The organism is Terriglobia bacterium (assembly GCA_020072565.1).
Taxonomy (GTDB): Bacteria; Acidobacteriota; UBA6911; order UBA6911; family UBA6911; genus JAFNAG01.
In genome coordinates this window covers 1-230,686 of the sequence record JAIQGI010000003.1, presented here as the reverse complement: position 1 = coordinate 230,686, position 230,686 = coordinate 1, and the positions used below count along the sequence as shown (strand labels likewise).

Sequence of the window (230,686 nt, the reverse complement as noted above, 5' to 3'; positions counted from 1 at the left end):
CGGCGGGTAATTGGGGAAATCCAGCACCGCCAGGGCCAGGCTCGGCACACCCAGATCCGTTCTGCCGCCGCTTCGGTCTATGATGGCGCCGGCGGCAGTGACCACTCCCCCAGCTTGCCTCGCGACATCCATGGTTTCCCGGGTGGAACCACCGGTCGTGACCACATCCTCGACGACATAGCATGTCTCACCCGGCTCAATTTGGAAGCCGCGGCGCAGCGTGAGCACGCCCTCCTGGCGTTCTGCGAACAGAGCGCGAACTCCGAGCGCGCGCGCCACTTCGTGGGCGACCAGAATGCCGCCGAGGGCTGGAGCGATCACCAGGCGGGGCTGCTCCGCGCGCTCACGCATGCGGGCCGCGAGCGCGGCGCCCAGGGCAGTGGCGTGGCCGGGATGCTGCAAAACCAGGGCGCACTGCAGGTAACGGCTGCTGTGCAGGCCCGAAGAAAGGCGAAAATGCCCCTCAAGAAGGGCACCGGAGGTCTTGAAAAGCGCGAGAATCTCCTCTTGCGTCATGATCGCTCCAAGATTCTGGATGGGCCTGCCTGCGATTCAGACATTGCCGCAAAAAGCAGCCGCGAATGACACGACGAACTTGAATCGCGCCTGCTCTGCATTTTTCCGCCGCATTCGTGCCCGCCGGCAATATTGCCTCGCATTCGTTTTCTTCGTGGCATTCTGTGCCGGCTTTTTCCCCCTGTGTCCGACTCGCCGAGCCTGCAGCCGATGGGTACAAAGTGCCAGCACCTATGCTAATATAAAAATATCCTGTGGGAAAAGGAGCGTCTTTATGTCCGGTCATTCAAAATGGCATTCTATCAAGCATAAAAAAGCTGCAGCTGATTCGAAACGCGGGCGCATATTTACACGCTTGATCAAGGAAATGACGGTCGCGGCGCGCTCGGGCGGAGGCGATATTGATTCGAATCCCCGGCTGCGCCTGGTGGTCAATACTGCGAAGGCGGCGAATATGCCGGCTGAGAATATCAAGCGCGCGATCATGCGCGGGACCGGCGAACTCCCCGGCGTATCCTATGAAGAAGTGAACTACGAAGGCTACGGGCCGGGAGGGGCAGCTGTTTTTATGCGCGTCCTCACCGACAACCGCAACCGCACGGTCGCCGAGCTGCGGCACATTCTCTCCAAGAACGGCGGGAACCTCGGCGAGTCGGGTTGTGTGGCATGGATGTTTGAGCGAAGAGGTTACTTTGTCATCGAGAAGGCGGCGGCCAGCGAAGAGAAGCTTCTCGACATCGTCCTCGGCAATGGCGGCGACGACATGCGCGAAGACGGGGACAACTACGAGATTTTTGCTGCTCCGGAGAGCTTCGAACCCCTGAAAGCGGCACTCGAATCGGCCACCATCCCGATGGCTGCCGCAGAAGTTTCCATGGTGCCTCAGAATTATGTAAAACTCGAGGGCAAGGAAGCTCAAACCATGCTAAAGCTCATGGAAGCCCTCGAAGACCAGGAAGATATCCAGAACGTATGGTCGAATTTCGACATCGATGAGGCAGCCATTCAAGAAGCTTCCTGAGACCGCTTGCTGATGCGAATACTGGGGATTGACCCTGGAAGCGAGACGACGGGTTACGGCCTCATCGAGTCGGACGGCTCCCGGCACTCCTCCATACTTTTCGGCGCGATTCGAACATCGCCGCGCCGCGCTTTTCACGAGCGCCTGCTGCAAATCTACACCCGGCTGACGGAGATCCTGTCTCACGAAGAAATCCATGCAGTCGCGATCGAGGGGGTCTTTTATTCGGCGAATGTTCAGTCGGCGCTCAAATTAGGCCATGCCAGAGGCGTAGCCCTCCTGGTTGCGGCCCAACAAGGACTCCCCGTATTTGAGTATTCGCCCCTCGAGATCAAGAGCGCAATCGTCGGCTACGGGCGCGCTGAGAAAAGCCAGGTTCAGATGATGGTTCGGCATCTGCTGGACCTGCCGGAGACTCCGACCCCTGATGATGCCGCGGATGCACTGGCAGTAGCCATCTGCCACAGCCACAGGGCGGGCCGGGAGACCTCGCGCCGGGCCGGGAGAAGCCGACGCGGGAATTGAGGTTCAGAAGACAGCCATGCCGGCGTATGCTACCACGTGCTCGTAGTCGCCGCTGACGTCGCCCGAGGTCGCGTAGCGGATCAGCTGGCCGCTGGTCGCGCCCAGATCACGGCATGCAGTCAGCACGGCAACCGCCGGCGCGAAACCGCACATGCTGATATCCTTTTCGAAGATGGTCTGATAAAGACCATGCGGATCCACACCCACGACCCTATCAATGGCGAATCGATCCTTCCGGGCGGCGACGTCGGCAGGTTCATAATGGCTCATATCCGAGCTTGCGACCAGGAGTACGGGCTCGGACGTCGACTGGACGACACGGGCAAGGGCGTGACCCAGAGTCTCGAGAGAAGCGTAATCCGACGTCCCGACGCAAATCGCCGAGAAACGGGGCGCATCGGCCAGAGACTGAAGGAAGGGGATCTGAACCTCGATGGAATGCTCACGCACGTGCGCGGCTGTGTCCTCGACCAGGAGGCTGCACTCCCGCACGAGACTGCGGTTCAGTTCCTCGTCGATGCCGACGAGTCCAAGCGGAGTGCGCCACTGGCCCGAAGGGTATAGTGAGAGCGCCACTCCCTTCCCCGTATGGTTGGGCCCGAGAATAATGAAACGCCTGGGCAGCCGGACGGCTGCATAAACGGCGCCGGCCACCCCCCCGGAATATACGTAGCCTGCGTGTGGCGCGACAATCCCCTTAACGTCGAGCAAGGCTTCGCTTCGGCTGAGGAAGGAGCGAATATTCTCCTGCAGCCTCTGCGGATTTGCGGGGTAGAACTGACCCGCAACGGCCGGCTCTCTGATCATAACCAATCCTCCACCAAGAGCAGTTTTGGTTACCATTTCCATCGTTCGCCGATCCACTCCCCGACCTCTTGCGATATTGCTTCAAAGAGGGAATCGCCGGAGAGGGCCAGCTCCTTTGGGTCATCGGATTCCATTTCGGTCAGCACCGCCTTTGTGCACTCCCGGAGCCCCGCCGGGCTGTAACCACCCTCAAGAACGAAGCAGATCCTGCCTCTACAGCACCTGTCTGCCGCCTTGAGCAAGGAAGCGGCCACAGAGGCATAGCCGGCGGCGGATACGGCAAGGCCGCCCAGCGGATCACCCAGCAGGGCGTCGAATCCCGCCGAGACCAGGATGAACTGGGGTTGGTATTGGTCGAGAACGGCAGAGACAATCCGCGCATAAATAGGCACGAATGCGGAGTCTGCTGTTCCGGCGGGCAGAGGGAAATTGAGCGTGTAGCCCCAGCCATCCCCGACTCCGAGTTCGCCGAAACTGCCGGTGCCTGGAAAGTAGGGATACTGGTGAGTGGAGACGTAGAGCACGTTCGGATCATCGTAGAAGCATGCCTGCGTGCCATTGCCGTGATGGACGTCGATATCGACGACGGCGACCCGCTCGAGCTTGTGCTCCGACCGGAGATAGGCGGCGCCCAGAGCGACGTTGTTGAACAGGCAGAATCCCATGGCCCTGTCGGGCTCTGCATGGTGCCCCGGGGGCCGGACGAAAGCGAATGCGCGATCGATATACCCATCACAGATGGCATCGACGCATGCCAGGATGCTTCCGGCAGCCAGAAGCGCGGTGGCGTAACTTTCAATGGAGACCGGGGTATCCGGATCCAGATAGCTCGGAGCCTGCTCCGAGGCGCGCTTGACGCGCTCGATGTGACCCGGGCAGTGAATCAGTTCCAGCTGTTCAGCCGGTGCCGCGCGCGCTTCGATCCGCCGCCAGCGCCCGGCAATGCCAAATGCGTCGAGCGCCTGCTGAATGTGAAGCAGCCGCTTCGAGGACTCCGGATGGCCGCCTCCCGGATCGTGGAGTCGAAATCGATCGTCGATCAAGAATCCCGGTCTGCCCATGGTGCATTGCCCGCGTGACTCCTAATCTAGCAACATCGATCGGGTTAACCAAATGAAATGAGGCTTTGGAATGAAACGCGAAGACGGCCGTCAGGACACCAAAACCCCAGGACGCCAGAAAATGAGGTTCCTGGGATCCTGGCGTCTTGGCAGTGCTCTGTAACCTTTCGGCTCAGGCTACGATGCAGCGCTGCCCCTGGATATGAGCAGCGAACTCGTCGCGGAACTTCTGGATGTAGCTTTCCACGGGCATGGCTGCCGCATCGGAAAGAGGGCAGATCGTGCGCCCTTTCATGTTGGTGCAGATGTCGAGCATGATCTCGAGTTCGCCGGGTCTGCCGTCGCCCTTCTCGATGCGTGTCAGGATCTGGTAGAGCCACTCCGTTCCCTCACGGCATTGAGTGCACTGTCCGCAGGATTCCTCGGCATAAAACTTCGTGATCCGGCGCACCGCTTTCACCATGCAGGTCGTTTCATCCATCACGATCACGCCGGCAGAGCCAAGCATGCTGCCTGCCTTGGCGACGGAATCGAAGTCCAGGCGCACATCGACCTGGTCCGCGGACAAGACCGGAACGGAGGAGCCGCCCGGGACTACCGCCTTGAGCTTGTGCCCGTTTCTGATGCCGCCGCAGTGCTCATAGATCAGCTCGCGCAGAGTAATTCCCATAGGGAACTCATAGACGCCCGGCCTCTCCACATGACCGCTGACACCGAACAGCCGGGTGCCCGTATTGCGGTCGCTGCCGATGCCCGCAAACCATTCGGCGCCGTTGCTGATAATGTGCGGAATGTTCGCCAGAGTCTCCACGTTGTTGATGACCGTTGGGCATTGGTACAACCCGACGACGGCGGGAAAGGGCGGCTTGAGTCTTGGGTGTCCGCGCCTGCCCTCGATCGATTCAAGCAGGGCTGTTTCCTCACCGCAGATGTAGGCTCCGGCTCCCCGGTGCAGGATGACCTCCAGGTGGTAATCTGTCCCCAGGATGTTCCTGCCCAGATATCCTTTCTCCTGAGCCTCGGCCAGCGCCTTCTGAACTACCCTGGCTCCGTAGAAAAACTCTCCGCGAAGGAAAATGAACGCCTGGTGGCAACCAAGGGCATAAGCGGAGATGATGGCGCCTTCGATCATCTGGTGCGGATCCTTTTCGATGATAACGTGGTCTTTGAAGGTGCCGGGTTCGCTCTCATCGCCGTTCACGCACAGATACACCGGCTTGCCCGAGTTCTTGGGCACGAATCCCCACTTCATCCCCGTCGGGAAGCCGGCACCGCCCCGGCCGCGCAGGCCTGACTTTTTCACGATGTCGGTTACCTCGGCAGGCGTGTATTCGCGCAGCGCCTTGCGCAGCCCCTGATAGCCGCCGAGCGACTCGTAGACATCGATGCTCGTAAGATTGGGAACGTGCATGTTCCTGGTCAGAATCTTGATAGACATCGGGAATGGAATTCCTTTCACAAAAGCCGGGAGTGACATACTACCATATGGTTCCAACCCTTAAAATTCAGATCTGCAACGGAAAAGCCTGGCATGGATAATTCCACGGACTTCACAGATCCCGTTTCTGCACTCGTGGTCAAGGGCGACTCATGCTTTCATGCAGTCCGTGAAATCTGCGGCTAAGCTTTTGGATTCCACTCGTGTAAAATGCCGGCAGGACGGCTCTCATGCTGCCATCGGAGACAGTCAAGGAAATAAGCCAGGTTTTTGAGCGTTGCCGGCGACGCTATCCAACGATCAATCTCCCGTTCGAATCGTTCTGCGCCCGTGCGGAGGAAATCATGGCCGCCGGCCATGAAGAACACGCAGCGACAGCCGCACAGGAAACTCAGGACGGCGGCGCTGCCATTTGCTCCGGCTGCATGTCCCTGGTTCGACAGCTGCACCACGAGGACCTGTTTCTGGCATTGGCCTGTGCCGGGGGCGACCGCGTGGCATGGGAGCATTTCGCGGACGAATACCTGGCGTTGCTCAGACGTTTCGCCGCTGGCGCTTGCCGGGATTTCGAGGCGAGTGAGGACCTTGCGCAGGAGATTGTCGCTGTCCTGCTTGGAGAGGCCGGTACGGCTGCCGGCAGTCTGCACCAGTGTGCACAGTCAGAGCCAGGCGCGAATCCCGTGACCAAAGGAAAACTCCTGAGCTACAACGGTCGTGGATCGCTCGCGGGCTGGCTGCGTGCTGCCGTGTCGCATGCGGCGATCGATCGGTTTCGGCGGGCGCGGAAGCAAGTCTCTTTGGACGAGTTGGTGGAACGGGGGAGATTACCGCGCTTCCAGAATCCTGGACCCATGGGTGCCGGGGAAGAGCGACTCGATGCCCGCTGGGGTCCCGTGCTGGCAGAAGCCTTGAATGAGGAAATCTTGCGCCTCGGCGCGCGCGATCGTTTGCTGCTCAGCCTCTATCACCTGCAAGGAGTACCGCTCAAGGTGATTGGCCGCCACTTCGGGGTGCATGAAGCGACGGCGTCGCGCTGGCTGGAGCGTGTGCGCAAGGGCATACGGAAACGAGTCGAAAGCAAACTGCGCAAAGCACACCGACTCAGCGCGCGAGATCTGGGTTCCCTCTGGCGTTGGATCTCGGAAACCGAAGACCCGGCGCTCGAGTCCTTGCTGCAGCCTGCGCCGGCAGATGCCCTGAGCCAAAAGAAGGTGCAAGGCGGGATTGGATGATCGTCAATAATAGGGGTGAGCTATGAGTGATCCATTCGTAGAGGCGGCCATCCGGCGCATTCTTGCACGGCGGCAGGGCCATGAGTCAGAAGCTTGCCCCGACGCCAACGTGCTGGCAGCTTATCTCGAATCCCGCTTGACCGCCGGCGAGACGTCGCGCTTTGAGGAGCATGCTTCACATTGTGCCGCGTGCCAGGAAACGCTGGCACTGTCCCTGCAGCTGGAGGATCGGGAAACGGTCAGCGCCGGCCGCTCGGCTTACGAGCCACGTAGATTCTCTTACAGTTCTTCTCCGGTGCGCTTCGCACTGGCAGCAGTAGTCGTGGCGGTCGTCGGTCTGCTCCTGTTTCAAGCCACGAGAGAGTCCCGGCTTGCTCAGCCGGCACCGCAGGTGGCGAACAAGGAATCGCGACCCAGCATCTCGGGGGGATCCAATGCGGCTCTGATCTCCCCGCAGGCGAGGACAACCTCGCCTGCAACTCACATTTCTTCTGAGAGGGCCCTGCCTCCCGCAGCCGCGAACGTGCCGCCTCAGGCCCGACCCGTGAACCAGCCTGCGCCGGCAGCGATCAGCCCGGCAATCGTCGCGGCTCCACCAGCGCCGGTGACTCTGGATGCCTCAAATATTGTCCGGCCCCAAGCTCCTGCCCGGGCGGAGGCGGTCAAACCTGAGGTGGTCGAAATGGAGCTGCGAAAGCAGGCCCAACTTGACGCCGAAGCGCTAAAGATGAAGGTGGCAGGCGCCCGTCCGGAAGATGCAAAGATGCAAGCCGGATTGGCAGGTCAGCAGACTGGACAAATGATTCAGCAAGCGGTTCAACCAGGCCGGCAGGCTGCTGTTGCGCCGGCTCGCGCGGCACAAGCTCAAGCAACAGCACAAGGCGGAGGCGGGGGGCGAGGCGGGGGAGGCGGCCAGCTAGGTGCCGTCGCCCCGATCCGAATGGCGCAGGCAGAGACTGTGAAAGTGCAAGCTCTTGCGTTTCAGGGTGGCTATGCTAACAAGGGTTCCTTCCTTAGCAGCACTCCACCTCGTTTCGATCTTCCAGGCCCTGGTTCCAGGCAGTGGGGTTCGGTGATCGCGAAGGAGTCCACAGCTGGATTTGTGAAAAAGCTCGGCACGCGCGCGTTCTACCTCACGACCGGCAATTGGATTGATGCTGAGTGTGCCTTGCATCCTGAAGCCCCATTCCGGGAGATCAACCGGAATTCGAAGGAATACCAAGATATCCTCGCAAAGGAGCCTGCACTGGCAGAATTACACTTCTCAGGAATACCTTTCCTGCTCTATTGGAACGGCACGAACTATCGGATTCGATGAAAATAAATGCGAAACGCCTGGCGCGGCATAGCTTCACCCAAAAAACCTCAACGCAGAGTTCGCTGAGACTGCAGACGCCGCAGAGAGTTAATATGGCCGGCGCAGGGATCGTCTATGCTGAGGTTTTCTGGTCCTGCTGATATTGGCCGACGCGCACCTGCGCGGGCCGGACCAGGATCTTCTCCATGCGATAGCCGCGAAGAACTTCCTCGACCACCAGACCGTCCTTATCCTGCTCGTAAACGGGAACTACTCCTACCGCCTGGCTCAAGTTGGGATCGAAAGGCTGGTTCAGGACCTCGATCGGCTCGATCCCATGTTCCCGCAGCCTTGAGCAGAAGAGCTCGGCTGTCATCTTCACACCCTCGAGCAGCTCGTCCTTGATTCCAGCAATAGACGCGGCCCGAAGCGCCCGCTCGAGGTTGTCAAGCACATCGAGAAACGGCAACAACAGGCTCTGCTTGCTGAGCGCCAGCTTGCGTTCGTACTCCGCCTCGAGGCGGGCCTTCGATCGGGCGATCTCCTGGTCGACCAGTTTCACCCGTTCACTGAAACGGCGTTCGGTCTCAGCTACCCTTGCCATCAATTCTTCCACGTAAGTGGGATAGCGCGGTTTGTCCTCCACGGGTCCGGAAACCGGCGTCTCGAGATCCGCCTGCGTGAAATGCCGCTTGTCGACAACTCGCAACTGCGAGGGTTCTTCGTGCAGGTCGGTCGGGAGCGGTGAATGTTCGTTTGCGCTGATAGGAATCTTCCTGCTATCCAAGATTACTCTACCCCCCGGTATGGCTCGCGATGAGGCGCTATAGGAGTCCCCGCCTTCAATCCCCACGCTGCAGAGACCCGGGTGCGCACTCCGTTATTGCGTGTTTCTTCCCAGAAGACGTTCGACTCGCTTTTGAATCGGCGGGTGGGTGCTGAAGAGATTCATCATGCCACCGCCCGAGAACGGATGCACTATAAACATATGCGCCGTGCTTGGGGAGGCCTCCATCGGAATACGCTTGGAGTAGTTTTCGAGCTTCTGCAGTGCGGAAGCCAGGCCGTAAGGATTCCCCGCCATGCCGGCGCCGCTGTGGTCTGCTTCGTACTCGCGCGTCCGGGAGATCCACAGCTGGATCAGCATCGCGGCAATCGGGGCCACGATAATGGTAACCAGGCCACCCAAGCCACCCCCACCTTCCTCGCGATCCCGGGATCCGCCAAAGATCATGGCGAATCGGGCCATGTTCGCAACCCACATGATGATGCCGGCTATGGTCGCAGCGATGCTGCTGATCAGGATGTCACGATTCTTTACGTGTGAGAGTTCGTGGGCCAGTACTCCTTGCAGCTCATTCTCATCCAGAAGCCGCAAGGCCCCTTCAGTGACCGCCACCGACGCGTGCTGCGGGTTGCGTCCCGTGGCAAAAGCGTTCGGAGAATCTGTCGGGATCAGGTAGACCTTGGGCATCGGCAAGGCGCTTCGCGCGCACAGTAAATCGAGAATTGAGTACAGACGGGGTGCTTCCTCGCGACTTACGGGTTTGGCACCATACATGCTCAGCGCGATCTTATCGGAGAAGAAATAACTCCCGAAATTTATGAGCACGGAAAAAACTAAGGCTATAGTTATTCCCCGCTCGCCCCAGAGGCTGCCAAGAAACAGGATGATCCCTGTGAGGAGACCGAGTAACAGTACCGTCTTGAGATTATTCATCATAACACCTCTCATTTTACCATATAACCGGCCACCTGACTATGCTTGGGGGCAGCAGTTTGTCACTACCTGATGGCACCGTCGCGACTTGCCGGAAGCCTGGAAGCACGAGCGCGAGCTTGCTCGTATGCTCCGAGGCTCTCATGCTCGCTCCGTCGGGGCAGGGGAGAAGGTGAGCTCGCCGGATTTCGCATCGCAGTCGATGCGGATGGTTTCGCCGGACCGGATTTCTCCGTTTAGTAGCATCATGGCCATCTTATCCTGTATCTTCTTCTGGATCAGGCGCTTGAGTGGCCTCGCCCCGTACACCGGATCATACCCCTCCTTGGCCAGCATCTTTACGGCACCCGGACGGACGTCAAGTTTAAGATCTTTCTGAGCCAACATTTTTTCGAGGATCGAGATCTGCAGGTGCACAATCCCCTCGATCAACTCCGGCGTCAATCGGCGGAAGACAATGACGTCGTCGACGCGATTGAGGAATTCGGGACGAAAGGTGTGCCTGAGACTCTCCATCACCTGCGTCATTACGGAATCGAGATCTCCCGATGCTTCGCTAATCCATTGACTCCCGATGTTGGAGGTCATGATGATGACAGTGTTTCGGAAATCGACGGTTCTCCCTTTCCCGTCAGTCAGACGTCCGTCATCAAGGATCTGCAGCAGGATGTTGAAGACATCCGGGTGAGCCTTCTCGATCTCATCGAACAATATGACCGCGTAGGGGCGGCGCCGGATGGCCTCCGTCAGGAATCCGCCCTCTTCGTAACCCACATATCCCGGCGGCGCTCCGATCATGCGGGCGACGGAGTGCTTCTCCATGTATTCGGACATGTCGATGCGCACCATGGAGTGCTCGTCATCGAACAGGAACTCCGCCAGCGCCCGCGCCAGTTCAGTCTTGCCGACGCCGGTCGGACCAAGGAAGATGAACGAGCCCATCGGCTTCCTGGCATCCTGCAGACCCGCGCGCGCCCGACGAATGGCGCCCGCTACCGCCGACAGCGCCTCATCCTGCCCCAGCACTCGCGTCCGCAGGCGGTCTTCCATATGCACCAGTTTCTGGAGCTCTCCCTCGAGCATCTTGCTGACCGGTATGCCGGTCCATTTGGCCACGACTTCGGCGATGTCCTCCTCGTCGACCTCCTCCTTCAGGAACTTCTGGCCGGTTTGCAGCTTGGCCAGGCGTACATTCTGTCCGGCGAGTTCCTTCTCCAGCTGGACCAGCGTCCCGTAACGAAGCTCGGCTGCCTTGCCGAGATCTCCGATGCGCTCCGCCTTCTGCCCCTCCGCTTTCACCTGTTCGATGCGCTCCTTGAGAGACCGGATGGAGCCGATGACTTCCCGTTCCTGCTGCCAGTGGAGCTTCATTCGGGCACTCTTTTCGCGCAGCTCGGTCAGCTCGGCATTGAGGTTTGTGAGCCGTTCCCGTGCGGCCTTGTCCTTTTCCTTGGATAACGCCTGGCGCTCGATTTCCAGCTGGGTGATCCGCCGTTCCACCTCGTCGATCTCCACAGGCATGCTGTCGATTTCAATCCGCAGGCGGGAAGCCGCCTCATCGACGAGATCGACTGCCTTGTCCGGGAGGAAACGGTCCGCGATATAGCGGTGCGACAGGGTGGCGGCAGCCACCAGCGCGGAGTCGGTGATGCGCACGCCATGATGGACCTCGTATTTTTCCTTGAGGCCGCGCAGGATCGCGATCGTGTCTTCGACGGAGGGCTCGCCGACGTATATGGGCTGGAAACGCCGTTCGAGCGCCGCATCCTTCTCGATATGTTTCTTGTACTCATTCAATGTGGTCGCGCCGATGCAGCGGAGTTCGCCCCGCGCCAGCGGAGGCTTCAGCATGTTGGACGCGTCGATCGCACCCTCGGCAGCCCCGGCTCCGACCAGCGTGTGCAGCTCATCGATGAAAAGGATGATGGACCCGGCCGAGTCCTCGATCTCGCGCAGCACGGCTTTGAGGCGGTCCTCGAATTCACCGCGATATTTTGCGCCTGCCAGCATGCCTCCGAGGTCCAGAGCCACCATCTGCTTTTTCTTGAGCGTCTCGGGGACATCTCCGGCCACGATGCGCTGGGCAAGTCCTTCCACGATCGCGGTCTTGCCGACGCCCGGCTCTCCGATCAGCACCGGGTTATTCTTCGTCCGGCGCGACAGGACCTGCATCACTCTGCGGATTTCGTCATCGCGGCCGATGACCGGATCCAGCTTTCCCCGCCGGGCCAGATCCGTCAAGTCGCGCGCATAGCGCTTGAGCGCCTGATATCTTTCCTCCGCGTTAGGGTCCGTCACCCGCTGGCTGCCGCGGATCGAGACCAGCACCTTCAAAATCTCCGCACGGCTGACCCCGCGCCCGCGCAGGAGCCGGCCCGCAAAGCCGTCGTCTCCGGCCAGTCCCAATAGCAGATGCTCGGTGGAAATGTACTCGTCCTTGAATTGATCGGCCTCGGCCTGCGCCTGGCGAAACACGGTGTCAAGCCTCGGCGACAGGGAAATCTGACCGCCCTGGACCTTGGGGAGTGACGAAAAGTGCGTCACCAGTTCCTGGTGCAGGCTCTCGGGTCCCACGCCGAGTTTGCGCAGCAGCGGCGTAACAATACCTTCCTCCTGTTGGATCAGGGCGTCCAGCAGATGGATGTTCCGGTTCCAGCTGAGGCTGTTGCTGCGCCCCGGCCAGATTCTGTGCGGCCTGCAATGCTTCCTGTCCTTTGATGGTGAGCTTGTCAAATTGGATCATAACTATATCCCTATCGACCGGCGCGGGTTGACGGGTGACGGTTCTCAGTTGAAAGGCGATCCGTAACGTCGTTGCTCATTCATTATTCGCTACTCATCACTCGTCATCAAATGGAAGTGGCTCCCCGGACTTCAGGGAGCCACGCTCTGAGACCGATACGGGATTTCCTTAGGCCCCTCGCCGGTTGCCCTCCGCGCACCTGGCCGGCATTTACTTGGTACTGACCGGAATCTCGCGGGGCCGGACCTCAGGCTTCTGCGGTATCGTGATCACCAGAATGCCGTTCTTATAATCAGCCTTGATGTGATCACGGTCCACCGAATCGGGGAGCGTGAAGGAACGGGTAAACGAACCGTAGAAGCTCTCCATGCGATGATAATTGTTGCGCTCTTCCTCGTTTTCCAGCTTCTTCTCCCCCTTGAGGATCAAGACGTTGCCTTCGAGCTTCAGGTCGATGTCCTTTTCGTTGACGCCGGGAACTTCCGCGCGCAGAATCAAGTTTCCTTCTTTCTCGAGAATGTCCACGGCCGGCAGCCATCTCTCGCTCGGCCTGGTGACCGATGAGAGGAACGGATCATTGAAAAAATCCTCAAAAAACGAGGTAGTCTCAGGCCAAATCCTTGAAGGCGTCTCACTTCTCCTAACATAAGGAATCAATCTCATTTTGCTTTCCTCCTTTTCCTTTCTCATCTCTCCCGGGTTCCCATCCCGGTAAAACCAATGTAAGATCTGAGTGTCTTATTGTCAAATGTGTGCTTCAAGCGTTAACTTTGATAGTGCGGGGTTTGTTTTCGGGTTTCTGTGGGACCGTGATTACTAATACCCCGTTGTTATAGGCTGCGGAAATCTTCTCGGCATCCACCGAATCCGGCAGGTCGAAAGAACGGCTGAAGGTGCCGTAGCAGCCTTCGACTTGATGGTAACTGAAGCCGGAACCTTCAGGTTCGGGTTTTCTTTCACCCTTGATGGTCAGAGTCCTGCCGTCGAGTCTGAGGTCAATATCTTCGTCGCTGACGCCTGGTATCTCAGTGCGTATAATTATCTTATTGTCTTTTTCCCAAATATCGACCGGGGGTTTCGAGTTTTCGCGTCTGCGGGCGAAGGCACTCTGCATTGCCCAGTTGTTGAACATATCCTCAAACAGGCGAAATGGGGTGGGGGCCTGGTTCTGCTCATGCTCGGTCTGGGGGCTGTGGCTGGCTCCCGCAATTCTGATCACCATGATTTTTTCCTCCTCCTCGTCATTTGGTCCAATCCTCATTGACTACGCGCATCTAATAAAATCTGAGCGATAGATTGTCAAATATGAGTGGGAGTATGAGCAGTCCGGGGAAGCCGGCGCTACACGGGGGCGGCAGACACCGAGAAATCCGGGTGGCCCGTGGTCTCTGTGATCTCAAGATGTCTGCGTTGAGATTTTTTTGGATGCGGTTGTGCCTTGCCGTGTCATTCGGCGCCGGCTTTTTCCCCACGGTCTGAATCCCGGTTTTGCGCAGAATCCCGGGCGTGAATGGGCTATTCTTTTGATATAGTATAAGATTTATGTTTTGGAGATCTTGCACGTGCAACCGCCACCGGAAATCAAGAACACGCTGAACCTGCCGAAGACCTCCTTCAGCATGAAGGCAAACCTGCCGCAGCGGGAGCCGACGATGCTGAAGCACTGGGATGACATCGACATCTACGGGAAAATCCGTGCCGCGCGGGAAGGTTGTCCTTCCTATATCCTGCATGATGGACCGCCCTACGCGAACGGGGCCATCCACATGGGCACGGCGATCAACAAGATACTCAAGGACATCATTGTCAAATCGCGCACCATGATGGGCTTTGACGCTCCCTACCTGCCCGGTTGGGATTGTCATGGGCTGCCGATCGAAATCAAGGTCGATCAGACTCTCGGATCGAAGAAAGCGGCGATGACCAAGGTCGAGGTGCGCAAGGAATGCCGCAGGTATGCGGAAAAGTACATTGAGGTTCAGCGCGATGGATTCAAGCGGCTGGAGGTGTTTGGAGAGTGGGAGCATCCCTACCTGACCATGAGCCACTCCTATGAAGCTGAAATTGCGCGCGCTTTCGGAGGGTTTGTCGAAAAGGGGATGGTCTACAAGGGCCAAAAGCCGGTGCACTGGTGCATGAGCTGCAAGACCGCACTTGCAGAGGCGGAAGTGGAGTATGAGGACGACATCAGCCCCTCCATCTATGTGGCATTTCCGATGGAGTCGGATCTCTCTGACATCGATCCCAGGCTGGCAGGGGGTGATTGGGCCATCGTGATCTGGACCACGACGCCCTGGACACTGCCGGCGAACCTGGCGATAGCGGTTCATCCTGATTTTGAATACTCCGCGGTGCGCGTCGATGGAAAGGGATACATCATTGCGACGGAGTTATTGAAGCCCGTCGCGCAAGCCTGCGGCTGGCAGCAGGTGCAGGAAGTCTCCCGTTTCCGCGGCAAGGTGCTCGAGCGGCGTAAGGCGCGGCATCCGTTCCTGAACCGCGAATCACTTCTCGTGCTTGCCGACTATGTAACGTTGGATGCGGGGACCGGTTGTGTGCATACGGCGCCCGGCCACGGCTACGAGGACTATCTCACCGGTGTCGCGTACGGGATGGATATCTACTGTCCGGTCGACGACGATGGCCGTTTCGTGCCTGAGGTGGAGAAATTCGGCGGCATGCCTGTCTTCGAGGCCAATCCCAGGATCGTCGAGCATCTGCGCAATCTGGGCCTGCTGCTCCATTCCGAGCCATTCAGCCACACCTACCCGCACTGCTGGCGCTGCCACAATCCGGTACTGTTCCGAGCCACTCCGCAGTGGTTCATCGCGCTGGACCACAAGGGTTTCCGCGCGCGCGTGCTCGAAGTGATCCGGACGGTGCGCTGGATTCCGGCCTGGGGCGAGGAACGCATCGGCAACATGGTGAAGGATCGTCCCGATTGGTGCATCTCGCGCCAACGCGACTGGGGCGTGCCGATCATTGCGTTTTACTGCGAGGGCTGCGGCGAGATCCTACTCGAAAAAAGGACTATCGATCATGTCGCCGGCATATTCAGCCGCGAGGGCGCCGACAGCTGGTACATCCGCAAGGCGGAGGAGTTGCTGCCCGAGGGAACCGTTTGCGGAAAGTGCGGCGGCCGGGGTTTCCGCAAGGATATGAACATCATCGACGTCTGGTTCGAATCCGGGGGCAGCCATTTGGCGGCCCTGGGGCACCGGGAAGATCTCCCCTGGCCATCCGATCTTTACATTGAAGGGGGCGACCAGTACCGTGGCTGGTTTCAGAGCTCACTCCTGGTCGGCGTGGCATTGAAGGACGCGTCTCCCTATCGCGCATCCATTACCCACGGCTGGGCGCTCGATGCCGAGGGGCGGGCCATGTCCAAGTCCAAAGGCATCGGCATGGATCCCAGCGAACTGGTCAAGGAGCAAGGTGCCGAAGTGACGCGGCTCATGGTGAGTTCGGTGAACCATGTCGAGGATCTCCGTATCTTCGACGAGTTGTTCGAGCGGCTCAGGGAAGCCTATCGGAAGATCAGGAACACCGCCCGCTTCATGCTCGGGAATCTGAGCAACCAACACGATCCCCGGCACGCCCGTTTTGATCCGGATCGCGACGCGGTTGCCTATGAGCAGATGCTCGAGATTGATCGCTGGGTGTTGGCGCGTACGGCGCGGCTGATCAAGAGATGCGTCAAGGGTTATGAGGACTACCAGTTCCACCTCGTCTACAGCGCCCTGTACAATTTCTGTACCGTGGACCTGTCGGCCTTTTACCTCGATATCCTGAAGGACCGGCTTTATACGCACGCGACCCGATCGGTTTCGAGGCGCTCGGCCCAGACGGCGTTGTGGCATGTTCTGGATGCTTTCACGCGCCTGATCGCGCCGATACTGCCCTTCACCGCAGAGGAGATCTTCAGCGCGATGTATGAGGGGCGCAGCTGGCAGGACCGGCCCGCCTCGGTTCACCTGCTGCTGTTTCCGGAATATGAAGCCAATCATGACCGGGAGGATCTGGTGGCTGCGTGGGACCGGCTGCTCGAAGTGCGGCAGGCGGTGTCGAAAGCGCTGGAGGAATTCCGAAAGACCGGGGCGATCGGGAACTCGCTCGAAGCGCGCGTGACCATCCATGCCGGCGGGGACACTGCCGCATTGCTGCGCCGGCAAGCCGAGGATCTGCGCTACATCTTCATTGTTTCCCAGACGGAAGTGGTCGACGAGCCCGGGACTGAGTTGCGAGTCGATGTGGGACGCGCGCAAGGTGAGAAGTGCGAACGCTGCTGGAACTATTCCGTCGAGGTGGGCAAGGATGCCGACCTTCCCACGATCTGCGAGCGCTGCGTGGTGCATGTCAGAGAGATGTATGGCTGAGGGGGCCGGCTATCCTTCCCGGGTGATGACGCGATGAGGAGCAAGTTTATCCTGGTGACGCTGGTGGTTCTGGTGCTTGACCATCTGACGAAGTACCTCGTCAGTACGACGATTGACCCGCACGGGAGCATCGAGATCATCCCCGGTTTTCTTCGCTTTTCCTTTGTACTCAATTCCGGCGTGGCATTCGGCCTTTTCCAGGATCCCCAGTCGACCTGGAAGCCGTACCTGTTAGCGAGTCTGGCGGTGGCTGCCGTAGTGGTGATCATGATCTACAGCATGCGCATGCCGTTGGAGCGTGTGCTTCTGCAGGCGGCGTTGGCCGTGACCATGGGGGGAATTTTGGGCAATTTTACCGATCGGCTCATGCGCGGCTCCGTAGTGGACTTTATCGAGGTTCACATCAGGAATCGCTTTTATTGGCCGACCTTTAACCTTGCCGACAGCGCGATCACGATCGGCATCGCCTTGCTGCTGATCGATACCCTGAGGCACCCGGACCAGGATGTAAGCCGCGAGGGAGCCGATCCCCTCCAGCAATGACTATGGTGTGCGGCGGCATGACGCCGCCTTTGCGATTGAATGAAGCAGCGGCGGCATGACGCCGCTTTCCAGGGCATTTCGGCGCAGATTTCAAAATGGAATCCCGATTGAAGTTTCACCCGTTTCGATACCTGGCTGTGGGCTGCATCATTTGCGGGCTCGCGGTCTCCTTCGCGAGTCCGGGATTGTATGCACAGGGCGATCTTGCGGCGGCGATCGCGGGACTGCAGCGGCGCTACGCGACGGTCGACTCCATCAGTGCCGAATTCAGGCAGACTTACCGCGCCCCGGCGGTGAACCAGACGGAATCTGGAACCGTATTCATGAAGAAGCCGGGCCTGATGCGCTGGGAATATCGGAACCCCGAGGTGAAGCTGTTTGTCGCCGACGGGCGCGACACCTACCTTTACATGCCGGAAGACCGGCAGGTCCTGGTGCAGCACTTCACGGCAGACGACCTGCGCAGCACACCGCTTCAATTCCTGCTTGGCCAAGGGGATATTCGTCGCAATTACGACGTTTCCTGGGAATCCGTTGCCGGATACAACGCCGGCGCGACCAGCCGGCTTCGCCTCACACCCCGCGCCGCGGCCTCCGATTATGCCTATGTAGTCATCGCGTATGACAGCGCCAGTTACGACCTGCGCGGCATCGTGATCCGCGAGCGCACCGGAAACACGTCTGAATTCGAGTTTGACAACCTGAAGACCAATGTGAGGGTCGACAGCAGGCAGTTTCAGTTCAAGATACCGAAGGGAGTCGAAGTTGTGCGCCTGGATGAGAAGTAAAGGTGGAGAACCGGTGGACCGGGAACTGATATCGGACAGTGAAGAGATCGCCGCGTATGCCCGCGTGGGCGAGGAGGTAGCGCGCACAGCAGGCCGATTCCTCATGGATCATCTGCACGGCAGATTTGCGGTCGCCCGCAAGGGGGAGATCGACCTGGTGACGGAGATCGACCTGGCGGCTGAGAAGCTGATTGTTTCCCGGCTGGCTGCTGCCTATCCCGGCCACGCCGTGCTTGCCGAGGAAATGCACGCTGAGACGGCCCGGAGGGCCTGTACCTGGATAGTCGATCCGCTCGACGGTACGACCAACTATGCTCACGGATATCCGGTTTTCTGCGTCTCCATCGGCCTGGAGATCGCCGGCGTGGTCGAATGGGGGATTGTGTACAATCCCAACCTGGAAGAAGTATTCACGGCGCGCCGCGGCGGCGGCGCCGTTCTCAACGGAATTCCCATCCGGGTCTCGCAGACGGCGTCGCTCGGGTCAAGTCTGCTGGCCACCGGATTTCCGTACGATATCCGGACCAGCCCGAAGAACAACCTCGACTACTTTCACGAATTCGCACTGCGCGCCCAGGGGATCAGGAGGGCGGGCTCGGCCGCCCTGGACTTGTGCTATGTGGCGGCGGGCCGCTTCGACGGCTTCTGGGAGTTCAAGCTCAATCCCTGGGATTGCGCGGCCGGCTACCTGATGGTGCGCGAGGCGGGCGGCAAGGTCACGAACCTCCGTGGAGACCCCGGCTCGATATACGATCGGGAATGCCTCGCTACGAATGTGCGCATCCACGAGGAGATGATGGAAGTCTTGCGCGCAACATCCCCCCGGGAGCCCGGGGCGAGATAAGAATCGCTTTCTGGCGCGCCCTCGCGGCGCAACAAGGAGCTGATCGTGAAACTGCGGGATAAGATCAACGAGGATCTGACGGCGGCAATGAAAGCCAAGGATGTCCTGCGCCTGAGCGTCCTGCGCATGATGAAGACGGCCGTCAAGAACAAGGAAATTGAGCTGAGGGCGGAGCTCGAGGATGCGCAGGTGATTCAGGTGCTATCCACGCTCATCAAGCAGCGCAAGGACTCCATCGAGCAATTCACGCGCGGCGGAAGGCTCGAACTGGCAGACAAGGAAGCTTCCGAAATCAAGATTATTGAGGGGTACCTTCCTGCAGCCGTCTCCGAGGATGAGATCGAAAAAACCGTCGACGAGGTGGTTCGGGAGATCGGCGCATCCTCCGTCAAGGACACCGGGGCGGTCATGAAGCAGTGCATGGCGCGTTTCGCAGGCAAGCTTGTCGACGGGAAAGCCGTCAACGCCGCCGTCCGGCGCAGGCTGGAGCCCAAAGCCTAGCCGCTGCAGAATAAGGTGTCGCGACGGACACCTACCTCAGAGTTCGCGCTGCAACGCCCGGGACCGAAATCAATGCTCTTGGGCCTTCCGGAACTAAGCGCGCCCTGCGCCGGGGTTTTTTGGACGCGGCCACACCGCGCCCTGTTCTTCGCGGCTGCTTCCGGTTTCCGGTATAATTGGCGGTAATGACCGAGATCCATGCCAGCCCGTTACGTCAGAAACTCGACAGCCTGCCGGCTTCGCCCGGCGTTTACATCTTCAAGAACGCCGAGGGGAAGAAGATCTATGTGGGCAAGGCCCTGTCTCTGAGGAACAGGGTCCGCTCCTATTTCCAGGAAAGTCGATCGCTCGATCCTAAAACCGAGCACCTGGTGGCGGAGGTCGCCGACCTCGAAACCATCATGGTCGACAACGAAGTCGAGGCGCTGATCCTCGAGTCGACGCTCGTCAAGCAAAACCAGCCCCGTTACAATGTCAATCTCAAGGACGACAAGAGTTTTCCCTATCTCAAACTCACGGTCAATGAACCATACCCGCGCATATTCATCACCCGCCGGATCCGGAATGACGGGGCGCTTTATTTCGGTCCGTTCCTGCCGGCCAGCTATGCGCGCCAGACGATCCGGCTGGTCAACCGGTATTTCAAACTTCGCACGTGCAACCTCCCCATTGACGGTACCCTGCCGCGCCCTTGCCTGGACTACCAGATGAAGCGTTGTCTGGGCCCCTGCGTGGCAGGCTTGTGCTCGAAGGATCAGTACGACCAGGCCGTCGAAGACGTCAAGCTCCTCCTGTCGGGGAAGACGGAAAGGCTGATCCGGGAGCTGGAGCGGCGCATGGAAAAGGCTTCCGAGGATCTTCGCTACGAGGCGGCCGCCATGTATCGCGACTGGATCGCGATGGTGCGGGACATGTCGGAACGGCAGAAGATGATTCTCGAAGGTCAGGACGATACCGATCTGTTCGGCTATTGCCAGGAGGGGAAGCAACTGGCCATGGCGGTCTTCGCCATGCGCGCGGGACGCATGGTCGGCCGGCGCGAGTTTTATTGGGAGGACCTCCTGTCGTTCGATCCGAGCGAGTTCTTTTCCGCGGCTCTCAAGCAGTACTACCTGCAGGACACCTTCACTCCCAAGGAGATCCTCATCCCTGCCGACATCGAGGACGCCGAAGCGCTGGAGTCCTGGCTCACAGAGCGCAAAGGGAGCCGGGTCCATATACGCTCGCCCCGGCGCGGCCTGAAAGCCGGCCTGCTGGACCTCGTGATGCGCAACGCGCACATGTCGTTCGAAACCAGGTTCCGCATCATGAAGCCCCGGGGCGAAGAAATCCTGCGGCCGCTCCAGGAAGTGCTCGGCATCGATTCACTGCCCCATCGCATTGAAGCTTTCGACATATCACATACGCAAGGAATCGACACCGTGGCCAGCATGGTTGTGTGCGAAAACGGGGAGATGAAAAGGAGCGAATACCGGAAGTTCAAGATCGAGAGCGTCAAAGGTCCTGACGATTTCGCATCGATGCGCGAGGTGGTGCACCGCCACTACGAGAATGTGCTGGAGAAGGACGATGGGCGGTTGCCCGACCTGATTCTGGTCGACGGCGGTAAAGGCCAGCTCTCCGCGGCAGTGGCGGCGCTCTCGGATCTGGGGCTGGAGGATCAGGCAGTCGCCGCGATTGCCAAGAAAGAGGAGATCCTCTTTGTGAACGGAAGGGAAGAGCCGTTGGCGCTGCCCCGGGAATCGCCGGTCTTGCATCTCATACAGACGCTGCGCGACGAAGCCCATCGCTTTGCCGTGAGCTATCACAGAAAGCGCCTCGAGATGCGCGATCAGACCTCCGAACTGGACGGAGTGCCGGGCATCGGTGAGGTGCGCAAGAAGGTGTTGCTCCGGGCCTTCGGGAGCCTCGAACGAATCAGAAAGGCAAAGTATGAGGAATTAGCGCCTTACGTGGGTCCCAAGGCCGCCGCCCAACTCATGGAATACTTCTCAAATCTCTACGCGGAGAACCTGGAGAAACACCAACATGAATAGAGAAAAACGGGCGTCATTCTGCGTCCCCTGCGTTGAGATCTTCAGAGTACGCTGTAATCGGTCACAATGGTCTTATCGCCGAGGACGGTACCGGGGCGCAACCTTACACCTTCACCGATGTGACACTGCCGTCCGATGATGGCCCTCTCGATTCTGGCATTCGGCCGGATCCGAGTCTGGCTCCAGATCACGGAATCCTTAATCAGAGCTCCCTCCTCGACCCTGCAGTCTTCTCCCAGCACCGAGTTCTCGATCACGACGCCGGATTTGATCATGCATCCTCCGTCGAGGATCGAGTAGGAATCGATCTGCACCTGGCGCTTCTCCCAGTTGTTCGGGGGACAGGATTTTTGGGGATAGCTGGGAAGCTTCACGCGGCCGGAGATGATGCCGTAGTGCGCTTCGAGATATTTCTGGGGACTGCCGATATCCTGCCAGTATGCACGCGTTGCATAGGTGTAAATGCGTGCGCCGTCGGCCAGCATGGAGGGGAAAATCTCGCGCTCGAAGCTTTGGGAGCCTTCCTTGAGAATGCGATTGAGCACTGAAACTTCCAGGACGTATATGCCGGCGTTGATGGTATCGCCGGTGATCTCGTCCTCCGGAGGTTTTTCCAGAAACCGGACAACCCTGCCATCACCATCTGCCTCCACCAGACCGTACCCGCTCGGATTCATCACGCGGGCGGTGACGATAGTGGCATCCGCCTTGCGCTCCTGGTGAAGCTGGATCACTTCCCGAAGATCGGTGTCGGTGAGGATGTCGCCGTTCAGCACAACCGTAGTGTCGTCGATCATGTTTTCGGCGGCTTTCAAGGCACCGGCCGTTCCCCGGGGAAAATCCTCGTAGGCGTACCTCATGGTGACCCCGTACTTCATCCCATCGCCGAAGATGTCGGTGATCTTCCGCGGCTGGTAGGAGAGGCCGAGGATAATCTCCGTGATCCCGGCACGCTTGATATTGTCAATCTGGAAAAACAGGAATGGGATATTTGCCAGGGGAACGATAGGCTTCGGGATGTGCAACGCTAGTGGGCGGAGGTGCGCCCCTTTTCCGCCTGCCAGAATGAATGCCTTGATCAACTTTCAACCTCCTCAACAAAAGGAATATTGTATCACACTCGAAGCGCAGTCCCAGCCGACGTCAGGAGAGAAAACCGGCATGCCGGTGACCCTGCAATTCACATCGGCAGGATCCTGTTCTGATTGAATGGTTTGTTGCTCCGACGCGGGTTTCCGACCTCCAATCTAAACCAAGGGGAAATCGCCGGTACCGATACCGGCCCCAAAACCCGCGCAGTTCCCGGCTTCGGTCACCAAATCTGGGGCCGGAGGTCGGCGGTATGAGGTCGGAGATGCGGAGTTAAAATCGCTGTGTCTTCATGGTATATCTTTTCCATGCAATTAAAGGGTATTCATCTGTTCCGGTTGGGTGGCATCCAGATAATTATCGACTATTCGTGGTTCGTAGTTTTCATTCTGGTGGCCTCGACCATGGCGGAAAGTTATTTCCCGGCGGTCCAGAAGCAATTCAGCCCTGCTCAGTACTGGATCATGGGGCTGACTGCAGCATTTTTGTTCTTCGCCTCGGTTCTGCTGCACGAACTGGCTCATTCCTTCGTGGCCACGAAACACGGGATTCGGGTCACGGGCATACGCCTGTTCGTTTTCGGGGGGCTAGCGCAGGTCTCTTCGGAGCCCGAGTCGGGCCGGCACGAGTTTCTGATTGCTCTCGCCGGGCCCGCGGTGAGCATGCTCATCGGCTTCGGTTTCGGCTTCTTCTATGCGCTGATGTGGCTGGCTGGAAGGCTCGGGCCTGCCGCGGCAGTGGCTTGGTACCTGGCGGCCGCCAACATCCTGCTCGGAGTTTTCAACATGATTCCGGGGTTCCCGCTGGACGGCGGACGGATTCTGCGCGCGATTCTCTGGGATCGCTGGGGCAATTTATCCCGGGCAACAAAAGTGGTCAGCCAGATCGGTAACTCGTTTGCCCTTTTTCTCATTTTTCTGGGAGTCCTGGTGTTCCTGGTGGCTCAGGCTTTCATCACGGGAGCCTGGTTCGTCCTTATCGGCCTGTTCATGAAGCAATCGGCCGTGGGAAGCTATCAGGCGGTCGTCATCCGCGAATCCCTGATCGGGGTCCAGATCCGGCAAATAATGAAGGAGAGCGTCGTTTCAGTAGACTGGTTGATCTCGCTCGACGAGCTTGTGCGCGAATACATTTACAAACAGCAGTTCACGAGCTTTCCTGTCTTCAACCGGAGTGAACTGGTCGGGATGGTCTCTCTGGAACAGGTCAAAGCCGTGCCCAAGGAACTGTGGATGTTTAAGCAAGTCCGCGATATCATGACGCCGATCGAACAGGTGCCGCATCTCAAGCCTACCGATGACGCCACCGAAGCCTTCAAGCGCATGGTAGCGGAGGATTTGGGCGGTATGCCTGTGATCGAGGACGGCGGGCTGGTAGGAATCGTCTCGCGTCGGGATCTGCTCGACCTGTTCAAGATCAAATCAGATCTAGGCCTTTCGTGATCATTCCCCTTTTATCATGGGAGGGGTTATGCTCGCTTCAATCCTGCTGCCTTTGGCCGAATGGCCCCAAGCGGCTAGTGCGCGTGACTATGCTTTCTGGCTGGCCAGGAGAGGCGGCGGCCACATCCAGGGCCTGGCTGTGATTGACGTCAAATCTTTTGAAATCCCGGTGCTGGGCAGTGCCGACGGTTTCATGCCCTCCGTGGTATCCCCGCCGATTGCAGAAAGTCAGGCCCTCTTAGACGAACTGACGAGGCTTGCCAAGGAACGGCTTGACCTGTTCGCCCGTGTCTGCGAAGAGAAGGGGATATCATGCTCGACCGATGTCAGGGCCGGAATCCCCGGTGAAGTGATAGCACGGGAAGCCGTGGCACATGACCTCGTTGTCATGTCACACGCCGGATATACCAGGGCATCCAAGGGCGATGAAAGCGCGGTCGATCCATTGGTGTCCAGTGTGATTCGAGGTTCGATCCGGCCGGTGCTGGTAGCCGGCAAAGAGTCTCCCGCCGGCGGCGCTGTCAAAAGCATGATGGTGGCCTATGATGGAAGCGTCCACGCAGCGCGCGCCTTGAGTGTGGTGGTGGAATTGGGATCCGGCCCCGGCATCGAATGCCTCCTGACCACGGTCGCGCCCACGGAGGAGGCAGGCCAGGAAACCCTCGGTCCCGCGGAGGCTTTTCTCTACCATCATGGTGTGACGCCGCAGAAGAAGGTGGTCATTGGCACCAGAGCTTCCGAACTACTCTGTGACATCGTCCGCGCGGCACGCTCGGATATCCTTATCATGGGGGCTTATGGCCACAGCCCGATCCGGGAAATGTTTTTCGGATGCACTACCGAGCGCATTCTCTCTCATTGCGAGGCGACCGTCATCCTGCAGTCTTAGTCACATTCAGCCGGGAGCCGGAACGGTTTGGGATTTTGGGTTGCGAATTTTGGATGGCAATCGCACAAACCCGCAGCACGGCGCGGCATAGCAGCATCCAGAAAATCTCGACGCAGAGTTCAATGAGATCGCAGAAACCGCTGCTGAGCGGATTGTGATCGATCCTCCGGCGTCTGCTCTGATCTTTGGTGCGCGGCATCGGCGATCTCAGCGCTCTCTCCGGAAACTTCCCCCCGGAGGGCCGGGAATTCAATATATATCCAGCATATATTCACCATAGGTTCACCTGGCGGCGCGCATAACTAAAAGTTTCTTTTCTCAATGAACGGCGACGATAGTCGTCGCAGGAGCGCTGCGTTGAGATTTTTCACATTTAGGCTTGATTTTGCAGGATTTGTGGTAGTCTCATAACAGTGGGAAACCAGTCATGAACCTCCCGAACAGTCTGACATTGGTGCGCATTTTTTTGGTGCCATTCATCGTGGTAGTTCTGCTTACTCCACCCGCACAGCTGCAGACCTGGGCTATCTGGGGGGCGTCCCAGCTCCAGACCTGGGCCATCTGGGGAGTGTCCCTGTTTCTGGGGGCTGCACTCACGGATCTCCTCGACGGCTACCTGGCGCGGCGCCGCAAGCAGGTAACGACGCTCGGCCGGCTTCTCGATCCCATTGCCGACAAGCTCCTGATCTCTTCGGCTCTCATCTCATTGGTGCAGCTCGGGCTTGCTCCTGCCTGGATGGTTGCGATCATTCTCGGACGCGAGTTCGCAGTCACCGGGCTGCGGAGCATCGCGGCCTCCGAGGGATTCAACGTCGGCGTCTCCACTCTTGGCAAAGGGAAGATGGTACTCCAGGTGGCGGCCGTGGTGGGGCTGATCCTCGGGCGTGCACACCCTGGCTGGGTTATGCAGACAGCGAAGGTCCTGCTCTGGGCCGTGGTCCTTTTCGCTCTGGTTTCGATGATTCAATACTTCGTCGAATTCTGGTCCATGCTGGACAGCAGCATCAAGAATCGCGAGCATCGGCGCTTGCGCATCCTCGAGCGGAAGCGCCAGATCATGGCCGAGAGGCGGGAACTCCGGCGTCTGCGCAAGCTGGAGGGCCAAAGAACGGCTCAGGTAAATGCAGAGGCTCCGACCGCAAGCAGCCTTCGGGATTCGCGATAACGGAGGGTCGCGCGCGCCACAGGGCTTTTCCGATTATGGATAATTCACTGCCGGTGCTGGACGAATCCGCACAGAAAGAACTGCTCGTGCTGACGCGCGCGACCCTCGAGAGCTACTTCTCGACCGGCCAGATTCCCGAATATTGTGCTCAGCACCCTGCTTTGCTGGAGCGCAGGGGCGCGTTTGTGTCCTTGCATAGAGGAGCGGAACTGCGAGGATGTATCGGCCTGCTGTCGAGCGAAGGGGAGTTGTACCGGACGGTCCAGCGCTGCGCGCTGAGCGCCGCTTTGGAAGATAGCCGCTTCAAGCCGGTAACTCGACATGAGGTCGCCGATTTGAAGATCGAGATCTCCGTACTCTCGCCGTTCGAGCGCATCACCGATGTTCATGTCATCGAAGTCGGCAGACACGGGCTGATTGTTTCCCTGGGCGGCCTGCGCGGACTGCTTCTGCCCCAAGTGGCAACCAAATACGACTGGGACCGGGAGACCTTCCTGGCCCAGACATGCCGCAAGGCCGGCCTGCCCAGCAACGCGTGGCGCCAGCCAAATGCAGCCATTCAGATTTTCGAAGCCCAGGTCTTCTCCGAATAAAAGCAAGAACCGCGAAATGCACCGAAAAGGGGAGAGCCTTTTTCGTGCATTTCGTGATTCTCATAAGTTCTGCATGCGGAAGTGCGCCGATCGGGGGTCGGCGAGCCATTGTGCGAGGGTCGGCATCTTGCGGTCTTTTTCGGACAAAGTAGGCTCGATGGCCGGCCAGTTAATGCCAAGCGCGGGATCGCACCACAAGATCCCCCCCTCGGCCGCGGGGGCCCACTCTGCAGTGCACTCATAATAGACGATCGAATCTTCGGCAAGGGCCATAAAGCCGTGCGCGAAACCCGGCGGCACCCAGAGTACGGAACCATTTTCTTCACTCAGCTCCATGGCAGCGTGATCACCGAGCGTGGGAGATCCGGGCCTGACATCGACCACAACGTCGAGAATGGCGCCCGTCACGCAGCGCACCAGCTTTCCCTGCAGAGGATTCCACTGGAAGTGCAGGCCTCGAACTACGCCGCGCTTTGACCGGCTCTGAATTGCCTGTTTGAAAAGAGCGCGGATGCCCATGGCTTCCAGGCCCGAATGAGTGTAGGACTGCAAAAGCGTCCCACGCTCATCCGCGAAGCGCCTGGCAGCAAAAACCCGGGTGCCGTTCAGTTCACCTGTTGAGCGTTGCATGGCCGCAGATCATAGCAGATCCCCGATCCCGAAGGAAACCATCGTGGACGGCCAGTGGGTGGGAAGAGGAATCGTCTCCTTAACAGGCAGCCAAGTGCATGCAGACTTCCATCTGCGTCACAGACCTACTTCGGACCACGCTTCGCGGACCGCCTTATGTTCCAGGCTGTTTACGCCGTAAATCTCCGCCGCCGTGCGCACGGTCAGATTCATCGCGTCAGAGAAGGTTGAATGCGCGCGCAGCCTTTCGCACAGGGCGCGATACCAGATCTGCCCTGCCTTCTCCCACGCGCATCCGCCCAGCCTGACCGCGAGCTGATAGAAGGCCCGGTTGGGAATTCCCGAATTGATGTGAACGCCGCCGTTATCCTCGGTGGTACGCACATAATCACGCATGTGGCCGGGCTGCGGATCTCTCCCCAGCAAGGGATCGTCATAGGCCGTTCCCGGCTCCTTCAAGGACCGGACACCCCTGGCCTTGATTCCAGGCATGAAAAGATCGGTTCCAATCAGCCAGTCGGCTTCTTCGACTGATTGTTTGCGCTTGTACTGTTTGACCAGCGAACCAAACACGTCCGAGAAGGATTCGTTCAGCGCTCCCGGCTGATCGCGATAGTCCAGGTTGGCCTCGTATTGGGTCAGGCCGTGAGTCAATTCGTGGCCGATGACATCGAGAGCCGCGGTGAAGCGACGGAAGATCTCACCGTCCCCGTCGCCGTAGACCATCTGCTGGCCGTTCCAGAATGCGTTGTCGTAGTTCGTGCCGTAGTGCACGGTGGAGTCAAGCCTGAATCCCCGATCGTCGATCGAGCTGCGACCATAAACGCGATAAAAAAAGTCGTAGGTGGCGCCGGATCCGTCGTAAGCCTCGTTGACCGCGATATCCTTGCTTCTCGGGCTCCTCTCTCCCCGTACCAGACGACCAGGCAGGCTATATCCGTGTCGGGCGTCATAGATGGTTCTCCTCTTCGTGCCGGTAGCAGTGCTCGCGATCTGAGCCAGGGAGGTCAGAACTCGGCGTTGCCCGCGAAACTGCTCGGAATTGGTGAGGGTGGACCAGGCCGCCGCTTGTTGGCGCTTGTCGCCGTTCATGATAATAGCGCGCAGGATATGGGGTGGAATGATACAGTGTGCCGGCATAGGCAGAAGGCTCCTTCCCCAGGATTTTGCACTCAGCCTATCACAGGATGAGCACCGGGGACTCCAGGAAAAAGATCATGGCCGGAACTCCGGTCCGTTTCAGCGGGTCCCGAGCTTCCTCGCGGTGATATTTTACGGTTTTTGCTGGCGCGCGGCGGCTGTAAGCCATTCGAGCAGGGGGCGCATCTCGGGGGGAACTGCATCCTCACTGGCCTGCACCGTGTGGATGCAGTTGGCGTTCTCAACGGTCAGCCGGTAATGGAAGCGGTCCGGCCGGGGAACGGCCGTTTCAAGCCTGAGTGGCAGGTCGAAGAAATGGCTTGCTTCCAGCAGCTTTTGTAGCTGCCTGGCCTGCCGCGGCGGCAGCGATTCGGCATCGAGCGCTGCCTTGATTTTCAAGCCGGCAAAGCCGCCGGTGCGTTCAAAGAGGATACGCATTTCACGTCACCCATTCACCCAGATTATAAGGCTGAAACCGCCAAATAGGTGAGGTACAGGAAACAAAAACTTCATTTCTTTGTGGTTTGGGTCCTGAGGGAGCCCGGCGGCGATGAGTCGGGATGGAAGGGGTGGCTGTTGTTGGGTCCCGCCGCCGGGAGTGTTGTCGCCCGTATAGTTTCGCGGGAGATCCTTCTATTTCAAAAAATCGTCGTGAACATCACTGCGATTCCGAAATGCCGGGCCAAAAACTGCCACACATGGCACGGCGCCCCCTAAGCGCATAAAATAAATCTCAACACAGTCTCCCATGCGTGCAGGGCGCAGCCACGAGCATCAACCCGGCCTCGGGCCTCGACAGCTAAACCCGGATTATTCATGAATATGCGATCAAAAGAAATTTTTGGACGCGGGAAACCGCTGACAGACGCTGACCGGTCGGTCTTGGTCTGCGTGCAGGAGCTTTTGCCGCGGCAAAAGCTCCTGCCTGCGTTTAGCCGCGTCCAATTTTGTTGCCTTTTACCGGCGTTTGGTTCTGCTTCACGAATAATTCGGATTGATGCAGCATCCGCAAAAGCTTAGCCGAGCCGGCCGCAGATCTGGGTGCGATTAGTGCTGCTTCTTAGAGGCATGCCTTGCGTAACCGAATCTGGCCAGCTCTTTGGCGAGCTTCTTGCGCCCGCGGTGGACCCGGTTGACGATGTTCTGGTAGCGCTCCGGGCGCAAGAGCGAGACGATCTCGCCGGTCTGTCTGCCTGCGAGAAAGAGATCGATTGCCTCGCGTTCCTGCGGGGGAAGCCTGCTAAGAATCGCGTCGATCATGGCGCACAGCTCAGCGTGATGCAAGATCGCCTCCGGCGAAGGCACGACGGATGAGCATCGGACCGAGTGCCGGACCTGTTCGTCGAGCGAGGTGAAGCGCTGTGCCCTGCGATAATAATTGCCCACTTTCCTGCGCAGGATTCCCATGGCCCAGATCAGCATTCCTTTTTCGAGATCGATCTCCGGGGCTTTACGCACCATGGTCAGGAGCGTGTCCTGGACCAGGTCCTCGGCGTCCTCGGGATTGCCCACTCGCAGCGCCGTCAGTTTTCTCAGGACCAGTCGGATACGCCCCAACTCCTCCTCCGTCCAGCAGACGGAATGAACTCGCGATGGATCGTAACCGACCCGCACGGATTCGCAGATTCGGGGCGGATCAGTTTCATAGATGAGAGAATAGGCAAGATCGCGCACTTCTCAGCCCTCCATGCCGATAGTTTTGGCAAGGAGCCAGCGGGCGTTCCTGGACAGCGGAGTTTGCCGCATGGCTCCGAGATTTCAGGCTGAGTTCGAGGAAAGGTGCTGAGGGTCAAATTCACGGTAATGTGGCATTCATTCGGTGTCAAGGAGTTTCTCAGGACTTTTTAATCTGCGTAGAAAAGAGAGCTGCCGCCGCCGAAATATCTCAACGCGAGATCGCCGGGGCCGTAGAGAACAGAGTGGCGCGGCATGTCCAGCGGCTTGTGACTGGCGGGTGTGTTACTTGCGTTTGGGGGCGTAATAGCCTGGCCGGGCCGAAGTAGTGGCGCCGGCAGCGTCGACGGTCACTTCGATGCGGCGGTAGCTGCCGTCTTTCGCGGTGTTGGCCGATATGTATCCCAGGGTGTACTGGTTGCGCAATTCTTCGTCCACCTGGGCGTAGATATTGTCGAGTTGACCGAAAGTGTTGGGATAGAGAACCCTGCCGCCGGTTTCATACGCCAGCTTGCGCAGGGCCAGGTCCGCCTGGAGAAACTCCTCTTCGGGAACGCCCGCGTACCAGCCACCCTGCGCTTTGTCGGCGAGATATGCCTCGCGCACCGCCTGGGTTTTGCTCACCACGTAGACGGCCGCCTCAGAATGGACTGCAGCATCGAGCGCATCTTTATAGGATATGGTGCTGTTGTTGTCCAGGCCGTCGGTCATGATGATCATGGCCTTTTTATCGCGGATGTCCTTGAATACATCGTTCGACACGGTGTAGATGGTGTCCCAGAGGTTGGTGTTGTCTTTGCAGTAGACTGATGTGAGCACGTCCTCGAGGCGGTCGGCTTTGGTTCCCCAATCCATCTTCAGGCGGGTTTCGGTATTGAACGTGATGAGCGCAAATTGATCTTCAGACTTGAGATTCTCCACGAATTTCCTGGTGGCGTATTTGATCGTTCCCCATTCGGGGCGCACACTGCCGCTCACGTCCAATACGATCGCCAGGCGTGTAGGCACACCCTCCTGCTCGAAGGTCAGGATCTCCTGCTCCTCACCATCCTCGGTAACGTGGAAGGCACTTTTCGGCAGCCCTTTGACAAATCCCCCCGCCGGCTTGCGCACGGTGACCGGCACGGTCACCATGTTCACTTCGACGCCAATCTTGAACGGCCGTTGCTGCTGCGTTTGAGGGGGATTTTGCGATTGCTGAGCTTGTGACCAGGTAAGCCGGGGCGCGAGGAAACCGGCGGCCGCCAGGACCGGCAATCCCAGCAAGGGAAGCATGATGTGTTTCGCCCGGCAGAGTGCCATTTTATTGGTTTGCAGGCCCATACGTTCCTTATCTCCTGCCGAGGGCAGCCGGCAATTTTTCGAAGATGTCTCCAAATCCGCCGTTCGACAGGATCACGATTACGTCACCCCTGCGCGCTTCCGCGCAGACCTGTCGAATTATACCTTCCACGCCGTCGAGATTCCAGGCGGCACGGCCCATCGATTGCAGCTCCTGGATCAGCTGAGCCATGTCGAGCCTTTCCCCGTCGGGCACTCTCTCGGGCTTGAACAGAGGCGGCATTGCGATGCAATCGGCCTCGGCCAGGGCACCGGCGATCTCCCGCTGGAAAACGTTCCGCCGGCTCGTGGCTGAACGCGGCTCGTAGATCGCCCAGAGACGCACAGGCCGGAGGGCAGCGCGCACGGCCTGCAGGGTTTCGCGCACTGCCGTCGGGTGGTGCGCGAAATCCTCGTAGATGCGGATCCCCCCCACGTCGGAGAGCAATTGCAGGCGGCGGCGGACCCCGCGGAACTGCTCCAGGCCGTCGCGAATATCGTCCTCCGGCACTCCCAGGCGATGCAGAATCGCAGTAGCGGCCAGGACGTTGCGGACGTTGAAGGCGCCGCATAACCCGAGACGCACTTTGCGGAAGAGTTTCTTATGGTAAAGGATGTCGAAGCAGAGACGGTCATCTTCGTACCTGATGTCGCGCGCGGTCCAGTCGCAGTCTTGATTCAGACCAAAGGTCTCCTTCATGCACAGGGAGCCGGAGCTCACCTGCCGGGCGTCCGGGCTGTCGGCGCCGACGGCCAGGTACCCGCGCCCCGGGATAAGGTTCACCAGGCGCCGGAACTGCAGGCACACCGCCTCCAGATCCGGGTAGATGTCCGCATGGTCGAACTCGACGTTGCCGATCACCACCACGTCCGGCAGATAGTGCAGAAACTTGGGGCCCTTGTCGAAAAAGGCCGAGTCATACTCGTCTCCTTCGATCACAAAATGCCGTCCACCACCCAGCCCGTAACTGGACTGGAAGTTCTCGGCGATTCCTCCGATCAAAAAATCAGGCTGGAAACCGGCCGAGTGAAGAACCCAGGCGATCATGGATGTGGTCGTCGTTTTGCCATGAGTGCCGGCCACGACGACCGAGGTCTTCGTCCGGAGGAAGAACTCCTTCACTGCTTCGGGAAACGAAGTGTGGGGGATCTTGAAGTTCAGGAGGTACTCGACCTCCGGATTGCCGCGCGATACGGCATTCCCCACCACGGCCAGATCGGGAGCCGGCTCCATATTGGCAAGGTTGAAACCCTGCGTCACGCGGATCTTCTTTCCCGCGAGAAACTCGCTCATCGGCGGGTAGACGCCCTCATCGGACCCCGTGACCTCAAAGCCGCGCTCCTGGAGCATGGCCGCGAGCGTGGCCATGCCGGTGCCGCAGATACCGATGAAATGAATGCGACGGATTTTATCGACGGTGATCATAACGCCCGCAATTGTACCTGAACCACAAAATACACGAAATACATGAAAACGGCTTCCGCGTGCTTCCCGGTTCCGTGAGATTATGATAAATAAGGAGCCATGGAATTTCTCCTTGTGACCGGGGACGAACGTCTGCCGCGCGACGAGCGCAAGATCGAGCGGCTCTGCCAGAGCTTCGACATGGACTGCACGGATCTGAACCATGAAGCCTGCTGGCGCGGCGCGCGCGGCGTCATGCCGTGCTGCGGCCTCGAAGTCGAGTTTGAGCGCGAACGCGGGATCTGCCCCTTTCTATGGCTCGAAGAGAACGCTAGGGGGATCACCGTACGGGGATGGCTTCCTGAATGAACCAATCGTGAAAATCCGCCGTCTATGGATTCGGCGTCGATCCGTCGGCGGCCGATCTTGCTTGAGTTTCCAGCCGTCGTCGGTTCCAAATATCGTCCGGGTCACTTTGGCTTGGAGAGACCGGCATTTACGGCACGAGATACAGTCCATGCACCTTCGGCTGGTCGCACGTACAGTTTCCCGGCTGGGCCTGGTCGCCCTGCTGGCACTCCCGTTGATCGCCTCTCTGGGGAAAGCCTGACCGAACTTTGATCCGATGCGCCGCCGATTCCGACACCGAAGGCCTGTATGATTGCAGCTGGGTGGGAGGTTTTCATGCGTGGGCGATTTCAGGTCGTTACGATGCGGTTCGTTCTCATCGTCCTGGCGGCGCTTCCACTCCTTTATTCCCAGACTATCCAGCCACAGCGGGGCCAAGCGGTGTATGTCCTGGCGGCGCGGGACTCGCACCTGTTTACCATGTGTCCCACCACGGAGGCGGTAAGCTTCCTGGACGGCAAAACCTGGAAATCAAACGGCAACGCCCGGGTTGTGTATCCATCCGAGAATGAGGCGGTTTTCACGTTTTTTGACGAAAACGGTTCGCTCACGAACATTCTGCCGCTGCCGGCCGCGGGCGCAGGCGTTGCGGCAACGAGGCCGGTGCCGGGCCGTGCCGAACTGGACCGGGTGGCGCCGGACCCGGACATCAAGCAAAGGATCGAGAAGGAATTCCTCAAGCGGAAGGAGTACGTGATCGTCGACTCGCCCGGCAAGGCGGATCTGGTGTTTCTTGCGGAAGGGACCTATCTCCCCATGATGATCGGGACGCTTTCAGCTCCGAACTCGCTGGTTTTCGCGCCCCGGGGAGACAACAAGGCGGAGTTTCTGCAGACCGTTTTCGCTATCGTCGTTCCGGCAGCGGCCTTCAATCCAGAAGCCGTCCGGAGCGCCTCCCTGATGAACGCAAGGCTGTGGGAGGGATCGGTCACCTGGAAACGCACCCGCATGCCCAGGGGCGTGGAAATAGCTCCCGCGTCACCGGAGGCTGTGGCGGCGCAATTTCACAACAAGGAAAAGAGGCCCCCCAGCCATTTCCCGCTCTGTGCCGCTTCCGCCCAGACTTTGCGCATCGCAGGGACTCCATCGGTGGGCCGCGCGGCGGCTCCCGAATTGAAAACGGATCCCGTCCTGCCGCCGGCCTCCCCGACTCTAGCGGAGAAACCGGCGGGCGAAAGCCAGGCGTTTCGGGTCGATGTCACCCTGGTCACGGTGCCGGTGATGGTGATGGACCAGGACGGGAAGTATGTCTCGGATCTGAATTATTCCGACTTTCACGTGTTCGAAGACGGCGTCGAACAAAAGATCGACCGCATCATCCCCGAGGCGGAACCCTTTGATGTCGCCCTGATGCTCGATACCTCCACGAGCATGCGCCTCAAGGCCACCGAGATTCAAAAGGCGGCCCTGGCCTTCGCCGGCGCCATACGCCCGGATGACAGGCTCATGGTTGTCTCGTTCGACAACCGGATCTATGTGCACTCCGAACCGACTGCCGACCGGCTCCAGCTGCGCGCCGCCATTTCACTGTTGCGGCCTGACGAAGGGACGCGGCTCTTCGATGCCGTCGACCTGGTTCTCGCGGATCGACTGGACGCGATCCGGGGGCGGAAGGCGATCCTGCTGTTTACCGACGGTGTGGACACGCGCAGCCGGATCGCCGGCTCGGTCGGCACGCTGGCGGCCGCAGAAGAGTCCAACGTGCTCGTATACGGAATCCAGTATGACACCAGCAAGGAAAGCGGTCTGAAACCCTTCCCGGGAGTCTCCTCCTGGGTCGTGCTTCCCGAAGACATTCGCAACAACAGCGAGCGCTACCGGCGCGCCGACAAATACCTCCTCAGCCTGTGCGACGGCAGCGGCGGCGAACTCTATGTCGCGCAACCCGGGGCCGACCCGGGTGAGGTCTTCGCCCGCATCGCCGAACAGCTGCGCCACCAGTTCACGCTCTGCTACTACCCCTCCGATTCAAAAAAGGACGGGGCTTTCCACCGCCTCCGCGTTGAGGTCGACTGCCCCGGAGTCAAGGTCCGGGCGCGAACCGGCTATCGCGCGCCCGCGAATAACAAGCGCTGACCTGCTGATGGTTGGAAGGAATCAGCGATTCTCTTGAGCGGGCTTTTTCGCAGGCCTCCTCAAGCTCATCGCCTTGGGCCGCGCGTGCCTGGGCTCATAGATGCCGAGCTTTCCGCCGCCCGGAAGCGTCACCATGGTGAGCGATCCCCAGCCCCGGTCCTGCACCGGGCTGCAGGCGATGCCACACTTTTTCATCTCTGCGACGAGCACGCCGACGTCGTCGCACATCAGATAGAACTCGTGCACGTCGTTTTTGCTGGACGGATGCACGGCGACTTCTGCGGGCGGCAATCCGAAGATCAGCCAGCCGCCGCCCGCATCAATGTTCACCAGCCGGAGCGTGTCGCGCAGGAAAGCACGGTCGGCATCGGGATTCGTGCTGTAAATGATCGAGTGTACTCCGATGATCATGGTATAGCCCCCTGCGCCCGCTAAATGGCGCTCGCTGCGATTCCGGTCCGAAAAAGGTGCGTCAGCATGCAATTGGCAGCTACTTCTTTTCCCCATGCTCGCGAGGTGGGTATTCTCCCGATTTTGTAATCAACTCCTTGTACGGGCTGTTCCAGCTCTTGAGGAAAATGTTTGAGAGCGCACCCGCGAGATTCGGGCTCGTGCACACAATCCCCAGGTTCCGGGAGCCGTAAAAATAGCTCTTTTCGCAATTGCTCGTCCCGAGCCAGAATTTCGCGCCGTCGGCGACAATGTATTTGCAGTGCTCCACTCGGGCGAACGGGATGTAACCGCCGGACCATTCCGGGATGGCGGTGAAGGCGACTTCGATGTTAGGCACTTCGGCCAGGTCCTTGAGCGCGGCCACGGCGGAGGACCCTTTCTCCCAATCCGAGACGATCATCCGAACCTTCACCCCGCGTTTCGCGGCCCGCCGCAGTGCATCATCGATCTCGGCATACCTGTCGCCCTGTCGATCGGCAGGGGAATAGGACAGAAACTGCAGCGAAAGCGATCGTTGGGAACCATCGACCAGTTCGACTATGGCACGCTCATCCCACAGTGCGGGGTCGGGAATGAAACCGAGCGGGCTGAAGGTGGGGCACAGGAATGCGACCTGCCCCTCGGCGCCGGCGACGCGGATGGGTATCCGGTAGGTTTTCCGGGGGACCGAGAAAGTCTTGATCGCTTCGGGTGCCAACGACGCGAGCCGCCAGTCGAGGTCAAAAACATCGCCGTAGGCGGCCGCGATCTGGCTGTCGCTGATGCGGAGGCCGAGTTCGTGGATGTGCTCCAAAGCCCGCCAGTCGAAATTCTGGCTGCCGACGAAGACCTCCCGGCCGTCGACGATGAAGTATTTGGCGTGTTGTATGCCCCCGGCAATGGGGCCGAAATCGATGCGGCGCACTTCAATGTTCGGGCGCTGCGCGAGTTTGTCGACGCTCGCCGGGTAGGTTCTGTACATGCGCGCGTCGACCAGGACCCGCACTTTCACGCCGCGGCCCGCGGCGGCATCGATGGCGGCGAGCACCGCCTCGAGCCGTTTCCCTGACTCGTCGGAGATGTAGTACTGTTCCAGGTCGAGCGTCTTGCGCGCGCGCCCGATCATCTCGAGCCACACCTCCTGGGTGTTGCGGATTTCGGGATTGTCCAGCGTGGTGCCCACGGGGATGCTCTCGACGATTTCGATGTCCGGCGCGGGAGCGGCCGGGACGCGGATCTGCGGCACAAGCAGCAGGAGGGCAATCAGGAGTTTCTTCATGGCAAGGCCTCTGTGAAGGGGAACGGACGCTGCGAACGGCGCCGCGAAACCCGCGCCGTCGACGGCGCGGGTTCCCATGGATGCGCTGTTCAGCCGGCGCCGTCACTTTTTCGGATACGGCGGCTTCGGCGTGAAGGTGAAGGGCTTCTCCTTGATCTGCTGCATCAGGACCTCGATGGCTTTGTCGAGCTGCAAGTCCTTGCCGGCCGTGGCCGACGCGGGATCGTTGTCGAGCAGGATGTCGGGATCGAAGCCGTGGTTTTCGATCCACCACTTGCCTTCGCGCCCGTAAAAGGCGTTGTTCGACTGCTCCACCGCGCCGTTGTCGATCGTCCTCTGCCGGTTCACGATGCCGACCAGACCGCCCCACGTCGGCACGCCGATCACCGTCCCCAGCTTGCGCGCCCGGAAGTGCTCCAGGAACGCCTCGCCGTCAGACCCGTCGTATTCGTTGGTGACGACCGCAATCGGCCCGGTGGTAACGGAACCGGGGTAGCGGAACGGCTCCATGCCGCGCAGGTTGTTGTACGCCACCATCTGGCGCTCGAGCTTGTCGATGAGGAAATACTCGGTCCAGCCTCCGCCGTTGCCGCGCACGTCGATGATCAGCCCCTTCTGGTAGCGAAAGGCGCGCCAGAACTTGTCGAACTGGCCGATGTTGTCGGTGCTCATCGCCTGGATGTGCATGTAGCCGAGTTCGCCGTTCGACGCCGCCAGCACCTTGTCGATGTTGTCGGCAAGCCAGCGGTTGTAGCGCAACGCCGACTCCGAGCGGATCGGCTCGACCTCGAAGACCCTCGTGGGGGTGCCTGCCGGGCTGCTGCCGACTGTGATCGACACCTTCTGGCCGCGCGTCACCTGCAGGTGCCGGTGGGGGTTGTCGGGCGCCTTCACGGCCTGCCCGTCGATGGCGAGCAGGTACTCGCCTTCCTTGAGATCGATGTCGGGCCTGACGAGCGGCGCCGTGAGATCCCGGTTGTAGTTCGTCGGTCCGAGGATTTTCGCGAACCTGTAATAACCGCTGGCATCTGGCGCGAAGTCCGCGCCCAGCAGGCCGGTGTAGACCGGGTTGGCCGGCGCCTGCGCCTGCGGGCTGAAGTCGCCGCCCGAGATGTAGGTGTGGGACACGCACAATTCGCCCACCATCTGCGACAGGAGCCAGTTCAAATCGGTGCGGCTCGAGAGGTCGGCCACCCAACCCCGGTAGGTTTCGCCCATCTTTTTCCAGTCGCGGCCGTGCATGCCGGCGTCGTAGAAAAAGTCGCGGTACCAGCGCCAGGTGTCGTCGAAAATCTGCAGCCACTCATCCATCGGCTTGTAGCGGTAGCTGAGGCGGTCAAGCGCGACCTGGGTTCCGAGCGATTTCGTGTTTGCCGCAAGCCTGTCCACCGGGCTCAGGGTGAACTGGCCACCCTTCTGGATGATGGCGTGGAGGCGGTTGGCCGAGAGCCGCCAGTCGCTGACGGTCGCATCCATCGCCACGTCCCGCTGCGAAGACATGTTGAAGACGTGCAGCGACCACTGGTCCGCGCCCGATGGCTTGAAGATCTCCTCCATTTCCGTCTCGCCCCAGTTGCCCGGCAGCGCGGCGAACGTCACCATCCCCTTGCCGGCTTTCAGGTAGAAGTAGTTTCCGGACGGGATCGGCAGCGGGAACACGCGCTTTTCGATGCCGGTAAGGTCGATGCGGAACAGCTCATCCTTCCCGGGCGCCGCGCTTTTGTCGAACGGCGGCTTCTGACCCGCCTTGAGCTGCACGGCCATCACCTGGACGGGGCTCGGAATGACGTGGTTGTCCTCTAAAATGTCGAGCTGGGTTGTGAAGTTACGGTACGAGAGGAAGTAGAGATAGTCCCCGTTGGCGTCAAACGACGGGTTGAGCGAATCGTAGAAGCCGTCCGTGACGGCGAAGCTCTTGCCCTGTTCGAGGCTGTACAGGAAAACCTTGTTGTTGCGGTTGAACTGCACGAACGAGTACGTGATCCAACGGCTGTCGGGGGACCAGGAGTAGTCGCTCACCTCCCAGAAGAACTCGTCGTTCTTGAGCTGGTTGGAGGAGGCGACCTTCACGATCTTCTTGGTCGCGACATCGAGGTAGAAGATCGAGAAGTCCTTGTCGCCGTATAGGATTTTGCTGCCGTCGGGGGACCATTCGAGGTGGTACACGGCGCGGTCGAGCGTCGTGGTCAGCGGCTCCCACGGCCGGTCTCCGGAGATGTCCGTCAGGTACATCTGGTAGTCGCCGGTCTTGTCCGAATAGAACGCGACGCGCTTGCCGTCGGGGGAGATCTGCGGGAACCGCTCGCGCGTCGCCGGCGTGCCGGTCAGGTTCCTGGGCGGCTGCGAATCGTCTGTGGGCACGACGTAGATGTCGCCGCGGGCTTCGAACACGGCGGTCTTACCGTCGTTCGACACGGCCATGGTCTGGATGAAGTCGCGCGGGTTCACGGTGCGCTCGCGCAGCTGCCAGCGGTCGCTCGGGATATCCACTGCGATCTTCCGGTCGGCGTTGGTGGCCGCATCGAGCACGTGCAGGTAGCCCGCCTGCATGTACACGATGCGCTTGCCGTCGGTCGACGGCATCTGCACGTCGAAATCGGCGTACTTGGTGACCTGGTCGACTTTCCTGCCGGCGAAGTCGTAGGTGTACAGGTTGGCGATGCCGTTCGGCCCGCGGTCGGACGCGAAGTACATGCGGTTGCCGACCCACATCGGGTAGGCGTTCTTGCCGACGTAGTCGGTGAGCGGGGTGAACTTTTTACTGCTGAAGTCGTACATCCAGACGTCGGTATACTGCCCGCCCTTGTAGCGCTTCCAGTAGTACTCCTCGTTGCCGCGCCGGTTGTACACCATTTTGCTGCCGTCGGGCGAGAACGAACAGAGGATGCCCCGTTCGACCGGGAGCGGCTCAGGCAGCTCACCTTCGGGAGAGACGGCATAGAGCCTGACGATGGTGCGATAGTTCGCTTCCTGGCCGGCACGGTAAATGATCTTTTTCCCGTCCGGCGACCACCCGACCGCCTGGACGCCTACCCCGTTCCAGGTCACGCGGCTCGGCGCGCCGCCGTCGACCGGAATCACATAGATAGCCGACGCACCGTCGTAGCTGCCTGTGAACGCGATCCACTTGCCGTCGCGCGAGAGCTTGGCCGCATCCTCCGTCCCCGGATAATTCGTCAGCCGGCGCGCGGGTCCTCCGGCCGTGCTCACCGAAAACAGGTCGCCTTCGTAGCTGAAGACGACGGTGTCGCCGTTGATGTCGGGGTAATGCATGAAACGGCCCGGCACGCCGGCGAACGCGACCGTGGTAACGAACAGAACGCTTGCGACGATCATGAGAGCGGTGCGTCTCATAACGACTCCTTTGTCTGACTGGTGAACGCGATTCGTGATTCAGATGCGGTCAGAGATCGGCATCGACTTCGCACGCAGATTATCGTCAAGTCAGGACACCTGGTCAAATGCGATCTCCATCCTCACCGTGAAACCCCGGACGCTCACCTGTTCCGGCCGCGGAGTCGGCCGCTGGAATGCCGGTCGCTGATTTGACTACCCCCTCTGTTCGCGCTACGTTTATTCGGGATAGGTGGGATGATGAAAGAAGACTTTCCGCAAGACCTTGCGGGGCTGAAGAGCAGTCCCTTCCACGAAATCCATGCGCACGGGCGCAGCGTCAAGGCGGAAATGCGCGCCAACCTGCTGGCGCTGCTCCGGAAAAAAGAGAGGCTGTTCCCGGGGATCATCGGCTACGACGACACGGTGACACCGCAGATCGTCAACGCCATTCTCAGCAGGCACAACATGATCCTCCTCGGGCTGCGCGGGCAGGCTAAGAGCAGGATCCTGCGATCCTTGACGGCGCTGCTGGATGATTGGATTCCAGAAATTGCGGGCTGTGAGATCCACGACTCGCCCTATGCGCCCATCTGCCGCTCGTGCCGCGAGCGCCTCGAGACAGTGGGCGACCGGCTGCCGATTCGATTCCTTCACCGCAACCAGCGCTATGTCGAAAAGCTGGCGACGCCCGATGTCACGATCGCCGACATGATCGGAGACATTGATCCCATCCGCGCGGCCAAGGGTGGGTTGGACCTGTCGGACGAAATGACCATCCACTATGGGCTCGTGCCGCGCGCCAATCGCGGCATTTTTGCACTCAACGAGCTGCCGGACCTTGCAGGCAAGATCCAGGTGGGGCTGCTCAACATCCTTCAGGAAGGTGATGTTCAGATCAAAGGCTACCCGCTGCGCCTGCCTCTGGATCTGGTCATGGTCTTTTCCGCCAATCCCGAGGATTACACGGCGCGCGGCAAGATCATCACCCCGCTGAAGGACCGCATCGGGTCCGAGATCCGCACGCACTACCCGGTTTCGCTGGCAGAAGGGATGGCGATCACCCATCAGGAGGCCTGGCTGGCGCGCGATCCGCGCATCCCGTGCACGATTCCGGTGTTTGTAGCGGAAGTGGTCGAAGAGATCGCCTTCGGGGCGCGCAAGAGCCCGCACATCGACAAACGCAGCGGCGTGAGCCAGCGTCTTCCGATCACCTGCCTTGAAAATACCGTGTCGAATGCAGAGCGGCGCGCCTTTCTCCACCACGAGAAGTGCGTGGTTCCGCGCATCGGTGACATTTACGCGGCCATTCCGGCCTTGACCGGAAAGCTCGAGCTCGAATACGAGGGTGAACTGCGCGGCGCCGACACGATTGCGCGCGAGCTGATACGGGCTGCGATCGGCGAAGTGTTCGCCCGATACGCCGACGGGGACGATTTCCAGCACATCGTCGACTGGTTCGAGTTGGGGGGTTCGCTCGAGCTGCCGGACGACATGCCGAGCGCGGAATGCTTTGAGCAGTTTCGCGGCATACAGGGCCTGCTGGAGAAAGCGGACCAGCTTCTGGGCGCCGGACGCCACTCCTCAGACCAACGGAGTGCCGCGGCCGAGTTCATTCTGGAGGGATTGCACGCCCGCAAGAAGATCAGCCGCAGCGAGAACCGGATCTTCAAAGCGCTCGAAGGGCAGCGCGAGGGGTTTCTTGAGAACGCCGGCGACAATCGCAAGAAATGGAACTAGCGTGAAAGCCGTCACTTATGCGAAATACGCCGGCGAGAACTGGGACTCGCTCAGCCTGGAGGAATTGCTGAACAAGCTCTCGGACTATCTGCTGCAGTCCGGGTTCAACAGCCGCATCCTCGATGAATTCCGGGACTTCGACCGCGATCTGCAGTCACTGCACAATGCCATCCTCCAGGCGTTGCTGCAGCATTCGCTGATCCCGGAAGAGATGCGGCAGAAGGCTGAGGCTCAGGCCGAGGGCGGGAAACCCGGTGACTCCGAGGTTGCGCGTCTCGTCGAGTACCTGATCCAACGACTCTCAGACGAAGGTTACATCAAAGTGCGGCGCAGCAACAAACCCGTGACCGGAAAAGGAGCGCGCGCCCAGGAGTCGGTACGCGCGCGTTTCGAACTGACCGATAAGGCCCTCGACTTCCTGGGCTACAAAGCGCTCAGGAACCTTCTCGGATCCTTGGGTCGCTCCAGTTTCGGCCGCCATGACACGCGCGATCTGGACACCGGCATCGAGTCGACCGGAGTCAGCAGGCGCTACGAATTCGGCGACACCATGAACCTGGATGCGAGCGCGACCATTCTGAATTCGATCCGGCGCCGGGGATTGGCGCTGCCTCTGGACCTGGACTATCCCGACCTCGAGGTCCATCAGTGTGAATATCAATCGTCCTGTGCCACGGTCCTGATGCTCGACTGCAGCCACAGCATGATTCTGTACGGCGAGGATCGCTTCACGCCGGCCAAGAAGGTTTCCCTGGCGCTGGCGCATCTGATCCGCACGCAATACCCGGGTGATTCCCTGCACGTGGTGCTGTTTCACGATTCCGCGGAGGAAATTCCGCTTGCGCGGCTGGCGCGCGTCTAGGTCGGACCGTTCTACACCAACACTCGCGAGGGCCTGCGCCTCGCCCGGCGCATTCTGGCGTGCGAGCGCAAGGACATGCGCCAGATTATCATGATCACCGACGGCAAGCCTTCGGCGGTCACCGAGACGGACGGATCGATCTATCGCAATTCCTTCGGGCTTGATCCTTACGTTCTGGACCTGACCTTCCAGGAGGTGGGCCAATGCCGCAAGTCCAACATCCTCATCAACACTTTCATGCTGGCGCGAGACCATGATCTGGTGTCATTCGTCCAGCGCATCACGGAGATGTGCCACGGCAAGGCCTATTTCACGACGCCCAGCTCGCTCGGCCAGTACATCCTCATGGACTACATGCGAAAAAGAATGCAGCGGGTGCACTAAAACCTCGACGCAGAGGGATTTGAAGGTCAGCAACACGGGACACACGAGACAGGTTTCGTGGCTCCCGTTTTGGCTGCGGCCGCCGGGTGCGCTGCGGCGAATCTTCTCAGTACCTGCGGTAGTCGAGCATGGTGATCTCTTCCCGGATGCGGACCTTGAGGATAAGATCGCCGGCGACCATGTGCTCCGCAGCCGGCATGCCGCTGATGACGCGGCCGAAACAGGTGTAGCCGCCGTCGAGGTGGGGCTGCGGCGACAGTGTGATGAAGAACTGGCTCCCCCCCGTATCCTTCCCGGCCAGCGCCATCCCGACAGAGCCGCGCTCGAACGGGTGCATGTTGATCTCGCACCGGATCGCGTAGCCCGGGCCGCCTTCCTGGTCGTTGCGCGGGTCACCGCTCTGAATCACGAAATTAGGAACCACGCGCATGAAAGTGAGCCCGTCGAAGAATCCTTTCTTCGCGAGTGAGACGAAATTGGCCACGGTCAGGGGGGCATCCTCACGAAACAGCTCGATCTCGATCCGGCCGCGCGTCGTCTCGAGGACGGCCATAGTGCGATCCTGGCGTTCCGCCGCGGCCTGGATATAGGTTTGATCTGTTGCGGTGACGGCTGACGGTCCAGGATCTTCCGGGACGTCCGTGACACCTGCCTGCTTCAACAAACGGGCCGCCGCGATGCGGACATTGCGGGCACGATCCTGGAGCGCCGTCCGGAGGAAGGATCGAACATCCGCAGCACCGATCCAAGGTTCCAGCCGGGCGAAGATCGCGGCCCTGGTTTCCGGGTCCATACCGCCGCCGTTTGTGGAATACGCCAGCAGAATTGGCCTCCAGGGTGCGGGGGCTCCGGGAGGAGGCGAGTAGGCAGCAAGCGCGGCGCGCAGGACCACGCTGTCCTGCGAGGCGAGATAGGTTGGGAGAATCTCCTGCAGGTCCGGGGCTTGCGCGCGCGCCAGCGCCTGCAAAACCGCGGGGATCGCCAGGATGTCCGCGGTTGCTGCCTGACTTCCAGCTGCTTGCGCCAGCATCCGCTTCAGCTCGCTTTGCGCGCGCGGGCCGCCCAATTCACCCAGCGCTCCCGCCCACGCCCGCGCCCCTGCCGGGGTGTCGAACCGGGTTCCGGAAACCAGGCTGAAGAACCATTCCGGGTCCTTGCGCAACAGTCTGGCCAGCGCGATCACGGAGTTGTTCGCGACCGGGCCGGGCCGGCGCGCCAATTGTTGAAGCACACCGACGCTGTTTTCGGAACCGATGTTTCCCAACGCGGCCGCGGCCTGCACGGCGAAATTCAGCTGGTCGATCTGATCGGGATCGGATTCTCCCATGGGCGCGGCCCGAAGAGCCTCCTCAATGGCAGCTGCGGACCTGGGAGCTTTCAAGCTCACCAGGGCCTGCAGCGCGCTCACGCGCACCGGCAACGGCGTGGTGATTCCTTCAAGCCTCGGTTGCAGCAGCGGTTCCAGCACGGCTGCCAGCGCTGGATCTCCGCAAGTTCCCAAAGCACGAGCAGCATGGGCCCGCACTTCGGGGTCGGAGCTCCGAAGCAGGCGCCGCAGAACGGCGCGCGCCTCCGGGTCGCGCATGCGGTAGAGCGCATTGGCTACGCGCCATTGGATTTCGGGGTCGCCCAGGCCTGCGAGTCGTTCGAGCACGGGCCGGGCGGCGGTATTCGCTAACCGCATCAGGGCCGTGATTGCCAGGCTCAGGTACGTACGTTGCGGCGGTGATCCGTCATACGAGAGGCCCTCCAGGCGTTTGACGATTTCGAGCGCGTCCCCGGCCCGCCCGGCTTTGCCGAGGGCCTCGACGATGCGCATGCGGACGGCCATCGCCGGGTCATCCAGCAGCGCCCTGAGTTCACCGGCGGCGCGCTCATCGGCCGGTCGTCCCTCGTTCCGAAGCAGGTCGCGATCCTCGGCCTCGCCCACGGCGAAGGCAGCCGCCGCGCGGACCGCGGCATATCGGGAATGCAGCGCTTCATAGAGCCAGGGCAACGCCCTGCGATCTCCGATGCGACCCAATGCCAGAGCGCACCATTGCTGCTCCTGAGGTTCGGACGTATCCCGCAGGTGGACGGGGAAGAACGCATCGTTGCCAAGATTGCGATGGTCTTCGCGCTTGACGATTTCCGCGAACACCAGATTCCGCTCCGCCTGATCCGGCCGCAGCGGACGGCGTCCGCAAGCGACGGCCGTGCCGCACAGGACTGTCATCAATAACAGGGTAATCGGCTTCTTCATGATCGATTCATTCCCGGTGTGCGATTGACGTATGTTGAGACGCCCGAACTCAGAGAAGATTTTCGGGAGTCTTCGCGTCCTGGAGTTTTGGAGGTTCGAGACCACGCCTACTTGTACTTGAGACCGGTGATCTGGATTTCAACGCGCTTCGGGTTCCATAACTGTTCGACCGACTCGACCCCGAAATGGAAAGTACGTTTTTCCAGGGGTTCCATGGGGCGGTTGTCGAGGCCGACGCCCGGACGCAGCGGTGTGCGGATCACTTCTTTCGATAGCTTGTCGTAGACATCATAAAGAGTGACGCGCATTTCCAGCGCTTCGAGCTTGCGACTGCCCTCGTTGGCGATGATTCCGTCGATCAGGGCAAACCGCGGCCCCGCCATGGGGATGCCGATGCTGGCTTTGACATTCTCGATATGGACCCTGTCCTTGTAGGCTTCGAAATCCGGATCGCCCGGATGTGCCATGCCGGGAACGGCGACGGGGACACCGGCCTCTTTGGGCGGGGGATTGTTTTTCTGATAACGCACGATGAAAAAAACCGCGGCCAGAGCCACGGCGGCCACTGCTATCGTGATCAGGAGCGTCACCGGACGCCGGTCGCGTTTGAATTCGGATGTAAACTCTGCCATTTTCCGCCTCCCTGTTTGCGGGTACGGAGCCGGGACAGGCTCGATCCAAGGGATCCAAACCGCAAAGTCAACTTCCGCTAACCACCATCTTGCCGATCAGCAGGGTCGGGGCGAAGATCTCACCCAGGGCCAGAAGATCATTGCCGACGGCTTCGACGCTTGTCAACATGTCTTTCAAGTTGCCGGCGACGGTTATCTCCTCGACCGGAAAAGCCAGTCGGCCCCCGTCGATCCAGATGCCGGCGGCTCCCTGGCTGAAGTTTCCGGACACGAGATTCACTCCGAATCCGATCAGGTCCGTCACATAGAGTCCGTTCTTTACCGTGGCGATGATCTCGTCGGGAGTCGCCGTACCGGCTTCCAGGAAAAAATTGGACGGACCGGCCGCAGGCGCGCCGTGCAGGGGACGATTCGAATTGGCCGTCGAGCGCAGGCCCAGCTTGCGCGCCGTGTAGGAATCCAGCAGGAAACTTTCGAGCACACCGGCGCGGACCACCGACGTAGTCTGTGAGGGGACACCTTCAGCGTCAAAGGGACGCGATCCGAGTCCGCCCGGCAGGAGCGCGTCGTCGCAGATGGTCACCAGCGGAGAGGCAACTCGTGCTCCGAGCTTGCCCGCAAGAAAGGACGTCTTGCGCACCAGCGCGGTTCCTGAGACTGCGTCCGCGAGGTGCCTGAGAAGCGCGGCGGCCGTGAGCGGATCGAAGACGACGGGGACACTGCACGTGGACACCCGGCGCGCGCCCAGGCGGCGCAACACGCGCCGGGCAGCCTCGGCTCCTACCTCCTGCGGCGGTTGCAGCCGCTTCAGGTCGGGATGAGTGGTGAGCCAGTAATCCCGCTGTTTTTGCCCATCCGATTCAGCAAGGGGCGCAGCGTAGAGGGTACATACACTCCTGTCATAGCTTGCGCACACTCCGGCCGAATTGGCGTACGTCACAGTTGCGACCGAATCGGAGAACCCTGCTCCTTCCGAGTTGTTGATGCGCGGATCGCACTGGAGCGCTGCTTGTTCGCACGTCCGAGCCCATGCGATCTTCTGGTCGGCGGGAAGCCCGTCGGCGGCCGGGAAGAAGAGGTGCAGTTGCGGGACATCCCGCGCATAGAGATCCTGCTCTGGGATCCCTGCAGCCGGGTCCTCGCCTGCGGCCCGAGCCATGTCGCAGGTGTCGCAAACCATCTGGTGAAGACTGGCTGCCGAGAAGTCGGACGTGGAGGAAATCGCGCAGCGTGTTCCCTGGAAGATCCGCATGCCGAGCCTTCGGGAACCGGCTTGAACCAGCTTCTCGACGGCTCCCAGACGCACCACGGTGGAAAATTCCCGGCCCTCATGAATGAGAACTTCCGCAGTGACGGCGCCGGCCTGCATCGCCTCCTCGACTACTTGTCGAGCCAGTTCCCGACGGTCCTGAACCCCTGGGATCACGGCCACATCCTCTTCCAATTGGAGTTTTGACGAGGCAGTCGGAGTGTGCAAGCTTGCTTGCACCTTCGTTTCCTGCGTCCTGTATGACTCCGCGGGAAGGCGGAAGCATGCTGCGCACTCCAAGGGCTGCGTCGCCGGCTCGCCCGTTATCGGGCAACTTTCACCTCCGGGTTCCTCCCACGGTGATCTCGCTGATCTTAAGCGTCGGGGTTCCCACTCCCACTGCGACGCTCTGGCCGTCTTTGTTGCAGGTGCCGAGGCCTTCATCCAAGGCGAGGTCGTTCCCGACCATAGTCACGCGAGTCAGGACTTCCGGGCCATTTCCGATCAGGGTCGCTCCTTTGACAGGTGCGGCGATGCGGCCCTCCTCGATGATATAGGCCTCGGAGGCCGAAAAGACGAACTTGCCGTTGGTGATATCCACCTGCCCCCCGCCGAAGTCTACCGCGTACAGTCCCCTGTCGACGGATCGGATGATCTCTTCGGGATCGCTCGAGCCCGAAAGCATGAATGTATTGGTCATGCGTGGCATCGGTGCGAAAGCATAGCTTTCGCGCCTGCCGTTGCCGGTGGCCGGAGTTCCAGCCAATCTTGAACTCAGGGCATCCTGCAAGTACTGCCGGAGAATCCCGTCCTCTATCAGGACAGTCCGGTTCGTAGGATTGCCCTCATCGTCCACATTGAGTGACCCCCTTCGACCCGGCAGGGTTCCATCATCCACCACCGAACACAGCTCGGAAGCGACCCGCTGGCCGATGCGCCCCGAAAAGGCGGAGAGGTTCTTGCGGCTGAAGTCGGCCTCGAGCCCATGCCCCACAGCCTCATGAAGCAGAATTCCCGGCCAGCCCGGCCCGAGCACCACCGGCATGGGGCCGGCAGGGGCCTCGCCGGCATCGAGCAAAAGCACGGCCTGTCGCGCCGCATTGCGCGCGAAATAGGCCGGCGGCTTCGACTCAAAGAACTCAAGCCCAATGCGCCCGCCGCCCCCTTTGATGCCGATCTGACGTTCGCCGTTCTTACCCGCGACACATGAGACCTGGAGCACCGAGAGCGGCTGCACGTCGGTGACCGCGGCTCCCTCGGAACTGTATACCAGGATGTGCTTTATCTCATTTGCGAGTACGACGCGCACCTCGACGACGTGCGGGTCATATGCGCGCGCCGCCCGGTTGGCCTCCTCGAGCAGAAGGAGCTTGGGCGGCAGTTCAAGATTCACGAGGGGATGAGCAACCGGATACAGATTGTGCGGAGGTCTGCGGTAGGCAACATGCGGATGGCTGGAGGAACCGGCGTCGTGCGCGATGGCAGCCGCTACGGCGGCGGCCGGAAGCATTTCGTTCATCTCGAGGCTGTCGGCGGAGGCGGAGCCGGTCTTATCTCCGACGACCACGCGCACCCCTATTCCCTGAAATATGTTTTTCGTGGCGCTCTTGAGCATCCCCTCTTCCAGCGCCAGCATATCTCTCGTTCGGTATTCCAGGTACAAGTCGGCATAATCCCCCCCTTTGTCGAGCGCGGCGCACAGAAGTCGGTCCAGGTCCCGCTGGGTGATGCCGAAGCGGCCGGCGAAAATGCTCCCGGGATCGAGCCTGCTGTCAGTCATGCATAACACTCTGGGGAGGGCACAACGCAAATTGTTCGAAGTAAGATTATAGCAGATGCGCGAGGCGCCCAGGCATTGCCTTGTCGCTATAGCGACTATTATGATAGGCTTCGAATCTTCAGGATAATAAATATGAAGACGAAATCCGGTACGAGTTTCCTATTTGTCCTGCTGGCTGTTTTTGCCACAAATGCCTACGCGGCACCCGCGCAGAAATCCCTGGTGTTTCCGGAATTGACCCGCAAGATGCTCTTGAACGAGTTGCAGATCTATGTGGCGTCGACCCCAAACCTCGGCAACACGATGACGATCGGGCTGGTGCTCCGATATGGCTCGACCTTTGATCGTGCCAACAAGGGAGGTGAAGCCTACCTCACTTCCCAGATGATCGGGAAAGCGACGCTGGACAGAACCGCCAAAGACATCCAGGATGAGCTGGATTACCTCGGGGCCAGCCTGGAAGTTCGCTGTGATTGGGACGGGATTCGCCTGCTGCTGAGGGGGCAAAGCGAGACATACGAGCGCTGCCTGCTGCTTCTCTATCAGATTGTGGGCGAGGCGAAGTTCAACGAGGATGATTTCATCAAGGTCCAGGGCTCCATAATCCGGCAACTCCAAGCGCCGGAGGATCCGCGGCAGCGGGTGCGCAGCCAACTTGAGGCCGAACTCTTCCGGGGGACGACTTACGGCAGGCCTCTGGGGGGAACGCTGGCCACGGTGCAAAACATCGCGGTCGGCGACGTGCGCTACTTCTATCGCCGGTTTTTTTCCCCCGATCAGGCTGCTCTCGTTGTGGTGGGCTCGGCGCCTCCAGTGGAAATCGTGCAGAAGGCCAGCCGCATTTGGGGCATCTGGGTCCGTAACGATGAGATTCCCTTTACCTTCCTGCCGGCCAGTGAGCCCGCGGGGCGCAATATTTTCTTGGAAGACGAGCCGGGTTCTCCAGCCGCCCAGTACATTCTGGGCAATTTCTGGCCGAGGCGCGAGGATCCTGTGTACTATTCCGGGATTTTGGCCACGCGCCTGCTCCAGGAACGTCTCACCAAAGCTCTTCCCACCTCGCAGCTGACGGTAGGTGCGCAGGGGCGCAGGCTGGAGGGACCCTTCTACATTCAAGGTCAGGCTGCAGCGGATCAGGCGGTCGGCGAGATCGACAAAATAATCGATGCCGTGGAAGCCTTCAAGGATACTGAAGTCAGCGCCGCAGAGGTAACCAGAGCGCAGGATCAATGGATTGAGGAGTTTGGCAAGACGATCAGCTCTGCTGACGGCATCTGCAACGTTCTGCTCGACTCAGAACTCTACCGGCTCGGCATCAACTATCTCGTGACTTTCTCCGATTTCGTCCGGCGGAGCAGTCCCGCCACGGTGAAGGAAGCTGCAAAGCGCTGGCTTTTGCCCGGTGGCCTGATCCTGATCGTGCGTGGGCCTGCAGCCACACTCCGCCCGCAACTGGAATCCATGGGAACGGTTCAGCCCCTGAAGCGCTGACTCGTACCCCAGGAACCTCCCGGACCGTCAGAGCTTGCAGCCGTTTTTTCGAGAATTCAGCAGCCCTGGCGGATTTCCCTGGCTTGAACAAGAACGCGACCACATTCGTATCGTATATATATTGTGTCCGATTTCCAACAGCTGCCTGGGGTCTGGCATTCGGTCATTGCTCAGGTATAATTTGGCAGTATTGTTGCCGCTCGGGGCCTATCAGCTTTGACTGGCGTGAAAGGACTTTTCAGCTCAAGTGGCGACATTCCGGCGTTCCCCAGGTTTCGAATGTCGGCAATGGGCTCGACAATCAAACTATGCCTGCACTCGATCACAACGGCTTCACCGCTCATGAGACAGCTTTCCGGTGAGTTTGAGCAGGTCGCCCGCCAGGCCCACAACCAGGATGGAATGATGCGGCGGAAAGTTCCATGACAGCTATCTTTGAGTTTTTATTCAAATACCGTCCTTTCCTGTTCGAAAAAGGCACGATCGCGCTCCGGCCGCCGTGGCCGATGCTGCTGACCTGGGTGCTGGCAGCAGCCGCGCTCGCAGTTTCGTGGTTTCTATACCGCCGCTCGGTGCGCACACTCCCGCCGTCATGGAAGTATATTCTGGCCGGTCTGCGCGCTGTGCCGCTCCTGGTTTTGATCGCGATTTTCCTGCAGCCGGTTCTCATTCTCCACTCTGTGATTCCGCAGAAAGGCTTTGTTGCCGTCGTCTACGATTTAAGCAAGAGCATGGAGATTCGGGACGGCTCCGGAGGGCAAGCGCGCCTGGAGGTCGAACGGCAACTGCTTCGTCCCGATGGCAATCCCATGCTGGATGAGCTGGCGCGCAAGTTTAAGGTCCGCTTTTTCCGCTTCTCGGGATCGGCGGAACGAGTCGAGAGTTTCCAGGATCAACCGAAGCACGGAAATGTCACCGATCTGGCACGCGCCTTGGATCAGGTGACCGGCGAACTCGGGAGCGCCCCGATTTCGGGTATCGTACTGATCACTGATGGTGCAGACAACCACTCGAAGGACCTCAATGCGACTGCGGCACAACTGCGCGCGCGCAACATTCCCGTGTATCCCATCGGGATTGGATCCCCGAGCTTCTCACGCGACACCGAAGTCCTGCGAGTGATCACGCCCAGGAAAGTGCTCAAAGATTCCTTGATTGAGGCGGATGTTGCGGTGCGTTCCAAAGGGTATGCCGGGCGCACGACGCGCCTCGTGGTCAAGGAAGGGGATCGCCTGGTTCACAGCCAGGAAATCATGCTTGGCAGTGACGATGAGGTAAAGACATTCAAGGTCAATTTCAGCAGCGAATCCGCGGGACCGAAGCTGTTCTCGTTCCGAGTCGAGCCCTTTCCGGATGAAGTGGTTTCGGAAAACAACGATCAGAGTGCCCTGGTGCGAGTGGAAAACGAGCAACCCTACCTGCTTTATACCGACGGCGAGCCGCGCTGGGCTTATGCCTTTCTCAGGCGATCCGTTCAGGACGACAAAAGTCTTCGTCTGGTGACGTTTTTGCGGCAGGCAAACGGCAAATTCACGCATCAGGGTGTTGATACTCAAGCTGGTCTGGAGAAGTCCTTTCCGGTCGACAAGCCTGAGCTGTTCAAATACAAAGGTCTCATTCTCGGGAGCGCCGAGGCGAGTTTCTTCACCTTCGATCAACTCCGCATGATTTCGGACTTCGTGAGCCAGCGGGGAGGGGGCCTGCTCATGATCGGAGGCAAGAATTCCTTCGGGCAGGGAGGCTATGTCAACACGCCGCTGGAGGATGCCCTTCCGATAGCCCTGCGTCCCGGCCAGGGAAATGCCCCTGTGCCCGGCTATCAGGACAGCGAGTTTAAGGCCGAGCTGACCAGCTACGGGCTGGAGCATCCGGCGACCCGGCTCTCAATGGACGAGCAGGCGAACAGGAAGAGATGGGCGGCCGCACCTCCGCTGGTCGGTATCAATCCGACGGGCGCGCCCAAGCCGGGCGCGACGGTCCTGGCTCAATCATCCGTGCGCGATGTGACCGGCCAGTATCCTGTGCTTCTTGCCTTTCAGCGCTTCGGCCGGGGTAAATCCATGGCACTGACGACCGACTCCACCTGGCGCTGGCGCATGGAGCAGGAGTATAAAAACAACTTCCACGACCTGTTCTGGAAGCAGCTGCTGCGCTGGCTGGTAAACGAGGTGCCCGATCAGGTCAACCTGGATACCGACAGGCATTCCTACTCTCCGGATGAGAGTGTGGTTGTGCGCGCGGAGGTGAACGACGAATCGTTCATGCGCCTCAACAACGCGCAGGTCACTGCGCGGGTGAGGGCTCCATCCGGCGCGTCAAGCACCGTGCCTCTCATCTGGGATCTGAGCAAAGAGGGGCAGTACTCGGCCACCTACAACGCGCAGGAGGAGGGGATCTACGAGGTGACGGCAGAGGCTTTCCGCGGCAGCCGAAGCTTGGGGATCGCCCGCGCCAACTTCCGCATCGCCGACTCCCTCGAGGAATACCACAATGCCAACCTGAATTCCGACCTGCTCAAGAAGCTCGCGGCCGATTCCGGCGGGCATTACTACACAGCGAGCGGCACGCGCACTCTGCCTGAGGACATCTCTTACTCTGACACGGGTGCGTCGCGCCTCGAGGAAAAAGAGCTCTGGGACATGCCGATTTTCTTCCTGCTGTTGGCGGGGGCCGCGTCGGCCGAGTGGATCCTGAGAAAGCGCAAGGGGCTTGCATGAGGACGCCGCCACAAGACTTGAACCGTGAAACACAGGGAAAGCTCCCCGGCTCTCTCGTGCCTTCCGTGTGCGTTGCGGTGTGTTGTTTGATACTTTTCAGCGGCATGCCGGCGCGGACGCAGAACAATCCGACGAGCGATGGGCGCTGGGCAGTCCTCGTGACCGGCATCAGCGGCGAGCCCGGCCTGCAGAAGGAGTACTTGCAGGAGCTGGTGAATCTGCGCGGCCTGCTGGAAGGCCCGCTGGGATTTCCCCCCAGCCATGTTATTGCCCTCTTCGACGACCCGAAGCTGGATCCCGCCCGCATCCAGTACCAGTCGAACCGGGAAAACCTGGAGAAGGTGTGCCGGGACATCGCGGGCCGTGGGGGTGAAGTCGACACGCTCTTTGTGTTCCTTGAAGGACATGGCGATGCTGACGGGAAGATGTACAGGCTCAATCTGGTCGGTCCCGATCCCACTTCTGTGGAGCTGGCGGCGATGTTCTATGCCATTCCGGCACAGCGCTACGTCATCGTCAATGCCACCAATTGCAGCGGTGCAAGCCTGGAAGCACTGGCAGGGAAGGGCAAGATCATTATTTCTGCGACCAGGAGTGGGAATGAAAAAAACCTGACTCATCTGGGGAGGTATTTCATCGAGGCGCTTGTCGACAACAATGCCGACGTCGACAAGAACGGGCGGGTTTCGATGTTCGAAGCGTACTCGTATGCGGCACGCAAGGTCGAAGAGCGCTACACGAAAGAGGGGAGCATGCAGTCGGAGCATCCGATGCTCAGCGACAACGGCGACGCGCAGGCGCTCTCTCTCGCAGACGCGGGGACGCGCAGCACCCTGCTGTCTCGCTCGGCTTACCTGGACCGCGGATCTCCACTCCTGCTTCAGGCGGATATGAGCCCCGAAGCCCAGGCGCTGGCCAAGGAAGCTCAGTCACTGGAAAAACAGGTCGAACAGCTGAAATCGATCAAGGATGAAATTCCCGAGGCGGAGTACGAAAAGAGGTTGGAGGCGCTCTTGCTGAAGCTGGCCGAGGTTCAGGCCAAACTCCGGAAAAAATAACATGGGACGGATGCAGATCTTCAAACCACGAAATATGCAAAGATGGATTTTGTGTCTATGGGGATGGTTGCTTGTCTGCTCTGGAGGGGGCGTGGCCCGCGCCCAAGGCGCGGCAGAGGCGAAGGCGGCCTTGCGCGCCGGCGACTACGCCCAGGCGCGAAGTGGCTTCGAGGCGGCCTTGCGCGCGCGCCCGGGCCAGGAGGGAAGCCAGGTCGGGCTGCTGCAGACATTGCGTGAAACCGGTGCTTACGCGGAGGCGTGCAAACGGGGCGATGAATTCCTGAAGCCTGGTGTCACGTCAGCCGCCCTGCAGCTCGAGCGCGGGCGCTCGGCGCGCGCGGTCGGCGATTATGCCGGAGCAGAAGAGCATTTGCGCCGCGCACTCGTGCCGGGAGCATTGCGGCGCACGGTGGCGGCTGAACTGGCGGATCTGCTGGAGACAGTGGGCCGGGCATCGGACGCCAATGCACTCTGGGACGGACTCCTCGACGAGTACCGCCACGGGAGCGTGACCGGCAGCCAGGACCTCGGCATCATCGCACTCGCCGCCTGGCGCCGGGGCTATATTCAGGATGCCAAGGATATTTTCATCGATGCCACCGGAACCAATCCGGGGCCCGAAACGCCGCTGGAGGCCCTCAGCAATTTCGGCTATCTGTTTCTGGACAAGTACGACGGCACCGACGCAATCAGCGTGTTCCGGGATTGCCTGAAGATCAACAAGTCCTATCCCGCTGCGCTTGTCGGCATGGCGCTGGCGAAGCAGTACGAAAACAGCAACCAGGTTGAGGTTTTCACGCACACCGCTCTGGAGATCAATCCCAATTTTGTGCCGGCGCTGAACCTCCTTGCCGAACTGCGGATCCAGGAGGAACTTTACGACGAGGCCCTGCGTCAGATCCAGCTTGCCCTTGCCGTCAATCCTCGCGACCTCGAGTCGCTCAGTCTTCAGGCGATCTATCACCAGATCCGCGAAGACGCACGCGGTTTCGCCCAGGTGGAGAAAAAGATTCTGGAAATCAACCCTTCCTACGGGGGCCTGTACCACACGATCGCGGAAAGCCTGGTGATGCGCAGGAAGTATCAACAAGCCGTGGAGTTTGATCGCAAAGCGGTGGCACTGAGCCCAAAGCTTTTCCCCGCATACGCGAGCCTGGGAATGAACCTTATGCGCGTCGGCGACCTCAAGGAAGGCCGCGCCATGGTGCAGCAGGCCTTTGATGGCGATCCCTTCAACGTCTGGGCCTTCAACACACTGGACCTGCTGGACCAGATGGACAAGTTTGGAACCGTGCGCAGTGAGCATTTTGTCTTCAAGATGGCGAAAGAAGACATGCCGATCCTGCCGCCGTATGCGACGAAGCTCGCCGAAGAGGCCTACGCACGGCTGACGGAGCGCTACGGCTTCGACCCGGCAGGGCCCTTGCAGATCGAAATGTTCCCCGACCAGGGCGGATTTGCCGTGCGCGCGCTCGGTTTGCCGGAACTCGGCGCCCTGGGTGTCTGCTTCGGTAAAGTGGTCGCTCTCGATTCGCCGCGCGCGCGCGAAGCCGGCGACTTCAACTGGGGCACGACGTTGTGGCACGAGTTCACCCACGTTATCACGCTGCAGATGACAAAACACAACATCCCGCGCTGGTTTTCAGAAGGGCTCTCAGTTTATGAAGAGCAGAAAGCTCGCCCCGGGTGGGGCGACGATCTCACAGCTGCGTTCGTGATGGCATATAAGGATGGAAAGCTGTTGAAGGTGAGCGAGCTGAACGCCGGCATGATGCGCCCGCAGTATCCCCAGCAGGTCGAGCTTTCGTATTACCAGGCGGCGCTTTTCTGCAGCATGGTGGAAGAGAAATTCGGGTTTGAGAAGATCAAGCAGTCGCTGGCCCTGTTTGCGGAGAACAGGCCGGCGGAGGAAGTGTTCCGCCAGACGCTCGGTTGGGATGCGAAGACCGTGGATGCGCAGTACGCCGGTTTTCTGGATGCGCGGCTGAAAGCACTTGCAGCGCGGCTCGATTTCCAGAGGGTTGCGGCCCAAGCGGCTGCCGGGGGTCCGCCCGGCAAATCGGAGTTGGAGGCCCTGCTCAGGAAAAACCCGGAGGATTTCTTTGCCAACCTGCAACTGGGTGCTCAGTTGCGCCAGGCGAAATCCTTCACGGCGGCCGAGACTTATCTAAAAAGGGCAGAGAGCCTGTTCCCCCCTTTTGTCGAGCCGGGGAATCCCTATCAGATCCTGGGCGAGATGTATCTGGAACTTGGGCGCGAAGAGGATGCCCTTGCGCAGTATGTCGGCTGGGCGCGCTATGACGAGAATTCCACCCTGGCCCTCAGCCGCGCGGCCGAGATTTACCGCAAGCGGAAGGATTGGACAAATGCGGCGAAGGTCCTCGAGTTGTCCGTCTACGTCGATCCCTATGATCCCAAGGTGCATGCGGCGCTTGGGGAGGCTGCACTGGAGGCTGAGAACTGGCCCGCAGCGATTGCGGCATCTCAGGTTCTTATCGGGCTGAATCCGCCCGATCCCGCCGCGGCCCACTACAATCTTGCGCGGGCATTTTTCGGCGCGGGGAAGAAGGCGGAGGCGAAGCGCGAGACGCTGCGCGCGCTCGAAATTGCGCCGACGTTCGAGAAGGCACAACAGCTGCTTTTGAAGCTGAATGAAAAAGAGTCATAGTGGAGGTTTCCGGTGAAGATTTCCGGGCAAAGGGACGCGTGGCGCCGGCTTGAAGATGGCGCAGCCGGCCGATTCCTCAGGCGCAAGGCTGTCTGGCCGATCCTGGCAATGGCTCTGATTTCGGCCGGTGGCTGGTGGGCGTACGCCCAGCGGGAGTTGCCGCGCAAAGAAAGCAAGTTCACCTTTGCGCGCGTCCAGTTCTCCTACCCACCGTCATTCCACTGGCGGGGAGGGATCGGCGATCCGAATGGCCCGCCCTGGAGCCATGATTTTCCCCGCTCCGAGGAAAATCTCATGAAGATCATGTCCGAGGTGACCAAGGTCGACGTCAACCCGGGCGGCCACATTTTCACCTTTCAAACCGACGATTGTTTCAAATATCCGATCGCGTATCTGTGCGAAGTGGGTTACATCACCCTTTCGGACCAAGAAGCCCACAACATGCGCGAGTATCTCCTCCGGGGCGGCTTTCTGATCGTGGACGATTTCCGGGGCTCGCGGGAAATGTACAATTTCATAGATGAGATGAGGATCGTCTTCCCGGATCGCGCTCTGGAGGAACTTCCCCACGACCACCCGATCTTCACCTGCTTTTACGACCTCAGGAACATCTATATCGAGCCGCCGTACCAGCGGAACCAGAGGCCGGCGTACTACGGAATGTATGACGATAACAAGCGCCTCATGATGGTGGTCGACTACAACAATGACGTCAGCGAGTACTGGGAATGGTCCGCCGATCCATTCTACAAAATCGAAGATACGAACGAAGCGTTCAAATACGGCGTCAACTACATCATGTACGCCTTGACGCATTAGCAGCGCGCCGGGGTCGGAATCCGGCCTACAGACAGAAAGGGATGCAATAGATGGAGACAATCCAGCGGGTAGTAACGGCAGAAGCGGCGTCAGTGGAGAAGCTGGGCCGCAGCTATCGCCAGATCCTGACAGAATTGAGAAAAGTCATCGTCGCCCAGGATGCAGTCGTCGAGCAGGTGATGATCTGCCTGCTCGTAGGCGCTCATTCCATGATAACGGGCGTCCCCGGGCTGGCCAAAACCCTCTTGATCAAAACCATGGCCGGCATTCTGGATCTGCGTTTCAAGCGCATCCAGTTCACCCCCGACCTGATGCCTGCCGACATCACGGGAACGGACATCATCCAGGAAGATGTCACCACCGGGAAGCGCCAGCTGGCCTTCGTTAAAGGCCCGATCTTCACCAACATCTTGCTCGCCGACGAGATCAATCGCACGCCGCCCAAGACCCAGGCCGCCTTGCTGGAGGCGATGGAGGAACTGCAGGTGACCGTCCAGGGGACTACCTACATCATGGACCGGCCCTTCTTCGTTCTGGCGACTCAGAACCCGATTGAGCTCGAGGGTACCTATCCTCTGCCGGAAGCACAGCTCGACCGGTTCATGTTTAACATCATCATAGAGTATCTCAACGAGGACGACGAACTGCAGGTAGTCAACGAAACCACAATCCTGAAGCAGCCCGACATCATCCGGACCCTGACGGGTGAGGACATTCTGGAGTTTCAAAGACTGGTCCGCCGGGTGCCCGTACCCGATTCGGTTGCTCGTTATGCTGTGACGCTGGTGCGGGCCAGCCGCCCGGACAATGGGGGGCTTGATTTCGTCAAGGAGTGGGTGAACTGGGGTGCCAGCCTGCGTGCGTCTCAGTACCTCGTGCTCGGCGGTAAAGCCCGGGCGCTGTTGAACGGCCGTTTCAACGTGTCAATCGAGGATATCCAGGCGCTCGCCTCTCCAGTAATGCGCCACAGGATACTGACCAACTTCCACGCCGAGTCGCAGAAGATCACGACCGACGAGATCATTCGCCGGCTCCTTCAAACGGTGCCGACGCCGAAGTCCGGCTTGTAGATGCCGGTTTTGGGTGATGGAGATCATTTGAGAAGTTCGAGGCAGAGATGATACACGTTCAATCGACAGCCCCGCAACCGACGCGATTCATTGATCCGGCCACCTTGACTCGCATTTCCAGCCTCGAGCTGGTGGCGCGCACGGTTGTGGAGGGATTCATCTCCGGACTGCATCGATCACCCCACCTGGGCTTCAGTGTGAACTTTGCCGAGTACCGGCACTACCGGCCCGGCGATGACATCCGCAAGATCGATTGGAAGGTTTTTGGGCGCACCGACCGGTTCTACGTCAAGGAGTACGAGGGAGAGACGAACACGGGCGTGAATCTGGTTCTGGACTGCAGCCGTTCCATGGCTTACGGCAGCCAGGGCATCACGAAGCTCGAGTACGGCCAGTTCCTGACAGCCTGTCTCGCCTACTTTGCTTTCAAACAGCGTGACAGCGTAGGATTTTCCGCTTACGACGACCGCGTTCGGGAGCTCGTGCCCGCCCGCGGCAGCATAGGCCACCTGAACACGGTCCTCCATGCGATCGAGCGTCTTCATCCCGAGGCACGGAGCAGCTTTGCCCGGCCCCTGGTCGAAGTTGCCGACCGGCTGCGCCGGCGCGGAATGGTGATCGTGGTTTCGGACCTCTATGACGATGCCGAACAAGTGATGATCGGGCTGCGGAACCTCGCTTTCCGCGGTAACGATGTCATCGTGTTCCACGTTCTGGATCCGGCCGAGCTGCGTTTTGAATTCGACAAGAGCGCCCAGTTCGTCGATATGGAAACTTACGAGGAGATGCACGTGATTCCGGACTTCCTGCGCCATGAATATCTGAAACTCATCCGGGGCCAGATCGCAGTCTACGAGAAGGAGTGCCAGAAAGACCGGATGGATTATATGCTCATCGATACTTCTCAACCGCTGGACCAGGCCCTGTTTACATACCTGGCACGGCGTTCGCAACTGTACTGAACCGGCCTCCGGCGTTTCGGAGGCCGGAGGTTGGAGGTTTGAGGTCGGATCATGAGTTTCGTAACTCCACTGTTTGCGCTGGGGGCGTTGGCAACGGCGGTGCCCATCCTGCTTCATCTGATCAAGCGGGAGAGTGCCCAGAAAATCGAGTTCCCGACGCTGATGTTCCTGCGCAAGATAAACAAGAGGATCATCCGCTATCAGAAGCTGCGGCACCTGCTGCTGCTGCTCGTCCGTATCCTTGCACTTCTGTTGCTGGTGGTGGCCTTCATGCGTCCGTTCCGGGATCAGCCTCAAGCCGCGGCGGCGACCGGCCGGGTGACCAGCGCCCACGTCATTCTGCTCGACAATTCTATGAGCATGGCCTACGGCGACCGTTGGGATCGAGCCCGCAGATCGGCGGCTGACATCGTGCGCCGTGCTGCTCCGGGTGACAAGGTCTCCGTCATCGAGTTTTCGGATCAAACAAAGGTGTTGACCCTTCCGGCCACTGATTTCGGCGTCGTCCTGGATGCCATCGACAAACTCACCGAGCTGACCGACCGTCCGACCCGCTACGGCCAGGCGCTCAAAATTGCCGAGAAAGCAGTCCTCGACTCGGGTGCAGGAAAACACGTCATTCATTTGATCTCCGATTTCCAAAAGAGCGGCTGGGCCACGGACGAACATGATTTTCGCCTCGGCTCCGGCGTCGAGCTGCAGTGCACGGATGTCGGTTCGGATCAGTTCAGCAATCTTGCGCTCGGAGAAGTGCAGGTACTTGAAGGCGAAGAGGACAAAGGAGGAGGGCTCAAGATCCGATTCTCCATAGTCAATTTCGGCACCGAGGATCGCAATGGGTCGCGGGTGACGTTGGCGGTGGATGATCGCGTTGTGACGGAGAAGCTGGTGGATGTCGCCAAAGGCGCAGTCCAGGGGGTGGAGTTTCAACTGCCGGGCCTTACAGCCGGGGTTCACAACGTTGCGCTCGAAGTCGCAGACCCGCGCCTGACGCGGGACAACCGCTTCGCCATGACTCTGGAGGCGCGTGCCAAGGTCCCGGTTTTGTCGGTGGAGAGTCCCAATGCCGGCAGGGGTGGCCGCCCAGGCAGCTTTTTTCTAGCCAATGCCCTTAACATTTCTGCACTCTCTCCCTATCACCTCTCGGCAATCACGCCCCGGCAATTCGATACGTTGGGGGCGATCACGGGAGGATTGCTTATCTGGAACAATACCTCCGGCGGCGGCGCGGCGGTTCAGAAGAGACTGCAGGATTTTGTCAAAGGCGGCGGCGGTCTCATTGTTGTGCTGGCAGACAACTCCCTCGCCGCGGACTTCAGCCGCACCTTCGGGAACTGGCTTCCGATCAAGGTTGAGGAGACTGCCGGGAACACCGGGCGACATCCGGGCGCAGGGGGTTCGGATGACTATGCTTTGCTGACCGATCTCCTCATGGATCATCCGATCTTCCGTCCTTTTAATGAGCCCCACTCGGGATCCTTTTCCAGCGCCAGATTTTACAAGCACGCCCGACTCGCGGTTTCGGTCGGAGGGCAGATACTCGCCCGTTTCGACGACGGCGATCCCGCCCTGGTGGCGGTGGAAGTGGACAAGGGGCGCGTGCTCGTTCTGGCGTCCTCCGCCGATGACAACACCAACGATTTGCCGGTCAAGGCCGTGTTTGCTCCCTTCTGGCACCAGATTCTGCGCTACCTCGAGAACTTTCGACAGGAGCGCCAGTGGCTGGACGTGGGGGACACGATCGCTCCCAAGAAACTTCTTGTGGAGGCGGCCGTCCGCCAGGGGAAAGGCAACGTGAATCTGAATCAGGCGATTGTGGTCATGGACCCCGCCAAGCACCGCATCCAGATGGCCCCCGGATCAGATGCGGTGGCGGTGGATATGGCAGGGTTCTATGACATCCGCACTCCGAACCTGAACACCAGCGTCGCGGTCAATCCGGCTCTGCGGGAATCGGATCTCGCCCACGGCAACGCGGAAGAAATGGCGGCCGGCTGGGTGTCGACGGAAACGAGGGCGGCGCCGGTGACTTCACCCGACGAGCTGCCGACCGCGGAAGAACAGGACAAAAGAGTTCGTTTTTGGCGCTACCTACTTTTGGGCGCCCTGGCGCTGCTGCTCATTGAGGGCCTTTTGGCCAATCGCTTCATATTGAAGCCGGAATAATGAAAATCGAACGCAAGGAGCCGATGAGAAACAGGGAAGGACGAATGGCATAGGACAATGTGTCACTGGTGAGCAGGCTATTCCGCATTTCCTTGGGGGCCTCCGCGGTTCGCTGTAGAATATTGACGATAGAGGCGCCGCCTGACGGCCGGAGGGGATCATGAACTCATATCAGAGCTTGCTGTCGCACATTCGGATCGTCCGCCGCCGGTGGCGCATCGATAGGATGGCAAAGGGTCTGGCCTTCTTCCTGGTTTCGACCATTACCCTTCTGCTCCTGGGCATCTGGGGCGCCGACCTGTTCGGCTTCAAGCCCGCCGCCGTCTGGGTCATGCGTCTGCTTACCGGTGGCGTCGTCGTTTATGTGGCCTTCCGCTTCTTCGTCATGCCCCTCAAGCGCCGGATCTCCGACATTCAGATTGCTCAGTATGTCGAAGAACGATACCCGCATCTCGAGGATCGCTTGATCACTGCGGTCGAGTTCGGCGAGGGTCGTGACATCACCCCCGGCATGCTGGACCTCCTGATCAGGGATGCGATGGAGAAGACCAGCCGAATCGATTTCTCCGTTTTTCTCAACCGCAAGCGCATGACCGTCTACGGCACTGTTGCAGTGGGGACCTTGCTGGCACTGATCGCGCTCATCAACTGGGGCCCCCCGTTTTTCCATTACGGATTTGACCGCCTCTATGTTCAGTGGGTGAATGCCGCGCCCCGCTCGCCCTTCTTGATCGAGGTCGTGCCCGGGGATATCGAGATTGCCAAAGGAGTCGACCAGCAGGTCAAAGCCCAGCTGATCGGTTTTGATGCGGCAGACGTGAAACTCTACACCCAGTCCTTAACAGCGACAAACTGGACGCCGGTTGCGATGGAGCCCGAGCCTTTCGGCAGCGGCTTCCTTTACCTCCTCGTGGAGGTGGAGTCGTCGATGCGCTATTACGTCGAGGCGCGGGACGTACGCTCGAAGACATATACGATCAAAGTCCTGAATGCTCCGAGAGTGGACAAAATCGATTTGACATACAACTTCCCCGCCTATACCGGCATGCCCGAGCAGACGGTAGAAGGCGAGGGCGATATCTCCGCGATCAAGGGCACCCGGGTCCAACTCCGCATCCATACCAGTCAACCGGCGCAGTCGGCCCGTCTGCTGTTCGACGATCAGTCGACCCTGGAGCTGGCGCAGGCCGGCGATGTGGGCTTCAGCGGCGCTCTCACGCTCAAGCGCTCCGGAGCTTACGTCGTTCAGCTCACCGACGCACGAGGCAAGCCTTACGCCGCATCGCCGGAATACGAGATGGAAGCGCTTGCGGACGCACCGCCCAAGGTCACGATTACGAAGCCGATGCGCGACGTGCGCGCAACGAGCGTCGAGGAGGTTTTCTCGGAAGTGAAGGCCGAAGATGACATCGGGCTGAAGAAGGTGGAACTCCATTACTCCGTCAACGGCGGTCCCGAGAAAATCGTCGATCTTTACGACGGGAATCCGAGTCAAAAGACGGTCCTGGCTCCGCATACGTTCTTCCTGGAGGATTTCGGCTTGCAGCCGGGGGATCTGATTTCCTATTACGGCAGAGCCACCGACAACAACAACGTTACCGGGCCCGGTACGGGCGCCTCCGACATTTATTTCATTCATGTGCGCCCTTTCGATCAGAAGTACATACAGAGCCAGCAGGGCCAGGGCAGCGGCAGCGGCAGCGGCGGGGCGCAGGGGCAGCAGGAACTGAGCCAGCAACAAAAGGATATCATCAGCGCGACCTACAAGCTCATCCGCGACAAAGACACCATGGATCCCAAGGAATACCGGGACGACCTGAAATCGCTCTCGTTGATCCAGAGCAAGCTCCAGATTCAAACTCAGGAATTGCTGGCCCGCCTGGAGCGCCGGGGAACGCTCGACGTGAGCAAAGACTGGACGCAGCTTGGCCAATACATGAAAAAAGCCGCCGATGAAATGGGCAAAGCCTCCATCCATCTCGGCGCCGAAAAGCCCACGGAAGCCCTGCCAGAAGAACAGCAGGCCTTGCAGCAGTTGATGCGTGCCGAAAGCATGTTCAACGAGATCCAGGTTTCGTTTCAGAATCAGAGCCGTGCCGGAGGCGGGTCGGGATCGCAGCGGAGTGCCGAGGACCTGGCCGATCTGTTCGACCTGGAGATGAACAAACTCAAGAACCAGTATGAGACCGTGCAGCGCGGTGAGCAGCAGGCGCGCGACCAGAAGGTCGATGAGGCGCTGGAACGCTTGAAGGAATTGGCGCAGCGCCAGCAACAGCTCAACGAGCGCAATCGCATGATGGGCCGCCCGCCGGGCAGCAGCACGGCGCCCTCGGGTGGCTCGGCGCAAAACCAGCAGCAGAACCTGCGCAATCAGATGGCCGGTCAGCAGAGCGGCTCGGCAACCTCGGGCGGCAGCTCGGCACAAAGCCAGCAGCAGCTGCTGAACGAAGCGGAACAACTGCAACGCCAGCTGCAGCGCCTCTCGCGAGAGCGAAGCTCGCCCGAGCTCAACCAGGCCAGCAATCAGTTGCAGCAGGCGATCCAGCAAATGAAACAGGCTCTGCAAAATCAACTGCGCAACGGTCAACAGGCCGGCGCCGAGGGTATTCGGGCTTTGCAGCAGCTGCAGCAGGCTCAACGCGCCCTGGCTCGCGGGAAGGAGACGGACCTTGGGCAGGGGCTGGAGCAGGCAATCCAGGAATCGCGCGAGGTTCTCAACGAAGAAAACCGCATCCGCGCGGGCATCGAGAAACTGAGCCAGGACAAGCAGGGCGGCAATGCCCAAGAGGCTCAACAACAGCGTGAGAACCTCGCCGGGCGCAAGGCGGCGCTCGGAGATCGCGTCCAAAATCTGCAGGGGACGATCGAGGATCTGGCCCAGCAGGCGCGTAAGACGCAGCCAGAGGCCAACAGCAAGCTGAACCAGGCCGCGGGCACCATTCGCGACAAGCGGTTGCCCGAGCGCATCCGCGACGGGCAGCTGCTGGCGGGGGGATACTACGAATACGCCATGCCGCGGGAGGATTTCATCCGCCAAGGCCTGGAGGAGGTCAATAAGCAGCTCGAAGCAGCGAAGAGCGGTATGGCCCAAACCCAGGAGGGCAAGCTCGAGGATGCTCTCAACAGGACCCGTCAGCTGGCCGAGGGGCTACAGTCAATGCAGCAACGCCTCCAGAATCCGCGCCAAGGCCAACAGGGCCAGCAGGGCCAGCAAGGCCAACAGGGCCAGCAAGGCCAACAGGGCCAGCAAGGCCAACAGGGCCAGCAAGGCCAACAGGGCCAGCAAGGCCAACAGGGCCAGCAGGGCCAACAGGGTCAGCAGGGCCAGCAGGGCCAACAGGGTCAGCAGGGCCAGCAAGGACAACGAGGCCAGCAGGGCCAGCAAGGACAACGAGGCCAGGGCCAACTACAAGGCCAGCAAGGGCTGCGGGGGCAGCAGGCTCAAGGAGACAGCCGCAACCAGCGCAATGTCAACGGGCCTCCCTCCGGTGACGCAACCAATGCAACCGGCGACGCGCGACCGCCGGGCGGGAGCCGTTATAGCCAGGAGGAACTGCGGCAACAGCAGCAGGAGCTGGGACAGCGCGCGTTGGATGCACAGGAACTCAGGCGTCTGCTGGACCGCAATTCTGCCGCGGCACAGAACCTCGATCGAGTCCTTCAAGAGCTTCAGGGCATGCGCTCAGATCGCAGGTATGACGATGCTGCGGGCATCGCGCGACTGAAGCAGGCCATCGACCTGCTCCACGATGTCGAACTCGATCTGAGCCGGGAACTCGCACGCGTGCTTCAGAGCGACAAGTACTTTTACGCGGAGGACAGCGAAGCGCCCGCAAGCTACAAGAAGCTGGTGGAGGAGTATTACAAATCCCTGGCCAAGATCAAACGCTAGCGTTGCAGGAAGCACGAAATACGCGGCGCGGAATATCCGCAACCCAAAGCCTCAGCGCAGAGGCCGCAGAGGATTCCTGCTCCTGCATGACCTCTCTCCGCGCCCTCTGCGTTGATCTTTTGTTTTTTTGCCTAAATGGCAAGGATCTGTACGTAAGTAGCACGAAAGACACGAAATCGGTTTCGTGCATTTCGTGTGTTACGTAAATCCGTTCGATTGCCGCTTTGCCATCTGCGGTTTCTAGCTTTCATTCTTCTCACATCGGGTATAATCTGCCCTCATTTTGTCGGGACGTTCTTTGCTTCGCACCGAACTTTCGGGGAGGGTGCATGAGGATCGTGATTACAGGCGGGGCCGGATTTCTAGGGAGTCATCTCTGCGATCATCTGCTGCAGCTGGGCCATGAGGTCGTGTGCCTGGACAACCTGCTCACCGGCAGCATTGACAACATCGCGCACCTGCTGGGAAACGAGCATTTCCGTTTCCTGAAGCACGATGTGACCGAGTACATGTTCCTGGGAGGACCGGTCGACGCCGTGATGCACTTCGCATCCCCGGCAAGCCCGAGGGACTATCTCGAGCTTCCCATCCAGACCTTGAAGGTGGGGGCGCTCGGCACCCACAAGACTCTCGGCCTGGCCAAGAACAAAGGTGCCCGGTTCCTGATGGCCAGCACGTCGGAGACCTATGGCGACCCGCTGGTCAACCCGCAGCCTGAGAGCTATTGGGGCAACGTCAATCCGATCGGCCTGCGCGGCGTCTACGACGAGGCGAAGCGGTTTGCCGAAGCCATGGTGATGGCGTATCACCGGACGCATGGGATCGACGTCAGGATTGCGCGTATCTTCAACACCTATGGCCCGCGCATGCGTCCGCATGACGGGCGCGTGGTTTCGAACTTCATCGTACAGGCCCTCGACGGGAAACCGCTGACCGTCTACGGGAAAGGGGAGCAGACTCGGAGTTTCTGTTATGTCGAGGATGAGGTCCTGGGTCTGGTAAAGCTGCTCATGGCGCCCGATTCCGAGGAAATCCATCTGCCGGTGAATATCGGGAATCCGCAGGAGTTGACGGTCATGGAGATCGCACAGAAGATTCTGGCCCTGACCTCATCTTCGAGCTCCATTGTTTTCGAACCGCTGCCCGAGGATGATCCCAAGGTTCGGCGACCCGACACGACCCGCGCCCAGAAACTGCTGGGCTGGCGTCCGGCTGTGCCGCTGGAAGAAGGTTTGAGGCGCACTATTACCTACTTTAAGACTCGTTTCGCGGGAGCCCAGTCCACGCGCATTTGACAGGTGTTTTCATGGAAGTTCCAATACTCGATCTGAAAGCACAGTACGCAACGATTCGCGAACAGGTCCGTGCTGCTGTAGACGAGGTGTTCGAGAGTCAACGGTTTATTCTCGGCCGGCATGTGGCGGCGCTGGAGGAAGAAACAGCCCGGTTCTGCGGCGTTCCTCACGCCATCGGCGTGGCCTCGGGAACAGACGCTCTTCTCCTTTCCCTCAAAGCGCTCGGCGTCGGGCCCGGGGATGCGGTGGTTACGGTCCCGTACACCTTTTTTGCCACGGCGGGGGCAATCGTGAACCTGGGAGCCCGGCCTGTTTTCGTCGACATTGAACCTGCCGGTTTCAACATGGATCCCGAGCGGCTGCCGGCGCTCCTGGAACGGGACTGTTCCTTCAACCTGACGACGGGCAAGCTCGTCCACAAACCTTCCGGCGCTGTGATCAAAGCGATCGTTCCCGTTCACCTTTTTGGCCAGTGCGCCGCGATGGACGAAATCCTGTCCGTAGCGCGGCGTTACCGGCTCCCGGTCGTGGAGGATGCCTGTCAGGCTTTCGGTTCCAGGCATCGCGACGATTATGCAGGGGCAATGGGCGATCTTGGGTGCTTCAGCTTCTTCCCTTCCAAAAACCTGGGGGGCGCGGGAGACGGCGGCATGGTTTTGAGCCGCAATGAGCAACTCGCAAAACAGGTCAGGCTCCTGCGCAATCACGGGGCCCATCCGAAATACTTCCATGCCGTCGTCGGCTTCAACAGCCGCCTGGATGAAATCCAGGCAGCGGTCCTGCGCGTAAAGCTCACCCATCTCGAAGGCTGGACCGCCGCACGCCGGCGCAATGCCGCGGACTACGATGACCTTTTTCTGAAAGCCGGATTGCGCGGGCGCGTGCAGACTCCTCCCGTGCTTCCCCACAAGCGGCACATATTCCACCAGTACGTGATCCGCTGCCAGAAGCGGGATGAACTGCGGGCCGCCCTGCAGAGCCGCGGAATCGGGACCGAGATTTATTACCCGGTTTCACTGCATGAACAGGAGTGTTTCCGCGGCCTTGGGTACGGAACGGCGGACTTTCCGCGCTCGAGCGAAGCGGCTGCGCAGACCCTGGCACTCCCGATTTATGCCGAACTCACTCATGAACAGCGGAATTATGTCGTCAACTGCATCGCGGATTTCTACGCATGATTCCAGCAGGAGTCAGAATGACAAAGAAGGCGCTGCATTCTGCATACGAAGCGACGTAGGTCTACGGTGCCTAAGAACGAATCCCCTCGTATCTGGTCTGTCTCCCCGCGGCCTTTTAATCGGACTCCTGACTCCTGACGCCTGGCTCCTCCTGGAGGTCGGAAGCCGGAGGTCGGTTCTCATCGGCGTGCTGCCGCATGATGGTGTTCAGGATGTCGATCGACTGCGGTTTAAGGGGGATCATCGGGCCACGGCTCAGCAACGCCCCAATCTGCCTGGAGTGATAGTCATCGGTGTGCAGGGTTTTGAGCTCCTTGATGATCAACATCCTGTGCTTCCGGAGCAGCGAACGGAAGTGATCGATCCCTTCACGGATCGCTTCGTTCATCTGATCGACGGACATCGCCAGGAGCCGACTCCCCACAGGGTTGAAACTACAATAGCACCGTGGCTGGCGGGCAAGAATCTCGCGGACAGGAAGGTCGCATTGATTGGCCTGCACAAACTTGCCGATGGCACGCACGCGGTTCAAATAGCTCTTGTCGGCATCGTGCAAGTCCGATAACAGCTCGAGGTTGCGCAGGGCTACAGAGTCCACCTTGGCCTTCATCCTCTCCTGGTCGCCAACGATGTGAACCGTATCCTCGTGCGTCGATGCATAGTATTCGACATACTCTCTCTTGAACTCGTCAAAGCGGCGGTCGAAGAGCTCGCGCTCGGCCGGATCCAGGAATCGCTGGGGCTCCGCGCACGTTGCCAGCAGCATTTTCTTGGCATTTTCCAGTTCAAGCACCGGTGTAGGAAAGGTGCCGCTCAGATAGGCGTAGGTGCCCTCGAATGCGGACAGCCAACGAAGGAACTTGGGTAAGTCCTCAGCCAGTCCTTTCCAGCGAAGCAGACGGGCTTCGTCGCCGTTAAAGGTCTGCGAGACCTGGGTCATTGCCGGGATGAAAGCCATGTCGCCCTCGCGGAGGCATTGAAAGACATGGTTGATCCGCTCCATAGCGGCATCGAATGCCTTGGTTTCGTCCCGGAATCGGGTCGTCAGGAAAGGCTCCGGCAGCGGCTGCAATCCCCCCGAAAGCATGCCGGGTTCTATGTCGAGATGAGTCGCGGCCCAGGCCAGCGTCTGGCTCTCACCCGCATACAGGCTGAGTCCGGAGAGGCTTTCCTGCCCGCACAGCAGCGCAGCCCAGCGCAAGGCCAGCCTTTCGGCTTCCTTAGGGGGTGCCTGGCTTCGCGCCGGAATGGCCGATGCCAGGCAGGTCAAGCAGGCGGAAATATACTGCTGCAGGCTGAGATCTCCGAGTTCCTGATGCAGGGAATGGTGGACGCCCTGGACGATCAAGGATCCCCGGAGCACATAGAGGGAACTGAGGATTTGGCGGGCCCCCTTGCCGGCAAAGCCCGAGCCGCCGTCCCTGATCCCGCTCTCGCTTGCCACGGCGGGAGTGACCAGGGAGGTTACACGCAGGCGCGCGCTCTCCTCCGCAGTCGGCCTGTCGGGGTGCCAGATTACGAGCCGGGTTGACCCCACAGATAGATCATCAAGGAGCGGATCAACCTCGTAGAACCTCTCGAACGGGCTCAGGACGAGGAGGATCCACGGGAACTCATCCCTGAGGGAGGCCAGATCCCCCGCAGTCCAGAGCGGATCGAGAATACTCTTGAAGTGAATCATACCGGCCGGGCCGCGTGCCGATTCCGGTATTGGGGCGGACATGAGCGACTGAGAACTGCGCAGGAGCTTCGGATTCAGATCGAGCTCCCAGGCTGGGAACTGGTTGTGGAACCAGTCATATATCAGGGATGAGGCTGCGCAGGAAAGATCCGCGGATGGGGGGAGGTCAGTCAAGGTGTAGTTCTGGCCGCTGTTCATTGCTTTGCTTCAACCTCTCCCATCAAATGGGGATATTGTCGTTATCGGCCCACGGTCCCAGTTCTTTAGCAGGCAACATCCGAGCCGATCGGGATGGTTGAACCGCGCGGATCCCAGGACGCGGAGTAACCGTGCCGCAATTGGCTGCCGCGAAAAGAAATCAGGAGTCAGGATGGTTTCGCATGGCGCTTCTCGCGTATTGCGGCCTGCGAGATTGATCAGCGGGGGGACTTTTTTATCGGTGGGGATGGAGGGATGTTTTTGTCGGCCCCTGACGGCGCTCCTTTTGTGGGCGATGAGTAGATGCTTCTGGGGATACCGTTCATCATCTGCTCGTAACTGTTTCCGTAACAGGGTATTACCGGTTCAGATCCCTTGATGAAGTACTCCATCTGGCGCGTCAGACAACGGTCCGTAGCCAGCAGCCCGGTTGTCGGGTCGATTTCAACCTGAGTGATGCCCTCCGGCACTGGGAACTCCTCGCCGGTCAATGGCTTAAGCGCCACCGCCCGCTTCATGAATGAGGCCCAGATGGGCAGGGCGGACTGCGATCCGGGCAGGTTGAGTTCACGGTTGTCGTCGAATCCGACCCAGACAATGCACAGCAGATCAGGCGTGTAGCCTGCGAACCACCCGTCGCGCGAGGTGCCGGTCTTGCCGGCGGCAGGGAGGGTGAAGCCGGCGGTCCGCGCACCTGCTCCAGTCCCCTCGTTGATGACGGATTGCAGCAATGAAGTGAGCATGAAAGCGACCTGCGGCGTGAGAGCACGGCGGGTCTTGTTCTCCGGCTGGAAAACCGGACTGCCCTTTTCGTCGAGAACCCGGCTCAGGGGCATCAATTCTGAGAGCATGCCGTCGTTGGCGAATGCCGTGTAGGCCCGTACCATTTCAAGCGGCGTGACCTCGAACGCTCCGATCGCCATTGCCGGATAGGGCTTGATTGCCTCGTTAAGTCCGAGGCGATGAGCCAAATCCGCAATTTTTGTATAGCCCACCTTCTCCGCGAACTTGATCGTGGCTACATTTAGCGACTTGGTGATGGCCTGGCGCATGGTCACCTGGCCGAGATATTCGTCCTTGAAATTCTTGGGCTCGTAAACCAGGTTTTCAAACTCGAACTGCGTCGGCTCGTCCAGCACCGTAGCTGCCGGCGTCAGCGGCGTCGAACTGTAATTGGCGGTCTCCAGCGCCGCGGTATAGACAAACGGCTTGAAGATGCTTCCAGGTTGGCGCTTTGACTGGGTGATACGGTTGAACTGGCTGACACCGTAGTCCCTGCCGCCGACCATGGCGAGCACGTGGCCGGTTCTGGGGTCCACGGCGATCAGGCTCGCCTGAACCGTGCCCGGGGGAATCCCACGCTTGCCTTTGGCAAAATACTCGTCCAGCGTCACCATTTCGTCACGGACCGACTCGAAGGCCACCTGCTGGAGATCCATGTCAAGCGTCGTGTGGATCTTGTACTGTGTGCGGCCCAGCGCCACATCTCCCAGCTGCTCGCCAAGGATGTCCTGGAGGTAATCCACGAAGTAGGGAGCGTCGGAGTAGTTCATGATGTTGGACGGCTTAACCCCCAGCGGCTGGGCCTTGGCCTCGTCGCGCTGACGCGGCGTGATCATTTCATATTCGGCCATGCGATCGAGGACGAGATCGCGGCGCTGCTTTGCACGCTCCGGATATCGCAAGGGCGTGTAACGATTCGGGGCAGGGATCACACCCACGAGCGTCGCTGCTTCGCTCAGAGTGAGGTTGGCGACGGCCTTATCGAAAAAGGCGCCGGCGGCCTCGCCGAAGCCCACGATGCTGAAGGAGCCGCGCTGCCCCAGATAGATTTCGTTGGCGTAGAGCTCGAAAATCTCTTCCTTGGAGAGCCTCTGTTCCAGGAGGATCGCCATGTAAGCATCGGTCAGCTTGCGCCTCCAGGTGCGCTCCGGAGTCAGAAAGTACTGTTTGACAAACTGCTGGGTGAGCGTGCTCGCCCCCTGCACGTTTTCGCCGGCCCGGATGTCGATGATTGCCGCCTTGAGGATGCGGATGGGATCGACTCCCTTGTGACTGAAGAATCTGCGGTCCTCGGACGCCAGCACGGCGTCAACCAGTACCTTCGGGAAATCGCGATACGCCGCGTAGCGCCGCTTTTCCCGACTCTTATCAATGATGTTGCTGATCAACTCCGGCTTGAGCGCGAAATGCTCCAGATTCTGGCCGGATGACATTTCGACGATATTCCGGACCCGGTTGCCTGCCCAGTCGATGTCGACTGCCCGGTCGGCATCCTCCGGCAGTGAGGAGTCGTTTCTGACCAGGAGGTGGTTTGTCTTGCCCAGCTGAAAAGTGGAGAGCTTGGAATCACCGGAAGTGCTCCTGTCGACGTAGCCCAGGCGCCGCAGCCTGGTCAGGAAATCGGGGAGGGATATCGGCTTTCCCGGGTAAATGGTGCGCGGGGCGGAGTAGATCTCAGTTTCCGCGACTTCGTATCCCTTGCCGAGCTTCTGGTCGATCCAGCGGTCAAAAACGTAGTAGTAGTGGATCAAAAAGGCCGCCACGACGATGGCAGGGATGCTCACCAGAACTGCCGTGAGTTTCAGGAAAAACAACCACCTGGATCGTTTGACAGTGCCGCCCGTCCCTTTGCGCATAGAAACCGGATCTTCCCCTACGATGAATCGGTGCATTATAGCAGAGAGCCCTCAAGTCGGGGAAACCCAGGCGCCAAAAGCGAATCGCAAAGACCTACGCAGACAAATGCTCAAAAACTCAAAGCAGCCACGAAATACAAAGAGAGGAACACAGCGCTGCCGTGTTCCTCTCCTGATGAAATACGGGAAGTTAGAAGTTGATCCGCGCGACCAGCTGAACCAGTCGTCCGCCCGGATCGTTCTGCTGGTTCGGATCTCTATATGCGGATGCAAACTGACCGCAATTTGCGCCGCTGCCGGTGCAAATGCCGCCGGAGGCGTTGAAGTTGATGTTGTTGAAGGCGTTCAGGAATTCGCCGCGCAGTTCGAAATTCTTCGATTCGGTGAACCTGATCCTTTTCACAAGGCTGATATCGAAGCGCTGGAAGCGCAGGCCCCGGACGTAATTGGTCAGCGGGGCGCACTGGCCGCTAAAGATCTGAATGCAGTTGGCGGTGTTGGCGGGCGCGACATAGCGTCCGGTCGGCGTGCCGTAAGTCTTACTGTAGCCGGTGGGCTGGGTTGCATCGGTGTTGTAAGCCGCAATCGTGTTGGCAATGATATCGGCCGGCTCGTAGTAGATGAGCTCTTTGGCGTCATCGAAGCGCAGCCCGACCGCATCCTGGAGATCCTTCAAAGTCATGCCGACGAGCCTGACATTGCCGAAGTTCAGCAGGTCGCCGCTCTGCCATCGGCCCGTGCCCTGCACTTCCCAGTTGCCGATCAAGTGGGCTGTCCAGCCATGGGCGCTGCCGAACAGTGCCCGCCCTGGGCCTATCGGCATTTCGTAAACCCAGTTGACCTTGAAAGCGCTGGGCAGCGTTCCACCCTGCACTTTAGCCCAAGGGGTCCGGAAACCGAGGTTTGACGAACCCAGGGATTTGGCGAACACATAATTGGCCTGGACCATCAATCCCTTAGCCATGCGGCGCCGAAGTTCGATCACCATCGAATCATACATGTTGAAACCGCCGTTGCCGGTGATGGAGGCGTTATTGACGGTCGGATTCACTATGAAAAAGTTCGCGGGCAATCCTGCGGCAATAGCATTGGCCCTCTGAGTAGCAGTGCTGCTCAGACTGCTGGCATAACTGGATGGATTCGGGTTGGTCTGGGCCAGAGTATTCACGTACGAGCTGCTGGTGAAATTGCTGGAAGTATACTTGGTTGTATCGCCGGCCTGAGTATTGGGGATTCCACTGAAGTAGGCCAGAGTGATGGGCAATGGAGAGGTGTTGGTGCCCGGCCCGTAATATTTGAAGTTGCTTCCCCGGTTGGCGGCTATGTTTGCCTGCAGATTGGCCATCGCCAGCTTGAACTCATCCAGTAATCCATTCTCGACGATGTTGGTCGTATTAACGCTGTACGAATACCACGGCCGCAGGTTGCGGTTGGCGACATAACGTACTTCGATCGCCATGTCTTTGGTAAGCTCGCGCTGCAGGCCGAACGACCAGGACAAGGTGTAGGGAACCTTGATGTCCGGGTCGAAGGCTGTGACATTATTGCTGATGGACGCCTGCATCGGATAGACCGGTGCGGCCAGGAACGGAGGCGCGCCCAGGCGGCTCTTGTCACGGAACAGGAGCGGCCAGGTATCTGACCCGGTCCCGCTGACGAGGTTGCCGAGATTTTGGTTGCGCGAGGCGTCGATGCTCAGCCCAGGGTTGCCGGTGAACACTCCGGAGTAAGTGGCCATGCCGTAGCGGCTGTAGGCTACCGAAAAGCCGCCGCGGAACACGCTTTGTCCGTTATTGCCTAGAATCCGCGACAGAAGGTCGTTCTGGAAGTTCGGGCTCCAGGCGAAGCCGAAGCTCGGGGCGATGTTCCGGTAGTCAAGGTTGTACGCAGGATCGCCTGCCTTGAACTGTTGGTACTCCGTATTCCTGCCGCCGGTCGCCCCCTGCTTGAACAGGCTGTTAAAACCTGAAGGCCCCCAGACATCGGCGGGGGTAGCCCAGCTGTAGACGCTGTTGAGCGGAACCCAGGGAAGCTGCAACTCCCAGCGCACGCCGTAGTTGAGCGTGAGGCCCGGCCGCATGCGCCAGGAATCCGACAAGAACAACCCGATTTCGCGCTGGTGCATGCGCTGAACGTTCGGGCCGAGATATGCGTATTGGAGGGTGTTTTCATTGAGGATTGCGCTGCCGCCGATCGATGTTACCCGCCCGGTCAAGGAAGCATAGATGCTTTGCGCCGTACTCCTCTGCCCGGAGGTCGAGTTGGGGAAGTTTTTCGGGCCGTTCGTGGCGTCGAACATGAACCGAGCCGGGTCGTTCGTGGAGTCCACCCCGAAGCCAATCGAGGGCAACATCGACTGAGACCAGGTCCAGTTGCCGGCGTTGGTGAAGCTGCCGCCGAAGCTGAGGCTATGGGAACCCTTGTTCCAGCTCAGCGTTTCATCGAGCTGTTCGAGCGGAGGCGTGCGCCTGCTGGGACTGCTGGAGCGAATCGGGCTGGAAATCCCGGACGGGGTCCAGTTGAATCCGCCCATATCGGCGATCGACCCGCTGAACATGCTGGCGTCAATGCCGGGGCCGAAAAGCCCAGGGCCTGCCTGCAATCCGAAACGAAACTCGTTGACCAATCTCGGAGTCAAGGTCGAACGGAGCGCAGTGGAGGCACTCGACCGGTCGCCAAGATATCCGGAGATGCTCGGAAAGCCGGCATAGCTTGGATCGCCGCTGTTGAGCATGTCGATGGGGAGCCGGTAGGTCGAGTAGTTCCAACTCATTTCCAGCCTGTGTTTGCTCGTCAGGTTGAAGTCGCCGCGGGTGGTGTAGAACTTGCGGACATCCTGGGCCTTGTTGGTGATGTAATAGTACTGGTAGAGGGGGTCGGTCTGGTCCTGGAGCGTGACCTGAACCGTCGTGCCGTCCTGAACCCCCACCGAGTTGCGGATATCGGTCAACATCTTCTTGACGGTCGGATCAAAAGTGGACGTGTTTCCGTTTGCCGCTGCCAGTGCCAACAGGTCTACCTCATTGACGGTCTGATTGGGAGCGGTGCCCACAAGGTATCTGAACTTGCCGTTCTCGACCGCCGGATTGTAGATCGTCCTGGTCCGGGTTTGTTGCGAGGGGAACCGGTACTCTTCGTAATTGACGAAGAAGAATGCTTTATCCTTGCCATTAAAACCCAATGGCCCGAAGAGCTTTTTGGGCAGCGTGATCGGACCTCCGACGCGGAAGCCGGGCTGATTCAACAGCACACGGTCACGCAACGCTTTGCACTTTTCAAACTCGGTCTGCATCTGCTGCGTGGTGCAGGGAGTCGTTGTGCCGTTGTATGTCGGCGCCTTGTCGCGATTGTTGAACCAGTAGTTCGAGTTGAACACCGGGTTCCGATGGTACTCGTATACGCTGCCATGATATTCATTGTTGCCCGAGCGGGTGATAAATCGGATCTGGATCGCGCCCTGGCCGGCGCTCTCGGCGCCCGGGGTGGCCGTGGAGACCGTGACTTCTTCCATGGCGTCCAGCCGTGGGGTGATCATGCTGAAAAAGCCATCACCCGTCTTGTTGGAGTTATCCTGCGTATTGACGCCGTCGATCGTGATGTTGATCGCGGCCTGCGGCAGGCCCGCGATGGTGGAACTGCGGGCGCCTGAAGAAGTCGTGTTCACTCCGGGCAGCAAAACGAGGAAGTCCATCGCGTTACGAGTTGCCAGGGGGAGCTGACTCAACTGGCTGGTGCCCAGCGTCGTCGTGATCGTTGCCGATGACGCCTGCACGACCTCGGCGTTCGCCTGCACGGTGACCGTCTCGCTGGTGCCGCCTACCTGCAGCTGGACGCGGATCGAGGAGGGATTGCCCGCGACTACTTTGATGTCCTTGACGACCGCTTGCTTGAAATTCGGAACCGAGACCGTAGCGGTGTAAGTGCCGGCTGCCAGCGCCGGGATGGAGAAGGTCCCGTTTTCAGTGGTGACGGTTTTGAACTCTGCGCCGGTGGCATCGTTATGGACCGTTACTTCCGCGCCCGGAATGACTCCTCCGGACTGGTCAACGACCACGCCGATAAGGGAAGAACTCGCTCCGCCCTGTGCATAGCCGATCAAGCTGATCGCCGCCATCAGGAAGAGTGATGAAGCTAGCCTAATTTTCCAATGTTTCATAAGGGTTCCTTTGCTCAAAATCGTTAAATCACGAAACCGGGCTGCTAATACCCGATCTCGTCTGGGTGATCAGGTAATCAAGCGCACCAGCAGCGGCTGCGACCAGCCAATGCTTTTGCAGCGATGCCCATAACAGAAACCGAAGAGTTCGCGGGATTTGCCAGGGGGCCCGCCGGCGTCAGGGGCGTCTGCTGGCTTCAGGAACCTCGGCCGGATGCTTGTCATCATCGGCCGGCTTCGGTCCGGCAGCACATCCTTCTTCCACCCCTGCGCTCGTTAAAATAACGGAGAGCCGATGGTTCAGATCATCAGTCCTCACGCGCACTGATTCGTGTTGTGGGTGCGATCGTAGCCATCTCGGAACTGCCCTGCAAGGCTATTAAGAGAGCTTAATTAAATATTGACAGGCAATGATTAAGATCCGGTCAGTGCATCATCAGACCAGGGAGTCACAACTGGGAACGAATGCGCATGCGAGCCCGGGTCATCCGCATAAAATCTGGTGATGAATTGAGGAATCGGAGATGGCATTTGCCCGGGCCACGCCCCTCAGCTCCCGGGGGCCACGTTGCATAAAGAAGATTTAATATGGAAAACCGTCGATTAGAAAGGCAATCAATCGAAAACGCGAACAAGAATTTCTAATCAAATCGAAACTATTCCGGCCATTCCAGCATCAATTTTTGCCTGTGACAAGTCGTCAAATCCATTGTCTGGTTTCGTTCTCTGGATTTTGAGGTTTGATGTCTGTAGTCTTAACTCTGTGGGGGAGTTCAAATTCCATGTCTGAAGCACGCTACTCCAGACAGATCCTGTTCTCGGGTATCGGCGCCGAGGGGCAGAAGATGCTCGCACGCAGCCGCGTTCTTCTGGTCGGCTGCGGCGCGCTGGGTTCGGTGATGGCCGAGATCCTGGTGCGGGCCGGGGTTGGCCGCCTCACCATTGCCGATCGGGACTACATCGACGAATCGAACCTTCAGCGCCAATCGCTTTACACAGAGGCGGACTGCCGCGCCGGATTGCCGAAAGCGGCGGCTGCGGCCACGCATCTGGCCGAAATCAACAGCCAGGTCGAGCTGGCCGCGGAAATCCTGGACGTGAACGCGGCGACGATCGCGGCCCTGGTGCCGGGACAGAACCTGATCCTGGATGGAACGGACAACTTTGAGACACGCTTCCTGATCAACGATGCCAGCCTGAACTGGAATGTTCCGTGGGTGTATGGGGCGTGCGTCGGCGCTTACGGAATGTGTGTTGCCTTCGTTCCCGGCTCCACGCCGTGCCTGCGCTGCGTGCTGGAGCAACTGCCGCCCCCCGGCAGCTCTCCCACGTGCGACACGGTCGGCGTGATCGGGCCCATCGTCCACCTCGTAGCGGCGCTCGAGGCCGCGGAGGGGCTCAAGATTCTTACGGGCCGGCTCGAACGGCTGAACGGCAAGCTCATGACCATCGACCTTTGGGAGAACCAGATCTCAGGTTTGGACCTGGTTCCGCTGCAGCGTAGTGCCGATTGCCCGGCCTGCGGCCAAAGGCAATTCGATTTTCTGGAGGGTAAACACGAGGGGCGCACTCTGTCGCTGTGCGGGCGCGATGCGGTCCAGGTGTACCGCAACTCCCCCAGCCCCGTGGATTTCAAGATCATTGCCGAGCGCCTGGCTCCTCTGGGATCCGTGACCTATAACGAGTTCCTGCTCAGGGCCTGCCTGGACAAGTTTGAGATTGCCCTGTTCCGGGACGGCCGCGGTATCGTCCGCGGAACCCAGGATGTCGACGAGGCGCGGCGAGTCTATGCAAAGTTCATCGGCAGCTGATCCGTGCTGCCGCGTGACACGCCAGGAGGAGAGCATATGAAAAAGATGGCGCTGATGTTGGCCTTGGTTGTGTTCCTGATAAGCCGGCCGTCTGTGCGCGGCCAGGATGAGGAGAAAATCCAGAAGCTGTTTCAGGATGCCATTCAGACCCTCGGGGGTGCCACCTATCTGAAGGTGACCGACATGGTGTCGGAGGGCAACCTCTTCGGGTTCGATCGCGAGGGAAATTCGTCAGGGCTGAACAAGTTCAGTGACTGGACCAAACTCCCGGACAAGAGCCGCTTCGAGCTCGGAAACAGGAAGAAGGAACTCGACGTCACCGTCTTCAATCTGGAGAAAAAGCAGGGCTGGATCCTCGAAGGTCAGAAAGACACGCGTGAGGCGACCCCCGAAGAAATGAAGGACTTCAGGGACTTGGTGAAGCACAGCATCGACACTTTGTTCCGATTTCGCTATAAGGATCCTGAGAACAAGCTCTTTTATCTGGGTGCGGCGGAAAACGACGTCCAGCTCGAAATGGTCGAGCTCATCGATCCTGAAAATGATGAAGTCACCATCTATTTCGATCGCTTGAGCAAGCTGCCGGCCAAGGTCGAATACCAATACATCGACAATCGGGGGATTCACTATCGCCAGACCGAGGAGTACAGCCAGTGGCACACGATCCAGGGTGTCAACACGCCCATGCGCATCGACACCTATCGCAACGGCCACCAGTTGTCCCAGCAGTTCATTCTTAAGATTGCGTACAACACCGGCCTCCCGGACAGCTTCTTCGTCAAGCCGACCCCCCCCAAATGATGACGGGGCGGAATATTCAGAAGCATTGTGGATTCTGGATTGCGGATTTTGGAATTGTGGAAGCGCACGGGCTGGGGACTACGTCCCATCCTCCAAATCCAAAATTGAAATGACTCGGAATCGGGATATTCATGCTTATATACGACATTTCCCAGACGGTCAGCGAAAGGATCGCGGCCTGGCCGGGCGATCAGCGATTCCGCTATCGCTGGTCGCATCGGATACAAAGCGGTGCTTCGTGCAACGTCTCCGCCGTCACCATGAGCGTGCACACCGGAACGCATTTGGATGCGCCCTATCATTTCGACGACTTCGGGCCTGATATCGGCAGCGTACCGCTGCGCCACTTTATCGGTCCGGCGCGGGTGTTCGCCGTGCCTGCGGAATTGGAGTCCATCTCCGCTGCGTTCCTCGAGGGCCTGGATTGGGATGGGGTCGAGCGGGTCTTATTCAGGACGCGCGCCAGCGACCTTGGAGAAGATCGGTTCCACCGGGATTTTATCTTCCTGACCGGGGACGGCGCCGAGTTCCTGGCAGGCCGCAAGCTTCAGCTGGTCGGCACCGATGCGCCGTCCGTCGAAGAGTTTGCCAGCACGAGCCTGAGATGCCACAAGATTCTGTACGCGCAGAGTATCGCGATCCTTGAAGGCGCGCGCCTGGCGCAGGTGCCGCCGGGCGATTACGAACTGATCTGCCTTCCCCTGAAATTCGCCGGCCTCGACGGCTCCCCTGTGCGGGCAGTTCTGCGGCGCCCCGACTGATAACGGCAGAATTGCAGCCCCGCGGGCTCGACGCCGAGTTCGCTGAGATCGCAGCAGCCCTGAACCCGGATGATTCGTGAATATGCGATCAAAAGAAATTTTCGGACGCGGGAAAACGCCGACAGACGCCGGCCGTTCGGTCTTGTTCGGCGTGCAGAAGCTCCTGTCAGCGTTTATCCGCGTCCAATTTTGTTGCCTTTCACCGGCGTTTGGTTCTGCTTCACGAATAATTCGGGATAACCGCAGGAGTACGCTCGCCACGCCCCGGCCTTGTTGCCGTTGTCAGGCGTAGAAGCCGCGCGTGCGGGTGGTTTTGGCGACGCGGTCGATCGCCAGCATGTAGGCGGCGATGCGCATGTTCACGCCGTGGGTTTCGGAAAATCCGGCCACCTCGTGGAAACCGGCCACCATGTGGTCGTGCAGCCGCTCGTTCACCAGTGCCTCGTTCCAGAAATAACCCTGCCGATCCTGAACCCACTCAAAATAGGAAACCGTCACGCCACCGGCATTGGCAAGGATGTCCGGAATGATGAATATGCCCTTGTCGGCGAGGATCAGATCCGCTTTGGCCGTCGTTGGGCCGTTGGCCCCCTCCGCGATGATCCGGGCCTTGATACGGTCGGCGTTGGCGGAAGTGATCTGATTCTCGGTGGCGGCGGGAACCAGGATCTGGCAGTGCAATTCGAGAAGCTCCTGGTTTGTGACACGGTCGCAGCCCGGGAAGCCGGCAAGAGTCTTATTGCGCCGGTAATAATCGACGGCCCGCGGCATGTCGATCCCGGCCGCGTTGTGGATACCTCCCCGTACGTCCGAGATGCCGACGACCCTGAAGCCCTGCGCATGAAGCAGCAGGGCCGCAGTCGAACCGACGTTGCCGAAACCCTGGATTACCACCGCAGCATCCTGAGGCGCGAGGCTCAGCCGCGTGCATGCCTCGCGAATCACGATCATCAGCCCTCTGCCGGTGGCTTCCTTGCGCCCCGCCGAGCCTCCCAACTCGACCGGTTTGCCGGTGATCACCCCCGTCACGGTCTGATGGGCATGCATGCTGTAGGTGTCCATGATCCACGCCATAATCTGGTCGTTGGTATTGACGTCGGGTGCGGGAACATCCTTTTCCGGGCCGAGAAACTCGAACAATTCCGCCGTGTAGCGGCGCGTCAGCCGCTCCAGTTCCCCCGACGACATCTGGGTCGGATCGCAGATGACGCCGCCCTTCGCTCCGCCGAACGGGATGTTGACAACGGCACATTTCCAGGTCATCCAGGCGGCCAGAGCCTTGACTTCGTCCAGCGTCACATCGGGTGCGAAGCGGATGCCTCCTTTGCTGGGCCCGCGCGAGATGTTGTGCTGCACCCTGTAGCCGGTAAAAACCTGAAGACGGCCCGAATCCATGAACACCGGCACATAGACGGTGATCTCGCGGCGTGGATAGCGCAGGAATTGATACAGCCCTTCATCCAGGTTGAGCTTCCGGGCGGCCGCGTCAAAACGCGACATCATCGCCTCGTAGGGATTTATTTCGCTTTCCTGAATTGCCGGGGTTTGCACCATGAGGAATCCTCTCCAGCCGCGGTCCGGAATCACGTGCGGCAGAGCCGTAAAGGCACGAGCCGCGCTTTCCGTGGCTTGATACCATTTTGAATCGGGATCTGCCAATTATCAACCGGCCTTCTGGACTTCGGCGACCGCGTCCAGGTCGGGGAGGGTGCACACGCGATACTTTTTCCGGAAACGCGCGATGCGGTCGGCAAGCGCCGCGTGGATGGCGTGCCCGGCCTTCTCCGCGTAGAGATGGCCTATAATGGGGCGGCCGATCAGTGAGATATCGCCAAGCAGGTCCAGCATCTTGTGGCGGACAAATTCATCAGGGAAGCGCAGTTCGTCATTCACGATGCCGGAGTCGTCGAGCAGCACCGCGTTTTCCAGCGAGCCACCGCGAATCAGCCCGCACCGGCGCAGATATTCGACGTCGGAGGCAAAGCCGAACGTGCGCGCCGGCGCGATTTCGGAGCGGTAGCACTCCGGGGTGAGTTCGAGAACGATCTGCTGGCGTCCAATGGCGTTGTGCTCGAAGTTAATGATGTAAGTCGCCTTCGGGATCGAATCAGGATAGACGCCCGCTACTTTGTCCTGGTGGCACACCTCGATCGGCTCCTGAATGACGATGTATTGGCGGAGCTCTCCCTGCTCCTGGACGCCGGCCTTCTCGATCCCCTCCATGAAAACCCTGCCGCTCCCGTCCATGATCGGGACTTCCATGGAATTGAGGTCGATGTAGAGATTGTCGATGCCGAGGCCATAGAGAGTCGACAGGAGGTGTTCGACGGTAGAGATCATGACGCCTTTTTTCATCAGAGTCGTGGCATAACTGACTCTTGCCACATGGGCGCGCGTCGCCTCGATCTCAAAGTTCTTCAGGTCGGTGCGCCGGAAGACAATGCCGGTGTTCTCGGGCGCAGGCACCAGATCGAGACGAACCTGGTAGCCGGTGTGCAAACCGATGCCTTCAAAGTGCAACTGCTCGCGCAGGGTCCGCTGATATTTGAACATGAGCAAACTGTCCCGGATTGTTATTGCTCCTGATACGCTAATGCAACTTCAGCTCCCCGTTTGGGGTTGAAAAATGCTTTAAGCAACTTCCATGCCTTCCTACGGAGCAGACCAACGTTGGCTGTAAGCGATATAATATCAAATCTTTGCGGTCAAGCATCCTGCCGCTGACCTGCGGCTGCTCCATCATCGTGTTGCACTCTGGACACATCCTGGAAAATCTCAAGGAAGGGTGTGCGAAGACGGTCAGAAAACGCTGCGCGCCCCGTGCGCTGAGATTTTTCATTGTCGAGAGCGGGCTGCTTGTGATAGAAATAAGATTTCAATAAGGCACACGACGATGATCAGGACGTTTCAGGGATACGATTACTGGTACTGGCGCGGGGTGGCCGCATGCCCCCTGGTCTGTTCGCTGACAGTCTCCTGATACGCCCGCTGCATTAGGAAGAGTGAGGGGAAGCCGTGAACAGCCGAAAGGTTCACGGCTTTTTTGTTGTATGGGCAGGAGTCGGGACCTCCCGACTCCTCCGGCGTCGCAGACAGCGGAAAGGGAACGATGATTCATCCGTCGCTTGCGGAGATCGAAGGACTCGCCCGGCAGGGGAGCGTGATTCCGGTGCACAAGGACATCCTGGGCGACCTGCTGACACCGGCCGCGGCCTTCTTGCGGGTCGCGCAGGGGAGGAGCCGGGTATTCCTTCTGGAAAGCGTCGAAGGGGGCGAGCGCCTGGCGAGGTATTCCTTCATCGGCTGGGACCCGTTTCTGATCATCCGCGGCAAGGGCAGGGTCCTCATAACGGAAGAACTCGGCGAGGTCAGCACCGAAGAAGGAAGGCCGTACGACAAAATGCGCGAGATCTCACGCAAGTACCAGTCGGTGCCGATGGCGGACCTGCCCCCGTTCATGGCGGGCGGGGTCGGCTATTTCGGCTATGATCTCGTGCGGCAATTTGAAAGGCTCCCCACCCTGGCAGTGGATGATCTCGGCCTGGATGATTTTTATGTGATGTATTTCTCGACCATTCTGGCGTTTGACCACCTCCGGCATCGGATTCACATTATCGCCAACATCCTGAATCCGCGCGGAACCCGGAATCTGGAAGCCAGGTATCATGATGCGCTTTTGCGCATCGATCAGATCGAGAAGCGCCTCACGGCACCCATCTCACTCCCGGCTCCTGCGCCGAGCGCTTCGATCCCGGAGCCGGTCTCCAATCTCACGGAAGCCCAGTACCACGCCAATGTCGAAAAAGCAAAGTCCTATATCACGGCCGGCGACATATTCCAGGTAGTGCTGTCGCAGCGCCTGGCGATGAAGATCGCGTGTGATCCTTTCGACATTTACAGGGCACTGCGCTTTATCAATCCGTCTCCATACATGATCTTTCTGCGCATGGACAAGCTCAGCTTGGTAGGGGCCTCGCCCGAGATGCTCGTCAAAGTGCGGGGCCGGCGCGTGGAGTACGGGCCGATTGCAGGCACACGGCCCCGGGGTGCGACGCCGGAGGAGGACGAGCAGCTGGCCCGCGAACTCCTCGCCGATGCCAAAGAGCGCGCCGAACATGTGATGCTGGTGGATCTGGGGCGCAACGACCTGGGACGGGTCTGCAATTACGGCAGCGTGAAAGTCACCGACCTGATGCGCATTGAGAGGTACAGCCACGTCATGCACCTCGTCAGCAGCGTCGAGGGCACCCTCCGGGACGAGATGGACTGCTTCCATGCGCTGGAGGCCTGCCTCCCCGCGGGCACCGTTTCAGGCGCTCCCAAAGTGCGCGCCATGGAAATCATCGAGGAAATGGAACCGTGCCGCAGAGGCGTCTACGGCGGTGCGGTGGGCTATGCCGACTTTTCCGGCAACCTCGACACGTGCATTGCCCTGCGGACTCTGGTAATCAAGGATGGCATGGCCTACATCCAGGCGGGCGGCGGTATTGTCGCCGATTCCCAGCCGGAACGCGAGCGGGAAGAATCCATGAACAAGGCCCGCGCGCTCTTGCGCGCTGTCGATTTCGCGCACCAGGGATTACGCTGATGTGCGGTACGGGGGGCAGGACACATCCGATCCCCGCCGGATGGATGCAGGTGGGTGCGGGCTTCAGCCCGTACGGATACTTATGATTCTCGTCATCGACAATTACGACTCTTTCACATTCAACCTGGTCCAGTATCTGGGCGAACTGGGGCAGGAGTTGAAGGTCGCGCGCAACGATGCCGTTACCCCGGCTCAGATTGAGCTCCTTGCCCCGGCTGCCATCGTCATTTCCCCAGGGCCGGGCCGTCCTGAAAACTCCGGCATCATCGTGGAGGTAATCCGCAGGTTCTGCGGACGGATCCCGATCCTGGGCGTTTGTCTCGGCCTCCAGGCATTGGGAGTTGCCTTTGGAGGGAAGGTGGTGCCGGCGCCCACCCTCATGCACGGCAAGACCAGCGAGATTTTTCATGATGGGCGGACGATCTTCACCGGTCTGGCAAACCCGTTTCACGCCACGCGCTATCATTCCCTCATCGTTGCCAACGAATGCCTGCCCGGCTGCCTCGAAATTTCGGCGCGGACGGCGGATGACGTTATCATGGGATTGCGGCATCGAGTGTCGGCAGTCGAGGGGGTTCAGTTTCATCCGGAATCGATCCTCACGGAAGAGGGCATGAAACTGCTGGGAAACTTCCTGTCTCTGGCGCAATTGCGCGGTGCAGCGGATCCCGGCCGGCTGAAAACTCATGAATCGGGTGACCAACCATGACGACCATCGCCGCGAAATACAGCCTGCCGGCAGAACTCAAAGAGACGATTCTGGAACAGATCATGGCCGCCCGGCTGCCTGAGGTCGAGAGCGCAAAAATCAAGCTTCCCGCGGAATCGCTCCGGATGGCCCTCGAGCGCGGGCCCCAGATCCGTTCGCTCAAGCGGGCTCTGATGAGGCGGCCGGGCATTATCGCTGAAATCAAGAAAGCCTCTCCTTCGTGCGGACTGTTGCGGCCTGATTTCGATCCCGCCGCAATCGCGGATCAATACCGCAAGGCGGGCGCCTCGGCAATCTCGGTCGTGACCGAAAACAGATTTTTTCAGGGCGGGCTTGAAATCCTTGCCGGACTGCGCTGGCGCATGGATTTGCCCCTGCTTCGCAAAGATTTTGTCGTCGATCCCTATCAGGTCCTCGAAGCACGCCACGCCGGCGCCGACGCCGTGCTTCTGATTGCTGCCCTCCTGGCAGGGCCCTCTCTCAGGGCGATGCGCGGCTGCGTCGAGGAACTGGGCATGGACGCTCTTGTCGAGGTACACACCGAGCAGGAGTTGGATCGTGCCCTTGAGGCGGGAGCCACCCTGATCGGTGTGAACAGCCGCAATCTGAAGAACTTTGAGGTCTCGCTCGACGTGTGCCGGCGACTGGCTGTCCGCCTGCCTCGCGAAGCAGTCGCGGTGGCCGAGAGCGGCATACGCACGGCCGAAGACATACGTCTCCTGGCCGGGTCTGGTTATCGCGGCTTCCTCATTGGCGCAGCCCTGATGCGCGCCCCGTCACCCGGCGCGGCGCTCGAGGAGTTGATATTGTCAATGGAAATGGCGTAGCAGATGAAAAACGGCGAATCACAGCGCAGCCTGACAGTCGCACCAATGAGAGTGAGGGTGAAGGTTTGCGGAATCACGAGTTACCAGGACGCGGCTCTGGCGCTCGATCTGGGGGCTGACGCCCTCGGATTCAACTTTTATCCGCCCAGCCCGCGCTTCATCGACTTTTTCGCGGCGCGCGACATCATTTGCCGCCTGCCGCCGCTTGCCACAACGGTAGGCGTGTTCGTCAACGTCGCCGACCCGGCCGATGTGGACGAGAGTGCCCGGGTAGCCGGCGTGCAGGCTTTGCAGCTGCACGGCGACGAATCGGCCGACTACTGCCGCCGGCTCGGTGCCTGGCCCCTGATCAAGGCCGTGCGCGTCGGCAAGGCCACGGTCCTGGAGAACCTGCGCGAATTCCCCGCGCAGGCATTCCTCCTGGACTCGAGGGATGAACGCCGCTTCGGTGGGACGGGCAAATCCTTCGATTGGACGCTGGCACGCGGTCCGGTTGAGGGGCTGCGCATTATTTTGGCAGGCGGGCTGAGCGCGGCCAACGTGGCCGAAGCCATCCGCATCGTGCAGCCTTACGGATTGGACGTCTGCAGCAGCGTCGAAAGCCGCCCGGGGAAAAAGGACGCTGCGCGTCTGACTGCATTCATGAACGAGGTCTTTGATGCAACCAGGTAACTCCGAATCATTGCCGCTGCCCGATCAACGCGGGCACTTCGGCCCGTACGGCGGCAGATTTGTTCCCGAGACCCTGATGGAACCCCTCCTGGAACTGGAGGCGGCCTTCCGGCAGGCACGTCTGGATCCCACTTTTCAAGCCGAGCTGGACGGCCTGCTGCGTGACTATTCGGGCCGGCCGACGTCGTTGACCCGCGCCTGCCGGCTGGCAAGCCACCTGGGTCGCTGCCTGGTCTATCTCAAGCGTGAGGATCTGAACCACACCGGCGCACACAAGATCAACAATGCCCTTGGGCAGATCCTGCTGGCGCGGCGCATGGGCAAGAAGCGCATCATCGCCGAAACCGGCGCGGGCCAGCATGGAGTCGCCACTGCGACTGCGGCCGCGCTTTTCGGAATGGAGTGCGAAATCTACATGGGAACCGACGACATGCGCCGCCAAGCGCTGAACGTCTTCCGCATGCAGCTGCTGGGTGCCAAGGTCACGCCCGTGGATGCCGGCAGCCGGACCCTGAAGGATGCCATCAACGAAGCGATGCGCGACTGGGTGACCAACGTCGCCCACACTCACTACCTTCTCGGCTCCGTTCTGGGAGCCCATCCCTATCCATGGATGGTGCGCGAGTTTCAATCGGTGATCGGCCGGGAGGCGCGCGCCCAGATCCTCGAGCGCGAGAAACGGCTGCCGGATCTCCTGATCGCCTGCGTCGGCGGCGGGAGCAACGCCATCGGCTTCTTCCACGAGTTTCTTGGCGACTCGGCTGTCCGCATGATCGGCGTGGAAGCAGGCGGGCGCGGAGGCGCCCTGGGGGAACACGCCGCCCGTTTTTCGGGTGGCAAAAAGGGAGTACTTCAGGGGACATTGAGCTTCGTGCTGCAGGACGACAACGGCCAGATTGCAGGCACCCATTCGGTTTCCGCAGGCCTGGATTATCCGGCGGTGGGACCCGAGCACTCGTTCCTGCACGATCAGGGGCGCGTCGAGTACACGTCGGTCTCCGACCGGGAAGCGCTGGAGGCCTTCCAGCTGCTGAGCCGGCTCGAGGGCATCATCCCGGCGTTGGAGAGCGCACATGCAGTGGCCGAGCTGGTCCGCACCGCACCCCGGCTGGATCGGGACGCTCTGGTCATGATCAACATCTCGGGGCGTGGAGATAAAGATGTCAACGAAGTGTCCGAGATATTAGGCAGACCACAAGGGGACAGGCCGGTGTTCCCATCGGTGTGACGAAGGCCCGGGAGTGCGACAGCTTGCTGCCGCCTTCCACGTGCAGGCAAGCTTGCGCATTCCAGGGATTTCGTCGCCAGTTCGGAGAAATGAATGGGTCGCGCGATAGCAAGAACCTTTGAGCAACTGAAGCAGGGGGGACGGAAGGCGTTCATTCCGTTCATTACGGCAGGCGATCCGGACCTCGAGACCACGATCGGGCTGGTTCCCGAACTCGAGCGCGCCGGCGCGCACATCGTGGAACTGGGGATTCCGTTCTCCGATCCGGTCGCCGATGGCCCTACCATTCAGCGCTCGTCCGAGCGGGCCCTGCGCCACGGCTACCGGCTTGCTGATTATCTTGAAGCTGTCGGGACGATCCGGCGGCAGACCGGCCTGCCGCTGGTATTGTTCAGCTACTTCAATCCGATCCTCCAGTATGGCCTGGAAAACCTGGCGCGCGACGCCCGCGCCGCAGGGGTGGACGGGGTCCTGGTGACCGACATCACGCCCGAGGAAGGGGATGACTACTGTGCCTGCCTCGGCCGCCATGAGCTCGATCCAATCTTCCTGGTCGCTCCCACCAGCGGTCCGAGGAGGATCGGCCGGATTGTCGACAGCTGCCGCGGGTTTGTCTATGTGGTATCACGTGCGGGCGTGACTGGTGCCCGGGATGCGCTTTCAGATTCCATCCTCCCTACGCTGGCCCGTGTGCGCGAGCGGACTCAGCTTCCTGTCGCCGTCGGTTTCGGCATCTCGCGGCCAGAGCAAGTCCAGGCGGTGTGGGAGGTAGCCGATGGCGCCGTGGTCGGCAGCGCAATCGTGGCCCAGGTGGAGAAAAACGCGGGCGCACCCGATCTTCCGGCGCAGGTGGGTGCCTTCTGCCGCTGGTTGATCGCCCCTGCCGTCGGCCGTACCATCCAACGAGACCCATGAAGAACAGGTAGACCTCAATGAAGCCTATTCTGGCTTTCCTTATGGCGCTGGAGTTTTTCGCGTTTCGTTTTTGAACGAGGCCACCATGTCCGATGTTTTCGAAAGAGTCGCTATCGTAGGGGTTGGTTTGATCGGCGGATCTCTGGGGATAGCTCTGAAGCAAGCCGCTCCGCATGTCGACATCCGCGGGGTGGGGCGCGATTCGCTGCGTCTCGAGAGGGCACGGCACCTCGGTGCCGTCGATAGCTTCACCACCGACCTTACCGGTTCGCTGGAAGATCGGGATCTGGTAATTCTGGCGTCGCCCGTGGAGCACATCCTGCAGGCGCTTGACGTGTTGGGCGACCATCTGGGCCCGGGCACGGTCGTGACCGACGTCGGCAGCACCAAACTCCGGATCTGCCGCAAAGCATGGAGCCGTCTCCCGCAGTCGGTGCAGTTCATCGGCGGCCACCCGATCGCGGGGAGGGAAATCGCTGGCGTGGAAAACAGCCTTCCGACGCTCTTCCACAACGCTCCCTACGTCCTGTGCCCGCCGGCGGACGTGCGTGCCGAAAATCTGGCAAGGCTCCGACGGTTGGTCGAACAACTGGGCGCCCGCCCGCTGATTATGGCACCGGACAAGCATGACCGCACGCTCGCCTGGCTGAGCCACTTGCCTCAGCTTCTTTCCACTGCTCTCGCGAACGTCTGTCAACAACAGCCGATCGAGACAGCCGGAAGCGGACTGCGGGACATGACCCGCCTTGCCATCAGTCCTTATTCCGTGTGGAGGGCGGTCCTCGATACCAACCAGGACAATATCGACCTCGCCCTGCAATCCATCATCAACCACCTGCAGCAGCTTCGCCGGAAGCTGCAAGTGGGTGACCTCGCGGACGAGTTTGCTAGCGCCGCTACCTTCGCCCAAAAGCTCCGGGGAAGCTCTTAACTGCCAATCCACCCTGATAGATCGGGCCAGGTTTTGGCCTTGACACCCCTCCTATTACAGGGATAAGAAGCCATAAAGATTTCGGACACTTGGTCATGTGACTACGTCTTAAGATTTAGAAGCCGAGGTCGCTTCGAAAGTTGCCGCGATGGAGAAGGTGATTTTGGCAGAAACGCCGCTGACACGCGCTGGGGCCGTCGACTTCGAGGCGCTGGTTCATGCGCATGCGCGTTTCGTCTTCAAGGTCGCCTACGCGGTATTGCGGAACGCTGAAGATGCGGAGGATGTTGTCCAGGAAACCTTCTTCCGGGCCTACCGGTCCGGGGAAGCGGGCAAGGTCGAACGGATGCACCCCTGGCTGGCGCGCATCGCCTGGCGCCTGGCGGTCGACCGGGTCCGCAGGAAATCAGGAAACCGGCGCAAGGAGCAATCCACGGACTTGCTTCAAGCGCTACCGACGCGCGGACCGGGGGCCGAGGAAAGGCTGCTCCACGGGGAAAGGCTCGCGTTACTCGTGCGCCTCCTGCCCGCACTGTCTCGGAATCTCCGGGAAACACTTCAGCTGTCTACGGTGGAAGGGATGACCTCCGCCGAAGTTGCCGAGGTGCTGGGCATCCCGGAATCCTCGGTCCGGAACCGACTATCCCGGGCGCGGAAACTCCTGAAGGAAAAACTCGTGGCCCTGACGGAGGGCAGCTATGGATCGTAAACCATTGAATGAGAATCTTGACGAATGGCTCGACAGAGCGCTCGCCGACTACGGAAGAGCCGAACCCAGGGCAGGCATCGAGACGCGGGCTGTGGAGAATCTGCGCGGCCGGCTGCAGCGCCGCCCGTGGCGGGCCCGCTGGCAGCTCCCGGTCTGGCTATCCGCAGCAGCGGTCACAATTGTGGTCTTCATTGTCATGCTTTTCGTCAAGCCGGAGAAACCACCTGCGCCGGATCCTGCAAAGGGTAATGACCAGGAATTGCTGCTGGGAGTTGACCGTTTGCTGAACAAAGAAGTCCCATCGGCATTGGAACCGGCTCTCGTGCTAACCAAAGAAATGGTCAAAAAGTGACTGCAGAAAAGGGGGACAGTTCGATTTTCCATGCCCATGATCGCAATGAAGGGACAAGTGCGGGCAAATCGATATCTTCTCTTGTTTACAAGGAGTCAGCCATGAAACACATTTCGAATCCAGCCATCCCATTTCTGCTTCTTGCCGTAGCAGCGATGACGCAGTTTTCGCTGTCAGCCCCGGCTCCTCTGCCGGCGGAACTGGGGACGTGGTGGAGGGACTCGGAGGTCGTGCGCGGGTTGCAGCTGCGCGAGAGCCAGATCAAGCAGATCGACCAGGCATTTTTGAGTCATCGGTCGGATCTCAACAATCTGGCCGCCGAATTGCAGAGACAGGAAGCCATCCTGCAGTCGCTCATCGATACCAGCCGCCTCGATGCCAAGAAGGCTGCGGCCCAGATCGATCAGGTCGTGACCGCGCGCGCCCGGCTGGAAAAAGAGAAGACGATGATGGCCCTCGACATCCGGCTGGCCGTCTCGTTCGACCAGTGGAGAAAGCTGCAGGAGATGCAGCGTAGCCAGGCCAATGCTGCCCCCGCGCCTGCTGCCGCGAAACCGGCTCCCAAGGCGGACGGCAGTGTTTCGATCTCGGAAGAACCCATCTATCAGATCGGCGGACCCGTCACCGATCCCGTGCCGGTCCAGCGGCCGACGCCCGCGTTTACCGCGCAAGCCCGGGAGAGGAAGGTCGAGGGGAGCGTTCTGCTGGCAGTAGTGATCGGCAAGGATGGCGCGGTTCGCAACGTCAAGGTCCTGCGCGGTCTCGGTTATGGCCTGGATGAATCGGCGGCCGATACCGTCACCAAACGGTGGCTATTCAAGCCCTCGACCCTCAACGGCCAACCCGTGTCGGTCCAGGCGATGATCGAGGTCACGTTTCACCTGTACCAGCAGTGAAAAACACACAGTTTTATCGAGTGCACATCCTTCAAGCGGGAGTTCTCATGCGCGCGCGCAGTAAATTCTTACGGTGCCTGCCACAAGCGCTTCTCTTCCTGTTGCCGTGTCTTACTACCGCCGTCTTTCCTCAGGCCAAAAAGACTGAAGCGGGACAGAAGCCTTCTGATCACACCATTCGTGTGGACGTGGGGCTGGTTCAGACAGACGTGATGGTTTTTGACCGCCAGGGTCGCTTCGTGCCCGATCTTAAGCTCGATCAGTTTGAATTGCGGGTCGACGGCAAAGTGCAGCCGATCTCATTTATCGAACAGGTGTCTGCGGGGAGCACTCACGATGAGGAGGTCTGGGCGAAGGCGGAGGGGAAGCCGGTTCCTGCCCCGCCGCAGCCGGGTGAAGGCAGTCGCAATCCCGGGCGCATCCTGTTGTTTTATCTGGACGACTGGCACCTGTCGGCGGACAGCGTCATCCGGTCGAGGGTGGCGCTGGCCAATCTCCTCAACACTTCCACAGGGCCCAGGGACCGGGTCGGCATATTCACGGCCACCGGACAGCTCGGTCCCGTGCAGCAGCTCACGGGAGACAAGACTGCCGTGCTGGCTGCGCTGGAAAAGTTCAACTTTCAGAGTGCCGGTGTCGCGGACCTCGAATATCCGCCGATGACCGAGGCGCAGGCTGTTTTGATCGAGCAAAACGATGCGGACGTCATCAACTACTTCGCGAAAGCCATCGCGCCGCTGATCGGCGACCGCTATATGTCGGGATCCATGGGTGGCATCAATGACGATCGCGATCTGGCCAAGGCCAAGGAGATCGCGCGCAAGCGAGCCGCCGGCCTGGCCCAGCAGTCCGCCGCCTATGCGGAACGGTCGCTGGCAGCCCTGAGGAACCTGTTCCGCTCGACCGAGGACCTGCCCGGGCGTAAGCTGGTGTTCCTGCTGTCCGATGGATTTGTTCTGCAACCGCAGCGCGGCGACATTGTCGCCCGGATCCGGGAAGTCACGGATGCCGCGGCGCGCACGGGATTCGTGGTCTATACCCTGGACGCGCGCGGCCTGGTAGTGGGCCTTCCCGATGCGACGCGGAAGCGGGCGCCGGACTCCAAGGGGGAACTGGCGCACAGCGGTGTCAACGAAGTGAGCTCGGCGCAGGACGCGCTCAACGCGCTGGCGGCCGACACCGGGGGCCGCTTTCTGAAGAACACCAATGCGCTGGACGCGGCCCTGATCACCACGCTGGAGGAAATCTCCCGTTACTATTTGCTGGCCTGGTCCATCGATCAGGAAAAGCTGAAGCCGGGCAAATACAGCACCATCCGCGCAAGCGTGAAGGGGCGCCCCGACCTTTCGGTGCGCATGCGCCAGGGCTGGCTCGACCTATCCCGCCTCGTGTCCAAAAAGCAGGAAAACCGGTGAAAGGGTTGAATTCCCCCACGGACGAGTGAAGTGGGCGCGGGCGGCCCGACCGTGCCCGGCAGCACACGCGCATGAGCTTCGCCTGACGAACTAACGCTCAAAGGTCTTCCCCCGTGCTCCCGCACGCTGGAGCTCTCCGCCACCGACTGTGCCACGAATATCGGAGCCACAAATCCACCACTTTTGAATTTCGATAAGGCCTCGAGGATCGGTTCTAGGGAAGGGTGTTCAATCGAAAATATTTCCCGACATCGGTCCGGCATTCTCCGTCCTTGTGTTTGGAGCTGCAGTAAAGGAGCAGGGGATATGACGACCAACCTTCGAGTCATGCCGAGGCGGGTGCGGGAATGGGCCGCGGGCCCGGCGATGCAGGCCTCGCTGTTCTATGGCAACACGGATGACGTTGCGCCCGGCGTGTTGCCGGACCTCTGGGACCTGTTGCGCCACCCGTGGCGGTCTTTCCGCGAAGAACGGCGGGCTCCGCGCACGCGCGCCTCGCTGTTCCATTACCTCGCGCCGTCCGAAAAAGCTGCGCCTCTCGATTGGAAAGGGCTGCTCGAGGATCTCGCCACCGGATACCGGTTCGCGCTGTTCATCCCCTCGCTCTGGTCGGATCACGCGGAACTGGCGGAGGAACGGGCACAGTTGCGCACACGGAGAATGGAGGCCGGCGTCGCCTCGCTGGCCGTTCATGCCCTGATTGCAGGCCTTGCCGTCTTTTTTGCCATGTACCGCCCGCTCGAACCACCGGCGCAGCAGAAGGACCAGGTCGTGTTCATCAACACGCCGATGCATCTGCCCTTTGCCGGAGATGGTCGTGACGGTGGTGGCGGCGGAGGCGGCGGCAAGCGCGAAAAGCTTCCCCCTTCGGGAGGCCGCCTGCCAGAAGCCGCACCCGTGCAGTTCATGCCTGCGGATCCCGGGATGCCGAAGCCGCTCGTGCCGTCGGACGATCCCCTGGATGCGAAGGCCAGCGTTCAGATTCCCATCGATCTTCCTGCTGATTTATCCCTTCCCATCGGCGACATCACGGCACCCATGGCCGGCCCGACTTCCTCCGGCCCCGGCCCCGGCGGCGGCAGCGGGACCGGAGAGGGAACCGGGTACGGCCCCGGGAAAGGACCGGGCGCAGGCCCCGGTGAGGATGGTGGCTATGGCAGGGGACGTCATGGGGGAATAGGCCCCGGCGACGGACCCAATATTTCGGGTGACGGCTTGACCCTGCCCGAGGCCATCCTGAAGCCGACCCCTCTATATTCAGAGGAGGCACGCAAAGCCCGGACCGAGGGATTGGTCGTGCTTCAGGTCACGATCCTCGCCGACGGAACCGTCGCCGGGATCGAGGTCATTAAGAGCCTGGGCCACGGCCTGGATGAATCCACCATCAGCACCATCGCGAACAAGTGGAAATTCAAACCCGCCCGCTATCGCGGTGTCCCGATCGACTTCCGAGCCCTCATCGAAGTGACCTTCCGCCTGTACTGACACTCTGAGGAAAAAAACCGCCAGCGTTCTCAATTCAGCGATGGGCTTGCAGATCGCGCAATATGGTTGATTGGGAACACTGGTGACACTTCCCGCGATCCCATCCATCAAATCTCCTGACCTGGCAGCCAACATGCCCACGGGATGATCCGGAAAGCGAATATAGGTACCAAATCCATTTGATTCCGGAGATAATGCGGACCGTGATTTCGGGTGGAAATTCAGAACTCGTCACATGCCCCGATCGCTTTTCCGCGCCGAAGGCGCCTTGGAGTGCGGCGGCATGCGGTCGCTTTCTGATTTCAGACGCGAAAAGCGGCGTCAGGCCGCCGCACTCCAAAGCGGCCGGCTCAGGATGTCTCGAGATCCCGGGTCTGTTCTTGCCGCCGGCCGCACGGAACGGGCCGTGGAGTAGGACAAGAGATCGGACGACTGCGCGTCAGGTCGCATCGGCGCGCATGAAACAAGTCTCGCGACACCGGCCGGGAACCGTTGGGACCAGGATTGTGAGGGGCTCATGAATCCAAGCAACCGGCACCGCAAGTGGTTCATCCCGGCCCTGCTTCTCTCGTCCACACTGTACCTGATTCCCCGGCTCATCAATTCCCAGGCTCAACAGGCCCCGGCGGGACAGAAACCGGCCCAGGCCGGCCGCGCGATCCGTGTCGGCGTGGGGCTGGTTCAGACCGACGTGATGGTTTTCGACCGCCAGGGGCGGTTTGTCAGCGACCTCAAGCCCGAGCAGTTCGAGCTGCGCGTCGATGACAAGCCGCAGCCGATATCGTTCCTGGAACTGGTCTACACCGGGAGCCCGCACGACCAGGAGATATGGGCAAAAGCCGAGGGCAAACCGGTTCCCGTAACGCCCCAGCCCGTCGTGAGCAGCTCCGATGCCGGGCGCACGATCCTGTTTTTCGTCGATGACTGGCATTTGTCTGCTGATAGCGTCATCCGGTCGCGAGCGGCGATGGCGAAGCTGATCGATACCTCGATGGGGGTCCGCGACCGGGCCGCCATTTTTGCCGCATCAGGGCAGCTCGGCTTTCTGCAGCAACTGACCGACAACAAGGCAGTTCTGCACGCTGCTCTTGAACGGTTCAACTTCCAATCTGCAGGCGTGCAGGATCTAGAATACCCGCCCATGACCGAAGGGCAGGCGGTCTTGATAGAACAAAACGAACCCGACGTGATTGAATACTTCGTGCTGGAGGTATTGAAGGTTACTCGAAATCGCGCAGAGGCAATTGAGAGAATCCGCGCCCGGGCAGCCAGCCTTGCTCACACATCCGCAGCGGTTGCGGAGCGGACGCTCTCGGCCCTGCGCGATGCCGTGCGCGCGTGCGCGGCCCTGCCGGGCCGCAAGCTGATATTCTTCTTGTCCGACGGCTTCGTTCTTCAGCCCCAACGGAGCGATATCGGTCATCGACTGCAGGAGATGACCGATGCCGCGGCGCGCGTCGGGATCGTCATTTACAGCCTGGATACACGGGGCCTCGTGGTCGGCCTTCCCGATGCGACCCGAAAGAGAGCCCCGGACACCCGGGGATACCTGGCGCACAGCGGTTACAACGAGGTCTTACCGCAGCAAGACGCGCTGAACGCACTGGCTTCGGACACCGGCGGGCGTTTTCTGAAAAACACCAATGCGCTGGACGCGGCATTGACTACGGCGCTTGCTGAAGTCTCGCGCTACTATCTTCTGGGTTGGTACGTCGACCCGGACACTTTGCAGCCGGGCAAATACAAGCGCATCCAGGTCGCGGTCAAAGACCGACCGGACCTCAAAGTGCGCCTGCGCCAGGGAAGGGCCGATCTTTCCCAGATCGTTTCCAGGGCGCCGAACAAGGCTGTCGAGCCGGTGCCGGCCGGGACGGACCGTATCAAGGCTCTGACCCAGGCGCTCGAAGGGCCTTTTCCCCTCGACGGCCTGCCGGTTTCCCTCCAGGCGGGTTACATCTACCAGCCCGGCAAGGGATACGTCCTCTCCATGGCCTATCAGATCGATGCCAATGGCGGCGACTTGTACGGGGATAATCAAGGAGTCCGGATCGATGTCATGGGTGTGGTAGGAAACCAGAAGGGAGTTGGCATAAGCAGCTTCAGCGAGAGCCTGTCGCTCCCCGGCGCCCCGGCAGGACAGTCCGGGCCAGGGGACAAGGTCCTGGCCCACCGCAGGCTGATTCTCCTCGAACCAGGAATTTACCAGGTGCGCGTCGCCGCGCGCGATCCGAGAAGCGGTCGTCTCGGCAGCGTCTGGGAGTGGATTGACCTGCCATGGATCACGGCCGGGAAGCTCGCGCTGAGCAGCATATTTCTGCAGGATCAGTCGGTGCCGGGAAGGGAACCGGCGCTTACGATGGAAACTCTTGCCCGGGCTCCATTCAGCATCGGGCGCAGTTTCTCCGTCAATGCTCGCGTCGCGTTCTTCCTGAACATCTACAACGGCGCCGGCGTTCAGATCCAGGCAAGGATCTACCGGGGAAATCAGGTCGCGGCGCAATCGCCGCCCCGGCCTGTGCCGGCTGCGCAAGGCGAGATCACTCGGGAACCGGTTACATTCAGCGACGAACTGGCACTCGATGGTCTCCCGCCCGGCGCCTATACGCTCGAGGTCACCGCTACCGATCGACCGGGGAAAGCGACTGCATCACAGCGAGTCGCATTCTGGATCCAGTAAATTGAGGACCGTACCTTGTCGATTTTGTGGTTCAGGAGACCGTCGCGAAAAATAACGACTGGTCCTGACGTCAGACTGCTACAACTCGATCCGGTTCGATCGATTCCCCTTAAAGGAATGATCATCGCCGCCGGTCAGCCTGCCAGCGGCTTGGCCTTGTCACCGGTGCCGTTGGAACTCATGTCAATCCCGCCCTTGAAGTTGCAGCCATCCTCCAGGATGACGCGCGGCGCGACCAGATTGCCGCGCACTGTGCTTGCCTGGCGCAAAGAGATCTGCTCCTGACCGTAAAGATTCCCCTCGATTTCGCCCATGACCGTGATGGTGCGGCCATGAACATCTGCTTTGACGTGCCCGCTCTTGCCGACGATGACACTGTTATTGCGCAATTCGATTTTGCCTTCGATCCGTCCCTCGATGACCAGGTCTTCGCCGCCTGAGAGCGTGCCCTTGAGTTCGATCGAAGGACCGATTAGCGCCTGCTCTCGTTTTGGTGCGGGCTGGACCTGCGGTTTAGGCGGGGGAAGGGGCGGGGGGAGCGGTTGAGCCAACGGTTGGACCGGCACCTCATCAGCTTCAGGTTTTTTCCAGATCATTGAATGCTCCTTTGTTCGCGGGGCCGCGGCTGGCAGACGTGACCCCCTGGGTTCCTGGGTCAACATTTTTTAAAAGACCGAATCATCAGCGGTTGGGAACGCCGCCGCGGCGGCGCCCACTGATGCTCTCTTTACAATTATATTGGTGAGCCTTCAACGGCCATTGTGTGCGGGAACACAGAAGCGCGTTTTGGGGATCGGACCTGGACAAAGCCAAACGCTCCCACCAGATGCCTTGAAACAAGCTTGCCAATACGTCCCCAGCTTCGATTTTGACCCTGTGTTTTTCGGGAATAAGCACTACGGGCATTTATGCCCTGCCATCCAACATCCTGCTCAAACTACCAGGTTCACTCAGACCTGATAATTGTGGCCAAATATCGAGTCTAAGAACCTCTCTTGCCCTGGGTTACACGACAAGAGTATGAACAGATCCAGCTTGTCCGGATCCGTCCGCGATTGGGCCCCGATGGGCGCGAGTTGCCTGGAAGCGCCATCGAGCGTACACTCGTGACGCCAGGATGATCCTGAGAAAGGAGAATCGTCGTGGACTGGACACAGCTCTTGAAAGGTGAGATCGAAAACACTTACACAACCACCCTGAGACTCTTGGACAGAGTTAATCCGGACAGTCTCGATTGGAAACCTGAGAGCGGCGCTAACTGGATGACCGTCAGGCAACTCCTGAAGCACATCAGCAACGCCTGTGGGGGCGGATGCAAAGGATTCATCTCCGGTGACTGGGGCCTGCCGGCGGGCGTGAAGATGGAAGATCTTTCCCCGGAAGAAATGCTGCCGCCGGCCGAAAAACTGCCTGGAATAGAGAGTGTCGAGAAGGCCAGGAAGATACTCCTGGAGGACAAAGCCATCGCGCTCCAGATGATCCATCGTGCCGGCGAGGATGATCTGGCCAATAAAGAGGTCGCAGCTCCCTGGGCTCCCGGCGAAAAATTCGCCCTTGGATGGCATCTCCTTCAGATGGTACGGCATCTCGATCGACACAAAGGGCAACTTTTCTACTATTTGAAGCTGCAGGGACAACCCGTCAATACCGTTGACCTCTGGGGTTAATCTAAGGCGCGCCGTATTTGGGTACGCTCCGTTGACTCCCCGAGGATAATGGCAGTTTGGGAGAGGGTCTCGTGAGCATGCACACTCGTTCCCTTGGCTGCTTCCATCAGATCGCGGCTTCCGTCCTGTTGTCCATCCTGATTGTACCTCCATTACGGGCTCAGGTTCAAAAGCTACCCCCCGGGCAGAAGGCGGAACCCTCCGGCGCTGCCATCCGTGTCAATGTCGCGCTGGTGCAGACCGATGTGATGGTGTTCGACCGCCAGGGGCATTTCGTAAGTGATCTGAAGCCGGAGCAGTTCGAGTTGCGGGTCGACGGCAAGGTGCAGCCGATCTCGTTTTTCGAACTGGTATCCGCAGGTAGTTCCCATGATGAGGAGATCTGGGCGAAAGCGGAAGCCAAGCCTACGCCGGCACCGCCGCAGCCGGCAGCGACCGGAACAAATCCCGGGCGGACGCTGCTGCTTTTTCTCGACGATTGGCACTTGGCCGAAGACAGCGTCATGCGGTCACGAGCCGCTCTGACCAATCTTATCAATGCTTCGATGGGACCCAGGGACCGATTCGGCATTTTTGCGGCCTCGGGACAACTTGGATTCGCGCAGCAACTCACGAACGATAAGGGTGCTTTGCTGGCTACCCTGGAGAAGCTCAACTTTCAAAGCGCGGGGGTGAAGGACCTGCAGTGGCCGCCCATGACCGAAGCGCAGGCGGTTGCGATCGAACAGAACGACTGGGATGCCATTACCTACTTCGTGCAGGCGATAACAGGAAAACCTGTGGTGAGGGACAACCGGGGATGGACACTGCCGTTTGATCGGTTTTCAAACCTCGGCAGGGAGTGCGATGACGCAGAGAAGACGACCCGCAGGAGGGCTGCCGACCTTGCTCAAACATCTGCGGGCATCGGCGAGAGGTTTCTTTCGGCCCTGCGCAATCTTCTGCGCGCCGCCGAAGCTCTGCCGGGACGCAAACTGGTTTTTCTCTTGTCCGATGGTTTCGTCCTTCAACCGCAACGAGGCGATATCGTCGCGAGAATAGGCGAAGTGACCACTGCCGCTGCGCGTGCGGGGATTCTGATCTACACCCTGGATGCCCGGGGCCTCGTGGTTGGCCTGCCGGATGCGAGAACGAAGCGGGCCGGGGATATGACCGGGGCTCTGGCGCACAGCGGCGTCAACGAAGTGACTTCGTCGCAAGACGCACTCAATGCGCTTGCCGCCGATACCGGCGGGCGGTTCCTCAAAAATACCAATGCGCTGGACACGGCCCTGATCACGACCCTGACGGAAATATCGCGATACTACCTGTTGGGCTGGCACCTCAATCCGGACGCGCTGCTGCCGGGCAAATACAGCACCATCCGCGCCTCCATCAAAGGTCGCTCGGGCCTGAGCGTGCGCGTGCGCCAGGGATCCCTCGACCTGTCACAGCTCGTTTCCAAGAAGCAGGGGAGCCGTTGACGTCGCATTCGGTCTTGCCCACCATTTCTCTCCTCATTGGTGTCTACAATCCCGCGAAATGCCGAAAACTGACTGGAAATAATTCCAACGATTTCAGGCTCGTGATCGTCTAAGCTCTCGAAACAGGGTTTGGGGACAGAGCGAAAGGAAGCAGGGCAGCCCGGCTCTTTCCCCGGAAGTGCGGTTCGGGTTGTCCGCGCAAGCCCCGCCGAAACAGTGGCTTGCGCCGTCGCGACGAGGAGAGACAATTGCCGCGCCTCCAAGAGGGATTGGTCTTGGATGCCGATGGGCTGGTCGACGACTGCAAGAGCGGCAGGCTCTCGGCCTACGACCGGCTCTATGAAGCCCATGGTGTGCGCATGAAAAGCATCGCCTTCAATTTGCTGGGCAACGTGCCGGATGCGGAGGATGCCGTGCAGGAAGCGTTCCTGAAGATCTACCGCAGCGTCTGCGGTTTCAAGGGCGAGGCCTCATTCATGACCTGGATCTACCGTGTGCTGGTAAACACCTGTTACGACCTGCTGCGCTCCCGGCGCCGGCGCGAGCCGGAAGCCGGGGGAACGATGACGGAGGCGCTCGGCGGCTGCGCTGCCCCAAACGCGTGCGCCGATCACCCACTGCGCCTCACCTTGGAACAGTCGCTGAAGCGCCTCCCCGAGCGCGGCCGGGCCGTGTTCCTGCTGTTCGAAGTCGAGGGTTTCCGGCATCGTGAAATCGCCGGGATCCTGAACATCGCCGAGGGAACGTCCAAGAGCATTCTGTTCGAGGCCAAGCGGGAACTGCAGCGGCTGATGCGCACCGGCAATGAAGCGAGGGCTTGACATGAAAATCGAGTGCAGGGACATGGATGGGCTGCTCGAGCGAGACGATCCCCAGGCCCGGGAAGCGCTGGCCGCGCACGCATCGGTTTGCTCCTCCTGCCGGGAGCGGTTGGCCGCCTGGGATGAAATCTCCGCGGCGGCGGCGCATCTGCATAAGGAATGGGCCAGCCCGGATCTGTGGCCCAGGATTCGGCGCGAACTCGCAACCCAGGCCGCCGGCGAGGAGGCGCGCCGACGGCAGTCGCGCGGATTCCTCACGCTGCCTCCTGGACGATGGAGGATCGCGGCCGCCACCGCCTTTCTGATCCTGCTTGCGGCCATTGCCGTGACCGTCCTGGTGCGGAATTTCAGGGCGCCGACTGCGGAAAGGCTGGCGGTTGTCGAAAATCGCCTGCTGACCGAGCAGGCGCTTCGCGAAGTCGAGGATTCCGAAGCTGCCTATGTTCAATCGATCGAAAAGCTTGCGGGGCTGGCCGGGCCCAGGCTCTCGGCGGCTGCCACGCCGCTCATGGTCAGTTACCGGGAAAAGCTCATGCTCCTCGACGAGGCCATCGCCGAATGCCGGGCGACCGTGGATCAGAACCGCTACAACGCCCACGCGCGCACGGAATTGCTCGCCATGTATCAGCAGAAGAAACACACTCTGCAGGAGCTGATGAAGGAGAACGCCGATGAACTGCGCTAGGTTTCGATCCGCCCCGAGTACCGTTGCAGGGAAACAAGAAAGCCAGGCTGTCATCCCGGCCTCTTTGAGAATGTTCGGCTGCACCGTCCGGGTCACATTTGCGGTTGTTTTTCTGCTCTTCCCGATGTCTTTGGCCGGTGGCCAGCGGCAGGAATTTGCCCGCAGCTTCCAGAAATCGGTCGACGTGCCGGCAGGCCAGGCGGTCAGGATTGAGCACACGCAGGGGGACATCGTGGTCCATACCCACCCCCAAGCGGAACTCCGCATCTCGGCCAGCATCCGGGTATCGGCGCCGTCGCAGGCGGAAGCCGCCGATTTCGGCAACAAGATCGCGATCCAGGTCAGCCAGAACTCCGGCATCACCCTGATCCGAACGGATTTTCCTGTAATGATACGGTTTTCCGGCCGGCAGCAGAACATCTCCTACTCCGTTGACTACGATATCGTCATGCCCGAGAGCTCTCCACTGCAGATCAAGAGCAGCTTCAGCGACGTGGATGTGTCCGGCCTGAAGGCGGACGCCGACATCAACAACAGCCACGGCATGCTGATCTTCAGCGACGGGAGCGGCCGGCAGCGTCTGGCAAACACCTTCGGCGGCGTCCGGGTGTCCGGCAATGCCGGCGACGTCACGATCACGAACAGCAACGGCTTTGTGACCGCCGTCAAGATCGAGGGGATCCTGACAGTGGGCAATCGTTTCGGGGATGTGACCGCCGAGAACATCCAGAAGCACGCCTTGATCAACAACAGCAACGGGAACGTGCAGCTCACCAGCGCCGCGGGACCCTCGGTGATCACGGCCTCTTTTGGATCCGTAAAAGCGAATGACATCAAGGGCGATCTGACGGTCCGCAACAGCAATGGCGCTGTGGATGCCCGCAACGTCCTGGGTGCCGCCCAACTGGACACATCGTTCGGGCCTGTAACCTTCTTCAACATCGGCAAGAAACTGAGCAGCACGGCGAGCAACTCCAACATCACGGGGTCGAAGATCTCCGGATCAGCAGAGGTGGTTAGTACCTTCGGCACGGTCGACCTCAGGGATGTGGCCGGCGATACCGGCATTCAGAACTCCAACGGCAGGATCGTGGTCATGGACCTGAGGGGGAATGCGCTATTGAAGACGAGCTTCGGCAGTATTGAAGCGGGCGGGATTTCGGGCAATGCCACCATCACCAACGCCAATGCGCCGGTCAAGCTCGACAATGTCGGGGGGGAGGCGGAGGTGCACAACACCTTCGGCCGGGTGGATGCCTCCGGCCTGCGCAAGGGCGTTCGGATTGTCTCAGGAAATGCCAGTGTCACCCTTTCGGGCGTCACGGGCGACACTTACATCAAAACCAGCTTCGGGTTGGTGAAGGCCGAGAAGATCGGCGGAACCCTGACGGTGGAGAACTCCAACGGCGGCGTGACGGCGCTATCCGTTGCCCGGAACGTCGATGTGCGCACCTCGTTCGGCCCGGTGAGCCTGAACGGCGTTGGGGGATCCATCGGAGTTTCCAGTCAGAATGGTACCGTGGAGGTTACCGGCGTGACTGTCGGCCAGGCGGGCTCTGGCTGCAATCGCATCGTGGCGCGGACTTCGTTTTCGCCGCTGAGGATCTATTTGCCCGAGAAGGCGGATTACGCGGTGAGCGCCAAAACGTCTTTCGGCAAAATCGTGAGCGACCTGCCCGTTACTGCTGCGGGGCTGCTGTCGTCTCAGTCGCTGACCGGGCAAATCGGCCGCGGCGGCTGTGAGCTGAACCTCACCAACAGCAACGGTAACATCGAAATTCTCTCCGCCGCCAAGAAGCGTTGAGATACCCGGTGCTTTTCAGTCGGACCTGGAATCCAGACCGGGTCGCAGTTCAGCCAGCTCTTGACTTGCCGCCATGCGTTTGTGATTGACAGCGGGCGCTCGAAGATACGCGGGTTGGTGGTAAGGCGCAGGAAGCCGAGCAAGCTTGGCCAGGGCAAACCCACCGGAGCGGCCCCGTTCAGCCGCGCATCCAACCACTCCCGCGCCCGGTCGTGTTGCGGCAAGGCTGCGACGTGGGCATACACCAACAGGTTGGCATCAACCGGTCCAAACCTCACTACCCCCGAAGAGATCGTCCTTTCCCCTCGGAGGCCTGGCGGGCTTTGAGGCTCAGGCTCTAGCCGCCGGAGAGGGCGCCGAGGAAGTCGGCGTTGGTCTTGGTCTTGGAGAGTTTCTCGAGCAGCAGCTCCATACTCTCCGTGACCGAGAGCGGATTCAGGACCTTGCGCAGGATCCAGATCCGGTTCAGGTCGGTCTGCGGCAGCAGGAGTTCTTCCTTGCGCGTGCCGGACTTGTTGATATCAATGGCAGGGAAGACGCGCCGGTCGACAAGCTTGCGGTCGAGGTGCAGCTCCATGTTGCCCGTGCCCTTGAATTCCTCGAAGATGACGTCGTCCATGCGGCTGCCGGTATCGATCAGCGAGGTCGCGATGATGGTCAGGCTCCCTCCTTCTTCGATGTTTCGGGCCGCCCCGAAGAACCGCTTGGGCCGCTGCAGGGCGTTGCTGTCGACGCCGCCGGAAAGCACCTTGCCGCTGGGCGGGACGATGGTGTTATAGGCCCGGGCGAGGCGCGTGATGCTGTCGAGCAGGATCACGACGTCGCGCTTGTGCTCTACGAAGCGCTTCGCTTTCTCCAGGACCATCTCGGCCACTTGCACGTGCCGTGACGCGGGCTCGTCAAACGTGGAACTGATCACCTCTCCCTTGACGGAGCGCTGCATGTCGGTCACCTCTTCGGGGCGTTCATCGATCAGCAACACGATGAGGACCACGTCCGGGTGGTTCTTGGAGATCGAATTGGCGATCGACTGCAGCAGCATGGTCTTGCCGGTGCGGGGCGGCGACACGATCAGGCCGCGCTGCCCCTTGCCGATCGGCGCCAGCATGTCCATGACGCGTCCCGACAGGTTGTCCGACACGGTTTCGAGCTTGAAGGCTTCGTGCGGGTACAGCGGCGTCAGGTTGTCGAAGAAGATCTTATCCTTGGCCGCATCCGGGTGCTCGAAATTGACGGCTTCGACCTTGATCAGGGCGAAGTAGCGCTCGCCGTCCTTGGGCGGCCGGATCTGGCCGGATATGGTGTCTCCCGTCCTCAAATCAAACTTGCGGATCTGGGAAGGGGAAACATAGATGTCATCCGGTCCCGGCAGATAGTTGTAATCGGGGGCGCGGAGGAACCCGAATCCTTCGGGGAGACATTCCAGGACGCCTTCGGAAAAGATCAATCCGCTCTGCTCGGTTTGCGCTTTCAGGATCTGAAAAATCAGTTCCTGCTTGCGCATCCCGGTGTAGCCGGGGACGTTGAGGTCTTTGGCTACCTGAGTCAGGGCGGCGATGTTCATCTCCTTCAGGTCGCGGATATTCAGATGGCCGTTTTCCTTCTCTTTCTCACGGCCGTTGGTGGCATTGGCGTTGCTTCGACGTTGCGTCGTCTCAGGCATAACTACCCTCCAGGAGGGAGAGGTTCCGGTAGGTTGAGTTCAAGATTAAACTCTCGGGGATTTCTCTCGTAGGTTAATGATTTTGGGTGGCTTCGACCACCCGGTTCCATATTTCTTTGCAGCCGACACCGGTGACCGCAGATGAGAATATCACCGGCACTTCAGGAAACACTCCGCAAATTGCGCGTAACTCAACAGCCCGTTGATTGCCGGACAGCTTGTCCACTTTGGTGGCCACCACCAGACTGGGGATCCCCAGATGATGCAGCCACTCTGCGAACTGGATATCCAGATTTGTGGGCGGCATGCGCGCGTCCACAAGGTGGATTACCAGCGCCACTGCCGGCCCGCGTTCAAAATACCGTTCAACCAGCTGCTTCCACTCACGGCTCCCGGCCTTTCCTTTGGCAAATCCGAATCCCGGCAGGTCGACGAGAAAAAAGGAGCCGTCACAGCGATAAAAGTTAATGCTCCTGGTTTTCCCCGGCGTCGAGCTGGTCCGGGCCAGGCCCTCTTCCCCCGTGAGCCTGTTGATCAGGCTCGATTTGCCGACATTTGACCGGCCTGCCACCACAACTTCCGGGATCACCGCACGCGGGAAATCACGCTGCGCGAAGGCGCTCACGATGAACTCGACTCGAGTTTGCTTCACGGCCTTTTCGCACACGCCCCGCATCAAGTCTTGATCTCAGTGCACAGGCACGCCGCCGGTGCCGCAAAGTGAGCCACATTCACGAGAGATGCATCTGGGGGCTTTCTAACTGCTAATGCGCGATGTTCTCGTTTGGACGGACGGATAATTCGGACACCTGCCCCTGGGGAACAGGGAGCCTCTCGAGGGCTACCTGCAATACTTCGTCCATGGTTTCCACGAGGTTGACTTTTATCGATTCCAGGATGTCAGGCGGAATATCCTGGAGATCCTTTTCATTCTCCTTCGGAAGGATGACTTCCTTCATGCCGGCGCGATGAGCAGCCAGGAGCTTCTCCTTTACGCCGCCAATCGGCAGGACTTTGCCACGCAGCGTGATTTCCCCCGTCATGGCGACGTCGCTGCGGACCGGAATCCGGGTCAGGACCGACACGATGGTGGTCGCCATCGTGATTCCTGCCGACGGCCCGTCCTTGGGGATGGCCCCTTCGGGGATGTGGATGTGCACATCCATCTTGCGATAGAAATCGCGGTTGATGCCGTAAATCGCTGCGCGGGTGCGCACGTAGGACATGGCAGCCCGGGCTGATTCCTGCATGACCTCACCCAGCTTCCCCGTCATGGTAAGCTGGCCCTTGCCGTCCATGAGGGAGGCCTCGGTGAAGAGGACTTCTCCGCCGACTTCGGTCCAGGCGAGGCCACAGGCGACACCGACCTGGTTGCTCTCGATAACCACCTGCTCGCGGAACTTGGGCTTGCCGAGCAGCTGCTCCACCACCTCCGGCGTGATCTTGTTGTGGTTGGCTTCCGAAATCACGATCTTCTTGGCGGTCTTGCGGCAGACATTCGCGATCTCGCGCTCGAGGTTCCTGACTCCCGACTCGCGCGTGTACTTGCGGATGAGCTCGAGCAATCCCTCGTCGGTGAACTCGAGCTGCTCCGGTTTGAGCCCGTTGGCTTCCAGTTGTTTCTTGACCAGGAAGCGCTTCGCGATCTGCAACTTCTCGAGCTCCGTATATCCGGACAGCTGGATGACCTCCATGCGGTCCTGTAAGGCACGGGGGACGGTGTGCAGGACATTCGCCGTAGCGATGAACATGACCATCGAGAGGTCGAACTCGGTGTCGAGGTAGTGGTCGACGAACATATGGTTCTGCTCCGGATCGAGCACTTCGAGCAAGGCTGCCGAGGGATCGCCGCGAAAATCCATGCTCATCTTGTCGACCTCGTCGAGCATGAAGACCGGATTGCGGGTCCCGGCTTTCTTCATATACTGGATGATCTGTCCCGGCAGGGCCCCGATGTAAGTGCGGCGATGGCCGCGGATCTCGGCCTCGTCCCTCACGCCCCCCAGCGAGAGGCGCACGAATTTGCGCCCGGTGGCGCGGGCAATGGATTTTCCCAGTGAGGTCTTGCCGACGCCGGGTGGGCCCACGAAGCAGAGAATGGTTCCCTGGGGTTTTTTCAGCAGGCTGCGCACGGCCAGGAACTCGATGATACGATCCTTGATTTTTTCCAGCCCGTGGTGGTCCTCTTCAAGAACTTTCATGGACCAGCGCATGTCGCGGATTTCCTTCGATTTCTTGTTCCACGGCATCACCAGGAGCCAGTCAAGGTAGGTCCGGGAAACGGTGGACTCGGCCGACATGGGCGGCATCATTTCCAGGCGCTGGATTTCCTTCATCGCCTTGTCGTTCGCGTCCTTCGGCATTTTTGCCGACTCGACCTGCTTTTTGAGGTCCTCCAGCTCCGTCTTTTCGTCCTTGCGGCCCAGCTCCTTCTGGATCGCTTTCATCTTCTCGTTGAGGTAGTACTCTTTCTGAGCGCGCTCCATCTGGCGCTTCACGCGCCCCTGGATGTTGCGGTCCACCTTGATCTTCTCGATTTCGACCTCGATGATCTCGTTGATCTTTTCGATCCGTTCGGCCAGATCGGTGGTCTCGAGCAGCTGCTGCTTCTCTTCGATGCTGATCGGCAGGTTGGCGCAGATGTTGTCGGCCAGCTTTGAAGGCTCCAGATTCTTCATTGCGTTCAGGATCGCATCGTAGTTTACATGGTGGCTGAGCTTGGAAAACTGCTCAAACACCGACTGGAGCCGCTTGACCAGTATGTTGGTGCGCGCGCTGGCCACCGAGGACTCTTCCAGCAGTTCCACGTCCGCCACGAAAAAGCCAGGCTCGGTAATGAGGCGCAGCGCCCTGACGCGCTGGATGCCCTCGACCAGCACCTTGATGTTGCCGTCGGAAAGCTTCACGCTCTGAACGATGTTGGCCACGGTGCCGACGCTGTAAATGTCATTTGCCTTCGGTTCGTCGACCGAGGCGTCGATCTGCGTGGCCAGGAACACCCGCTTGGAGCCTTCATGGGCGAACTCGAGCGCCCGTATGGAAGACGGGCGACCGATGACGAACGGGATCATCATGTGTGGGAACACAACTACGTCCCGGATCGGTATCATCGGCAGGCGTTCGGTCTTCTTGGAGGGGTCTTCGATCATGCTTTCAATTAACCAGCTTTCTCCAGCAGCGTGAAGACGATGTCTTTATTTTCCACCATCTCGCGCGTGACGATGAACTCCTTCACTTTCTTCTGAGAAGGAAGTTGATACATCACATCCAACATAAGATCCTCGAGGATGATTTTCAATCCTCGGGCCCCCATCTTACGTTCCAGGGCCTGAGCGGCAACTGCGACGATGGCGTCGTCGGTGAACTTGAGCTTGACGTTTTCGAACTCGAAGAGTTTCTGATACTGGCGCACCAGCGCGTTTTTCGGTTTGGTCAGAATCTCGACCAGGGCCATGCGATCCAGTTCCGACAGCGAACCGATTACTGGCAGACGCCCCACGAACTCAGGGATCAAGCCGAACTTGATCAGGTCCCGCGGCTGGGTTACGTCGAGGATGTTGGCCGGCATTGCGGTCTTGCCTTTGGAGGCTTTCTCGGAGAGGAATCCCAGGCTCTTTTTGCCCACGCGCCTCTCAATGATCTTCTCCAGGCCCACAAAGGCGCCGCCGCAAATAAAAAGTATGTTGGTGGTGTCGATCTGGATGAATTCCTGATGGGGATGCTTGCGCCCTCCCTGCGGGGGCACATTGGCGACGGTCCCCTCGAGGATCTTGAGGAGAGCCTGCTGCACACCTTCTCCCGAGACATCGCGCGTGATGGAAGGGTTCTCGTCCTTGCGGGCGATCTTGTCGATCTCATCGATATAGACGATGCCTTGCTGGCACTTTTCCTTGTCTCCGCCGGCATTCTGAAGCAGCTTGAGGATGATGTTCTCGACGTCCTCACCGACGTAACCCGCTTCCGTAAGCGTGGTGGCATCGACGATGGCGAACGGCACCGACAGCATCTTGGCGAGGGTCTGCGCCAGAAGGGTCTTGCCGGTTCCGGTCGGACCGATCAGCAGCACGTTGCTCTTCTGGAGTTCGAGGTCGCTTCGCTTCTTGCTGATTTCCAGCCGCTTGTAGTGGTTGTAGACCGCAACGGCGAGCTTTTTCTTGGTCACCTCCTGACCGATTACGTAGAGGTCAAGGAACTCCTTGATTTCCAGCGGCTTCGGCAGTTTATCACCGATCGGGGAGGTTACGACATCGTCGGCGATGATCTCATTGCAGACGTCGACGCACTCGTCGCAGATGTACACCGTGGGTCCTGCGATGAGCTTCTTCACATCATTCTGGCTCTTGGAGCAGAATGAACATCGCAAGATGTCGTCGCGCTCGTCGTCTTTTCTCAACGGGAACCTCCGGCTTGAGCCAGCGCTCAGCTACTCTTTCTTGGAGATGACCTGGTCCACAACGCCATATTCCTTGGCCTGCTCCGCCGTCATGATGTAATCGCGCTCCACATCACCCTGAATCTTCTCCACCTGCTGGCCTGTGTGCCGGGCCAGAATCACGTTCATCGACTGACGCAGCCTGAGAATCTCCCGGGCATGGATATCGATGTCGGTTGCCTGTCCCGAAAGCCCGCTCAGTGACGGCTGGTGGATCAGGATCCTGGAGTTGGGCAGCGCAAAGCGCTTCCCCTTAGCCCCCGCAGCCAGAAGCAACGCAGCCATGCTGGCCGCCTGGCCGACGCAGATGGTGGTTACATCCGGCCGGATAAACTGCATTGTGTCATAGATTGCCATTCCTGCCGAAATCGAACCGCCCGGAGAGTTGATGTAGAGCGATATGTCCTTGGTTGGGTCTTCGGCTTCGAGGAACAGCAACTGTGCCGTGACAACGTTGGCGACGTTGTCGTCGATTGGCGTGCCCAGGAATACTATATTGTCTTTGAGCAGGCGGGAGTAGATATCGTAGGCACGCTCGCCCCGATTGGTTTGCTCCACGACCATGGGTATAAGTGCCAAGCCTCACCCCTCGCTAATATTAGCATTGCGATAGATGAAATCAAGCGCCTTGTTTTGCAGCAAATACATCCTAAATGCCTGCAGGCGTTGATCCTTTTCGAACTGGGCCCGCATCGCTGCAGCCGATTTGCCGCCCCTTTCCGCCATCTTCTGGAACTCGGCGTCGACCTCCTGCTCAGTTACCTCGATTTGCTCCTGGCGAGCAATGGCATCCAGCACCATCCGGTGACGAACCGATTTCTCGGCGAAAGGCCTTTCTTCGTCGAAAACCTTCTTCCAATCGATGGAAGTCTTGCTTACATCGATGCCCTGACGTGCCAGATTGGCCGCAATCCTCCGGGCATTGTCCTCCAGCTCCTCCCGCACAAGACTTTCCGGGATGTCAAAGGAGAGGCGTTGGACAATCTGATCCAAGACCGTTTCTCTTGCCTTCTCTTCGGCAGCTTGTTTGGCCTTCGTTACCAATTCATCCCGGGTCCGGCTGCGCAGCTCCTCCAGGCTCGCAGACCCGACATCGCGCGCGAAGTCGTCGTTGAGTTCCGCGACCTGTTTCTCCTTTATATCCTTGATTTTAACCTGATAATGCACCCGTTTGCCGGCCAGTCGTTTCTGGCGATAGTCCTCTGGATAGGCCACGTCGAAAGACCGCACTTCGTCAACCCGGGCGCCCTGCAGGCTCGCTGAGAACTCGCGATTGGTCTGGGGAGCGCCGACAATCAAGTTTACGTCCTCTTCATGAATGGGCTTTCCCCCTCCCTCGAACTCACCATCGAGGGTGACGGTAAGGTAGTGACCGTCATGAACTTCGGCGTTCTCCACCGGAACAAACTGAGCATGCTCATTCCTGAGGCTTTCCAGGGCTGCGGCGACATCGGCATCATGAACCGCCGCCGGGGCTGTTGTTATGCTAACACCTTTGTAATCAGTAACTTTTACCTCAGGCATGACCTCGAAGGACACCACGAACTTCAGCGGCTGGCCGGCCTCGGCGTCCACCTTTTCGACCACGGGTTCCGCCAGAGGCTGGAGACTGCGCTCCGCGACGGCCTGCTTCCATGTCCGGCTGATGATCTCCTGGGTCACGTCGCTGCGCAGGTCCGCGTTAAACCGCTGCCTGATGATGTTCAACGGCACTTTGCCGGGACGAAATCCGGGTACTTTGGCCTGCTGGGCGTACTTTCGGGCCAGCTTGCCGATTTCTTCCTCAACCTGTTCCGCCGGCACTTCGGCCACCAGACTCTTTTTGCAGCTGCTTACGTCGACAATTTCTAAACTCAAAGGTGTATGGTTCCTCTTCTAATGCCCCGGATGCTGCTCCGGCAGTTCGAAACAGTTCTCACGGGCACACATGGTGCGAAAGGGGGGAGTTGAACCCCCACCCCTTGCGGGACTGGATCCTAAATCCAGCGCGTCTGCCAATTCCGCCACTTTCGCAGCAGTCCGGCCTCGGATCTCTGTTCCGGGATTTCCCGTGGAAAAGCTGGGACCGGGCGAGGCGGGAAGTAATGCGAGCTATACAAAAACGGTCCACCGACCAATTGCGAAATCTAGCAAACACAAGCGATAATGTCAACGTGAGATCGAAATTACAGGGCGTGCTTGATACTCTCGAAAATAGGAGTGAAAAGCACAAGATCAACGCAGGGGGCGCGGAGGGGAGCTGAGAGCGCCGAGATTTCCGGCTGGAGGGGGAAGTACCTGGCATCCTTTGCTGCCCTCCGCGTCCACTGCGATGAGCTTTCGGAGGTGGTCATTGCGAGCTATTGTCCTGCTATCGGGGGGGGTGGATTCGGCCGTAGCTTTGTACTGGGCTCGATCTCAGAACTGGGACATTTTCGCGCTCGAGTTCGAATATTACGAGCGCCCTGAACGAGAGCGCAGATCGTGCCGGGATCTGTGCACGCATGCGGGCATATCCAATCGGATTGTGGCGCCCATCCAGTTCATCCGCGAGATCAGCGATATTCCCGCTCCAGAACTGGCGAATCCCGCATTGGCGCGCGCTCCCCAGGGATATATCCCACTCCGCAACCTGATCTTTTATTCCCTGTCCGGCTACCATGCCGAAATTCTCGGCGCGCGTCACATCGTCGGCGGCCATAACCGAACCGACTGCGAGAGCTTTCCCGATGCAGGAAAACCCTTTTGGGAACAGCTCAATCAGATCTTCAAGATCGCGATCTGGAGCCACTCTGAGGTGCAGACGGAGATCATCCTTCCGCTTATCGATATGGGAAAGGCCGAAGTCGTGCGGTTGGGCTCCGAACTCCGTGTCCCTTTCGAGTTGACCTGGAGCTGTTACTTCAATGCCGACTGTCCTTGCGGCGCCTGCGCATCCTGCCTGGAGCGCGCAGAAGCATTCGCCGCCGCCGGACTCGATTGAATATTGAATTTTGGAGTTGATCCTTGCCGGCATTCATATCGATCCGCGATCCAAAATCCAAAATGATAAGATTGATGGCATGAGGAGGGGTCATGAAACTGGGTGTCATTGAGTACATTGATTGCGCACACTATCTGCCCGGGCATAAAAAATGCGGCACCTTGCACGGCCACACTTACAGGATTGAAGTGACCATCGAGGGGGAGAACAAGACGGGGATGATCATCGACTTCGGTGACCTCAAGGGGCTGCTGCGCGAAGCCATCAGCCTTTATGACCACAGATCATTCAACGATTTCCTCGAATATCCCTCGGTCGAAAATATTTGTGAGATGATTCATCGCAAGCTCGGCGAGCACCTGCACCTGCCTTTTGCTGTCAGGGTCTGGGAAGGCAAGGGAAAGTGGGCGGAGATGGGATGACGCTCTCCCTGTGGCTCGACACCCGGCACGTGCCGCGCCCGCGCCTTGAAGGGAATCAAACTGCAGATGCAGTGATCCTGGGGGCGGGTATGACCGGCATCGGGCTGGCGTACTTCCTTGCGGAGCAGCGGCTCGAGACCGTGGTGGTAGAAGGCGAGACCGTGGCCGGCGGGGCAACGGGGCGCAACCTGGGTCTTCTGGTGAGCGGCCTCGGCGAGCACTACGCGCGCAGCGTGGCATTCTGGGGACGGAACCAGGCGGCCGCGATCATGCGCCTGCATCTCGAGAATCACGGCATTCTCGCCTCACTGGCAGACCGCCACGGCATCGAGTGCGGCTACCGTCGCAGTGGCAGTTACGCCGTCGGGATCGATAGCGAGGAAGAAGAGGAGTTGCGCCGCAGCAGCCTGCTTCTGCGGGAAGACGGCTTCGAGTGCGCCTTCCTGGAGGCGGCGGACATGAATCGCGCCCTGGGCGGTCGCGGTTTCTGCGGCGGAATTCATAACCCGCTGGACGGCGTTGTCGATCCGGTACGCCTCATTCGCGGCCTTGCGCGCCAGGCCGAGAAGGCCGGAGGGCGCATCCTGGAGAGGAGCCCCATCCGGAGCGTCGACAGGGCGGGCACCGGCTGGATTGTGCGCTCGCCCCACGGCTCCCTTTCCGCACCGCTCCTGTTTCTTGCCTGCAATGCCTGGCTGCCGCAGATTTACGGTAGAGTTACTGTCAAACCGGTGCGCGGACAATGCTGCGCGCTTGCCGCTCCAAGCGCGGTTCTCCCCGACATCGCCTGCATCGCCAACTATGGAGCGGAGTACTGGCGGCGGGCAGGCGAACACGGTATCTTCGGCGGATTCCGGCGCCTCGGAAGCTCCGCTGAGGAGGGTTATCAGGATAGTGTCAGCGACGTCATTCAGTCCGCGTTGCAGAGGTTCGTGCGCGCGCATTTCCCGGGCCTGGATCATGCTCCAGTGACGCACCGGTGGTCAGGAGTCATGGCCTTCACGCCCGACGGCCTCCCCATCGTGGGTGGGATTCCGGGCGAGGATGGGCTCTATGTGGCAGGCGGATATACCGGCCATGGGTTTGGCTACGCTTTCCTGGCGGCGCGCTGGCTCACGGCCCTGACCGTTGAGCGGCGGGACGAGATTTCGCCATTGTGCCGCATCGACCGCCCGATGCGCTCCAGTCCGGCGCTCACCGAAATCTGAGAATATCCGAAAATCACCCTGCGGCTTACTTTCCCAGGACGGGGTACAGGGTCGGGCTGAACAGGAGGCGCGCCAAACCGGGATTCGAGCGCGCCAGGTCCTCGACGATCCTGCCGGCCGCGCCGGGCTTTGCCGTCACGAACCAGCCATATTCGACATCGATCGCATCGGCGAGCTCTTTCAGTTTTTTCGCATCAAACGGCTTGATCTTGTCTTCGTCGAGGGGCCTCACAATCAAATAGCGGAGAAACTGGTCATAGGCCTCATGGAAGCGGGACGTCAGCTCGTCGATGGAGCTCTGCTTCTCAAAGCGGAAGGGAACCAGCGACGGCTTCGCCGGGATGAAATCCAGTCGTAATGTGAGCACGTTGCTGGAGGCCAGAAGGTCACCTTGAGCTGTCCAGCGAGCCGACAGCCGTGCGGCGGTCAGTTCCGCGATGTCGGTGGTGACGGTGCGCGAATCCCCCAGACTTTGGCATGCCGACGGCATTGATTCCCAGATGGGCAAAGGTTCCAGGTCGGGAGCGGCCATGGCAACTTCTTCCAGCAGCACGATCGTGGCGATTGCGACCCAGCGCAGGTCGGTATTCCCTTGGGGGACATTCATCGGAAGCATGGCGATGCGCACAGGAGCAGGGAGGTTGGGCGCCGCGGGAGGTTTATGCTTTCGGAACAGACATCCAGGCTGGAAGAGCAATCCGAGGAAGGCGAGCGAAATCAGGAGGCGACTGGGGATGTGCATCCGCATGCCCTTCTGAAACATGCGGTTTTTAATCCGTGAGGGTATGTGCATTTTCGCTTTTTCTCCAGGCATCGGATCTCGAGATGCATTCATGCTAGCCGCCAGATTCACCCAAAACAAGGGCGCGCGCCAAGGCCTCTGCAAGATGCAGCGCTTTGCGCCCGGTCGCATGCAGAATCTGCTGACGGCAGGAAGTGCCGGATGCCACAATCAGAGCATCAGCAGGCGAGCGCCGGATTGCGGGAAAAAGCCGCATCTCGCCGATCTGCAGCGATATTTGGTAATGCTCTTTTTCGTAACCAAAGGCTCCGGCCATGCCGCAGCAGCCGGAATCGACTTCCTCGGCAGCAAATCCCGGCGGCGCCTTCAGCAGGCGCAGAGAAGGGCCCGATCCCACGAGGCTCTTCTGATGACAATGGCCATGCAGCAGCACCGTACGCGGCGCAGCCGAAAATTGCGGCCGCCACTCCCCGGCATCCATACGGCCGCACAAATATTCCTCGAGCGACAAGGTTCTCCCGGCCAGCTTCTGCGCCTCGGGCGTTCCCAGGAGATCCGGGTATTCGTCGCGCAAGGTTAGAATGCAGCTCGGTTCACATCCTACAACGAATGCGCCCGACTCGATGAAAGGCGCCAGCACGGCGACATTCGCGCGCGCGTTATCCTTCGCCTCGTTCAGCAATCCCTTGGAAATCATGGGCCTGCCGCAACATGAGACCTCGGGAACCAACACCTGAGCACCGGCGCTCTCCAGTACCTGCAGCGCGGCAATGCCGATCCAGGGCTCATTGTAGTTGGTGAAGGTGTCGTTGAAAAGGACAACCTTGGGAGCTCCCTGCGCCGGTACTCGGGGCGGATGCCTGCGCAGCCAGCGACGGAATGTCCGCCGCACGAACGGCGGCACCCGGCGCTCGGGATGGATGCCCATGAGACGCTGCGCGGTCCGGCGCACGATGGGCGCACGCATCAGCCAGTTCGACAGGGGGGCCGTCGCCGATCCCAGGCGGCTCAGCACGGCAATATTCCCGAACAGCAACGAACGCAGCGCGATCCCATGACTTCTGTTGTAGCCGGCCAGAAACTCGTATTTGAGCTTCGCCATGTCGACGTTTGCGGGGCACTCGGTCTTGCACGCTTTGCATGCCAGGCAAAGATCCAGAGCCTCAGCAATCCTGTCGCCGGCATATTCCTCGAAGGGGAGGATGCCCGAAAGCGCTGCGCGCAAGGCATTGGCGCGACCGCGCGTGGAGTGTTCCTCCTCGAGCGTCGCCATGTACGATGGGCACATGGTCCCGGTGTCCAGTTTCCGGCAAACGCCCATGCCATTGCACTGTTCGACGGCGCGGACCAGGCCGCCGTCGCGGGAGAAATCGAGGTGCGTGCCGACTTTGACTGCGGCGTACGGAGGCCCATAGCGCAGATGACTGGTCATGGGGGGAGCATCGACGATCTTGCCGGGGTTCATGATGCCGGCAGGATCGAACGCTTCCTTCAATTGGCGGAATGCGGCGTAGAGGCGCTCGCCGAACAACTCCCGGTTCCACTGGCTGCGGGCAATGCCGTCGCCATGCTCGGCGCTCATCGCCCCCTTGAACTCGACCACGAGGTCCTTCACCGCCGCTGAAATGTCCAGCATTTTCCTGACGCCGGCTGTTTCCTTCAAATTGATGATCGGCTTAATATGCAGGCAGCCCACCGAGGCGTGACCATAGTAGCCGGCACGCGCATCGAAACGTTGCAGGATCTGCCGGAAGCGACGCACATACTCGCTCAGGAGCTCCGGCGCCACCGCCGTGTCTTCGACGAAGGATATCGGTTTGGCGTCTCCGCGCATGCTGGAAAGCAGGCCGAGCCCGGCTTTGCGGATCGCCCAGACGTTGGCCTGATCGTCGGGGTGGAGCGAGCGGATAAACATCGTGCCCCTGCCCGAGGTTCGAAGCCGTTGCTCGAGTCGGGCGAACTTCGACTCTACTTCCTCGTCGGTTTCCCCGAAGAACTCCACGATCAGGATCGCGTCCGGATTTCCTTGGACAAAAGTCATTTTTCGGGCGAAGGCCGGCTGCAGGCGCGTCAAGTCGAGCAGCATCTTGTCAATCAGCTCCACCGCGGAGGGTTGCAGCGCCAGAATCTCGTCGAGCGCCTCCAGGGCGGCAATGAGATCGGAAAAATGAACGATGTCCAGTCCCTTGGCGCGCGGCTCACGCGTCAGGTTCAGAACGGTCTCGGTGCAGGTGGCCAGCGTACCTTCGCTGCCGACGATCAGCCGGCTGAGGTTGCCGCCGCGGGCGTCCAGAACGCTGTCCAGGTTATAGCCTCCGACCCGCCGCATGATCTTTGGATACCGGGCGAGGATCTCATCGCGGTTTTCTGCCACAAGGCGGCTGACCGAACGGTAGATCCGGCCCTCATAGGTGTCGAGCGCGGCCCTCCGCTCCCACTCCTGCAGGCTCAACTCCCCGAAGCCGGCTTCCTCGCCCGTAGCAAGCAGCACCCGCGTCCGGCGCACGTGATCCTGCGTGATGCCGTAGAGGATCGAGTGCGAGCCGGAGGAATTGTTGCCGATCATGCCGCCGATCGTGGCGCGGTTGCTGGTGGCCACATCCGGGGGATAGCGCCATCCGGACTTCTGCAGGAAGGCGTTGAGCTGATCGAGGATCACGCCGGGCTCCACGCGCACGGAACGTTCCTCAAAGTTCGCATCCAGGATGCGGTTCATGTACTTGGAGAAGTCGATCACCACGGCAGATCCGACGGTCTGGCCTGCCAGGCTCGTGCCGCTACCCCTCGGCAGGAGGGGCAAACGGTGGCGCGCCGCCAGCGACACGGCGGCCGCGACATCGTCGTGCCCGCGCGGCACGAGAACAGCAAGCGGCTCGATCTGATAGATGCTGGCATCCGTGCTGTAAAGAAGACGGCTGAACCGGTCTGTGCGGATCTCTCCGGAAAAATCAGGGCGGAGCTCGGCTGCAAATTCCTGGATCTTCTCGTCGACGCCTGTCACGCCGTATCCTTTACCATAAAGATACAATGACACCAATCGATTTCCGGCTGTAACCGGCAACACGAACCGCGAAGACCAAGATGACTTTCTGGGAATTATCCGGAATTCGTTCCCGTCCCGAAGGTCTTTGCAGGTTGAGTTTCATGCCCGTCGGAGAATCGGAGCCCTCGATGAAATAATTGCCGCTCCAGCGAAACAATAAGGGTGACTCCCCGCGACGGTCGCGAAGGGCGGGAATGATAGACATGCGAAGAGATGTTGCCCACACTGATGGCTCGTGTCAGGGCGGTTTTGCCTTGTTGATCGCACTGATCGCACTCTCCCTCTTTTCCGTTATCGGCCTCTATCTCACCCTGACAGCAACATCGGAAGTGCGCATCAGCGACAACTACGAGAGCTACGTCCGGGCGCGTACGGCCGCGCTGGCAGGCCTGAATCATGGGCGCGCGCTGTTGAAAGGCCTCCGCTTCGACGATCTGCTGCAGGGCCCGGACGGAACGAATAGTGCCGACCCGGCCTACCTTGCGTTTGCGGGGACGCATGCATTCCGAATGCCCGTCGGCTGGTCCGCAGCCCGGATGTTGGACATCCTGAATCCTGCCGGCGCCTTGTCGGGCGTTCCCGACGACGGGATCGTGAGTACGGGTTGGCACCCGGCCGGCAGCGGCGTGGTCCTGATTCCAATTATGGGAATTGCACAGATTGTGCCGAATCCTCATGGCCCCGGGACTGTGGCGACCAGCCGCTATTTCGTAAAAGTGTCCGATAACAACGGCGAGGCCAGCGAGCTCGCCGGGGATCCGGCAGATAACCCGTTCCAAGACGGGGACGATCAGATCATCCTGAGGTCGCTGGGGATCGCGCAGACGCTTATGGAAGCCACGCTGGCTGGGACTCGCCGGAATTCGGTTGTGGTTTTTGAGGCGAGATTCAAGCGGCTTGCCACCTTCGATTTTAACGCGCCCGTAACCGTGCAGAGCAGCGCCGTAGATCCCGTTGCTGCCGGGATGTTTCTCGGTGACAGGTTTTTCATCCAGGGCGGAGCCGCCAATCCCGGCATTGCCACCATCGACGACGCGGCCGGCGACGGTATCGCGCCCGCCCAACAGATCATGGCCGGGCTTGCGCCGGCGCAGACAATGAACATCCAGGGAGCAGGGCTGGTGCCTTCTGTACAGGACATTACTCCTGCGATCGGGATGCGTCCCGACAAGCGGTTGCTGCTGGACGGGGCCTGGATGTGGGGCTTTGTCAGGCAGTCGGTGCTGCAGTTCGCCGACAACACATTTTCCGGATCTCAGAGCTGGATCGGCGCCGCACCGAGGTCACTGGGCAGCTATGATCCGACCTTGCCGCCGACCTCGCCGACGCAGGATCCGAAGGTGACCTACGTCGATGGGGACCTCCTCGTCGATGGCGATCTCGAAGGAGGAGGCCTTCTGGTGGTCACGGGCAAGGTCACCATTACGGGCCGCTTCAAATTCAACGGCCTCATTCTCATCGTCGGGGCCGGTGAACTCGACAGCGGGGGCTGGAGCAGTGTCACGGGCGCAATCTATGTTGCAGGGTTGTCGAACGCGGGTGGAATCATGAGTTGGGGGACCGCGAAGCTCACTGTCAGGGAGAGCAGTCACATCTTGTTCAGTCGCGAGGCTGTCCGGATGGCGGTCGGTTTGATTCCGCCCTTGCAGCTGAGCTTTCGCGAAATCACAAGTGCGATCGATCCCTGAAGGATTCAAGGGTAGCGGCGGACGCCCTTAAGCGCTAACTTAACCCACTTTCCCGACCTGGACTTGGACTTGGACTTGGACGTGGACCTTGACGCTCTGCTGCACCGCAAGCGATAAGAAGCGACCCGTAGCCTGATAAAGGCTGGGCGTGCAAGAGTTTGTCTCCGCTCAAAAGGTCCACGTCTACGTCCAGGTTTAGGTCCATGTCCACGTTTATTGGCAAGATCATTCCTATCTTAGCGCTTAAGCGGCGGACGCCCTGCCCTCAAGCGCTGATTGGCGGCGCCAGTCAGCTGATGCCGGTATTCCGGGTGCGATCGATGACTTCATCTGGGAGTTCGTTGGTGTCGTCGGGGCGGCGCGGGAAGTGCTCGGCAAGAGCTTTGCCGCAGCTCTCCACGGCGGCGCAGATGCCTTCTCTGGCCCTTCCCTGCTCGATGCCGTGAATGATCTTATCACGGACGTCATTCCAGTGCTGATCGCCCATCTTCTCGTGAATCCCTTTGTCGCCCAGCACCACGACGCGGCGCTCGAGGCAGGATAGATAGATCAGGATCCCGTTCGCTTCGCGAGTCTTGTATAGGCCGCCCGTGTAGAACTCCCGGAAAGCCGCTTCATGAACACAGTCGTCCATTTCCCGCCGCGGGACAAACCAGCGCCTCATGGGCAGGTGCGGAATCACGGCGTAAAAGAATGCGAAGGCGATGATCTCAGTCCAGAGAACCAAGCCAATGGTATGGAAAGCAGGGAGAGCGAGGTAGACGACGGTGGCAATGATGGTTCCGACAAGGGCCCCCTGCAGGGTGGCGTGGTGATAGTGCCCGGATGCATCCGCAACGGCAAAGACGATTTCCCCGGAAGTGGTCAACTCCGCCCTCTGGATTGCGCCGGCAATAGCCTGTTTGTCTTCGCCCGTCAATAGCATAGCTTCTGGACTCGCTCTGAACCCGTGACTCGCCACTCATCCCTCATGGCTTTGTTGACACTACCAGCTCCCGGAAGCACCGCCTCCACCGAAACTCCCTCCGCCCCCGGAGAAACCGCCTCCACCGAAGCCGCCGCCCCCGCCGAAACCGCCGCCGCCAAATCTTCCTCCACCAGGGAAAAAGGGGCCGCCGAATCCTCCCCAACGTCTGTTGGATGGCGTCTGAGCCCCGGCCTTGACGGCTGCTCCGAGGAAAACGCCGGCAAGCGAGCCGACCACGCCCCCGATCAGCATCGGGATCAGGGTTGCGCCGAAGAGCGCGTAAATGAGGTACAGGCCCGCGCCTCCTCCCAGGATGCCGCCGCCCCATTTGCCGGTGGATCCGAGCAGCCAGAGCAGGGGAACCAGAAGAAAAACCAGGAACTCAAACCCGCTTCCGAAACTGCGCCCGCGCCGGCTTTCGCTCGAAGATCGTGTCGTAGCCCGGTACTCACCCCGGACCGATTGCATGATTGCGCCCAGACCTGCGTCTACGCCCTGATAGAAGTTACCCTCTCTGAAGCTCGGGCGGATCTCATTCTCGATGATCCGCCTGCTGAGTGCATCAGTAAGGCTCGGCTCCAGGCCGTAGCCCACTTCTATGCGGATCCTGCGTTCCTTCATGGCGATGAATAGCAGGGCGCCATTGTCCCTGCCCTTCTGGCCGAGTCTCCAGGCAGTCGCAACTCGCGCCGAAAAGTCTTCAAGGGCCTCTCCTTCCAGACTGGGGATGATCAGGACCGCGATCTGCGTGGAGTCGGACGCTTCAAACTGCCTGAGCTTCTCTTCGAGACTTGCCACCTGATCTGGTGTGAGCACACCGGCCAAGTCTGTGACCCGCGCCTGGAGTTTGGGGATGTCGAGCGCAACCGCCCCCGAGGCCTGAAAAAAGAGGGAAATCAGGCCCATCCCAAGCAAAAACCACCGGATGTTTTTTTGTATCAATTACTTGCCAAAGTTCACGACCGGAGCCTTCTCGCTTCCGGGCGTGCTCTGAAAGTACTGCTTTTCCTTGAATCCGAAGAAGCCGGCCACCAGATTGGCAGGAAACTGCTTGATCCTGATGTTGTAATCCTGCGCGCCCCTGTTGAAATTCCTCCGCTCCTGGGCGATGCGGTTTTCGCTGCCTTCGAGCTGGCTTTGCAGCTCGAGGAAATTCTGATTGGCTTTCAAGTCCGGGTATTTTTCGACCACGACCATCAAGCGTGTGAGCGCGCTGCCGAGACTGTCCTGTGCCTGCTGGAACTTCTGGAACTCCGCCGGATTCTTGAGAATGTCCTGGGAAATCCGGACCGAACCCACCTGCGCGCGCGAAGCGGTCACCGTTTCCAGGACTTCACTCTCGTGGGCGGCGTAGCCCTTTACGGTGGCTACCAGGTTGGGAATCAGATCGGCGCGTCTCTGGTACACGTTTTCCACCTGAGCCCACTGCTGGTTGACTTCCTGCTCTTTGGCAACGATGTCGTTATAAGTACCCTGCACGGCAAAGCCGGGAATCACTACCAGGATCACCAGGATCCCCACCAATATAAGCCAGCCCTTTTTCATTCCAGCCTCCTGGATTTATTGAATTTGAACGGATATCATAGCATCTAACCCATCCGTTTCCTAAGATCCCCTGAGTAGGAACACTGCTAAGACACCAAGACGCCAGGAACATTGGGCGTCTTTGGCGTCCTTGCGTTCTGGCGTCTTGGCGGCTACTCCATTTTGTGGAGGGCGTGTACGAATGTACCGACCCGTCCGGAATGGGTCGTGAGCAGGCCGAATTCGGGTGGCCTCAGCTCGCCCCCCATAAAGCACCTGGTATTGCGATATTTCATTGGGCCCTCAACGGCCGCCAGGGCGGCGATGTGCAGTTCCTTGGCGCCGCTCTGCTCGACGATCTTTCTGAAGTTCCGTTCGGTAATTCCTCCACCGGGCATGATGATGATGCGGTCGCCGGCCTTGCGCACGAGATCGGAGATCAGATCGAGTCCTTCCAGCACGCTGCTTTCCTGTCCCGACGTGAGGATGCGGTCGACACCGATTGCGATCAGAGTCTCCATGGCCTCATAAGGGTCGCGTGCCATGTCGAAGGCGCGGTGGAAGGTAACGCTCATGGGCCTTGCCGATGCAGTCAGCTCGCGGGTGCGGGCCTCGTCCACGCAACCATCCGCCTTGAGAATGCCGATCACGACGCCGTCGGCGCCCGCCCCCTTGGCCGCTTCGATGTCGAACTTCATCACTGCGAACTCCGTCGCCGAATAACAGAAGTCGCCGCCGCGCGGCCGGATCATGACCTGCACGCGGATCTGCAGACTCCGCCGCGCCTGGTGGATCGACCCTGCACTGGGAGTGGTGCCTCCCTCAAGGAGATTTGCGCACAACTCCACGCGATCCGCGCCGCCTTCCTGTGCCGCCATGGCGCCCTCGACCGATTCGACACAGACTTCCAGAACCCTCTTCACAATCACCTCCCGCTGAGGATTTCTATTTCTTGCGTTCCAGAGTCACGGAGCCGGTGTCTCCGCTCTCCGTCTCCCAGGAGCCCGTCATTTTATCCCCACTGACCTTGAAGGTGGCGCTGACTCTGAGGTTTTGCTGCCCGTCGAAAATTGCAAATTGAAAGCTCAAGGTGCCGTTTTCGAACTTGATCTTTTCCAGGGCAGCCCCATTCGCCATGCCCATCGAATCGGTGATTGTGCCGGAATAGGAGACCCCGTCTTTTTTCAAGACCACGGTCAAGAAGTCCTTGTCGGTCGAGTTGGGGATTAAGGTATCCCCGACCCAGGTTCCGCTGAGGTCCGCATTCTGCGCAAGAAGCATCCCCGTCATGAGGAACAAAAACAGAGCAGCAAGCACCGAAATTCCCACTTTTTTCATAAGTCACACCTCCGTCCTGAATGGACGTTCTTAGAAACGTAAGGCCGGGAAGAATTGTTCATAAAAAGTTGGTTTACTTGTCGAAGCCGACGAAGACGGGTTCAGGGACGAGCTCGACACCGAAGAAGTGGCGCACGGCCGATTGGACGTCACGCATCAGGTCAAGGAGCTCCTGAGCGGTGGCGCCGCCCCGGTTGATCAAGGCGAGTGTGTGCCTGCTCGACAAACCGACGCGCCCGCGACTGTACCCTTTGGTGAAACCTGCATTTTCGATGAGCCAGGCCGCGGAAAGTTTCACCATGCCTTCGGGCATCGGGTACTGGGGCATGATCTCGCCTCTTTTCAGGGAACCGCGGCACCTGGCGGCTTCTTCCGCTTGTGCCGCCTTGTCCGCCGGCACGAGCGGATTTTTAAAGAATGATCCGGCGCTCCTCGCGTTAGGGTCACCAGGCCGGATGACCATGGATTTGCGGTCTCGGATGTGCAGAACTCCCTCCCGCACCTCGGCCAGGCTGGGAGAATCCGTCCGGTCGGAGAAATATCGAATCAGGTCGGGGTAAGCGACCCGGGGTTTATCGCCTGCGCGCAACGCGTACGTAACCGAAAGAACGACATAACGCTCGCGGCATGCGGTGTTGAAGATGCTCGTCCTGTACGCAAAGCCGCATGCTTTGTTGTTCAGCTCCACCACGTGCCGGGCATTGCGGTCCAGGGCGCGTACTGCGACGATCACTTCTCCCACTTCCTGGCCATAAGCGCCTACGTTCTGCACCGGCGTGCCGCCTACGGTGCCCGGAATCCCGCTTAGACACTCGATTCCCACCAGGCCATGTTCCACGCAACGGCGCACGAAGGGATCCCATTCCTCCCCGGCCGCCGCCACAAAGACGCCGCCACTTTTGTGCCTGATGCCGCGCAGGGCGATCCGGACGACAAGACCGTCGAAACCGGCATCGGAGGCGACGATGTTGCTTCCCCCTCCAAGAATGAAAACCGGCAGCTTGCGGGCCTCACCGAATTCCAGGGATTCAATCACCTGGGCCTCCGTCTCGACCTCTGCCAGGTAACGCGCCGGACCCCCGATGCCTAACGAGGTGTAAGGCGCCAGCGGCACTCGTTCTCGAAAGACGACCGGAAAAGGGGATTGCCTCATCACAGGCGCTTCTCCAGGAGTTTCGCGCAAGCGTAGACGGTCTTTGTATGAGGGACCGGAATGCCCAGCCTATCCGCCAATTCGGCCACGGCGCCGACGATGGCATCCAGTTCGAGCGGCCTTCCCATTTCGAGGTCCTGGAGCGTGCTGGTCTTGTGCGGACCCACGCGGGCGGCGCCTTCCAGGCGCTGATCCGCCGTGATATCAAGCTCCATGCCGAGGGATTGTGCCACGGCCTCTCCTTCCTTCATGATGGCACGTGCCAGGGCGAAGGTGCGCGGATCCTGGAGGATCTCCTCCATGTCGGCGCGCGCCAGGGCGCTGATGGGATTGAAGGCCAGGCTGCCGATCAGCTTCACCCAGACATCGTGACGTATGCGGCTGCGCACCGCGCATTTGAGCCCGCCGTTGTGAAATGCCTGGGCGATCTGCCTGCAGCGCTCGCTCCGGGTGCCGTCGAGCTCGCCGATCGCAAAGCGATTCCCCTGGATGTGTCTGATGACGCCGGGTTCGGCGATCGCCGTCGAGCAATAAATCACGCAACCGATCACACGACGTGCCGGGATGGCGGAGGACAAGCCCCCCCCAGGATCCACTGTTTCCAGATGTGTCCCTTCCAAGGGGCCGCCGTAATTCTCGAAATACCACCAGGGTATGCCGTTTTGTCCGGCCACGACCGGCGTTTCGGCCCTCAAAATGGGTGCCAGGTGTGGGGCTATCGCGATGAGGCCGGGGGCTTTCAACGCCAGGAAGACCACGTCCACCGGCCCGATTTCCGCAGGCTCGTCGGTGGCAAATGGATGGGCTGTCAACGACTCCCCAGATTGGAACCGAACCCGCACTCCGTGCTGGCGCATGGCCTCAAGATGGGGGCCGCGTGCCAGGAGAGCGACCTCTGCTCCGCCGGATGAAAGGCAGGCGCCGACGTAAGCTCCGATCGCTCCTGCACCTACAATCGCAAACTTCATGGCTCCAGCTTCTGCGCAACGGTCTTCCGTTGTATTTTGCCGGTGGCCGTACGCGGGATGCGCTCCACGATGTGGATCCTTTTGGGGCATTTGAAATCCGCCAGGTGATCGCGACAGAAGGCGAGCAGTTCCTCCTCTGTGGCGGGAGCGCGCAATTCCACCGCAGCCGCGACTTCCTCGCCGTAGATCCGATGCGGCACTCCAAAGGTCGCGGCTTCGGCGACAGCCGGATGCAGCTGGAGCACCTGATCGACCTCCAGCGGCGCGATTTTCTCGCCGCCGCGCACGATGAGTTCCTTGATGCGGCCGACCAACTTCAGATAACCTTGCTTGTCCAGAATCCCTTCGTCACCGGTGCGGAACCAGCCGCTGGTAAAGGAAGTCGCATTCGCCTCCGGGTTGTCCTCATATCCGGTGATGACGTTTGCGCCGCGAATCACCACTTCACCCTGCGCTCCAGAGGGGAGTAAACGCCCCGCATTATCCATGATCCCGATGTCGACATTGCTGCCGAGCCCGACTGTTCCGGGTTTGCGTTCTGCCGGCGGCAACGGGTTGGTGGCGATCTGATGCGATGCCTCGGTCATGCCGTACGCCTCGAGCACCGGCACCTTGAAACGGTGCTCGAGCTCGGCCATGGTTGCCGGGGCCAGGGCGGAGCTGCAGGACCGGATGAAACGAAGCCCTTCGGCACCCGCCGGGCGCATTCCCTCGCGTGTGCGTGCCAGCAGCATCTGCTGGATTGCCGGAACTGCGGAATACCAGGTTGCGTGGTGCGCCTGAACCGTGGACCAGAAGGAGAGCGCATTGAATCCGGGAGGCACCACCACAGTGGCTCCGGCCAGCAAGGATGACAGGACAGAGCCGACCAGCCCATGCACGTGGAAGAGAGGCATCACGCACATCGAAACGTCCGCGGGAGTGAGCGCATAAAATCGAGCGATGTTGCGCGCCGATGCCAGGAGGTTGGAGTGCTTGAGCGGCACACGCTTGGGACGGCTTGTCGTGCCGCTCGTGTGCAGAACCAGTGCTGCATCCTCAGCCGGGGAGGGATCGAGCTCTCCCTGTGATCTCATGTGTGCTGAAGAAACGAATTGAATCGAGCCCCCGGCCTCGATTCGGGATTCTAGGAGCAGGGTCGCCGGACCTGCAGCCTGCCGGGCCTGATCGGCTCCGCCTGGCGGCACAATCAGAGCTTTGGCGCCGGTATCGGACAGGTAGAACCGGAACTCCTCCAACTTGTAGCCGGGGTTCAGCGGTGCCGCTGTGCCTGCCGTCGCCGCCGCCAGGAACGCAACCACGGCCTCGACACCGTTCGGCAGTACCAGTGCGACACGGTCGCCGCGGGAAATTCCGGCACGCTGAAGGTAGCTCGCAAGCCGTTCGACTTGCTCGCGTAAAGATCGATAGCTCACGACCGGCCCGCCGGGTACAACTAACGCGGCACGGTCCGGGTTTTCCTTGGAGATAGCCTCCCACAGGGTAGTACCGTTGCTCATAAAACCCATCTCACTTTGGATTTTGGAATGCGGATTCCGGACTTGCATCAACAATCTACAATCTTTACCTGCCTGATTTGAATTCCAAAATCTAAAATCCAAAATCGGTCAATCCAGGTACCGGCGAGTCAAGTCCTGATAGGCATCCAGCCTGCGGTCGCGCAGAAACGGCCATTGAGTGCGCATGGTATCGACATTTTGCAGGTCGCAGGAGATGACCGCCGTCTCTTCGCGGTCATGCGGGCATCTTGCCAGGACCGTCCCTGCGGGGTCACAAGCGAAACTGGCGCCCCAGAATTCGATGCCGCCCGGACTGTCGCCTTCATGTCCTACCCGGTTGACCGCCGCAACATACACGCCGTTGGCGATGGCGTGGCTGCGCTGGATTGTCTCCCATGCCGAATGCTGGCTTACGCCGTATTCAGTTTTTTCGCCAGGATGCCAGCCGATGGCGGTGGGGTAGAAGAGGATGCGGGCGCCGTGGAGCGCCGTCAGACGGGCAGCTTCCGGGTACCATTGATCCCAGCAGATCAGCACGCCGATCCGGCCATAGCGCGTCTCCCATGCCTGGAAGCCCAGATCCCCAGGCGTGAAATAGAATTTCTCGTGGTAGAGTGGATCGTCGGGCACGTGCATCTTGCGGTACTTGCCCAGGTAAGTGCCGTCGGCATCGATGATGGCCGTCGTGTTGTGGTACACTCCGGGCGCGCGGCGTTCGAACAGCGGCACAATCAGCACGACCTCGAACTCGCGTGCCAAAGCGCCGAGACGCTCGGTGGTAGGACCGGGGACCTTCTCGGCCAGGCTGAAATTGGCGTGCTCTTCAGCCTGGCAAAAGTACAAGGTCTTGAACAGCTCGGGCAGGCAGATGATTTGCGCGCCCCGTCCGGCGGCCTGGCGAATGCGCTCCATGGCATTTCCCAGATTAGCCGCCGGATCATTGCCGCATGACATCTGAATCAGAGCAATTGTCGCCTTCATTGTGGTTTCCATTCTCTTGAGCCAAGGGCATCAATGATAGCATGGTCTCGCGGTGAAAGCTCAACGCGGAGGTCGCTGAGAATCATCTTGTGGTTTCCCGGCGTGCGTTGCGTCCGCCGCATCAAGATTTTGCCATGACCAGCGAGTTTCCCATGCAAACAAAGATGGCATCTGCCGGCGGGCAACGTTACGCCTTTGTCGACCTGCTGCGGGGCCTGGCGCTCGTGGTCATGGTCGAGACGCACGTGGCCAATGCCTACCTGCCACCGGCCGCACGCAAGAGCGACTTTTTTTTCTGGCTTTCCTTTGGGAATGGACTCGTGGCTCCCTCGTTTTTGTTTGCCTCCGGTTTTTCACTCGTGCTGCAGGCTCGCCGGCGGTGGCAGGGCTGGCTTGGCTTCGATCGTGTCTTCTGGAAGCACATGCGCCGCCTGGGCTTCATCATGCTTGTGGCGTATTACATGCATCTTCCCCACTTCGCTCTCAGCAAGTTCCTGGTACCCAGAGATCAGCCATTCTGGAAAGTGGCCCTGCAGGTGGATGTTCTGCAGTGCATCGTCATATCCCTGTTGACGATCGATGTTCTTATTCTATTGACGCGCAAGCAGGCGCTGTTTGTCTGGGCGGCCGCATCTGTCGGAATCGGCGCAGCGCTGGTCACTCCCTGGATCTGGGCGCAGGACTTCACGAGCCGCGTGCCCCTTTTTTTGGCGATGTTTTTGAACCCGCATGGAGCGTCTCTGTTCCCACTTTTCCCATGGATCAGCTTTGTGATGGCCGGGAGTTGCGCGGCCCATTTGTTCCTCGACGCCGTGGCACAACGGTCGGAGCCGCGCTTCATGCTGCGCGCTTCTGTTATTTCCTTGGCTGCGATCGCCGGCGCGCTGGTGGCCCGAGAATTGCCGCTCTTCAGCGCCTGGAATGTCGGCTTTTATAAAACCAGCCCGCTTTATGTCGTGGTCCGTCTTGGCTGCGTCCTGATTCTCTGCGCCGGGTTTTACTTCATGGAGAAGCGCCTGGGCTGGATTCCCGGCGCCATTCGCCTCGCGGGGCAGGAGTCGCTGCTGGTGTATTGCGCTCACCTGTTGCTGATCTTCAGCGTTCTGAGGCAGCCGCCCGTAGCCTCCGTTTTCGGTCGTGAGGCTGGGTATGGCGCCTGCTTTCTCCTGAGCCTGGCGCTTATCCTGCTCATGATCCTGTCCGCCGGGCTCTGGCACGGCTGGAAACGGGACTATCCGCGATTCGCAAAAGCAGTGTTGATCGGGCTGGTGGTCATCAATGTCGTCACCTTCATTCTCCGCTAGCCTCCTGCAGCGGGGCGGCGAGGGGCGCGTTCAGGAAGCGCACGAACTCGTCGGCTTTGCGGGTCATACCGGGAAAGACAGAGATCTTGTTCCCCTGCCCGTCGAGGATAACGTAGAGCGGCAGGGCGACTGTCCCGAACTTCTCCTTCTGATACGCCTGATTCTGCTCATACTGTTTCCCTTCGCCATCGGTAAAGAGCTGGAGCCGGACATATTTCTGCAGGCCGGCGTAGACGGCGGGAAGAGTGAAGATGTTCGCCTCCATCCAGCGGCAGTTGGTGCACGTGTAGCCGGTAAAATCGATGAAGACCAGCTTCTTTTCCTGGCGGGCTTGTGCCAGGGCGCTGTCGAGATTTGTATCCCATGTGAGTTCCTGACCGTGGCCGGCGCCGGTAAGGGTGAAGGCTCCCGCTGTGCGCGGCGGCAGAAACGCGTCAATCTCACCCAGGCTGGCTCCCATCAGGCCAGTGAAGAGGTAGAAACCGATGGCGAGGAAAACCAGCGCCGCGGACATGCGCATCACGCCCAGATGTTCCAGCGCGCTGTCGTGAGGCAGGCGGAATTTCCCCAGCAGATATACGGCTGCCAGGACGCAAGTAGCGAGCCAGATCGAGAGCACGACTTCACGCGTGAAAATATGCCAGCGCCAGACCAGGTCGACATTGGAGATGAACTTCATGGCGGCCGCCACTTCCAGGAATCCCATGGTCACTTTCACCGAGTTCATCCAGCCGCCGCTTTTGGGCAGGGCGACGAGCATGCGCGGCACCAGCGCGAGCACCAGGAATGGAGCGGCAAAAACAATGGAGAATCCCAGCATGCCCAGCGCCGGCCAGAGCCAGTCGCCTTGGGCCGTCGCCACAAGCACGGTGCCGACAAACGGGACCGTACAGGTGAAGCTGGTAAGGGTGAAAGTCAAGCCCATCAGGAGTGCTGAGGCGTAGCCGCTCCCGGAACCTGCCCTGGACAATTTCGTGAGCACGCTCGAAGGGATGCTGATCTGGTAGAGGCCGAACAGATTGAGCGCGAAACCTATGAAGATCGCCGTGATCAGGAGGTTGATCCAGGGGTTGGCGGCAAACTGATTGATCCCGGTCGCGCCGAGCAGCGCCGCCAATCCCAGGCCGAGCCCGGTAAACGTGAAGATGATGCCGAAACAGTAGACCAGCGCCAGACGGAGGCCGGAGGCGCGGCTGGCCTCGGCGCTCTTGGTGAAATAGGAGACCGTGATCGGTATCATGGGAAACACGCACGGTGTCGCCAGCGAGAGAGCGCCCATGGTCATGGCCAGCCACAGAAACGGGAGAAAGCCGCTCGCCCGCGCCCGCTGGACTTCCGCCGCAGTCCCCGCAGGAGAAGTGGTAGCAGCGGCGTTGGCGGTGGCTGCCGCGTTCGTCGTGGCGACATCCGCTCCGGGCTGGTTCGTCTGCGGAGGAGCTGCGGGTCCGGAGCCGCCGCCCGGCACCTCGGATAAGGCGCCTGTTCCGGCAATCACCCTGATCTTGAATGGAACCGGCACGCCCTTGGGCGGCAGGCAGCTCTTATCATCGCAAACCTGATAATAGGCCTGAATGCTTACTTCATAGTCCCCCGGCTTGGCTGCAGCCGACGACTTGAGGGGAATCCAGAACTCGGCACCCCCTTCGTAGGACTCCGTCTGGATGCCGAAATTCGGATCAAATGCAGTCTTTGGCGTGGATTGCCTCACAGTGCCTGCGATTTGGAAAGGTCCCTCGGAAAGCAACTTGAAGCGGGTGGCAATAGGCGGGGGCACCTGTTTCGCGGAGTACATATGCCAGTTGGCCTCGATTGCTGCCTCGAGGTTGACTTCAAATCGGGCCCCGGCTTTAACCGGCTCGGCCGGAGGTTTGGCCGTCCACTTCACCGGCGAATCCTGGGTTAACGCGATCCCCGGCGAAACCGCCAGACAAAAGATAGCTGCGGCAATTAGTTGCTTCATGTTCTCGGAGTATACCATCGGTCTCAGTCTTTTTCCCGGCCCGCTTGAGTGCCGATTTACCTTCGGCATCTGCCACATGGCCGGAGACGGATGGGCGGGTCCTGCATTTTGGAATCTTGATGCGACGCCTGGGTCTTATCTTCTCTGCTGCCTAATACCCGTCGGCACGCCCAATTTTGCGGTGGAATCTGCGGCTGCGGTATTGATGAGCGTCCTGTGAATGCGTCCAGAAAAACCGAGGGCGGACTCGGCTGCGTGAGGACGAGCCGTCGTCCTCCTCCGATCCTCCAGGCAACTCCGGGCGATCAAAACCGCGCGATTTTTAGTTCCGGCCGATGCAAAACAGGTGTTTCTCCCCTCGGAGGAAAAGCCTGCCGCCGGCGACCGCGATCGAAGTCCGCGAAGGTTCCCCGATGGAGTTTGTGCCGATCACCTCATGTTTCGGACCGGCGCGGATGACGAAGGTGTCGCCGTCATCGCAGGTCAGCAGGATCTTGTCGTCAAACGCAACGGGCGACGCTCCGTAGAAACTGGCGGGCACCGGCACACGCCCGCCTTCGTAGACCAGCTTTCCCGTTTCTGCCTCCAGGCAGGTCAGGATGCCCGCGTCGCTCATCAGGTAGAGGTAGTCGCCGTAGAGAATCGGCGAAGTCACGTATGCGGTCCCCTTGTTGTAAGTCCAGACGATCCTTTCCGTCCCGTCCACCTTGCCCGAACCGCCGAGGCGAATGGCCTTGACTACCTTGGAAGGGAAGCCCGAAGAGAGGATCACAAGATCGCCTTTGACCGCCGGCGTCGCGATGGCATGGCTCCTGAGCCCCGTGGCCCGCCACCATTCCTTCCCCGTTTTCGGATCGTAGGAGATGATGAACTCATTGCCTGCAGTGACCAACTCGGCACGCTCCTTTGTCTGCACCACTACCGGAGTGGCCCAGCTCACGCCGACCTGGCGCTTTACACGCCAGACCTCCGCACCGGTGTTCTTGTCGAGGGCCGTTATAAACGAGTCCTTGCCATCGAATTCCTGATCGCAAAGCAGGATCACGAGATCCTCATAAAGTACGGGCGAGGTGCCCACCCCCATACCCATGGTGCCGATGCCGCCGAGAGATTTTTTCCAGACGAGCACGCCGGCGAAATCGTAACAGTACACCCCTTCCGAGCCGAAATAGACGTACACATGCTTCCCATCAGCTACCGGAGTGGGTGCGGCATAGCTGCCGCGCCTGCTGCGGTGATCATAGACAGTGCCCGAATATGCTGTCCGGTCCCACACGATTTTCCCGCTGTCGCGATCCAGGCAGAGAAGCCTGAAATCGTGCAGTTTGTCCGACCCGTACCAATCAGGGTGCGTAAACTCCTTGTCCCCCGTCATGTGGATGACCGCTTTGTGATCCGGCGGAGCGGCACCGGTCTCGACATCCGTGGTCAGGAAGACTTTCTGTTCCCAAATGACCGGCTGGGAAAATCCCTGTCCGGGAATTGAGGCCTTCCAGATCACGTTCTTCGTCTCCCCCCACTCGAAGGGGAGATTCTTCTCCTGCGAAACACCCTGGCTCCCAGGGCCGCGCCACTGCGGCCACACCGAGGCCGGAGAAGTGCCGGTGCCGGCTTGCGGCGTCAGCAGACCGGGTGTCATGGCAATCAGGACAAGCAATGTCGCGGGCATCACGCATCTCATAATGAAGACTCCTCAGGGCGCAGGGTAGCAGAGGACGCAGATCTTGGATAGTTCAATTCCGAACTCTCTGCTACCTTCCGCGCCCTCAGCGTTAATCTCCTGCTCTTCTAGAGTGACGGAAGCGCTGTTCTGCCCCGTCCCAGCCATGGCCTTTCAGATTCTGAAGTGGTGATTGGACCGATCATTCCTGGCGCAGGGCTGTGACAGGCTCAATGCGCGTAGCCCGATGTGCGGGCAGCACGCACGCGACGAGCGATACCAGCGCGAGAATGGCAATAGCCGAAGTGAGCACGCCCAGGTCGAATGGCCCGACGCCATAAAGCGCGCTTCTCACAAATCTCCCGATTGCCAGCGCTCCGGCAAGTCCGATCGCGAAGCCGATGGCAAGAATGAGAACTCCCTCCTTGAGAATCAGCTTGAAGATACCTTCCGCACTGCTTCCTAAGGCCATGCGGATGCCGATCTCCTTGGTGCGCTGGGCCACAGTGTATGCCAGCAGTCCGTAAATCCCCACCGCTGCGAGGAAAAGGGCGACCATGCCGAATGCCGTTGCGAGCAGCATGGGCGATCTATGGATGGTTAGAGACTCATCGATGCGCTCCTGCATGGTGCGAACGTCGAACAGTGGTAGTTCCGGATCGAGCCCGGCAATTCTGTCTCTCAGAGCGCGGACCAGACCAGCTGGGTCGGAAGCTGCCCTGACGGCAAGAGTCAACGCCGGCATCGGGTTTTGCGCGTAGGGAAAATAGTAAGCGCCCACACGTTCGTCCGGATTCACGAGTCCGTGCAGTTTGATGCTTCCTACGACCCCGACGACCGTCAGCCAATCGGCGTCCTTCTCTGGAGGATGAGCCAGGGCTTTCGCACCCTGGGGCTGCCACATCCGCTTGCCGATGGCGCTGCTGCTCGGCCAGAACCTGCGGGCAAGCCTCTGGTCAATCACCAGGACGCGCTGCGAGTTCTCAAGGTCGCGCGCGTCGATGAAGCGTCCCTCCAGGAGAGGGATTCTCATCGCCTCAAAATAGCCGGGGGTGACGACGATCCGGTTGGGGGAGACGAGTGATTCGCCTGGCTTCATTTGATAACCCTCGGCCAGGATGACGCTGTCGCTGTTGCGGTCTCCAAAAGGAATCGTGTCGGTCGCTCCGGCACTCAGAACGCCGGGGATTGCGCGAATATTATCGAGAGCCTGGATCTCGAAGCTGCGCATTGCGGCCTCGCCCCCGTAACGTGTCGCGGGCAGGGCGACCGTTCCGGTAACCACCTGTTCTGGTACAAACCCGGGATTTATGGCGAGCATCCGGCGGAAACTGGCGAAGAGCAGGCCGCTGCCAATGAGCAGCACAAGAGCGAAAGCGATCTGGGCTACGACGAGAGCATTGCGCGCGACCCGAGCTCCACGCGTACTCGTGCCGGCTCGCTCCCTCTCGCGGAAGGCCGAGCTCATGTTGACCCTGAGCGCATGAGCCACTGGAATCAAACCAATGCCGACGCCGACAATAAACGACAGCGCCAGGATGAAAGCCACTACCATTGGGTCGATGACGATTTCACTGCTTCTGGGAAGTCGATCAACGCCAAAGGTGCTCAGGCTGTGCAGTCCCCCGTAGCCGAGCAGCAAGCCGATGCCTGCACTCAAGGTCGTCAACAGCACGCTTTCAGTTACGAGCTGCCTCGTGACACGCCAGCGCCCTGCTCCCAGCGCAAAGCGAATGGCCAGTTCCTGCATGCGGACACTGGATCGCGCCATCACCACGTTCGCAATATTCACGGCCCCGATAAGCAACACGAAGAGAACGCCGCCCCACAGCAGATAGAGGCTGACCTTGACTTCTCGAACAACATCATCCTGCAGCGGCACAACGACCGTGTGCGCGCCTGCATTGATAAGGATGCTCTTGAACTCCGGGAAGCGATTGAGATTCGAGGCGTTGAGCGCGTCGATCTGGGACTGGGCCCGCGCAAGGGTGGCGCCGGGCTTCAGTCGTCCGATCATGTTCCAGCTGTTGTTGAGGCGCGTGGTTTTTTGCTCTTGGGTGAACGCAAGAGGCCTCCAGAGCTGTACTTCCGGATTGAGGCAGTCGAAATCCCTCGGCAGAACGCCCACGATGGTATATGGCGCCTCATTGATGCGAAGTTCCCTGCCGATGACCGACTCGACTCCGCCGAAGCGCTCCTGCCAGAGCGCAAAGCTGAGGATAACCTTTCGCTCATTGCCCAGTTCGCCTTCCTCCGGAGCGAAGATTCGGCCAAGCTTCGGCCTGGCTCGCAGGAGACGGAAAAATGAGGGCGTTACTCCCATGCCTCTGATGCGCTCGACTGAACCCTGATCCCCGATAGTGAGACCGGGAGTGTTGTAGAGAGCGATCTCCTCAAAGACGTCCACGTCGCGCAGGCGATCGTAGTAATCCGGAACGCCCGAAGATGCCCTCACGACCCCGGCCTTGGGATAGCTGTTGTACATGAAGAGGATCCGGTCGGATTCCGGGAATGGCAAGGGTTTCAGGACAACGGAATTGACGACGCTGAAAATGGCGGTGTTGGCGCCGATGCAGATGGCCAGCGTGGCCACGGCGGTGGCCGCATATGCCTTGTCCTTCCACAGGAGTTTCAGTCCATATTTCAGATCCTGAATCAGCGATTCCATAGGCGCCAGCCCTTTCCGAGTGGAGTTTTCCCCTGATCCTTTTGCTCTCTCAGTGTAACGCAGAAGAACTGGTTCAGGTTCACCAAACCCATGGTTGGGTGTAGTTGCGGATTTCGGGGGCCAATATGGAAGCCGAACCCGAAGACGACGTAGTCGCTTCCATAGATCTGCCCCGGATTCTCACAACTCCCTCAACGCATCCATCGGATCCACACGGGCGGCGCGGCGGGCAGGGATATAGCAGGCGAGCAGGACAATCATGCCGATGAGCAGCGGGATGCCGATGAAGGTCAGCGGATCCAGAGTTGTCAGGTCAAACGTCAGCCTTGCAATGAGGGGTCTCGCAGCGAAGATCAGCAGCAGACCCAGGGCCGAGCCAATCAATAAGACCCGCAATGCCTCTGCTATCACCATCCTGATCAGGTCATTCTTCCGCGCGCCGAGCGCGGCGCGGATGCCGATCTCCCGTGTGCGGTTTGCCACTGAGAAGGAAACCACGCCGTAGAGTCCCACCAGTGCAAGAAACAGCCCGAGGAGTCCGCAGACTATGAGTATCGCTGCCGACATGCGCAGCGGGAAGAACATGAGAGCGACGCTGTCAGCCATGGTCTTGGCTACCTGGACCTCCACGTTTCCATCGACTTCATGGACGAGACTCGTAAGCGGTCCCAGCAGGGTGGAGGGATCTGCGGAACAGCGCGCCACGAGCTGCATCCCCGAATGGTAATTCTGGTCAAATGGCAGATAGATGATAGACATGTTCCTTTGATCGGAAATCGAATCCCGGACATCCCCGGCTACTCCGACTACATCGAAAACTTGGGTTTGGGGGTGTTTGATTACCAGGCGCTTTCCGACGGCCTCTTCGCCGGGCCAGCACGATTGCGCGACTTTTTCGCTCACGATGACAACCAGTGGATTTCCCTGCACGTCCCGAGATGTGAAATCCCGGCCGCGCAGGACGGGTATTGCCATGGTCTGGAAGTAGCCCGGAGATATGTGGGTTGTCTTCACCACCCGGCCTGGTTGGCCTTCAGCCAATTCGCGCTCCGTGAGAACAGACGGGATGAGGGAAGAACTCATGGACAAGGGCAAACTGCTCACCAGGCTGGCCTGGGTGACGCCCGGCAAGGCGCGAGCGCCCTCGAGCAGCCTGTTGTAAAACGCGCGCCCCTGCTGTTGCGTGTGTTTGTTGGTCGTCAGGTATTCCGGAACAACAATCGCCTGATGCTGCGTGTCGAATCCCGGATCGATCATATCGGCTTTCACCAGGGTCCCGACGAAGAGACTCGCCGCAAGCAAAAGTGCCACCGACAGGGCAATCTGGGGGATGATGATCCAATGTCGCAGACGCCGGCGCTCCCTTTGCGGCACCACGATGCTTTCGGCTGCGAGCGCGCTCACCAGACTCGTCCTCGAAGCCCGCAGCGACGGAACGAGCCCCACCATCAAGCCAGTCCCTATGCAGACCACAAAGGTGAATAACAACACACGGAAGTCGATCGGAACATCCAGGGAGAGTTCGACTCCCTCTATGCGAATCGGCACGTAGGACATGAACAGTTCCACAAGCAACTGGGCCAGCATCAGCCCGGCAACGGCTCCGAGCGTCGAGAGCAGAAGGCTCTCCGTCAGCAGTTGCCGCACGATGCGGAATTTCCCGGCGCCGACTGCCAGGCGGACCGCGATTTCCTTCCGGCGGGTAATTCCGCGGGCCATGAGCAGGCCGGTCAGGTTTGTGCCCGCGATCATCAGAACGATGGCCACTACGAACATCAGTGCAATCGAAATCCATTTGGGCAGGAAGTCCGCGTCGGGAGCCGCGATGACGCGGATTCCGCTGGTCGGGAGCAGCTGCACGAAGCGGTTTCCATAGGTGGAGGGAAATTCAAGCGCAATTTGCCGCGCCTTGGTCTCGATGACTGCCGCGGCCTGATTGAGCGACACTCCGGGTTGAAGACGGCCGATGAGTTGCACCGTGTATGCATGCTGGTCCTGCAGGTTCCCCGTTCTGTCGACCAGGCCGATCATGCTTGACGGGATCCAGAGCTGCATCGACATGCCGGGCATCCACAGGCCCTTGAATTCCGGCGGAGCCACTCCCACAATCGTGAAACTGTGTTCATTCAGTCTTATGCTCTTTCCAATGATATCGGGCGCGCTATAGAACCGGCGTTTCCACAGACTGTGGCTTATGACCGTCACCGGCGCGGCGCTCGGTGTGAAGTCGTCCTCAGGAAGAAATCCGCGGCCCAGGGACGGCTTCACGCCCAGGACGTCAAAGAAATTGCCCGAGACCATCTGGCCCTCGACGACCTCCCTTTGCCCGTCTGCGGAAAGCGGCACTCGAGTCAAGCCAAAGGACGCCAAACCGGCGAAGACCTGCGCCTGGTCCCGAAACGCCATGTAGTCGGAGTAGGCGACCGGTCCGAGCCACGGCTTGGGATTCCGCGCATCCTTCCGGTATGAGTAGATACTGACAAGTTCGCCCGGCGCGCGAACGGGCAGAGGACGGAATAGATATGCATTGATGATGCTGAAAATCGCCGTATTGGCCCCGATGCCGAGACCGAGAACCAACAGGGCTACGAGGGTAAATCCCGGCTTCTTGGCAAGCATCCAGATGCCGTAGCGCAAGTCCCGGCCGATGTCTTCGATCCCGCGCCCGAGCCTGCTGGCACGGACTCCTTCTTTGACCTGTTCCACGCCGCCCAGTTCGATGTACGCCCGCCTGCGGGCCTCAGGCGGCGAAAAGCCCTCCCGCATTTTCTCCTCCGCGAGGAGTTCCAGAGAGGACTGCAGTTCCTCGTCCAATCCGCGCTCGACCGCCTCCTTGCGGAAGAGATTTCGAAACAAGTGCCGTATGCGCTTCGACATGCATCCTCCGGATTGCCTTTCAAGCCGATTCGATGGCCGTCGTCATGGCCTTTACCACGCGCTGCCAGTCCCTCTGTTCGATCTTGAGTCGTTCGCGGCCTGATTTTGTGAGCATATAGTACCTGGCGCGCCGGTTGTTTTCCGAAGCCCGCCACTCCGCCTCCACCCAGCCCTTTTCTTCCATGCGATGGAGCGAGGGAAACAGCGAGCCGAAACTCACCCGGAAGGCTCCCTTCGTTATCTGTGTGATCCGTTGCGAAATGCCGACTCCATGCAGCGGCTCCAGGGAAATCGCTTTCAGGATGAGAAGGTCGAGAGTTCCACGCAAGAGGTCGGTTTTTTGCTCCGCCACAGGCATCTCCTATCGGATAGCGATATTACAACGCAGGCAGAGCCAATCTGTCAAGGAGAATTGACAAGGCGTGATCTTCATCGGGGAGAGAACGCTGCCAGCCACTGCAGCCGATTTCCAGGCCAATATCATGCAGAGCGCTGCGACCGACGGTTCGGCAACCGGTCGATCGAGCCGGGAGGTGGGCCGTGAGCGGCGAAGTTGCGTGGCGCATGGACATCAGCGGCGCCGCCCGGCAGGTCATGTTGGTTTTTATCGCACCCGCCTCGGAATTTCACCATGTTGCGCCGGAACGCGTTGCGGGATCCCGCGCTCCGGCTCCGTGGTCAGAAAGAATACTTGAGCGCGATCTCAATTATCCGCGGAAACTTGGCGCCAAAGATCATTCCGAACACGGAGGTTCCAAAGGTAGATTCGGGCTCCTCGAAATTCGTGTTGTTGAAAGCATTGAATAATTCCACGCGGAATTCGAGCATGTTTCCGCCCTCGCCGATCCGCGTCCTCTTGATCAGGCTGATGTCCCAGTTGCGGTACCCCGGAGTCGGCAGAATGTTCCGGCCGGAATTGCCAAATCCAAATTGTCGGGTGGGTGCCGCGAAGGCGCCGGTGTCAAACCAGCGGTCGATCGAACGTTGTGATGAATCCAGAACCCCGGAACCGATCCGGTCCGGCCGATCGCCCCAAACGCCGTCATTGTTGGGATCTCCGGGAAGAGTGGGATTGAAGCGATACCCGGTTGCGAAGGTTGTGATACCCGAAAGCCGCCACCCTTCAAACAGCGGCCGCAACTTGCCCATCCAAACCAATGGAAATGCCTGCTCCCGGCCAAAGGGCAGATCCAGGATATAGTTTAAAGAGAGGTTCTGCTCCGGTTCCTCGCCGCTCGCTGCTCGCTCTGCGCGCAGATTGCGCGGATTGGAGGGATCGTGCCAGTTTTCATCGCTGAAAATCCGGCTCCAGGCGTAGTTCGCCTGCAGGGAAAAACCTCTGGAAACACGCTTCTCGAGATTCAAGAGCAGTGAATTGAGCGACGATGAACCGCTCCCGGTGAGGATGGTGAAGCGACCGTAGTTCGGATTCGGCCGGCGATCCTGCAGCGGACCCGGCCCGGGCAGCGGCACGTTGCCGAGAAGGTTTCGTTCGGCGCGCGTGGATTTGACTCCGCGATAGGAAATCTCGACATTCCAGTTGCGCAGGAACTCGTTCTGGATCGACAGCCCCCACTCCTGGTTGTAGCTGGTGCGAAGCCGCGGCTCAATCCCGAGGATATTGAGCTCGGTTGGAACCGTTGCCTGAAAGGGATTGCTGAGGTTCAACCCCGGGCTATTTTCGGGCGACTCGGCGCGCTCGGTGTAAAAGAACGGGTAATTGCGCCCGATGAATTCGAGCGCCTCGTCGTCCCCGAGCGGATCATAGTCAATCTGGTAGAAGCTTCGGATCACCAGGCGGTTGTTGCCCAATGGATTGAATGCAACAGCGAAGCTCGGCTCCCAGTCTTTCCGATCCGGATAGACCGCCTGGCCGCTCGGGAGCCCCGCGAGACCGAGCTCGGCCGCTTTCTGACTGCCAGTCACGACAATCGCGCCGTGGAGAGGAGGCTCGAAAAGCAGCGGCGCAAAGGTGGCGACATTGTCGTGCAGAGATCGAAAGAAGGGGAAATAGTTGTATGCGATGGATCCGGAGAGGCTCAACTTGGAATTGATCTTCCAATCATCGCGGGCGAAAAACCTCCAGTTCTTGCGCCTCAAGTCGGCCCGGTCGGTGCCGACACCACGCTCGGCTACATTGGGCAAACCCAGCAAAAAATCCGCAAAGGCATCGCCGGAATAATCACCCGTGAACTCAAAGGCGCCCCGCCGCAGGCCGCCGGTGTGGGCGTTGTTGATCTGGTCGCCGCCAATCTCGGCGCCAAACTCCATGTTGTGGCGCCCACGAACGTAAGCAAAGCCAAGGCTCAGTTCGTAGCTGTTTCGAAACGTTGTGTTGGGCCAGTCACTGTCTCCGCCCAAATCGACATAGCCCGAAATATTGATGCTCGGATATCCCTCATCAAGCGGATCCAGAGTTTGCAATCCTGCGATGCCCAGAGAGGCCAGGAGGCCCCTCTGTCCGGCCTGGGCGGATAGCTGCTGCTCCGCATCACGGGAGAAGTTGAGCCCCAGAGTGGCCACCATGTTCTCATTCAAACTGTGGGTATACTCGATCGAGACGCTCTGGCTCCGTTCTTTTGAAGTGGCGCCGAAAATCGGAAGCGAGTTGACTTCGACCTGGTTGCTGTTGCCCAGGCTGTAGTTGCCGAACAGCTTTGAATTCTTGCTGAACTCGTAGTCGACTCTCGCAGTATAAGTGTCGGTGTTTTGAACTTCCGGCAGGTTGTTCACGAAGTTTCTGAATGGATCGCTCCGATTGGGATCCGGAATTACCGACAGCATCTTGGCCGCCACCGGGTGAATCGACGGCAGTTGATTATTGGTATAAGACAATCCGGTAAAAGGATCAACCAGCTGTTTAGAGAGGGCGCTGAAGTCGCCCTTTTTCATTTCCCGAGTTGGAACGTGCGCAAGGATCGTGGAACCGCGGTTGATGCGCAACCCATCGAACGTGCCGAAAAGGGTCAATCGATCCGACAACAAGGTGCCAAAGCTGCCGCCGAATTGGTTTCTCTTGAATTCGGGCAGTTTCTGCCCGACCGGATCGAAGAAATTGCGGGCATCAAAATTGTCGTTGCGGTGAAACTCGTAAACAGACCCGTACACTCGCCCGCGCTTGCGCACTTTGAAGGGATTCACAACCTCAGTAATCGAGATTGACCCCGTGCGCCGTAAACCGGCGGTTTCTTCACTGATCTGAATCCGAAATTCGTCGATTTTGATCAGGGATGGATCCGGCAGATTCGAGGTGTTCTGCTTGGGCGTCTCCGGCGCCTGCGCCGGCTTTCTTAAATTCTCCTGACCCGCCAAGGTTGCCCCCCCTGCAACCGCCAGGCACAAAACCGCGACCCATAGCTCTCTGGAAAATGTCCGCATGGTCATAGTCTCTCTGGAACCGGCCCGCGCTAGAAGAGCAACTCGCCGTTAACGATCATTTCTTTTGTCGAAAACGAAGCCCGCAGGCTCGGATTCGCACCAGGAACCTCCAGCAGTTCGAATACGACCTTCTGCCCTTTGGATACAATCGGCACACCATTGATCGCCCGCGGAAAGATGAATTTGGCGCCGACCCCCTCCTCGCGCGGCGGGAAATACGCTGCCAGCGCCACCTGAGGAAACTGGTCCGAGGAAAGGAAAGCCTTGTTTTTCAGCGTCTCGGCCGTTTCCTTCTGAAAAAACCTCCGGACGGTGCTCTCCTCGTTCGGGTCGTTGGAGCGGAAGCCGACCGCGACGACGATCCAGCGCTCCACGTCGAGCCTCAGCCCGGGTTGGATCGCAGCGTCGAAACGCTGCTTTTCTTCTGATCCGAGCCGGTCGTAGCCGTACTGGATTTGCTGAATGCGCGCAAAGGCCTCGCGGATCGGCCTGGCTGAAAGAAACCGGACATAAAAGGTATTGAAGATCTCCTTCTCGCCGGAGACGCCGCTGCCCACGCCGCCGATAACCTTGGTAAAGGTCTCGTGACGGGCCCAGGCCGATGAATTGAGGATTTCAACGGCCTTGGATAACGACCACTTCGGTACCGCCTGTTCTCCGGACGGGTAGGCGGCAGCCGTCATCAGGACGCAGGCAACAAAGAAAGATGCAGATGGTGAGCGCATCAGATTGCCCCTCGATCTCAGAATATCCTCGGATCGGAATTTTTCCGGCAACGGCAATATACTTGGAATGCCAATGATTATACACGCCTATCCTAACATGGCAGGCAATCCGCAAGCCAGGAATAGGCCTCTGCAAATCCAGTGGTTTCAATGGCGGGATTCGCCCGTTCGTGCCGTTTCTGCACATGGTTTGTGCAGGTTTTGCTCACCTGCGCGCACGAACATTTGAACTGATAAGAATGAGCAACTTCGTGCTGAGCCGTGTGTTTAAGTTTGTCGTTTACTAAAGAAACAGTTTCCCCCAGGATCCGTAGTTGAGTACACACCGGCTCCGACAGGACCTGGCCCGCAAGTCTGAGCAATTACGCACGATAATTGATTTGAACCTTTCGGTCCTGACGGCGTCCAATAAGCAAGATCACATAAATGAGGGCCCTCATGAATACTTGCCGTCGAATCTTTCTTTGGTTGACGTGCCTGGGTGCGCTGCTGGCCTCCTGCTACGGTCAGGAAACCAATGTCCAGCCGCCCACTATCAAGGTGGACTATGCCAGGCAGAAGGATCTCAAGCGCACCGCACGGAGGCTGGGCGTCAACATTGAGCGGCTGACGAACCTGCGCACCGCGCTGAAGGAAGCGACGGAGCTGGCACTGCGCCAGGATCCGCCGATGGCGAACGATTACGTCCCGATTGCCCGGCAGTGGATTCAGGCGAACCGGAAGGAAGCGCTGCCGGTCATTGCCTCCATGATCGAACAGGTAAGCAAACGTGCCCAGATGGCCGAGGATCTGGCGTTCTACCGCCAATGCACGACTCAGGGACAGCAGCTGTTGTATATGCTCTTTGACCTCGATATGGAGCGAGCCCGTCAGATCGCCGACCTCTGGCCCGCGCCTTCGGCAAAGCTGGGACAGGCCGGTGAACAGGCTCTGATTCAGTTTCAGAGTGAACTCAACGCCCGGCTTTTGAGCCAGGGGTCCGGCTCCCTGGCGGATGGGGCCTACACGCCGTATGTGCAGCCCCAGGTATCCGCCACGCTCCCCTTCGCACCCCGGCTCAGCGTGGCAGCGGCACTGGCAGCTGCGAATCAAAAGGAGAAGGCCCGTGCAGTGCTGGATCAGGCGATAGCGGACCTCGGCAACCGCCCTCCCGACCCGAGCAAGAACAACGAGTACGAGGCCTTTTTGCGGGGCATGGTCAGCTTCTACCCCGAGAGGTGCCCGGATGCTCTTGAAGCCTATAAAAGTCTGCTTTCTCGCCAGGACAACAGCGTAAATCCCGGCGTGATCTATGTGCTGGGAGAGGACAGGGTCTCGCTGAATCCTGCCGAGGCAGCCACACTGAACATGGTCCGCGCCCTTTACGGGAGACCGGAACTGGCGGCGAAGATATTAAGCTCTGATCCCGGATTGAGAGCCAAGCTGGATCAGCTTGGAGGGATCGACAATATCCTTAGCCCTTCCCCTCTCTCCAGCGCGCCCGCACCGAAGTCCTATCCAGCAAACAACCCTCCTCCGGTGATGGCGGCTACTCTGCCCGGGGCTGCCCCCAACAACCTCCAAAACAGCGCCGCGCCCGAGAAACCGCTCAATCCCTCCGAGCTGCTGCGATCCCTGCGCGGCAAGGCGGAGCTCAATCCGGTGGCAGTCCGGCGCAAGCTGGCGGATACCTGCCAAAAGAAAGAGCATTTTCCTGTCCTTATCTCGCTGGCACAGGTTGCGAATTACACGGACCCCGACCTCAGTTCAATCGCCCTCGATGTCGCGCATGGCCTGCTTCCTGCATTCGAATCTCTCCAGCAGCGATCCTCTTCCCTGAGGAGCCTGATATCGGCTCTGCGTCAGATCGAGGGTGAAGTTGACCCCACCCTGCTCAGGGAGGGGTTCATACTGGTGACCGAGTTGCGCGAGGAAGAGAAGAACAAGGAACAGGCAGCAGCTCCAACCTCATCCGGCGCCGGTGGGCTGCACCCGTCCGATGATTTCGAACTATTTCTGATCGCTCAGAATGCCCTGGATGATTTCGGCGCCGCACTCAGTCGCGTCCATGCGATTGAAGATGAGTACGTCAGGATCAAGGCCCTGCTTCAGATCGCCCAAGCGCTTACGGCCTACAACTGAAGGAAGCATGCGGACTGTGTCCCCTCGGGGGCCATCCCTGCTCTCCCTTCATGCGACGCTCCGAATTGAACCACAGATAGAGGCACAGTATGAAGATTGAGGGCTTTGCAGGAGCTCGTTATTTTCGTATCTGTTGCCCGTGCAGACTCTGCCTCGGTCCGACCCCGCTCAGAAGAGGGGACGCTGGGAGCCGGCGTCGCGGGTGAAGTGGTGGGTGGCGAGTGCGAGGCCGGCCTGGCTTAGACCAAATTTCCGGCAGGACATTTCGAAGAGCGCGCGAAGGCTCTCGGCGAATTTGCCTTCTCCCTGCTTGCGGGTGTCGAAGTCGCTGGTGCTGAGCTTGCCGCCACGAATCTCCTTGAGCCGGTTGAGGATCTTGGCAGAACGGGCAGGCATGTGCCGCGCAAGCCATTCGACAAACAGTTCTTCAACTGCCAGCGGCAGCCGGACCACAATGTATACCGCGGACTTGGCTCCGTTGGCGGCGGCATCCCTCAGGATCGCTGGAATCTCCTCATCCGTAAGTCCCGGTATCACGGGCGACACGCTGACCCCGGTTGCCACGCCGGCCTCGGCGAGCAGTCGCAGCGCTTCCATCCGCCGGCTTGGAGTGGCCGCCCGCGGTTCCATGATGCGTGCCAGGCGCGGATCGAGCGTGGTAATTGAGAAATGGCAGGATACCAGGTTGAGCCGTGCCAGTTCCTTCAGGATATCGAGGTCTCGCGTGATCAAATGGCTCTTGGTGATCATCGTGACCGGATTGCGGTATTTGAGGAAAACTCGCAGGCACCTGCGGGTGAGCTCGAGACGGCGTTCCACAGGCTGGTAACAGTCGGTGTTGCCCGATAGGCAGACCGGTTGCGGCCGCCACGACTTTCGGCGGAAGGCTTGTTCCAGCAGCTCCGGGGCATTGGGCTTGACCAAAATCTTCGATTCAAAATCCACGCCGGCGGAAAAGCCGAGGTACTCGTGGGTCTGTCGCGCGTAGCAATAAATGCAGCCGTGCTCGCAGCCGCGGTATGGGTTGATGCTGTAGGTGAAGGGAACATCCGGGCTGTCGTTTTCAGCGAGGATCGACCGCGCCGAATCCACATAAAACTCGGTCGGCACCGGTGGTTGCTCATCCTCCCCTTCGAGCGGTTCGATGTGGAACTTGTGGAAGCGGTTAGGAGGGTTATACGCCGCGCCGCGGCCGTGATCAAATTTCGGCATAGCGGGGAAATTGTATCAGAGCAGCGATCGGAACGGCCCCTCTTCTGTGCTCCACTTGACGGACAGACGGGGGCTGACGGCGATGCGGCCTGATAGGCCAGGCCGAATCACAGGTCGTTCTGCCGAGGCCAACTCCCGCCCTCCGGTGTCGGGCCTCGAAGATTTGCTTTTTTGACATTTCTACCGTGAAAAGTAAGCCTTGACGCCAAAGGGTAAATCTTCAAGTTGTGCTTTCCGGCCCCGAGACCAGTTTCGGCAGCGCGTTTATTGGATGACGATGGGGACGCGGCGGTATATGTGCATATCGGCGATTGTGTCCCACACGTGGATCTGCAAGGTGTATGTACCTTTCTTGAGACTCTTCAGAGGCAGGGCGATTGCTACGGTTGCCTCTCCTTTCCGGTCTTCAGTCTGCGTTCCGCCGAAGCCTCCTGGCCCCCCAGGCCCTCTCATGCCACCCGGCCCCGTGGCCCCGCATACCTCCAAATCCTCCGGGGCCGCCCCTGCCTCCAAATCCGGGACCTCCGCTCTGTTTGGTCCAGTCCCGGACAATTTCGGGCGTGGACTCGAGGATCTTGGTGTTGGCTCTCATGAGCATCAGGTATGTCGCGATCGAGGGCTTTTGGCTCTCCTGGGCGGCCGCCGCGCCATAGACCTGAAAATAGACATATACGGTCTGACCGTTGAGAAAAACGTTGCCGATACTGGGCACGATCCTTTTATCGCCCACTACCAGCGGATTGTAGCCGAATCCCAGATCCTGAAATCTGCGCATCGCACCCTGGTGCGTGATCCCGTCCGCCGCCGAGCCGCCCCCCGTGGCATCCGCCAATCGATTGCCCAGAATGATGGAGCTGGTGTCGAGCGTTTTCAGATCGACTGACGGAACGCTGATCGGTTCCTCGAAACTTCCCAACTTCCCGTTGCCGTTGTCGCGCACCAGAAACTTGAGCTTGTAGTCACCTGGTATGTGGACATGGATGCTCTGGCACCGTGCATTTGATTGTGTCTTGATGCCTCGTCATGTCGACATACATATGAATTCATTAATAAATTCTGCCGCATGCTGGGCATTCGTATGTTGTCTGAATTCCGTGAGGCACCCATAAGAACAGGGAAGCGACTCTTTTTGCCCACCGGTGCGAAATTGTTGTCGCTCAGGTCCGGCACTGAATGGACCCGGCCGTGAGGCCGGGATAGAGAATGCAGGGAGAAGAAGCGCCGAAGGCGCGGCGGCAATGACTTTCAGGACGCGGATGAACGCTGGCGGAGCTTTGGCCGTCCCGACGGCCAAAGCTCTGCACGCGTATCTGATCCGCGTTAATCCACGTCCGGCTCGCGCTTCCGATATAATCCTTCCTTTGCAGCACTATTTTTGACGCTCTGTATACTCCTTCTTTCCGTAGTATCCCTTCTTAGTGCGGGCTAACAAACCAGGCCTGTTTACCTTGACCTCGACCTTGCGAAACTTGCCATCGTGCTTCTGATTCGATGAGTAATATCCGATACTGTATTGGCTGGCCAGCTCATCGGCAATTTCCCGAAAGGCGGACGACAGATCCTCCATCTTCAGCGCATCAAATACGGTACCCCCGCTGTACTCCGACAGCTCGCTCAGGTAGGCGCGGCCGCGGGTGTACTCCATGTCCGAGCCGCCCGGCCCATAGATGGGCGGTCTCGGCAGCCCCATTCTGCCCCGGCCCATGGGCCTCGGAGCTCCCCTCGCCACATCCGCCTCGGTGTTAAAGTAGACACTGTAGACGGTCGCCTTCGTCTCTTTGGCCAGCTCCAGCGTCTCCTGCATTGAGGCTTTGCGACTCGCCGTGTCGACACCATCGGTGAAAAGAACCAGAGCGCATCGCTCCGTCACCGGCTTCAACACCTCTTCGAGTCCCAGCCAGACAGCTTCATAAACTACGGTGGATCCGCCGGGGCGCGTCTCCTTGATGGCGCGAGCATTCCGATCACGGTCAATACTGAAATCCTGCAAAAGCGTTACGTCCCCCGCAAAGGACATCACTGCCACTTCATCGTCCGGATGAAGCTGATTGACGAAATCTATCGCCTCATTCTGGATCCGGCCAAGCTTCCGCTCGACGCTCCCGCTCGTGTCCAGCGCAAGCAACACGTCTATCGGCTCGTCCGTGGTCTCGAAACCGCTGATCTCTTGCTTAACCCCGTCCTCTATGACCGTGAAGTCATCCTTGGTCAGATCCGTGACACGCCTGCCTTCCCTGGTCGTGACCACCACCGGCAGCGACACCATCTCGACCTCAACGTGGATGGATTGGGGGGAGTCGGATTTCTGAGAGGCGGAGGATTGACCCGCGCCGAATGCGGCCAGCGCACCCACAATAATGAAGCCGCCCGTGACAAACCATTGGAGTCTATGTCGCATATGTTTCCGGTCCTGCACCCCTGCGGCCCGCGGGGGAGACGATTGCAGAAGATTAGATGTATTGAAGGACCGGAAGTTTCACCATGGGATCGACAGCTTTTCGCCGCTGTCAGGCAAATCCAACACGATAAATCGGAGCTGATGCGCACGCTGGATCTGCAATACAACCGGACTTCCAGGCGGCAGTTGCCAAGATCCGCCTGCAGCGCCGCGACGTTGGAAATCGCCTTGCCGTTGACAGAACTGCTAGTCCCTTGTCCACTAACGCTGTTGGGATTGAAGAGAGTGTGCGGGCACGATAATCTATTTAGGGGGCGGAACAAGATGCCTTTAGAATGATGGGTGCCCCTATAGTCGCTGCCTGCACACGCGCAGCCATCGACACGACGGCCAAAGTGGACGACACGGCCACCTCGGATCTGTTTAACGGGATGTCGCGTGACATCGACAAGTGGCTGTGGTTTCTGGAAGCGCTCATCCAACTGTGAACGAGCGACGAGTGGCGAGTGCTGAATGATTTCATTCGGCACTCGCTGTCTGGAAAGGAGTGCGAGGATGGCAGAATCAGGGAAGAGGATAGTGAAGATTCTTGGCATTGCGGGAAGCCTGCGCCGTGGCTCATTCAACAGAGCAGCTTTGCGTGCCGCCCAGGCACTCGCCCCCGCGGGGGCCGAGCTCGAGGTTTTCGAGCTCGACGGCATTCCAGGTTTCAATCAGGATGAGGAGCAGCACCCGCCTGCAAAGGTAGCCGAACTAAAGAGCCGCGTGCGCGCCGCCGGTGCGATTCTGCTGGTGACCCCTGAATACAACTACTCGATCCCCGGAGTACTGAAGAACGCCATCGACTGGGCTTCGAGACCCTATGGAGACAATGCCTGGAACGGCAAGCCGGTCGCGGTGATGGGAGCGTCGATCGGTACCATGGGAACCGCGCGGGCCCAGTACCATTTGCGCCAGTGTTTCGTCTTCCTGAACATGCACGCTCTGAACCAGCCTGAAGTCATGATCACGAACGCGGCAGAGCGATTCGATGCCTCGGGGAATCTCATTGACGAGAAGATCAAGGAGCGGATTCGCGAGCTTCTCAACAGCCTGGTTACATGGACGCACCGGCTGCACCAAAACCTGGGGTGAGCGAAGCCATCCCTGTGTGGGATAAAAGGAGAAAGCGCTCTGAAGGGGCGAAAGAACCTGCAATCTCGAAATCCGTGCAAGGTCATGCCGCTCCAAGGCGGCCAAAGTGAAACTCTGGAAGTGTTCATGCAGGATTCTCGATGAAAACACTCATCGGCGTTTTCGGCATCCTCCTGATTCTCATCATCCTGCAGGACGGTTTTGAGGCGATTATCCTCCCCCGGCGGGTAACCAGGCGGTTTCGATTTACGAGATTTTTCTACCGCATGATTTGGATTCCGTGGCGGGCCCTCGCGCGGCGAATGAGGTCCGGCAAGCGGCGGGAGGACTACCTCAGCTGGTTCGGGCCCCTCTCTTTGATTCTTCTGCTATCCGTCTGGGCGTCAGGACTTCTTATGGGCTTTGCCATGCTTCAGTGGGCCCTGGTTTCGCCGCTCCACGCGCCTGACGGACCCGTACGTTTCGGCACTTATGTCTACATGAGCGGCACCACGTTTTTTACCCTGGGCTATGGAGATGTGACTCCTGCCGCTCCGCTCGGACGCGTGCTGGCAGTAGTCGAAACCGGGATGGGCTTCGGGTTCTTTGCGCTCGTAATTGGTTATCTGCCCGTGATCTATCAGGCGTTCTCCCGGCGCGAGACCAACATCTCGCTGCTCGACGCACGCGCCGGATCGCCGCCGAGCGCCGCGGAACTGCTGCGCCGCCACGGGAACCGCGTGGAAGCGATCGATGACCTCCTCCGGGACTGGGAGCACTGGTCGGCAGACCTGATGGAGAGCCACATTTCTTATCCGGTTCTTTGCTACTACCGCTCTCAACACAATAACCAGTCCTGGTTGGCAGCCTTGACGGCGATTCTCGACACGAGCGCACTGGTAATAGTCGGGGTGGATGGGGCTGCAGAGCGGCAGGCAGAGCTGACCTTCGCAATGGCACGCCACGCCGTCGTGGACCTGGCGCAGACATTCAACATGCCGCCTCGAGCCCCCGTCCCGGATCGGCTCCCGCCCGATGAATTGACACGGTTGCGTTCCACCCTCGCCGACTCCGGCGTCAGGCTGCGCCAGGATGCGGCCGCCGACGCGAAACTGCCCAAGTTAAGGCGGATGTACGAGCCCTATGTCAACGCGTTGGCAGAGTTTTTGTTCATGCCTCTACCCCGCTGGACTCCGGCCTCTGCCGTCGTCGACAACTGGCAGACGAGCGCATGGGGAAGAATCTCTGCAAGAACCGCCGCATCGACCTCCATTGGGACGGATGACGAGGAGCACCTCTAACCATAGCCCAGGCACGTCAAGGGAAGAAACCGGCACGCAAGGATTACTCGTATTTCAGCGCCACGGCGGGATCCACCCTGGCCGCGCGCCGGGCCGGAGTCAGGCTTGCCAGGACGGCAACGGCGAACAGAATCGCGGAGACGAGGACGAGCGTGAGCAGATCCTTGGGCGCCACGGCGAACAAAAAAGTCTTCATATATCCCGTCAGCCAGAATGCGCCCGCGACCCCGAGGCCCACTCCGAGGAGAGCGAGCAGCGCGGCCTTCCCGAGAACCATGCCGACAACATCCGCGGCCTGCGCACCCAGCGTCATGCGGATGCCGATCTCATGGGTCCTCTGCGCGACCGCATAGTTGATGAGACCGTACAATCCAATCGCCGCCATCGACACCGCGACAAAGGCGAAGAAACCAAACAGGCCGAGGTAAAACCTCGTCGTCGCCAGATGGGGCTCGTACAGATCCTTCATGGTGAGGATCTCGACCGGCGAGCGCGGATCCAGGGCCCACACCTCCCGCTTCAGGGCCGGCACCAGATTGCGCGGGTCGCGCTCGCTCCTGACGACAAACGAGACATAGCCCATGATCCAGTTGGCGGCAGCCGGCACATAAACCTTGGGGCCATATTCACTCTGCAGCGTCCGGTACCTGGCGTCCCCGACTACCCCGACCACTTCACGGGGGACGGTTTCACTTCGCAGGCGCAGCTTCCTGCCGATCGGATCTGCGCCTGGAAAGAATTTCTGCGCCGCTTGCCGGCTCAGGATCACCACGGGAGCGTTATCGGCATCGTCCCGCTCCGTAAAGGCGCGGCCCCGCAGCAGCGGAATGCCCATGGCAGCGAGATAGCCGGCTGTCGAGCCGACCGGCTCGACAGCACGCCAATCCGGTTTTGCCGCGCCTTCCTCGACCGAAGCCGATGTGTAGGCGCCGGAACCGTCCAGCGGGAACATGCTGGACGCGGCGGCCGCCCGGACCTGCGGCAGCGCGCGCAGGCGTTGGAGCAGGTCGTTCATGAATCGGCCGCGGTTTCCCTCGGAAAGTTGGTACAGACTCGTTCCCGGAGGCGCCACGCGAAAGGTGAGGACATTCCTGGGGTCGAACCCGAGTTCGACGTTCTGAAGCCTCAGGAAGCTGTTGATCATCAATCCCGCCCCGGCAAGCAGGACCAGCGCCAATGCTACCTCGGCGACCACCAGTACAGCCCTCTTCCTGTTAGTGGAGCGGGACGCCGCGGTCGTGATTCCCTCTTTGAGGGTGGCCACGAGATTCGGCTTCGAAGCCGTGAGCGCCGGCAGCAGGCCGAAGAGGAAGGCGGTGAGGGTGGAGGCGCCGACGGCAAACAACAGGACTGCAGGATTCAGGCGCGCCTCACCTGGCCCCGGGATGCCGGGCGCTTTCCAGGCAACGAACAGGCTCACCCCCAGGTAGGCGAGCAGAATGCCGGCCGCGCCCCCGAGGGAGGACAGCAACACGCTTTCGGTAAGCAGATACCGGACGATGCGCACCCGTGACGCCCCGAGGGCCGCGCGCAGGGCCATTTCCCGCGCGCGCACGGAAGCGCGGGCCAGGAGGAGGTTCGCCACGTTCACGCAGGCGACGAGCAGGACAAACAGGACCGCGCCGAACAGGGTCCACACAACCGTTCGATTCAGCGGACTGGTGTAGTCGGTCCACGCTCTCAGATCTACGCCGAACATCCTGCGGGTTTTGTCCGAACCTTGCGCCAGGCGGGCTTCCAGCAGGTTCATGGCAGTCTGCGCCTGAGACAGGGAGACGTTGCCTTTGAGCCGTCCGACGACGGTAAACCCGCCGCCGGGCATCGTGCTCGATCGCGAGGGGTCCTCATCGAGCACCCAGGGAATCCAATAGTTGGTTCCGGCGACCGGGAATCCCGCGCGCGCGGGCATGACGCCGATGACGGTATAGGGCTTGTTCTCGATGGAAACGATTTTGCCGATGACATTCCGCTCGCCGCCGTACCGTTTTTGCCAGAAACCGTATCCCAGGATGACCACGTTCCCCTTCCCCGGCTGGTCTGCGTCGGGATCGAAGTCGCGGCCGAGCGCGGGTTGAATCCCGGCCATCCGGAAAATGTCGGCGCTTGCGATCAGTCCCGTCACGCGCGCCGGCTCGCCCTGGTCGACCCAGGCCAGGGAGCGCGTTCGATAGACGACGAGTTGGGCGAACACCTCGTTGTCCCGCCGCCAGTCCCGTAAGCTTGCCATCGACGGCGCGCGCCTGCCCTCCTGCACATCCTTCAAATACACTGAATACACGAGGGCTACCCGGTCCGGATTACGGAAGGAGTACTCGGGGAACAGCGACGCGTGCACGACCGTGAATATGGCGGTGGTCGATCCGATGCCGATCGCCAGCGTCAATACGGCGGCAAGTGTGAACACGCGGCTCTTCACAAGCGCCCGCGCGGCAAAGCGCACGTCCTGGCCGAGGCGGTCAAGCCAGCCGAAGCGCCACACCTCGGCGGTCATTTCGCTGAACATCGTGACATTGCCGAACTTCCGCCGCGCCGCATAGCGCGCTTCCTCGGGCGACATCCCGGCCTCGATATTTTCACTGATTTCAATATCGAGGTGTTCCCGGATCTCCTCCTCGACTTCGCTGCCCGCGGGCCGCCTATTCAGGCGTCCCCATAGATCCGCAAATCCACGCATCAGATTCATGATCGCCTCTCTTCCGGAGAAGCCTGCACGATTCGTGTGATGGCGCGCACCAGCCGTTCCCATTTTGTGGTCTCGACCGCGAGCTGCTTTCGCCCGGAACGGGTGAGGCGATAGTATTTGGCGCGGCGGTTGTTCTTCGAGACTCCCCATTCGGACGCGATCCACCCCCGGCGCAGCAGGCGGTGAAGCGCCGGATACAGCGAACCGTGGTCCACCTGCAGGATATCCTCGGACGTGTGCTCGATCGCGGTCGCGATCGCGTGGCCATGCATGGGTTCGAACAGCAGGGTGCGCAAAATGATCATGTCCAGGGTGCCCTGGAGCAGATCCTCCCGTTCATTCGTTTTTGATTTGGGCGTTTCCGATCGGGGCATGTTGGCTTCACTCCGCAAAAGCAAATGACCTGACGGCCACCCGTCTTTCCCGGCGGCGTGGATACATTGGTAGAATGCCTACTCTACGACTTCTCGGGTAGATTGTCAACCAGATGCTCCTGCGATAGAGTAATCACAGAATTGCGGAGCAAGCTGTTTCAGGACTGCATCAAACCCGTAGGAGAAAAAAGTCATGGTCAGGATCGCTCATGTCCTGTCTGTGGGGATTCCTTTTGTGATTGGGTACTCTGCCTACCCAATGCAGGCGCAGTCATCTCTGCTTGGGCGCTGGGGGAATCTCCTTGAGCCCAAATAGGGCCTGGAGCCCGCGCATTCGGGACTCGGGAGATCGCGCAGGCGCCGCTGCCGCCAATTCCCGCCCTGTTGTATACTGGCGGCTGCAAAATCTCGGAGATCTCATTCATGCCGAACACTGCCTGGTATCGGAACCTCGTCGTCATCTGGACTTTGGTCCTCCTGCTCCCACCGCTGGGGCTGATCCTGTTATGGATGAGGCGCGACAGCCGCTTGGCGGCGAAATTGCTGGGATCACTGGCTGCATTTGCGTTTGCAGTGGTCCACCTCTTTCTTTTCTGGGGCCTTAGAATGGAGATGGACGGGAGCTTGACTCATCCGATCTTTACCCTCAGGAATCGCGAAAGCCACAGCGCGGAGATTGAAAAGCGCCGCAAGGAGGAGCTCTCCATCGATGCGAGCCAATTGCAGGCTCCGTTGCCGGAAACGACTCCCTGGGTCTCTGCAACCGCTGCAACGGGCGCGGAGCTGCGATCACCGCCTGCGGTTGATCGCTTCTACTGGCCGGAGTTTCGTGGCCCGGGACGCAACGGGATCTATGCCGGAGGCGGAATGCTCACCGACTGGCCCTCAGGCAAGCTTCCGCTCCTCTGGAAGCGTCCTGTCGGCGGTGGGTACGCCTCAGTGGTAGTGGCGGATGGATTGATTTTCACCATCGAGCAGCGCCGGCAAAAGGAAGTTGTCGCCGCGTATGCCATCGATTCCGGGCGGGAGCAGTGGATCCACGGCTGGGACGCCGAATTCCGGGAGACCATGGGCGGTGACGGACCGCGCGCAACACCCACCTGGCATGAAGGGCGCCTCTACGCCCTCGGCGCCACCGGCGAGTTTCGCTGCCTTGACGCCCGATCCGGCAGTCGCATATGGTCACGCAACATACTCACAGACAACCAGGCTGAGAACATCCCTTGGGGGATGGCCGCCTCGCCCCTCATCGTAGACGATAAGGTGATCGTCCTGGCCGGCGGCCCGCATGGCAAATCGGTTGTCGCCTATAACAGGCTGACGGGGGATCCGATCTGGAAAGCGCTCGACGACCGTCAAGCCTACACCTCCCCGCAACTGATCACCCTCGCCGGCCGTCGGCAGATCCTGGTCGTAAGCGCGAATCGGGCCATGGGCTTGACTGTCGAGAACGGCTCGCTTCTCTGGGAATATCCCTGGGTCACCCACGAGGGCATCAACGTGGCGCAGCCGATCGCACTAACGGACGATTGTTTTTTCATCTCCGCCGGATATGACCACGGCGCCGCTCTGGTCGAGGTCTTCCGCAGGGATGACGGTTACGGGGCGCGCACAGTCTGGCAGAACAACCGCATGAAAAACAAGTTCGGCAGCTCAGTTCTGTACGAAGGATATATCTACGGCCTCGACGAGGCGATCCTCGCGTGCCTCGATCCGGCGAGCGGCGAGCTCAAATGGAAGGGCGGGCGCTACGGCTACGGACAGCTGCTGCTCGTTTCCGGCCATTTGATCATCAGCAGTGAGAACGGCGTCGTCGCGCTCGTGAAGGCCAGCCCGGAACGATATCAGGAAATTGCGCGCTTTCCGGCGGTCGAGGGGAAAACGTGGAATGTCCCGGCGATTGCGGACGGGCGGCTGATCGTACGCAACAGCACCGAGATGGCCTGCTTCCGGATCGCCAAATCAGAACCCAGAGCGCTTCAGCCATCCGTCAAATGACCGGGAATCCCGTCTTCGGGTCAGTCACCTGGCAGCATCAGGATATTTATTTCACAAAAATATCCGCGAGCAGTCTCATCAGAAGGGAAGGGCGGCGGTCGCCCCTGCGCGCAAATCCGTTGCCGTGCTTCCCGGCGTGCACAGTTTTGACGGCGGCGTCCACCTGTTTGGGGTGGTCTGCGTCCCGCTGAGCCTGCTCAAAATCCCGCCTGTCACACATCTCTTTCTGAGAGGTGTGATCGAGTACACCATGTAATATCAGTATATGAGCGCTGATTTTCTCGCTGCCTTCGCCGGTGTGCCGGGAAACTGTAATATACTTCGGCTATGGTTCGGAGTTCGAGAAGACACGCTGGAACCAGGAAGATCATGTCCGGCCTGATCGCTTTCTCCAGACGCGCAGAAAATTTTCCAAAACATCCTGTTTCTGCAGGTTTTGAGGCAAGAGATGATGCTTGAATCAAAGCGCGGTCGCAGGGTCATGAAGTGGCTTGGCATATTTCTGGCGGGCACCTTCCTCGCCCTGTACAGCTTCAGCGCTTATACTACGACGGAGCTGGCTGATCGGGTCAAGCCGAACTATGCGCGCATCTTTGCCCAGGAGATGACCGGGTTTTATACGGTCCTGATCCTTTTGCCCGCCCTCCTCTGGTTCATGCATCGATATCCGATCGAGCGCTTCAATTGGCGCCGGCGGCTGCCCCTGCATGTTGCGGTGACCGTCGTCTTCGGCGCCAGTCACACACTGCTGATGTGGGGGAGCCGGTCGCTGCTTTTTCCAATCCTGGGTTGGGGGGCTTATGACTACGGGAGGATCAGCATCAGGTTCCTGATGGAATATCAGAAACAGTTCATCATGTACTGGTTTCTGTACGCCGTCGTCACCCTGTTGGGATCTTTGAGAAAAAACCGGGAACGGGAGGTGCAGGCATCGCAACTGGAGAAACAGCTTGCAGAAGCACGGCTGAATGCCCTCAAAATGCAGCTTAATCCGCATTTTCTCTTTAATACTCTCAACATGATCTCGTCCTATATCTACCAGGATGCGCGCACTGCCGACCGGATGATCGCTTCCCTGAGCGACCTCCTGCGTCTGACGTTGAGCCATGCCGACCGGCAGGAGGTCACGCTGGACACAGAGCTGGAATTTCTGGATTCCTATCTGGCGATCATGAAGGCCCGATTCCAGGAACGGCTGCTCGTCAGACTCGAAGTGGAGCAGGGCACACGAAGTTACCTGGTTCCGTCTCTTCTCCTGCAGCCGCTCGCGGAAAACTTCATCAAGCACTGCATGGCCGACTTCGCCAAACCGGGCAGCATCAGCATCACATCCGCACGGCAGGGAGATTTTCTGAAACTCGAGGTACAGGACAACGGCCCCGGAATTGCCGCGGATGCCGAGAGTGCCATGAATGGCGGCGTGGGCCTTTCGAACACGCGTCAACGCCTGGAGCAGCTCTATGGAAGGGATCACCGGTTCGAGATCGCCAATGTCCCGGCCGGAGGCCTCCGGATAACGATCGAAGTACCCGCCCGCATATCCGCCAGGGAGACGGCTGCAGCCATATGAAGATCCGGATTCTCATAGTGGATGACGAAAGACCGGCGCGCAACAAGGTACGCGCGCACCTGCAGGGGGAAGAAGGCCTCGAGATTGTCGCCGAGGCGCAGAATGGTCTCGAAGCAGTGGACGCCATCCGGACCCTCTGCCCGGACCTCGTGTTCCTGGACATCCAGATGCCCGGCATGAGCGGCTTCGAAGTGATTGATGCGGTCGGGGCTGAAGCCATGCCGGCGGTCATCTTCGTCACGGCCTACGACGAGTTCGCCTTGCGCGCTTTCGAAGTGGAAGCGGTGGACTACCTGCTGAAACCATTCGATGAAGACCGAATCAAGAGGGCGTTCGACCGCGCCGCGAAGCGCATTGACGACCGGGCAACGAACAAGAGCGGCATCGAGCGCTTGATGGCGAGCGTCAGGCCTGCCGACCCCTTTCTGCAGCGCATCGTCGTGAAAGACAAAGAACGGCTGTTCTTTGTGAGCGTGAAGGACATCAGCCACCTGTCGGGGCAGGAAAACTATGTCAAGATCCACACTACAAACGGCGACCACCTTATCCGTGATACGCTGAACCATCTGGAAGGTCGCCTGGACCCGCAGAAGTTTGCCCGCATTCACCGCTCTGAGATGGTGAATATCGACAGCATCAAGGAAATGCACTCCTGGTCCCACGGCGACTACATCGTGATTCTCAAGGACGGCATCCGTCTGCGGCTCAGCCGCCGCTACCAGCACAACCTCCTGCAACGGGCGAGATATTGACAGCCCGGCCCACGCGGTCAGGCAACGATGCCGTGTGAGCTGCAGGCGTGGCGGGGCTGCGCTGTCCCGCTTCTCCCGCAAAATCTCCCGCTTGTCACATAACCGTCCGCCGATCGGGATCGAGCGGGTAGGATCGGATCCATCAGATGTCATAAAGGAGTCGACTATGAACATCGCCCCGACCGTTAATGCAGATACTCCATCCGTATCCGCAAAAGTTCGCGCGATCTTTCTCAGTGGCAGTGCTGTCGTCGGCCTCCTGGCCGCCGCCAAGTTCGTCGTGCACATGGCGAGCGCAAAGGTCTACGGCCCTTTTATCGACGAGCTCTACTTTCTGGCTTGTGGCCAGCACCTCGCGTGGGGTTATGTAGATTTGCCGCCGCTGACAGCTCTGCAGGCGTGGCTTACCCGGGCCCTCTTCGGCGACTCCATGTACTCGATCCGCCTGTTCCCGTCGCTCGCGGGGGCGGGTCTCGTGATCCTTACAGGTGCCCTCGTGAGGGCATTCGGCGGCAAGCGTTTTGCGCAGGGTCTGGCCGCCCTCGCCGTTCTGGTGGCACCCGTCTACCTCGGCTTCGACAGCTACCTGTCGATGAACTCAATCGAGCCGCTGATCTGGATGGGATGCGCCCTCGTGATTGTTCGGATCATCCAAAGCGGGAACACCAAGCTCTGGCTCTGGTTCGGGTTGCTCGCGGGCGTGGGCATGCTGAACAAAAATACCATGCTGATGTTTGGGTTCGCGGTGGGCCTCGGGCTGCTGCTGACGCCGGAACGCAGGCTGATGTGGAACCGCTGGTTTTTTATTGCGGGCGGGATCGCCCTGGTGATTTTTCTGCCCAATCTGGTCTGGATGATCCGCCACCACTTCCCGCACCTGGAACTGCTTGCCAATATTAAGCGCAACGGCCGTGATGTCGTGTTCACGCCCCTGCAGTTCCTCTTGATGCAGGCCGAGATGATGCATCCGGCGAGTTGCCCTATCTGGCTGGTGGGGCTTTACAGCTTTCTGGCACGTCGCCCCGCCAGACCGTATCGGGCGCTGGGCTGGGCTTACCCGATCGCCCTGGCCACCCTGCTGATACTCCAGGCGAAGGTCTATTACCTCATGCCGGTTTATCCGATGCTCCTCGCGGGAGGTGCCGTGGTGATAGAGGAATGGCTGGCGCGCCCGCACCTCACCTGGGTACGGCCCGCGTATGTGGCGCTGCTGGCGTTCTCGGGAGCCCTCATCGCACCGGCGTATTTACCTATCCTGCCGCCGGAAACCTACCTCCGCTACACAAACGCACTCGGCATCACGCAGGCCAAGATTGAAAATCGGGGCACCAATGCCATGCCTCAGTTTTTCGCGGATCGCTTTGGCTGGCATGAGATGATCCAAGCCGTCGCAAAGGTGTATTACGCTTTGCCTCCCGAGGAAAGATCCAAGACGGCGATCATCGGCAACGACTTCGGGCAGTGTGGAGCCGTCGATTTCTATGGACCGGAGTATGGCCTGCCCAGGTCAATCGGGACTCATCTGACTTACTGGCTGTGGGGGCCGCGTGATTATACGGGCGAGATCATGATCGTGCTCGGCGACACCAGGAAAGGAGCGAGTCAGTGGTTCGACAGCGTCGAGGAGGTTGCCAAGGTGGGGCGCCCGTATGCCATGCGACAGGAGCAATTCCAGATTCTTCTCTGCCGAAAGCCCAAAGGAGGAACCACGCTCCAGGAGATCTGGCCGCGCATCAAAAACTACAACTGACTCTCCGGCCGCAATCACCATCTCATCCCGTTCATGTTCGGAACCGTCCCCCATGTGCATGAAAAACTCGTTCATCTCTGTTTGGCGAAGGTCGGTATCGGGATCGCAATCGCTATCGCCATCGGCTTTTGCCGGCTAATAGTTCCGATTGCGATTGCGACTGCGATAACGATGCCGATTCCGATCCCGATCGCGGTACCGGCACCGACGCTGCCGGTGCCCTGTAGTGACTATCAGGCTGTGGTATAAATATGTTTTTGCCGGAAGGGAGATATCGGCCTTGCCATACCTGATGCCAGCGCGTGTGAGGCGGGTGACTGCATTTCAAACCGACATCATGTGGAATGACGGGCACTTCAGCTCATACCCCTCATGGTATCTGCGCGAGAACTGCCCCTGCGCGTCGTGTGTTGAGGAGTTTACCGGTCGGCGCATGATCCTCCAGGGGAGCATTCCATCAAACCTCGAGCGGGTCGAAGTTGGTCCCGTGGGGAACTACGCTCTCAGCTTCACATGGAGCGACGGTCATAGCACCGGAATCTACACCTTTGATTTCTTGCGCAGGATCTGTCCCTGTTCTCAATGCCTGCCGGAGGGACTCAAGGAACCGCCGCCGGAGGTCGGGAAACCGGGGTCCTTCAACGCGTGATCTTTTCGGAGGCGCCCTGCCGATATTTCTCCGCGATCTCAGCGCACTCTGGGTTGAGATTTCTTGGATGCGGCTATGCCGCACCGTGTTCCTGGTAGCTGCGCGCATTGTCTGGTTGCAGCAATGCCGCGCCAAGTGACCCACGGCTGTCAGACCCAGCCAGGTGAGCAGCGATATGGGCAAGGCGACATCGATGGAGCAGTTGCTGCGGGAGCGCATCCTGGTTCTGGACGGCGCCATGGGCACGATGATCCAGCGACTGCACCTGGATGAGGCTGCGTATCGCGGTGTGCGCTTTGCCGGCCATGCCAGCGATCTGCGCGGTAATCACGACCTGCTGAACCTGACGCAACCCCAGGTAGTGAGAGCCATACACGCCGAGTACCTGTCGGCCGGCGCCGATATCATCGAAACCAACAGCTTCAATGCCAACCCCATATCACTGGCCGACTACCACCTCGAAAAACTCGCGTACGACATCAACCTTGCTGCTGCCCGGATTGCCCGTTCTGCCGTGAACGAGGCCCGGGCCGCCGAGCCCTCTCGCTCCCTCTTTGTGGCAGGTGCGATCGGCCCGACGAACAAGACTGCCTCCATTTCTCCGGATGTCAACAATCCCGGCTTTCGCGCCGTCACCTTCGATCAGCTCGTCGCTGCTTACGAGATCCAGGTGCGCGGCCTGGTGGAGGGTGGTGTGGATGTTCTCCTCGTAGAGACCGCCTTCGACACCCTGAATGCCAAAGCTGCGCTTTTTGCCATTGATCGGTATTGCGAGGAACTGCAGCGGCGCATTCCTGTGATGGTCTCGATGACGATCACGGATGCGAGCGGACGCACGCTATCGGGACAAACGCCCGAGGCTTTCTGGAGCTCGGTCTCCCACGCCGGGCTTCTGAGTGTCGGGATCAATTGCGCTCTGGGGGCGGCGGAACTGCGCACCCACCTCGAAGATCTCTCGGGTCTGGTCCCGGTCTATCTGAGCTGCCATCCCAACGCCGGCCTGCCCAACGCATTCGGCGGGTACGACCAGACACCCGAGGAAATGGCACGCATTCTGGGCCGGTATGCAGATAACGGATGGCTCAACATTGTCGGCGGCTGCTGCGGGACGACGCCGGACCACATCCGTGCCATCGCCGAGACTGTGCGCTCATGCAAACCCCGCATCCCCGGGGTCCCTGAGCCGTACACACGCTTGAGCGGCTTGGAGGCCCTGACGTTCCGGCCGGACACCAATTTCGTCAACGTAGGGGAACGGACCAACGTCGCCGGGTCGCCGAAATTTGCGCAGCTGATTCTCAACGACGCGTACGAGGAAGCGCTGGCGGTGGCGCGGCAGCAGGTTGAGGGTGGAGCCCAAATCATCGATGTCAACATGGATGAAGCCATGCTCGACTCGGAAATGGCGATGGCGCGATTCCTCAGTCTGGTTGCCTCGGAGCCGGACATTGCCCGTGTTCCCGTCATGATCGACAGTTCGAAGTGGTCGGTGATTGAGGCGGGCCTGAAATGCCTTCAGGGCAAGGGGGTCGTCAATTCCATCAGCCTCAAGGAAGGGGAGGAGGAGTTCAGGCAGCGTGCCCGCCTGCTCAAGCGTTACGGCGCGGCCCTGATCGTAATGGCATTTGACGAACAGGGCCAGGCCGTTACCACCGGGCGCAGGGTGGCCATCTGCGCGCGCGCCTATCGCATCCTGAGAGATGAAGTAGGAATCCCGCCCCAGGACATCATTTTCGATCCCAATATCCTGACGGTGGGTACCGGGATCGAGGAACACAATGACTACGCGCTGAGCTTCCTGGAGGCCACGTCTCGATTGAAGCATCTTTTCCCGCTCTGCAAAGTCAGCGGCGGAGTGAGCAACGTTTCCTTCGCCTTTCGCGGTAACAATACTGTTCGCGAAGCCATGCATGCCGCATTTCTCTACCATGCAATCGGGGCTGGGCTGGACATGGGAATCGTCAATGCCGGCCAACTGGCGGTATACGAGGAGATCCCGAAGGATCTGCTCGACTTGATCGAGGACGTGCTTCTGAACCGGCGCCCGGATGCCACGGAGCGCCTCACGCGCCATGCGGAATCCTTCAGCCAGGAGCAGAAGACGAAGGAGGGAGAAAAGGCCTGGCGCCTGGGGAGTGTGGAAGAGCGCCTGGCTCACTCCCTGGTGCAGGGCATCACGGATTATATTGAGGCCGACGTGGAAGAGGCGCGCGTCAGGTATGGCAGCCCGCTGGGAGTAATCGAGGGCCCGCTGATGTCCGGCATGAACGTAGTCGGCGACTTGTTCGGGTCGGGGAAAATGTTCCTTCCCCAGGTCGTCAAGAGTGCGCGTGTCATGAAAAAAGCGGTGGCAGAACTGCTTCCTTTCCTCGAGGCAGAGAAGTTGGCGACCGGCGGTGTCGAAGCGCAGGGGAAAATCGTCATGGCAACCGTCAAGGGAGATGTCCACGACATCGGCAAGAATATCGTGGGGGTGGTCCTGGGATGCAACAACTATGAAGTTGTTGACCTCGGTGTCATGGTCTCCCGCGAGAAGATCCTCGACGCGGCACGCACGCTGAGAGCCGACATGATCGGCCTGAGCGGCCTCATCACACCCTCGCTCGAAGAGATGGTGGCTGTGGCCCGCGAGTTGGAACGGGAAGGAATGAAGCTCCCTCTGCTCATCGGCGGCGCCACCACCAGCCGCGTCCACACGGCGGTCAAAATCGCGCCTGCTTACTCCGGGCCCGTCATACATGTGCCCGATGCCTCACGCGCCGCCGGTGTGGCAGGCAGCCTGATGCGCACCGCGACAAGGAGCGCGTTTATCGCGCAGCTCCGGACGGAGCAGGATGCGACCCGTGCCGCACACAGTGTGCGGAAGCCGCAGAGGGCACTGCTGGCCATCGATCAGGCACGGGAGCGCAAGCCGCGCATTGATTGGGGAAGCTGCCCGATTGCCGTCCCGTCTTTCACGGGCGTCCGCACTCTGGACGACTTCCCGCTGGACCAGATCATGAAATTCGTCGACTGGTCTCCTTTCTTTCATGCCTGGGAGTTGCGGGGGCGCTACCCGGAAATCCTGGATGATCCCGGGCTCGGTGAGAAGGCAAGCGAACTGTGGCGCGATGCGCGCAAACTGCTCGACGAGATCATCGAGCAGCGCCTGCTTGCCGCACGTGCGGTTTATGGTTTTTTCCCGGCAAACAGCGTCGGAGATGACATCGAGGTTTACGGCGACGAATCGCGGGAGCGGGCGCTGGCAGTTTTCCACACGCTGCGCCAGCAAACGGATAAGCCGGAAGGCCTGCCCAGCTATGCGTTGGCCGATTTTATCGCTCCGAAAAACCTGGGTGTACGCGATTACCTCGGCGCCTTTGCGCTCACGGCCGGCTTTGGCGTGGACGAACTATGCCGCCGGTTTGACCATGAGCACGATGACTACCGCTCGATCATGACCAAAGCACTCGCGGACCGGTTGGCCGAAGCCTTTGCCGAACTCCTGCACAAGAGGGCGCGCGATCAGTGGGAATATGGGCTCGAGGAAAATCTCGCTCTCGAGGACCTGATCCGCGAACGATATCGGGGCATTCGTCCGGCTCCGGGCTATCCTGCCTGCCCCGATCACACAGAGAAGCGCGCGCTGTTCAACTTGCTGAAAGCTGAGGAAAGCATCGGCGTCCTGCTCACGGAGAGCTTCGCCATGATTCCCGCCAGCTCCGTCAGCGGGTTCTACTTCGCCCACCCGGAGGCAAAGTACTTCGCGGTGGGCAAGATCGGCCCTGACCAGGTTGCCGACTACGCGGTTCGGAAAGGGATGGATCGTCAGACGATCGAGCGCTGGCTGGCACCGAATCTCGCCTATTGAGCTGGAGTGTGCGAAGTAGTAGGGTAGGCGCTAATGACAGGAGAGCCCCCATGCTCCAGAAATGCCTCTTACCCTTGTTGGTGCTTCTCGCATTTGCCGTCATAGGTTCCCGGGCCGTCGTTCCCCCGGGTGCTGCGGATAGCTCCGGGCAAATCAAATCCCTTTTTGCCGATCCTCCGCGCGAATATAGTTCCGCTCCGCTCTGGGTCTGGAACGACCTTCTCAGCGAGGATCAAGTCATCGGCACCTTGCGGGACCTGGCCGCACAGAAGGTCAAACAGGCGATCGTGCATCCGCGTCCCGGTTTGATGACGCCTTACCTGTCGCCCGATTGGTTCCGGCTGTGGAAGGCAGCTCTGAAGGAAGCCGAACGGCTGGACATGAATCTTTGGATTTATGACGAAAACTCCTACCCATCCGGCTTTGCCGGCGGCTTTGTTCCCGAGACTATGCCGGAATCGCGCGGTCGCGGCATCAGAATGCGCGAGAGCAAAAACGCTCCACAATGGCAGGCGAACACTCTAGCGGTGTTCAGCTTGACCGACAGGAATTATGACGACGTTTCAGCGAAGATACGGGCCGGGCAGCAGCTCCCGGAGGCTCGTTATCTGGAGATCTTCGTGGTGCGTTCCGAGCCGGGACCGTGGTACGGAGGGAAGTGGTATGTCGATCTTCTCTACCCGGGCGTTACACAGAAGTTTCTCTCCATCACCATGGATGCGTACAGGCGCGAAGTCGGCGAACAGTTCGGCAAACGCGTGCCGGGCGTCTTTACCGATGAGCCTCAGTTACGGCCCGCAGGAGGGATTGCGTGGACGGAGGAACTGCCGCAGCTATTCGAGAAGCGCTGGGGATACCGCTTGACCGATCACCTGCCGGCGCTGAGGGATCCCGTGGGAGACTGGCAGCGTGTCCGCCACAACTATTTTCAGCTGCTGTCGGAATTGTTTGTCGAGCGTTGGGGCAAACCCTACTACGAGTATTGCGCCAAGAACGGGATCGAGTTTACCGGCCATTACTGGGAACACGAATGGCCCAACTGCTCGGGCGTGCCGGACAACATGGCAATGAGCGCCTGGCAGCAGCGGCCCGGCATCGACATTCTGATGAACCAGTATCAGGAGGACACACACGCCCAGTTCGGGAACATCCGCTCCGTAAAGGAAATCGCCAGCATAGCCAACCAGCTCGGCCGCTCCAGGACTCTCTGCGAGGCCTACGGCGCCGGCGGCTGGGACCTGCGTTTTGAGGACATGAAACGGATCGGCGACTGGCTCTATGTGCTGGGCATAAACACACTGGATCAGCACCTGTCCTACGTCTCGCTCCGCGGCGCGCGCAAGCGCGACCATCCGCAGTCGTTTTCCTATCACGAGCCCTGGTGGGATGCATACCACGTATCTGCCGAATACTTCGCGCGGCTCACGCTCGCCCTTACCAAGGGGCGGCAGATCAATCCCGTCCTGGTCATCGAGCCGACCACCACCGCATGGATGTACAACACGGCGGGCAAAAATCCTCCGGAGTTGGAAAAACTCGGCGAGACCTTCCAGAATGTGGTCGTCGCACTAGCCAAGGAGCAGGTCGAATACGACATCGGGGACGAGGCGATTCTGGCTGGAAACGGTTCCGTAACCGGCAACTTGTTGCAGGTCGGGCAACGCGGCTATGCGACTGTTGTCCTGCCGCCGCTCACCGTCAACCTCAACGCCAGAACCCTGGACCTGCTCGAAGGATTCCTCAAAGGCGGAGGCACCCTACTGAGTTGTTCTCCCGCGCCGCTGAGGGTGGATGGACAGGAGTCCGATCGGGGAAAGGTCCTTGCGGGAATGAGCGGCTGGAAGCGGGTGGCGGCCGACGCGCTGCCGGCACTGCTCCTGGCTCAAGTGCAGGATGGCTTCGTCATACGGCGGAGCCCGGATGATCAGGGGATCTTGCTGCATCACCGGCGCAAAATCACCGACGGTGAGGTGCTCTTTCTCGTGAACACGAGTATCGATCATCCGGCAGAGGGAACGGTCGAGTCCGCGGCCCGAGGAGTCGAGCGCTGGGTTCCCGAGACAGGCAAAATTGAAAGCTATCCGTTCGAGGGCGGGCAGAACGCAATCAAGGCCGGATTCCAGCTTCCGCCTTCAGGATCACTGCTTCTCTTTCTGTCCAACGAAAAGCGCACTCCCGCTCCTGCCCAGGCTGAGAAGCGGGCAGTGGTTCCAGCCACAAGCGCTATGGAGGCCCGCCGGATTGCCCCGAACGTTCTTGTCCTCGACTATCTGGACGTCAGGGCCGGAGCGGAGAGCCTCGAGGATGCCTACTTCTACCAGGCTTCCCAGTTCGCCTTCAAGCAGAACGGCATGGCCCGCAATCCGTGGGATAGTGCGGTTCAGTTCCGCGACGAGTTGATCACGAAGAAGTTCCCGCCGGCGAGCGGTTTCCAGGCGACGTATCGCTTCATCATCCGCGAACAGGTGCCCGCCACCCTGTTTGCTGTGGTGGAGCGCCCCGATTTATACACGATCGAGTGCAATGAGAGGCCGGTGCATGCGATCACGGGCGCCTGGTGGCTCGACAAGTCCTTCGGGAAAATCGACATCTCCAAGGCGGCACACGTCGGCGAAAACACGCTGGTGTTGAAGGCTTCTCCCTTCACCGTTTTCCACGAGGTGGAGGCGGCATATATTCTAGGTGATTTTGGCCTGGATCCGGCGGAGCGCGGATTTACGATCCTGCCGGCATCCGATCTCCGTCTCGGTGCGTGGGATGCGCAGGGATACCCCTTCTACTCGGCCGGCGTGGCGTATGCACAGAAGTTCCGGCTGGATAACCCGTCCGGGCAATACCGCGTCTCGCTGCCGAAATGGTATGGCAGCGTCGCCCGGGTGACCGTCAACGGGAAAATGGCAGGATTCATGGTCTCGCCGCCCTGGGAGTGCGAGATCACGAAACTGCTGCGAGCCGGGGTGAACACCATCGAGATTGTCGTCGTGGGAACGCTGAAGAACACACTGGGTCCACACCACGGCAATCCGGCGTTGGGAGCAGCGTGGCCGGCCAACTTCCAGAAAGCTCCCAATACAGGCCCGCCGCCGGGCCGGCAGTACGCCTCCGTCGGTTACGGGCTGTTCGAGCCATTTCAATTGCTGCGGCTGAGCCGCTAGAGGGCTGAAGGCCTTTCAATTTCCAATTCGGGATCCAGCGCGGCTCGTCCATCGATCAGGATCGTGTAGGCGTAGAGTCCATAACCCGCACTTTTCTTTACGACGGCCTTGATCACACCAGGTGCTCCTGCACGAACATGGGCTGACCTGCCTGGAGGGTCAGGGTGGAAGTCCAGGGGATCGATCACCCGTATCCTCTGGCCGAGTTTTACAAACTTGCTCAAGCTCACATTAACTGTACTGTCGGTGGTGTTGAGGATTGCCCAGAATATTTTGTCTTTTGGGTGCGCCGTGATCTTTCTTGGCCACTCGGTTACACCCAGAACCTCATGGCCGGCAGGTCCTTTCATTCCGATGACAAAGCAAACACCGATGCTCGATGAAGGCATAAGTTCTCCTTTTGTGAGGCGGGCTAGTTCTTCTTGGATACAAGCTGCTGAAATCGGGGTGAACTCTTTATCGCCGCCAGGTCGTCATCCGCTCGTGCGAGCCTGGCACTGTATCCGTGATCCAATGCCAGCCTGAGCGCGGCCAGTGCCTCGCTCTCCTGCCCGGCCAGCGAGTGTACCACCGCCTCTTTGTAGAGCACCTCGCTGTCGGTGGGGCTCAGAGCGACGGCCTCGCGCGCATGGCGCCCTGATTGCTCTCGCAAACCGAGCTTGGCTTCACAAAGGGCGAGCAGCGCGAGAGTGCGAGAGTCCTTCGGATTAACTTTGAGCATTCCTTGGGCAATCGAGACCGCCTTCGAGTAGGAGTCGCGCGCCTTATCCGTCGCACCCATCTTCTGATAAACGTCTGCCAGATTGCGCCGGCTAACCGGATTGGCGGGACTGATCTGAACCGCCTGCTCGTAAGCGCGGGCGGCTTCGGTGTAGTTTTTCTGATCGTAGTAGATCATGCCGATGTTGGAATAGGCCCTGGCGCTGGGACCGAGACGGATTGCCTGCCGATAATTGATGAGGGCGCGCTGCGTGTCACCCGATCTGTGGTATGCCGTGCCCAGCATTTGAAATCCCCACGCATTGTCGGGCTGAAGCTCCGTGACCCGCCGAAACGACGCAATCGCCTCCTCGAGGCGTCCAAGATCATAGTAGGCCAAACCCAGGTTGGCGTGGTTGCTCCAGTATTCAGGCCTGATGTCGATGGCCATCTGATACTCCCGAATGGCTTGGTTTCCCTTCCCTTGGCTGAGGAAAACCTTTCCCAGCAGGCTGTGCGCTTCATCGCTATCGGGTTGAGACGCTATGGCCTTGTTCAACTCATCAACGGCTTCAGCCGTGCGCCCGGTCTGCTGGAGGATATGAGCGAGCGTGCACCGTATTTCCGCCCGGTCCGGATCGAGACGCAGCGCCTCGTTTGAGGATTCTTGCGCCCAAGCTGTAAAGGCCGCATCGTGGGTTGAATCGTACTTCGCCAGGTAAGCCTCTCCCAGACCGGCATGGGCCAGGGCAAATCTGGGATCCTTGGCGACGGCGCTCTTGAACAATTGGACGGCACGATCGAGGTTGCCCGAGACGTCCATACGTTCCAGATAATTTCTTGCCTGCGAGTAGTCTGCGAAGGCGTCACGATTTGTGGTTGGCAAGCTGAGAACCCGGTCCCGTTCCGCCGCCGTGGGTTTCAGCTGCAGGGCGGTGATCAGTCCTTCTGCCAGCCTCTGGTGCATAGCGAGGATTTCGTCGGAAGTGCCGCTGTAACTCCTGCCCCAGATTACGGTGTTGGAAGCGGCCTGCACCAGGCTGACCGGCACGACGACTTCACCTTTGGCGCGCTGCATACCCCCGTCAACGAGCAAGGTGGCGCCAAGTTCACGGGCGATCTTTTTGAGGTCGCGTTGGCGCTCGCGATAGGGGAGTGCACTCGCGTACGACACCATCGTCACACCGCTCACAGACGCCAGATTGCTGTTCAAGACATAGGCAACGCTCGCGCACAAGGGTTCGTCCGCGGGATCGCCGCTCAGGTTAAGAAACGGCAGGACTGCTATGATGGGATGAGCCGATCCCCCCGGTGGGACAGGAGCTCTCCGGCCCCACGGCAGCCGGTTCCCGTAAAAGAGGGCGACAACGATCACCGCGAGGACAGCCAGGCTCAGGCCCCAGCGCCATCCGGGTATCCGAAATACCCATCGACGGATTGAGGGTCGCGCCTCTTCTGCCGTTACGAGTTCCGTGCCGAACGGCAAAAGACGGCTCAAGTCGGCGCGCAGTTGAGCGGCCGATTGATAACGGTCCTCGGGCTTCGGCGCCAGAGCGCGCGCGACGATCGCACTCAGATTGGCCGGCACATTCGGGTTGATTCCAGCGACCGCCGGTGCGCGTTCGGTGAGAATTGCCATGGCCAGGCCCATCGAGCCCGATGCCTGAAAGGGTTTCCTTCCCGCCAGGAGTTCGAAGAGAACCACACCCAGGCCGTAAATGTCGCTGCGGGCGTCAGCCTGCTTCCCAAGCACCTGTTCCGGCGACATGTAGGCAGGCGTGCCCACGATCATGCCGGGGGCTGTCAGCGATGTTTCCGCAGTCGATTCACCCGCGGGCTTCCCTTCCTCCGTAAATGCGCTTGTTTTCGCGAGACCGAAGTCGAGCACCTTGACCTTGGTCTCCGGAGTTATGATGAGATTGGCAGGTTTCAGGTCGCGGTGAATCACTCCGTGGGCGTGGGCATCCTCCAGGGCATCGGCAACCTGAATCCCGATCCTGACGGCCTCCTCGACAGGGACTGGCCCGTGCACCAGGCGGGCAGCGAGACTTTCGCCCTGGACATACTCCATCACGATGTGTGTCTGTTCCTCCGTCTCGATGACGTCGTAGATGGCTGCAATGTTGGGATGATTCAGCTGGGCCGCGGCGCGGGCCTCATGCAGGAAGCGCCGGCGTGCATCAGGAGATTTCGTCAATGATTCCGACATGCGCTTCAGTGCCACCCGCCTGCGAAGGCGCGTGTCTTCGGCGAGGTAGACTTCACCCATCCCGCCTGCCCCCAGTTTCTCAAGAATGCGGAAGTGAGAAATGGCTTGGCCTGCCATCGCGAAGGCCCCCGGCTCGCCTGTCAGTGCCTAAGACCGAAAAACGCGTGAAAAGGTGCTGTTATTATAATGGCTGGGGATCGGGTTTGATATAAGGATTTTGCAGCCGCCGCTCACCTGTTTAAGATACCGGGAAAAGCGCGGACATGGCAAGCGTGCACCGCTATTGGGGAGACCGGGTAAAGGTGCGGGCCGTCCCTGGACTGCCTGCGGAACTCCTGCAAATTCCTGCGGCGGATTTGCCGCCGGCGTCAGGGGGCCGGGGCGTTCAGGACTTCGCGCACCTTATCGGTCAGCGAAGAGGCAGCGAAAGGTTTATGCAGGAACGCGGTGTGCGGTTTCAGAGAACCCGTGTGAAGAATTGCCTCGTCGGAATAGCCGGACATAAAGAGCACTTTGATATCGGGACGCATGTCCACGATCTGCTGGGCGAGTTTCAAGCCCCCCAGTACCGGCATGACGACATCGGTGATCAGCAGATGAATGGGGGCGCCGTGCTCCCTGCAGATCCGCAGCGCTGAAGTTCCATCGCTCGCCGAAAGCACACAGTATCCGTGCATGCGCAGGAGGCGCCCGGTGAGCTCGAGCACGGATTCTTCGTCTTCCACGAGCAGGATGGTCTCAGATCCGTGCTGGTGGGCCGCAGTCGCGGCTTTTCTCTTCGAGTGGCATGCTTCCCCCTCGGCACGAGGCAGGTAGACGGCAAAGGTGCTCCCGCGCCCTACCTGGCTTTCGACGCTGATGTAACCCTCGCTCTGTTTCACGATTCCATAAACCGTGGAGAGTCCGAGCCCCGTCCCCTTGCCTATCTCCTTCGTGGTGAAAAAAGGTTCGAATATGTGGGATCGTGCCTCCGCGTTGATCCCGCACCCGTCGTCGCTCACGGCGAGCATGACGTGACGGCCCGGTCTGGCGCCGTTATGCTCCAGGACGAAATCCTCATCCAGGTCCACATTCGCCGTCTCGATGGAAAGGCTGCCGCCGTTCGGCATTGCGTCGCGCCCGTTCACCACCAGATTCATGATGACCTGTTCGATCTGCCCCGGATCCGCCTTCACGTGCCCGAGCGCAGGGGCCATAACGATGTTGAGATGGATATCCTCCCTTATCAGACGGTGCAACATCTGTTCCATCTCCCGGACGATCTTGTTGAGGTCGAGAACCTCCAGTTGAAGCACCTGGTGACGGCTGAACGCCAGCAGTTGCCGGGTCAGCTTTGTGGCTTTCTGCGCCGCGGATCGGATCTCATCGACCGACTTGCGCTTCGGGTCGGGCTCCTTGAGGTCATACAGCAGCAGCTCCGTATAGCCGTTGATGCAGGTGAGCAGATTGTTGAAATCATGAGCGATGCCGCCCGCGAGCCTGCCCACGGCTTCTATTTTTTGAGACTGGCGGAACTCCTCCTCCAGCTTTTTGCGGCTCGTGTCGTCGAAAATGTAGCCTTTGACCTGCAAAAGCTTTCCCTGAGCGTCGAAAACGCCGAACATGTTTTCTACCACATAAACCGGCTTGCCGTCCTTCCGCTGCAACTCGGACTCGCGATGCTCGAGCTTTTTGCGCTCCTGCAGGAGTTGGATGACGGCTTCCCATTCACCGGGACTCGGATAGAGAGTCGCGATGTCCGTGCTGATGGCCTGCTCCAGCGACTCAAAGCCGAATATCTGCAAAAAAGTCGGGTTGCAGGCGAGCAGCCTACCCTCGGGACTCGATATATAAACGCCGCTCAGATCCTCTTCAAAAAATTTCCGGTATCTCTCCTCGGATGTCCGAAGCGCCTGCTCTGCCTGCTTCTGTTCTGTAATATCTTCGTAGGTTCCCAGCACACCGATGACTTTCCCTTCCCGGTCGTGAAGCGGGACCTTGCTGGTTCGGAGCCACAGGACGGTTCCGTCGGGCTTGTGCTGAGGCTCCTCGAACCGGAGCTTGGGCGTATCTGTTTCCATTACCCGCCTGTCATCCTCCCGGTACAACTGGGCGGTTTCCCTCCATGACATATCAAAGTCGTTTCTGCCGATGAGCTCGCGGGGATGCGACAGGCCTGTGTCGTAAGCAAAAGCCTTGTTGCATCCAAGATACCGGTAGTCCCGGTCCTTCCAGAACACGCGTTGCGGTATGTTGTCGAGGATCAGCCGGAGCATCTGCTGAGAACGGTGGATTTCGTCCTGCACGCGCCTGTCCTCGGCGACGTCGCGCGCAATGCCCACAAGATAGATCGGCTTGCGGTTCTCATCACGCACAATGGAGGTGGAGAGATAGATGGGGAACTCGCTCCCGTCTTTGCGACGGTTCAAAATCTCGCCGCGCCAGCCTCCGCGGAGTGTGGCCGGGAGAATTTCTCGTGTGAGCTCGGGCGGGTTGCCGGGGGAACGGACGAGAGTGATGCTCTTTCCCATCAACTCGTGCTCCTCAAACCCGTAAGTCTTGAGGAACGCTTCATTGACGAAGCAAATGATGTCGGACATGTCGGTGATGCTCACGCACTCGCTGATGCTCCGCAGAGTGTGTGCCAGGAGGCTGAGCTCGTGCTCGGCCCGCTTGCGCTCCGTGATGTCCAGGAAGGATACAATGACATTGGAGAATGTCTTCTCGGATCCGGGTTGGACAGACCAGTGCAGGGCGGCGTGGATCTTGCGGCCCGCAAGCGTTCGATTGGTGACTTCAGATTCCAGCAGCAGCTCATCCTTGCTGATCGCGATCAACTGCATTCTGAACTGGGCGAGGCTCTCCTCCTCAAGCACGGACGCCAGTCCTCCCAGGAGTTCCTCTTTGCTGCCGGCCTCGAACAGCCGGAGCGCCGACAGGTTGACATTGAGGATCTTTACCAGCCGGGCGCATTCCCTCACGGCTTCCGGGTGTTCTTTGAAATAGGATTCAAAATCCCCGACGCCTTTGGCGCGCAGCGCGTCAATGTGGATTTTGACGGCCGAAAAATCCTCCTCCCAGATGGCGACGGGGGAATTTTCGAAGAGGCCGCGGTAGCGTCTTTCGCTGTGCCGCAAAGCCTCTACCGCAGCAGCTCCGCACGTCTCAAAATCCAAGAATGAATGCCGCTTCATCTCAGTCGCACTACCCCGTCGCCTCTCTCTTCGACAAGGCAGATTCGCGGCGTTATTCGTTCTTTCTCATTCTTCCGTCACATCGAAGAAATGATTGTAGTAGATTCTATGCGAGGGGTCCGGAATGAGGCCGTTCGCGAGGCTGGAATAAATTTTCCTGGATGCGGCTGCGACGGTGTCCGCTGCGTGGAAGGCCAGCACGTCATGCACCTTCTTGAAACTTACACGGTAGTCTCTTACATCCAGGCTCTTGTCGTCATGCTGAACGTCGACGGTGCCGAGGGTTCCGGCGATGACCCGGGCGATATTTTCGATCTGATAGTTCTGCTCATCAGAGCCGATGTTGAACACCTGATTTCCCACACTCGCAATATCCGCCTCGATACAATGCACATAGGCCTCGGCGGCGTCCTGAACGCTCAGGAGGGGTCGCCATTGCTTCCCGCCGAACACCCGAATCCTGCCTTCGGAAAAAGCGTTCATGGTCATGGTATTCACCACCAGATCGAAACGCATTCTCGGTGAATAGCCGTACAGTGTGCCCATCCTCAAGATGGTCGGCGCGAAGTACCCATCCCCCATGGAGAGTATCGTCTGTTCGGAAGCAATCTTCGTGCGGGCATAGAGGGACACCGGCCGCAGTTCGGCGTTCTCGTCGAGAAGGCTGTTACCCGACCCATAGACACTGCAAGTCGAGGCATAGAGAAAGCGGTTAATGCATTGTAGCTTGCAGGCTGCCGCCAGCGCCTGGGCCGCAATTACATTGGTTTCGATTGTTTCTCTCGGCCGTATTTTCGATGCGGGATCGCCGACAATGGCTGCCAGCAACACAACGGCATGGACTCTGTCCAGAGCGCTCACGCAGGTGTGTATATTCCTGAGGTCTCCCTCGATAATCTCCAGGGCCGCGGACTGCGGGATCTGCTCGAGCGACCGCTTGCCGTATAAAAAGTTGTCGAGAATCCTCACAGTGTATCCGCGTCCCAGAAGCTTTGTGGCAAGCACGCTGCCAAGATACCCGGCCCCTCCTACGATCAGGATTCTCCTCAACCGGCCATTGGCGGAACCCGGCACCTGGGATGTGGTGGATACCTGACGCAGGTCTTCCAGCGAGAGCACATCGACGATCTCTTCGTCTGCGCCCAGGACAGGGATGTGTTCTATACCCTGGAGAGTCAGGTCTGACAGCGTGTTCCGGACCACCTCCTCGCTCTTGAGATCCGTATCCCTCACGGCATAGTTATACGAGCACGGCTGACCGTTGATGACATCAGCCTCATTGACTCCGCTGATAAGAAGCCGCCGCAGATCGCCGATAGAAATAGTCCCTCGATATCTTCCCCGCCCGTCGAGCGCGAAACCCGTATCGAACCGGCTCTTTTCGATCGACTGGATTGCCTCCTTGATGCTCATATCCCCAGTTATGATCGCAACATCGCGTTTCATGACGGCGGCCTCACCGCAGTCAAATATTGCTCGACGTATCGGGCCAGCGCTTCCTCATATCCGTGCCGGGGTGTCCATGCCAACATGCGCTTTGCCTTTTCCGATGAAATGAACCGACCCTTAAAATTTCCTTTCCGATCCTCCACGAACTCCACGCTCGCTTTTTTGCCCAGGATCCTTTCCAGAGCATTGACGACCTGAAGCACCGTCACCTTCTCTTGCCCGTTCAAGTTAAAGATCTCGTTTCTCGCGCTCTCCCTCAGGCAAGCGGCATTCCCTTCTGCGAGATCCCTGACATAGATAAACTGGCGGTACTGGCTGCCGTCACCATGGATACGTATGGTTTCGTCCCGGAGGATTCTTCGAATGAACGTCGGCGTGACCGTTTCAGGTCGGGCGCGCTCCCCAAAGGGTATTCCGTATCTCATGATGGTGTAGTCGACGCCATAAAGATTCCGGTAGCCAACACAAAACAGTTCGGCCGCTATTTTGGAGCAGGTGTACAGGTGATCCGGTGCCCGCGCATACGAGCAATCTTCAGTGATCACACTGTTGCCTTCAGCACTCGCCGATCCGTAAACCCATTCCGTAGACGCCAGCAGTACCCGGGCGGCCCCGACGCGTCGTGCCGCTTCCAGTACACACAGGGCCGAATGAGAGGTGTTTTCATTAGAAAACAGCGGGCTTTCGAAAAATCGATTCACATTTGCCTCGGCAGCCAGGTGATAAATGATATCACCGGACCGAGCGGTCTTGACCAACCGGTCCAAATCCCTTGTGTCGCCGCGCACGTATTCGCAGGCTGCGCCATGCTGCGGTGTGTCCAAATCATAGATGCAGACCTCATGGCCCTGCGCTGCCAAGACATCTACCACATGGGAACCAATGAAACCCGATCCTCCCGTAACTATGATTCTCATGCAAATCCTCGCTCGTCAATGCGCTTGGACCGCAAGACGCCCCGGCAACCGTGCTGGAAGCCCCCCTGCATCCCAACGGCTCAGCAGATTGCAGTGCGGTTTTATCTCCCTTGCACGGGCCGCCGGCAGGCGACCTGTGTTTTTATCTCAACATGCCCGAAGGAACAAGGGAAAATCGGAATCAGCCGATGGCCTCCGTGATCGCGTGAATTACCTGTCGCGCGTCTTCTTCCGTCATGCCGGAGAAGATCGGCAGGCAGATGTGCCTTGCGCACAGGTCCTCTGCAACCGGCAATGTGCCGGAGGCATATTTTTCAAACACAGGCTGCTTGTGCAGGGGAACCTCGTAAACTTCCCCCGCCAGCGAAACGCCGAAGCGCTCGCGCAGGTGAGCTTTCAGTTCCTTGCGATCGCATGGGTGCCGAAGCACCGCGATATATTTGTAGTAGTTGCAGACGCCTTTTGCTGGCACAACCGGCGTGCTCAGGTTGCGCATGCGAGCCAGCGCCTGATCGTAGACGCCGGCAATCTTCTGCCGGTCGGCGATCATGGCGGGGAGGCGTTCCAGATGCCTGAGCCCGATGATGGCGTGAGGCTCCGACATGCGCCAGTTGTAACCCATGCGCACATGGGCGTTCTGGGCAAAACTGGCCTTTCCCTGGTCACGATAGATACGGGCTTCCTCGGCGATCTTGTGGTGATTGGTTACTATCATGCCTCCTTCGGCACAGGTCATTACTTTGGTCGGGTAGAAGCTGAATGAACCGGCGATGCTGAACGCTCCCGCACTCGTACCGGAGAGGGATGACCCGTGCGCGTGAGCGGCGTCCTCAACGAGCCAAATTCCCTTCCGGGAGGCGAGGTCGACCAATTCCGGCATGCGCCGGGACACCAGGCCGCCGATATGCACCACGATTACGGCGGCGGTCTTGGGGGTCAGCTTCCTCTCCACATCCTCGGGGCGCACGGCGAACGATTCGGGATCCATGTCCACCAGGACAGGGTTGGCGCCGGCGTGCACTACCGCCGCTGCCGTTGCGAAGAACGTGTTGGTGGGCACCAGAACATCCTTTCCCTCGACACCGAGAGATCTGAGAATGATCTCAAGTGAGCTGGTACCGCTGTTGACGGCCACGCCGTATTGCACGCCGCAGAAGGCGGCAAACATCTGCTCGAACTCGGTCCCGTACCGGCCGAGCGTGAGCTGCCCGCTGGCGAGCACTTCCTGAATCCGCTCCGCGATCCAGGCTCGATCTTCGGGCATAAACTGGATTCTGGCGGCGGGAATTTTATTCTGTGGGTCGGGCATTTATGAGTCCTTTCTATGCCGGTGTTTCCCCGAGTCTTGGAGTCTCAAGGGTGAAGTCTTTCAAAGCCGACTCCAAGGCTCAAGCGCTCGAAAACTCAAAGAGTAAAAAAGCAAAGGGCTCGCGCTAGGCTTCCCCTCCGCTGCGAGCGATGAAAATCACACCGATGATGACCAGTGCGATCCCGGCCCATCGGACCGGCGAGATCTGCTCCTTCAGGAAGATTGCCGCCAGGAATGCCGCAAAACCGTATTCGATCGCGGTCATCGGCAGGACTACCGTCACGTCAGTCCAGGAGAGCGCGGCGAGAAAAAGAAGATAAAACACCGTGTTCAGCGCAGTCCCCAGGATGATGTACCAGTTGCTCGCCGTGTGGCCAAAGTACACGAGCAGAGCCATCGGCGCATAGTTCTCGAGGGATCCAACCTGCTGCATCCCGCGCCTGACCAGGATCTGCCCCACGGCCGCCGACATGGCCGCGACAGTCATTGCAATGAGAACTCGAATCATTGGTTTTTCTCCCCCCATAGGGTAAGGGTCACGGATCGCCGGTTCAGTACGCACCGTTCGCCCATAAGATGAGCCGCTTCAAGATCGCAATTCTCTTGCCCGAGACTGAGATCCGGCATCCCATCTCACTGTCCTCGACCAGGTCAAGAACTGCAAAGATGGAGCCGCCGACAGGGGGCGCCGGGAATGTCCACTCGGGAACGTGCCGCACGGAGCTCAGCATCTGAATCACCCTCCTGTTTTCTCTACTGGAAGCCAGCAGCGACTTCGAATCCCAGAGCCGTGAAGGTCTGGGCCAGGCCCTTCCCTTCGACCAGTTCGACGGTGAAGTGCGAAAACTCGCGACGCAACGGATTGTCGGTGCGGAGACGATCAAAACGTTCTGCCGCTGCGTCTCCCGGCACGCCTTTCAAAGCCCTTAGACTCATGTCGTCCCGGAGGATGTCATAGGCCTGGAGCACCACCGAACGAACGGCATCCGGGCTGCCCATTCCGGCCTGAGGACGCAGCCGTTGAGGTTGAGGGAATATATTTCGGGTATCCCAACTTTCCTGAATTCCGAAGAAGCGGCACAGCTCCTCGCGGACCATTGCGGTCGCGCGCACCTTGCCGTCCAGGCTGTAGCCTGCGATATGAGGGGAGCCGAGGTCCACCAGATCCAGAAGATCGTGATCGATTCGGGGCTCACCCTCCCATACATCCAGCACTGCGCCCTCGATGCGCCGATCACGAAGTGTTTGCCGAAGATCCGACTCGGAGACGACTGCGCCGCGCGATGTATTGATCACCGTCTGGCGGGGAGAGAGGCGCTGCAATACCTTTCGATCGAGCATATGCCAGGTCGGATAGGGCCCCGTGGTCGTAAGGGGCACGTGCAGGCTCAAAATGTCGGCACGGATCACGTCATCGAAGAAGCCGTAGCGTGTGTCTCCGGTGCTCTCGCGGAGTGGCGGATCACACAACATTGTCTTCAAGCCGAGCGCGGATGCCTTCTTTTCGACCAGAGTGCCGATGTGGCCGACGCCGATAATGCCGATCGATTTCCCGGGCAGGCGCCAACCCTTACGCTCAGCCAGAACCAGCAGGGCGGCGACGACATATTCCGCCACCGCATTGGCGTTACTCCCGGGAGCATTGGCGATATGAATGCGGCGAGCCTTCAGATAATCCAGGTCGAGGTGATCCACGCCGATCGTCGCGGTCCCCACGAACCGAATCGAGCTTCCTTCGAGTAGGTGCGAACCGACCCGCGTTACCGAACGCACGATGAGGGCGTCGGCGTCGCGGCAGTCGGCGGGGCGCACGGATCTGGCGGAGACCGCTCTGATCTCTCCGGTCCGGGCAAAAGCCGCCTGCCAATACGGTATGGCTTCGTCGACAACGATGATCATAACTCTCCGTTCAAACGCTCAATGATGCAGGCTTTCCCGGCCAAAATCAAAAACAATCCTCTTCTTGAAAGGTCGTCGCAAGCCAGGCGAATCATGAGTATCTCCGGCTTCCGCCCTTACACCTCCGAGTTTCTGGAGCTGGTCGGAGGTCTGAGGTCGAATGCCGGAGATCGCCTCCCTCTGGCATGTTTGGCATATTTCGCAGGTGCCAGGTAAGAACTACCCGTCCAGAAGGCGGCGGGCCCGCCGAAAGATGTCGTGAAACATCGAGCGGGTCAGCCTGCCGGTTTGCGTGTTCTGCTGGCTGGGATGATACGAGGAAATGAGCGTCACGCCCCCGGGAAGATCCCATTCGCCCGCGTGTCGGAATCCGGGAATCCGATCACCGGGGATCTTACCGCCGTTTTCGCGCCATACCTTCAGAAAGGCGCGCAGGGCGATCTGGCCGAGCACTATGATGACGCGCTTGCGTGTGAGCAACAGGAGCTCGCGACGGAGATAGGGCCGGCAATTGTCAAGTTCACAGGGCAAGGGCTGGTTGGCGGGGGGCGCGCAACGCAAAGCTGCCGTGACCGCGCAGTCATGCAGGCGGAGGCCGTCATCGAGCCGGGTCGAGTCTGGCTGGCTCGCGAAGCCGAATCGATGGAGCGCTTCATAGAACCACTCGCCGCTGCGATCGCCCGTAAACATGCGTCCTGTCCTGTTAGCTCCGTGCGCTCCCGGCGCCAGCCCCACGACAAGAAGCGCGGCCGTGGCCTCGCCGAATGCCGGGACGGGACGACCCCAGTATTCTTCCGACCGGTACCGGCGCACTTTCTCCAGCGCTACCCGCTCCCTCCATTCGACCAACCGCGGACACTTGCGACACTCTATGATGGTTTCCTGTAACCGTTGAAAACTGCGGGCCATATTCATGCCGACACCATATCATGACGATTCAGCATTCTGGATTGCGGATTTTCGCGCTTCTCTTCCCGGGACCTGAGGCCGGCATCCCGGAACCTGCATTCCAAAGCTCGAAATCGAGAGAGTTCTTGAGGGGAAGGACTACCCTGCCTGATAATAAACGATTGATATTTCCAGAGGAGGGAGTGATGGACTTCGGCAATAATTGCGACCTTACAATCCGCCGCCTGGCGCCCCTGATTCGACGGCGCAAGCTCTCGCCCGTCGAACTGACGCGCGCCCTGCTCGCCCGGATCGATCGGCTGGACCCGCGCCTGAACTCCTTTATCACGGTCACATCGGATCTGGCTCTGGCCCAGGCGCGACGAGCCGAGAAGGAAATAGTCCGCGGCGCTTATCGCGGCGCTCTTCACGGCATCCCGATTTGCCTGAAGGATCTCTTTTACACACGCGGCATCCGCACCTCCGCCGGATCGCGGATTCTGCGCAATTTCGTTCCCACGGAAAACGCGCATGTAGTCGATCGCCTGTTCGAGGCAGGCGCCATCCTGCTGGGCAAGACGAACCTGCATGAGTTTGCCTACGGCGCCACCAATGTCAATCCACACTTCGGCGCCGTACACAACCCTTGGGCCACGGATCGGATGTCGGGCGGCTCCAGTGGCGGAAGTGCTGCTGCCGTGACGGCGGGCCTTGCCTTGGCTTCGTTGGGAACCGACACCGGTGGGTCGATCCGGATTCCGTCGGCGGCTTGCGGCTGCGTCGGACTCAAGCCGACGCACGGCCGGGTTCCGCTAGGCGGGGTGATTCCTCTGGCTCCCAGCCTGGATCATGTCGGACCCATCTCGCGCTGCGCAGAAGATGCGGCACTCGTGCTCGACGCCATAGCAGGTGCGGATCCGTGCGCACCGGCCGGTCTGGGGAAGAACGAACCGTCCGCGCGGAATCTCAGGAAGGGGCTCGCGGGCCTGCGCATTGGGGTGCCCAAGCAGTACTTCTTCGACCGCCTCCAGAGGGAAGTGAGGCGCAACGTGCTCGCTGCCATCGCCACTCTGGAGCAGAACGGCGCTGAAGTCCGTGAAGTCGATCTGAAATGGATGGGCGAGACCGCCAAACTTGCCGGCGTGATTACCCTCGCGGAGGCCCTGGTCTATCACTGGAAGTGGGTACAAAAACGATCAGCCGACTATGGACCCGACCTGCGGATTCGTCTCAAGGAGGGCATGGAAATATCAGCAGTTTCATACTTGCAGGCCCAGGAGTTGCGCTGTACCTATACGAAGGAGTTTGAAAGAGTTCTGCAGTCGGTCGACATGCTGGCTGTTCCCACCTTGCCTGTGGCCGCTCCACGCATAGAGCAAAGCGAGGTTGCTGTCGGCCGCACCAAGGAAAACGTGCGCATCGCACTGCTGCGCCTGACACGTCCCGGCAACTTGACGGGACTCCCGGCCATGTCGGTGCCTTGCGGGCTCACCTCCGACCATTTGCCGATCGGGCTGCAGCTGATCGGCCGCCATCTGGAGGAAGGGACGATATTACGCGCGGCTCATGCCTACGAGCAGCTGACATCGTGGCATGAGATGTTCCCGCCCGATCCCTTATGAAAGACCACGAATCATATGGGGCGCCCCTGCCAAGACCAACCAGGATAACCAGCATGGAACAATCCCCAAGAATGCCCGGATTTTTGGCGGCTTGGCCTCTGGCGCCAGGGCGGTCTCCAGGGACGCGAATTCTATGCATTTCAAGGTTGCTGTTTGGCTGCGGCCGGAGGCTGAGTTATTCTTTCTGCGGGTGATGGCATGAAGATTGCGCTGGTGCAGATGAATACCACCGTCGGCGATATCCACGGCAATCGGGACGGCGTGCTTCAGGCGATGACCAAGGCAGAGCGCATGGGCGCCGATATCGGGGTGTTTCCGGAGCTCTGCCTGACCGGCTATCCGCCGCGTGACCTTCTCAGCCTGCACGGTTTCGTGGAATCCAACCTTCAGGCTCTGCAGGAGCTTGCCGTTCACTCCGGCCGCATGGGCGCCATTGTCGGTTTTGTCGATCGCAATCGGGAGCCGGAGGGCAAAGAGCTGTACAACGCCGCCGCCTTTTTATGTGAGGGCGCAATTCGAGCGGTGATACACAAGACGCTTCTGCCCAGCTATGACGTCTTTGATGAAGACAGGTACTTTGAAAGATCCCGTGAAGCGCGGCTGATGCCGTTTCAGGGCCGCGCAATCGGAATCTCCATTTGTGAAGACGCATGGAACGACCAGGATTTCTGGTCTCAGCGCCTCTATCATACCAACCCGATCTCCAATCAGGTAGATCTGGGCGCCAACCTGCTCATCAACATCTCCTCTTCGCCTTTTGAGATGTACAAACCGCTCGTCCGCTATCGCATGCTTCTCGGCCATGTCCAGAAGTATCGCGTCCCCCTGGTGTACGTAAATCTCGTAGGCGGCAACGACGATCTGCTCTTCGACGGCAACAGTCTCGTGTTCGGGCGCGCGGGAAACCTGATCGCCCAAGGGAAGAGCTTCCAGGAGGATCTGCTGCTGGTCGATCCGGAATTGGGGCTGGATCAGAGCTATCGGGAGGGGGAGCCGATGCAGAACCTGTTTGAGGTCCTGGCCATGGGGACGCGCGACTACGCACGCAAATGCGGTTTCAAGTCGGCTGTCCTCGGGCTGAGCGGCGGCATCGATTCCGCGGTCACGGCCTGCATCGCCGCCGAGGCGCTTGGCCATCAGAATGTGCTGGGCGTGTCCCTGCCGTCGGTGTACTCCGCCCAGGCAAGCCACGATGATGCGCAGGCGCTGGCTCAGAACCTGGGCATAGGCTTTAAGGTCATTCCCATTCAGTCGGTTTTTCAGGAGTATCGCTCAGTGCTCTCTCACGCCTTTGCCGGGCTTCCGGAAGATGCCACGGAGGAGAACATCCAGGCGCGGATCCGCGGCAACATCTTGATGGCGTTGTCGAACAAATTCGGACACCTGGTCCTGAGCACCGGCAACAAATCGGAGCTGGGTGTGGGCTATTGCACCCTGTATGGCGATATGGCGGGCGGACTGGCGGTGATTTCCGATGTTCCCAAGACGGAAGTCTATCGGCTTGCCGATTACATTAACCGCTCCCGGGAGATTATCCCGGCCGACACCCTGCGCCGTGCGCCGACTGCAGAGCTGCGCCCCAATCAGACGGATCAGGACACGCTGCCTGCCTACGAGATTCTAGATGCGATACTGCGGCTTTTCGTCGAGGAGCAGCTGAGCATCGACGAGGTGGTGAAACGCGGCTATGCGCGCTCCACGGCGGCAGAGGTGGCGCGCATGGTTTATCATAGTGAATACAAGCGTCGGCAAGCTGCACCCGGCCTGAAGGTCTCTTCCCGCGCCTTCGGCAGCGGCCGGCGCATGCCCATCGCGATGAAACTCGGTTATTAAGGATTGAGGAGGTGTTTACTTGGTCACGGACGCCCTGCTTACAGATCTATACGAACTCACCATGGGCGCGGGCTATTTTGATCATGGCAAAGCCGACGACACCGCCACCTTTGACCTTTACTTTCGACATAATCCTTTTCGCGGCGGCTATGCCGTCGCCGCCGGCCTGGAGGATGCGGTCCGGGCCGTCCTGGCCGTGCGATTCAGCGAAGCAGATCTCGGTTATCTTCGCTCGCTCCGGTCATCGACCCGTACTCCGCTTTTCTCCGAAGGTTTCCTCAAGTACCTCTCGGGCTACCGTTTCCGGGGCAATCTCTGGGCTATTCCCGAAGGCAGCGTGGTTTTTCCCAACGAGCCCCTGCTGCAGGTCCGGGGCAACTTGATCGAATGTCAGCTGGTGGAGACGATCCTCCTCTGCCACATCAATTTCCAGACCCTCGTGGCTACCAAGGCCTCACGCATGTGGGAGGCCTCCCATCACGGCACGGTGGTCGAGTTCGGGCTGCGCCGGGCACACGGGCCGAACGGCGCGCTGAGCGCGTGCCGGGCTGCTTTCATCGGCGGTGCCGACGCGACTTCCAACGTCAAAGGAGCAGCCCTGCTTGGAATCCACGCCACCGGGACGCACGCCCACAGCTGGGTTCAGTCGTTTCCTGGAGAACTGGAAGCGTTCCGTGCATATGCGCATTCGTTCCCGGATGACTGCGTGCTGCTTGTGGACACCTATGATGTCCTGGAGAGCGGCGTTCCCAACGCGATTCGGGTCGCCAAAGAACTGGAAGAGAAGGGACATCGACTGATGGGCATCCGCTTGGACAGCGGTGATCTTGCCTTCCTGAGCAAGCGGGCCCGTGAGATGCTGGATAAGGCCGGGCTCAGTTATGTCAAAATTGTAGCATCGAACGAGCTGGACGAATTTGTGATCACTGAGATTCTGGCGCAAGGCGGCTGCATAGATATCTGGGGCGTCGGGACCAAGCTCGTGACTGCCAGTGGAGAGGACGGCTGCGCCCTGGGCGGGGTTTACAAAATGGTGGAACACAACGGCCATCCCAAGATCAAACTCAGCAGCAACCCGGAAAAGATGACCAACCCGGGCTTCAAGAAAGTGATTCGCTTCCATGGCGCCGACGGGCTTATGGAAGCTGACGCACTGGCGCACAGATCGGAAGATCTCGGCGACGGTGAAATCCTCATCATCGATCCGAGCAATCCACTGCGGCGCAAAAAACTGGACTCCTGCACCCGGGTGGAACTGCTTTGTCCAGTCGTGGATGGCGGAGAATTGGTATACGACTTTCCCGCCCTGAGAGAAATTCGCGCCCGGCGCATCGATCAGCTGGCGCACCTGCATGACAGCTATCGGCGCCTGCACATGCCCCATGAATACAAGGTTGGCCTCACCTATACGTTATGGCACCAGAAGGAGCAGATGTTCGACGAGGAAATGGTGTAGCGGGTGAGACCGGCGAGATGCATGCATCCGCACGCACGCTCCTGGCCGGGCTCATCGACTATGCCGGCCTTTTCCCGCCTGCGTTTCTTCCCATGGCTGCCGCAGTGCACAACTATGCGCACTACCAGGGCATTCCTTTTTCCTGGGTCCTCGGCCGTTTCGTCGTTCCTGTTCTCAGGCTGGAGGAGTTCGAGCGGGAGTCGGCGCCTCTGCTGCCGCCGCCCGGCTCGTCAGCGGTCTGGCGCCTGAGCCTGCTTGCCACGGATCCCGAAAACGACGTCAGACAGCTCGATGATTTCAATCGGAATCATTCAGGAGCGCTCTTTGACAGCATCGAGATAACGGCCGGAAGCCCGGCGGAGATTGTTACGGCAAGGGCAGTAACGCCGCGCGCTCTCCATCTTTACTGCGAAATCCCGCTCGCCGGAGAGCTAAGGTCTCTTGTCGCCGCCATGGGCAAGTCGGGCGCATATGCCAAAGTGCGGTGCGGCGGCGTGAGCGCGGAAATGTTTCCGTCCGCCAGCCAAGTGGCTCAGTTCGTTCAGGAGTGCAACGCCGCCGGGGTGGGCTTCAAGGCCACGGCTGGTTTGCACCATCCTATGCGCGGAGTTTACCCGCTTACCTATGATGCGGACAGTCAGAAGGGACTGATGCACGGATTTTTGAATTTGTTTCTGGCAGCCGCGTGGGTCAGGGCCGGGATGAGCGGCGGGGAGGCGGTTGCGCTCCTCGAGGAGAGGTCTCCCACGGCATTTCGCTTCTCCGAGGACGGCGTCAACTGGCGTGGGCATCTCCTCGGCATCGAGGATATCGTGGAGGCGCGGCGCAGGTTCGCCCTGGCATTCGGTTCCTGCTCGTTCTCTGAGCCGGTCGCCGACCTCCGGAAAATGAATCTGATTCCATAAGATTCGGGGGCGTTTCTGCAGAAGTCAGAATTGAGGCAGATTTTTTGACTCTTGCAAATACGCCCCCCCTGGATCTTTCCATATGAATGAAACACACGGGATTGAGCTGGGCTGCTGGGTCACGTCGGCACAGGACCCGGCGACCGACTTTCCCATTCAAAACCTCCCCTTTGGTGTCTTCAAACGACGGGACAGGGAAGAAGCTGCACGCGTCGGAGTCGCGATCGGTGACCGAGTTCTCGACCTATCCGCGTGTCTCCGGGAGGGCCTGTTGGAGGGCGCCGCCGCAGATGCCGCCGAAACGTGCGCCCGGCCTGCACTCAATGGTCTTATGGCGCTTGGCCCGAGTTATTGGAGGGCCCTCCGGCTGCATCTGAGCCGGTTGCTGCGGGCGGAAGCGCACGAGCTTCAAGACCACCCGCGCCGGGAGGAGATGCTTCTGCCGATGAGGCAGGTCGATATGCTCCTGCCCTGCGAAATCGGCGACTACACCGACTTCTACGCGTCGGCGTACCATGCACGGAATGTCGGCAGCATGTTCCGGCCGGATAATCCGCTGCTTCCCAACTACAAGTATGTTCCCATCGCCTACCATGGCCGTTCCTCCAGCATCATCGTCAGCGGTACACCCGTGCGCAGGCCGATTGGGCAAGTTGCAGAGGAGGCAGCCGGGCCACCCAGCGTAATGCCGACCCAACTCCTGGACTATGAGCTGGAGGTCGGTTTTTTCATAGGTCCTGGGAATCCCATGGGCAGGCCGATTGGGATCGAGCAGGCTGAGGCGCACATTTTTGGGTTGTGCCTCGTGAACGACTGGTCGGCACGGGACATCCAGAGATGGGAGTATCAGCCGCTTGGGCCGTTTTTGTCCAAGAACTTTGCGACCACCGTATCGCCGTGGGTCGTGACCCTGGAAGCCCTGGAGCCCTATCGCATCTCCGCCTGCCAGCGCCCTCCTGGCGATCCGCTTCCGCTTCCGCACCTGTCCTCGCCTCGGACCGCGCAGCGTGGCGGCATCGACCTCACACTCGAAGCTTGGCTGCGGTCGAGCCGCATGGAGGAGAAGGGAATTTCACCGGTGCGCATCAGCTGCGGGAATCTCAGAGATTTGTACTGGACTCCGGCGCAATTGATCGCGCACCACACCAGCAACGGCTGCAATCTTCGCCCCGGCGATCTGGTTGCGAGTGGCACCGTTTCAGGAGAGCAGGAAGACGAACGCGGCTGCCTCCTCGAGAGGACCTGGCGTGGTCAGAAGCCGATCCCTCTGCCCGGTGGTGAAGCCCGGGCTTTTCTGCAGGACGGCGACGAGGTGATCCTGCGCGGTTATTGCGAACGGCCTGGACTGGCGCGCATCGGATTCGGCGCCTGCAGCGGCAGAATCGAACCTGCGGAATTCTTGGACCGCAAAAAACCTCAACGCAGAGGGCGCTGAGATCGCAGAGCTTGAACCATTGCTATCTCTGCGGTGAAGTGTTTCGCCGCGATCAACGGCCGGTTTCAGTCTTTGCGCTTGCGCTGGGCCTGGCCGGTCATCGGCACAAAGCGCACCGGAATGGTGGAGCGGCGGCTGATGCCCTGATCGTTCTTCTCGAGCAGCACCAGATCTTGATCCAGACTGCCTACCGGAATGATCATCTTGCCTCCCGGCTTGAGTTGGTCGATGAGCGGCTGAGGGATGTGGTCCGGCGCAGCAGTTACGATGATGCGGTCGAACGGGGCGGCGTCGGGCCAGCCCATGTAGCCATCCCCGCAACGGATCCGGATGTTTTTATATCCCAGGGCGTTCAGTGTCGATTGGGCTTGTGCAGTAAGCTCAGGCAGGATCTCGATGGTATACACTTCGGAGACAAGCTCCGCCAGCACCGCCGCCTGATAACCGGAACCTGTCCCGATCTCGAGGACGCGCTCACCGCCCCGGAGTTCGAGAGCCTGAGTCATGTAGCCTACGATGTAGGGCTGGGAAATCGTCTGGCCGAGCACGAGGGGGAGGGGATTATCGTCGTAAGCGGCATCGACCAGATCGTCCGGCACGAACCTGTGGCGCGGCACCTTGCGCATGGCAGCCAGGACCCGAGCATCCTTCACGTCCCGGTCCTGAAGTTGTTCGCGGACCATCCGCTCCCGCAACTGGAGGAGCAGCTGCTCGCGGTCGGAAGGCGCTGCCTTCTGCGGTTCTTCGCTACGGCTTGGAAGCATGTGGGAGGAGCATCCTTGCATGCTCGCGGCCAGGGTCATCACAAGCAAGATGAGTCTTGCGCCTTGCATGTTCCCTTGCTGAGTTGCGGTCCGGCCGGGGAGACGTTCGTGTTCGTTCCGAACACCTGCCTTCCCGGCCGGCTGGGTTCATTGCCGTTTGGCCTCCTCAGAAAACCGGATCGGCCAGCTTCGCCAGGACGGCAGCGGAGGCCTTTTCTACATCCGCGTGGAGGGAGTTGCCGTGCGCATCCATGGTAACGATCGCGGGAAAATCCACGACATCCAGATGCCACATTGCCTCCGGCACCCCGTACTCCAACAGGTGGACATTTTTCACGCTCTTGATGCAGCGGCCGTAATATTGCGCTGCACCCCCGATCGCGTTGAGATAAACCGCACCGAAGTCCTTCAGGGCGGCAAGAGTTTTGGCGCCCATGCCGCCCTTGCCGATGACGGCCCGGACGCCGTAGCGCTTGATGACCTCCGCCTCGTACGGTTCCTCGCGGATGGAGGTCGTTGGCCCGGCGGCGGTCATCTTCCAGCCGCCGTTCTGCTTCAGCACCACGGGCCCGCAGTGATAGAGGAGTGCGCCCGAAAGGTCAACAGGGGCCGGGTTTTTCATGAGATGAGCGTGGACGGCGTCGCGTCCCGTGTACATGTCGCCGCGCAGCAGCACAATGTCGCCTACCTTCAGGCTGCGAACTGCCGTCTCTGAAAGGGGCGATTGCAGCACAATCTCCTTGCCCGTCCGCTGAAAGCCTCCGCCGGTGGCCATCTGCTTTTCGGGAACGCCGGCATCGCGGTAGAGCCAACGCTTGATGGCTCCGGTCTGCTCGTCCAGGATCACGCCCAGGCGCCGGAAAGCCCAGCAATCATAGGCAACAGAAACAAAGTAGCAGGCGGGCAGACGGTTCAGGGCGCCGATCTTGCAGCCGATCAGAGAAACCGCCCCCCCGAATCCCATGGCCCCAATACCAAGCGTGTTGGCAACGGACACGGTGTAATTCTCGAGAGCGGCCAATTTGGGGTCCGGATTCACGTCATCGAGCGTGCGGAAGAGCTGTGCTTTGGCGTGCTGATATCCGGAGGTGCGATCCCCTCCGATGGCCACGCCGAGGGCACCAGGAGAGCAGCCGTGCCCCTGTGCCTGCCAAACCGCGTGCAGGATGCATTTGCGCACGCCGTCCAGCGTCCGGTCGGCCCGGCCCAGATGGGGCAGATCACATGGAACCGAGTATTGGATGTTTTTGTTTTCGCAGCCGCCCCCCTTCAGCAGCAGCTTGACCTCAATCTCATCATTGTTCTCCCACTGGCTCCAGTGCAGAGTCGGTGACCCCGGCCCCAGATTGTTGCCGCTGTTCTTTCCTGTGATCGAATCGACCGAATTGGGCCTCAGTTTGCCCTGTCGGGTGGCCTCCGCCAGCGCCGAGAAAATCTTGTCTTTCATCTTCAACTGGTTCGTCCCGATCGGCGTGCGTATCTCGAATGTGGGCAGGCCGGTGTCCTGGCAGATCGGCCCGGAATCGGCCAGTGCCATGTCCACATTGACGACCATGACGTCGAGCGCGGATGCCGCCTGGCTTCCTGGTGTCTCCATGGCCAAAGCGGCAGCCATCCTGCTGCGGACGTCGGGCGGCAAGTTCGTGGAAGTCTGGGTTATCAACTCAAGCATGCTCTTTTCAAATTGTTCCATACGTGTTGAACCTCATGGCACATAATGCCTGAAAGAAATTCCCCTCAAAGGATTGCGACACAGCTCAGGGCTTCCATTATATCACCGGATGCGTCGACAACCAGTTCGTGAAATCCAGAGAATCCGATACCCGGATCTTTGCCGCCGCTCACACGGGACGGCACAACTTCAGGCAAGAAACCTCACTGGCGTCGCTTCCGCGCAGCCTGGCGGCTGCAACCAGGTCAGCAACCACGAAACCCACAAAACCTAGGAACCGGTTTCGTACAAATCATGGATCCGTGAGGCGACCCGGCAAATCGCAGAGGAAGAACCCGGGTTTGCAGTCTTGCCTTGCAGAGCGCAGGGAGAGTGAAGTGCTGAAAAATCTTTTCAAAAAATGAAGATTTCCCACTTTGTATGGATCTCATGAGATCAAAGAGGGTCTAAGAGGGTTGTTTTGTTACGGGATGCAGCCTCGCGGGTTCCGGCAGCGGATGTGACATGATATCCTTATATTCTAAGGCACGGAAGGTGCCGGGGGAGAAAGGCAGTAGGAATCCGGGGAAGGAAGAGCGCCGATGATTTTCTCGTTAGATACCTGGCTTCTGCCGGCAATTGCCGCGGCGTCATCTTCCTATCTGGTATCCCTCGGCTGGGAACATTTCCGGCGATCCACAGCCCCCAGCAGGCTAACAGAGGCATTCCTGGCAGCGCTGAGTTTTATCATGGGCGCCATCGCCGCATACAGCCGGCACGTCTCCATCCAAACGAGTTTGAATAACAATATCATCGTGATGTTTTTGGTCGGCGCCAGCACCACCTATCTGTGGCTGCGCCTCCGGAAATACTTCTTCAGTTACAGAATCAGCCGTGAGCCGTAGCGTCACGCACATGTCTGTTCCCTGCAACGGTCTATATTGCCAATGCAGGGATTGAAACAGAGAACACTCCGATCTTCCACAAACAATTCAGTTATGCCCCAGTGCGGAGTGGAAAGCGGGAATGCCCGTTTGTCTGCTTTTTCATTATGCCCGGCGATCGAGGGTGTAGTGAAGGTAAGAGGAGGAATGGTGTGCGGGCCGCGGCGCGGCATGCGGTCCCCTCACCCGTGTATAACCAACCGAGCGCTTCTCCGCCTGATACGCAACGTCCCGCACATAAGCAGGTCGAAAGGTCAGTAACCTCCCATTGCCTGCGATTGAATTTTCCTGGTGCTGTTCCTCATATCGACTCCTGTTTACGGATGATTAGCACCTTTTTTGTTTTTTAGGCGCCGACGATGCAACATTCTTTGGCGGGAATTGGATGCCCGTACAAACGATCCTTGTTGACATATATCGAGGGGTGTAGTACTTAGAATACACCTGTGTGGGTGGACAACCTTCTGCGAAAGGATATACTTCATGCCGAGTGAACGACTGAGAATACTGGAACTGGCACTCGAGTCTCTTGAGAATAAGAAGAAGCAGATTGATGAAGAGATCGCAGCCCTGACCGGCGAGTTGAGACGCGGCAGAGCGGCGAAGGCAGTGTTGTCCGCAGGGGCAGCCGCTCCCGTCGTCAAGAAGGCGATCAAGGCGCGGAGGCGATCGCGCTTTTCCAGGGAGGAACGGGAACGGCGATCGGCGCGGATGAAGGCTTACTGGGACAAGTGGCGCAAAGACAAGGGTCGTCAGAAATAGCTACCGCCGGAACCACAATTCCAAGGACGGAGGTCCCGGAGCGCGGGGCCTTCGTTTGTTTTCAGGGCGGTTCCTGCCGACGCGCATGAAAAAGGCTTATTTGGGAGTCGTGCGGATTCCACAAACAGTGCCTGCAACCAACGGGGCCGCTGAGTAAGCCAATACTATTCCCAGAATCATCGCGTATGTGCTTTGGTCTTGGGGCCAAAAGTTTTGACTCCCCGGAATAAATGACATAGCATTTTGTTTCCAGTCTACGACGTCCCTTGAGAGTGCTGCGCTTCTATGTCAGGAAAGAGTTATTCCCCCCGTCCTGAATCCGCCAGCCGGAATAAACTCGCAATTCTCGACTCGGCCTCGCAGCTGCTGAACGAAATCAGCGTCGAGCTGACGTCCATCCTTGATCTCGACAAGCTGCTGCAGAAGGTGGCGCAGATGACCCTCCGGTTCATCGACTATGATTTTTTCGCGATTCTGCTCATCGATGAAGACTCCGAGCATTTCATTTGGAAGACCTCCGTCGGGTTCAGTGAAGAGTCCTACCGGACTTTCCAGCGTCTGAGCATCCACAAGGGTCTGGTCGGCAGGGCGGTGCGCACGGGCCGGCCGGTCGTGGTAAACAATGTCGAGCAGGATCGCGATTATATACCTGTCCAGACCGTGAGCGGCAGGAGGCCGAAGGCTGAGCTGGTGTTGCCCCTCATTATCAAGGATCGGACCATCGGTGTGCTGGTTCTGGGAAGCGCGCTCAGGGGTTTCTTCCGGCAGCACCATCTGGGGGCGCTGACACCGCTGGCGGCACAAATAGCCGTGGCCATCGAAAATGCCAGCCTCTATGAAGAAAAATCACGCGATGCCCTGGCCAAGCGGGTGATCAGTGAGATCGCCAAGGAGATGACATCCATACTCGAATTGGATGAACTCCTGAACCGGATTGCCACGCTCATGCGGCGCGTGATCGAGTATGAAATCCTCGGCATCTTTCTATACGATGCCGAGCGTCAATGCCTGGAGTTGAAAGTCGCCATCGGTTACGCCGAAGAAACGGTGTCACGATTTCAGAGCCTCCCGATCGGTGTGGGACTGCTCGGGCACGCGGTGCGCGAGCGCCAGACCCTGGTGTCGACCGATTTGCCGAACGACGGGCGCGCGATCAGCGTCAGGGCCTCCGCAGGCTGCTGGACGCAATCGGAGGTAGCCATCCCCCTGATCTCGCGGCACCGGCTCCTGGGGGGCCTGGTGGTCGAGAGCTGCAACCCGAAATACTTCAAGCCGGAACGGCTGGAGATTCTGGAGATGCTGGCCCGGCAGATGGCGGTCAGCATCGACAATGCTCAGCTGTTTCAGCAGGTCCTGGCCAAGGAACAGAAGCTCGAGACGGATTTCGCCCTCGCCCGGGACCTGCAACGCAGTATGATTCCCAGCACAGCGCCGCAGCTGAAAGGATATGAGATCGCGACGGTCTACAAGCCCGCGGAGAGCCTGGGAGGTGACTACTACGACTTCCTCTGGATGGACGGTGATCACATCGTATTGACAATCGGCGATGTCTCGGGCAAGGGTGTCGCGGCGGCCATAACCATGGCAGCCACACGCAGCGCCTTACGCTTCGCCGCCCGGCTGAACTCTTCTCCCTCCCGGACGCTGTACCATGTCAACAGGCGCCTGTTTCGCGATGTCAAGAAACGGACCTACGTCACCTTGTTTTACGCCGTTCTGGAAGTGAAAGCCGGGCTGTGTCGATGGTCCAACGCGGGCCATTTCCCGCCCCTCCTCCTGCGTGCCGACGGATCCAGCCAGGAGTTGTCCGCAGGAGGCACGCCGCTAGGGATGTTTGACCGGTCGCGTTACGCCGCGGGACGAACCCAGTTGCGCCCCGGCGATCTGATCCTTTTTTATACCGACGGCGTGACGGAAGCCCTCAATGAATCGGGGGAAGAGTTCGGCCGCGACCGTTTGGCAGCCGCTCTGCGCAGAAAATCGCACCAGACGGCGAGAGAAATCCTCAGAACGCTGTCCGGCGAACTCAACAAGTTCACTCGTGGCATGGAGCAGCATGACGATATGACAGCATTCATTCTCAAGGTCGGAGAGGATCTTTGACGCGTCGCCGGGTCTGGATCGGAATCGGGCTGGTGGTCCTGCTCGCGGCCGCAGCGGGATCCTGGCTGAACTATCGAACCACCCGGTTCGACGAAATCATCGGCCAGGCAGCTGCACAGAACGACGTTGATTTCTATCTGGTCAAGGCGATCGTTTATGAAGAGAGCTGGTTCCGCCCCGAAATTCAAGGCGCTTCAGGTGAATTGGGTCTGATGCAGGTGACCATGAGGGCGGCAACAGACTTTACCGCGCACAACGGATTCCCTCCGATAAATGACGAGATGAGGCTCCTGGAGCCGAGGCTGAATGTCGAGATCGGCTGTTGGTATCTGAGGCAGTCGCTGGATCTGTACAAACTCTCACCCGACCCCGTCCTGTTTGCGCTGCTTCGCTATAACGCCGGAGAGGCACGGGCGGACAACTGGTTGCGGCTTGCGGTCTCCAAACCGGTGCCTGCTGGCGCTTCCCCGGAAAATTACTACCTTTCGCTGGTAGATTTTCCCATAACCCGCAACTATGTACGCCGCATCCTGCAGCGTTCGCGGAGCCGCAATTACTGGTTCTAAGCAGAAACTGGCCGCAACGGATCGTTCGAAATCACAACCCGTTGCGGCCAATAGTTCTTTGGCAAGCAGGTCGGCCCACCAAACCGTCCGCAGGCTTGCTTACTTCTTGTCGTAAATCTGCTTTCGTACCCTCTCAGTGCCGCCCATCGAACTTGTCGTGGCTACGGTCAAGGTCTTTCCATCAGCCGACACGGAGTATTCGTACTTGATCGGAGACGGGGTACCATCGCGTCCAGTCTGCGAGCCGGAAATGACTAGAACATCGCCGTTCCATGTCGCCGTGTACTTCATGTCGCCGCGGCCGGTGTTGACGGTGTTCTCTTTGCCGTCCAGGACGTACTTTGTTTCCACAGGGTTCTGTCCCATCATTCGGCTGGTGGTCATTTCAGTAGCAGTCATTTTGATGGTCAATTCGGCGCCGCCCCCGCCGCCGCCCCCGCGGCCGCCGCCGCCACCCCCGCCGCCGCCGCCCGCAGGAGCCGGATTAGCCGCTGCAGTCTTCTCAGCATTCGGCACCCAGGTGCCGCTGAAATCAGGCGCGGCCAACACGACCGCAACCAGGCAAAGCCCAATAGCAAGTAGCAATAACGCTTTCTTCATGGTTTCTCCTTTTGTGATCATTGATGGACCTAAGAGCCTGATCGAGCACGTTTTTCGGGTCCGATTGGACTCCTGCCGGCACGCATGCGCCGGACACTGTCAGGTCCGATGGGACTTAACATTCCGGCATAGCCGTGCCGCACGGCTCTCACGGATACAAATTTACCCCAACCGCCGGATTAATAACGCACCTTAAAATACGCAGGCGGCCAAGCGATATTTCATGGTTTCTCACTTGCAGGCAGTGCCCGGAAGATTTCCTCTGCGATCCGATCCGCCGCCTGGGCCGGATCCGGAGCCTGCAGTATCGGCCTCCCCACAACGAGATAATCGGCTCCAGCCCGTATGGCGTCGGCAGGAGTAGCCGTGCGTGCCTGATCCTGCGACTGCGCGCCCCCGGGCCTGATGCCGGGAATTACGAGTTTTATTGTACCACCGAATCTGCGACGGAGAATTGGAAGTTCAAGCGGCGAAGCTACCAGCCCGGGAATACCTGCCTGTGCGGCCAGGTCTGCGAGCCGTTCCACCCAAGTCGGGAGCGCCTCGTGAATCCCGATGCTGCGCGCGTCCTCGGGCGCGAGGCTGGTGAGAGCGGTAACAGCCAACAGGAGCGGAGGTTCGGATGAACTCTGGGCGGCTTCGCGCGCAGCCTCGAGCATCTTTTTACCCCCGACCGCATGCAGGGTGAGCATCTGAACTCCAAGGCGACAGGCGGAGCGCACAGCGGCGGCGACCGTGTTTGGAATGTCATGAAGCTTCAGGTCCAGAAAAACCCTGTTCCCGCGCTCAACGATCTCTTTGACAAAAGCCGGGCCCTCGCTAACAAAAATCTCCAACCCCAGCTTGAAATATCCTACGTGACCCGATAAGCGGTCGACGACGGCAAGCGCCGTGGCGCGATCCGGGACGTCGAGGGCCACGATCAGGTGCGACCGGGCTTCCTTCATACCTGCATGCTCCCAATGATCTCGTTGATATCCTTGATGTTATGCGACCGGCAGTATGCCTCGATCCCTGACGCGATCTGCTGGGATGCAGCGGGATTGTAGAAGTTCGCCGTCCCCACCTGAATGGCCCGTGCGCCGGCGATGAGGAACTCGAGCGCATCTTCGGCACTGGCGATACCTCCGATGCCGATCACGGGGATTTTCACCTCGCGGGCCGCCTGCCAGACCATGCGTAAGGCTATGGGCTTGATCGCAGGGCCGGAAAGCCCGCCGGTGACAAAGCGCAATCGCGGCCGCCGTTCTTCAACGTCCACTGCCATCCCCACGAGCGTGTTGATGGCGGAAATGGCATCCGCCCCGGCGTCTTCACAGGCCCGGGCAAAAACCTGGATGTCAGTGACGTTGGGCGAGAGTTTAACCCATAGCGGGATTCTGGGTGAAGCCTTCTTCGCCTTCGCTGTTACCTTGTAAGTGTCGCGCGGGTCCTTGTTGAAGTGAAAGCCCCCGTGCTTCACGTTCGGGCAGGAAATGTTGAGTTCAAGCGCCGCAATGCCGGGGACGTCGTTGAGGAACCGGGTGACCTCGAGATAGTCCTCCAGGCTGAATCCCACGACGTTCACGACGACGTTGGTGTGGAACTTCCGAAGGGCAGGGAGTTTTTTTTCGACGAATTCGGCCGCGCCGATATTCTGCCAGCCGATGGCGTTGAGCATGCCTGATGCGGTTTCGTAGATGCGAGGCGGCGGGTTGCCTTCGATTGGCTTCATCGAAATGCCCTTGACTACGATCCCTCCGATTGAGTTGAGGTCCATGAGGTGGGCAAACTCGATGCCGTAAGCGAAGGTCCCGCTGGCGGTCATCACGGGATTCTTGAACCGGACCCCGCCGATGGTTACCTCCATCCTCGATTGCTTGCCTGATTTCTGCTTGATGGGCGAGGCGTTTTCTTTCTTCATGCATCCTCTGTGTCGTCAGGTGGCCAAATCCGAAGTCCGCAGTCCAAAATCCGAAATCGTCAGAGTGGCGGGGACTCCCAATCGATCATGCGGCTGTCGATCACCGGGCCTTCCATGCACACGCGGATATAATGAGCTTCACCGCGGTCGCTGCTGGCTCGAACCACACAGCCCATGCATGCGCCCAGAGAGCAGCCCATGCGCGCTTCCAGGCTGACCTCGCAGGGCACCAAATGGCGCTGTGCCAGCGCGTGCACCGCCCGCATCATGGCCCATGGGCCGCAGGCGTACAGCCTCGGGCCCTTCTTGGAATGCTCCTTGAGAAACCGGGTAAGCGGCGCGGTTACCAGTCCCCGCTCGCCCAGCGAGCCATCCTCGGTAGCGTACTGGATTTCGATCCCCAGGCGCTCGAAGTACTCACTCAAGACCAGCTCCTCTGCCGTGCGGGCGCCATAAAAGAGGACCGGAGAGACTTCGAGCGCAATCAGCTCACGCGCGAGAAGGTACAGCGCGGCAATTCCCACACCACCGGCAACCAGGCAGGCGAAGCGGACCTCCTTGCTCATTTCCTTCGAGAGCTGGAACGGGCGTCCCTGCGGTCCCAGAGTATGCAGTTCCTGCCCCGGCCGCACCTGGACCAGCCTATGCGTGCCGGCCCCGACATCCTTGACGAGGATTTCCAGACCTGCGGGATTTCCGGTGCGGGCGTGCGGGTGAATGGCAAAGATGCTGAAGGGACGGCGGAGGAGGGGATTATCATCTACCTCCTCGCTGCATTTCACCATCAGAAATTGCCCCGGGTGCACCAGGCGGGCTTGTTCGGGGGAACTCAGCGTCAGCAGATAGTTCGCCGCTCCCAGGTTCCTCACTTCTTTTACTCTGACTCTTCTATCCAGCATCCTGATTCAACCTCAGCGGTGCCCAGAATATTACCGCAGAGATTGCAGAGACCGCAGAGAAAACAAGAGTATTGTTCCTAGCCCGAATTATTCGCGAAGCGCTGGCGCCTGCGGCGCGGCAAAAGCTCCCGCACGCCGACCAAGACCGAACGGTCAGCGTTTGTCAGCGTTTTTCCGCGTCCAAAAATTTCTTTTGATCGTATATTCATGAATAATCCGGGCCAGCGAGTTGTTTTGCTGCCGCTTTCCCGCTGTGCTACTATCTCGCCGCTATAGGGGTGTGCCATTGAATTCGAGATCAACAATCTGATGGCGGTCCTCTGTCTTCTCTTTGGAGATGCCGGGCTGAAACCCGGCAGGCCCGCCGGTTAGCCTATGCACCTAATCCTTCGCCATGGCAGGGTCGTCGACCCATCGCAGAACCTGGACAAGGTCGCGGATCTCGGCGTTGAAGACGGCCGCATAGTTGAGATCACCACGCGCATTTCAAAGAAGGGGCGCAGGGAAATCGATGCCCGCGGCCTAATTGTGGCACCGGGTTTCATCGACATGCACGTACACTTGCGCGAACCAGGAAGGGAAGACGCCGAGACGATCGAATCCGGCACCCAAGCCGCGGCGCGGGGAGGCTTCACCGCCGTTGCCTGCATGCCCAACACCGAGCCGGTGAACGACTCAGAGGCCGTGACCACCCGCATTCTCGAGCGGGCGCGGGAAGTCTCCAAGGTCGCGGTCTATCCTGTCGGCGCGATCACCAGAGGGAGCCGGGGTGAAGTCCTGGCCGAGATCGACCGGATGGTCCAGGCGGGCATCGTCGCCATCAGCGATGATGGCCACCCGGTCCAGAACAGCCAGGTTATGCGGCAAGCCATGGAGTCGGCACGCCTGTTCGATATCCCCGTCATCGATCACTGCGAAGATAAGGACCTTGCCGCCGGCGGTTGTATGAATGAAGGTCATTATTCGACGCTGCTGGGCCTGCGGGGGATCAACCCGGCAGCCGAGGAGGTCCAGGTGGCGCGGGACGCCATCCTGGCTCGCGTGACGGGAGCGAGGCTGCACATTGCCCACATCTCCACCAGGCACGCACTCGAGATCGTAAAGTGCGCCAAAGAGGAAGGCATTTCAATCACCTGCGAAGTCACTCCCCACCATCTCCTGCTCACCGAAGAGCTCATTACCTCCTGCGGTACCAACGCCAAGATGAATCCACCTTTGCGCACGCCGCTCGACGTCACAGCGCTGGTCGAGGGCCTGTCCTCGGGTGCCATCGACGCGATCGCAACCGACCACGCACCGCACCCTGTCAAGGACAAGGCGCTCGAGTTCGACCGCGCCCCGTTCGGCGTGGTTGGACTCGAAACTGCGGTAAGCCTGATCATGGATCGACTGGTTCGTCCCGGGTTGATGAGCCTTGGCCAGATGGTGAAGGCGTTCTCGCTCCATCCCGCGCGCATCCTGAAGCTCGAGCGGGGGACGCTGGCCAAAGGCGTGCAAGCCGACATCACCGTTATCGATCCCGACTTGCCGCGCGAGGTGCGCAGCGCGGAATTTTCATCACGCAGCCGCAACACCCCTTTCGAGGGCTGGAGGCTGCGCGGCGGCCCGGTCATGACGATCGTCAACGGGAAAGTCGTCTGGAGACGCTAACGGATTTCGGACTGTCAGCCGCGAATCGGAGATGAGGAGGCCGAGAGGCACATCCCCCACCAGGGCTCATTTTTTCTGAGCCCCCGCTCCCGTTTTTGGCCTTGAGTCGGAGGTCGGAGGCGGTTCCTGCTGGGGGACTTCCTGGATGATTTCGTCTTTCTTGCCGTAGCCCTTCTTGCGGGCATAGCGCTCGATCGCCTCGTCGTCAATGCGCAGCGACTCGATCGTGCGCATGCGTTCCTCGTTGGACTTCCGGAGCAGCTCGACGCGTGCGCGGTGGGTTTCCAGCTCGGCCTGCGTCCTCTTCATCTCGAGATAGCCACCCGGACCGAGGTAACTGAACAGCCCGACGAGCAGGACGACCAGAATGCAGATGATGTAAAAGGCTTCCTTGGCGTGCGAAACTCTCTTCCTGGAACGGCCCATGGGTTATCAGGTCGAAGGCGTTGGTTGACTTCCAGCTGACGTGAGCATGATACTGAGCAAGAGCTGCCGCTTGCAACGGTTTTGTTCTGGAAATTAAGTTTATGAATGCCATTCTCGTGCTGACCACCGTGGACAATCCCGAACTTGCACACCGCATCGCCACGGCGCTGGTTGAGGCCGGCGAAGCCGCATGCGTGAGCATTGTTCCGGGAATCCGTTCGATCTATCGATGGGAGGGGAAGATCCGCAACGAAGGCGAGCTGCTGCTGATCATCAAGTCCGTGGCCGGGCGATACGAAGACGTGCGCTCCCGCATCCGCCAGCTCCATTCTTATCGGGTTCCCGAAGTGATCGCGCTGACGCTTACCTCAGGTGATCACGAATACCTGCACTGGCTGGGGGCACAGGTAGGAATGACAGACGATTGACGCTCGCGCGATTTGGGATTTTCATTCCTCGATCGTTACTTCTACCGATGCTTCCACTGCGGGGAGCGTTTCTCGAGGAAAGCTTTGATCCCCTCGATCGGGTCATCCAGATCCATCAGCTCGTTGAGGTAGAGCGACTCCGCGTCGCGCAAGTTGCTTTCCAACTCACGCACGCGCACGCCTCGCGCTGCTCGCAACGCCATCTCCATCACCGCAATCGACGAGCTTCGGAAGCTGCTCAGCAGCTCTTCGAGCGCGGTATCGAGGGCATCCTCGGGCACCGCCCGATGGATCAGCCCAATGCGTTCGGCTTCCTGGGCATCCACCGGATTCCCGGTGAGTATCATCTGCAGAGTACGCTGCATCCCGATGCGGTGCGGCAGGAGCAATGGGGCGAGCGAGGGCATGATTCCTACCTTGATCTCCGGTTGGCCGAAAGTTGCCTGGAGAGAGGCGAGCACAAAGTCGCAACAGGCCGCCAACTCGTTTCCGGCGCCCAGAGCCACACCCCTTACGATGGCGATCGTTGGTCTTGGATAGGTACTAAGAGTGCGCACGATGCCATGATACTGGTCAAGCAATAGAAACACTGCTTCCCTGGTCTGGTCCCCCATATCGAGCCCGGCGCTGAAAGCGGCGCAATCGGAATCGATGATCAGAACACGACCGGGAGGCGAGTCGCCTACCGATTCCAGCAGCTCCTGGATTCGCTGCAGCAGTTCCAGGCTCAGGAAATTCAGCGGCGCGCGGCGCAGGGTCAGTCGGGTCAGATCGCCGACAGTATTCAGGGATGCAAGTTCGGATCCGCTCATGAGCCAAATACTCTAACACATTTCCTGAAATATCCAGCGCTCCCGATAAACTACCCCGATGAGAGTGCGAAGCCTGACAAGAGACGGGCAATTGGCTTCAGGGAATCAGGAGCCGGAAATTGGGGGTCAGGAGAAAAAATTGCCTTCAGGCAGAGCATCTAAAGGACTTTTCAGGCCCTCTCGGATGCCCCCGTTTTGATTCCTGGCTCCTGCCTCCTGCAGGTTGCCGGAGGTCTGATGTCGGAAACCGCGGCCCATCTGCGCAAAAGCCTGGCATTGCTGGAATGGATAGATGCCTCCCGCGCGGAGGCGGATGTGACGCTGGGCGCTGCCGATCTGGGTTCCTGGAGGGAGCTTGCGCCCAGTTGGCAAAGGAATGGCGGCAGGATCCGGCTTCAAATGCGACGGCCGGAGCGGAGCCTGATGTTCTGGGTCTCGTCAGTTCATTTGGCCCCCTGGGGCGCGAAAATAAAAATCTGGAATCACCGCAGGCCGTCAGCAGAGATTCGTGTCATCTGGGGGGACCGCTCAGCCCTGACGAAGCCGGACGACTGCGATCTGCTCAAGGCCGCACGCAATTGGATCCGGTTGAGACTGCCGGGGTGCAGGATTGTAACGGAGGGCCAGAGGCCGGATCGGGCGCACACTCTTTCCGGCAGCTACCTGCGACTGAGGCTGCGGCACGGAGAAGTGGATCATCTTCTTCTTGCCTGCGCCGAAGGTTGTGACCCGGAGCGGGCGCATGCCATCCTGACCCAGGCCTTGCTTTGGCTGGCATATTTGCACGCAAGAGCCAAGCTGAGTGGGACGCCTGCGGTCCATTTGCTGGTCCCCGACGGGCACGCCTCAGTTTTATGTCACCGGTCCCGGTTCATTAACCCGGAGCGGGCACGAATTGAGGTTTGGGAATATCAACAAGGAGGGTCACTTCAATGGGAGGCGCGGCAACCCACTCCACCGGCGGCGCTGGTCGAGGACCGCGATTTCCGCTGGCCCGTCCTCGGTCCTTTCCGATGGAGTCCTGTGCTTGCTCGTGTCATTGATCTTGCTCCGGAGGCGATCCAGCGCTACCCGAGATTCCAGGATTATGACTCGTTGCGCCTCCTAGGGCTGGAATTCGCGCGGGTACTGGGCCCCGAGCGGGACCGCATCTGTTACGGGGTCGGCTCGCAGCAGACGGAGCTGACCGAGGAAAACTTCGAAGATCTCCGGGGCCTCGTCGACGAGATCCTTTATTATCGCCGGGCGGACAGCCCGGCGACGGATCACCCGTATTACCGGATGCAGGCGGAACGCTGGCTGGAATGCCTGTTGCTCAACAATGTCTCCCATCTCTTTCCAGAGTTGATGCCCAACTCCGTCTACCCACAGATTCCCGTATACCTGGGCAAGATACCGGGTCGAGTCGACATCCTCGGAGCGGATCAACAAGGAAACCTCGTGGTCATGGAACTCAAGGTGAGCGAGGATCCCGACATGCCGCTTCAGTCTCTAGACTACTGGGGGCGGGTGATCGTACACAATCTGGCAGGTGATTTTGAGAAGCGAGGCTACTTTGCGGGACTGCGCTTGAGCCGCGCGCGCCCCAAGATCTATCTTGTCTCGCCAATATTCACCTTCCACGATTCACTCGAGCGGGTGCTGCGCTGCCTGGACGCAAACGTCGAGGTATCCAAGATCGCTATCAATGAGGACTGGCGTTGCGGCGTGAAGATCCTGCGGCGCTTCAGCTGCAGGTGCGGGGAGATTGCCTGAGATCGGCAAAACAAGGGTTTCTGTGGCTACTGCTTTCCGTTCTTATCAGCCTCGTCTTGGCCGCTTTTCATCGCAGACTTGAAGTTCTTGATTCCCTCACCGAGTCCTTTGCCAAGCTGCGGTATCTTGTTCACACCGAAGATCAGAATCACGATAACGAGAATTACCAGCAATTCCGGCATTCCCAAAGAGCCAAACATACGCACCTCCAAATTCTGTGATGCCAAAGATACTTTAACAGGGATGGGAAGCCAGTCAACTCTATTCTCGATCTGCAATTCAGACAGTGCGGGCAAACAGCCGCCACGAATGATGCGAAGAACACGAATGGGGCCTGAGCAAGCGCATTCGTCCCCTGCGCCACGGCGGGTGCGATGCGCATGCTCTGTATTTCTCCGGCTTGTTCGTCCCTGGTGGGCAAGAATCGCAAATGATTTGCGATCTCTGCTAGAGAAGGATGCGCTCGCTTCCTTGCCGCCTCGTGAAGTGCTCGCGATCCAGGTATTCAAGCAAAGGAATGGCGTGTTTGCGCGTGAGGTCGAACAATTCCTTAAACTCCGCGACACCGAACCTGGCGCCGGCGGGATAACGGCCACGAATCCTGTCCTTCATTTCCTGGATGGTCGCCTGGCGGTAGGCAAGATCCTCGGAAATGCGTACCAGGATTTTTTCCTTCAGCATCCAGAAGCAAATCTTGCGGACCTCGGACGGATCGGCGGGTACCAGGCCGGTAATTTCTTGCAACGAGGGAGGCTGCCAGCCCGCCTGCTGCAGGACACGCTCAATCATCTCCTTGATCTTAAGACCGGACGGAGTGAGCTGTACTTCCCGGCCGTGCAGGGCGACCATGTCCTCCTGGATGGACACCTGGTGCTCCTCCGACAGCTTCTCAAGGCAAAACCTGAACAGCTCCTGTGGCAAACCATCGTAAGCCCTTTTGCGCAGCTCTTCCCGAGAGATCCCCCGCAGCAGCGGATTTTCATCGTGAAAGCGCGCGACCAGAGCCACGGTGGTTTTTTCCAGGACTTCAATTGCAGCAGGAAGAACCAGTATCGGAAGGGGGCCCGGCACAACCACCACTTTCCCCGCGGCAGCCGCCGCCGCACACAGGCTCCTCAACTCATCTTCTTGAAAACCGAGGGCTGCATTTACTTCCCGGAAATTCATCACCTGCCGGGGGTGCATTGCAACCAGCCCGGGTAGCTTCTGAACCATGTCGGTACCTTCGAGGTCCTTCAGGAGAAAGAGCGCCTTCCGGTCCGTTACCTTGTGCTTGACGGCATGAGGGTGCAATACACGGCCGCCGCCGATCGTTGTGGCGGGAGAAAACTGGCGGATGATAAAAGCGTCCCCGTGCAGGCAAAATGCTGTTGTGTCGAGCCGTAGCTGTGCCAAAGCCGACCTCGCAGGTTCCAGGGTGGCTTGCCCAATCAGTGCCACGCGGGCAAGGACTTCGGAGGTGGCGTGATGAAAGCGGACCTTGGCGAAATTCTTCAGCGGACGGGACGTGGGCAGCAAATCGAGCCTGACGTCGAGAAGCTGCGTGGCGTGAAAGTGATGGGGCACTGTCAGTGACATGCCGCGCTTGACCTGCGACAGGTCGATCCCCTGCAGATTCACTGCCGTGCGCTGGCCCGCCACTGCCAGGTCCGTCGCCTGGCCATGAACCTGGATGCCGCGAACCTTCGCGATGAGCCCACCAGGGACCAACTCGACTTCCGCGTCTCTGCGAAGACGCCCGGACGCCATGGTTCCAGTGACCACCGTGCCAAAGCCGCGCATGACGAAGGCCCGATCGACCGGCAGTCGCAACAGGCGATCGTAGGATCGCTCCGGCGTTGAGAACGCGATGGTGTGCAATGCCTTCTTCAGCAGGTCCAATCCTTCACCGGTCTTTGAGCTGACCGGGATGACATCCGCGCGCTCGAGGAATGAGCCCCGCACCGTCTCGGAGATTTCCTCATGTACCAGTTCGACAAGTTCCGGTTCGACGAGGTCGATCTTCGTGATGACAACAATTCCCGTGTGGATCCCGAGCAAACGGCAAATGTCAAAATGTTCCCTGGTCTGAGGCATGATCGACTCGTCCGCGGCTACCACCAGCAGGACGCAGTCAATCCCACCGACGCCCGCCAGCATGTTTTTGACGAATCTCTCATGCCCGGGAACATCGACAAATCCAACCTGGAGGCCTTCGAGCTCGAGGTGGCCGAAGCCCAGGTCGATAGTAATGCCGCGGAGCTGTTCCTCTTTCAGCCTGTCGGGGTCCACGCCGGTGAGAGCTTTCACCAATGCACTCTTGCCGTGGTCGATGTGCCCGGCAGTTCCGACGATCATGTGGCGCATATGCATCACCGGGATGTGCGAAACGCCGGGGCCTCAGGACGCTGGGGCACCGGGGCTTTGAAACTCGTCTTGCTGGTGTCCCGGCATCCTGGCGCTTTGGCGGTTCGAAATGCCTTGACTGAAAAATCTGTCATAAGTACGCTTAATAGATTTGCCGGTTCAGGGTGTCTGCGGGTGCTCTTGCCTGCAAGAAAGAGATAATATTAATGTAATGGAGCCCGGTTCACCAGTCGAAACCCGCTGTCTGCCCAGGTTGTGTGATGTTAGAGAATCTGTCGAACAAGCTCCAAAAAATCCTTAAAGACCTTCGTGGCCAGGGCCGCGTTTCGGAACGTCACATCGACGAAACGGGCCGGGAGATCAGGAATGCTCTCCTCGATGCCGATGTCCACTTCAAGATCGCCAAGGATTTTGTTCAACGAGTGAAAGAACGCGCCCTGGGCCAGGAGGTGCTGGAGTCCCTGACCCCTGGGCAGCAGGTTGTGAAAGTCGTACGGGATGAGCTCATCGAGCTTCTCGGGGGTACTCAGGCTGAACTCCAGTTCTCCAAACAGCCCCCGACCGTCTACCTCTTGGTAGGGCTGCAGGGCTCGGGCAAAACCACCACGGCTGCCAAACTGGGGCTGTGGTTGTCCCGGAACAACCACACGCCGTTGCTGTTCTCCGTGGATGTGTACCGGCCTGCGGCAGTTGAGCAGCTTCGTGTCCTGTGCGCGGACAACCAGCTGGGCTATTTTGACGCGACGGGCAATGATGATCCTATTGCACGCACCGAGCAGGGAATGCGCCACGCGCGCAACGCGGGCTACGATGTAGTCCTGATCGACACGGCCGGGCGGCTCCATATCGATGACGAGATGATGGCCGAACTGGACCGGATCAAGAAAGTCACCCAGCCGGCCGAGATCCTGCTGGTGGCCGATGCTATGACCGGCCAGGACGCCGTCCGGAGTGCGAAGGAGTTTCACGACCGCATGGGCCTCACCGGGGTATTGCTCACCAAACTGGACGGTGATGCGCGGGGGGGCGCGGCACTCTCGATCAAGACTGTCACGGGGCAGCCGATCAAGTTTGTCGGGACGGGGGAAAAAGTGGATGCCCTGGAGCCATTCTACCCGGACCGCCTTGCCGGTCGCATCCTGGGCATGGGAGACGTGCTTTCGCTCATCGAAAAAGCGGAAAAGGTCGTAGACGAGCAGGAAGCCGTCGAAATGGCCGAGAAGCTGCGCAAGGAGGAGTTCACCCTCGACGACTTTCGCGATCAGCTCCGCCAGATCCGCAAACTCGGCTCGCTGGAGCAGATCATGGGGATGCTCCCCAACATCGGACCCATGCGCGGGATCAATCAGATGAAGGTCGATGAAAAGGAGCTGGTACATATCGAGGCCATCATCAGCTCGATGACGCCCAGGGAGCGTGAGGCTCACCATATCCTCAATGGCAGCCGCAAGAAGCGGATTTCGCGCGGGAGCGGCCGCCCGGTGCAGGAAATCAATCAGTTGTTGAAGCAATACCTGGAAGCCCGGAAGATGATGAAAAGCCTGAGCCGCGGCATCATCCCTCGTATGTTCAAGGGGATGCGTTTCCCAGGTTAATGGAGGCAATACCGATTGCATCCAAACGGGTTATATGCCAGAATTGAAATCGTTTAATGGTGTTCCGATACACTATGGGAGGAGTTTTGTTAAGGATACGATTGACTCGAATGGGTGCGAAGAAGAAGCCGTTTTACCGTGTTGTGGTTACTGAGCGACGACAGGCTCGCGACGGAAGTTTCGTGGAGATCGTGGGACATTACAATCCCGTGGCAAACCCGCCATCTGTTGAATTGAACATGGATAGGGTTCGTCACTGGATCGAACGTGGCGCGCAACCTTCCGAGACGGTGCGCTCTCTGATCAAAAAGGCTCCGGCACAGGTGCCTGCCAGTGGAGGCTAGCCGTTGTCATCGCCAGTATCCCGGATAGCTCACGAACACAATATGTGCGAAATGCGGTTTCGTAGTGGAGGCGGCCATGAAAGTTCTAGTAGAAATGATAGCGAAAGCGCTCGTGGACAATCCAGAACAGGTGGTGGTGACGGAGGTTGAGGGGGAACAAACCACGGTATTGGAGCTTCGCGTGGCCCCATCCGATCTTGGCAAAGTCATCGGGAAGCAGGGGCGCACCGCGCGATGCATCCGAACCCTTTTGGGCGCGGCCGGGATGAAGCTCCGCAAACGGTTCGTCCTGGAAATACTGGAGTAGTGGATCCCGCCGCCCGACCTTCCCATATCGCAATTGCCCGAATCGTAAGGCCCCGGAGTAACCGGGGCGAAGTTCTAGTTGAACTGCACACGGATTTCCCTGCACGCTTCAGCCTTCTGAACCGAGTCTGGGTGGAATTCCCGGACGGCCGAAGGGAGTGTCTCGAACTCGAACGTTGCTGGGAGCATCAGGGCAGGCAGGTGCTGAAGTTCGGCTCGATCGATTCGATCGCCGATGCTGAGCAATTGACAGGCGCATGGATTGAAATCGAAGCGGATCAAGTTGTTCCGCTTCCCGAAGGTACTTTTTGGGATCATGAACTGATCGGATGCTCGGTGCGCAATCGGGGCGGGGAGCTTTTAGGCGTGGTCACCGACGTGATGCGCATTGCGGGAAATCATCAGCTTGTCGTTCGAGGCGAGCACGGGGAGTTCCTGGTTCCCGTGGTTGCCGCAATCTGTAAGGAGATTTCCATTGCACGCAAGGAGATCCTGGTAGAACTACCGGAAGGTTTGATGGATCTGAACCCATGAAAATGGCCGCATTCCCGTTTTCCATCTTTCCATTCCGGGCAAGGCTGCCGGTTGTGCCGGAAGATCGGAATGTCCCCGTTTTCACCACTTTTCGGCGGGAATCAGGCGATGAGATTTGATATCATCACAATTTTTCCGGAGCTGTTCCACGGTGTTCTGGCGTGCGGGATCCTGCGGCGCGCTCGGCATTCCGGGGTCCTCGATGCCCGGATCGTGGATCTGCGCGAGTTCACCTCCGACAAGCATCGGACTGTGGATGATCGTCCTTATGGGGGCGGCGAAGGCATGGTTCTCATGCCCGGACCCCTGTTCGATGCTGTCGAGTTTTGCCGCGGGCAGAAAGGCAAGACAGAGTCCCAGGTAGTCCTCCTTTCACCCCAAGGCAGACCCTGGTCGCAGGAAATGGCCCTCCAATTCGCGACAATTCCGCATGCAATCCTCATTTGCGGCCGATATGAGGGGGTAGACCAGAGGGTTGTGGACAGCCTTGTGGACAGGGAAGTCTCGGTTGGAGATTATATCCTGACGGGCGGCGAGATCCCCGCAATGGTAATTCTCGATTCGGTGGTCCGACTCCTGCCCGGGGCGCTGGGAAACAAGGAATCCGCTTTGAATGAGAGTTTTTGCACCGGATTCCTGGATTACCCACAATATACGCGCCCAGCCGTATTCCGCGGGATGTCCGTGCCCGAGGTCCTGCTCTCTGGCGATCATGCCAGAATCGACCGATGGCGCAAAGAACGGGCATTGGAAAAAACTCGGGAGTGCCGACCAGAGATGGTCAAGAATCAAATCCCTAGGAGTGTGTTATGAATTTGCTGCAAGCGGTCGATAATTCTCAGTTGAGGACCGATATTCCCAGGCTCCGTTCTGGTGACACAGTGCGCGTTCACGTCAAGATCAAGGAAGGGGACAAATACCGGATCCAGCTCTTTGAAGGCGTGGTGCTGTGCATCAAACGGCATGGAATATCTTCCACTTTTACGGTTCGGAAGGTCTCTTCCGGCTATGGAGTCGAGCGCATTTTCCCGCTCCACTCTCCCGTCATCGAAAAGGTGGAGGTGGTAAAGCAGGGGAAAGTGCGTCGCGCGCGGTTGTACTATCTCCGTGGGCGCCGTGGCAAAGCTGCCCGGCTGAAGGATGTCGGAAAAACAGAACGCCAGACACCAGGCGTTCCGAGTGAGGAGTAAGGCCCAGCCTCCATGTGGAGCTACGATTACTTCGAGAAGACTCTGCGGCAGACCGGCTTTCGAATCATTGCGGGAGTCGATGAGGTAGGCCGTGGGGCGCTGGCCGGCCCGGTTTGGGCCGCGGCGGTCGTGTTTGACGGGGCGGGGGATTATGGCTCAATACGCGATTCCAAAGTCTTGAGCGCGCGAAAGCGGCGGCTGCTGGCGGAACGGATTCATACGGAGGCGCTGGGCGTGGGCTTCGGTTGGGTTTCCGAATCCGAGATCGATCGGATCAACATTCTGCAGGCCACCTATAAGGCCATGCATCAAGCCGTCGCCCAACTGCCTGTGGTGCCCGACGTGGTGCTCGTGGACGGTTTCGTACTCCCAGGACTCGAGTTGCCCTGCATCGGTATTGTCGGGGGCGACTCCCGTTCTTACTCCATAGCCGCCGCATCCATCGTGGCCAAGGTGAGGCGCGATGCTGTTATGACCTCTCTGGCGTCGGAGTACCCGCATTACGGCTTCGACCGTAACATGGGTTATGGCACCGAGTTTCATCGGCGCGCGATTGCCAGCCACGGACCTTCTCCCTATCATCGACAAACTTTTCGAAGCGTCCGACCCGTGGGAGCGAATGATGGCCAGTGACAGTAAAGCCAAAGTCCTGCGTGACGGGGAACGGTATGTCCAGCAGGGCAAGATTTCTCTCGCGATCAGCGAGTACCTCAAGATCGCCAAGGAAGAACCTGAAGACGTCCTGACCCTCAACACCCTCGGCGACCTGTACCTCCGACAGGGGAAGGTGAGTGATGCAAATCGCCTGTTCCTCCGCGTGGCGGACAATTACGCCCGCAACAATTTCCTGCTGAAAGCGATCGCGGTCTACAAGAAGATCCTCAACATCGACCCGAAAAACATGGAAGTGAACTTGCTGCTCGCTTCCCTGTGTGCACGCCAGGGGATGAACGTCGAAGCCCGGAGCCAGTACATGTACATCGGCGATATGTGCGCCCGGGAAGGAAAGACGAGTGAGTCCCTGGAAGCCTACGAGAAGGTGGTCGAAATCGACCCCATGAACGCTCCGATGCAGCTGAAGCTGGCGGAGAGTTACCTGGCGAAGGACGGCAAGGAAAAGGCACAGCTGCTATTCGTGGGCGCTGCGCGTGCCCTGATGAAAACCGGCGACATTGTGGGCGCAATGGCGTCGTTCCGGCGTGCTCTTGCGATCAACTTGACCAGTTCCGAGGCGTTGAAGGGCTTTCTCGAGTCTGCATTGCAGGCGAACGACCTCCAAGGAGCGCTGGATCAGGTCAAGGAATCAATCAGCAGTGTTCCCGACGATCCCGCAATACAGGAACTGCTGGGTCGAGCCTATCTGGCTTCAGGTGACCTCGAGCATGCCGAGCCGTGTTTCCGGGCGGCGATCCGTACCGACGACTCCCGCTACGGCAACTTCCTGGTTTTAAGCAAGCTGTTTCTGGAAGCAGGTGATCCGGATCGAGCTTTAGGCTGCCTGGATCAGATCGCCCCTGTCCTCATCTGCCGCCGAGAGACAGCAAGACTCGCGGAGGCCTATGACCTGATCCTGGCGGACCATCCCGCCCACCTGGCAACCCTGAAGAAGCTGGCCGACATACTCACCGGCACCAACGAGGATGTGCGTCAAGTCGCCGTGCTGGAGAAGATGACGCAGCTCTATCAAAATTCGGGCAGCCCGGCTGAAGCCCTGGAAACGGTTGCAAAAATCCTGGAGATTCATCCGGAAAGCGAGACGCACCTAGCCCAGCATCGCCAGCTCTTCGAGCAGGCTTTCCCCGGGGCTTCTTATAAAAAGCCACGAGGCGTGATGGAAGCCCAGCGCAAATTTGCCTCCAGCCTGGACGCTTCCGCGGGTATTGCCGCCGTCGGTCTGGCCGGCGACGACAACACCGGTTCCGCTGTCATCGAAGTCGACCTTCTTCTCAACTATGGGATGAAGGACAAAGCCCTCCAGCTTCTGCGCACCCTGGAAGCCAAAAGACCCACGGATAAGGAAGTGAAGCTCCGGCTATTGTCACTCTATGGCGAATCCGGCGAGCATCGTCGGGCGGCCGAACAGTGCGTCTTGTTATCCGTTCTACACCGCAAGTCGGGCGATTTAGTAGCAGCTCAGAAGTCATGGGACGAAGCCGGCAAGCTCGCTCCGGATTGGGCAAATGCCGACCTGGATGTGACCGCTTTTGCTCGAGAGCGTGGCATCAACCTGGAAGCCGCAAAGGGGGCAGCCCCGGTTAAGGAGACCGGCGGGAGCCAGGAAGTCGACCTGTCGGGCGACTTGTCCGAGATTTTCTTTAAAGATGCGCAAGGTGATGGGCAAGGGGTGCCGGGTCGGGTAGAGAATCAACCCGGGGGCCCACCCGATGCCATCGCCGAAGAGTTCCCGCAGGAGATTCCTCAATCACCTGCGCCGGAGTCGATTGAAGAGCAGATGCAGGAGGTCGACTTTTACATCCGCCTGGGATTTCAGGACGAGGCTCGTGCGAAACTCGACGAGATCGCGTTGGCCTTCCCGGGCCACCCGGAACTGGCACCACGTTACACCCAGCTTGGTCTCGCACCCACCGAGGCTGCGAATGTGATCGCACTGGCACCACCCGAGCCGAGTCTCTCCGCACACCCGACAACGGCTTCGGAACCTGGACGTCCGGCACATGCCCCCTTGGTTCCCGCAGGCGTCAAAGCAGTTGCATCACCCTCCTCCACTCGCAGCGACCTGTCAGAGAGTGACCTGCAGATTGCGACCGGCCGCTTCGGCGAAAATCAGTGGTTTGAGCCGGCCAGCAAAGAGGCCTTCGAGATGCCTGCGAGGGTGGAAGCGTTTGCCGTGCCCCCTGTGGCCGAATCAACCCACGTGCCTCCGGCCATGAGCCGGTCCACCGCTGAAGTTCCAGACAACTCCATGTTTGCCGACCTGATCGCTGAAGTGAACTCCCTGACCGATCAGGAGATCGCTCTGGAGGATTTCGAGACCCACTTCAATCTCGGCACCGCGTTTCACGAAATGGGACTGATCGAAGATGCAATCAAGGAATTCCAAACCTCGGTGAAAGCACTGAACCCCTCGAAATCGCCCAAGGAGACTATCCAGTGCTGCGGGATGCTGAGCACCTGCTTCCTGGAAAAGGGTATGCCTCGCTCAGCCATCCGCTGGTGCCAGACCGGATTGAATATCAAGGAGATTTCTTCACACGAAGCGACCGCCCTCCGGTATGATATGGGCGTTGCCCATGCTATGGCGGGTGATCCCGAGCGGGCATTGGAGTGCTTTGGCACGATTTTCGGCGTCGATCCAAGCTATCGCGACGTAGCCCAAAGGATCGATGACCTCAAGAGCGGGCTCGAACGGCATGCCCCTTAGGAATTCTCTTGGGTTTCCGAATCCCGGTCTCGAAAACGGAGGCAGGCCACGTTCTGTCTCCCTACTGGAGAGAATTTACGACTCCCTTCTGGCAGCCTATCAGGTTGTTCACAAGCTGGTGCCGGTCGTTTATTGGCTGGTAGTCGGCGGCGTTCTGATTCTCCTTCCCTGGACGGATTTCTGGCATAATAATTATCTTCTCTATCGATTCCCGGGCTTGCGTCCGTTTATGCTTAATCCCTTCCTGAAGGGGGCCATCCTGGGTCTGGGAGTCGTGGATGTGCTCATAGGACTGCAGGAAATTGTGCGCTTCCGAAAAGGTTCCGGGGCCTTTGTCCCGCGTTAGGCGGCCGGTCTTCTGTTACATCACGGACCGCCATCAACTGCCTGTCGCTTCCTTTCCCGCCCTGATCTCAAACATGAGACGCGTCCTGTCGTGGGGGGTCGACTTCATTCAATTGAGAGAAAAAGACCTCCCCGACCGCGAACTTCTTAAACTGACAAAGAATGCGGTGGCGCTGGCCTGCGGCACCCAATGCCGGATTCTGGTCAATGGCAGACCGGATGTTGCCCTTGCGGGGGGCGCCCATGGCGTCCACCTTCCGTCGGCAGGAATCAGAGCTTCCGACCTAAGGCCGCATCTTCCCATAGGTTTTGTTCTGGGGGTCTCAACTCACTCGTTGCGCGAGGCCCGGCGCGCTGCAGTCGATGGTGCTGATTACATCCTGTTGGGTCCGATCTTCCGCACGGCATCCAAGATCGGTTATGGTAATCCACTGGGACTGAACCACTTCAGCCGGATTTGTTCCGCTCTCTCCATACCGGTTTTCGGACTGGGAGGCATAGGGCCCGACCGCATAGGCCGCGTTCTCAAGGCTGGCGCTTCTGGCATCGCAGGCATCAGCCTATTCCAGCAAAACCTGCATCTCCTCTCTCGCAGCAGCAATAATTGGCGAACACAGCGCCTGAGCGAGCGCAATGAACCAACATGGACCCGATGACAAGATTTGGGCTCTTCGTACCCCTGGCCATCAGATTCTTGCCCAAGAGACAAGAATGTAAGCCGTCTCTACAATCTCAGCGAACTGTTCCGAAAATTGACTCTGCCGGGCGCGGTCGGGCCGCCCGCGCCCACCTCATGTCTCCCAACATCGCCCCTATTTTCATGCATCCTAGGGTGCGCCCCGGCGCATGAGCGGCTGCTCCGAAAACAGCTCTCCTGATGAACATCGTGATCGTGGTCGTGATCGGCTTTTTTTGATACCCATAAACTGCCTATCACGATCACGACCACGATCACGAGCCATGACCGAAGAGGTATGGCGGTAAATTGCCATTTTCATGCGTGGCAGGGTGCGCCCCGGCGCATGAGGAACTACGTTGATAATTTCTGGATGCGGCCATGCGCTTCGCAGCTGTTTTGTGATTGTCTTCGCGTTATACTCGGTTGGGGGGCAAGTGCGGCTGTGCTGTTTGACGCTGTACTGCTCTAATATTTGCGCATTCAACCGACTTCATATTGAGCGCATTCAGCTTGTTTCGGCAGGCAAGGGGCATGGATCCTACCTCTGAGCTTGTGCGACGATGCATAGATGGCGATCCCGCTGCATTCGAGCGGCTAGTGCGGGACCATATGAACACCGTACTGGGTCTGGCATACAACTATGTCGGCAACTTCTCGACTGCTGAGGATATTGCCCAGGAGACGTTTGTTCAGGCGTTTCAATCCCTTGCCAGCCTGCGTGATGGAGCGCGATTCAAAGTGTGGCTCTTGAAGATCGCCCGCAACAAGTGCATTGACACCATCCGGCGCAATCCGCACTGGGTCTCGCTGGACCAGAACAGGGGACTGCAAAAGGAGGTTTTCCAGAAGCCGGTTTCTACCCGTGATGAGCTGGTGGTTGAGTTTACAGAGGATGACTTGTTCGTGGCCCTGGGATCGCTCAGGCAGGACTATCGCGAGATCTTCGTCATGAAACATATCGACAATCTCTCTTATAAGGAGATCTCCCATGTGCTCGGTATGACCGTTTCCGCAGTGGGCGAGAAGCTCTACCGGGTGCGCTCAATGATTCGCGCGAAGCTTGAAGACATGAAACTCGGGAGCGATCTATCATGACCTGCTCAAAATATCCTCCCATGCTGTCTCGACTCCTGGATCGAGAACTCTCCTCCTCGGAGACTGCCGAGGTTGAGGACCATCTGTCCCAGTGCGAGAATTGCCGGGCGCTACTGGAACATTGGCAGCTTCAAGGCACTCATTTGCGCAGCCACCTGGGCCGCCATGTATTGGGCGATGGTTTTGTCAGGAAAGTCCTGCCCGCAAATCCCTTGCAGGAGAGGGGGACCGGCAAGGCAATACCACGAGCGCGGGGAGGGTATGGTCTGGTTCGATGGCTTCCAGCGGCAGCGGTCATTCTGGCGGCGATGGTTGTTCTGAGCCAGTTCTTTTCAAGCAGGGATGGCGTTGGATATGCCAAGGTCATAGATCCGGGTGAGCTGGAAGTGCTGCAATCGGCTGCGTGGGTGCGCGCCACTGCAGGCGAACTCCTGCATCCAGGTGACTGGTTGCGCAATCCGATGGGAGGCGCTCCCGAAATCTTGTGGCGCGACTCCTGCCGCCTGACCCTGGACGCGGGGACGTTGGCGCATTTCCCCGACAACGGCCTACAATCCCGTGACCAGGTAGTTCTGATGAGTGGAGCTCTCCTGTCCGAGATCCAGACCGGAGCGCAGGATTTTCAGGTGCGCACACCCGCAGGTTCGGTGACCTCATCCGCCGGCCGCTTCACCGTCAGAGTGACCCAACTGTCCGTGCCACAGCTGGAGGTGGCGGCTGACCGTTCGGAGATTCTGACCGGGACGGTCGTCTCTATCGGTGAAGTCAGCGTCCAGGACGGGAAGGTGAGGATTGAAGCGGCGCAGGGAACCCGGGAAGTCCCGGCGGGCGAGACTGCAGTTTTCTCCGAGACTCCGCCTGCCCCCAACTCGGCGCTCCCCAAGGCCGTGGAAGCATCTCTCAGAGTTGTCGCCGGCGCTTCTGGGAGGGGCGCACTCTCATCGTCTCTTACTGCGGATGCGGAAGGGCTGTGCCTGGAGGTCGAGGCAGCCAACATCAGTCTCAAGAAGTTGCTCGAATGGTCGACTGCTGCCGAAGTCCGTGGCGGCGAAGATACCAACGTGGCCGGCAGCCTGCGATTCCTTGCAAACTCGCGCCCGCAATCTGTGGCATCCTCGGTTGGGACTGCGCTTGGCTTGCCCATTTCCTTCCGGCAGGAGAAGGCCTTCCATGCCATGACTGCGGGGCCGTCGAACCCGACGCCGACACCAGACTGGATCAAGGGGAGTTTCAGCTTTGAGAGGTCTCAGAACGGACTTATCTCCTTCGACTTCCGCGCCATGCCGGCCGGTCGAGCTTTTCAAATTCTGCGCTCGGCCGTGACCGATCTACCCGGGCTTGCTGCCGAGGCCGAAGGGCTGCCGATCACCCTGCATGCTTCGGCGCTGAACCCGGCGGAGGCGACGGCTTGGATCGGCAAGGCGCTCGGTCTGCAGATCAAGAAGGAGGATCACCAGGTCGGGATCATCGAGATCGGGAGCCCGGCGATTGGCGCGCCAGAAGCTCACGCCCCTTCAACCCGGAATGAGCCGCAGGACTCCACACTGCAAGCCTCCCCGGTCAGCACCGGAGCGGCTGCAGAATTTCATCCCGGTGCTGCCGAACTGTCCCCGTCAGCGGCAGTGCCGCGATCCCTGGCAAACACTGCAGCTACATTCGTGCCACCGGCCCCGCCCCCGGTCGTGCGGCATCTCTGGAGCGTTCTTGGCGGCAGTATGTCCGCCGCGGGCTCCTACAACCGCGCTCCCCTGAGTGGGGACACGTCGGTGATTAAAGGCAAAATCTCCCTCAAAACCCGCGAGCTCTTCGGCATCGCTGAACTGATCGCCCCGCCACGGCCTTCTCTGCATCTGATCTGGCCGGTGCTCGGGCTCGAAGGCTCCTACGCGGCAGAAGCGGCGTATCTGGTAACCAACCACATGGGATTGCCCGCACACACCCTGTGGAGTGGCTACAATTGTGAAGGGCAGCTGATCGCGCAAATCGCCATTTTGGTGAATGGCTCCTCGACTCTCTCGGTGTTGCCATCGAGAGATCTACCCGCCTGCCTCGGTCCAGGCGGTCACTGGGAAACACTCAGCAACCTCTACCTGGTCGGATCTCGCGAAAGCGAACAGGACCCTGGAACTATGCTTGGGCTCCCCATGGAATCGGAGCGGGTAATTGGTGACCGTTCTTTCCCGTTGGCATGGTTCAACCAGCTCGGAGTCAGCCTGTGGCTTGCCAACCCCGCCGGAGAAGATGCCTGCGTCGAACTGGCCCTCATGTCGGGCAAAAGAGTCTTTTCCACGGAACGAGTGACCATTCCAGCGCATGGCGGGATGCTCTGGACCGATGTCCCCTCCGGAAACGCTCCCGGCCTGACGGTCGCAGTGCGCGTTTCGCAGGGATCGGTGGCGACTGGACTGAAGTAAGAACGAATAATTCTTATCGCCCGGACTCAGGCGAGAATACTGATGCGCGGAATCAGCCCAGGACTAAGACGGGATTTTTTTTGAAACAGCGTTTGCCGCGCCCTCGCGGGCTCCGTTGGTGATCTCGATGGCTTTGCCGATGAGCTTCCACGCTTCTTCCTTGCGCTGATCTTCGGTTGTCTTTTTCAGCAGCTCGAGCTGTCTGCCGGCCACTTCGGTGGCTGCCTTCAGATTCTTCATGGCTGATTGAAACTTCTTTTGATCAGTCTTGGGATTTCGCGACGCGTCTTCGAGGTTCAACATCACTGCGTGCAGGATTTTGTAATAGCCATCGAGCATGTCCTCAACGCTGAAAAACTCCAGAGGATCTCCCGGCATCGACTCCTTGGCTGCCAGGCGGTCGGCCACTGTTTTCAGGCGCAAGGCGGCAGCCTCGAGGTAGACTTTGACGCGCTGGTCGACCTCCTGGGCATCCTGGATTTTCGCGATTTCCTGCGGGGTCAGAAAATCTTTGGCCGGTCCGGGGCGAGCGCTTGCGGCGATCATCAAGCCGAGCATCAGAGTGCAGGTCCTTCGCATGATGGGATTCATAATGTTCCCGTTCGCCTCCCCTGGAAATTCACCTCTGGAAGAGGATGTCCACGAACTTTTCGCGAATCCTGTTGGCCTCAGCGAGCCAGGACTCAAATTCGCTCTGTTGCTGTAAAGGAGCTCTAAGGCGGGCGTCGCTCATATCGACGATGGATTTGCGCAGCTGGATCTCGTAATTGATCAGCGCCCCGGACTTCTTCTTGCGGTTGATATTGGTCTCAATGTCTTTCAGGGACGAAGTCAGTTGTTCCTTCCAGCAACGGACCAGAGCGGGAACCTCATTGAAGTCTTTCTTAGCGACGTCACTTTGCACCGCCTGGTGCAGCCGCTCCGAGATCTGGCGATAGATCTTGATGCGGCCATCGATCTTCTCCTCAGCCGCCAGCTGTTTTTTCTCGACTGCGGTGACGCACTCGGCAGAAGATGCCTGCGGCGGCGGGATGCCGCCCTGAAACCAGATCGCCATCGTGAAGACGAAGATGAGGGATTGGAGCATCATAGGCTGTTACATCATCGGCGGAACCTCACATCCCAGGAGGTCCAGCGCTTTGGTCAATTGGCTTCGTACCAGTTCTACCACCAACAGCAGATGCACCTTCCTATCCGGATCGGCTTCGGACAGGATGTGGTATTTATGATAGAAGATATTGAATTTTTGCGCGAGGTGAAATGCGTATTTGGACAACTGCGACAGTTCGAGTGATTGCGCCACTTGGCGCACGATCTCAGGCAGGCGTGCTGCCTGGTAGGTGATCTCCCAAATGTCGTCGTTGCCCGCCAGAAAGTCGCCGAGCTTTGCCGGGTCAATCCTCGCGAGATGTCCCTTGCCATCGGCATCTTCGAGCTTGCGGAAGATGTTGTTCGCCCGCACGACTGCATATTGGACGTAGGGACCCGTTTCCCCGTCGAAGCTCAGTGCTTCCTTGAAATCGAAAGCTATGACGGTGTTGCGCGCAAATCGCAGCAGGAAATAGCGGAGTGCGCCCACGGAGATGACTCGGGCAATCTGCCCCGCCTCTTCGTCGGTCAGTGCATGTCGTGCCCTGACCTCTGCCAGCGCCTTGGCCACGAGTGCGTCGAGCAGATCGTCGGCCTTGACGCCCAGACCCTTGCGGCCGGAGACTTCAACATAGGGACGGTTTTTCTCCTCTTCGGAGAGTTCGTAGCCAAGCTCGTTGCAGCACGCGGGGCTTAGGGCCACCATTTCGTACGAAAAGTGGACCGAATTTGCAGCCTGCTCCTCATACCCCAAAGCTTCTAAACCCTGCAATACGATATTCTGGAGGTAGGCCTGGCGGCTGTCGATGACGTTGAATACGCGCCGGCCGCGACCGAACGCGGGGGCGCTCACTCCGGGCAGTGCGTCGATGGCCGTCATCCATATGGCACGGTCCCCGGCGGCTTGAAAGGGGCGATATTTGAAATCGAGCCCCAGCAATCCGAATTTCCACAGTTGGTAGGCGATATCCTTGCCGACATAGGTCACCGTGCCGTCGGAGCGGACGATGATCTTCTCGTCGTCCTCCAGGTCTTTCCGGGAAGCAGATGCCTCCCCCCCTGCGCCCGTCATCATCACCCAGCAATTGCGGTTCTTGCCTTCCTTGACAAAATAGACAGCATCGCGCTCGCGCAGCAGCTGGAAGGCTCTCTGCCAGAAATGCAGATGAAGGATCTCGCTCTCCCGCGGGAGGAGGTCATAGTAGACGTTGATGCGCGCCATGGTTGCCAGGTGAGCGCGCACAATCCGCATCGCGACATGCTGTGCAAGTTCGGCAGTGGGATTATTCCCGGCTTCGATTGCCTGCAGCGTCAGACTGCGCCACTTCAGATTTTCTTCGGACTTCCCGTAAAATTGGGCGACACGTGCATAGACATCCCAACAGTAATAGTCGAACCTGCCTTCGAGCGCGTTAATGTCTTCAAGGGTTTTGCCGAGCATCCGCTCCAGCCCCACGACCACATCCGCAACCTGGACACCAGTATTGTCGAGGTAGTTTTGAACCTCGACGGTGTGTCCCAGAAACCGCAGGCAGCGAACGAAGGCGTCGCCGAGCGCGGCGTTGCGCAGGTGACCGATGTGCGCAGCCTTGTTCGGGTTGATGTTCGTGTGCTCGACGATGATCTTGCCGATTGTATCCGGTTCCGGTTCCCGACCGTAGAGCTTCGCTTCGATGCTCTGCAAGAGGCGGAGCGCCAGGCCGGCGCGATCCAGATAAAAGTTGAGATACCCGCCGCCGGCCACGGTCACTTTCCACACTCCCGGGATTGCCCGCGCTTCCAGTGCCAGCTCCTGTGCGATCTCCCTGGGGGCGCGCCGGACTTTGCGGGCAAGATCGAAGGCGATCGGGAGCGCCAGCTCTCCCATCTCGATGCGGGGCGGGGCCGCAAAAGGCAACGATTCGTACGCAACCCGATACTTCTCGAGGATGATGCTCCTCAACCTGCCTGCAATATTTCTTGTAAGGGCGGATATCATCGGAAATAGGTTTCCTCAGACGACTGGGCCGACAAAACATACCCTACTGGCACCGCCAATTCAATGCGCCGGCGAAAAAGGGGACATTCCGGCCTGTTTTAAAATGTTGTTGAACAGCAAAAGATTAGCGCGCAGGAGGAACGGGGTTCCGGATTGGGGCCAAAAATGCTCTGCGCTCACTGTTGTCCTCCGCGGCCTCTGTGTTGAGCTGCTGAAGCTCGAGGCTAGGCGCACGAGGTCTTGCAGGCCTTGACTTACCTCGGGACGACACCTAGACTCCACGCTTATGACATCCGACGAGGGAAAACGATCCGGGAGGATCCTCTTCATCGAACCGTTTTCAGGCATAAGCGGCGACATGCTGCTGGGTGCTTTGCTCGACCTCGGCATGGATCTCGTGCGGCTGGAGCAGAAGCTGCAGCTGCTGACTTTGGGAGGCTACAGTCTCTCGGCCACTAGCTGCTCACGCGCCGGCATCCAGGCCACAAAGTTCGACGTTCAACGCCATGAGCAGGGGGCGCATGGCCAGGCTCACCGCAGCTTCCGCGATATCCGCGCCATGATCGAATCCAGCGGGCTGTCCGACTGGGCCAGGCAAAAATCAATGGAAGCATTTCACAAGCTGGCGGAAGCCGAAGGCAGGATTCACAACCAGCAGCCGGACGATGTGCACTTCCATGAAGTCGGCGCCGTCGATTCCATCGTCGACATGGTCGGAACCGTGGTGGCCATCGAAGAACTGATGCCGGTGCGTGTGATTTCTGGGGATGTCAATGTCGGACAGGGCACGCTCGAATGCAGGCACGGCGTTTATCCCGCGCCGGGGCCAGCGACAGTGGAACTGCTCAAGGGCGTCCCCATCTACGCGGCTGTGAAAGCGGGCGAATTGACCACGCCGACGGGCGCGGCTCTCCTGGTAACCATGGCGGAGAGCTTTGGACCACGGCCGCCGATGAGGGTCAGCCGCATCGGTTACGGCGCGGGGAGCAGGGATATCCCAGGTGTCGCAAATGTCCTGAGAGTGACCCTGGGTGAAGAGGCGGCAATGGACTCTGGCCATGCGCACGGTGATGAAGTCGCGATTATCGAGGCAACGGTGGATGACATGAGCCCCCAGGTGTACGGCTACTTTCAGGAGAAGGCCCTGGAAGCCGGTGCGCTTGACGTTTTTGCCGTCCCGGCGCAGATGAAGAAAAATCGGCCCGGCATGCTGCTCTCGGTAGTGTGCAATCCCGATCAGGTCGACGCCATGGCCGCGCTTATTTTTGCGGAAACGACGACCATCGGTATCCGATGCCTGCTCGCCCGGCGTAAAACGCTCGACCGTGAATTTGTGGAGGTGAACACTGTATACGGCGCGGTTACGATCAAGGTGTCTTTCCGGGACGGGCGGCGGGTGAACTACGCACCGGAGTATGAATGCTGCCGCCGTCTGGCGCTGGAAACGGGTGCAGCCCTGAAGGATGTTATGGCCGCCGCTTCGCGGGCCTTCCTCGATCTGGATCAAAGTTCGTAATCCGCTCATTACCGGGAAAACACGAGAGCCCTCTCGTGTTTTTCGTGCATTTCGTGAATACGTAACCGGAGGTTGTTAGAGATGCCTGAAGACAAACACGACCCACCGACACAGGAACCTGTCGCCCCTCCGCCCCAGCCGCCTGCAGCGTCAAAAATCGGCATTGAAGATTTTGCCAGAGTCGAGATGAGGGTGGGCCAGATCCTGGAAGCCGAGAGGGTGGAAGGTTCGCGCAAGCTCATAAAAATGCGGGTGGACATCGGTTCCGAAATGCGCCAGGTGGTGGCGGGGATTGCCGGGGCTTATGAGCCGGCGGATCTGCTCAACCGGAAGATCATCCTTGTGGCCAATCTGAAGCCCGCCAAACTCATGGGCATCGTATCCGATGGCATGGTCCTCGCGGCGACCGCAGGTGAACGCCCGATCCTGGCCACCTTTGCCGAAGATGTTCCCAACGGCGCCCTGCTCAAGTGAAGGATGGCGTGCGGATCTGCCTCATAATCGTCACTTCGCATTGCGCTCCGGCTCGCATCCGGCGCGCCGTTTCCGAAGTTCCCGCGCGGGAAAGGTCAGACTACGCGAGCCCCGCGGGAGACCATGCTCGTGCAGGATCAGCGTCTTGAATCCCGTCAGGATTGCGATCGCCATCGAAGGGGATCCAGTGTTTTTCGGCTGCGGAACGGCCGCAAGTGCGGTCGTGATACCGATGCCCACCCGACGCGGCGGCTATTCCAGCGCCGGCTGTCAACCTGTGATAAGATCAATGCGACATTGAACAGGTTCGGAACAACGCAGTGAAGAGTGCAATTTGAATCCACAAGATTTCTACAAGCTGGTTGAAAAGGGGCTGGCACAAGTCGAACAGGAGCTGTACCGCCAGTCGAGTTCCAATGTGCAACTCATCGAGCGGATTGGCCGCTACATTCATGACAGCGGTGGCAAGCGCATCCGCCCCGCGATGCTCCTGTTGAGTTCACGGATGTGCGGGTTCGAGGGGCCCGCTTGCCACAGGCTCGGTGCAGTCGTTGAGATGATTCACTCCGCCACTCTGGTGCACGACGACATCATCGATGACGCCAAGATGCGCCGCGGTCACGCTTCCGTCAACGCTCATTGGGGAAACGAGATCACTGTCCTGATGGGAGACTGGCTCTACATGACCTCGTTCCAGATGGCTCTGGGCGAGCGGCACTTCAAGATCCTCGACATTCTTACCAGCGTGACCAGAAAAATGATCGAAGGCGAGCTTATCCAGCTGAGCGTGAGCCGGAACCCCGACGTGACCGAGGCGCAGCATCTGGACATTTCGATGCGCAAAACGGCTTTCCTTTTCTCGGCGTGCACTCAGATGGGGGGCATTCTGGGTTCGGCGAGCGGGGAACAGGAGGAAGCTCTCAGGCTCTACGGCCTGAACGTGGGCATGGCCTTCCAAATGGTCGACGACGTCCTCGACATTACTTCCGACGAAAGCACTCTGGGGAAGCCTGTTTGCAGTGACCTGAAGGAAGGGAAGCTGACTCTCCCCCTGATTTACCTGATGCGTGACGGAGAACCGGAACATCGTGAGCTGATACGGACCATCATTCGTGAAGACGGTTTCGGCGGTGTCCATCGGGATAAAGTTCTGGACCTGGTGCGGCAATATGGAACCGCGGATCGGGTTCTCGAAAAGGCCCATGAGTATGCCCGTCAGGCCAAAGGGTATCTTGCCGATTGCCCTGATTGTCAGGCGCGCGATGCGCTGATGGCCATCCCGGAGTACATTGTAGAACGCGACCGCTGAACCGGGCCGCCTCCATTTGCGATGGGATTGCGGCAGGGTTTCAGAGCATCCCGTCATTTTTTGCGGGCCCGGGTGGATCCCGGAAGATCCTCGACGAACAGCTTCTTGGGCTTGATCGGATTGATCTCCTGGTTTCCGGCTGCTGACAGGTTGGTGAGGATTTCCAGAGTCGGAAACGCCTCGACCGGTTTGCCCTTGAGGATTTCCTGCATGAACTGCATCCAGATGGGCAGTGCGACGACGGCTCCGGCTTCCTTGTCACCCAGCGTTCTCTTGGAATCGAATCCGACCCATACGGCGGTGGTGATCGAGGGGCTGAAGCCAACGAACCAGGCATCGGCAAAGTCGTTGGTAGTGCCGGTCTTTCCGCCCAGGGGACGACTCATTGATTTAGCTGCCTTGGCGGTGCCGTTCTGCACCACATCCTGCAGCAGGCTCAGCATCTGCTCTGCGATGTCGGGTTCGAGAACTTTGTGCGTCCGTGGTTCCGCCTGTTCCTTCTTGACGTGGTCGTAGTCTTCTATTTTGCGGATGAAGTAAGGTTTCGGCTGGATTCCCAGGTTGGGGAAAACGGTGAAAGCCGTGGCCATTTCCAGGGGCGTGGCCTGGCAGGCTCCAATGGCCAGCGGCAGATAGGGCTCCAACTGGCCGGTCAGGCCGAATCGTCTCGCCATCACCAGCACCGTCTTGATCCCGATTTCTGAGGCCAGCTTGATGGTAGGCACATTGCGTGATTCGATCAGCGCCTCGTGCAGCGTGATTTGGCCCTTGTATTTGCCGTCGTAATTTACCGGATTCCACACCCTTCCCAGTGCGTCGGTAAAACTGACGGGCTCGTCCATGATGGTGCTTTCCGGATCCATTCCTATTTCCAAGGCGGTCGAGTAGACGAACGGCTTGAAGGTGGAGCCGACCTGGCGCCACGCCTGGGTGGCACGATTGAACTCACTGGTTTCGAAATCGTAGCCTCCGACCATGGCTTTGATCTCTCCGGTGGCGTTGTCCAGAGTGATCAGTGCCCCCTGCGCCTCAGGGATCTGGTCCAGCACGACAGTGGCGGTTTTATGGACGTCGTCGAGCGCGGTGACCTGAAAGGTTGCGAGGTCCCCGCCCTTGAGGATTTGTGACGGCACTTTGGCCTTGGTCCAGGCGATTTCCTTGGGACCCAGCGTGGCGCGGTATTTGCCGATCCTGACCGTCATCTGCGGGTCGTCGACACTCTCGACCAGCCCGGTCGCCTGGTCGCCCGGGCGCAGAAGGGAACGCCAGTCCGGATGGGCATAGGTTTCGAGCCGCACCGAAGGATCCTTGAGCACGTTCGTGATGGGTCCGCGCCAGCCGCGTTTTTTATCCAGGCTGCGCAAACCCTCGCGCAGCGCCTTATTCGCTGCGGTCTGCATGTCGATATTCAAGGTCGTATAGACCCGCAGGCCCTTGCGCCAGATGGCATCGGTCGTGTAACGGTCCGCCAGCGACTGGCGCACCCATTCGACGAAGTAAGGCGCCAGATCCGTGTTGCGCGTGCGCGGTTTCAGCATCAGCGGCTTAGCCTTGGCTTCCTTGGCCGTACCGGCCGAGATCATCTTTTCGGCGACCATGCGATCAAGGATATAGTTGCGGCGGGCAAGCGCCGCATTCGGGTGCATCAACGGAGAGTAGATCGAGACGTTCCTCGGCAGTCCCGCAATCATCGCACATTCATCGAGCGTGACGTCCTTGAGCTGTTTGCCGAAGTAAGTGTCCGCCGCCGCGGCGACGCCGAATGCGCCGTGGCCGAAGTAGTGCTGGTTGCAGTAGAGCGTAAAGATCTGCCGCTTTGAATATCTTTTCTCGATCTTCCAGGCGATGAGGAGCTCCTTAACCTTGCGATCGAAGGTTTTCTCGGTGTTGCCCATGAGGAGACGCGAGAGCTGCTGCGTGATCGTGCTGGCTCCTTCCGCGCGTTCCATCGAAATGATGTCTTTGTAGACCGCCCGGAGCGTGGCCAGATAATCGATTCCGGAATGACTGAAGAACCTCTCGTCCTCGGCTGCCAGGATTGCCAGCTGCAGGTATGCTGGGATCTCCTCGTAGGTGACCACGATGCGCCGCTCGATGGCAAATTCCCCTATGACCTTGTTGTCGTCGGAGTAAAGATCCGTGATGACGTCAGGACGGAAATCCTCGAGACTCTGGATCTTGGGAAGGTTGTACTCGTATCCGAGCAGAACGCCGAAAGCAATCCCGGCCAGAGCGAAAAACATCGCCAGGATTCCGAACAGCCCATAAAGCCACCGGGGCAGCCGGCGTCGTTTCTGTACCCGAAGTCCTGCTGATAGCATGTCGCAGCGAATTATATCAGAATGGCGAAGACCGAATGACGAATGAATAGACGGATGGCATCGCCCGCGATGGTGTCTGTCCACACTTCAAGTGTCAAAATGCGTCGGCCTCGGCTGGTGCGGCATCGCTCTGCGGCAACCCTTTGGCTTTGGTATCGAGAAAGGTCACCCGCGCGGCGATGATTTCCGTCATATAGTGGCGCTCACCCGGCGGTTTTTCCCACGAGCGTGTCTGCAGGGAACCCTCGACGCAGACCAGACTCCCCTTATGCAGGTACTGGATGCACAATTCTGCGGCTTTGCCGAATGCGGCGATCCGATGCCACTCGGTGGTTTCCTGTGCGGCGCCATTGCCGTTGCCGGGGCGAAACTGGTTTGTCGCCAGGCTGAAATTCGACACTCGAGTGCCTCCGGCGGTGACTCGATCCTCCGGGTCCTTTCCCAGGCGCCCGATGAGAATGACCTTGTTCATGCTGCCCATTTTCTCTCTCCTTTACTATGCAGGTCCTCTGCGTCCGGTCCAATGAGGGGCTGCGCAGGTGCGATGATCCGTCAATCTACCTAACGGCGCCCGGGCCGCTTGAGCCAAAAAATCTACCCAGGAAAATCGGAAGCAACCAGGCAAAGGAAGAAGGCCATCTGCCGCGGCGCACGACCCAGGGTGGTGGCGGCCTGGCGCGGGCAGGGGGTCGTGCGGCCACCAGCCGGATGGCGATTTGGGCCATTTGCCGGAGAGCCGTTGCCCACGTGCCGGGTGCTGAATTCCTGTTTTCGTAGCCGCACGGCGCGGTTTTTCCTGTACAGGCGTACAGGCTATTTGCTTGACACATAAGACCCTCTTTGTTACATTTGAGCGGTTTTTCCCTATGGTTCAGGCGTGCTGTCCTCGGTAGGGCAATATCAGCGTCTGGCCATTGCAGAAGGTAAAGGAGAAAAGAGTTTGCCAACCTTCAATCAGCTGGTTCGATCTGGCCGAAAGAAGATTCGTTATAAGACGAAGAGTCCGGCTTTACAGGGGAGTCCGCAACGGCGAGGAGTCTGCACTCGGGTGTACACATCCACACCCAAGAAACCGAACTCAGCTCTTCGCAAAGTTGCCCGTGTCCGGCTCACCAACGGGATTGAGGTGACTACCTACATTCCGGGGGTCGGGCACAACCTGCAGGAACACTCCATCGTTTTGATCCGCGGTGGACGTGTCAAGGACCTTCCTGGGGTGCGCTACCATGTGGTGCGGGGAACTCTGGATTCCGTCGGAGTCCAGGAGCGCAAGCAATCCCGCTCCAAGTATGGTGCCAAGCGGCCCAAAAGCTAACCACTCCTTCAAAAAGCCGTCTTAGGGTTCACGCCCCGCGAGAATCTTCGGAAGGCATTTGCCAGAGCCGACGAGTTTCGCTCTCTGGGGAAGCATTTCTTATCCCAGGGCGAACCGGAATTATTAAAAGAGGTAGCAGGAGATCTTCAGGTATGCCGAGGCGGAGAGAAGTACCAAAGCGGGAAACCCTGCCGGATCCCATTTACAGCAGCACGCTCATCACCAAATTCATCAGCTGCATGATGATCGCGGGGAAGAAGAGCGTTGCTGAAAGCAATTTTTACGGTGCCTTGGATACAATCAAGGAACGGGCCAAAGATGATCCGGTCAAGGTGTTCAAGAAGGCAATGGACGCCGTCAGGCCCGTTCTGGAAGTGAAGTCCCGGCGCGTGGGTGGCGCTACCTACCAGGTGCCTGTCGAAGTGGCGCAGGACCGGCGCACTTCCCTGGCAATCCGCTGGATCATCTCCAACGCCCGCGCCCGCAGCGAGAAGACCATGAAGGAGAAGCTTGCTGCGGAAATCATGGACGCTTCCAACAATCGCGGTGGGGCGATCAAGAAGAAGGAAGACACCCATCGGATGGCCGAAGCCAACAAGGCTTTTGCTCATTATCGGTGGTAACGAGGCAGCACAAGGTGGCACGCTTAGTACCTTTAGAACGGACCCGGAACATCGGTATCATGGCGCACATTGATGCGGGCAAGACCACTGCGACCGAACGGATCCTCTATTACACTGGCATCACCCATAAGCTGGGGGAGGTGCATGAAGGTACGGCCACGATGGACTGGATGGAGCAGGAGCAGGAGCGCGGCATTACCATCACATCGGCCGCCACCACCTGTTTCTGGGGCGACTGCCGCGTCAATATAATCGACACGCCGGGGCATGTGGATTTCACCGCCGAGGTGGAACGCAGCCTGCGTGTGCTCGACGGTGCCGTGGCGTTGTTCGGGGCGGTGGAGGGAGTCGAGCCGCAATCGGAAACCGTGTGGCGCCAGGCCGACAAGTATCACGTCCCGCGCATCGGCTTCGTGAACAAGATGGACCGTCCGGGTGCGGACTTTCCGCGCGTGCTGAGCATGATCAGGAGCCGGCTTCGGGCTATTCCCGTGGCGGTCCAGATCCCCTACGGCATCGAAGATCAGTTCCGCGGCGTCATCGATCTCATCTCGCAAAAAGCAATCGTCTTCAGAGAAGAAACGCTGGGTTCGGATTTCGTGGTGGAAGAGGTCCCGGAGGAGTATCGCAAGGAAGTCGCCCATTATCGTGAACAGATGCTCGAAGTGATCTCTGACGTCGACGATCACCTCATGGAGAAGTACGTAGCAGGCGCCGAGGTTTCGGAACAGGAAATCAAGGCGGCCCTGCGCAAGGGGACCATCGGTCTGAAGTTCGTGCCTGTTCTCTGCGGGGCGGCCTTCAAAAACAAGGGCATACAGCAGCTGCTCGACGCGATCGTCAATTTTCTTCCTTCACCGCTTGATGTGCCGGCCGTGCGCGGCGTCGTCAGTGTGAGCAAAGAGGCCCCAGTTCGTCATGCAGCGGACGACGAGCCTTTCGCCGCGCTGGTTTTCAAGATCATGACCGACCCCTTCGTCGGCCAGCTTGCATTCTTCCGTGTCTATTCCGGGCAGGCGCAAACGGGGGCGACGATCTACAACTCCACCAGAGACTCCTCCGAGCGCGTGGGCCGGCTTTTGAAGATGCACGCCAACAAACGCGAAGAGATAAAGGAAGTCTACGCCGGTGACATTGCAGCCGCCGTCGGCCTCAAGAATGTGAGCACTGGGGACACAATCTGTGACAAACGACACGCGATCGTGCTGGAAGCAATTGAGTTTCCGGCTCCGGTCATTGCCGTTGCCATTGAGCCCAAGACCAAGGCAGACCAGGAAAAGCTCTCCATGGCTCTGGGCAAACTGATCCGTGAGGACCCGACTTTCAAGGTTCACACGGATCCGGACACCGGGCAGACGATCATCGAGGGCATGGGAGAACTCCACATCGAAATTCTCGTCGATCGCATGGTGCGGGAGTTCGGAGTGGCTGCAAATGTGGGCAAACCCCAAGTTGCCTATCGCGAGACGATCCGCCAGCGCGCCGAGTCGGAAGGCAAGTTCATCCGCCAGACGGGCGGGCATGGGCAGTACGGCCACGTCAAGATTGCGATCGAGCCGAATGCGCCAGGAGCAGGTTTCGTGTTCGAGAATGAAATCGTCGGCGGTGCCATCCCTCGAGAGTACATCGGTCCAACGGAGCAGGGCATCCGGGAAGCCCTGGAAACCGGAATATTGGCCGGATACGAAATGGTGGATGTCAAGGCTACACTCCTCGACGGTTCCTATCACGAGGTGGATTCCTCGGAAATGGCGTTCAAGATCGCCGGCTCGATGGCCTTGAAGGAAGCGGCCAGGCACGCCAAGCCGGTCCTGCTGGAGCCGATGATGGACGTCGAAGTGGTGGTGCCCGAGGATTTCATGGGTGCCGTTACGGGCGACTTGCATGCACGCCGGGGCCGCGTCGAATCGACCGAATCGCGCATGAGCTCCACGATCATCAAGTGCAAAGTCCCACTTTCAGAGATGTTCGGCTACTCGACCGACCTGCGCTCAATGACGCAGGGGCGGGCTACCTATTCCATGCATTTCTCGCACTACGAGGAGGCACCCAAAGCCGTGAGCGAAGAGATCATGTCGCGGGTCCGCGGGAGAGTAGTCACTAAATAGGCAGGAGTCTGGAGGTTTCCATGGCGAAGGAGAAATTCGATCGCAGCAAGCCGCACGTCAACATCGGGACGATCGGGCACATTGACCACGGCAAGACGACGTTGACGTCGGCGATCACGCAGGTATTGCACAAGCTGGATCCGAAGGTGGCGATTCGGA

Annotated in this window: 180 protein-coding genes, 1 tRNA gene and 2 pseudogenes (1 of these 183 cut by a window edge); 97 read left to right on the top strand and 86 right to left on the bottom strand. The window is 59.5% G+C overall.

The window, feature by feature from the left end:
• Positions 1-516: the 5' portion of an orotate phosphoribosyltransferase gene (pyrE, locus tag LAP85_02960; GenBank protein MBZ5495336.1), read on the bottom strand. The gene continues 57 nt to the left of window position 1, outside the view; only the first 516 of its 573 coding nucleotides appear in the window; it begins with the start codon at positions 514-516; the stop codon falls past the left edge of the window.
• A 274-nt stretch (positions 517-790) separates the two neighbouring features.
• Between pyrE and LAP85_02955 the strand changes: the two genes are divergently transcribed.
• Together LAP85_02955 and ruvC are read left to right on the top strand one after the other, a co-directional pair.
• A complete protein-coding gene (locus LAP85_02955; GenBank protein MBZ5495335.1) occupies positions 791-1,537 on the top strand; it encodes a YebC/PmpR family DNA-binding transcriptional regulator in 747 nt (248 codons plus the stop codon).
• Between the two features lie 12 nt (positions 1,538-1,549).
• Complete coding sequence (gene ruvC, locus LAP85_02950) at positions 1,550-2,062, top strand: crossover junction endodeoxyribonuclease RuvC (protein MBZ5495334.1); 513 nt, start codon at positions 1,550-1,552, stop codon at positions 2,060-2,062.
• Between the two features lie 3 nt (positions 2,063-2,065).
• On the opposite strand, the gene amrB is transcribed toward ruvC, so the two are convergent.
• The 3 genes from amrB to nuoF all read right to left on the bottom strand — a co-directional run bounded on the left by amrB (position 2,066) and on the right by nuoF (position 5,368).
• Positions 2,066-2,869 (bottom strand): AmmeMemoRadiSam system protein B, encoded by an 804-nt coding sequence (amrB, locus tag LAP85_02945; protein MBZ5495333.1) that lies wholly within the window; start codon positions 2,867-2,869, stop codon positions 2,066-2,068.
• A gap of 29 nt (positions 2,870-2,898) precedes the next feature.
• A complete protein-coding gene (locus LAP85_02940) occupies positions 2,899-3,930 on the bottom strand; it encodes a histone deacetylase (GenBank protein MBZ5495332.1) in 1,032 nt (343 codons plus the stop codon).
• A gap of 172 nt (positions 3,931-4,102) precedes the next feature.
• On the bottom strand, positions 4,103-5,368 hold the full coding sequence (gene nuoF / locus LAP85_02935) for an NADH-quinone oxidoreductase subunit NuoF (GenBank protein ID MBZ5495331.1): 1,266 nt from the start codon (positions 5,366-5,368) through the stop codon (positions 4,103-4,105).
• Between the two features lie 230 nt (positions 5,369-5,598).
• On the opposite strand from nuoF, the gene LAP85_02930 reads away from it, so the two are divergent.
• Together LAP85_02930 and LAP85_02925 are read left to right on the top strand one after the other, a co-directional pair.
• Positions 5,599-6,600 (top strand): sigma-70 family RNA polymerase sigma factor, encoded by a 1,002-nt coding sequence (locus LAP85_02930; protein MBZ5495330.1) that lies wholly within the window; start codon positions 5,599-5,601, stop codon positions 6,598-6,600.
• A 22-nt stretch (positions 6,601-6,622) separates the two neighbouring features.
• The gene (locus LAP85_02925; GenBank protein ID MBZ5495329.1) at positions 6,623-7,918 is read left to right on the top strand and encodes a zf-HC2 domain-containing protein; all 1,296 of its coding nucleotides are present in this window, start codon (positions 6,623-6,625) and stop codon (positions 7,916-7,918) included.
• A gap of 112 nt (positions 7,919-8,030) precedes the next feature.
• Here the strand turns inward: LAP85_02925 and LAP85_02920 are convergent, their stop codons facing one another.
• The 5 genes and pseudogenes from LAP85_02920 to LAP85_02900 all read right to left on the bottom strand — a co-directional run bounded on the left by LAP85_02920 (position 8,031) and on the right by LAP85_02900 (position 13,582).
• A complete protein-coding gene (locus LAP85_02920; GenBank protein MBZ5495328.1) occupies positions 8,031-8,684 on the bottom strand; it encodes a nucleotide exchange factor GrpE in 654 nt (217 codons plus the stop codon).
• 93 nt (positions 8,685-8,777) lie between these two features.
• Entirely contained in the window at positions 8,778-9,617 is an 840-nt protein-coding gene (locus LAP85_02915) for a zinc metalloprotease HtpX (protein MBZ5495327.1), read from the bottom strand.
• Between the two features lie 141 nt (positions 9,618-9,758).
• Positions 9,759-12,360, bottom strand: a pseudogene (gene clpB / locus LAP85_02910) (ATP-dependent chaperone ClpB).
• Between the two features lie 210 nt (positions 12,361-12,570).
• The gene (locus tag LAP85_02905; protein ID MBZ5495326.1) at positions 12,571-13,023 is read right to left on the bottom strand and encodes an Hsp20/alpha crystallin family protein; all 453 of its coding nucleotides are present in this window, start codon (positions 13,021-13,023) and stop codon (positions 12,571-12,573) included.
• A gap of 94 nt (positions 13,024-13,117) precedes the next feature.
• A complete protein-coding gene (locus tag LAP85_02900) occupies positions 13,118-13,582 on the bottom strand; it encodes an Hsp20/alpha crystallin family protein (GenBank protein ID MBZ5495325.1) in 465 nt (154 codons plus the stop codon).
• A 397-nt stretch (positions 13,583-13,979) separates the two neighbouring features.
• Here LAP85_02900 and ileS point away from each other — a divergent pair, with 397 nt between their 5' ends.
• From ileS to uvrC, 6 genes are all read left to right on the top strand, one after another.
• Entirely contained in the window at positions 13,980-16,736 is a 2,757-nt protein-coding gene (gene ileS, locus LAP85_02895) for an isoleucine--tRNA ligase (GenBank protein MBZ5495324.1), read from the top strand.
• 33 nt (positions 16,737-16,769) lie between these two features.
• Positions 16,770-17,279 carry a signal peptidase II gene (gene lspA / locus LAP85_02890; GenBank protein ID MBZ5495323.1) on the top strand — a complete coding sequence of 170 codons (510 nt, stop codon included), beginning with the start codon at positions 16,770-16,772 and terminating at the stop codon, positions 17,277-17,279.
• 95 nt (positions 17,280-17,374) lie between these two features.
• Positions 17,375-18,067: an outer membrane lipoprotein chaperone LolA gene (lolA, locus tag LAP85_02885; GenBank protein MBZ5495322.1), complete on the top strand. Its 693-nt coding sequence runs from the start codon at positions 17,375-17,377 to the stop codon at positions 18,065-18,067.
• Positions 18,057-18,911, top strand: coding sequence for an inositol monophosphatase (locus LAP85_02880; protein ID MBZ5495321.1), 855 nt, complete (start codon positions 18,057-18,059; stop codon positions 18,909-18,911). The genes lolA and LAP85_02880 overlap by 11 nt, the downstream gene beginning before the upstream one ends.
• Before the next feature lie 45 nt (positions 18,912-18,956).
• On the top strand, positions 18,957-19,412 hold the full coding sequence (locus LAP85_02875) for a GatB/YqeY domain-containing protein (GenBank protein MBZ5495320.1): 456 nt from the start codon (positions 18,957-18,959) through the stop codon (positions 19,410-19,412).
• 185 nt (positions 19,413-19,597) lie between these two features.
• Complete coding sequence (gene uvrC / locus LAP85_02870) at positions 19,598-21,448, top strand: excinuclease ABC subunit UvrC (GenBank protein ID MBZ5495319.1); 1,851 nt, start codon at positions 19,598-19,600, stop codon at positions 21,446-21,448.
• 41 nt (positions 21,449-21,489) lie between these two features.
• Here the strand turns inward: uvrC and LAP85_02865 are convergent, their stop codons facing one another.
• Positions 21,490-22,530, bottom strand: coding sequence for an NDP-sugar synthase (locus LAP85_02865; protein ID MBZ5495318.1), 1,041 nt, complete (start codon positions 22,528-22,530; stop codon positions 21,490-21,492).
• A gap of 315 nt (positions 22,531-22,845) precedes the next feature.
• Between LAP85_02865 and LAP85_02860 the strand changes: the two genes are divergently transcribed.
• The 4 genes from LAP85_02860 to amrA all read left to right on the top strand — a co-directional run bounded on the left by LAP85_02860 (position 22,846) and on the right by amrA (position 26,626).
• Positions 22,846-23,979: a site-2 protease family protein gene (locus LAP85_02860; protein MBZ5495317.1), complete on the top strand. Its 1,134-nt coding sequence runs from the start codon at positions 22,846-22,848 to the stop codon at positions 23,977-23,979.
• A 28-nt stretch (positions 23,980-24,007) separates the two neighbouring features.
• Positions 24,008-24,868: a universal stress protein gene (locus LAP85_02855; GenBank protein MBZ5495316.1), complete on the top strand. Its 861-nt coding sequence runs from the start codon at positions 24,008-24,010 to the stop codon at positions 24,866-24,868.
• Positions 24,869-25,295: 427 nt separating this feature from the next.
• Entirely contained in the window at positions 25,296-26,033 is a 738-nt protein-coding gene (gene pgsA, locus LAP85_02850) for a CDP-diacylglycerol--glycerol-3-phosphate 3-phosphatidyltransferase (protein MBZ5495315.1), read from the top strand.
• A gap of 35 nt (positions 26,034-26,068) precedes the next feature.
• Positions 26,069-26,626 (top strand): AmmeMemoRadiSam system protein A, encoded by a 558-nt coding sequence (gene amrA, locus LAP85_02845; protein ID MBZ5495314.1) that lies wholly within the window; start codon positions 26,069-26,071, stop codon positions 26,624-26,626.
• 60 nt (positions 26,627-26,686) lie between these two features.
• On the opposite strand, the gene rfbC is transcribed toward amrA, so the two are convergent.
• The 6 genes from rfbC to mpl form a co-directional block, all read right to left on the bottom strand.
• Positions 26,687-27,256, bottom strand: a complete 570-nt coding sequence (gene rfbC / locus LAP85_02840; GenBank protein MBZ5495313.1) for a dTDP-4-dehydrorhamnose 3,5-epimerase — start codon at positions 27,254-27,256, stop codon at positions 26,687-26,689.
• A 117-nt stretch (positions 27,257-27,373) separates the two neighbouring features.
• On the bottom strand, positions 27,374-28,396 hold the full coding sequence (locus LAP85_02835; GenBank protein ID MBZ5495312.1) for a peptidase M4 family protein: 1,023 nt from the start codon (positions 28,394-28,396) through the stop codon (positions 27,374-27,376).
• Between the two features lie 132 nt (positions 28,397-28,528).
• On the bottom strand, positions 28,529-28,834 hold the full coding sequence (locus tag LAP85_02830) for a hypothetical protein (GenBank protein MBZ5495311.1): 306 nt from the start codon (positions 28,832-28,834) through the stop codon (positions 28,529-28,531).
• A gap of 609 nt (positions 28,835-29,443) precedes the next feature.
• Positions 29,444-30,070, bottom strand: a complete 627-nt coding sequence (locus LAP85_02825) for a sigma-70 family RNA polymerase sigma factor (protein ID MBZ5495310.1) — start codon at positions 30,068-30,070, stop codon at positions 29,444-29,446.
• A gap of 285 nt (positions 30,071-30,355) precedes the next feature.
• Complete coding sequence (locus LAP85_02820) at positions 30,356-31,393, bottom strand: VWA domain-containing protein (GenBank protein ID MBZ5495309.1); 1,038 nt, start codon at positions 31,391-31,393, stop codon at positions 30,356-30,358.
• 7 nt (positions 31,394-31,400) lie between these two features.
• Positions 31,401-32,816: a UDP-N-acetylmuramate:L-alanyl-gamma-D-glutamyl-meso-diaminopimelate ligase gene (gene mpl, locus LAP85_02815; GenBank protein ID MBZ5495308.1), complete on the bottom strand. Its 1,416-nt coding sequence runs from the start codon at positions 32,814-32,816 to the stop codon at positions 31,401-31,403.
• Between the two features lie 99 nt (positions 32,817-32,915).
• Between mpl and LAP85_02810 the strand changes: the two genes are divergently transcribed.
• Positions 32,916-33,164, top strand: coding sequence for a hypothetical protein (locus LAP85_02810; GenBank protein MBZ5495307.1), 249 nt, complete (start codon positions 32,916-32,918; stop codon positions 33,162-33,164).
• Between the two features lie 315 nt (positions 33,165-33,479).
• On the top strand, positions 33,480-35,279 hold the full coding sequence (locus LAP85_02805) for a VWA domain-containing protein (protein MBZ5495306.1): 1,800 nt from the start codon (positions 33,480-33,482) through the stop codon (positions 35,277-35,279).
• A gap of 21 nt (positions 35,280-35,300) precedes the next feature.
• On the opposite strand, the gene LAP85_02800 is transcribed toward LAP85_02805, so the two are convergent.
• The 3 genes from LAP85_02800 to LAP85_02790 all read right to left on the bottom strand — a co-directional run bounded on the left by LAP85_02800 (position 35,301) and on the right by LAP85_02790 (position 40,344).
• Positions 35,301-35,690, bottom strand: coding sequence for an extradiol dioxygenase (locus LAP85_02800; protein ID MBZ5495305.1), 390 nt, complete (start codon positions 35,688-35,690; stop codon positions 35,301-35,303).
• A 79-nt stretch (positions 35,691-35,769) separates the two neighbouring features.
• Positions 35,770-36,990 carry a hypothetical protein gene (locus tag LAP85_02795; GenBank protein ID MBZ5495304.1) on the bottom strand — a complete coding sequence of 407 codons (1,221 nt, stop codon included), beginning with the start codon at positions 36,988-36,990 and terminating at the stop codon, positions 35,770-35,772.
• 102 nt (positions 36,991-37,092) lie between these two features.
• On the bottom strand, positions 37,093-40,344 hold the full coding sequence (locus tag LAP85_02790) for a PDZ domain-containing protein (GenBank protein ID MBZ5495303.1): 3,252 nt from the start codon (positions 40,342-40,344) through the stop codon (positions 37,093-37,095).
• A 237-nt stretch (positions 40,345-40,581) separates the two neighbouring features.
• On the opposite strand from LAP85_02790, the gene LAP85_02785 reads away from it, so the two are divergent.
• The gene (locus LAP85_02785; protein MBZ5495302.1) at positions 40,582-42,063 is read left to right on the top strand and encodes a magnesium chelatase; all 1,482 of its coding nucleotides are present in this window, start codon (positions 40,582-40,584) and stop codon (positions 42,061-42,063) included.
• A gap of 1 nt (position 42,064) precedes the next feature.
• Positions 42,065-43,309, top strand: a pseudogene (locus tag LAP85_02780) (hypothetical protein).
• A 106-nt stretch (positions 43,310-43,415) separates the two neighbouring features.
• Here LAP85_02780 and LAP85_02775 read toward each other — a convergent pair.
• From LAP85_02775 to tldD, 4 genes are all read right to left on the bottom strand, one after another.
• A complete protein-coding gene (locus tag LAP85_02775; GenBank protein MBZ5495301.1) occupies positions 43,416-45,551 on the bottom strand; it encodes a peptidylprolyl isomerase in 2,136 nt (711 codons plus the stop codon).
• Positions 45,552-45,658: 107 nt separating this feature from the next.
• Positions 45,659-46,183, bottom strand: coding sequence for a hypothetical protein (locus LAP85_02770; protein ID MBZ5495300.1), 525 nt, complete (start codon positions 46,181-46,183; stop codon positions 45,659-45,661).
• Between the two features lie 67 nt (positions 46,184-46,250).
• The gene (locus LAP85_02765; protein ID MBZ5495299.1) at positions 46,251-47,552 is read right to left on the bottom strand and encodes a TldD/PmbA family protein; all 1,302 of its coding nucleotides are present in this window, start codon (positions 47,550-47,552) and stop codon (positions 46,251-46,253) included.
• Positions 47,553-47,769: 217 nt separating this feature from the next.
• Complete coding sequence (tldD, locus tag LAP85_02760; GenBank protein MBZ5495298.1) at positions 47,770-49,212, bottom strand: metalloprotease TldD; 1,443 nt, start codon at positions 49,210-49,212, stop codon at positions 47,770-47,772.
• A 132-nt stretch (positions 49,213-49,344) separates the two neighbouring features.
• Here tldD and LAP85_02755 point away from each other — a divergent pair, with 132 nt between their 5' ends.
• The 11 genes from LAP85_02755 to LAP85_02705 all read left to right on the top strand — a co-directional run bounded on the left by LAP85_02755 (position 49,345) and on the right by LAP85_02705 (position 68,528).
• On the top strand, positions 49,345-50,703 hold the full coding sequence (locus LAP85_02755; protein ID MBZ5495297.1) for an insulinase family protein: 1,359 nt from the start codon (positions 49,345-49,347) through the stop codon (positions 50,701-50,703).
• Positions 50,704-51,125: 422 nt separating this feature from the next.
• Positions 51,126-53,420 (top strand): glutamine amidotransferase, encoded by a 2,295-nt coding sequence (locus LAP85_02750; protein MBZ5495296.1) that lies wholly within the window; start codon positions 51,126-51,128, stop codon positions 53,418-53,420.
• Positions 53,417-54,478 (top strand): hypothetical protein, encoded by a 1,062-nt coding sequence (locus tag LAP85_02745; protein MBZ5495295.1) that lies wholly within the window; start codon positions 53,417-53,419, stop codon positions 54,476-54,478. The genes LAP85_02750 and LAP85_02745 overlap by 4 nt, the downstream gene beginning before the upstream one ends.
• A gap of 91 nt (positions 54,479-54,569) precedes the next feature.
• A complete protein-coding gene (locus tag LAP85_02740; protein MBZ5495294.1) occupies positions 54,570-57,146 on the top strand; it encodes a tetratricopeptide repeat protein in 2,577 nt (858 codons plus the stop codon).
• Positions 57,147-57,158: 12 nt separating this feature from the next.
• Positions 57,159-57,965, top strand: a complete 807-nt coding sequence (locus tag LAP85_02735; protein ID MBZ5495293.1) for a DUF4159 domain-containing protein — start codon at positions 57,159-57,161, stop codon at positions 57,963-57,965.
• 50 nt (positions 57,966-58,015) lie between these two features.
• The gene (locus LAP85_02730; GenBank protein MBZ5495292.1) at positions 58,016-59,035 is read left to right on the top strand and encodes a MoxR family ATPase; all 1,020 of its coding nucleotides are present in this window, start codon (positions 58,016-58,018) and stop codon (positions 59,033-59,035) included.
• A 47-nt stretch (positions 59,036-59,082) separates the two neighbouring features.
• A complete protein-coding gene (locus tag LAP85_02725; protein ID MBZ5495291.1) occupies positions 59,083-59,997 on the top strand; it encodes a DUF58 domain-containing protein in 915 nt (304 codons plus the stop codon).
• A 51-nt stretch (positions 59,998-60,048) separates the two neighbouring features.
• Positions 60,049-62,163 carry a BatA domain-containing protein gene (locus LAP85_02720; GenBank protein ID MBZ5495290.1) on the top strand — a complete coding sequence of 705 codons (2,115 nt, stop codon included), beginning with the start codon at positions 60,049-60,051 and terminating at the stop codon, positions 62,161-62,163.
• Between the two features lie 160 nt (positions 62,164-62,323).
• Entirely contained in the window at positions 62,324-66,055 is a 3,732-nt protein-coding gene (locus LAP85_02715) for a hypothetical protein (protein MBZ5495289.1), read from the top strand.
• A 329-nt stretch (positions 66,056-66,384) separates the two neighbouring features.
• Positions 66,385-67,350, top strand: a complete 966-nt coding sequence (locus LAP85_02710) for an SDR family oxidoreductase (protein ID MBZ5495288.1) — start codon at positions 66,385-66,387, stop codon at positions 67,348-67,350.
• Between the two features lie 11 nt (positions 67,351-67,361).
• Positions 67,362-68,528, top strand: coding sequence for a DegT/DnrJ/EryC1/StrS family aminotransferase (locus tag LAP85_02705; protein ID MBZ5495287.1), 1,167 nt, complete (start codon positions 67,362-67,364; stop codon positions 68,526-68,528).
• 115 nt (positions 68,529-68,643) lie between these two features.
• Here LAP85_02705 and LAP85_02700 read toward each other — a convergent pair whose 3' ends face one another.
• From LAP85_02700 to LAP85_02690, 3 genes are all read right to left on the bottom strand, one after another.
• Positions 68,644-70,407, bottom strand: a complete 1,764-nt coding sequence (locus tag LAP85_02700) for a hypothetical protein (protein MBZ5495286.1) — start codon at positions 70,405-70,407, stop codon at positions 68,644-68,646.
• 218 nt (positions 70,408-70,625) lie between these two features.
• Positions 70,626-73,046 (bottom strand): PBP1A family penicillin-binding protein, encoded by a 2,421-nt coding sequence (locus LAP85_02695; protein ID MBZ5495285.1) that lies wholly within the window; start codon positions 73,044-73,046, stop codon positions 70,626-70,628.
• A gap of 190 nt (positions 73,047-73,236) precedes the next feature.
• On the bottom strand, positions 73,237-77,202 hold the full coding sequence (locus LAP85_02690) for a carboxypeptidase-like regulatory domain-containing protein (GenBank protein MBZ5495284.1): 3,966 nt from the start codon (positions 77,200-77,202) through the stop codon (positions 73,237-73,239).
• 782 nt (positions 77,203-77,984) lie between these two features.
• On the opposite strand from LAP85_02690, the gene LAP85_02685 reads away from it, so the two are divergent.
• The 3 genes from LAP85_02685 (at position 77,985) to LAP85_02675 (ending at position 80,575) form a co-directional block, all read left to right on the top strand.
• On the top strand, positions 77,985-79,013 hold the full coding sequence (locus LAP85_02685) for a ThiF family adenylyltransferase (protein MBZ5495283.1): 1,029 nt from the start codon (positions 77,985-77,987) through the stop codon (positions 79,011-79,013).
• Between the two features lie 36 nt (positions 79,014-79,049).
• Positions 79,050-79,814: a hypothetical protein gene (locus tag LAP85_02680; GenBank protein ID MBZ5495282.1), complete on the top strand. Its 765-nt coding sequence runs from the start codon at positions 79,050-79,052 to the stop codon at positions 79,812-79,814.
• A 131-nt stretch (positions 79,815-79,945) separates the two neighbouring features.
• Positions 79,946-80,575, top strand: coding sequence for a cyclase family protein (locus LAP85_02675; GenBank protein ID MBZ5495281.1), 630 nt, complete (start codon positions 79,946-79,948; stop codon positions 80,573-80,575).
• A gap of 282 nt (positions 80,576-80,857) precedes the next feature.
• Here the strand turns inward: LAP85_02675 and LAP85_02670 are convergent, their stop codons facing one another.
• Both LAP85_02670 and lpxC read right to left on the bottom strand, forming a co-directional pair.
• Positions 80,858-82,129: a Glu/Leu/Phe/Val dehydrogenase gene (locus tag LAP85_02670; protein ID MBZ5495280.1), complete on the bottom strand. Its 1,272-nt coding sequence runs from the start codon at positions 82,127-82,129 to the stop codon at positions 80,858-80,860.
• 108 nt (positions 82,130-82,237) lie between these two features.
• Complete coding sequence (lpxC, locus tag LAP85_02665) at positions 82,238-83,128, bottom strand: UDP-3-O-acyl-N-acetylglucosamine deacetylase (GenBank protein ID MBZ5495279.1); 891 nt, start codon at positions 83,126-83,128, stop codon at positions 82,238-82,240.
• A 556-nt stretch (positions 83,129-83,684) separates the two neighbouring features.
• Between lpxC and trpE the strand changes: the two genes are divergently transcribed.
• The 13 genes from trpE (at position 83,685) to LAP85_02600 (ending at position 97,979) form a co-directional block, all read left to right on the top strand.
• Positions 83,685-85,163: an anthranilate synthase component I gene (trpE, locus tag LAP85_02660; protein ID MBZ5495278.1), complete on the top strand. Its 1,479-nt coding sequence runs from the start codon at positions 83,685-83,687 to the stop codon at positions 85,161-85,163.
• Between the two features lie 82 nt (positions 85,164-85,245).
• Positions 85,246-85,872: an aminodeoxychorismate/anthranilate synthase component II gene (locus LAP85_02655; protein ID MBZ5495277.1), complete on the top strand. Its 627-nt coding sequence runs from the start codon at positions 85,246-85,248 to the stop codon at positions 85,870-85,872.
• The gene (trpC, locus tag LAP85_02650) at positions 85,869-86,699 is read left to right on the top strand and encodes an indole-3-glycerol phosphate synthase TrpC (GenBank protein ID MBZ5495276.1); all 831 of its coding nucleotides are present in this window, start codon (positions 85,869-85,871) and stop codon (positions 86,697-86,699) included. The genes LAP85_02655 and trpC overlap by 4 nt, the downstream gene beginning before the upstream one ends.
• A 45-nt stretch (positions 86,700-86,744) precedes the next feature.
• A complete protein-coding gene (locus LAP85_02645; protein MBZ5495275.1) occupies positions 86,745-87,371 on the top strand; it encodes a phosphoribosylanthranilate isomerase in 627 nt (208 codons plus the stop codon).
• Positions 87,358-88,599, top strand: a complete 1,242-nt coding sequence (gene trpB, locus LAP85_02640; GenBank protein ID MBZ5495274.1) for a tryptophan synthase subunit beta — start codon at positions 87,358-87,360, stop codon at positions 88,597-88,599. The genes LAP85_02645 and trpB overlap by 14 nt, the downstream gene beginning before the upstream one ends.
• Before the next feature lie 93 nt (positions 88,600-88,692).
• Complete coding sequence (gene trpA / locus LAP85_02635) at positions 88,693-89,514, top strand: tryptophan synthase subunit alpha (protein ID MBZ5495273.1); 822 nt, start codon at positions 88,693-88,695, stop codon at positions 89,512-89,514.
• A gap of 85 nt (positions 89,515-89,599) precedes the next feature.
• Positions 89,600-90,445 (top strand): prephenate dehydrogenase/arogenate dehydrogenase family protein, encoded by an 846-nt coding sequence (locus LAP85_02630; GenBank protein MBZ5495272.1) that lies wholly within the window; start codon positions 89,600-89,602, stop codon positions 90,443-90,445.
• A gap of 163 nt (positions 90,446-90,608) precedes the next feature.
• Positions 90,609-91,154, top strand: coding sequence for a sigma-70 family RNA polymerase sigma factor (locus tag LAP85_02625; GenBank protein ID MBZ5495271.1), 546 nt, complete (start codon positions 90,609-90,611; stop codon positions 91,152-91,154).
• A complete protein-coding gene (locus LAP85_02620; GenBank protein MBZ5495270.1) occupies positions 91,144-91,506 on the top strand; it encodes a hypothetical protein in 363 nt (120 codons plus the stop codon). Before LAP85_02625 ends, LAP85_02620 begins: the two co-directional genes overlap by 11 nt.
• Positions 91,507-91,607: 101 nt before the next feature.
• Positions 91,608-92,402: a TonB family protein gene (locus LAP85_02615; GenBank protein MBZ5495269.1), complete on the top strand. Its 795-nt coding sequence runs from the start codon at positions 91,608-91,610 to the stop codon at positions 92,400-92,402.
• Positions 92,403-92,449: 47 nt separating this feature from the next.
• The gene (locus LAP85_02610) at positions 92,450-93,817 is read left to right on the top strand and encodes a VWA domain-containing protein (GenBank protein ID MBZ5495268.1); all 1,368 of its coding nucleotides are present in this window, start codon (positions 92,450-92,452) and stop codon (positions 93,815-93,817) included.
• A gap of 306 nt (positions 93,818-94,123) precedes the next feature.
• Positions 94,124-95,302 carry an energy transducer TonB gene (locus tag LAP85_02605; protein MBZ5495267.1) on the top strand — a complete coding sequence of 393 codons (1,179 nt, stop codon included), beginning with the start codon at positions 94,124-94,126 and terminating at the stop codon, positions 95,300-95,302.
• 517 nt (positions 95,303-95,819) lie between these two features.
• Positions 95,820-97,979, top strand: a complete 2,160-nt coding sequence (locus tag LAP85_02600; protein ID MBZ5495266.1) for a VWA domain-containing protein — start codon at positions 95,820-95,822, stop codon at positions 97,977-97,979.
• Between the two features lie 134 nt (positions 97,980-98,113).
• Here the strand turns inward: LAP85_02600 and LAP85_02595 are convergent, their stop codons facing one another.
• The gene (locus LAP85_02595; protein MBZ5495265.1) at positions 98,114-98,575 is read right to left on the bottom strand and encodes a polymer-forming cytoskeletal protein; all 462 of its coding nucleotides are present in this window, start codon (positions 98,573-98,575) and stop codon (positions 98,114-98,116) included.
• A gap of 546 nt (positions 98,576-99,121) precedes the next feature.
• Between LAP85_02595 and LAP85_02590 the strand changes: the two genes are divergently transcribed.
• From LAP85_02590 to LAP85_02570, 5 genes are all read left to right on the top strand, one after another.
• Positions 99,122-99,646, top strand: a complete 525-nt coding sequence (locus LAP85_02590; protein MBZ5495264.1) for a DinB family protein — start codon at positions 99,122-99,124, stop codon at positions 99,644-99,646.
• A gap of 71 nt (positions 99,647-99,717) precedes the next feature.
• A complete protein-coding gene (locus LAP85_02585; protein MBZ5495263.1) occupies positions 99,718-101,109 on the top strand; it encodes a VWA domain-containing protein in 1,392 nt (463 codons plus the stop codon).
• A gap of 248 nt (positions 101,110-101,357) precedes the next feature.
• Positions 101,358-101,930: an RNA polymerase sigma factor gene (locus LAP85_02580; protein MBZ5495262.1), complete on the top strand. Its 573-nt coding sequence runs from the start codon at positions 101,358-101,360 to the stop codon at positions 101,928-101,930.
• Between the two features lies 1 nt (position 101,931).
• Entirely contained in the window at positions 101,932-102,615 is a 684-nt protein-coding gene (locus LAP85_02575) for a hypothetical protein (protein MBZ5495261.1), read from the top strand.
• The gene (locus LAP85_02570) at positions 102,602-104,419 is read left to right on the top strand and encodes a hypothetical protein (protein ID MBZ5495260.1); all 1,818 of its coding nucleotides are present in this window, start codon (positions 102,602-102,604) and stop codon (positions 104,417-104,419) included. Before LAP85_02575 ends, LAP85_02570 begins: the two co-directional genes overlap by 14 nt.
• Here the strand turns inward: LAP85_02570 and LAP85_02565 are convergent.
• From LAP85_02565 to LAP85_02530, 8 genes are all read right to left on the bottom strand, one after another.
• Positions 104,320-104,697 carry a hypothetical protein gene (locus tag LAP85_02565; protein ID MBZ5495259.1) on the bottom strand — a complete coding sequence of 126 codons (378 nt, stop codon included), beginning with the start codon at positions 104,695-104,697 and terminating at the stop codon, positions 104,320-104,322. The genes LAP85_02570 and LAP85_02565 overlap by 100 nt on opposite strands.
• Before the next feature lie 59 nt (positions 104,698-104,756).
• The gene (gene rho / locus LAP85_02560) at positions 104,757-106,007 is read right to left on the bottom strand and encodes a transcription termination factor Rho (GenBank protein MBZ5495258.1); all 1,251 of its coding nucleotides are present in this window, start codon (positions 106,005-106,007) and stop codon (positions 104,757-104,759) included.
• 148 nt (positions 106,008-106,155) lie between these two features.
• Positions 106,156-106,734, bottom strand: a complete 579-nt coding sequence (gene yihA, locus LAP85_02555) for a ribosome biogenesis GTP-binding protein YihA/YsxC (protein MBZ5495257.1) — start codon at positions 106,732-106,734, stop codon at positions 106,156-106,158.
• A gap of 112 nt (positions 106,735-106,846) precedes the next feature.
• Complete coding sequence (gene lon, locus LAP85_02550; GenBank protein ID MBZ5495256.1) at positions 106,847-109,231, bottom strand: endopeptidase La; 2,385 nt, start codon at positions 109,229-109,231, stop codon at positions 106,847-106,849.
• Positions 109,232-109,239: 8 nt separating this feature from the next.
• Positions 109,240-110,475 carry an ATP-dependent Clp protease ATP-binding subunit ClpX gene (clpX, locus tag LAP85_02545; protein MBZ5495255.1) on the bottom strand — a complete coding sequence of 412 codons (1,236 nt, stop codon included), beginning with the start codon at positions 110,473-110,475 and terminating at the stop codon, positions 109,240-109,242.
• A gap of 30 nt (positions 110,476-110,505) precedes the next feature.
• Positions 110,506-111,078 (bottom strand): ATP-dependent Clp endopeptidase proteolytic subunit ClpP, encoded by a 573-nt coding sequence (clpP, locus tag LAP85_02540; GenBank protein MBZ5495254.1) that lies wholly within the window; start codon positions 111,076-111,078, stop codon positions 110,506-110,508.
• Between the two features lie 18 nt (positions 111,079-111,096).
• Positions 111,097-112,371 carry a trigger factor gene (gene tig / locus LAP85_02535; GenBank protein ID MBZ5495253.1) on the bottom strand — a complete coding sequence of 425 codons (1,275 nt, stop codon included), beginning with the start codon at positions 112,369-112,371 and terminating at the stop codon, positions 111,097-111,099.
• A 71-nt stretch (positions 112,372-112,442) separates the two neighbouring features.
• A tRNA-Leu gene (locus LAP85_02530) sits at positions 112,443-112,527 on the bottom strand.
• A 319-nt stretch (positions 112,528-112,846) separates the two neighbouring features.
• On the opposite strand from LAP85_02530, the gene LAP85_02525 reads away from it, so the two are divergent.
• The 3 genes from LAP85_02525 (at position 112,847) to LAP85_02515 (ending at position 115,106) form a co-directional block, all read left to right on the top strand.
• The gene (locus LAP85_02525) at positions 112,847-113,476 is read left to right on the top strand and encodes a 7-cyano-7-deazaguanine synthase (GenBank protein MBZ5495252.1); all 630 of its coding nucleotides are present in this window, start codon (positions 112,847-112,849) and stop codon (positions 113,474-113,476) included.
• A gap of 92 nt (positions 113,477-113,568) precedes the next feature.
• A complete protein-coding gene (locus tag LAP85_02520; GenBank protein MBZ5495251.1) occupies positions 113,569-113,898 on the top strand; it encodes a 6-carboxytetrahydropterin synthase in 330 nt (109 codons plus the stop codon).
• The gene (locus tag LAP85_02515) at positions 113,895-115,106 is read left to right on the top strand and encodes an FAD-binding oxidoreductase (protein MBZ5495250.1); all 1,212 of its coding nucleotides are present in this window, start codon (positions 113,895-113,897) and stop codon (positions 115,104-115,106) included. Before LAP85_02520 ends, LAP85_02515 begins: the two co-directional genes overlap by 4 nt.
• Before the next feature lie 25 nt (positions 115,107-115,131).
• Here the strand turns inward: LAP85_02515 and LAP85_02510 are convergent, their stop codons facing one another.
• On the bottom strand, positions 115,132-115,848 hold the full coding sequence (locus LAP85_02510; GenBank protein MBZ5495249.1) for a hypothetical protein: 717 nt from the start codon (positions 115,846-115,848) through the stop codon (positions 115,132-115,134).
• A gap of 94 nt (positions 115,849-115,942) precedes the next feature.
• Positions 115,943-118,828 carry an FAD-binding protein gene (locus tag LAP85_02505; GenBank protein MBZ5495248.1) on the bottom strand — a complete coding sequence of 962 codons (2,886 nt, stop codon included), beginning with the start codon at positions 118,826-118,828 and terminating at the stop codon, positions 115,943-115,945.
• A 266-nt stretch (positions 118,829-119,094) separates the two neighbouring features.
• On the opposite strand from LAP85_02505, the gene LAP85_02500 reads away from it, so the two are divergent.
• Positions 119,095-120,579 (top strand): hypothetical protein, encoded by a 1,485-nt coding sequence (locus LAP85_02500; GenBank protein MBZ5495247.1) that lies wholly within the window; start codon positions 119,095-119,097, stop codon positions 120,577-120,579.
• A 289-nt stretch (positions 120,580-120,868) separates the two neighbouring features.
• Here the strand turns inward: LAP85_02500 and LAP85_02495 are convergent, their stop codons facing one another.
• The 9 genes from LAP85_02495 to LAP85_02455 form a co-directional block, all read right to left on the bottom strand.
• Complete coding sequence (locus LAP85_02495) at positions 120,869-121,498, bottom strand: TPM domain-containing protein (GenBank protein ID MBZ5495246.1); 630 nt, start codon at positions 121,496-121,498, stop codon at positions 120,869-120,871.
• Between the two features lie 66 nt (positions 121,499-121,564).
• Positions 121,565-122,452 (bottom strand): TPM domain-containing protein, encoded by an 888-nt coding sequence (locus tag LAP85_02490; GenBank protein ID MBZ5495245.1) that lies wholly within the window; start codon positions 122,450-122,452, stop codon positions 121,565-121,567.
• A 36-nt stretch (positions 122,453-122,488) separates the two neighbouring features.
• A complete protein-coding gene (locus LAP85_02485) occupies positions 122,489-123,091 on the bottom strand; it encodes a LemA family protein (protein MBZ5495244.1) in 603 nt (200 codons plus the stop codon).
• 152 nt (positions 123,092-123,243) lie between these two features.
• Complete coding sequence (locus tag LAP85_02480; GenBank protein MBZ5495243.1) at positions 123,244-123,996, bottom strand: copper homeostasis protein CutC; 753 nt, start codon at positions 123,994-123,996, stop codon at positions 123,244-123,246.
• A gap of 19 nt (positions 123,997-124,015) precedes the next feature.
• Positions 124,016-124,408: a hypothetical protein gene (locus tag LAP85_02475; protein ID MBZ5495242.1), complete on the bottom strand. Its 393-nt coding sequence runs from the start codon at positions 124,406-124,408 to the stop codon at positions 124,016-124,018.
• 73 nt (positions 124,409-124,481) lie between these two features.
• Positions 124,482-125,561, bottom strand: a complete 1,080-nt coding sequence (locus LAP85_02470) for a UDP-N-acetylmuramate dehydrogenase (protein MBZ5495241.1) — start codon at positions 125,559-125,561, stop codon at positions 124,482-124,484.
• A complete protein-coding gene (locus tag LAP85_02465; protein ID MBZ5495240.1) occupies positions 125,561-126,529 on the bottom strand; it encodes a 2-dehydropantoate 2-reductase in 969 nt (322 codons plus the stop codon). The genes LAP85_02470 and LAP85_02465 overlap by 1 nt, the downstream gene beginning before the upstream one ends.
• Complete coding sequence (locus LAP85_02460) at positions 126,526-128,028, bottom strand: acyl--CoA ligase (protein ID MBZ5495239.1); 1,503 nt, start codon at positions 128,026-128,028, stop codon at positions 126,526-126,528. The genes LAP85_02465 and LAP85_02460 overlap by 4 nt, the downstream gene beginning before the upstream one ends.
• A gap of 108 nt (positions 128,029-128,136) precedes the next feature.
• Positions 128,137-129,009, bottom strand: a complete 873-nt coding sequence (locus LAP85_02455; protein MBZ5495238.1) for a carbon-nitrogen hydrolase — start codon at positions 129,007-129,009, stop codon at positions 128,137-128,139.
• 152 nt (positions 129,010-129,161) lie between these two features.
• On the opposite strand from LAP85_02455, the gene LAP85_02450 reads away from it, so the two are divergent.
• Positions 129,162-130,313: a DUF1624 domain-containing protein gene (locus LAP85_02450; protein MBZ5495237.1), complete on the top strand. Its 1,152-nt coding sequence runs from the start codon at positions 129,162-129,164 to the stop codon at positions 130,311-130,313.
• Here the strand turns inward: LAP85_02450 and LAP85_02445 are convergent.
• The 7 genes from LAP85_02445 to LAP85_02415 all read right to left on the bottom strand — a co-directional run bounded on the left by LAP85_02445 (position 130,300) and on the right by LAP85_02415 (position 143,581).
• Positions 130,300-132,273 carry a thioredoxin family protein gene (locus tag LAP85_02445; GenBank protein MBZ5495236.1) on the bottom strand — a complete coding sequence of 658 codons (1,974 nt, stop codon included), beginning with the start codon at positions 132,271-132,273 and terminating at the stop codon, positions 130,300-130,302. The genes LAP85_02450 and LAP85_02445 overlap by 14 nt on opposite strands.
• 322 nt (positions 132,274-132,595) lie before the next feature.
• A complete protein-coding gene (locus LAP85_02440; protein ID MBZ5495235.1) occupies positions 132,596-133,954 on the bottom strand; it encodes a PQQ-like beta-propeller repeat protein in 1,359 nt (452 codons plus the stop codon).
• Between the two features lie 181 nt (positions 133,955-134,135).
• The gene (locus LAP85_02435; GenBank protein ID MBZ5495234.1) at positions 134,136-136,601 is read right to left on the bottom strand and encodes an ABC transporter permease; all 2,466 of its coding nucleotides are present in this window, start codon (positions 136,599-136,601) and stop codon (positions 134,136-134,138) included.
• A gap of 180 nt (positions 136,602-136,781) precedes the next feature.
• The gene (locus LAP85_02430) at positions 136,782-139,478 is read right to left on the bottom strand and encodes an ABC transporter permease (GenBank protein MBZ5495233.1); all 2,697 of its coding nucleotides are present in this window, start codon (positions 139,476-139,478) and stop codon (positions 136,782-136,784) included.
• Between the two features lie 19 nt (positions 139,479-139,497).
• The gene (locus tag LAP85_02425; GenBank protein ID MBZ5495232.1) at positions 139,498-139,830 is read right to left on the bottom strand and encodes a PadR family transcriptional regulator; all 333 of its coding nucleotides are present in this window, start codon (positions 139,828-139,830) and stop codon (positions 139,498-139,500) included.
• 326 nt (positions 139,831-140,156) lie between these two features.
• Positions 140,157-142,862: a hypothetical protein gene (locus tag LAP85_02420; protein MBZ5495231.1), complete on the bottom strand. Its 2,706-nt coding sequence runs from the start codon at positions 142,860-142,862 to the stop codon at positions 140,157-140,159.
• Between the two features lie 23 nt (positions 142,863-142,885).
• Positions 142,886-143,581: a hypothetical protein gene (locus tag LAP85_02415; GenBank protein ID MBZ5495230.1), complete on the bottom strand. Its 696-nt coding sequence runs from the start codon at positions 143,579-143,581 to the stop codon at positions 142,886-142,888.
• Between the two features lie 438 nt (positions 143,582-144,019).
• Between LAP85_02415 and LAP85_02410 the strand changes: the two genes are divergently transcribed.
• On the top strand, positions 144,020-145,702 hold the full coding sequence (locus LAP85_02410; protein ID MBZ5495229.1) for a hypothetical protein: 1,683 nt from the start codon (positions 144,020-144,022) through the stop codon (positions 145,700-145,702).
• A gap of 168 nt (positions 145,703-145,870) precedes the next feature.
• On the opposite strand, the gene LAP85_02405 is transcribed toward LAP85_02410, so the two are convergent.
• The 3 genes from LAP85_02405 to LAP85_02395 all read right to left on the bottom strand — a co-directional run bounded on the left by LAP85_02405 (position 145,871) and on the right by LAP85_02395 (position 149,312).
• Positions 145,871-146,914 carry a PA0069 family radical SAM protein gene (locus LAP85_02405; protein MBZ5495228.1) on the bottom strand — a complete coding sequence of 348 codons (1,044 nt, stop codon included), beginning with the start codon at positions 146,912-146,914 and terminating at the stop codon, positions 145,871-145,873.
• A gap of 406 nt (positions 146,915-147,320) precedes the next feature.
• The gene (locus LAP85_02400) at positions 147,321-147,854 is read right to left on the bottom strand and encodes a hypothetical protein (GenBank protein ID MBZ5495227.1); all 534 of its coding nucleotides are present in this window, start codon (positions 147,852-147,854) and stop codon (positions 147,321-147,323) included.
• A gap of 429 nt (positions 147,855-148,283) precedes the next feature.
• Complete coding sequence (locus LAP85_02395) at positions 148,284-149,312, bottom strand: VWA domain-containing protein (protein ID MBZ5495226.1); 1,029 nt, start codon at positions 149,310-149,312, stop codon at positions 148,284-148,286.
• A gap of 335 nt (positions 149,313-149,647) precedes the next feature.
• Here LAP85_02395 and LAP85_02390 point away from each other — a divergent pair, with 335 nt between their 5' ends.
• From LAP85_02390 to LAP85_02380, 3 genes are all read left to right on the top strand, one after another.
• Positions 149,648-149,800, top strand: coding sequence for a hypothetical protein (locus LAP85_02390; GenBank protein ID MBZ5495225.1), 153 nt, complete (start codon positions 149,648-149,650; stop codon positions 149,798-149,800).
• A 67-nt stretch (positions 149,801-149,867) separates the two neighbouring features.
• Positions 149,868-150,446: an NAD(P)H-dependent oxidoreductase gene (locus LAP85_02385; GenBank protein ID MBZ5495224.1), complete on the top strand. Its 579-nt coding sequence runs from the start codon at positions 149,868-149,870 to the stop codon at positions 150,444-150,446.
• Between the two features lie 140 nt (positions 150,447-150,586).
• Positions 150,587-151,726, top strand: coding sequence for a potassium channel family protein (locus tag LAP85_02380; protein MBZ5495223.1), 1,140 nt, complete (start codon positions 150,587-150,589; stop codon positions 151,724-151,726).
• A gap of 43 nt (positions 151,727-151,769) precedes the next feature.
• On the opposite strand, the gene LAP85_02375 is transcribed toward LAP85_02380, so the two are convergent.
• A complete protein-coding gene (locus LAP85_02375; GenBank protein ID MBZ5495222.1) occupies positions 151,770-154,409 on the bottom strand; it encodes an ABC transporter permease in 2,640 nt (879 codons plus the stop codon).
• Entirely contained in the window at positions 154,406-154,783 is a 378-nt protein-coding gene (locus LAP85_02370; GenBank protein ID MBZ5495221.1) for a PadR family transcriptional regulator, read from the bottom strand. The genes LAP85_02375 and LAP85_02370 overlap by 4 nt, the downstream gene beginning before the upstream one ends.
• Before the next feature lie 423 nt (positions 154,784-155,206).
• On the opposite strand from LAP85_02370, the gene LAP85_02365 reads away from it, so the two are divergent.
• From LAP85_02365 to LAP85_02335, 7 genes are all read left to right on the top strand, one after another.
• Entirely contained in the window at positions 155,207-156,781 is a 1,575-nt protein-coding gene (locus LAP85_02365) for a PQQ-like beta-propeller repeat protein (GenBank protein MBZ5495220.1), read from the top strand.
• A 448-nt stretch (positions 156,782-157,229) separates the two neighbouring features.
• A complete protein-coding gene (locus LAP85_02360; protein MBZ5495219.1) occupies positions 157,230-158,351 on the top strand; it encodes a histidine kinase in 1,122 nt (373 codons plus the stop codon).
• Complete coding sequence (locus LAP85_02355) at positions 158,348-159,103, top strand: LytTR family DNA-binding domain-containing protein (GenBank protein MBZ5495218.1); 756 nt, start codon at positions 158,348-158,350, stop codon at positions 159,101-159,103. The genes LAP85_02360 and LAP85_02355 overlap by 4 nt, the downstream gene beginning before the upstream one ends.
• A gap of 166 nt (positions 159,104-159,269) precedes the next feature.
• Positions 159,270-160,853, top strand: coding sequence for a glycosyltransferase family 39 protein (locus tag LAP85_02350; protein MBZ5495217.1), 1,584 nt, complete (start codon positions 159,270-159,272; stop codon positions 160,851-160,853).
• Positions 160,854-161,145: 292 nt separating this feature from the next.
• Positions 161,146-161,502 (top strand): DUF971 domain-containing protein, encoded by a 357-nt coding sequence (locus tag LAP85_02345; GenBank protein MBZ5495216.1) that lies wholly within the window; start codon positions 161,146-161,148, stop codon positions 161,500-161,502.
• A gap of 175 nt (positions 161,503-161,677) precedes the next feature.
• Complete coding sequence (gene metH, locus LAP85_02340) at positions 161,678-165,352, top strand: methionine synthase (protein MBZ5495215.1); 3,675 nt, start codon at positions 161,678-161,680, stop codon at positions 165,350-165,352.
• 50 nt (positions 165,353-165,402) lie between these two features.
• Positions 165,403-168,507, top strand: coding sequence for a hypothetical protein (locus LAP85_02335; GenBank protein MBZ5495214.1), 3,105 nt, complete (start codon positions 165,403-165,405; stop codon positions 168,505-168,507).
• Here the strand turns inward: LAP85_02335 and LAP85_02330 are convergent.
• The 10 genes from LAP85_02330 to LAP85_02285 all read right to left on the bottom strand — a co-directional run bounded on the left by LAP85_02330 (position 168,504) and on the right by LAP85_02285 (position 181,071).
• Positions 168,504-168,896, bottom strand: a complete 393-nt coding sequence (locus tag LAP85_02330; GenBank protein MBZ5495213.1) for a hypothetical protein — start codon at positions 168,894-168,896, stop codon at positions 168,504-168,506. The two genes, LAP85_02335 and LAP85_02330, sit on opposite strands and share 4 nt — an antisense overlap.
• 23 nt (positions 168,897-168,919) lie before the next feature.
• The gene (locus LAP85_02325) at positions 168,920-171,532 is read right to left on the bottom strand and encodes a tetratricopeptide repeat protein (GenBank protein MBZ5495212.1); all 2,613 of its coding nucleotides are present in this window, start codon (positions 171,530-171,532) and stop codon (positions 168,920-168,922) included.
• Positions 171,533-171,783: 251 nt separating this feature from the next.
• Positions 171,784-174,588, bottom strand: coding sequence for a PAS domain S-box protein (locus LAP85_02320; GenBank protein MBZ5495211.1), 2,805 nt, complete (start codon positions 174,586-174,588; stop codon positions 171,784-171,786).
• A 66-nt stretch (positions 174,589-174,654) separates the two neighbouring features.
• Positions 174,655-176,034: an NAD-dependent epimerase/dehydratase family protein gene (locus LAP85_02315; GenBank protein ID MBZ5495210.1), complete on the bottom strand. Its 1,380-nt coding sequence runs from the start codon at positions 176,032-176,034 to the stop codon at positions 174,655-174,657.
• Positions 176,031-176,954, bottom strand: a complete 924-nt coding sequence (locus LAP85_02310) for an NAD-dependent epimerase/dehydratase family protein (GenBank protein ID MBZ5495209.1) — start codon at positions 176,952-176,954, stop codon at positions 176,031-176,033. The genes LAP85_02315 and LAP85_02310 overlap by 4 nt, the downstream gene beginning before the upstream one ends.
• Before the next feature lie 181 nt (positions 176,955-177,135).
• Positions 177,136-178,263 (bottom strand): DegT/DnrJ/EryC1/StrS aminotransferase family protein, encoded by a 1,128-nt coding sequence (locus LAP85_02305; GenBank protein MBZ5495208.1) that lies wholly within the window; start codon positions 178,261-178,263, stop codon positions 177,136-177,138.
• Between the two features lie 124 nt (positions 178,264-178,387).
• Positions 178,388-178,771, bottom strand: coding sequence for an EamA family transporter (locus tag LAP85_02300; GenBank protein ID MBZ5495207.1), 384 nt, complete (start codon positions 178,769-178,771; stop codon positions 178,388-178,390).
• Between the two features lie 43 nt (positions 178,772-178,814).
• On the bottom strand, positions 178,815-178,994 hold the full coding sequence (locus LAP85_02295; GenBank protein ID MBZ5495206.1) for a hypothetical protein: 180 nt from the start codon (positions 178,992-178,994) through the stop codon (positions 178,815-178,817).
• A gap of 22 nt (positions 178,995-179,016) precedes the next feature.
• The gene (locus LAP85_02290; GenBank protein ID MBZ5495205.1) at positions 179,017-180,162 is read right to left on the bottom strand and encodes a 4-phosphoerythronate dehydrogenase; all 1,146 of its coding nucleotides are present in this window, start codon (positions 180,160-180,162) and stop codon (positions 179,017-179,019) included.
• 219 nt (positions 180,163-180,381) lie between these two features.
• On the bottom strand, positions 180,382-181,071 hold the full coding sequence (locus LAP85_02285; GenBank protein ID MBZ5495204.1) for a uracil-DNA glycosylase: 690 nt from the start codon (positions 181,069-181,071) through the stop codon (positions 180,382-180,384).
• A 185-nt stretch (positions 181,072-181,256) separates the two neighbouring features.
• On the opposite strand from LAP85_02285, the gene LAP85_02280 reads away from it, so the two are divergent.
• The 5 genes from LAP85_02280 to fahA all read left to right on the top strand — a co-directional run bounded on the left by LAP85_02280 (position 181,257) and on the right by fahA (position 188,301).
• On the top strand, positions 181,257-182,672 hold the full coding sequence (locus LAP85_02280; protein ID MBZ5495203.1) for an amidase: 1,416 nt from the start codon (positions 181,257-181,259) through the stop codon (positions 182,670-182,672).
• A 198-nt stretch (positions 182,673-182,870) separates the two neighbouring features.
• Positions 182,871-184,505: an NAD+ synthase gene (locus LAP85_02275; GenBank protein ID MBZ5495202.1), complete on the top strand. Its 1,635-nt coding sequence runs from the start codon at positions 182,871-182,873 to the stop codon at positions 184,503-184,505.
• Between the two features lie 19 nt (positions 184,506-184,524).
• Positions 184,525-185,961: a nicotinate phosphoribosyltransferase gene (locus tag LAP85_02270; GenBank protein ID MBZ5495201.1), complete on the top strand. Its 1,437-nt coding sequence runs from the start codon at positions 184,525-184,527 to the stop codon at positions 185,959-185,961.
• Between the two features lie 17 nt (positions 185,962-185,978).
• Positions 185,979-186,866 (top strand): hypothetical protein, encoded by an 888-nt coding sequence (locus LAP85_02265; protein MBZ5495200.1) that lies wholly within the window; start codon positions 185,979-185,981, stop codon positions 186,864-186,866.
• An 82-nt stretch (positions 186,867-186,948) separates the two neighbouring features.
• Complete coding sequence (gene fahA, locus LAP85_02260; GenBank protein MBZ5495199.1) at positions 186,949-188,301, top strand: fumarylacetoacetase; 1,353 nt, start codon at positions 186,949-186,951, stop codon at positions 188,299-188,301.
• Between the two features lie 65 nt (positions 188,302-188,366).
• Here fahA and LAP85_02255 read toward each other — a convergent pair whose 3' ends face one another.
• Positions 188,367-189,065: a protein-L-isoaspartate(D-aspartate) O-methyltransferase gene (locus LAP85_02255; GenBank protein ID MBZ5495198.1), complete on the bottom strand. Its 699-nt coding sequence runs from the start codon at positions 189,063-189,065 to the stop codon at positions 188,367-188,369.
• A 166-nt stretch (positions 189,066-189,231) separates the two neighbouring features.
• The gene (locus LAP85_02250) at positions 189,232-190,758 is read right to left on the bottom strand and encodes a fumarate hydratase (protein MBZ5495197.1); all 1,527 of its coding nucleotides are present in this window, start codon (positions 190,756-190,758) and stop codon (positions 189,232-189,234) included.
• A 560-nt stretch (positions 190,759-191,318) separates the two neighbouring features.
• Here LAP85_02250 and LAP85_02245 point away from each other — a divergent pair.
• From LAP85_02245 to LAP85_02230, 4 genes are all read left to right on the top strand, one after another.
• Entirely contained in the window at positions 191,319-191,621 is a 303-nt protein-coding gene (locus tag LAP85_02245) for a hypothetical protein (GenBank protein MBZ5495196.1), read from the top strand.
• A 522-nt stretch (positions 191,622-192,143) separates the two neighbouring features.
• Positions 192,144-192,422, top strand: coding sequence for a hypothetical protein (locus LAP85_02240; protein MBZ5495195.1), 279 nt, complete (start codon positions 192,144-192,146; stop codon positions 192,420-192,422).
• 285 nt (positions 192,423-192,707) lie between these two features.
• Complete coding sequence (locus LAP85_02235; protein ID MBZ5495194.1) at positions 192,708-194,525, top strand: SpoIIE family protein phosphatase; 1,818 nt, start codon at positions 192,708-192,710, stop codon at positions 194,523-194,525.
• Positions 194,522-195,091, top strand: a complete 570-nt coding sequence (locus LAP85_02230) for a transglycosylase SLT domain-containing protein (protein ID MBZ5495193.1) — start codon at positions 194,522-194,524, stop codon at positions 195,089-195,091. The genes LAP85_02235 and LAP85_02230 overlap by 4 nt, the downstream gene beginning before the upstream one ends.
• Before the next feature lie 99 nt (positions 195,092-195,190).
• On the opposite strand, the gene LAP85_02225 is transcribed toward LAP85_02230, so the two are convergent.
• The 4 genes from LAP85_02225 to LAP85_02210 form a co-directional block, all read right to left on the bottom strand.
• Positions 195,191-195,691 carry a hypothetical protein gene (locus LAP85_02225; GenBank protein MBZ5495192.1) on the bottom strand — a complete coding sequence of 167 codons (501 nt, stop codon included), beginning with the start codon at positions 195,689-195,691 and terminating at the stop codon, positions 195,191-195,193.
• 221 nt (positions 195,692-195,912) lie between these two features.
• Complete coding sequence (pyrF, locus tag LAP85_02220) at positions 195,913-196,638, bottom strand: orotidine-5'-phosphate decarboxylase (protein ID MBZ5495191.1); 726 nt, start codon at positions 196,636-196,638, stop codon at positions 195,913-195,915.
• Positions 196,635-197,594 carry a dihydroorotate dehydrogenase gene (locus tag LAP85_02215; protein MBZ5495190.1) on the bottom strand — a complete coding sequence of 320 codons (960 nt, stop codon included), beginning with the start codon at positions 197,592-197,594 and terminating at the stop codon, positions 196,635-196,637. The genes pyrF and LAP85_02215 overlap by 4 nt, the downstream gene beginning before the upstream one ends.
• A 59-nt stretch (positions 197,595-197,653) precedes the next feature.
• Entirely contained in the window at positions 197,654-198,493 is an 840-nt protein-coding gene (locus LAP85_02210; protein ID MBZ5495189.1) for a dihydroorotate dehydrogenase electron transfer subunit, read from the bottom strand.
• Between the two features lie 375 nt (positions 198,494-198,868).
• On the opposite strand from LAP85_02210, the gene LAP85_02205 reads away from it, so the two are divergent.
• On the top strand, positions 198,869-200,143 hold the full coding sequence (locus LAP85_02205) for a dihydroorotase (protein ID MBZ5495188.1): 1,275 nt from the start codon (positions 198,869-198,871) through the stop codon (positions 200,141-200,143).
• Between the two features lie 66 nt (positions 200,144-200,209).
• On the opposite strand, the gene LAP85_02200 is transcribed toward LAP85_02205, so the two are convergent.
• The gene (locus LAP85_02200; GenBank protein ID MBZ5495187.1) at positions 200,210-200,569 is read right to left on the bottom strand and encodes a septum formation initiator family protein; all 360 of its coding nucleotides are present in this window, start codon (positions 200,567-200,569) and stop codon (positions 200,210-200,212) included.
• Between the two features lie 101 nt (positions 200,570-200,670).
• Between LAP85_02200 and LAP85_02195 the strand changes: the two genes are divergently transcribed.
• Positions 200,671-200,997: a divalent-cation tolerance protein CutA gene (locus LAP85_02195; GenBank protein ID MBZ5495186.1), complete on the top strand. Its 327-nt coding sequence runs from the start codon at positions 200,671-200,673 to the stop codon at positions 200,995-200,997.
• A 41-nt stretch (positions 200,998-201,038) separates the two neighbouring features.
• Here the strand turns inward: LAP85_02195 and LAP85_02190 are convergent, their stop codons facing one another.
• Positions 201,039-201,809 carry an enoyl-CoA hydratase/isomerase family protein gene (locus LAP85_02190; protein MBZ5495185.1) on the bottom strand — a complete coding sequence of 257 codons (771 nt, stop codon included), beginning with the start codon at positions 201,807-201,809 and terminating at the stop codon, positions 201,039-201,041.
• A gap of 237 nt (positions 201,810-202,046) precedes the next feature.
• Here LAP85_02190 and LAP85_02185 point away from each other — a divergent pair, with 237 nt between their 5' ends.
• Positions 202,047-203,564, top strand: a complete 1,518-nt coding sequence (locus tag LAP85_02185) for a hypothetical protein (GenBank protein MBZ5495184.1) — start codon at positions 202,047-202,049, stop codon at positions 203,562-203,564.
• A 26-nt stretch (positions 203,565-203,590) separates the two neighbouring features.
• Here the strand turns inward: LAP85_02185 and tatA are convergent, their stop codons facing one another.
• The gene (gene tatA / locus LAP85_02180) at positions 203,591-203,764 is read right to left on the bottom strand and encodes a twin-arginine translocase TatA/TatE family subunit (GenBank protein ID MBZ5495183.1); all 174 of its coding nucleotides are present in this window, start codon (positions 203,762-203,764) and stop codon (positions 203,591-203,593) included.
• A 247-nt stretch (positions 203,765-204,011) separates the two neighbouring features.
• Positions 204,012-205,910 carry a selenocysteine-specific translation elongation factor gene (gene selB / locus LAP85_02175; GenBank protein ID MBZ5495182.1) on the bottom strand — a complete coding sequence of 633 codons (1,899 nt, stop codon included), beginning with the start codon at positions 205,908-205,910 and terminating at the stop codon, positions 204,012-204,014.
• Between the two features lie 260 nt (positions 205,911-206,170).
• Here selB and ffh point away from each other — a divergent pair, with 260 nt between their 5' ends.
• From ffh to LAP85_02115, 12 genes are all read left to right on the top strand, one after another.
• A complete protein-coding gene (gene ffh, locus LAP85_02170; GenBank protein MBZ5495181.1) occupies positions 206,171-207,505 on the top strand; it encodes a signal recognition particle protein in 1,335 nt (444 codons plus the stop codon).
• 74 nt (positions 207,506-207,579) lie between these two features.
• The gene (gene rpsP / locus LAP85_02165; GenBank protein MBZ5495180.1) at positions 207,580-207,849 is read left to right on the top strand and encodes a 30S ribosomal protein S16; all 270 of its coding nucleotides are present in this window, start codon (positions 207,580-207,582) and stop codon (positions 207,847-207,849) included.
• Between the two features lie 76 nt (positions 207,850-207,925).
• Positions 207,926-208,156 carry a KH domain-containing protein gene (locus LAP85_02160; protein ID MBZ5495179.1) on the top strand — a complete coding sequence of 77 codons (231 nt, stop codon included), beginning with the start codon at positions 207,926-207,928 and terminating at the stop codon, positions 208,154-208,156.
• Positions 208,156-208,689: a ribosome maturation factor RimM gene (gene rimM, locus LAP85_02155; protein ID MBZ5495178.1), complete on the top strand. Its 534-nt coding sequence runs from the start codon at positions 208,156-208,158 to the stop codon at positions 208,687-208,689. The genes LAP85_02160 and rimM overlap by 1 nt, the downstream gene beginning before the upstream one ends.
• Positions 208,690-208,797: 108 nt before the next feature.
• Positions 208,798-209,502, top strand: a complete 705-nt coding sequence (gene trmD / locus LAP85_02150; protein MBZ5495177.1) for a tRNA (guanosine(37)-N1)-methyltransferase TrmD — start codon at positions 208,798-208,800, stop codon at positions 209,500-209,502.
• Positions 209,499-209,879 carry a 50S ribosomal protein L19 gene (gene rplS / locus LAP85_02145; GenBank protein MBZ5495176.1) on the top strand — a complete coding sequence of 127 codons (381 nt, stop codon included), beginning with the start codon at positions 209,499-209,501 and terminating at the stop codon, positions 209,877-209,879. Before trmD ends, rplS begins: the two co-directional genes overlap by 4 nt.
• A 12-nt stretch (positions 209,880-209,891) precedes the next feature.
• The gene (locus LAP85_02140) at positions 209,892-210,512 is read left to right on the top strand and encodes a ribonuclease HII (protein ID MBZ5495175.1); all 621 of its coding nucleotides are present in this window, start codon (positions 209,892-209,894) and stop codon (positions 210,510-210,512) included.
• On the top strand, positions 210,499-213,261 hold the full coding sequence (locus LAP85_02135; protein MBZ5495174.1) for a tetratricopeptide repeat protein: 2,763 nt from the start codon (positions 210,499-210,501) through the stop codon (positions 213,259-213,261). The genes LAP85_02140 and LAP85_02135 overlap by 14 nt, the downstream gene beginning before the upstream one ends.
• Positions 213,251-213,607: a hypothetical protein gene (locus LAP85_02130; GenBank protein ID MBZ5495173.1), complete on the top strand. Its 357-nt coding sequence runs from the start codon at positions 213,251-213,253 to the stop codon at positions 213,605-213,607. The genes LAP85_02135 and LAP85_02130 overlap by 11 nt, the downstream gene beginning before the upstream one ends.
• Positions 213,594-214,262: a thiamine phosphate synthase gene (locus LAP85_02125; protein ID MBZ5495172.1), complete on the top strand. Its 669-nt coding sequence runs from the start codon at positions 213,594-213,596 to the stop codon at positions 214,260-214,262. The genes LAP85_02130 and LAP85_02125 overlap by 14 nt, the downstream gene beginning before the upstream one ends.
• Before the next feature lie 632 nt (positions 214,263-214,894).
• Positions 214,895-215,380, top strand: a complete 486-nt coding sequence (locus LAP85_02120) for an RNA polymerase sigma factor (GenBank protein MBZ5495171.1) — start codon at positions 214,895-214,897, stop codon at positions 215,378-215,380.
• A complete protein-coding gene (locus tag LAP85_02115; protein MBZ5495170.1) occupies positions 215,377-217,794 on the top strand; it encodes a zf-HC2 domain-containing protein in 2,418 nt (805 codons plus the stop codon). Before LAP85_02120 ends, LAP85_02115 begins: the two co-directional genes overlap by 4 nt.
• A 63-nt stretch (positions 217,795-217,857) precedes the next feature.
• On the opposite strand, the gene LAP85_02110 is transcribed toward LAP85_02115, so the two are convergent.
• From LAP85_02110 to argS, 3 genes are read right to left on the bottom strand one after another with little or no spacing between them, the layout of a single operon-like run.
• A complete protein-coding gene (locus LAP85_02110; protein MBZ5495169.1) occupies positions 217,858-218,385 on the bottom strand; it encodes a hypothetical protein in 528 nt (175 codons plus the stop codon).
• Between the two features lie 28 nt (positions 218,386-218,413).
• The gene (locus tag LAP85_02105; GenBank protein ID MBZ5495168.1) at positions 218,414-218,884 is read right to left on the bottom strand and encodes a hypothetical protein; all 471 of its coding nucleotides are present in this window, start codon (positions 218,882-218,884) and stop codon (positions 218,414-218,416) included.
• Between the two features lie 6 nt (positions 218,885-218,890).
• Positions 218,891-220,861: an arginine--tRNA ligase gene (gene argS / locus LAP85_02100; GenBank protein MBZ5495167.1), complete on the bottom strand. Its 1,971-nt coding sequence runs from the start codon at positions 220,859-220,861 to the stop codon at positions 218,891-218,893.
• 286 nt (positions 220,862-221,147) lie between these two features.
• On the opposite strand from argS, the gene larC reads away from it, so the two are divergent.
• Both larC and metG read left to right on the top strand, forming a co-directional pair.
• Positions 221,148-222,377 carry a nickel pincer cofactor biosynthesis protein LarC gene (larC, locus tag LAP85_02095; protein ID MBZ5495166.1) on the top strand — a complete coding sequence of 410 codons (1,230 nt, stop codon included), beginning with the start codon at positions 221,148-221,150 and terminating at the stop codon, positions 222,375-222,377.
• 81 nt (positions 222,378-222,458) lie between these two features.
• Complete coding sequence (metG, locus tag LAP85_02090) at positions 222,459-222,851, top strand: methionine--tRNA ligase subunit beta (GenBank protein ID MBZ5495165.1); 393 nt, start codon at positions 222,459-222,461, stop codon at positions 222,849-222,851.
• Between the two features lie 30 nt (positions 222,852-222,881).
• Here the strand turns inward: metG and LAP85_02085 are convergent, their stop codons facing one another.
• A complete protein-coding gene (locus LAP85_02085; GenBank protein MBZ5495164.1) occupies positions 222,882-223,025 on the bottom strand; it encodes a hypothetical protein in 144 nt (47 codons plus the stop codon).
• A gap of 160 nt (positions 223,026-223,185) precedes the next feature.
• On the opposite strand from LAP85_02085, the gene LAP85_02080 reads away from it, so the two are divergent.
• The gene (locus tag LAP85_02080) at positions 223,186-224,160 is read left to right on the top strand and encodes a polyprenyl synthetase family protein (GenBank protein MBZ5495163.1); all 975 of its coding nucleotides are present in this window, start codon (positions 223,186-223,188) and stop codon (positions 224,158-224,160) included.
• 53 nt (positions 224,161-224,213) lie between these two features.
• Here the strand turns inward: LAP85_02080 and LAP85_02075 are convergent, their stop codons facing one another.
• Positions 224,214-226,403: a PBP1A family penicillin-binding protein gene (locus tag LAP85_02075; protein MBZ5495162.1), complete on the bottom strand. Its 2,190-nt coding sequence runs from the start codon at positions 226,401-226,403 to the stop codon at positions 224,214-224,216.
• Between the two features lie 172 nt (positions 226,404-226,575).
• Complete coding sequence (locus LAP85_02070) at positions 226,576-226,962, bottom strand: single-stranded DNA-binding protein (protein ID MBZ5495161.1); 387 nt, start codon at positions 226,960-226,962, stop codon at positions 226,576-226,578.
• A gap of 459 nt (positions 226,963-227,421) precedes the next feature.
• Here LAP85_02070 and rpsL point away from each other — a divergent pair, with 459 nt between their 5' ends.
• The 4 genes from rpsL to tuf all read left to right on the top strand — a co-directional run.
• Positions 227,422-227,796 carry a 30S ribosomal protein S12 gene (rpsL, locus tag LAP85_02065; GenBank protein ID MBZ5495160.1) on the top strand — a complete coding sequence of 125 codons (375 nt, stop codon included), beginning with the start codon at positions 227,422-227,424 and terminating at the stop codon, positions 227,794-227,796.
• A 152-nt stretch (positions 227,797-227,948) separates the two neighbouring features.
• The gene (gene rpsG, locus LAP85_02060; protein MBZ5495159.1) at positions 227,949-228,419 is read left to right on the top strand and encodes a 30S ribosomal protein S7; all 471 of its coding nucleotides are present in this window, start codon (positions 227,949-227,951) and stop codon (positions 228,417-228,419) included.
• A gap of 14 nt (positions 228,420-228,433) precedes the next feature.
• A complete protein-coding gene (gene fusA, locus LAP85_02055) occupies positions 228,434-230,527 on the top strand; it encodes an elongation factor G (GenBank protein MBZ5495158.1) in 2,094 nt (697 codons plus the stop codon).
• 20 nt (positions 230,528-230,547) lie between these two features.
• On the top strand, positions 230,548-230,686 hold a 139-nt coding region (gene tuf, locus LAP85_02050), incomplete at its 3' end, for an elongation factor Tu (protein MBZ5495157.1).

Excerpts from the sequence above, each read along its gene's own strand:
- LAP85_02955 (MBZ5495335.1), top strand. The coding sequence starts at position 791 with ATGTCCGGTCATTCAAAATGGCATTCTATCAAGCATAAAAAAGCTGCA.
- ruvC (MBZ5495334.1), top strand. The coding sequence starts at position 1,550 with ATGCGAATACTGGGGATTGACCCTGGAAGCGAGACGACGGGTTACGGC.
- amrB (MBZ5495333.1), bottom strand. The coding sequence starts at position 2,869 with ATGATCAGAGAGCCGGCCGTTGCGGGTCAGTTCTACCCCGCAAATCCG.
- LAP85_02940 (MBZ5495332.1), bottom strand. The coding sequence starts at position 3,930 with ATGGGCAGACCGGGATTCTTGATCGACGATCGATTTCGACTCCACGAT.
- nuoF (MBZ5495331.1), bottom strand. The coding sequence starts at position 5,368 with ATGTCTATCAAGATTCTGACCAGGAACATGCACGTTCCCAATCTTACG.
- LAP85_02930 (MBZ5495330.1), top strand. The coding sequence starts at position 5,599 with ATGCTGCCATCGGAGACAGTCAAGGAAATAAGCCAGGTTTTTGAGCGT.
- LAP85_02925 (MBZ5495329.1), top strand. The coding sequence starts at position 6,623 with ATGAGTGATCCATTCGTAGAGGCGGCCATCCGGCGCATTCTTGCACGG.
- LAP85_02915 (MBZ5495327.1), bottom strand. The coding sequence starts at position 9,617 with ATGAATAATCTCAAGACGGTACTGTTACTCGGTCTCCTCACAGGGATC.
- LAP85_02905 (MBZ5495326.1), bottom strand. The coding sequence starts at position 13,023 with ATGAGATTGATTCCTTATGTTAGGAGAAGTGAGACGCCTTCAAGGATT.
- LAP85_02900 (MBZ5495325.1), bottom strand. The coding sequence starts at position 13,582 with ATGGTGATCAGAATTGCGGGAGCCAGCCACAGCCCCCAGACCGAGCAT.
- ileS (MBZ5495324.1), top strand. The coding sequence starts at position 13,980 with ATGAAGGCAAACCTGCCGCAGCGGGAGCCGACGATGCTGAAGCACTGG.
- lspA (MBZ5495323.1), top strand. The coding sequence starts at position 16,770 with ATGAGGAGCAAGTTTATCCTGGTGACGCTGGTGGTTCTGGTGCTTGAC.
- lolA (MBZ5495322.1), top strand. The coding sequence starts at position 17,375 with ATGGAATCCCGATTGAAGTTTCACCCGTTTCGATACCTGGCTGTGGGC.
- LAP85_02880 (MBZ5495321.1), top strand. The coding sequence starts at position 18,057 with ATGAGAAGTAAAGGTGGAGAACCGGTGGACCGGGAACTGATATCGGAC.
- uvrC (MBZ5495319.1), top strand. The coding sequence starts at position 19,598 with ATGACCGAGATCCATGCCAGCCCGTTACGTCAGAAACTCGACAGCCTG.
- LAP85_02860 (MBZ5495317.1), top strand. The coding sequence starts at position 22,846 with ATGCAATTAAAGGGTATTCATCTGTTCCGGTTGGGTGGCATCCAGATA.
- LAP85_02855 (MBZ5495316.1), top strand. The coding sequence starts at position 24,008 with ATGCTCGCTTCAATCCTGCTGCCTTTGGCCGAATGGCCCCAAGCGGCT.
- pgsA (MBZ5495315.1), top strand. The coding sequence starts at position 25,296 with ATGAACCTCCCGAACAGTCTGACATTGGTGCGCATTTTTTTGGTGCCA.
- amrA (MBZ5495314.1), top strand. The coding sequence starts at position 26,069 with ATGGATAATTCACTGCCGGTGCTGGACGAATCCGCACAGAAAGAACTG.
- rfbC (MBZ5495313.1), bottom strand. The coding sequence starts at position 27,256 with ATGCAACGCTCAACAGGTGAACTGAACGGCACCCGGGTTTTTGCTGCC.
- LAP85_02835 (MBZ5495312.1), bottom strand. The coding sequence starts at position 28,396 with ATGCCGGCACACTGTATCATTCCACCCCATATCCTGCGCGCTATTATC.
- LAP85_02830 (MBZ5495311.1), bottom strand. The coding sequence starts at position 28,834 with ATGCGTATCCTCTTTGAACGCACCGGCGGCTTTGCCGGCTTGAAAATC.
- LAP85_02820 (MBZ5495309.1), bottom strand. The coding sequence starts at position 31,393 with ATGGGCCTGCAAACCAATAAAATGGCACTCTGCCGGGCGAAACACATC.
- mpl (MBZ5495308.1), bottom strand. The coding sequence starts at position 32,816 with ATGATCACCGTCGATAAAATCCGTCGCATTCATTTCATCGGTATCTGC.
- LAP85_02810 (MBZ5495307.1), top strand. The coding sequence starts at position 32,916 with ATGGAATTTCTCCTTGTGACCGGGGACGAACGTCTGCCGCGCGACGAG.
- LAP85_02805 (MBZ5495306.1), top strand. The coding sequence starts at position 33,480 with ATGCGTGGGCGATTTCAGGTCGTTACGATGCGGTTCGTTCTCATCGTC.
- LAP85_02800 (MBZ5495305.1), bottom strand. The coding sequence starts at position 35,690 with ATGATCATCGGAGTACACTCGATCATTTACAGCACGAATCCCGATGCC.
- LAP85_02795 (MBZ5495304.1), bottom strand. The coding sequence starts at position 36,990 with ATGAAGAAACTCCTGATTGCCCTCCTGCTGCTTGTGCCGCAGATCCGC.
- LAP85_02790 (MBZ5495303.1), bottom strand. The coding sequence starts at position 40,344 with ATGAGACGCACCGCTCTCATGATCGTCGCAAGCGTTCTGTTCGTTACC.
- LAP85_02785 (MBZ5495302.1), top strand. The coding sequence starts at position 40,582 with ATGATGAAAGAAGACTTTCCGCAAGACCTTGCGGGGCTGAAGAGCAGT.
- LAP85_02775 (MBZ5495301.1), bottom strand. The coding sequence starts at position 45,551 with ATGAAGAAGCCGATTACCCTGTTATTGATGACAGTCCTGTGCGGCACG.
- LAP85_02770 (MBZ5495300.1), bottom strand. The coding sequence starts at position 46,183 with ATGGCAGAGTTTACATCCGAATTCAAACGCGACCGGCGTCCGGTGACG.
- LAP85_02765 (MBZ5495299.1), bottom strand. The coding sequence starts at position 47,552 with ATGCAGGCCGGCGCCGTCACTGCGGAAGTTCTCATTCATGAGGGCCGG.
- tldD (MBZ5495298.1), bottom strand. The coding sequence starts at position 49,212 with ATGACTGACAGCAGGCTCGATCCCGGGAGCATTTTCGCCGGCCGCTTC.
- LAP85_02755 (MBZ5495297.1), top strand. The coding sequence starts at position 49,345 with ATGAAGACGAAATCCGGTACGAGTTTCCTATTTGTCCTGCTGGCTGTT.
- LAP85_02750 (MBZ5495296.1), top strand. The coding sequence starts at position 51,126 with ATGACAGCTATCTTTGAGTTTTTATTCAAATACCGTCCTTTCCTGTTC.
- LAP85_02745 (MBZ5495295.1), top strand. The coding sequence starts at position 53,417 with ATGAGGACGCCGCCACAAGACTTGAACCGTGAAACACAGGGAAAGCTC.
- LAP85_02730 (MBZ5495292.1), top strand. The coding sequence starts at position 58,016 with ATGGAGACAATCCAGCGGGTAGTAACGGCAGAAGCGGCGTCAGTGGAG.
- LAP85_02725 (MBZ5495291.1), top strand. The coding sequence starts at position 59,083 with ATGATACACGTTCAATCGACAGCCCCGCAACCGACGCGATTCATTGAT.
- LAP85_02720 (MBZ5495290.1), top strand. The coding sequence starts at position 60,049 with ATGAGTTTCGTAACTCCACTGTTTGCGCTGGGGGCGTTGGCAACGGCG.
- LAP85_02715 (MBZ5495289.1), top strand. The coding sequence starts at position 62,324 with ATGAACTCATATCAGAGCTTGCTGTCGCACATTCGGATCGTCCGCCGC.
- LAP85_02710 (MBZ5495288.1), top strand. The coding sequence starts at position 66,385 with ATGAGGATCGTGATTACAGGCGGGGCCGGATTTCTAGGGAGTCATCTC.
- LAP85_02705 (MBZ5495287.1), top strand. The coding sequence starts at position 67,362 with ATGGAAGTTCCAATACTCGATCTGAAAGCACAGTACGCAACGATTCGC.
- LAP85_02700 (MBZ5495286.1), bottom strand. The coding sequence starts at position 70,407 with ATGAACAGCGGCCAGAACTACACCTTGACTGACCTCCCCCCATCCGCG.
- LAP85_02695 (MBZ5495285.1), bottom strand. The coding sequence starts at position 73,046 with ATGCGCAAAGGGACGGGCGGCACTGTCAAACGATCCAGGTGGTTGTTT.
- LAP85_02690 (MBZ5495284.1), bottom strand. The coding sequence starts at position 77,202 with ATGAAACATTGGAAAATTAGGCTAGCTTCATCACTCTTCCTGATGGCG.
- LAP85_02685 (MBZ5495283.1), top strand. The coding sequence starts at position 77,985 with ATGTCTGAAGCACGCTACTCCAGACAGATCCTGTTCTCGGGTATCGGC.
- LAP85_02680 (MBZ5495282.1), top strand. The coding sequence starts at position 79,050 with ATGAAAAAGATGGCGCTGATGTTGGCCTTGGTTGTGTTCCTGATAAGC.
- LAP85_02675 (MBZ5495281.1), top strand. The coding sequence starts at position 79,946 with ATGCTTATATACGACATTTCCCAGACGGTCAGCGAAAGGATCGCGGCC.
- LAP85_02670 (MBZ5495280.1), bottom strand. The coding sequence starts at position 82,129 with ATGGTGCAAACCCCGGCAATTCAGGAAAGCGAAATAAATCCCTACGAG.
- lpxC (MBZ5495279.1), bottom strand. The coding sequence starts at position 83,128 with ATGTTCAAATATCAGCGGACCCTGCGCGAGCAGTTGCACTTTGAAGGC.
- trpE (MBZ5495278.1), top strand. The coding sequence starts at position 83,685 with ATGATTCATCCGTCGCTTGCGGAGATCGAAGGACTCGCCCGGCAGGGG.
- LAP85_02655 (MBZ5495277.1), top strand. The coding sequence starts at position 85,246 with ATGATTCTCGTCATCGACAATTACGACTCTTTCACATTCAACCTGGTC.
- trpC (MBZ5495276.1), top strand. The coding sequence starts at position 85,869 with ATGACGACCATCGCCGCGAAATACAGCCTGCCGGCAGAACTCAAAGAG.
- LAP85_02645 (MBZ5495275.1), top strand. The coding sequence starts at position 86,745 with ATGAGAGTGAGGGTGAAGGTTTGCGGAATCACGAGTTACCAGGACGCG.
- trpB (MBZ5495274.1), top strand. The coding sequence starts at position 87,358 with ATGCAACCAGGTAACTCCGAATCATTGCCGCTGCCCGATCAACGCGGG.
- trpA (MBZ5495273.1), top strand. The coding sequence starts at position 88,693 with ATGGGTCGCGCGATAGCAAGAACCTTTGAGCAACTGAAGCAGGGGGGA.
- LAP85_02630 (MBZ5495272.1), top strand. The coding sequence starts at position 89,600 with ATGTCCGATGTTTTCGAAAGAGTCGCTATCGTAGGGGTTGGTTTGATC.
- LAP85_02620 (MBZ5495270.1), top strand. The coding sequence starts at position 91,144 with ATGGATCGTAAACCATTGAATGAGAATCTTGACGAATGGCTCGACAGA.
- LAP85_02615 (MBZ5495269.1), top strand. The coding sequence starts at position 91,608 with ATGAAACACATTTCGAATCCAGCCATCCCATTTCTGCTTCTTGCCGTA.
- LAP85_02610 (MBZ5495268.1), top strand. The coding sequence starts at position 92,450 with ATGCGCGCGCGCAGTAAATTCTTACGGTGCCTGCCACAAGCGCTTCTC.
- LAP85_02605 (MBZ5495267.1), top strand. The coding sequence starts at position 94,124 with ATGACGACCAACCTTCGAGTCATGCCGAGGCGGGTGCGGGAATGGGCC.
- LAP85_02600 (MBZ5495266.1), top strand. The coding sequence starts at position 95,820 with ATGAATCCAAGCAACCGGCACCGCAAGTGGTTCATCCCGGCCCTGCTT.
- LAP85_02595 (MBZ5495265.1), bottom strand. The coding sequence starts at position 98,575 with ATGATCTGGAAAAAACCTGAAGCTGATGAGGTGCCGGTCCAACCGTTG.
- LAP85_02575 (MBZ5495261.1), top strand. The coding sequence starts at position 101,932 with ATGAAAATCGAGTGCAGGGACATGGATGGGCTGCTCGAGCGAGACGAT.
- LAP85_02570 (MBZ5495260.1), top strand. The coding sequence starts at position 102,602 with ATGAACTGCGCTAGGTTTCGATCCGCCCCGAGTACCGTTGCAGGGAAA.
- lon (MBZ5495256.1), bottom strand. The coding sequence starts at position 109,231 with ATGATCGAAGACCCCTCCAAGAAGACCGAACGCCTGCCGATGATACCG.
- clpP (MBZ5495254.1), bottom strand. The coding sequence starts at position 111,078 with ATGGTCGTGGAGCAAACCAATCGGGGCGAGCGTGCCTACGATATCTAC.
- LAP85_02520 (MBZ5495251.1), top strand. The coding sequence starts at position 113,569 with ATGAAACTGGGTGTCATTGAGTACATTGATTGCGCACACTATCTGCCC.
- LAP85_02515 (MBZ5495250.1), top strand. The coding sequence starts at position 113,895 with ATGACGCTCTCCCTGTGGCTCGACACCCGGCACGTGCCGCGCCCGCGC.
- LAP85_02510 (MBZ5495249.1), bottom strand. The coding sequence starts at position 115,848 with ATGCACATCCCCAGTCGCCTCCTGATTTCGCTCGCCTTCCTCGGATTG.
- LAP85_02500 (MBZ5495247.1), top strand. The coding sequence starts at position 119,095 with ATGCGAAGAGATGTTGCCCACACTGATGGCTCGTGTCAGGGCGGTTTT.
- LAP85_02490 (MBZ5495245.1), bottom strand. The coding sequence starts at position 122,452 with ATGGGCCTGATTTCCCTCTTTTTTCAGGCCTCGGGGGCGGTTGCGCTC.
- LAP85_02485 (MBZ5495244.1), bottom strand. The coding sequence starts at position 123,091 with ATGAAAAAGGGCTGGCTTATATTGGTGGGGATCCTGGTGATCCTGGTA.
- LAP85_02475 (MBZ5495242.1), bottom strand. The coding sequence starts at position 124,408 with ATGAAAAAAGTGGGAATTTCGGTGCTTGCTGCTCTGTTTTTGTTCCTC.
- LAP85_02470 (MBZ5495241.1), bottom strand. The coding sequence starts at position 125,561 with ATGAGGCAATCCCCTTTTCCGGTCGTCTTTCGAGAACGAGTGCCGCTG.
- LAP85_02465 (MBZ5495240.1), bottom strand. The coding sequence starts at position 126,529 with ATGAAGTTTGCGATTGTAGGTGCAGGAGCGATCGGAGCTTACGTCGGC.
- LAP85_02460 (MBZ5495239.1), bottom strand. The coding sequence starts at position 128,028 with ATGAGCAACGGTACTACCCTGTGGGAGGCTATCTCCAAGGAAAACCCG.
- LAP85_02455 (MBZ5495238.1), bottom strand. The coding sequence starts at position 129,009 with ATGAAGGCGACAATTGCTCTGATTCAGATGTCATGCGGCAATGATCCG.
- LAP85_02450 (MBZ5495237.1), top strand. The coding sequence starts at position 129,162 with ATGCAAACAAAGATGGCATCTGCCGGCGGGCAACGTTACGCCTTTGTC.
- LAP85_02445 (MBZ5495236.1), bottom strand. The coding sequence starts at position 132,273 with ATGAAGCAACTAATTGCCGCAGCTATCTTTTGTCTGGCGGTTTCGCCG.
- LAP85_02440 (MBZ5495235.1), bottom strand. The coding sequence starts at position 133,954 with ATGAGATGCGTGATGCCCGCGACATTGCTTGTCCTGATTGCCATGACA.
- LAP85_02435 (MBZ5495234.1), bottom strand. The coding sequence starts at position 136,601 with ATGGAATCGCTGATTCAGGATCTGAAATATGGACTGAAACTCCTGTGG.
- LAP85_02430 (MBZ5495233.1), bottom strand. The coding sequence starts at position 139,478 with ATGTCGAAGCGCATACGGCACTTGTTTCGAAATCTCTTCCGCAAGGAG.
- LAP85_02420 (MBZ5495231.1), bottom strand. The coding sequence starts at position 142,862 with ATGACCATGCGGACATTTTCCAGAGAGCTATGGGTCGCGGTTTTGTGC.
- LAP85_02415 (MBZ5495230.1), bottom strand. The coding sequence starts at position 143,581 with ATGCGCTCACCATCTGCATCTTTCTTTGTTGCCTGCGTCCTGATGACG.
- LAP85_02410 (MBZ5495229.1), top strand. The coding sequence starts at position 144,020 with ATGAATACTTGCCGTCGAATCTTTCTTTGGTTGACGTGCCTGGGTGCG.
- LAP85_02405 (MBZ5495228.1), bottom strand. The coding sequence starts at position 146,914 with ATGCCGAAATTTGATCACGGCCGCGGCGCGGCGTATAACCCTCCTAAC.
- LAP85_02395 (MBZ5495226.1), bottom strand. The coding sequence starts at position 149,312 with ATGCGACATAGACTCCAATGGTTTGTCACGGGCGGCTTCATTATTGTG.
- LAP85_02390 (MBZ5495225.1), top strand. The coding sequence starts at position 149,648 with ATGATGGGTGCCCCTATAGTCGCTGCCTGCACACGCGCAGCCATCGAC.
- LAP85_02385 (MBZ5495224.1), top strand. The coding sequence starts at position 149,868 with ATGGCAGAATCAGGGAAGAGGATAGTGAAGATTCTTGGCATTGCGGGA.
- LAP85_02380 (MBZ5495223.1), top strand. The coding sequence starts at position 150,587 with ATGAAAACACTCATCGGCGTTTTCGGCATCCTCCTGATTCTCATCATC.
- LAP85_02375 (MBZ5495222.1), bottom strand. The coding sequence starts at position 154,409 with ATGAATCTGATGCGTGGATTTGCGGATCTATGGGGACGCCTGAATAGG.
- LAP85_02370 (MBZ5495221.1), bottom strand. The coding sequence starts at position 154,783 with ATGCCCCGATCGGAAACGCCCAAATCAAAAACGAATGAACGGGAGGAT.
- LAP85_02365 (MBZ5495220.1), top strand. The coding sequence starts at position 155,207 with ATGCCGAACACTGCCTGGTATCGGAACCTCGTCGTCATCTGGACTTTG.
- LAP85_02360 (MBZ5495219.1), top strand. The coding sequence starts at position 157,230 with ATGATGCTTGAATCAAAGCGCGGTCGCAGGGTCATGAAGTGGCTTGGC.
- LAP85_02355 (MBZ5495218.1), top strand. The coding sequence starts at position 158,348 with ATGAAGATCCGGATTCTCATAGTGGATGACGAAAGACCGGCGCGCAAC.
- LAP85_02350 (MBZ5495217.1), top strand. The coding sequence starts at position 159,270 with ATGAACATCGCCCCGACCGTTAATGCAGATACTCCATCCGTATCCGCA.
- LAP85_02345 (MBZ5495216.1), top strand. The coding sequence starts at position 161,146 with ATGCCAGCGCGTGTGAGGCGGGTGACTGCATTTCAAACCGACATCATG.
- metH (MBZ5495215.1), top strand. The coding sequence starts at position 161,678 with ATGGGCAAGGCGACATCGATGGAGCAGTTGCTGCGGGAGCGCATCCTG.
- LAP85_02335 (MBZ5495214.1), top strand. The coding sequence starts at position 165,403 with ATGCTCCAGAAATGCCTCTTACCCTTGTTGGTGCTTCTCGCATTTGCC.
- LAP85_02330 (MBZ5495213.1), bottom strand. The coding sequence starts at position 168,896 with ATGCCTTCATCGAGCATCGGTGTTTGCTTTGTCATCGGAATGAAAGGA.
- LAP85_02325 (MBZ5495212.1), bottom strand. The coding sequence starts at position 171,532 with ATGGCAGGCCAAGCCATTTCTCACTTCCGCATTCTTGAGAAACTGGGG.
- LAP85_02320 (MBZ5495211.1), bottom strand. The coding sequence starts at position 174,588 with ATGAAGCGGCATTCATTCTTGGATTTTGAGACGTGCGGAGCTGCTGCG.
- LAP85_02315 (MBZ5495210.1), bottom strand. The coding sequence starts at position 176,034 with ATGAAACGCGATGTTGCGATCATAACTGGGGATATGAGCATCAAGGAG.
- LAP85_02310 (MBZ5495209.1), bottom strand. The coding sequence starts at position 176,954 with ATGAGAATCATAGTTACGGGAGGATCGGGTTTCATTGGTTCCCATGTG.
- LAP85_02305 (MBZ5495208.1), bottom strand. The coding sequence starts at position 178,263 with ATGCCCGACCCACAGAATAAAATTCCCGCCGCCAGAATCCAGTTTATG.
- LAP85_02300 (MBZ5495207.1), bottom strand. The coding sequence starts at position 178,771 with ATGATTCGAGTTCTCATTGCAATGACTGTCGCGGCCATGTCGGCGGCC.
- LAP85_02295 (MBZ5495206.1), bottom strand. The coding sequence starts at position 178,994 with ATGCTGAGCTCCGTGCGGCACGTTCCCGAGTGGACATTCCCGGCGCCC.
- LAP85_02290 (MBZ5495205.1), bottom strand. The coding sequence starts at position 180,162 with ATGATCATCGTTGTCGACGAAGCCATACCGTATTGGCAGGCGGCTTTT.
- LAP85_02285 (MBZ5495204.1), bottom strand. The coding sequence starts at position 181,071 with ATGGCCCGCAGTTTTCAACGGTTACAGGAAACCATCATAGAGTGTCGC.
- LAP85_02280 (MBZ5495203.1), top strand. The coding sequence starts at position 181,257 with ATGGACTTCGGCAATAATTGCGACCTTACAATCCGCCGCCTGGCGCCC.
- LAP85_02275 (MBZ5495202.1), top strand. The coding sequence starts at position 182,871 with ATGAAGATTGCGCTGGTGCAGATGAATACCACCGTCGGCGATATCCAC.
- LAP85_02265 (MBZ5495200.1), top strand. The coding sequence starts at position 185,979 with ATGCATGCATCCGCACGCACGCTCCTGGCCGGGCTCATCGACTATGCC.
- fahA (MBZ5495199.1), top strand. The coding sequence starts at position 186,949 with ATGAATGAAACACACGGGATTGAGCTGGGCTGCTGGGTCACGTCGGCA.
- LAP85_02255 (MBZ5495198.1), bottom strand. The coding sequence starts at position 189,065 with ATGCTTCCAAGCCGTAGCGAAGAACCGCAGAAGGCAGCGCCTTCCGAC.
- LAP85_02250 (MBZ5495197.1), bottom strand. The coding sequence starts at position 190,758 with ATGGAACAATTTGAAAAGAGCATGCTTGAGTTGATAACCCAGACTTCC.
- LAP85_02245 (MBZ5495196.1), top strand. The coding sequence starts at position 191,319 with ATGATTTTCTCGTTAGATACCTGGCTTCTGCCGGCAATTGCCGCGGCG.
- LAP85_02240 (MBZ5495195.1), top strand. The coding sequence starts at position 192,144 with ATGCCGAGTGAACGACTGAGAATACTGGAACTGGCACTCGAGTCTCTT.
- LAP85_02235 (MBZ5495194.1), top strand. The coding sequence starts at position 192,708 with ATGTCAGGAAAGAGTTATTCCCCCCGTCCTGAATCCGCCAGCCGGAAT.
- LAP85_02225 (MBZ5495192.1), bottom strand. The coding sequence starts at position 195,691 with ATGAAGAAAGCGTTATTGCTACTTGCTATTGGGCTTTGCCTGGTTGCG.
- pyrF (MBZ5495191.1), bottom strand. The coding sequence starts at position 196,638 with ATGAAGGAAGCCCGGTCGCACCTGATCGTGGCCCTCGACGTCCCGGAT.
- LAP85_02215 (MBZ5495190.1), bottom strand. The coding sequence starts at position 197,594 with ATGAAGAAAGAAAACGCCTCGCCCATCAAGCAGAAATCAGGCAAGCAA.
- LAP85_02210 (MBZ5495189.1), bottom strand. The coding sequence starts at position 198,493 with ATGCTGGATAGAAGAGTCAGAGTAAAAGAAGTGAGGAACCTGGGAGCG.
- LAP85_02205 (MBZ5495188.1), top strand. The coding sequence starts at position 198,869 with ATGCACCTAATCCTTCGCCATGGCAGGGTCGTCGACCCATCGCAGAAC.
- LAP85_02200 (MBZ5495187.1), bottom strand. The coding sequence starts at position 200,569 with ATGGGCCGTTCCAGGAAGAGAGTTTCGCACGCCAAGGAAGCCTTTTAC.
- LAP85_02195 (MBZ5495186.1), top strand. The coding sequence starts at position 200,671 with ATGAATGCCATTCTCGTGCTGACCACCGTGGACAATCCCGAACTTGCA.
- LAP85_02190 (MBZ5495185.1), bottom strand. The coding sequence starts at position 201,809 with ATGAGCGGATCCGAACTTGCATCCCTGAATACTGTCGGCGATCTGACC.
- LAP85_02185 (MBZ5495184.1), top strand. The coding sequence starts at position 202,047 with ATGTCGGAAACCGCGGCCCATCTGCGCAAAAGCCTGGCATTGCTGGAA.
- tatA (MBZ5495183.1), bottom strand. The coding sequence starts at position 203,764 with ATGTTTGGCTCTTTGGGAATGCCGGAATTGCTGGTAATTCTCGTTATC.
- selB (MBZ5495182.1), bottom strand. The coding sequence starts at position 205,910 with ATGCGCCACATGATCGTCGGAACTGCCGGGCACATCGACCACGGCAAG.
- ffh (MBZ5495181.1), top strand. The coding sequence starts at position 206,171 with ATGTTAGAGAATCTGTCGAACAAGCTCCAAAAAATCCTTAAAGACCTT.
- rpsP (MBZ5495180.1), top strand. The coding sequence starts at position 207,580 with ATGGGAGGAGTTTTGTTAAGGATACGATTGACTCGAATGGGTGCGAAG.
- LAP85_02160 (MBZ5495179.1), top strand. The coding sequence starts at position 207,926 with ATGAAAGTTCTAGTAGAAATGATAGCGAAAGCGCTCGTGGACAATCCA.
- trmD (MBZ5495177.1), top strand. The coding sequence starts at position 208,798 with ATGAGATTTGATATCATCACAATTTTTCCGGAGCTGTTCCACGGTGTT.
- rplS (MBZ5495176.1), top strand. The coding sequence starts at position 209,499 with ATGAATTTGCTGCAAGCGGTCGATAATTCTCAGTTGAGGACCGATATT.
- LAP85_02140 (MBZ5495175.1), top strand. The coding sequence starts at position 209,892 with ATGTGGAGCTACGATTACTTCGAGAAGACTCTGCGGCAGACCGGCTTT.
- LAP85_02135 (MBZ5495174.1), top strand. The coding sequence starts at position 210,499 with ATGATGGCCAGTGACAGTAAAGCCAAAGTCCTGCGTGACGGGGAACGG.
- LAP85_02130 (MBZ5495173.1), top strand. The coding sequence starts at position 213,251 with ATGCCCCTTAGGAATTCTCTTGGGTTTCCGAATCCCGGTCTCGAAAAC.
- LAP85_02120 (MBZ5495171.1), top strand. The coding sequence starts at position 214,895 with ATGAACACCGTACTGGGTCTGGCATACAACTATGTCGGCAACTTCTCG.
- LAP85_02115 (MBZ5495170.1), top strand. The coding sequence starts at position 215,377 with ATGACCTGCTCAAAATATCCTCCCATGCTGTCTCGACTCCTGGATCGA.
- LAP85_02110 (MBZ5495169.1), bottom strand. The coding sequence starts at position 218,385 with ATGAATCCCATCATGCGAAGGACCTGCACTCTGATGCTCGGCTTGATG.
- LAP85_02105 (MBZ5495168.1), bottom strand. The coding sequence starts at position 218,884 with ATGATGCTCCAATCCCTCATCTTCGTCTTCACGATGGCGATCTGGTTT.
- argS (MBZ5495167.1), bottom strand. The coding sequence starts at position 220,861 with ATGATATCCGCCCTTACAAGAAATATTGCAGGCAGGTTGAGGAGCATC.
- larC (MBZ5495166.1), top strand. The coding sequence starts at position 221,148 with ATGACATCCGACGAGGGAAAACGATCCGGGAGGATCCTCTTCATCGAA.
- metG (MBZ5495165.1), top strand. The coding sequence starts at position 222,459 with ATGCCTGAAGACAAACACGACCCACCGACACAGGAACCTGTCGCCCCT.
- LAP85_02085 (MBZ5495164.1), bottom strand. The coding sequence starts at position 223,025 with ATGGCGATCGCAATCCTGACGGGATTCAAGACGCTGATCCTGCACGAG.
- LAP85_02075 (MBZ5495162.1), bottom strand. The coding sequence starts at position 226,403 with ATGTTTTTCGCTCTGGCCGGGATTGCTTTCGGCGTTCTGCTCGGATAC.
- LAP85_02070 (MBZ5495161.1), bottom strand. The coding sequence starts at position 226,962 with ATGGGCAGCATGAACAAGGTCATTCTCATCGGGCGCCTGGGAAAGGAC.
- rpsG (MBZ5495159.1), top strand. The coding sequence starts at position 227,949 with ATGCCGAGGCGGAGAGAAGTACCAAAGCGGGAAACCCTGCCGGATCCC.